General features: G+C 47.7%; 124 protein-coding genes, 2 tRNA genes and 1 pseudogene (1 of these 127 cut by a window edge). 80 read left to right on the plus strand and 47 right to left on the minus strand.

Going from position 1 to position 164308, the window contains the following annotated elements; genetic code table 11:
- Positions 1-650, plus strand: the 3' portion of a protein-coding gene (locus AAE250_RS10155; protein ID WP_294598126.1) for a DMT family transporter. Its footprint begins 262 nt before the window's first position; 650 of the gene's 912 nt are visible here — the last part of the coding sequence; its start codon lies beyond the left edge, outside the window; the stop codon is at positions 648-650.
- A 199-nt stretch (positions 651-849) separates the two neighbouring features.
- Here AAE250_RS10155 and meaB read toward each other — a convergent pair whose 3' ends face one another.
- From meaB to AAE250_RS10185, 6 genes are all read right to left on the minus strand, one after another.
- Entirely contained in the window at positions 850-1944 is a 1095-nt protein-coding gene (gene meaB, locus AAE250_RS10160; RefSeq protein ID WP_294603397.1) for a methylmalonyl Co-A mutase-associated GTPase MeaB, read from the minus strand.
- 3 nt (positions 1945-1947) lie between these two features.
- A complete protein-coding gene (locus tag AAE250_RS10165; protein WP_294603399.1) occupies positions 1948-3018 on the minus strand; it encodes a DUF1573 domain-containing protein in 1071 nt (356 codons plus the stop codon).
- 297 nt (positions 3019-3315) lie between these two features.
- On the minus strand, positions 3316-3558 hold the full coding sequence (locus tag AAE250_RS10170; protein WP_294603402.1) for a hypothetical protein: 243 nt from the start codon (positions 3556-3558) through the stop codon (positions 3316-3318).
- 139 nt (positions 3559-3697) lie between these two features.
- Positions 3698-9529 carry an alpha-2-macroglobulin family protein gene (locus AAE250_RS10175; RefSeq protein WP_294603408.1) on the minus strand — a complete coding sequence of 1944 codons (5832 nt, stop codon included), beginning with the start codon at positions 9527-9529 and terminating at the stop codon, positions 3698-3700.
- An 859-nt stretch (positions 9530-10388) separates the two neighbouring features.
- Positions 10389-11846 carry an aminoacyl-histidine dipeptidase gene (locus tag AAE250_RS10180; RefSeq protein WP_294603405.1) on the minus strand — a complete coding sequence of 486 codons (1458 nt, stop codon included), beginning with the start codon at positions 11844-11846 and terminating at the stop codon, positions 10389-10391.
- 1276 nt (positions 11847-13122) lie between these two features.
- Positions 13123-14103 (minus strand): lysylphosphatidylglycerol synthase transmembrane domain-containing protein, encoded by a 981-nt coding sequence (locus AAE250_RS10185; protein WP_294595973.1) that lies wholly within the window; start codon positions 14101-14103, stop codon positions 13123-13125.
- A 131-nt stretch (positions 14104-14234) separates the two neighbouring features.
- On the opposite strand from AAE250_RS10185, the gene rsmA reads away from it, so the two are divergent.
- The 3 genes from rsmA (at position 14235) to AAE250_RS10200 (ending at position 18376) form a co-directional block, all read left to right on the plus strand.
- Entirely contained in the window at positions 14235-15044 is an 810-nt protein-coding gene (gene rsmA / locus AAE250_RS10190; protein ID WP_294595971.1) for a 16S rRNA (adenine(1518)-N(6)/adenine(1519)-N(6))-dimethyltransferase RsmA, read from the plus strand.
- Between the two features lie 13 nt (positions 15045-15057).
- On the plus strand, positions 15058-16404 hold the full coding sequence (gene mgtE / locus AAE250_RS10195; RefSeq protein WP_446715748.1) for a magnesium transporter: 1347 nt from the start codon (positions 15058-15060) through the stop codon (positions 16402-16404).
- A gap of 118 nt (positions 16405-16522) precedes the next feature.
- The gene (locus AAE250_RS10200; RefSeq protein WP_294595969.1) at positions 16523-18376 is read left to right on the plus strand and encodes a DUF349 domain-containing protein; all 1854 of its coding nucleotides are present in this window, start codon (positions 16523-16525) and stop codon (positions 18374-18376) included.
- A gap of 82 nt (positions 18377-18458) precedes the next feature.
- Here the strand turns inward: AAE250_RS10200 and AAE250_RS10205 are convergent, their stop codons facing one another.
- Both AAE250_RS10205 and AAE250_RS10210 read right to left on the minus strand, forming a co-directional pair.
- Positions 18459-19637, minus strand: a complete 1179-nt coding sequence (locus AAE250_RS10205) for a phosphoribosylaminoimidazolecarboxamide formyltransferase (RefSeq protein WP_294595967.1) — start codon at positions 19635-19637, stop codon at positions 18459-18461.
- Between the two features lie 68 nt (positions 19638-19705).
- Positions 19706-19779, minus strand: a tRNA-Gln gene (locus AAE250_RS10210).
- A gap of 220 nt (positions 19780-19999) precedes the next feature.
- Here AAE250_RS10210 and rsfS point away from each other — a divergent pair.
- Genes rsfS through AAE250_RS10225 form a run of 3 tightly spaced genes read left to right on the plus strand, consistent with a single transcriptional unit; the run spans position 20000 to position 23216 of the window.
- Complete coding sequence (rsfS, locus tag AAE250_RS10215; RefSeq protein WP_294595965.1) at positions 20000-20359, plus strand: ribosome silencing factor; 360 nt, start codon at positions 20000-20002, stop codon at positions 20357-20359.
- A 9-nt stretch (positions 20360-20368) separates the two neighbouring features.
- Positions 20369-22381: an ATP-dependent zinc metalloprotease FtsH gene (gene ftsH / locus AAE250_RS10220; RefSeq protein WP_294595963.1), complete on the plus strand. Its 2013-nt coding sequence runs from the start codon at positions 20369-20371 to the stop codon at positions 22379-22381.
- A complete protein-coding gene (locus AAE250_RS10225; RefSeq protein ID WP_294595961.1) occupies positions 22371-23216 on the plus strand; it encodes a phosphatidate cytidylyltransferase in 846 nt (281 codons plus the stop codon). The genes ftsH and AAE250_RS10225 overlap by 11 nt, the downstream gene beginning before the upstream one ends.
- Before the next feature lie 89 nt (positions 23217-23305).
- Here AAE250_RS10225 and AAE250_RS10230 read toward each other — a convergent pair whose 3' ends face one another.
- From AAE250_RS10230 to surE, 3 genes are all read right to left on the minus strand, one after another.
- Positions 23306-24049, minus strand: coding sequence for a NigD-like protein (locus AAE250_RS10230; protein ID WP_294595959.1), 744 nt, complete (start codon positions 24047-24049; stop codon positions 23306-23308).
- Between the two features lie 106 nt (positions 24050-24155).
- A complete protein-coding gene (lpxB, locus tag AAE250_RS10235) occupies positions 24156-25319 on the minus strand; it encodes a lipid-A-disaccharide synthase (RefSeq protein WP_294595957.1) in 1164 nt (387 codons plus the stop codon).
- A gap of 14 nt (positions 25320-25333) precedes the next feature.
- Positions 25334-26098 (minus strand): 5'/3'-nucleotidase SurE, encoded by a 765-nt coding sequence (surE, locus tag AAE250_RS10240; protein ID WP_294595955.1) that lies wholly within the window; start codon positions 26096-26098, stop codon positions 25334-25336.
- Positions 26099-26365: 267 nt separating this feature from the next.
- On the opposite strand from surE, the gene AAE250_RS10245 reads away from it, so the two are divergent.
- From AAE250_RS10245 to AAE250_RS10390, 30 genes are all read left to right on the plus strand, one after another.
- Entirely contained in the window at positions 26366-26839 is a 474-nt protein-coding gene (locus tag AAE250_RS10245) for a DUF456 domain-containing protein (protein ID WP_294595953.1), read from the plus strand.
- 279 nt (positions 26840-27118) lie between these two features.
- The gene (locus AAE250_RS10250; protein WP_294595951.1) at positions 27119-27619 is read left to right on the plus strand and encodes an HU family DNA-binding protein; all 501 of its coding nucleotides are present in this window, start codon (positions 27119-27121) and stop codon (positions 27617-27619) included.
- A 341-nt stretch (positions 27620-27960) separates the two neighbouring features.
- Positions 27961-28725, plus strand: coding sequence for a ParA family protein (locus AAE250_RS10255; RefSeq protein WP_294595949.1), 765 nt, complete (start codon positions 27961-27963; stop codon positions 28723-28725).
- A 65-nt stretch (positions 28726-28790) separates the two neighbouring features.
- Positions 28791-29678 (plus strand): ParB/RepB/Spo0J family partition protein, encoded by an 888-nt coding sequence (locus tag AAE250_RS10260; RefSeq protein WP_294595947.1) that lies wholly within the window; start codon positions 28791-28793, stop codon positions 29676-29678.
- On the plus strand, positions 29679-30467 hold the full coding sequence (locus tag AAE250_RS10265) for a DUF5683 domain-containing protein (protein WP_294595944.1): 789 nt from the start codon (positions 29679-29681) through the stop codon (positions 30465-30467).
- A gap of 45 nt (positions 30468-30512) precedes the next feature.
- Positions 30513-31808 carry a transglycosylase SLT domain-containing protein gene (locus AAE250_RS10270; protein WP_446715749.1) on the plus strand — a complete coding sequence of 432 codons (1296 nt, stop codon included), beginning with the start codon at positions 30513-30515 and terminating at the stop codon, positions 31806-31808.
- A 68-nt stretch (positions 31809-31876) separates the two neighbouring features.
- The gene (locus tag AAE250_RS10275; protein WP_294595941.1) at positions 31877-34135 is read left to right on the plus strand and encodes a RelA/SpoT family protein; all 2259 of its coding nucleotides are present in this window, start codon (positions 31877-31879) and stop codon (positions 34133-34135) included.
- Between the two features lie 117 nt (positions 34136-34252).
- Positions 34253-35794, plus strand: a complete 1542-nt coding sequence (locus AAE250_RS10280; protein ID WP_294595989.1) for an HAL/PAL/TAL family ammonia-lyase — start codon at positions 34253-34255, stop codon at positions 35792-35794.
- A 28-nt stretch (positions 35795-35822) separates the two neighbouring features.
- The gene (gene fabG / locus AAE250_RS10285) at positions 35823-36551 is read left to right on the plus strand and encodes a 3-oxoacyl-ACP reductase FabG (RefSeq protein WP_294595939.1); all 729 of its coding nucleotides are present in this window, start codon (positions 35823-35825) and stop codon (positions 36549-36551) included.
- Positions 36548-37768, plus strand: a complete 1221-nt coding sequence (locus AAE250_RS10290) for a beta-ketoacyl-[acyl-carrier-protein] synthase family protein (RefSeq protein ID WP_294595937.1) — start codon at positions 36548-36550, stop codon at positions 37766-37768. Before fabG ends, AAE250_RS10290 begins: the two co-directional genes overlap by 4 nt.
- A 7-nt stretch (positions 37769-37775) precedes the next feature.
- Complete coding sequence (locus AAE250_RS10295) at positions 37776-38033, plus strand: acyl carrier protein (protein ID WP_294595935.1); 258 nt, start codon at positions 37776-37778, stop codon at positions 38031-38033.
- Positions 38034-38037: 4 nt separating this feature from the next.
- On the plus strand, positions 38038-38922 hold the full coding sequence (locus AAE250_RS10300) for an LpxL/LpxP family acyltransferase (protein WP_294595933.1): 885 nt from the start codon (positions 38038-38040) through the stop codon (positions 38920-38922).
- A gap of 14 nt (positions 38923-38936) precedes the next feature.
- Positions 38937-40022 carry a class I SAM-dependent methyltransferase gene (locus AAE250_RS10305; protein ID WP_294595931.1) on the plus strand — a complete coding sequence of 362 codons (1086 nt, stop codon included), beginning with the start codon at positions 38937-38939 and terminating at the stop codon, positions 40020-40022.
- Entirely contained in the window at positions 40019-40453 is a 435-nt protein-coding gene (locus AAE250_RS10310) for a hydroxymyristoyl-ACP dehydratase (RefSeq protein ID WP_294595929.1), read from the plus strand. Before AAE250_RS10305 ends, AAE250_RS10310 begins: the two co-directional genes overlap by 4 nt.
- Entirely contained in the window at positions 40450-40893 is a 444-nt protein-coding gene (locus tag AAE250_RS10315; protein ID WP_294595927.1) for an acyl-CoA thioesterase, read from the plus strand. The genes AAE250_RS10310 and AAE250_RS10315 overlap by 4 nt, the downstream gene beginning before the upstream one ends.
- The gene (locus AAE250_RS10320; protein ID WP_294595925.1) at positions 40878-42599 is read left to right on the plus strand and encodes a beta-ketoacyl synthase N-terminal-like domain-containing protein; all 1722 of its coding nucleotides are present in this window, start codon (positions 40878-40880) and stop codon (positions 42597-42599) included. The genes AAE250_RS10315 and AAE250_RS10320 overlap by 16 nt, the downstream gene beginning before the upstream one ends.
- Before the next feature lie 4 nt (positions 42600-42603).
- The gene (locus tag AAE250_RS10325; protein ID WP_294595923.1) at positions 42604-42861 is read left to right on the plus strand and encodes a phosphopantetheine-binding protein; all 258 of its coding nucleotides are present in this window, start codon (positions 42604-42606) and stop codon (positions 42859-42861) included.
- The gene (locus AAE250_RS10330) at positions 42861-44051 is read left to right on the plus strand and encodes a beta-ketoacyl-[acyl-carrier-protein] synthase family protein (protein ID WP_294595921.1); all 1191 of its coding nucleotides are present in this window, start codon (positions 42861-42863) and stop codon (positions 44049-44051) included. The genes AAE250_RS10325 and AAE250_RS10330 overlap by 1 nt, the downstream gene beginning before the upstream one ends.
- Positions 44051-45010, plus strand: coding sequence for a beta-ketoacyl synthase chain length factor (locus AAE250_RS10335; RefSeq protein ID WP_294595987.1), 960 nt, complete (start codon positions 44051-44053; stop codon positions 45008-45010). The genes AAE250_RS10330 and AAE250_RS10335 overlap by 1 nt, the downstream gene beginning before the upstream one ends.
- Complete coding sequence (locus AAE250_RS10340) at positions 45004-45672, plus strand: polysaccharide deacetylase family protein (RefSeq protein WP_294595919.1); 669 nt, start codon at positions 45004-45006, stop codon at positions 45670-45672. Before AAE250_RS10335 ends, AAE250_RS10340 begins: the two co-directional genes overlap by 7 nt.
- Before the next feature lie 12 nt (positions 45673-45684).
- Positions 45685-46320: a LolA family protein gene (locus AAE250_RS10345; protein WP_294595918.1), complete on the plus strand. Its 636-nt coding sequence runs from the start codon at positions 45685-45687 to the stop codon at positions 46318-46320.
- A complete protein-coding gene (locus AAE250_RS10350; protein ID WP_294595916.1) occupies positions 46295-46846 on the plus strand; it encodes a hypothetical protein in 552 nt (183 codons plus the stop codon). The genes AAE250_RS10345 and AAE250_RS10350 overlap by 26 nt, the downstream gene beginning before the upstream one ends.
- Position 46847: 1 nt before the next feature.
- Positions 46848-47225 (plus strand): hydroxymyristoyl-ACP dehydratase, encoded by a 378-nt coding sequence (locus tag AAE250_RS10355; protein WP_294595914.1) that lies wholly within the window; start codon positions 46848-46850, stop codon positions 47223-47225.
- 2 nt (positions 47226-47227) lie between these two features.
- A complete protein-coding gene (locus AAE250_RS10360; RefSeq protein WP_294595913.1) occupies positions 47228-48418 on the plus strand; it encodes a DUF2062 domain-containing protein in 1191 nt (396 codons plus the stop codon).
- Complete coding sequence (locus tag AAE250_RS10365) at positions 48415-52278, plus strand: trifunctional MMPL family transporter/lysophospholipid acyltransferase/class I SAM-dependent methyltransferase (protein ID WP_294595911.1); 3864 nt, start codon at positions 48415-48417, stop codon at positions 52276-52278. Before AAE250_RS10360 ends, AAE250_RS10365 begins: the two co-directional genes overlap by 4 nt.
- A complete protein-coding gene (locus AAE250_RS10370; protein WP_294595909.1) occupies positions 52271-53761 on the plus strand; it encodes a phytoene desaturase family protein in 1491 nt (496 codons plus the stop codon). Before AAE250_RS10365 ends, AAE250_RS10370 begins: the two co-directional genes overlap by 8 nt.
- A complete protein-coding gene (locus AAE250_RS10375; protein WP_294595907.1) occupies positions 53754-55421 on the plus strand; it encodes a C45 family autoproteolytic acyltransferase/hydolase in 1668 nt (555 codons plus the stop codon). Before AAE250_RS10370 ends, AAE250_RS10375 begins: the two co-directional genes overlap by 8 nt.
- A 2-nt stretch (positions 55422-55423) precedes the next feature.
- Positions 55424-56719, plus strand: a complete 1296-nt coding sequence (locus AAE250_RS10380; RefSeq protein ID WP_294595905.1) for a phenylacetate--CoA ligase family protein — start codon at positions 55424-55426, stop codon at positions 56717-56719.
- 57 nt (positions 56720-56776) lie between these two features.
- Positions 56777-57346 carry a hypothetical protein gene (locus AAE250_RS10385; protein ID WP_294595903.1) on the plus strand — a complete coding sequence of 190 codons (570 nt, stop codon included), beginning with the start codon at positions 56777-56779 and terminating at the stop codon, positions 57344-57346.
- Between the two features lie 28 nt (positions 57347-57374).
- A complete protein-coding gene (locus tag AAE250_RS10390; protein ID WP_294595902.1) occupies positions 57375-58100 on the plus strand; it encodes a hypothetical protein in 726 nt (241 codons plus the stop codon).
- Positions 58101-58183: 83 nt separating this feature from the next.
- Here the strand turns inward: AAE250_RS10390 and AAE250_RS10395 are convergent, their stop codons facing one another.
- Positions 58184-58579: a MerR family transcriptional regulator gene (locus AAE250_RS10395; RefSeq protein ID WP_294595900.1), complete on the minus strand. Its 396-nt coding sequence runs from the start codon at positions 58577-58579 to the stop codon at positions 58184-58186.
- Between the two features lie 35 nt (positions 58580-58614).
- Positions 58615-59583 carry a M23 family metallopeptidase gene (locus AAE250_RS10400; protein WP_294595898.1) on the minus strand — a complete coding sequence of 323 codons (969 nt, stop codon included), beginning with the start codon at positions 59581-59583 and terminating at the stop codon, positions 58615-58617.
- A 103-nt stretch (positions 59584-59686) separates the two neighbouring features.
- On the opposite strand from AAE250_RS10400, the gene alaS reads away from it, so the two are divergent.
- The 4 genes from alaS (at position 59687) to AAE250_RS10420 (ending at position 66600) form a co-directional block, all read left to right on the plus strand.
- On the plus strand, positions 59687-62305 hold the full coding sequence (gene alaS / locus AAE250_RS10405; protein ID WP_294595896.1) for an alanine--tRNA ligase: 2619 nt from the start codon (positions 59687-59689) through the stop codon (positions 62303-62305).
- Positions 62306-62762: 457 nt separating this feature from the next.
- The gene (locus tag AAE250_RS10410) at positions 62763-64202 is read left to right on the plus strand and encodes an MBOAT family O-acyltransferase (protein ID WP_294595894.1); all 1440 of its coding nucleotides are present in this window, start codon (positions 62763-62765) and stop codon (positions 64200-64202) included.
- Between the two features lie 9 nt (positions 64203-64211).
- The gene (locus AAE250_RS10415; protein ID WP_294595892.1) at positions 64212-65153 is read left to right on the plus strand and encodes a hypothetical protein; all 942 of its coding nucleotides are present in this window, start codon (positions 64212-64214) and stop codon (positions 65151-65153) included.
- 139 nt (positions 65154-65292) lie between these two features.
- Positions 65293-66600 carry an ATP-binding protein gene (locus tag AAE250_RS10420; protein ID WP_294595890.1) on the plus strand — a complete coding sequence of 436 codons (1308 nt, stop codon included), beginning with the start codon at positions 65293-65295 and terminating at the stop codon, positions 66598-66600.
- 460 nt (positions 66601-67060) lie between these two features.
- Here the strand turns inward: AAE250_RS10420 and AAE250_RS10425 are convergent, their stop codons facing one another.
- Together AAE250_RS10425 and AAE250_RS10430 are read right to left on the minus strand one after the other, a co-directional pair.
- Positions 67061-67882: a hypothetical protein gene (locus tag AAE250_RS10425; protein ID WP_294595888.1), complete on the minus strand. Its 822-nt coding sequence runs from the start codon at positions 67880-67882 to the stop codon at positions 67061-67063.
- 111 nt (positions 67883-67993) lie between these two features.
- Positions 67994-69412: an ATP-dependent DNA helicase gene (locus AAE250_RS10430; RefSeq protein ID WP_294595886.1), complete on the minus strand. Its 1419-nt coding sequence runs from the start codon at positions 69410-69412 to the stop codon at positions 67994-67996.
- A 95-nt stretch (positions 69413-69507) separates the two neighbouring features.
- Here AAE250_RS10430 and AAE250_RS10435 point away from each other — a divergent pair, with 95 nt between their 5' ends.
- The 3 genes from AAE250_RS10435 to AAE250_RS10445 are packed head-to-tail and all read left to right on the plus strand — an operon-like array spanning position 69508 to position 71564.
- Positions 69508-70194 carry a hypothetical protein gene (locus AAE250_RS10435; protein WP_294595885.1) on the plus strand — a complete coding sequence of 229 codons (687 nt, stop codon included), beginning with the start codon at positions 69508-69510 and terminating at the stop codon, positions 70192-70194.
- Between the two features lie 21 nt (positions 70195-70215).
- Complete coding sequence (locus tag AAE250_RS10440; RefSeq protein ID WP_294595883.1) at positions 70216-70995, plus strand: DUF3822 family protein; 780 nt, start codon at positions 70216-70218, stop codon at positions 70993-70995.
- A complete protein-coding gene (locus tag AAE250_RS10445; RefSeq protein WP_294595881.1) occupies positions 70986-71564 on the plus strand; it encodes an RsmD family RNA methyltransferase in 579 nt (192 codons plus the stop codon). The genes AAE250_RS10440 and AAE250_RS10445 overlap by 10 nt, the downstream gene beginning before the upstream one ends.
- On the opposite strand, the gene cls is transcribed toward AAE250_RS10445, so the two are convergent.
- The 3 genes from cls to AAE250_RS10460 form a co-directional block, all read right to left on the minus strand.
- Positions 71561-73000 carry a cardiolipin synthase gene (gene cls, locus AAE250_RS10450; RefSeq protein WP_294595879.1) on the minus strand — a complete coding sequence of 480 codons (1440 nt, stop codon included), beginning with the start codon at positions 72998-73000 and terminating at the stop codon, positions 71561-71563. The genes AAE250_RS10445 and cls overlap by 4 nt on opposite strands.
- Before the next feature lie 280 nt (positions 73001-73280).
- Positions 73281-76187 carry a TonB-dependent receptor gene (locus AAE250_RS10455; protein ID WP_294595877.1) on the minus strand — a complete coding sequence of 969 codons (2907 nt, stop codon included), beginning with the start codon at positions 76185-76187 and terminating at the stop codon, positions 73281-73283.
- Between the two features lie 110 nt (positions 76188-76297).
- Positions 76298-76711, minus strand: coding sequence for a hypothetical protein (locus AAE250_RS10460; RefSeq protein ID WP_294595876.1), 414 nt, complete (start codon positions 76709-76711; stop codon positions 76298-76300).
- Positions 76712-76820: 109 nt separating this feature from the next.
- On the opposite strand from AAE250_RS10460, the gene aroB reads away from it, so the two are divergent.
- Positions 76821-77882 carry a 3-dehydroquinate synthase gene (aroB, locus tag AAE250_RS10465; protein ID WP_294595875.1) on the plus strand — a complete coding sequence of 354 codons (1062 nt, stop codon included), beginning with the start codon at positions 76821-76823 and terminating at the stop codon, positions 77880-77882.
- An 18-nt stretch (positions 77883-77900) separates the two neighbouring features.
- Here aroB and AAE250_RS10470 read toward each other — a convergent pair whose 3' ends face one another.
- Positions 77901-78278: an MmcQ/YjbR family DNA-binding protein gene (locus AAE250_RS10470; RefSeq protein ID WP_294595874.1), complete on the minus strand. Its 378-nt coding sequence runs from the start codon at positions 78276-78278 to the stop codon at positions 77901-77903.
- 219 nt (positions 78279-78497) lie between these two features.
- On the opposite strand from AAE250_RS10470, the gene AAE250_RS10475 reads away from it, so the two are divergent.
- From AAE250_RS10475 to AAE250_RS10490, 4 genes are all read left to right on the plus strand, one after another.
- A complete protein-coding gene (locus AAE250_RS10475) occupies positions 78498-79250 on the plus strand; it encodes a NigD-like protein (RefSeq protein ID WP_294595873.1) in 753 nt (250 codons plus the stop codon).
- A gap of 167 nt (positions 79251-79417) precedes the next feature.
- Positions 79418-79491 (plus strand) — tRNA-Pro (locus AAE250_RS10480).
- A gap of 254 nt (positions 79492-79745) precedes the next feature.
- Complete coding sequence (locus tag AAE250_RS10485; RefSeq protein ID WP_294595871.1) at positions 79746-80036, plus strand: type II toxin-antitoxin system Phd/YefM family antitoxin; 291 nt, start codon at positions 79746-79748, stop codon at positions 80034-80036.
- Entirely contained in the window at positions 80024-80299 is a 276-nt protein-coding gene (locus AAE250_RS10490; RefSeq protein ID WP_294595869.1) for a Txe/YoeB family addiction module toxin, read from the plus strand. Before AAE250_RS10485 ends, AAE250_RS10490 begins: the two co-directional genes overlap by 13 nt.
- A 191-nt stretch (positions 80300-80490) precedes the next feature.
- Here the strand turns inward: AAE250_RS10490 and AAE250_RS10495 are convergent, their stop codons facing one another.
- The 3 genes from AAE250_RS10495 to AAE250_RS10505 all read right to left on the minus strand — a co-directional run bounded on the left by AAE250_RS10495 (position 80491) and on the right by AAE250_RS10505 (position 82657).
- The gene (locus tag AAE250_RS10495) at positions 80491-80937 is read right to left on the minus strand and encodes a GNAT family N-acetyltransferase (RefSeq protein WP_294595866.1); all 447 of its coding nucleotides are present in this window, start codon (positions 80935-80937) and stop codon (positions 80491-80493) included.
- A 1-nt stretch (position 80938) separates the two neighbouring features.
- Positions 80939-82096 (minus strand): 6-bladed beta-propeller, encoded by a 1158-nt coding sequence (locus AAE250_RS10500; protein ID WP_294595865.1) that lies wholly within the window; start codon positions 82094-82096, stop codon positions 80939-80941.
- 183 nt (positions 82097-82279) lie between these two features.
- Positions 82280-82657, minus strand: coding sequence for a hypothetical protein (locus AAE250_RS10505; RefSeq protein ID WP_294595864.1), 378 nt, complete (start codon positions 82655-82657; stop codon positions 82280-82282).
- A gap of 373 nt (positions 82658-83030) precedes the next feature.
- Here AAE250_RS10505 and AAE250_RS10510 point away from each other — a divergent pair, with 373 nt between their 5' ends.
- The 6 genes from AAE250_RS10510 to AAE250_RS10535 all read left to right on the plus strand — a co-directional run bounded on the left by AAE250_RS10510 (position 83031) and on the right by AAE250_RS10535 (position 90979).
- Entirely contained in the window at positions 83031-83423 is a 393-nt protein-coding gene (locus AAE250_RS10510) for a hypothetical protein (RefSeq protein ID WP_294595862.1), read from the plus strand.
- Positions 83424-83512: 89 nt separating this feature from the next.
- Positions 83513-84301 carry a DnaJ domain-containing protein gene (locus AAE250_RS10515; RefSeq protein ID WP_294595860.1) on the plus strand — a complete coding sequence of 263 codons (789 nt, stop codon included), beginning with the start codon at positions 83513-83515 and terminating at the stop codon, positions 84299-84301.
- An 84-nt stretch (positions 84302-84385) separates the two neighbouring features.
- Positions 84386-87643, plus strand: coding sequence for a S41 family peptidase (locus AAE250_RS10520; RefSeq protein ID WP_294595858.1), 3258 nt, complete (start codon positions 84386-84388; stop codon positions 87641-87643).
- Positions 87644-87812: 169 nt separating this feature from the next.
- The gene (locus AAE250_RS10525) at positions 87813-89411 is read left to right on the plus strand and encodes an aspartate:alanine exchanger family transporter (RefSeq protein ID WP_294595857.1); all 1599 of its coding nucleotides are present in this window, start codon (positions 87813-87815) and stop codon (positions 89409-89411) included.
- Positions 89412-89415: 4 nt separating this feature from the next.
- Positions 89416-90399, plus strand: coding sequence for an aminodeoxychorismate synthase component I (locus AAE250_RS10530; RefSeq protein WP_294595855.1), 984 nt, complete (start codon positions 89416-89418; stop codon positions 90397-90399).
- The gene (locus tag AAE250_RS10535) at positions 90383-90979 is read left to right on the plus strand and encodes an aminotransferase class IV family protein (protein WP_294595854.1); all 597 of its coding nucleotides are present in this window, start codon (positions 90383-90385) and stop codon (positions 90977-90979) included. Before AAE250_RS10530 ends, AAE250_RS10535 begins: the two co-directional genes overlap by 17 nt.
- Before the next feature lie 3 nt (positions 90980-90982).
- On the opposite strand, the gene AAE250_RS10540 is transcribed toward AAE250_RS10535, so the two are convergent.
- Entirely contained in the window at positions 90983-91372 is a 390-nt protein-coding gene (locus tag AAE250_RS10540) for a DUF2721 domain-containing protein (protein ID WP_294595852.1), read from the minus strand.
- Positions 91373-91537: 165 nt separating this feature from the next.
- Here AAE250_RS10540 and AAE250_RS10545 point away from each other — a divergent pair, with 165 nt between their 5' ends.
- From AAE250_RS10545 to AAE250_RS10570, 6 genes are all read left to right on the plus strand, one after another.
- Positions 91538-91930: an A1S_2505 family phage non-structural protein gene (locus AAE250_RS10545; protein WP_294595850.1), complete on the plus strand. Its 393-nt coding sequence runs from the start codon at positions 91538-91540 to the stop codon at positions 91928-91930.
- 66 nt (positions 91931-91996) lie between these two features.
- Entirely contained in the window at positions 91997-93286 is a 1290-nt protein-coding gene (locus AAE250_RS10550) for a 3-phosphoshikimate 1-carboxyvinyltransferase (RefSeq protein ID WP_294595849.1), read from the plus strand.
- Positions 93287-93541: 255 nt separating this feature from the next.
- Positions 93542-93970 (plus strand): phospholipase, encoded by a 429-nt coding sequence (locus tag AAE250_RS10555; RefSeq protein ID WP_294595848.1) that lies wholly within the window; start codon positions 93542-93544, stop codon positions 93968-93970.
- A 37-nt stretch (positions 93971-94007) separates the two neighbouring features.
- Positions 94008-94826: a metal ABC transporter permease gene (locus AAE250_RS10560; RefSeq protein WP_294595846.1), complete on the plus strand. Its 819-nt coding sequence runs from the start codon at positions 94008-94010 to the stop codon at positions 94824-94826.
- Between the two features lie 20 nt (positions 94827-94846).
- A complete protein-coding gene (gene tsaE / locus AAE250_RS10565) occupies positions 94847-95272 on the plus strand; it encodes a tRNA (adenosine(37)-N6)-threonylcarbamoyltransferase complex ATPase subunit type 1 TsaE (RefSeq protein ID WP_294595844.1) in 426 nt (141 codons plus the stop codon).
- Between the two features lie 26 nt (positions 95273-95298).
- A complete protein-coding gene (locus AAE250_RS10570; RefSeq protein WP_294595842.1) occupies positions 95299-95517 on the plus strand; it encodes an immunity 17 family protein in 219 nt (72 codons plus the stop codon).
- A 61-nt stretch (positions 95518-95578) separates the two neighbouring features.
- On the opposite strand, the gene AAE250_RS10575 is transcribed toward AAE250_RS10570, so the two are convergent.
- From AAE250_RS10575 to dnaE, 3 genes are all read right to left on the minus strand, one after another.
- Positions 95579-95911, minus strand: a complete 333-nt coding sequence (locus tag AAE250_RS10575) for a hypothetical protein (protein ID WP_294595840.1) — start codon at positions 95909-95911, stop codon at positions 95579-95581.
- Positions 95912-95958: 47 nt separating this feature from the next.
- Positions 95959-96273 carry a thioredoxin gene (gene trxA, locus AAE250_RS10580; protein ID WP_294595838.1) on the minus strand — a complete coding sequence of 105 codons (315 nt, stop codon included), beginning with the start codon at positions 96271-96273 and terminating at the stop codon, positions 95959-95961.
- A gap of 86 nt (positions 96274-96359) precedes the next feature.
- Positions 96360-100154 carry a DNA polymerase III subunit alpha gene (dnaE, locus tag AAE250_RS10585; RefSeq protein ID WP_294595836.1) on the minus strand — a complete coding sequence of 1265 codons (3795 nt, stop codon included), beginning with the start codon at positions 100152-100154 and terminating at the stop codon, positions 96360-96362.
- A 172-nt stretch (positions 100155-100326) separates the two neighbouring features.
- Here dnaE and AAE250_RS10590 point away from each other — a divergent pair, with 172 nt between their 5' ends.
- The 3 genes from AAE250_RS10590 to AAE250_RS10600 all read left to right on the plus strand — a co-directional run bounded on the left by AAE250_RS10590 (position 100327) and on the right by AAE250_RS10600 (position 102075).
- Positions 100327-101010: a phosphatidylserine decarboxylase family protein gene (locus AAE250_RS10590; protein WP_294595834.1), complete on the plus strand. Its 684-nt coding sequence runs from the start codon at positions 100327-100329 to the stop codon at positions 101008-101010.
- Positions 101011-101023: 13 nt separating this feature from the next.
- Positions 101024-101731, plus strand: coding sequence for a CDP-diacylglycerol--serine O-phosphatidyltransferase (pssA, locus tag AAE250_RS10595; protein ID WP_294595832.1), 708 nt, complete (start codon positions 101024-101026; stop codon positions 101729-101731).
- Between the two features lie 68 nt (positions 101732-101799).
- Positions 101800-102075, plus strand: a complete 276-nt coding sequence (locus AAE250_RS10600; protein ID WP_294595830.1) for a DUF4834 family protein — start codon at positions 101800-101802, stop codon at positions 102073-102075.
- Positions 102076-102085: 10 nt separating this feature from the next.
- Here the strand turns inward: AAE250_RS10600 and AAE250_RS10605 are convergent, their stop codons facing one another.
- Positions 102086-102520, minus strand: a complete 435-nt coding sequence (locus AAE250_RS10605) for a nucleoside deaminase (protein WP_294595828.1) — start codon at positions 102518-102520, stop codon at positions 102086-102088.
- Between the two features lie 2 nt (positions 102521-102522).
- Positions 102523-102756 (minus strand): hypothetical protein, encoded by a 234-nt coding sequence (locus tag AAE250_RS10610; RefSeq protein ID WP_294595826.1) that lies wholly within the window; start codon positions 102754-102756, stop codon positions 102523-102525.
- Positions 102757-102850: 94 nt separating this feature from the next.
- Between AAE250_RS10610 and AAE250_RS10615 the strand changes: the two genes are divergently transcribed.
- The 3 genes from AAE250_RS10615 to AAE250_RS10625 are packed head-to-tail and all read left to right on the plus strand — an operon-like array spanning position 102851 to position 104352.
- On the plus strand, positions 102851-103216 hold the full coding sequence (locus tag AAE250_RS10615) for a YraN family protein (RefSeq protein WP_294595985.1): 366 nt from the start codon (positions 102851-102853) through the stop codon (positions 103214-103216).
- Between the two features lie 22 nt (positions 103217-103238).
- Positions 103239-103595, plus strand: a complete 357-nt coding sequence (locus tag AAE250_RS10620) for an MmcQ/YjbR family DNA-binding protein (RefSeq protein ID WP_294595825.1) — start codon at positions 103239-103241, stop codon at positions 103593-103595.
- Entirely contained in the window at positions 103579-104352 is a 774-nt protein-coding gene (locus AAE250_RS10625) for a biotin--[acetyl-CoA-carboxylase] ligase (RefSeq protein WP_294595823.1), read from the plus strand. Before AAE250_RS10620 ends, AAE250_RS10625 begins: the two co-directional genes overlap by 17 nt.
- 179 nt (positions 104353-104531) lie before the next feature.
- Here AAE250_RS10625 and AAE250_RS10630 read toward each other — a convergent pair whose 3' ends face one another.
- From AAE250_RS10630 to AAE250_RS10650, 5 genes are all read right to left on the minus strand, one after another.
- Entirely contained in the window at positions 104532-106970 is a 2439-nt protein-coding gene (locus AAE250_RS10630; protein ID WP_294595983.1) for a sugar-binding domain-containing protein, read from the minus strand.
- Positions 106971-107097: 127 nt separating this feature from the next.
- Positions 107098-108705 (minus strand): glycoside hydrolase, encoded by a 1608-nt coding sequence (locus tag AAE250_RS10635; protein ID WP_294595820.1) that lies wholly within the window; start codon positions 108703-108705, stop codon positions 107098-107100.
- Positions 108706-109037: 332 nt separating this feature from the next.
- Positions 109038-110696 carry a RagB/SusD family nutrient uptake outer membrane protein gene (locus AAE250_RS10640; RefSeq protein ID WP_294595817.1) on the minus strand — a complete coding sequence of 553 codons (1659 nt, stop codon included), beginning with the start codon at positions 110694-110696 and terminating at the stop codon, positions 109038-109040.
- An 11-nt stretch (positions 110697-110707) separates the two neighbouring features.
- Positions 110708-113743 (minus strand): SusC/RagA family TonB-linked outer membrane protein, encoded by a 3036-nt coding sequence (locus AAE250_RS10645; protein WP_294595815.1) that lies wholly within the window; start codon positions 113741-113743, stop codon positions 110708-110710.
- A 23-nt stretch (positions 113744-113766) separates the two neighbouring features.
- On the minus strand, positions 113767-115290 hold the full coding sequence (locus AAE250_RS10650) for a hypothetical protein (protein ID WP_294595813.1): 1524 nt from the start codon (positions 115288-115290) through the stop codon (positions 113767-113769).
- 204 nt (positions 115291-115494) lie between these two features.
- Here AAE250_RS10650 and AAE250_RS10655 point away from each other — a divergent pair, with 204 nt between their 5' ends.
- Both AAE250_RS10655 and AAE250_RS10660 read left to right on the plus strand, forming a co-directional pair.
- Complete coding sequence (locus tag AAE250_RS10655; RefSeq protein WP_294595811.1) at positions 115495-119550, plus strand: hybrid sensor histidine kinase/response regulator transcription factor; 4056 nt, start codon at positions 115495-115497, stop codon at positions 119548-119550.
- 57 nt (positions 119551-119607) lie between these two features.
- The gene (locus tag AAE250_RS10660; protein ID WP_294595809.1) at positions 119608-120879 is read left to right on the plus strand and encodes an ATP-binding protein; all 1272 of its coding nucleotides are present in this window, start codon (positions 119608-119610) and stop codon (positions 120877-120879) included.
- A gap of 1068 nt (positions 120880-121947) precedes the next feature.
- Here the strand turns inward: AAE250_RS10660 and AAE250_RS10665 are convergent.
- Positions 121948-122628, minus strand: a complete 681-nt coding sequence (locus AAE250_RS10665) for a tetratricopeptide repeat protein (protein WP_294595807.1) — start codon at positions 122626-122628, stop codon at positions 121948-121950.
- A 163-nt stretch (positions 122629-122791) separates the two neighbouring features.
- Between AAE250_RS10665 and AAE250_RS10670 the strand changes: the two genes are divergently transcribed.
- The 10 genes from AAE250_RS10670 to pelA all read left to right on the plus strand — a co-directional run bounded on the left by AAE250_RS10670 (position 122792) and on the right by pelA (position 138094).
- Positions 122792-124150, plus strand: a complete 1359-nt coding sequence (locus AAE250_RS10670) for an MATE family efflux transporter (protein ID WP_294595805.1) — start codon at positions 122792-122794, stop codon at positions 124148-124150.
- Positions 124151-124258: 108 nt separating this feature from the next.
- Positions 124259-126739: a heavy metal translocating P-type ATPase gene (locus tag AAE250_RS10675; RefSeq protein ID WP_294595803.1), complete on the plus strand. Its 2481-nt coding sequence runs from the start codon at positions 124259-124261 to the stop codon at positions 126737-126739.
- 101 nt (positions 126740-126840) lie between these two features.
- On the plus strand, positions 126841-127551 hold the full coding sequence (gene pyrH, locus AAE250_RS10680; protein ID WP_294595801.1) for a UMP kinase: 711 nt from the start codon (positions 126841-126843) through the stop codon (positions 127549-127551).
- Between the two features lie 83 nt (positions 127552-127634).
- Positions 127635-129656, plus strand: a complete 2022-nt coding sequence (locus AAE250_RS10685; RefSeq protein ID WP_294595799.1) for a sensor histidine kinase — start codon at positions 127635-127637, stop codon at positions 129654-129656.
- 107 nt (positions 129657-129763) lie between these two features.
- On the plus strand, positions 129764-130324 hold the full coding sequence (gene frr / locus AAE250_RS10690; RefSeq protein WP_294595797.1) for a ribosome recycling factor: 561 nt from the start codon (positions 129764-129766) through the stop codon (positions 130322-130324).
- A gap of 4 nt (positions 130325-130328) precedes the next feature.
- Positions 130329-131261 carry a ribosome small subunit-dependent GTPase A gene (gene rsgA / locus AAE250_RS10695; RefSeq protein ID WP_294595796.1) on the plus strand — a complete coding sequence of 311 codons (933 nt, stop codon included), beginning with the start codon at positions 130329-130331 and terminating at the stop codon, positions 131259-131261.
- 155 nt (positions 131262-131416) lie between these two features.
- Positions 131417-132499, plus strand: coding sequence for an efflux RND transporter periplasmic adaptor subunit (locus AAE250_RS10700; protein ID WP_294595795.1), 1083 nt, complete (start codon positions 131417-131419; stop codon positions 132497-132499).
- 12 nt (positions 132500-132511) lie between these two features.
- Positions 132512-135544, plus strand: coding sequence for an efflux RND transporter permease subunit (locus tag AAE250_RS10705; RefSeq protein ID WP_294595794.1), 3033 nt, complete (start codon positions 132512-132514; stop codon positions 135542-135544).
- Positions 135541-136866: a TolC family protein gene (locus tag AAE250_RS10710; RefSeq protein WP_294595793.1), complete on the plus strand. Its 1326-nt coding sequence runs from the start codon at positions 135541-135543 to the stop codon at positions 136864-136866. Before AAE250_RS10705 ends, AAE250_RS10710 begins: the two co-directional genes overlap by 4 nt.
- A gap of 106 nt (positions 136867-136972) precedes the next feature.
- Positions 136973-138094, plus strand: a complete 1122-nt coding sequence (pelA, locus tag AAE250_RS10715; RefSeq protein ID WP_294595791.1) for a pectate lyase — start codon at positions 136973-136975, stop codon at positions 138092-138094.
- Positions 138095-138232: 138 nt separating this feature from the next.
- Here the strand turns inward: pelA and AAE250_RS10720 are convergent, their stop codons facing one another.
- The 10 genes and pseudogenes from AAE250_RS10720 to AAE250_RS10765 all read right to left on the minus strand — a co-directional run.
- Positions 138233-139180 carry an Rpn family recombination-promoting nuclease/putative transposase gene (locus AAE250_RS10720; RefSeq protein WP_294595789.1) on the minus strand — a complete coding sequence of 316 codons (948 nt, stop codon included), beginning with the start codon at positions 139178-139180 and terminating at the stop codon, positions 138233-138235.
- 175 nt (positions 139181-139355) lie between these two features.
- Positions 139356-140513 (minus strand): acyltransferase, encoded by a 1158-nt coding sequence (locus AAE250_RS10725; protein WP_294595787.1) that lies wholly within the window; start codon positions 140511-140513, stop codon positions 139356-139358.
- 361 nt (positions 140514-140874) lie between these two features.
- Positions 140875-142515 carry a fumarate hydratase gene (locus tag AAE250_RS10730; RefSeq protein ID WP_294595785.1) on the minus strand — a complete coding sequence of 547 codons (1641 nt, stop codon included), beginning with the start codon at positions 142513-142515 and terminating at the stop codon, positions 140875-140877.
- Positions 142516-142648: 133 nt separating this feature from the next.
- On the minus strand, positions 142649-144637 hold the full coding sequence (locus AAE250_RS10735) for a DUF4954 family protein (RefSeq protein ID WP_294595783.1): 1989 nt from the start codon (positions 144635-144637) through the stop codon (positions 142649-142651).
- 48 nt (positions 144638-144685) lie between these two features.
- The gene (gene hflX, locus AAE250_RS10740; protein ID WP_294595781.1) at positions 144686-145945 is read right to left on the minus strand and encodes a GTPase HflX; all 1260 of its coding nucleotides are present in this window, start codon (positions 145943-145945) and stop codon (positions 144686-144688) included.
- A 248-nt stretch (positions 145946-146193) separates the two neighbouring features.
- A complete protein-coding gene (locus tag AAE250_RS10745; RefSeq protein ID WP_294595780.1) occupies positions 146194-147066 on the minus strand; it encodes a hypothetical protein in 873 nt (290 codons plus the stop codon).
- A gap of 36 nt (positions 147067-147102) precedes the next feature.
- Positions 147103-148641 carry a RagB/SusD family nutrient uptake outer membrane protein gene (locus AAE250_RS10750; protein ID WP_294595779.1) on the minus strand — a complete coding sequence of 513 codons (1539 nt, stop codon included), beginning with the start codon at positions 148639-148641 and terminating at the stop codon, positions 147103-147105.
- 21 nt (positions 148642-148662) lie between these two features.
- Positions 148663-151608, minus strand: a complete 2946-nt coding sequence (locus AAE250_RS10755) for a SusC/RagA family TonB-linked outer membrane protein (protein ID WP_342288885.1) — start codon at positions 151606-151608, stop codon at positions 148663-148665.
- Between the two features lie 739 nt (positions 151609-152347).
- A complete protein-coding gene (locus tag AAE250_RS10760) occupies positions 152348-153985 on the minus strand; it encodes a RagB/SusD family nutrient uptake outer membrane protein (protein WP_294595765.1) in 1638 nt (545 codons plus the stop codon).
- Positions 153986-154013: 28 nt separating this feature from the next.
- Positions 154014-157022 (minus strand): annotated as a pseudogene (locus AAE250_RS10765) (SusC/RagA family TonB-linked outer membrane protein); the annotation flags it as partial.
- A gap of 425 nt (positions 157023-157447) precedes the next feature.
- Here AAE250_RS10765 and AAE250_RS10770 point away from each other — a divergent pair.
- Positions 157448-158575, plus strand: a complete 1128-nt coding sequence (locus AAE250_RS10770; protein WP_294595757.1) for an AAA family ATPase — start codon at positions 157448-157450, stop codon at positions 158573-158575.
- Between the two features lie 122 nt (positions 158576-158697).
- Here AAE250_RS10770 and AAE250_RS10775 read toward each other — a convergent pair whose 3' ends face one another.
- The 3 genes from AAE250_RS10775 to AAE250_RS10785 all read right to left on the minus strand — a co-directional run.
- A complete protein-coding gene (locus AAE250_RS10775) occupies positions 158698-159651 on the minus strand; it encodes a hypothetical protein (RefSeq protein WP_294595759.1) in 954 nt (317 codons plus the stop codon).
- Positions 159652-159681: 30 nt separating this feature from the next.
- The gene (locus AAE250_RS10780) at positions 159682-161271 is read right to left on the minus strand and encodes a RagB/SusD family nutrient uptake outer membrane protein (RefSeq protein ID WP_294595761.1); all 1590 of its coding nucleotides are present in this window, start codon (positions 161269-161271) and stop codon (positions 159682-159684) included.
- Positions 161272-161301: 30 nt separating this feature from the next.
- Positions 161302-164308, minus strand: a 3007-nt coding sequence (locus tag AAE250_RS10785; RefSeq protein ID WP_342288886.1) for a SusC/RagA family TonB-linked outer membrane protein, incomplete at its 5' end; no start/stop codon positions are given.

The raw sequence follows: 164308 nt of genomic DNA on the forward strand, positions 1-164308 counted from the left end.
TGTCCCTCACCTCTCCCATCGATGCTTCCATTGTGACTACGACGCTGCCCATCGTCACCATGATTGTGGCGGCGCTCTATCTGAAAGAGCCCGTTACGAACAAGAAGGTGCTGGGTATCTTTGTAGGAGCTATGGGTGCGCTGATACTAATCATAAGCAGCCAGAGTGCGGGTAGCGGTGGTGGTAGCCTCATCGGCGATTTGCTTTGCCTGGTAGCACAAATCAGTTTCTCCATCTACCTGACGGTGTTCAAAGGGTTGTCGCAGAAGTACTCGCCCGTGACGCTGAACAAGTGGATGTTTGTGTATGCATCGATGTGCTACATACCGTTCTCTTATCATGATGTAGCGGGCATAGAGTGGAACGGGATTTCTACGGCAGCACTGCTGCAAGCAGGATATGTAGTAGTGGGTGGCAGCTTCCTGGCGTATATCTGCATCATGACGGCACAAAGGCTGCTACGCCCCACGGTAGTGAGCATGTACAACTATATGCAACCGATTGTTGCCTCAACAGTGGCTATCATCTTAGGCTTGGGAGTATTCAACATGGAGAAGGGAATAGCTATAGCGCTGGTGTTCCTGGGGGTATATATTGTGACGCAGAGTAAGTCGAGAAAGGATTTTGAGAAGGAGGGGAAAGAAGTCTAAATGATAATTTAGGGGCGTGTGATAACAAGTGTATCTCAAACTCCTCCGCCTGAAAGGGGAGGTGCCCGCTTGCGGGCGGAGGGGTCTTACATAAATAGAAAGTAACTTTGTGCAAGTCCCTTCGGATGTGAAACCCCTCCGCCCTACGGGCACCTCCCCTTTCAGGCGGAGGAATTTGAGATACTCCCTAAATTCCCATTTATTTCTTCAGTTCTGCAAAATAAGTATCCAGCAATTTCTTGGCTGCTACGAACGAGGTGAGATTGCCTTGCAGTACCTGGTTTTCTTTATCGGCCAGCATGGCTTCGATGGCAGGATTGTGGTAGAAGCTGTCGCGAAGCTGCTCGTTGATGGTTTCGTACATCCAGTATTTGCTTTGCTCGTTACGGCGGTATTCGAAGTAGCCGTTCTCTTTTACAAAGTCGATGTACTTGTACACCATGTCCCAAACTTCCTTCACGCCGAGGTTGTAGAAACCGGAATAGGTAAGTACCTGCGGGGTCCAGCCGCTTTCGGGAGCGGGGAAGAGGTGCAGGGCGTTGCGGAACTGAGAGGCGGCCAGCTTGGCACGTTCCAGGTTGTCGCCGTCGGCTTTGTTGATGACGATGCCGTCGGCCATTTCCATGATGCCGCGCTTGATGCCTTGCAGTTCGTCGCCCGTGCCGGCAAGCTGAATCAACAGGAAGAAGTCTACCATGGAGTGCACGGCAGTCTCGCTCTGGCCTACGCCTACGGTCTCGACGAATATCTTATCGAATCCGGCAGCTTCGCAAAGCACAATCGTTTCGCGCGTCTTGCGTGCCACGCCACCCAATGAACCGGCCGAGGGGCTGGGACGAATGAATGATTTGGGATGGACGGAAAGTTTCTCCATACGGGTCTTGTCGCCCAGTATGCTACCCTTGCTGCGTTCGCTACTGGGGTCGATGGCGAGGACGGCAAGTTTGCCGTCGTATTTCTCGAGCACGTGCAGGCCGAATACGTCGATAGAGGTACTCTTGCCTGCGCCCGGCACACCACTGATGCCGATACGGATGGAGTTGCCCGAATAGGGCAGACACTTTTCTATCACCTCCTGCGCTATGGCCTGGTGATCCTGCTTTACGCTTTCTACCAGCGTGACGGCGCGACTCAGCACCGTGACATCGCCCTTCACAATACCTTCCACATAGTCGGCTACGGAGAGTTCGCGCTTCTTGCTACGCTTCAGATAGGGGTTGACAGACGACGGTTGCTCAATGCCTGCATTGACAACCAAGCCTTTGTAGGCTTCGTTATTTTCGGGATGTTCCATGGTTTATTCTGCTTTGATGTTTATCTCTACTTTGGGTTGCATCGGGTCGTTGGTAATGATCAACAGACGCAGATGGCGGCGCTTCTTGCCGATGCTCTTCTTATCCACCGTGACGCGCAGACGGGTGCTTTCGCCGGGTTGCAGGATGCTCTTCTTGAGGTTGGCTCCCACGGCTGGATGGAACACCTGGAGCTTGCTGATCTGCAAAGGAGAGCGTCCGGTGTTGGTGATAGTAATGTCTTGGCGTGCCTTCGATTTCTTGGCCAGTATCGGACTCATATCGATATTGGTGGCGGACAGCTGGATGGCAGGAGCGTTGGCTTTTTCCGTCGCGGTCATTCCCGAGAAGTCGGGCAAGAGGATGGCGGAAACGGGTATTTCGTTTTCATCGCCTACTTTGTCGCCGGCAAAGCGTGCCAGGTAGACGGAGGCTTGGGTCAATCCCAGGTCGGTCAGCTTCTCGGAGTTCAGGGTGAGGGTGATGACACCGCGCTCGCCTTTCTGCAGAACGTTGGGCTTGACTTCCATTTGCAGGTAGGGGGGCAGATGCATGAGGACGGGCTCGTAGGGACGATCGGAGAGGTTGACAACGCCGATATGGATGACGGGCTGTTCGCCGTGCTGCATGTCGGGGAAGTCGAGGCTGTTCCGGTCGAGGCGTATCTGTCCGATGAGGTAAGGATGAGTCTTGCTGAAGTCTTTAATTTCCTGCACCACCTCACCGTTGAACTTCAGATAAACGAGATGGGGCTGGGCGTTGGTGTAGATGGCGACAGATTTCTGGAAATGTCCCAGTGCCTTGGCATCGAAAGTGACGCTGACGGTACCTTTGGCACCCGGGGCGATGGGAGTCTTGGTCCATTGGGCTACGGAGCAGGCGCAGTCGGGCTCTACTTCGGTCAGCACCAGGGGTTGGTCGCCGGTGTTGGTGATGGTGTATTGCACGGTAGAGGGGTGTTTCCATTCAATCTGCCCGAAGCTGTACATCTCGGTGTTGGAGGTGAAGCGTGGCTGTGCTACGAGAGCCGAAACCACTGCGACAAGGGCGTATAGGGTGATAAAGATACGTTTCATTTATTCTGTTTCTAAATTAGGATGCACAAAAATAGGGGTTTTCGGTGAGAGTACCAACTAATCTATAAATGATAATTTAGGGCATAGCCTGTCAGAGATGAGGGAAATGATTCGCAGTACTATCTAAACTCTCCCGCCTGAAAGGGGGAGTACCCCGAAGGGGGGAGGGGGTCTAGCATAAGCAGAGAGTAACTTTGCAATATATAAGTCCCTGCGGATGTAAGACCCCTCCGCCCTACGGGCACCTCCCCTTTCAGGCGGAGGAATTTGAGATACTCCGCTAAATTCCCATTTAGCTCATAACCTGTCCGGAAATGAAGTAAATGATAATTCGCCGAAGGGGGCTGCGCCACAGGCGGAGCCGACCGAGACGTCGGCAGGGGGCACCGGAGTTCCCGCGGAGGTGTCCGACAGCAATTTCACCTCCACCGGAGCTCCCGCGGAGGTTTCCGACATCAATTTTACCTCCACCGGAGCTCCCGCGGAGGTTTCCGACATCAATTTTACCCCCACCGGAGCTCCCGTGGAGGTTTCCGACATCAATTTCACCTCCACGAGAGCTCAATTACTAACAGCAGTTAACGGGAAGGCGCCACGGGAGCTCTATTACCAACGGATGTTAACATGAAGACATCACGAGAGCTCAATCGCCAACAGATGTTAACGATTTTGGGAAGAATTACTCCGCCGTGAGCCTTTCGGATGCCGAATGCGAAGCATACTCCGGCGCATAGGCACACTGAATAGTGGCCAGGCCCGTTTCGTAGGTTCCGCCGCGGGCAATGCGATAGCTGTGTTCCAGGATATATACGCCCTTGCCCAGATGGTCGAAGAAGAAGTTGGTTGCCGCATCTTCCACCTCTACATAATAGCCGAAGCCATTACTCCAACGGTAGCCGGAAAGCGCGCCGACGGGTTCGAAGCATGCGCCGCGCTGGTCTTTCAGTTGAACGAAGTCCATGGCACGATCCAAGCTGATGGTCAGGCGCGAAACAACCTTATCGCCTACCGACAACTGTGCAGCATCGGTTATCGGCTGCAAGGACTTCTGTCCGTTGGCAGCAACGCGCTCTACATACAGTTTCTTTTCTACATTCAGCTCACCGCCCTGCTGCTTCACATCGGAGATGGGTGACAAATACTGGGCGTAGACAGCCCCCCAGGCAATGCCTGCATCGCGCTTCTCTACCGTGATGGACTTTGCTTTCAATTCAGGACTGCCTTGTGTAAAGGTTTCCTTGATGTAACCCAATCCGGGAACAGTGGTCTTGGCAGGCTGTAATGTTTCCAGTACTTTATGTCCCAAAGTGATACGCACATCGCCACGGCTTTCCAGCAAATCAGTGCCCTGGCAAAGCAGCGCATAAACGGCATCGGCCGTAGCAACCGGAGAATTCCAGCTGGTGGTCTGCTTCTGTTTCAGCAGCCACAGCTTCATCTCTTCGACCAGCGCATCGTTGCCACCTGCCATGCGCAGCGCTTCCATGACTTCGACGTGGGCGGGAATGGGCAGCATGTTCCAGCTATAAGGACTGTCGTAGAAGGCAAAGTGCGCGCCTATCTCGTCCGTCTGCACCAGATGCTCTTTGATGGATGCGATAAACTCGTCAGCTTCGGCCGTGCGACCCGCTGCGCGCAGGATGATGGCGGCCTGTGCCTTGTACACCATCGTTCCGCCCGCAAGGCCTCCGCCTACCTTCGAGAGGAAGTAGCGACGGGCCGCCTGATTCTGGGCAGGCACCTTCTCGCCACCAAGAGCTACGAGGTAGAGGTACTGCATGGCACCATCCGAAAGCGTAGTGATCCGGGCACCGTTCTTTTCTGCCTTGCGGAGGTTTCGGTATTCTTCCAAAGCCTCTTTATGCAAATAGGAGAAAGCATCCCGGCGCATCTCCGCAACTTCCGAGGGAAGCGCCTTATGGGTCAGTAGCGGCAGGCGTACCAGCAGTTCGGTGATGTAGGCAGTGACGAATCGGCTGCCCGTCATCCCCTGATACCAGCTCCAGGCACCATCGGCACCCTGCAATTCTTTCAGCTTGGTGAAGGCGGAAAGATTGCGGTTATTCAGCAGATTGATATCGAACAAAGTGGCAATGCGTGCCCGCTGTTCGGCCTCGGTAGTAGCTTCCAGCAACCAGGGCGATTCATCGAGCAGGATATTCTTCACATCCTGATTCTTCTCCAGTTGGCTGAGGAAGGTTTCCTTCGTTCCGCCGGTAGCTTTCCAACTGTCGAAGACCGCTTTGATGCGCGGCTGACTGTTGGCAATGAAGCCTGCCAGACTGTTGGCATAATAAGCCGTGGCCCAGGAAATAGCGTTATCTCCACCCGGCAGGCTGAGCACCGGCAAGGCTTGTACGGCATACCATGCAGGGTTTCCGGTGAACTCCACCGTCAGTCGGCGGTCGGTGGCCGTGCGGCTGTTACGATTGAAGAGGCTGTCCAAAGAGAAGGTGCGGGTCTGCTCACCACGAACGGGCATGGCAAGGGTTTCGGTGATATATACTTTGTTGCTCAATACGGGCAGCAAGTGTTGCTCACCGTCGCTGAACGTACCGCCATCGGCCACGATGCGCACGCCGAGCAGGTCGTAGCGGTCGGTCACGTCGAAACGGAAGTTGACAGCAGCTGTTCTGCCGGCTTCTACGGCGAATGGTTCGCGACGGGTGAGGATCACTTTCTCCGTCATCGGGTCGAAAAGGGTAAGCGTGGCTGTTCCCTTCACAGACTTGGCGGTCTGGTTGGCGATGGTGGCGGCAATCTGCGTCCGGTCGCCTACGCGGACAAAGCGCGGCGTGTTGGGGGTGAGCATGAACTCCTTGGCAGTAACGACGGAGGCATCAAGCTGCCCCGTCATCATGTCCTTGGTATGCGAGTAGCCGCGGAAGTTCCAGCGGGTCAGGCTTTGGGGCATGGTGAAGGAGAAAGCAATCTCGCCCTGCTCGTTGGTACGAAGCTGGGGATAGAAGAAGGCTGTCTCGGCAAAGTTGGTGCGGAGGTCGGGGGCGGGAGGCAACGTTCCACCATCGGTTGATATAACTTCTTCCTCAAAGAGCGCCATGTCTTCATCGCCGCGATCTTCAACAGTAACGAGCGAAGCTTTACCTGCCATAGCCTGCTCCATTGCTGAACCACCGGCAGGAATCGGGCTCACTCCACGTATCTTCAATCCTCCGGTCACAGAGTTGGTACGCGTACTTGCATAACCTATCACCACAGCATCTTCTGCAAACAAACCGCTTATTGCCGAATAGAAATGGTCGAAGCGCCAAGCGGGTACCTTCCACGACTTCGTCGGGAAATGAGGGGCATACATTGTGCCGGAAACATTGCTTTCGTTCCAAGAGAAGTAAGGAAGGTAACGGCTAAAGAACACACGGAGCGACTGATACCGGTTGTAAATCTGATCGAGCGACGCATCGTACATCGTTGCCAGCATCTCGGCCATCGCCGGGCTGCCTTGCGGCGTCTTGATGACAAGCTTCCACTCTTCTTCCTGACCGGGGCGCAAGCGGTCGCGGAACACTTCCCACTTCATGCTGAGCGTACGGTCGGGCAAGCGCTTCTGCAACTCTACCCGGCGGGTAAAGAGTATGTTGTCCTTGACAAAAGAAAGCAACACGGATATGCCCTCACCATACTCTTCCTTATAAAGATATTCCATACGGGCTATCGAGTCATTCAGCACCATCGTGCTGCTTGCTATACGTCCTCTTTTCCCAAATACATCTACCAGCACATACGCATCCTTATAAGAAGTACCGAAATAGAAGACAGCCGGATGAGCGGCATCGAACTCAGTATTCTTCTCATAGAGGAAGTTTTCCATAAATACAGCCGGACGCGTATCTGTCTGAGAGAACAGGACAATATCCGTAGAATCTCCTTTCACCTCCTTGCCGGCAGCATCGCGCGCAGACAGAATCAGACGATATTCACCGGAGGGCAACTGCTTCCAAGCCGCAAAGTCCTTCCTTTCACCCGAAGTAAATGTACTTTCGTAGACCGGCATCTTGCCTCTCTCCCCGGTCCGAGCATTGGTTACCGGATAGAGGCGGCAGGTGCCTTGCATGGCAAGAACCTGGCTGTTTGCATTCTCTATGGTCAATCTTGCCGTCAGGGAATCTTCCTTGCAGAGTTCACGATTGATGTCGGTAGTAAAGGTATAGGCATTCCACGAAGCAGCCAGGCTATACTGTGCCGACTGCGTTTCACCCGCATCATCCGTCACTACTGCTTCTACCTTATAGATATAGGAGCCTCCCCGTGCCAAGTTCTCCCTTTCAGCCGGCTTCAGAACCACCGGAATGGAGAAGTTTCCCTCTGCATCCAGTTGCAGTGTGTCCGAAGCAAGAGGTGCCTGCTGCTGATTCCAAATATTCCATCTATCACCGCGAGTAATGGTATACACCAACGGCACTTCCTGCACCGCCACGCAACTATACGCCTTCACATTGCCCGTAACGTTCACTGTATCACCCAAGATGTAAGCCTCTTTCACGGGGTTGAAGGTGATATCGAACGTAGGACGCTTGTACTCTTCCACTCTGATTGAAACGGAACTTGAATTTTTCACATCGATGGTAAAGTTGCCATTCAGGCAAGCAGTGGGAAGCACAAAATCGGCCGTAAAGGAACCGAACTCGTTGGTACGGACCTCTTTCTGAGCCACCTCTTTGCGGTTTACGTCCAGCAACCGCACCTGATATGCCTTGCCTTCGAGCACGTGTGCCGTATCGGCAGCCTGTTCATAGGCGACACCTTTTACATAAACGGTTTGTCCGGGGCGGTACAAAGCACGGTCTGTCAATAAAGTAAGGTGCTCCTGCGGGCGTCCGTCATTGCGCTCGTAAGCTCCGCCCATGTAGATGCGTTGCGGCAGCATGGCACAATCCGTACCTTTGCGGGCCACGTAGCTGCGGATGCTCTTGTTCCATGACAGGATGGCTTTGCCTTGGGCATCGGTGGTAACTTCGGCCAGTACCGAACGATCTTTTTCGTCAAAAGCCGAATAGAAGCTGACTTTGGTTTCCGGGATGGGTTGTCCGCTACGGGCATCCAGGGTCACAACTTCCATTTTATTGTCCGGCAAGCCCAAAGTGAGAACCTTGAAACGGCTCGATACCAGGAAATTGTCTGCCGTATGGGTAGTACCTGCATCGGGCACCACCTGCAAGATATAAACTCCCACTTCATCCGGTACTTGCAGTTTGAACTCTGTGTTCGAATACTGATAAGGCAAATTCTCCGGAGTGACATCAGCCTTGGGTATCGGCTTCAAATCAAAATGTGTAGCAGATACTTTGCGAGCATGCTTCTGATAGAATGCCTTGTTGATTCCGGTGTCCATCCAGGGCACTTCGGACAAATCCGTGCGATACAGGTTCAAGGTGAATCCGCCCAGATTGCGGTACTGTACATTCAGGCTCAGCGAATCGCCGGGATAGATGCCTTTCGATGCATTGACATAAAGCTGCGGCTGCAAGATACTTTCGCGGATATTCTTCAGCTCGTCAATGCGCTTGTAGGATGGGTAACGCTTCAATCCTTCGTCACAAACCAGGAGGGCTTCGGATATGCGGTTCACCCCTGCAGTACGCAGGTAGGTTGCTTTGCCGATATATGCTTCGGCACAGACTTCCCGCGAACCATATTCCTGTATCAGGTCGTTCAATGCCTTGAGATATTCTTCACCGACCTGCACTTTCCGCTCACGGAAGGTTTCATAAGGTTCGGGCTCCATGCCTCCTGTCGTTTTCCATTTCCAGTAGTCCAGCGAACAGAGCAGCACGGCATCTTCGGCACCGGTACGACGGTAAGTGTTTATCATGCCCTCGTAGATGCTGTTGACCCGGGTACGCACCAAGGAATCCACATCGAAACCGTTCAAGTCCTGATACGTAGCAATCGCCCGGCTTGCCAGCAGGTGGTACATATCGTGCTGATAGAAGCGGCTGCCGTCTTCCAATATCACAAAAGGCACATACGCCCGGGCAGACACTTCCAGCAAGCGGATAGAGTCTTGCAAGGAAGCACGGTTGTGCTCATCTATTTTCGCAATGAACTGGCTGGCAGTCCATTCACGGATATCCGCAGGGGCTTCGTCTACATCCAGCAAAGTGCGGTTCTGCAACGTACGACGGTTGTTTAGCATAAAGTCGGCATACCCGCGTGCCAACAAAGAGTGCAGGATAGCTTTGTTCACCGAGTCCTTCTCTCTTTGCGCCCAAAGTTCCATATTCTTTAGGTTGGTGTAAAGGCTGTCCGGGGTCAGGCTCTCCTGAGACTCTTCCCGACATATATATGCCTTCAGCATCTGCGGGGCATTCTGTTCCCGCTCAGCTTTCCGATAGATTTCATCGGTCAGTTTTATCACAGTCTGGGGCAAGCTCTTCTTCTGCGCCTGCTCTACTTGTTTCCATAATTTGTCGTACGACTGCGCACGCAATGCCGGTAATCCGAATACTGCCAGCAGCAACAGCATGCTACAAAATCTTTGAATCTGTTTCATCATTATTCGTTTGTTAGTCTATGTATTAATAACAAAGGAAACGAATAAAGTTCAAACAAATGTACTTTTATCCTTAATTTTTCTTGATAGGTACAAAAATGGGGGATGTACTTTCAATCGGTACATCCCCCACTCTTATAATAAATTAGTGTGCTCACATTTGGAGACTATAATACTTCATTGCCTCCATCCAGTTCTTACCGGCTTTGGTAAGAATACTCTTAAATGAATTAACAATTTTCTTCTTCATAATCTTAAAAATTAAACTAATACCTAAACTAAAGCTTTGTCCCCGAAAGGACGCCGCCGTTTTTTACTTCTCCAGGGTATAACCCATCTTCAACATTTCATTCCGACCAACTTCGGCAAGAATGTGTCTCAATGATTTCATAATCTTCTTTTTCATAACCTCAAAAATTAAACTAATACCTGAAAACTAATCTTTAATACTCTCAACGAAAGGGGATGTATGCTTAAAGCATTACATAACCCCAAATGTTCTTATCGGCTTCACCGATGTGCTTAAATAAATTCTTTAACTTTTTCATTTTGTTATCCTCCTAAAATCAATCTTGTTATCCTTAAAAAAAACTTGTTATCCTATTGTTTTCATGTTTAACAACACAAAAATAGAGCCTTTGTTCAAGATAACAAGCAAAAATAGACAGAAAAGTATGTTTTATAACATATTTCTTGATGTACGTCAATTATTCCGAAGTTACAACAAAAGAAAGGTACGGAAAAGGAAGGAAGCAGAGCCTTTTTGGCAGAGACGGGACAAACTGTCAGAGACAAAAAAGCAGGGTACCTTTTGAGAAAGCACCCTGCTTATACCTTATTATATAGGTTATTTCTGTTCTTATTTCTCCGGAGTCTGTTCCAGCGTAGCTACCAGGAAGTCGTAGAACTTGGCTACAGTAGGAATCAGTGCACGTTCATCCGGTGAGTGCGGAGAACGCAAGGTAGGACCGAAGGAAATCATATCGAGTCCCGGACAGTTGGCACCGATAATACCGCACTCCAGTCCGGCATGGATTACTTTCACTGCGGGCTCTACACCGAATTGTTGCTTATAGGACAGCTTCATGGCATGCAGAATCGGAGAATCCACATTAGGCTGCCAGCCGGAATAACCGCCGCTAAGCTCTACCTTCATGCCAGCCATGGCGAAGCAAGCGCTCAAGCTGTCGGCCAGGAAGTCCTTCATAGTATCGCAAGAGCTACGCGCCAGGATACGTACTTCGGCCTTGCCTTCGCCAATGATGACGATAGCCAGGTTGGAAGATGTTTCAACCGTATCGGGCACAGTCGGTATCATACGCATCACGCCATTCTGACAAGCCATCAGGACGCTAATCATATTATCCTGGATTTCCGTAGGAACAACAGCAGCAGGCATGGCTACTTCTTCCATCGTCAGCGTGATGCCGCTTTCAATCGGATTGTATTCGTCATTGAGCTGTGCCTCGTATTCCTTGATGTAGTCTTCCAAGCCTTCCATATCTTCGGGATTGAACACCAGCACGGCGTGTGCTTCACGCGGAATGGCATTACGCATATTTCCGCCTTCAAAACTTGCCAGTTGGGAATCGAATTCTATCAGTAAATCGTGTGTCACGCGTGCCAGCAACTTGTTGGCATTGCCGCGCCCCTCGTTGATTTCCAGACCGGAGTGTCCGCCACGCAGACCTTTCAGTGTGATTTGGCGGGCAACGAAACCGGCAGCCGGTGCTTCTTCCTTATATTCCAGTGTAGCGGTAATGTCGAGGCCACCGGCACAGCCGATATAAAGTTCGCCTTCGTCCTCAGAGTCGAGGTTCAGCAGGATTTCTCCGTTCAGTGTCCCCGGCTTCAGGCCGAACGCGCCGTACATGCCCGTTTCTTCATCTTTGGTAATCAGTGCTTCCAGCGGACCGTGCTTCAGGCTGTTGTCTTCCAGAACTGCCATGATAGCAGCCACCCCCAAGCCATTGTCAGCGCCCAGCGTAGTGCCTTTGGCTTTCACCCAGTCGCCATCGATATAGGTTTCAATGGGATCTTTCGTAAAATCGTGAACGGTATCGTTGTTCTTTTGGGGCACCATATCCATGTGTGCCTGAAGGATGACGCCTTTGCGGTTTTCCATACCCGGAGTGGCAGGCTTACGGATAATAACATTGCCGACTTCATCGACAAATGACTCCAAGCCCAGACCTTTGCCGAAGTTAACCAAAAACTCGGTAATTTTTTCCATGTGTCCTGACGGACGGGGAATTTGGGTCAGTGAATAGAAATGCTTCCACACATTCTGTGGAGCTAACTGTAAGATTGTACTCATAATGCTAAGAATTAGTTTTCGCAAATATAACAGTTATATTTCAAAAATCCGCATTCGGTCATGTTTAAATTAGCATGATTGCCGGGTCTACACCGCTATACCGGCCTCCTTGTCCGAATTATGCATGGCCTTACGTGAATTCGGAAGAAGGAAATGCATAAATCCCTACTTTTATCCCTCATTCTTCCCCACTTTTGATATAGAAATGAATGAAATGATAAACATGAGTATCTCAAACTCTCCCGCCTGAAAGGGGGAGTACCCCGCTTGCGGGGGGAGGGAGTCTAGCATCAGCGAAGGATAACTTTGTATTGTGAGCCCCCTGCGGATGTGAGACCCTGCGGATGTAAGACCCCTCCGCCCTACGGGCACCTCCCCTTTCAGGCGGAGGAGTTGGAGATACTCTTGCTCATAACCTGTCAGAAGCGAATGGAATCTCAGCCTGTAGTAGTTCAAAACGCCAGAGGTTGCGACTGATACAGAATACGCTATATATTAAATGTTTATAGAAGGCCTGCGAAAGACTAACTGAAAACATGGTAAGAACTACCCCCGGAAACAGCAAAAACTGAACACAAAGTTACTAAATACTATTCTTACTACAGCTATATAAGTTTCTTACAACAACTGTCGTAAGAAAACAACATTACTATCGTAAGAAAACTACATGGATGTAGTAAGATTAATAAGTAGCAACTACAGTCCTAATCGTTAGCAAGTTTACTGTCAGTTATCAGGCTGTTTAGGGATAATTTTATTATAACGTGAGTTCGATATAGGATGATTGACTCATATCCGACAGGTTATAAGCAAGAGTATCTCAAACTCTCCCGCCTGAAAGGGGAGGTGCCCGTAGGGCGGAGGGGTTTTACATCCGAAGGGACTTATCTATTGCAAAGTTACTCTCTGCTTATGTAAGACCCCCTCCCCCCTACGGGGTACTCCCCCTTTCAGGCGGGAGAGTTTGAGATACTCATGTTTATCATTTCATTCATTTCTATATCAATATGAGTCAATCATCTTATATCGAACTCACATTATTTTTAACGAAAAAGAAACAGACATCTAACGAAATAGAGACAGGACTCTACGAGTATGAACTTCCTACTCCGGCAGATTAAACATCACAAATCATCAATAAACAAATTTGCGACAAAGCAAACGGTCTTTGGGTATTCGATCATATACTTATTTATTTTCTTGTACCTCATGATAAACCACTACTGATATCCATGCATGGCACAAATGATAGAAATGTGAACCATCATGTATTCCGCTAACCTATATGCCTGTATGAGAGGTGCAACCACCCCCAAACGCCCAGCACAATAACCAGCAACGTCTGTATGCCATGCACAATCAGTGCAAAGACACCGGCATCCGTAGCATTCACGCCATAAAGCATCATCATGGTGATGACGGCAAAGTGCCACGGCCCTGCCCCGTTGGGTGTAGGAACGATGACAGCAAAAGTTCCGCCGACAAACATCACCAATGCGGCAAGGAAACTGAGGTGCTCTGTGAATTGGAAGCAATAGAAAGTAATATAGAAATGGTAAAAGTAGCAAACCCAAATAAGTAAGGTATAAAGAACGAACAACGGGACGTTCTTCACATTCCGGAGCGACATCACACCTTCCCACACATTCAGTGCAATCCCCTTTACTTTCTCAAAGAAAGAAAGCATGCGCAGCAGGTAATACAAAAGCACGCACACACCGATGATACAGAAAAGAACGACATAGAACCAGGGAGACGTCACCAGATGCACCAGCGAAGGTATTTTTGTTCCCGTTTCTTCGAAGAACTGAAGAAAGACGGGCATCTGTACCAGAAAAGTAATTCCGGTAATCAAGAGAATGCATAGCGTATCGACCAGTCGTTCGGTCACCACCGTGCCGAGGGATTTTGCAAAAGACACATTGTCATATTTGGCAAGCACCCCACAGCGGGAAACCTCTCCCACACGGGGCAATATCAGATTCGTGGCATAAGATACAAAGATGGCATCCACACAATCGCTCGTTTTGGGATAGGCATCCAGCGGCTCCAATGTCTGTTTCCAACGCCATCCGCGGAACACATGGCACATAACGCCAAAGAACAACGAAAATGACATCCACCACCAGTTTGTACCGTGCAGAAGCACCTCTTCGGCTCTTGCAAAGTCAAAATCACGATACACCCAATAGAGGATAAAGCCGCCTAACAGAATGGGTAAGACAACTTTCAATGTCTTTTTTAATAGTTTATTCATCTTGAATTCGTCATTCTTCAAAATTAAGGATTACCTTTGCTCCGCGAAGGCAGACTGTATCTCAGTACAAAATTCTTAATGACGGGGTACAACCTGCATTCGCGGAGCAAAAGTAACGATTTAGTTGATACATGAGATTAGTTAAACCCAAAAAGTTTCTCGGCCAACATTTCCTGAAAGACCTGAAGGTGGCGCAGGACATTGCCGACACGGTGGACGCTTGTCCCGGATTACCCATTCTGGAAGTAGGTCCGGGCATGGGCGTACTAACCCAGTTTCTTCTTCCTAAAGAGCGCATGGTCAAGGTAGTAGAGGTAGACTACGAGTCGGTGGCTTATCTGCGCGAGTCCTATCCGCAACTGGAGGATTGCATCATTGAGGACGACTTCCTCAAGATGAACCTGCAACGATTGTTCGGCGGACAGCCCTTTGTACTGACGGGAAACTATCCTTATAACATATCCAGCCAGATATTCTTCAAAATGCTGGACAACAAAGACCTGATACCGTGCTGCACGGGCATGATACAAAAAGAGGTTGCCGAACGCATTGCCGCCGGACCGGGCAGCAAAACATACGGCATCCTGAGTGTGTTGATACAGGCATGGTATAAGGTGGAATACCTATTCACCGTACATGAGCATGTATTCAACCCGCCTCCGAAAGTGAAAAGTGCAGTCATCCGCATGACGCGCAATGACACGCAGGAACTGGGATGCGACGAAAAGTTGTTCAAGCAGGTGGTGAAGACCACCTTCAACCAACGGCGCAAAACGCTGAGAAATTCAATAAAGCCGATACTTGGAAAAGACTGCCCGCTGACGGAAGATGTTTTATTCAACAAACGCCCGGAGCAGCTCTCGGTACAAGAATTCATCAATTTGACGAATGGAGTGGAAAAGGCACTGAAGGAGATTAATGAGAAACAAAGAAATGAATAAATGATAATGTCCTATGGAAATAGACCAAGAATACATAGACAAAGTCAAAAGCCTTATTGAGCAGAAAGACGCCGACAATGTAAAGTCGCTTTTGACCGACCTCCATCCGGCGGATATTGCAGAACTGTGCAACGATCTCGATCCGGAAGAGGCACGCTTCGTTTATCGCCTTCTCGACAATGAAACGGCCGCCGACGTATTGGTGGAAATGGACGAAGACGTCCGGAAGGAATTCCTGGAACTCCTCCCTTCAGAAACCATCGCCAAGCGCTTTGTGGACTATATGGACACGGACGATGCCGTAGACCTGATGCGCGAGCTCGATGAAGACAAGCAGGAAGAAATCCTCTCGCACATCGAAGACATCGAACAGGCCGGAGACATCGTAGACTTGCTGAAGTACGACGAAGACACCGCCGGTGGTTTGATGGGTACGGAAATGGTAACCGTCAACGAGAATTGGAGTATGCCGGAATGCCTGAAAGAGATGCGCCTGCAAGCCGAAAAGCTCGACGAAATCTATTATGTATACGTCATCGACGATGAAGAACGCCTGCAAGGTGTCTTCCCGTTGAAGAAAATGATCACTTCCCCCTCCGTCTCCAAAGTGAAGCATGTGATGCGGAAAGATCCTATCTCCGTCCATGCAGATACCCCTATCGACGAAGTGGTACAGACAATCGAGAAGTACGACTTGGTGGCAGTCCCCGTTGTCGACAGCATCGGACGCCTGGTCGGTCAGATTACCGTGGACGACGTGATGGATGAGGTACGCGAACAGTCCGAACGTGACTATCAGTTGGCATCCGGTTTGTCTCAGGACGTAGAAACGGACGACAATGTGATGCGCCAGACCTCAGCCCGCCTTCCGTGGCTGCTCATCGGCATGATAGGCGGTATAGGCAACTCCATGATATTGGGTAACTTCGACGCAACTTTTGCCGCTCATCCCGAGATGGCTCTCTACATCCCGCTGATTGGCGGTACGGGCGGAAACGTGGGAACCCAGTCTTCGGCCATCGTCGTGCAGGGTCTTGCCAACAGCTCGCTGGATGCCAAAGATACCTTCAGACAGGTGACCAAAGAAGCAGTGGTAGCGATTATCAATGCAACCATCATCTCCTTACTGGTATATATCTATAACTTTATCCGGTTCGGCGGCACGGCCACTGTCACTTATTCCGTATCTATCAGCCTCTTTGCAGTCGTTATGTTCGCCTCCATCTTCGGAACGCTGGTACCCATGACCCTGGAAAAGCTGAAAGTGGACCCAGCCATCGCCACCGGCCCCTTTATAGCCATTACCAACGACATTATAGGCATGATGCTATACATGGGTATCACCGTGTTGCTGTCGTAAAAACAAGAATCTTGAAAAAAAATCAAGTAAAAGTGTATGAAGTAATCATTTTATTTCATTAATTTGTAACCTAATGTAACCCGAACGGGAGAAACCCGTTTCTAAAAAAGTAAATACAATGACGGACACTCATGACACTAATCTCCCCGAAAAGCCGGCGGAATTAGAAGAAGAAAAGAAGGCAGCAGAGGTTTCTGAACCGGCAACAACAGAAACTCCCGCTGAGGAAATCGTTTCGGAAAAGCCGGTAGAGCCAGTTCAGAAGCTCACGAAGGAGGAAATCCTTGCCAAACTGAAAGAGGTTGCCGCAGATGTGGAAAACATCGCCAAACCGGAAATAGACAGTTTGAAGCAAGCTTTCTACAAAATACATAATGCTGAACAAGAAGCGGCCAAGAAACTGTTCGTTGAAAACGGAGGCGCCGTAGAGGACTTCATACCACAAGCAGACAGCGTGGAAGAGGAGTTCAAGAGTATCATGACCGTCATCAAAGAGAAAAGAAACGCACTGACTGCCGAAGTGGAGAAGCAGAAAGAAATGAATCTGCAAATTAAGCTTTCGATCATAGAAGAGTTGAAAGAACTGGTGGAATCTCCTGATGACGCAAACAAGAGCTATACGGAATTCAAGAAGCTGCAACAGCAATGGAACGAGGTAAAACTGGTGCCGCAAGCCAAAGTCAACGAACTCTGGAAAAACTATCAGCTTTATGTAGAGAAGTTCTACGACCTGCTGAAACTGAACAACGAATTCCGCGAATACGACTTCAAGAAGAACCTGGAAATCAAGACTCACCTCTGCGAAGCCGCCGAAAAGCTGGCAGACGAACCGGATGTGGTTTCCGCCTTCCACCAACTGCAAAAGCTGCACCAGGAGTTCCGCGATACGGGACCGGTCAGCAAAGAGTTGCGCGACGAAATATGGGCACGTTTCAAAGCGGCCTCTACCACCGTAAACCGCCGCCATCAGCAGCATTTCGAAGCTTTGAAGGAAACAGAGCAACACAATCTGGACCAAAAGACAGTGATCTGCGAAATCATTGAAGCCATAGACTATAAAGAGTTGACCAACTTCTCATCTTGGGAAAACAAGACTCAGGAAATCATTGCCTTGCAAAACAAATGGAAAACCATCGGCTTTGCTCCGCAAAAGATGAATGTGAAGATTTTCGAGCGCTTCCGCAAAGCATGCGATGAATTCTTCCGCAAGAAAGGCGAATTCTTCAAGGCGCTGAAGGAAGGCATGAACGAAAACCTGGATAAGAAACGTGCACTCTGCGAAAAAGCCGAAGCATTGAAAGACAGCACCGACTGGAAGACCACTGCCGATGAATTGTCCAAGCTCCAAAAGGAATGGAAGACCATCGGTCCGGTAGCCAAGAAGTACTCGGATGCCGTTTGGAAACGCTTTATCTCCGCCTGCGATTATTTCTTCGAGCAGAAAAACAAAGCAACTTCTTCACAGCGTAGTGTAGAACAAGAGAATCTGGAAAAGAAAAGAGCCATTATCGAGAAACTGAATGGCATAGACGAAAGTACCGATACTGAAGAAGCCACCCAACAGGTGCGCGACCTCATGAAAGAGTGGAACAGCATCGGACACGTGCCTTTCAAAGAAAAAGATAAGATATACAAGCAGTATCACGGTCAGATAGACAAACTGTTTGAACGTTTCAATATCAGCGCTTCAAACAAGAAACTGAGCAACTTCAAGTCGAGCATCAATTCTATCCAGGAAGGCAGTCCGCAGGCTCTTTACCGGGAACGCGAGAAGTTAATGCGTACTTTCGAGAATATGAAGAACGAATTGCAGACTTATGAAAATAATCTCGGCTTCCTGACCTCCTCTTCCAAGAAAGGTAACAGCCTGCTGACGGAAATCAACCGCAAGGTAGAGAAACTGAAGGCAGATATTGAACTTGTGAAAGAGAAAATCAAAGTGATTGACGAAAACATCAAGAACGAAGGATAACGCAAGCTGACTTAATAAAAATGAAATCCGTCTCTATAAACTGCACCACAGTTTGAAGAGACGGATTTTTATTTACCCTATTTTAATGATGGAAAAGACGAATGCCGGTAAAGGCCATGGCAATGCCATACTTATCGCAAGTTTCAATAACATGGTCATCGCGTACAGAGCCTCCGGCTTGGGCGATATAGTCCACTCCACTCTTATGCGCACGCTCGATATTGTCGCCAAACGGGAAGAAAGCGTCCGAACCTAGAGCAACACCTTTCAGTGTGTCCAGCCATGCACGTTTTTCTTCGCGAGTCAGGACTTCCGGTTTCTCAGTGAAGAACTGTTGCCAAACACCATCAGCCAGCACATCTTCATGGTCATCACTGATATAAACATCAATCGTATTGTCACGGTCGGCACGGCGGATTTTCTCTACCCAAGGCAAGTTCAGCACTTTGGGATGCTGGCGTAAATACCATATATCGGCCTTATTGCCAGCCAGACGGGTACAGTGAATACGGCTCTGCTGTCCGGCACCGATACCGATAGCCTGGCCATCCTTTACGTAGCATACCGAATTGGACTGTGTATATTTCAAGGTAATCAGTGCAATCATCAAATCGCGTTTTGCAGCTTCCGGGAATTCCTTGTTCTGCGTCGGGATATTGGTGAACAGTTCATCGCCGTTCAGTTTGATTTCATTACGGCCTTGTTCAAAAGTGACTCCGAACACATCTTTATGTTCAATCGGAGCAGGCTTGTAATCGGGATTTATTTTAATCACGTTGTAAGTACCCTTACGCTTGTTCTTCAAGATTTCGAGCGCCTCTTCCGTATATCCCGGAGCAATGACGCCATCCGATACTTCCCGGTTGATGAAGCGTGCAGTGGCTTCGTCGCAAACATCACTCAAGGCGATGAAGTCGCCATAAGACGACATGCGGTCGGCACCGCGGGCACGTACATAGGCACTGGCAAGCGGAGAAAGTGGCAGATTGTCAACAAAATAAATCTTTTTCATTGTATCGTCCAGTTCCAGCCCTATTGCCGCACCTGCCGGGCTGACATGCTTGAATGAAGTTGCCGCCGGCATACCGGTAGCTTCTTTCAGTTCCTTCACCAACTGCCATCCGTTCAAAGCATCCATAAAGTTAATGTATCCCGGACGTCCATTCAGGACTTCGATAGGCAATTCCCCTTCCTGCATAAAGATGCGGGCCGGCTTCTGATTGGGGTTGCAGCCGTACTTGAGTTCTAGTTCCTTTGCCATAGTATTTTAATATGATTCGTTTTGCAAAACAGAGAAGCCCTACTAAGTTATCTTAGTAAGGCTTCTTATGGTTGGGCTACCTGGATTCGAACCAGGAATGACAGGACCAGAATCTGTAGTGTTACCATTACACCATAGCCCAATATTTCAGGTCATTTCTGTTTTGCGGTTGCAAAGATACAAAGATTTCTATAAACCAAAACAAAATCGGACATTTTTTTCTTAAAAATCTGATAAGACACCGTAATCCAAAGGATTATATAACTAAAAAAAATCAAAAATTGAAAGAGTTTTCCCCTTTTACGTGTTTGATATGAGAAATCAACGTATATTTGTCAACTGTTTTAATATAATAATGTATAATGAACGAAACGAAAAGACTGATTCAACAGATAACAGAAGGTATTCAAGATAAAAAAGGAAAGAAAATCGTCATCGCAGACCTTACCAAAATAGGCGATACAATATGCAACTATTTCGTCATCTGCCAAGGTAATTCCCCCAGCCAAGTGGCCGCCATTGTTGACTCCGTAAAGGATTTCACGCGTAAAGGTGCCGACACGAAGCCCTTTGCCGTGGACGGACTGCGCAATGCCGAATGGGTAGCTATGGACTATTCAGACGTATTAGTGCACGTATTCCTTCCTGAAACAAGGGAGTTCTATAACCTGGAGCACCTTTGGGCGGACGCCAAATTAACCCAAATCCCCGACCTCGATTAATTTAAACGTATGGACAATAACACCAATAAAAAGCCCACTAAAGTTAACATGCCCAAGTTCAACCTGAACTGGCTGTACATGATTATAGCTATGATGCTATTGGGCCTGTACCTCACCAACGAAAACGGTACGGCAACCAAGAGTATTTCTTACGATGAATTCCAACAATATGTGCGCGACGGTTACGTAAACAAAGTAATCGGTTATGACGACAACTCTGTAGAAGCATACATCAAGCCGCAATATGTAGGAAACGTCTTCCGTCAGGATTCCAGCCGCGTAGGCAAGACTCCCCTCATCACCACCGAAGCCCCCTCGCGCGAAAGCCTGGGTAATTTCTTGCAGAAAGAAAGAGACGAAGCGCGCTTCGACGGTTCTGTCAATTACGAAAAGAAACGGAATTATTTCGGTGCCATCCTCTGGCAGATACTCCCCTTTGCATTCCTCATCGGTTTCTGGATATACATGTCCCGCCGTATGAGCGGTGGCGGAGGCATGGGCGGAGGTGGAGGCATCTTCAGCGTGGGTAAGTCGAAAGCCCAGTTGTTCGAGAAAGGCTCCCCCATCAAGATTACCTTCAAAGATGTGGCCGGACTTGCCGAAGCCAAGCAAGAAGTAGAAGAAATTGTAGAGTTCCTGAGGGAACCGCAGAAATATACAGACCTGGGAGGTAAGATTCCTAAGGGTGCCCTGCTCGTAGGCCCTCCGGGAACCGGTAAAACCCTGCTTGCAAAGGCCGTGGCCGGAGAAGCGAATGTACCGTTCTTCTCTCTGGCAGGTTCCGATTTCGTGGAAATGTTTGTCGGTGTGGGTGCATCCCGCGTCCGCGACCTCTTCCGCCAGGCTAAGGAGAAAGCACCTTGCATCGTGTTCATCGACGAGATTGATGCCGTAGGACGTGCCCGTGCCAAGGCTGCCGCCATGGGTGGCAACGACGAGCGCGAAAACACCCTGAACCAGTTGCTGACAGAAATGGACGGCTTCGGCTCCAACAGCGGTGTCATCATCCTTGCCGCCACCAACCGCGTGGATGTACTGGACAAAGCCCTGCTGCGTGCCGGACGTTTTGACCGCCAGATACATGTAGACCTCCCGGACCTGAACGAACGAAAAGAAGTATTCGGCGTGCACTTGCGCCCCATCAAGATAGACAATACGGTAGATGTAGACTTACTGGCACGCCAGACTCCGGGCTTCTCCGGTGCCGACATTGCCAACGTCTGCAACGAAGCTGCCCTGATAGCTGCCCGCCACGGCAAGAAATTCGTGGGCAAGCAAGACTTCCTGGATGCAGTAGACCGCATTGTAGGTGGATTGGAGAAGAAAACCAAGATTACCACCGAAGCCGAGCGCCGCTCCATCGCCATACACGAAGCAGGCCATGCCAGCATCTCCTGGCTGTTGCAATACGCCAACCCGCTGATTAAAGTAACCATCGTGCCCCGTGGACGTGCCCTGGGTGCCGCCTGGTACCTGCCGGAAGAGCGCCAGATCACTACCAAGGAACAGATGCTGGACGAAATGTGTGCCACTCTGGGCGGACGTGCCGCCGAAGACCTGTTCTTAGGCAGAATATCCACCGGCGCCATGAACGACCTGGAACGCGTGACGAAGCAGGCTTATGGCATGATTGCCTACTTGGGTATGAGCGAAAAGTTGCCCAACTTGTGTTACTATAACAATGACGAGTACTCTTTCAACCGTCCGTACAGCGAAAAGACTGCCGAACTGATTGACGAAGAAGTGAAGCACATGGTCAATGAGCAATACGCACGTGCCAAGGAAATACTCTCCACCCATCAGGAGGGACACAACCAGTTGGCACAGCTGCTGATTGACAAGGAAGTGATCTTTGCAGAAGATGTTGAACATATCTTCGGCAAGCGTCCGTGGGCTTCCCGTTCCGAAGAGATCATTAGCAACAAGACTTCCGCCGAGCTGAAAAAGGCAGAAGAAACGGAAGCCAAGAGAGCCGAGGAAGCAGAAAAGGAAGTGAAAGAGGAAGAACATAATGAAAAATAACTTTATCCAGCGCGCCGTCACCGGCGTGCTATTCGTAGCAGTATTGGTGGGCTGTATCCTGTACGGCCCCCTTTCATTCGGTATACTGTTTACCATTATCTGCGCACTGAGCGTACACGAATTCGCGCACTTGGTCAATCAAAACGACGAAGTGACCATCAACAGCACCATCACCGCCCTGGGAGGAGCTTATCTGTTCCTCGCCCTGATGAGTTTCTGCACACAGCAGAGCATCGGTTCGGGCGTATTCCTCCCCTACTTGCTACTGATACTCTATCTGATGATAACAGAGCTGTATCTCAAAAGAAGAAATCCGATAGGCAACTGGGCATACTCCATGCTGAGCCAACTGTACGTAGCATTGCCTTTTGCGCTGCTCAACGTACTGGCTTTTCAGAATTCTCCCACAACAAGCAGCGTAACTTACAACCCTATACTCCCGCTCTCCATCTTCGTCTTTATCTGGCTGAGCGATACGGGTGCCTACTGTGTCGGTTCACTGATCGGCAAACACCGCTTGTTCGAGCGTATATCTCCCAAGAAATCCTGGGAAGGCAGCATTGGAGGCGGTATCTTCTCCATTGCATCTTCGCTTGTATTTGCACATTTCTTCCCTATTATGTCATATTGGCAATGGGCGGGACTGGCAATAGTAGTAGTTATCTTCGGCACCTGGGGAGACTTGACGGAGTCGTTGATGAAGCGCCAGTTGGGTATCAAAGACTCAGGAAATATACTGCCGGGACACGGTGGCATGCTCGACCGCTTCGACAGTGCATTGATGGCTATTCCGGCTGCGGTAGTTTATTTGTACCTGATGCTGATGTTCAGATAGAGGAAGCCGCTACAAGATATAAAAAGCGCCAAGGTTGTGATATATTTATCTCACCTTGGCGCTTTGCTTCACTGTAGATTCTCTCTCTCTTATCTCAGTTGCATATTTGACAGATCAAAATCAGTCACATTCTTCATGTTGCTTTCCGAATGCTTCAGGTCGAAGGTCACTTCCACTTCACCGTTCTTCTCCGAATTCAGTTTCAACTTAATACCTTTCGTTCCGGAAGTGATATCCAGGCTGTTCAGATTATACGACACAGCACCGTAAGCCTGACGGCCGGTCAAATCGTCGTAATCGTTGTAACGAAGTTCCAAGTGGATATAACCATCTCCGGCATATAAATCCTCATTATCCTGCGGACGCACCAGACTGATGCGATGCTTCGTCTTTGCAGGAAGATTCTGAACGAAGAAGATGTTCATATAACCGCCACTGATGGTGATGTCTCCCTGATAAATCACCACCGGGTCGTTACCCAGCTCTTCTTCATTCTCGGGAGTCAGTGTTTCCACATCTTTGGTCAGTACATTTTGCAGTCTCAGCAACTTCACGGCATGGTCGTATCCTTCATAATTATCCCACAACGGATTGAACATTGTCAACACACGCTGACCGTCTACTGCATCATACCATCCCAAATCGATGTTTACCGGCCAAAGCGTTCCCCAGACATCGCTGTCCAGATAGAAGGCATTTCCGGTGACGCGTACGGTAGCCCACATCGGGGGAGTGAAGTCACCCAATGAGTATCCGTCATTATCATCACACGATTGCAAGGCAGGCATCACTGCCAAGCATATTGCCATAAATAACCAATGTAGTTTCTTCATAATCAAAGTCCTTTTTTCATTTGTTTCTGTATAAGAAATACAAAAGCCGGGCATTTACTGCACCGGCTCCAGCTATTTTAACAATTTCTCAGAACTTTAGTATTTACTACAGAGGCTTCCTTGCCCTCTGCGGTGAGTCATTCAGCAGCATCAGCATCTCTCGTGCCGCCCGCTTCGGCGCTCCCGCCTCGCCCAGGCGCGATGCCATATACTCGTATCCATCCAGCATCCGCTGCCGGTACTCCTTATTATATAAGATACGTTCCAGTTCCGAGCGTATTTGCTCCACCGTCATCGTATCGGCCACCAATTCCTTCACTACTTCACGGTCGGCAATAAGATTGACCAAGGAGATATATTTCACTTTCAGTATATGCCGCCTCAGGAAAGAAATCACCTTCCCTATCGGCGTATGATAGCACACCGCCTGCGGCACACGGAACAAAGCCGTTTCCAAGGTTGCCGTGCCCGAAGTTACCAACGCCGCATCCGCCTGCTGAAGCAGCGGGAATGTCTTGTCGAAGATAATCTTCACATCCGCATCGCCCACGTACTTCTTATAATAGTCGGGAGAAATGCCGGGAGCCCCCGCCAGCACCAGCTGGTAATCGGGGAAAGCAGTGGCAGCCCGAAGCATATCGGGCAGATTATCTTTGATTTCCTGCTTGCGGCTACCCGCCAGTAAGGCGATAATCGGTTTGGAAGACAGCCCGTTAGCCTGCACAAAGTCCTCAAATGTTTCGGCATTGGAAGCACGGAAGGCAGTCACCTCGTCCATCGTCGGATTTCCTACGTAGTGTATCGGATATTGATGTTTGCCTTCAAAGAACTCCACCTCAAAGGGAAGAATGGAGAATAATTCATCCACATCCCGCTTGATGTTCTTGATGCGGTACTCCTTCCACGCCCATATCTTGGGAGAGATATAGTAATAGACGGGAATCGACGTATGGGCATGAACAAATTTGGCTATATCCAGATTAAAACCGGGATAATCCACCAAGATCAGTACATCCGGTTGCCAGGCAACGATGTCTTCCTTGCAGCGCTTCATATTGGCAAAGATCGTGCGCAGGTGCAGCAACACGGGGATAAACCCCATGTACGCCAGCTCCTTATAATGCTTCACCATCGTGCCGCCCACAGCCGCCATCAGGTCGCCTCCAAAGAAGCGGAACTCCGCTTGCGGGTCTTCTGTCTTCAGCGCAGCCATCAGATGGGAGGCATGAAGGTCGCCGGAAGCTTCGCCGACAATCAAATAGTACTTCATCTATTTAGTTGATGTTAAAACCAGGTCTTCAGTTCATCCATCAGGCCATAAGCCGTGACATCCACAGTAGTAGGAGTAATAGCTACATAGCCGTTGTCCAGCGCCCAATGGTCGTTGTTCTCGTTATCGGCATCCTTGTTTTCATACTCACCGGTCAGCCAGTAGTAATGGGCATCTCCTCTATGGGCGAAGTTCTCCCATTCGTTGTTCCATGAGCCTTTGGTCTGTTCGCAGATTTTCACGCCTTTAAGCTCCTTGGTATCGGGGAAGTTCACATTCAGGCAGGTCAACGGAGGCAAGCCTTTCTCCAATACCTTGCGGGCTATTTCGCGGACATAAGGGCCGGCCGGTTCGAAGTCGGCATTCGGTTCGTGGCTGCAAAGGGAGAAGCCGATGGAAGGGATGCCTTTCAGACAGCCTTCTATCACTACGCCCATCGTTCCGGAGTAGTGCACATTGATGGAGGAGTTATCGCCGTGATTGATGCCACCCACTACGAGGTCGGGTTTACGATCCAGTACGGTATGGAAAGCCAACTTCACGCAATCGGCCGGGGTGCCGGAACATTTATAGACGGTCAGCCCCACATCCTTACGGAGCAGTTGGTAGCGTATCGGTTCCGTCACCGTCAGCGCACAAGCAGCGCCCGAGCGCGGAGCGTCCGGTGCCATTACCACAATCTCGCCCAGCGGACGGAGAAACTTGATTAACTCGCTAATACCTTTCGCAATGATGCCGTCATCATTGGAGATTAATATCAAAGGTCTTTGATTTTCCATATTCTTCTTTAATTATGATGCTGCAAAAATACTCAAAAAGGAAGAAAGCACCAACTGCACGGAGCAGAACAAATCATAAGCCGGAAGAACTTTCCCCGATTCACCTATATTTCCCGAAGGAGTCTTGGTGGTTTATTACAATAAGCCTACTTTTGTAGCAACAGAATGAAAGACTCCAACAAGTTGTTGGAGTTTTAAAGAGCGCACTGCCCGGCATCAAACAGATAGAAGCCGAGCTTTCCGCTCTACACCTCAAAGAAGACTAATATGGACATACTTTTAATCATTCTAGGCATCCTCTGCCTCATCGCCGGCCTGGCAGGTTGCTTCCTGCCCGTACTCCCCGGCCCGCCCGTAGCCTATGCAGGCTTGTTGCTTTTGCATTTCACGGACAAGGTGCAATACTCCACAACGCAACTGCTGGTATGGCTATTCATCGTCATCGTCATGCAGGTGCTCGATTACTTCGTCCCCATGCTGGGCAGCAAATACAGCGGAGGCAGCCGGTGGGGAACACGCGGCTGCCTCGTGGGCACTATCGTCGGACTGTTCTTCATGCCTTGGGGAATCATCCTCGGCCCTTTCCTCGGCGCCTTCATCGGAGAACTGCTGGGAGGCAGAAAGGCCCGCCAAGCACTGAAGTCCGGACTGGGCTCACTGCTCGGCTTCCTGCTGGGCACGGTGCTGAAGTGCGTGGTCTGCGGATATTTCATCTATCAGTTTGTCTCAAACTTGTTCTAAAAGAAGAGCCCTATTCCCCTTCCCCTACAACATTCCTCCCTTTCTTCCGTAAGAAGCTTGCTTATCTGCATAACCTTTACTACCTTTGCTGCACAAGATGCCATCTTGAACAACACAAGATGCCATCTTGAGCAGCATAAGATGCCATCTTGTGCAGTACATCTCACCGACATACAGCGCAAAGCAACAGGAGATTCACCTGCCAGGTACCTATGTTCCGGATGCACAGCAAGAATGAAACCGATAATAACGAATAACTCTAATAAATAAAGAAAGAATATGGGAATGATTTACCTGGTGCGCAAGAAGCTTTTCCGCACTAAAGAAGGAATGAAACAAATGTACTATGCCGTGCAACGCACCTTGCAGGTACGCGGCGGAGTAACCACAGACAAACTGGCACAACGAATGGCTGCCCGCAAAGGCATGAGCGCAGGCGAGGTGCAGAGCGTACTGACAGACCTGCCTAAATACATCGAAGAAGCCCTCAGCGAAGGCGAGTCCGTCACCATCAAGGGACTCGGCTCCTTCAACCTGGCCATCACCAGCGAAGGCTTCGAGCACCCCGACGACGTAACGCCGGGCAAGGTAGAAGTATCGCGCATCTACTTCAAGCCCGACCGCATGCTCGTTCGCAGGCTACGACAGAACATGGACTTCTTCCGCTACCCGCTGAGCAAATATTTCCCCGCCGACATGCTGCGCCCGGAAACACTGGAACGCGAACATGCATCAGAGAAAGCAGGAGATTTGTCGGTGGCAGACGGTGAACCCGGGTGAAACCACCCCCTTCACCCGCCATTGCCCGCAAACAGGCACATACAGAGAACATTGAAGGCTTGAAAGCAGAAAAAGCCGAAAGCACAAATTGCGTAAAACAAATCTTAATCTTCTGCAAGCGAGACAAAAAAACTGCTTCATTTCAAGATAAATACGTATATTTGCCCACCAAACAGAGAAAGAGCACTTTAAGTGCACTCTTTGGAGGAAAAAACGGAGATAATCCCCTGTGAGTTATTAACAAAACAGCCGACTTATCAACCGTTTTTGCAATCTTTCTCCGAATTTGTAGGCACAATCCGGAATTATCACTTATTTCGCTGCCAATAAATATTGAGATTATGGGAAAAATAATTGCTATGGCTAACCAAAAGGGAGGTGTAGGTAAGACTACGACCACAATCAACCTTGCCGCCTCACTCGCCACGCTCGAAAAGAAAGTCCTCGTTGTAGATGCCGATCCGCAGGCCAATGCCTCTTCCGGCCTGGGCGTAGACATCAAGCAGTCGGAATGTACTATTTACGAATGCATTATCGACCGTGCCGACGTGCGCGAAGCCCTTCACGACACGGAGATAGATACCTTGAAGGTTATCTCCTCCCACATCAACCTGGTAGGCGCCGAAATAGAAATGCTCAACCTCAAGAACCGCGAAAAGATACTGAAGGAAGTACTCGCACCGCTCCGGGAAGAGTTTGATTATATCTTGATAGACTGCTCGCCTTCACTGGGTCTGATTACAGTCAATGCACTGACTGCCGCCGACTCTGTCATCATCCCCGTCCAAGCGGAATATTTTGCATTGGAAGGCATCAGCAAACTGCTGAACACTATCAAAATCATCAAATCAAAGCTGAACCCGGCACTCGAAATCGAAGGCTTCCTGCTGACGATGTACGATTCGCGCCTGCGCCAGGCCAACCAGATCTACGACGAAGTGAAACGCCACTTCCAGGAACTGGTGTTCAACACCGTCATCCAGCGCAACGTAAAGTTGAGCGAGGCTCCCAGCTACGGTCTGCCCACCATCCTGTACGATGCGGACTCAACCGGAGCCAAGAACCACATGGCACTTGCCAAGGAGCTGATAAGCCGGAATGAATAAAGATAGAACAATTACACCGCATGGTTAAATTGTACATTGTAAATTGTCAAATTGTAAATGAATAGATGGCACAGAAAAGAAACGCATTAGGACGCGGGCTGGACGCCCTGCTTTCCATGGACGAAGTGCAGACCGAAGGCTCTTCCTCCATCAACGAAATAGACCTGTCGAAGATTGCCGTCAATCCCAACCAGCCCCGCCGCGAATTCGATCCCACGGCGTTGCAGGAACTGGCCGACTCCATCTCCGAGATAGGCATCATCCAGCCTATCACTCTGCGCAAGCTCAACGACGATGAATACCAGATCATCGCCGGCGAACGTCGTTTCCGCGCCTCGCAGCTTGCCGGACTGACAAGCATTCCCGCCTACATTCGCACAGCCGATGATGAGAACGTCATGGAAATGGCCCTCATCGAAAACATACAACGCGAAGACCTGAACTCCGTGGAAATCGCCCTTGCCTACCAGCATTTGCTGGAACAATACGGACTGACGCAAGAACGCCTCAGCGAACGTGTGGGCAAGAAGCGCACCACCATTGCCAACTACCTGCGCCTGCTCAAACTGCCTGCCCCCATACAGATGGGCTTGCAGAACAAGCAGATAGACATGGGCCATGCCCGTGCACTGGTAACCCTCGGCGACCCGAAGCTGCAAGTGAAAATATTCGAAGAGATCCTGGAGCACGGCTACTCCGTACGCAAGGTCGAAGAGATTGTAAAATCCCTGAGCGAAGGCGAAACCGTGAAAAGCGGTACCCGCAAGATTGCGCCCAAGCGCGCCAAACTGCCCGAAGAGTTCAACATGCTGAAGCAACAGCTGTCGGGCTTCTTCAACACCAAAGTGCAGCTCACCTGCTCGGAGAAGGGAAAAGGCAAGATCAGTATCCCATTCAGTAACGAAGAAGAATTGGAACGTATCATCGGCATCCTTGATACGCTGAAGAAGTAAATGAGGAAAAAGAGAAGAATATATCAAGTAGCCATCGCCCTGCTGCTTTGCTTTTTGCAGACGGCAGGGATTGCTATGTATGGTCAGGACCGCCCGCGTGCGGCTACCAAACGAATACACCGACACAATACGGACAGCCTCGGCGTCACCATAATGAGTGCCGACAGCCTTGCCGTGGCCGACAGCCTTGCTGCCGAAAACAAGAAGAAACTGCTGGAAATGACAGCCGCTCCTAAGATAAAGGAACCGGCCGTCCCCACGGACAGTCTGCAAAAAGCAGTGAACCCGAAAGTATGGATTCCCAACCCCGTAAAGGCGACGTGGCTGGCCCTCGTCATCCCCGGCGGCGGACAGATATACAACCGCAAATACTGGAAACTCCCCATCTTCTATGGTGGCTTTGCCGGTTGTGCCTATGCCCTTACCTGGAACGGCAAGATGTACAAGGACTACGCGGCTGCATATAAGGATGCCGTAAATGGAAACTTTGAGTCCAGCAGCATCACCGACCTGCTGCCGCCTAACTATAACTACACCGAAAGCCAGTTGACTGAGATATTGAGAAAGCGCAAGGACACCTACCGCCGATACCGGGACTTGAGTATCTTTGCCTTTATCGGCGTATATCTGCTCTCGGTGGTCGATGCCTATGTTGATGCCGAACTGTCGAACTTCGACATCACCCCCGACCTCAGCATGAAGGTGGAACCGACGGTCTTCGACAACCAGTCGTCTTCCGGACGTTTCTCGGGCAAGTCCGTAGGCGTGCAATGCAGTTTCCGATTCTAATACTAAAATAAATGCTAATAACCCATGATACATAAACCCGCATATATGAAGAAAATCATCATCGGTTCCTCACTCCTGTTCTGCGCCCTCCTTGCCGCCCCGCAAATGCGCGCACAAGAGAGTGTGGAAGTGCTGATTCGTGAAAACGGGGCAGAGCGCCAGGAAACCATCGAGCTGCCCAAAAGTATGACTTACCCACTGGACAGCCTGCTCAACGACTGGAAAGCCAAAAACTACATAGACCTGGGCAAGGATTGCAGCACATCGACGGAGAATCCGCTATTCAGCGACTCGGTATACATCGACCGCCTGTCGCGCATGCCGACCGTCATGGAGATGCCTTACAACGAAATTGTACGCAAGTTTATCGACATGTACGCCGGACGCCTGCGCAACCAGGTTGCCTTTATGCTGAGCGCCTGTAATTTCTACATGCCCATCTTCGAGGAAGCACTCGACGCCTACGGCCTGCCGCTCGAACTGAAATATCTGCCGATTATCGAATCTGCCCTCAACCCCTCCGCCGTGTCGCGTGCCGGTGCCTGCGGATTGTGGCAATTCATGCTCGCCACCGGAAAAATGTACGGTTTGGAAAGCAACAGCCTCGTAGACGAGCGCCGCGACCCGATAAAGGCTACCTGGGCCGCTGCCCGTTATCTGAGGGACATGTACGACATATATAAGGACTGGAACCTGGTGATTGCCGCCTACAATTGCGGCCCCGGCACCATCAACAAAGCCATCCGCCGTGCCGGCGGTAAAACGGACTATTGGGAAATCTACAACTTCCTGCCCAAAGAAACACGTGGCTACGTGCCCGCTTTCATCGCCGCCAACTACGTGATGACTTACTACTGCAAGCATAACATCTGCCCCATGGAAACCAATATCCCGGAGGCAACCGATACCGTGCAAGTAAACCGTAACCTGCATTTTGAACAGATTTCCGATATCTGCGGCATCGGCCTGGACCAAATCAAGAGCCTGAACCCGCAGTTCAAGAAAAGTGTCATCCCGGGAGAGAGCAAACCGCAGACACTCCGCCTGCCGATGAATTACATCAGCACATTTATAGACAAACAAGATACCATTTATGCCCACCGCAGCAACGAACTGTTCAAGAACCGCAGAACGGTTGCCGTTTCCGACACACGCTCGACGGCACGCGGCAGCAGGGGCAGTGCCGGCACAGGCACCCCTACCTATCATAAGATTCGAAGTGGAGAAACATTGTCAACCATTGCGCGTCGTTATGGTGTCACTGTCAACCAATTAAAGAGCTGGAACGGCCTGCGCAACAATAATATTGCCGCAGGAAAGCGATTGAAGATTTATAAATAAATACATAAACGCTTGCTTGGTGTCGGATTTTGCTTATTTTTGCAGAAAGTGAAGAAAGGAGATACAGCATGGATGAAAATGTAAGCCAAAAGGAGAAAGAGAAAGCCGAAGAAGAAATGATTGAACAGGCATTCCAAGAACTGTTAAACGACTATTTGGCAACCAAACACCGTAAGCGCGTCGAGATCATAACCAAGGCATTCAATTTTGCCAACCAGGCGCACAAGGGCATCAAACGCCGTTCGGGCGAACCATATATTATGCACCCCCTGGCCGTTGCAAAAATTGTATGCAACGAAATAGGCCTTGGGTCCACCTCCATCTGCTCGGCATTGCTGCACGACGTAGTGGAAGATACCGATTATACCGTAGAAGATATCGAAAATATCTTCGGTCCCAAAATAGCTCAGATTGTAGACGGGCTGACCAAGATTTCCGGCGGCATCTTCGGCGACCGTGCCTCAGCACAGGCAGAGAACTTTAAGAAGCTGCTGCTCACCATGTCCGATGATATCCGCGTCATCCTTATCAAGATAGCCGACCGCCTGCACAACATGCGCACACTCGGCTCTATGCTGCCCAACAAGCAATTCAAGATTGCAGGAGAAACGCTTTACATCTACGCCCCGCTTGCCAATCGTCTGGGTCTGTACAAGATAAAGACCGAACTGGAAAACTTAAGTTTCCGATACGAACACCCCGAAGAGTATCACGAAATAGAAGAGAAACTTGCCGCAACCGCCGTGGAGCGCGACAAGGTATTCAAGGAATTCACCGCCCCCATACGCGAACAGCTGGATAAGATGGGTCTGAAATACCACATCCTTGCCCGCGTCAAGTCCATCTACTCCATCTGGAACAAGATGCAGACCAAGCACGTACCTTTCGAGGAAATCTACGACCTGCTTGCCGTGCGCATCATCTTCGAACCCCGCAACATGGAGGAAGAGTTGAACGACTGTTTCGACATCTACGTCTCCATCTCCAAGATATACAAACCTCACCCCGACCGCCTGCGCGACTGGGTGAGCCATCCCAAAGCCAACGGTTACCAGGCGCTGCACGTCACCCTGATGGGAAACAACGGACAGTGGATTGAAGTACAAATCCGCAGCGAACGTATGAACGACGTTGCCGAGCAGGGCTTCGCCGCCCACTGGAAGTACAAAGAAGGCGGTGGCGGCGAGGACGAAGGAGAACTGGAAAAATGGTTGCGTACCATCAAGGAAATTCTGGACGACCCGCAACCGGATGCCATCGACTTCCTCGATACCATCAAGCTGAACCTGTTTGCCTCGGAAATATTCGTGTTTACCCCGAAAGGCGATCTCAAGACAATGCCGCAGAACTCTACGGCACTGGACTTTGCCTTCTCCCTGCATACCGACATCGGCAGCCACTGCATCGGAGCGAAGGTCAATCATAAACTGGTACCCCTCAGCCACAAGCTGCAAAGTGGCGACCAGGTGGAAGTCCTGACCTCCAAATCGCAACGCGTACAACCGGAGTGGGAAGTGTATGCCACTACCGCCCGCGCCCGCGCCAAGATAGCAGCCATTCTGCGCAAAGAAGCCAAGGCCAATCAAAAGGAAGGTGAAATCCTGGTGGCCGATTTCTTCAAGAACGAAGACATCCATATAGACGATGCCGCGCTGGATAAGCTGACAAAACTGCATAACTTCCACACTCGCGACGAACTGCTTGCCGCCGTCGGCAGCAAAAGACTCGTATTGGGCGATGCGGACAAGAATGCATTCAAAGAAAAACAAGGCACCAACTGGAAGAAGTTCCTGACCTTCTCCTTCGGTAATAAAGACAATAAGGATGTAAAGGAACAACCCGAAGAAAAAGCCCCGCAGGAGAAAATCAATACCAAACAGATATTGAAACTGACAGAGGAAACCATCTCGAAGAACTATATCATGGCAGACTGTTGCCACCCCATTCCGGGTGACGACGTACTGGGCTATATAGACGAAGAGAACCGTGTCATCATCCATAAGCGCCAATGTCCCGTTGCCGCCCGCCTCAAGAGCAGTTACGGCAACCGCATCATCGCTACTGAATGGGATACGCACAAGGATTTGTCATTCCTCGTCACCATATATATAAAAGGTATAGACAGCATGGGGTTGCTCAATGAAGTGACACAGGTCATCTCCCGCCAACTCAACGTGAATATCCGCAAACTGACCATCGAAACCACCGACGGCATCTTTGAAGGAAAAATACAGCTTTATGTACACGATGTGGATGATGTACGGAGTATCTGCGATAACCTGAAACAGATACAGAACATCAAACAAGTGACGAGAGTCGAAGAATAAACAAAAGCTTTGAAAGACAGGGCAAAACCTTTGAGATAAAAAAAGTTTTATCTTACATAGTTATTCAATATTGATATAAAATAGCTACTTTTGCAGTATATATCAATGAAGTATACTATGATAGTGGGCAAATATATAAATTTGGGGATGCTCCAGAAGCTGCTGTTCGATGATGAAGAAATAACCATTTCCGATGAAAGTATTCAGGAAGTAGATGAAAGTTTCCGCTTCTTAAAGGACTTCTCTAATGATAAAATTATTTACGGGATTAATACCGGTTTCGGTCCTATGGCGCAATATAGAATCGATGATAAATCATTAGTGGAACTACAATATAACATCATCAGAAGCCACTCTACAGGGGCAGGTGCTCCATTACCCGCACTTTATGTAAAGGCGGCTATGATTGCCCGGCTATTCACTTTTCTTCAGGGGAAATCCGGTATACACAGGGAACTGGCAGAACTGCTTGTTAAGTTTATTAATCTGAATATTATTCCATACATACCGGAGCATGGCAGTGTAGGCGCCAGTGGCGACTTAGTGCAACTTGCCCACATGGCACTGACGCTGATAGGAGAAGGAGAAGTATTCCATCAAGGGAAGTTACAACCCACCGCCCAAGTGCTTGAAAAGAATCACCTCAAGCCTTTCTCCATACACATACGCGAAGGACTTTCCGTCACAAACGGCACTTCCGTCATGACCGGTATCGGCGTTGTCAATCTGATTTATGCCCGGCAGTTACTTGATTGGTCGATATGCGCCTCGGCAATGATGAACGAGATTGCCGCTTCGTACGACGATTTCATCTCCCAGCCCTTAAACGAGACCAAACTCCATAAAGGACAGCGAAAGATAGCCGAAGCCATGAGAGCCTGGACAGCAGACAGCAACTGTATGCGAAAAAGGGAAAATGAATTATACAGCCGGAAGCATGAAGAGAAAATCTTCGAGCACAAGGTTCAGCCCTATTATTCACTGAGATGTACTCCGCAAATATTAGGACCGGTTTACGATACGCTGATAAACACGGAAGAAGTGCTTATAAACGAAATCAATTCGGCCTGCGACAACCCGATTGTAGACCCGGAAACACAGAATGTGTATCATGGCGGGAACTTTCACGGAGATTATGTGTCCTTCGAAATGGACAAACTGAAAATAGCCATTACCAAACTGACCATGCTCTGCGAACGCCAGCTGAATTACCTGTTTCACGACCGCATCAACGGCATACTTCCGCCTTTCGTCAATTTAGGTGTTTTAGGACTGAATTATGGACTGCAAGCTTCACAATTTACAGCGACTTCCACCACTGCCGAATGCCAGACATTGTCCAACCCGATGTATGTGCACAGTATTCCGAACAACAATGACAATCAGGACATTGTTAGCATGGGAACTAACTCTGCATTGATAGCTAAAACGGTTGTTAACAACTCTTTCCAGGTAATGAGTATCTTGTTTATGGGCATTGTACAAGCTGTAGACTGCCTGAAGATACAAGATAAACTAAGTACAGAGTCACGCCGTGTATACAATGAAATTCGGGCTTTCTTCCCCGTCTTTTCAGAGGACACTCCCAAGTATAAAGAGATAGAAGCCATGGAGAAGTATCTGAAAGAGAGGAAATTCAATTCGTGCCTTTGGCAATGAGTTAATGACAAAATGTAATGAACAGTAGATGAAATACGCATTAATAACAGGCGGAAGCCGAGGCATAGGACGCGCTGTCAGCATAAAGCTGGCAGAGATGGGATATTCTGTGCTGATAAATTATCAAAGCAATGACAAAGAGGCTGCAAAAACCTTGCAGTTGGTCCGCGAAAAAGGCGGGGACGGAGAATTACTGAAATTCGATGTTGCCGATTCCGCATCGGTATCTGAAGTACTGAATGCCTGGAGTGCACAGCATCCGGATGAATATATCGAGGTGCTGATAAACAATGCAGGTATTCGCAAGGATAACCTGTTGCTCTGGATGACGGAGGAGGAATGGAACGGAGTACTGAACATCGGTTTGAACGGTTTCTTTTATGTCACCCAAGCCTTGCTTAAAGATATGCTGGTGAAACGCTCCGGGCGTATTGTCAACATCGTTTCATTATCGGGCATCAAAGGAATGCCCGGACAGACCAACTACTCTGCCGCAAAGGGAGGTATCATTGCTGCTACTAAAGCCCTGGCTCAGGAAGTTGCCAAGAAACATGTCACCGTCAATGCCGTTGCACCGGGATTCATCCGTACGGAAATGACTAAAGACATCAACGAAGACGAATGGAAGAAACACATCCCGGCCGGCCGTTTCGGTGAAGCCGAAGAAGTAGCCGATTTGGTAGGTTTCCTCGTATCTCCCGCCGCTTCATATATCACCGGTGAAGTTATTTCAATCAATGGAGGGCTATATACATGAGAAGAGTTGTCATCACCGGAATGGGAATTTACTCGTGCATCGGAAAGAATCTGGACGAAGTAAGAGATTCGCTCTATAACGGAAAATCAGGTATCGGCATCGATCCCGAACGGAAAGAATTGGGTTATCAGTCTGCTTTAACCGGCCTGCTGGAACGTCCCGACCTTAAAAAATTACTGGACAGGCGGAAACGCCTCTGCCTGCCCGAACAGGGCGAATACGCCTATATGGCAACTGCAGAAGCCTTTAAGAATGCAGGTATCGATGAAGCCTTTCTGGAAGCCAACGAGATGGGTGTTCTGTATGGAAACGACAGCAGCACGGCACCGGTTATCAATGCGGTAGACATCATCCGCGAGAAGAAAAAGACCGTATTGGTCGGTTCCGGCTCTATCTTCCAGTCCATGAACTCCACAGTGTCCATGAACCTGTCCGTCATATTCAAGCTCAAAGGAATAAACTTCACGGTTTCCGGGGCTTGTGCCAGCGGTTCCCATGCCATCGGGATGGGCTACCTGCTTATCAAATCGGGATTGCAGGACTGCATTTTGTGTGGTGGCGCGCAAGAAGTGAACCCTTTTTCCGTAGGTAGTTTCGACGGATTAAGCGCTTTCTCCACCCGGGAAGATGAACCACAAAAAGCATCCAGGCCCTTTGATAAAAGCAGAGACGGACTTGTGCCCAGCGGAGGCGGTGCCAGTGTGGTGCTGGAAAGTTACGAATCGGCCATAAAACGGGGAGCCCCCATACTGGCAGAAGTTATCGGTTATGGATTTTCATCCAATGGAGAACATATCTCCGTACCGAATATAGACGGTCCGAAGCGTTCGCTGGAGATGGCCGTACGCGAAGCAGGCATTGCATTGGACGAAATCAGATATATCAATGCACATGCCACTTCCACCCCGATAGGCGACTTAAACGAAGCAAAGGCGATAGCAGAGGTATTCAAGGGACACAGTCCATACGTGACCTCTACCAAGTCGATGACCGGACATGAGATGTGGATGGCAGGTGCCAGCGAAGTAATCTACTCCACCCTGATGATGCAAAACAACTTCATCGCCCCTAACCTGAATTTTGAGGAGCCGGATGAAGCATCCTGCCTGCTGAACATCCCAGCCCAACGAATAAATACGGAATTTGACACCTTCCTGTCGAACTCATTCGGATTTGGAGGAACCAATTCCACCTTAATAATAAAGAAAGTAAAGTAACATAAGTATGACCAACGAAGAAATCATTGAAAAGATAAGAGAAACCTTATCAGAGGAATTTGAAGTAGACATCGATCTTATCCAGCCTGATGCTCCGCTCATGCAAACGCTCGAATTAGACAGCCTGGATTTGGTAGATATGGTGGTATTGATTGAAAAGAACTTCGGTTTCAACGTAACCGGGCAGGATTTTGTAGGAATTAAGACATTCCAGGATTTCTACAATCTCGTCATCACCCGTATGTCCGACGGCAAAAACGAATAGCAGAATGTGGAAAGGTAAAACCCGCGGCGGTGTATCCGGATACTTGTTTTTCATTTATCTCATCAGATATCTCGGTGTAAAAGCTGCCTATGGTTTTCTGTCTCTCATCGTTCTTTATTTCATACCGTTCGCCCCGAAAGCAACGCGAAGCACCTGGCAATATGCCCGCCGCATATTGAAGCGAAACCGTATGCGTTCGGCCGGTTTATTGCTGAGCAACTATTATCGCCTGGGACAAATACTCATTGACAAGGTAGCCATCGGAAACGGAATGATAGACAAGTATCATTTCAAGTTCAGCCAATACCAGGAGTTCCTGGATGTTCTGGACAGCGGGCAAGGAGTAATCATGATCGGCGCACACGTCGGGAACTGGGAAATCGGAACTCCCTTTTTCAATGATTACAGCAAGAAGATAAATGTAGTGATGTACGATGCCGAACACCAAAAGATCAAAGAGGTACTGAAAAAGAATGGTCTGAAGCAACCTTACAAGATAATACCGGTCAATGAAGATAACCTGGCACACATATTCAAGATAACGGAAGCCCTGGATAATAAAGAGTATGTATGTTTTCAGGGAGACCGCTATCTGAATGCAGACAAACTGCTGACCTGTACTTTTATGGAACAAGAAGCATCTTTCCCCATGGGCCCTTTTCTACTGGCATCACGGATGAAAGTGCCGGTGGTATTCTATTTTGCGATGAGAGAAGCCGGACAAATCTATCACTTCCACTTTATCTTGGCAGAGAAGGTGACCGGCTCCAAAGAGAAAAGAGCAGAGCAGTGCCTGCTGGAACAGTACGTCAAAGCTTTAGAGAATATAGTCAAACAATATCCCGAACAATGGTTCAACTATTATCCTTTCTGGAAGTTGCCCGAATAAAATAAGATAACTGCATGAAACTATCTCCTTCTTTAGAAAAGAAATATAGCCGTGAACGGTTCACTGCCGTGCAGGCACAGCGGCTGGCACAAGAAATAGCTTTTGGTCCCATCGTATTTCAAGTGTCTCGCCTGATGCTGAAATTCGGTATATTCCGTCTTTTGTCCGATCACCGGGAAGGCAGGACATTGGAGCAGATCGGTCAGGCTACCGGGCTGTCGCTCTATGCTGCGCAAGTTCTACTGGAAGCCTCGCTCACCATTGGCACTGTGCTGGTAAAAGATGACCGGTATTTGCTAGCAAAAGCCGGTTGGTTCCTGCTGAACGACGAAATGGCCAAAGTAAATATGGACTTCAACCAGGATGTGAATTACAAGGGATTGTCCCATTTGGAAGAAGCGCTGGTCAACGGCCGGCCGGAAGGTTTGAAAGAACTGGGGAACTGGCCTACGATATACGAGGGTTTGTCCAGTCTGCCCGAACCAGTGCAGAAAAGCTGGTTTGGATTCGACCATTTCTATTCGGACAATTCCTTTGACCAGGCACTCGAAGTTGTATTCAACCATTCTCCCCGCACCTTGCTCGACGTGGGAGGAAACACCGGAAGATGGGCTACACGATGCGTACAATATAATAAGGAAGTGGAGGTAACCATCATGGACCTGCCCCAACAACTGGAAATGATGAAGCAGAAAACCAAAAACATTCCCGGACATGAGCGTATTCACGGATATGGAGCAAACCTTCTTGACAAAGATGTACCTTTCCCCGAAGGATTCGACGCTATCTGGATGAGCCAGTTTTTAGACTGTTTCTCCGAACAGGAAATTATCAGTATCCTGTCACGTGCCGCCCGGTCTATGTCTGCAGACGGAAGACTTTTCATCATGGAAACCTTTTGGGATCGGCAGAAGTTTGAAACAGCTGCCTATTGCCTGACGCAAATCAGCATCTACTTCACTGCAATGGCAAACGGTAACAGCAAGATGTACCATTCGGACGACATGGCGCGTTGCATCCGGGAAGCCGGACTGGAAATAGAAGAAATATATGATAACCTCGGACTGGGACACAGCATCGTAAAATGTAAACTGCAATGAAACGAACCCCTATCATATCTGGCGAAGAAATTCTGAAACTGATCCCGCAACGTCCTCCTATCGTTATGGTAGATACATTCTGCGGTATAGAAGATAATTCTTCTTATTCAGGTTTGACAATAACCTCCGACAATATCTTCTGCCAGGACGGAAGGCTGCAGGAAGCCGGAATCATCGAACATATAGCCCAGTCGGCAGCTGCACGGATCGGATATATCTATTTGCAGCAGAACGAGTCTATTCCGTTGGGGTTCATCGGTTCCGTAGATAAGCTGACCATTCATCGCTTACCGGAAGTGGGGCAGGAATTGTTTACTGAGATTACGGTCATCCAGGAAGTATTCGACATCACTTTGGTGGCAGCCCGCGTGAGCACTGCAGAGGGGATCACAGCCGAATGCCGGATGAAAATATTTTTAAAGAAAGAATGAGGCAAAAGACGAATTTACACACAGCAGCCCTCACAGACCGCACCACTGTAAAGGTACGTTTCAGTGAAGTCGACTCCATGCAGATTGTATGGCACGGCGAATACGTCCGTTATTTTGAGGACGGAAGAGAATCTTTCGGAAAACATTACGGATTAGGATATATGGATATTTATAGGGAAGGCTACATGGTGCCTATCGTCGACCTGACTTGCCAGTTCAAGCAGCCGCTGTCATTCGGCGAGGAAGCAATTATTGAAACCCGGTATATCGCCTGCGAAGCTGCTAAAATAAAATTCGAATACGTACTCTACCGGGCTACGGACAACAGTATTGTGGCCACAGGAAGCACAACCCAGGTATTTCTGAACAATAACAGAGAATTAGAATTAATAACTCCGGCTTTTTATCAGGAATGGAAGAAGAAATGGAACATCCTATAACCGTATACATCACTGCAGATACGATCATCAGTTCTTTAGGGGTGGACACCCGGGAGAACCTGCAAGCCATCCGGGAATATCGGAGTGGCATTGCGCTGCATGAGGCCGGGCTGATTTCCGACGAGCCGATATTGGCTGCTACCATCGATCCGGCATTAACGGAGGCAACAAAAGGATCGGACTCTTATACCCGGCTGGAACGGCTGTTCATCCTCGCCATACAAAAGATTTTGTCCCGTTCCGGCATCAGTTTGGCAGATGAAGACTGCGGTCTCATTCTCTCTACAACCAAAGGAAATATTGATCTGTTAAGTAAGCAGACCGATCAGCCGAACTCCAAAATCCACCTATGGGAGATGGGCAGAAGAATAGGCGAATACTTCCATGCCGACAGCCGTGTGGAGATTATCTCTAACGCCTGTATATCAGGAGTATCGGCCTTGATTGTTGCGAAACGATGGATAGAATCGGGTAGATACAGGAAGGTGATAGTGGCAGGCGGCGATGTCCTCTCCCATTTCATCACCAGCGGATTCCTCTCCTTCAAGTCTGTCAGTGCAGAAAGATGCCGTCCTTATGATGCCCGAAGGGATGGGCTCAATTTAGGAGAAGCATGTGGAGCCGTATTGTTAAGTTCGGAAGGAAGTGATACGGACATTATATTGTCGGGAGGCGCCATCAGTAATGATGCCAACCACATTTCCGGCCCGTCGCGTACCGGAGACGGACTTTACTTTGCCATCCGCCGGGCAATGGAAGAAGCGGCGGTTACGAAGAAAGATATCAGTTTCGTCAATGCCCACGGTACAGCAACTGCCTACAATGACGAGATGGAAGCCAAAGCCATTCATTGGGCAGGATTGGAAGCAGTACCCGTAAACAGCATGAAATCTTATTTCGGGCATACTTTGGGAGCATCGGGAGTGATTGAGTCTATTATCTGCATCCACGAACTGAAAGAGAAGATAGTATTCGGCACGTTAGGTTATAAAGAGACAGGCGTCAGCATGCCCATCCTTGTTCAGGAAAAGCATTGGGAAATGCAAATGAAGCATTGCCTTAAAACGGCCTCCGGGTTCGGAGGTTGCAATGCAGCCATCATACTAAGCCTGCCCGAATATCAACAGCCGGGAAAAGAGACATCCGGTTCAAAGACCATGCACACCACAGCCACCGTTTCCATTGAAAACTCCGGTTTACGCCTGAACGGGGAAAGTATTTTTTCATCTTCTGCCACCGACTTTGCCACATTTATCCGCGAAGCCTACAAAAATACAGGTGGAAGTAACATGAAATTCTACAAAATGGACGACCTTTGCAAACTGGGATATACAGCGGCAGAATACTTGTTACAAGAAAAGAACTTCCAACCGGAAGAAATCGGTATCTTGCTGGCAAACTCGGTAGCTTCGTTAGATACGGACATCCGCCATCAGATAATTATCGACCGGGAAGGAGACCACGCAGCAAGTCCGGCAGTATTTGTATATACCTTGCCCAACGTAGTTGCCGGCGAGATATGCATCCGCCACAAAATACAAGGAGAAAACACTTTCTTCATAGAAAAGGAATACGATGCGGACAAACTGGAACGGTATGCCCGGATTGTAATGGAAAAGAATAAATTGAAGGCTTGCATCATCGGCTGGTGCAATCTTTTACAGAAACAATATAAAGCAGATTTTAAATTAATAGAAGTACAATAGCGATATGGAAGAATTGATAGAAAAACTAAAAAGAGAACTGATTGAAGAGCTGAATCTGGAGGAAATCAATCCGGAAGACATCAATCCCGACGAACCTCTGTTTGGTGACGGAGGCTTAGGACTCGACTCCATCGACGCCCTCGAAATAATTCTCATCTTGGAACGCAACTACGGAATCAAAATAAAGAATCCGGCAGAAGGAAAGCAGATATTCTACTCCATACATACTTTGGCAAACTATATCTCTGAGAATCAAAAGTAATGAAGATATACGTAACCGGTTTAGGTGTTGTTTCAGGTATCGGTCTGGGTGTTGCGGCAAATATAGCTTCGCTCAGAAATCACAGGCATGGTATGGGGAAAGTGACTCTTTTTCCCACCAAACTGGATGTGCCCGTATCGGAAGTGAAATACAGCAATGAAGAACTGAAACGGTTACTTTCTATAGATACGGAGAAAACAGTCTCCCGTACAGCCTTGCTGGGTATGCTGGCTGCCAAAGAAGCAGTGGACGATGCCCGGCTGGATATAGCTTCTCTACGCACCGGCCTTATTTCTTCCACCTCGGTAGGAGGCATGGATTTGAGTGAGCATTTCTACGACTCATTCAAGAGAGACAACAGGAAAGGAAGATTGCGGGAAGTCATTTCCCACGACTGCGGCGCAAGCACTGAGATGATAGCGGACTATCTGAAAGTGAACAATTTCGTAACTACAATCAGTACCGCTTGTTCATCGGCTGCCAACGCCATCATGTTAGGAGCCCGAATGATTCGGAACGGACAGTTGGATGCTGCCATTGTAGGAGGTACGGATGCCTTGTGCAAATTTACCCTCAACGGGTTCAACTCCCTCATGATTCTGGATAAAGAGCATTGCCGCCCTTTCGATGTATCCCGTGCCGGACTCAATTTAGGAGAAGGAGCCGGATACATCATACTGCAATCGGAGAAATCACTCCGAAAAGACGCTTATTGCCTGCTTAGCGGATATGCCAATGTGAACGAAGCTTTTCACCAGACGGGCAGTTCTCCCGAAGGGAACGGGCCTTTCTGGGCAATGACGGAAGCCATTGGGCAAAGCGACATTCCCTGCGAAGAGATTAATTACATCAACGTACATGGCACGGGAACCCCGAGCAACGACCTTTCGGAAGGACTTGCTATCCGTCGGATATTTGGAGAAAAAATTCCACCATTCAGCTCCGTAAAAGCTTTCATTGGCCATACATTAGGAGCCTCGGAAGGAATTGAAGCCGTTTATTCTGTGCTCTCCGTACGCCATGGTTTCATCTATCCTAACCTGAATTTCGAAAAGCCGATAGAAGAAAACAGGCTGATTCCTGAAACTGCCTTCCGCGAAGGATTGCCCATTCGGAATGTACTGTCAAATTCATTCGGATTCGGCGGAAATAATTCGTCACTACTATTTTCAACTTTAAACAAGAAATGATGCAGCCGGTGTATATCAATCATATAACCTCTATTCATGCAGACCCCGTTTCGGAAGAACGGCCTTATCTGTCGGCCCGGGAACCAGACTACAAAAGCATCATCACAAATGCTGTGTTACGGAGACGGATGAGCCGCATCATCAAGATGGGAGTGGCTTGCGGACTGGAATGCATCAGTTCTCTACCCTCCGAAAAGGTAAATGCAATTATCACTGCTACCGGACTGGGTTGCCTGGCAGATACAGAGAAGTTTCTGAATACGGTTATTGAGAACGAAGAGCAACTGCTGAACCCTACCCCTTTCATCCAGTCTACCTTCAACACCGTTGGAGCCCAGATTGCATTGATCCGCCAGATACATGCCTATAACATGACATACGTGCACCGCGGACTGAGTTTTGAAAGTGCACTGCTGGACGGTATGATGAGGATATGGGAAGGGGACGAAAATGTTTTAGTAGGCGCAATGGACGAGATTACTCCCGCCAGCCATGCCATACAACAACGACTGGGATTACTGAAAGGTATACCGGCCGGAGAAGGTGCACAATTCTTCTTGCTGGGGCAACAACCTTCGGAATCTACCTTGGCAGAAATCACAGGGATTTCTACCTTCCGGCATGCAGACTCTGCAACAGACGTAGCCGTACATATCCAACACTTCCTGCAAAAACATCTGTCCGATTCTAATCAAATAGACTGGTTTGTCACCGGGAAAAATGGGAACGGGAAAGAAGACGCGATATACACTGATTTAGAAAAGAGCTTATTCCCGGCAGCCAAATACAGCACTTTTAAAGATGAATGCGGCGAATACCCCACAGCCGTCGCTTTTGCCGTATGGAAAGTAGCTCGGGCATTTGGAGAAGCCCCATGTTCCGAGCAGACAGCCTTAATATACAACCATTTCCATTCCATCAACCACTCGCTAATTCTAATAAGAAAAAGGCAATGGTAGCAGAAGTGATCATCATATCAGTCATTGTTTTCCTTGTCTATGCTTCTTGCAATGTCCGATCTAATATCTACCTCAAGGTATTCTGCAAGAAACAGACAACAGAGAAGATAGTAGCCATCACCTTTGATGACGGGCCGGACCCGATACAGACTCCCAAAGTGCTGCAAGTACTCAAGGAACAGCAAGTTCCTGCCTGTTTCTTCTGCATCGGATATAAAGTAAAAGAGAATGAGCGGTTGGTTCAACGAATAACGGATGAAGGGCATTTAATAGGAAACCATTCCTATACCCACGCCAATACATTCCCACTGTACAGCCTTGCACGAATGAAAAAAGAGCTACAGGCTTGCCAGTCTGCTTTAGAACGAGTAACTTCGCAGGATATCAAATTATTTCGTCCGCCATTCGGGGTTACGAATCCTACGATAGCAAAAGCCGTCCGACTATCAGGCTATACACCTGTCGGGTGGAATATCAGGACATTCGACACGCAGCACCCATCGCAGGAGAAGGTATTAAGACGTATCCGGAAGAAGTTATGCCCCGGCTCCATCATCCTTTTACACGACCGGATGCCGGACAGTGATTTATTATTGAAAGAAATACTCTGTTTAATCAGAGAGAAAGGATATACAGTTGTCCGTCTGGACAAGATGCTATAAATAACAATCATTATGAGAACAGTATTCATCACACTATTAATAACATTGGGCGCCGTCTCTTGTGCACACGCCCAGACTATGAAAAAGTTAGTCCGAATGCAGGATTTCAATAGCCGTCTGGCAAAAGAAGCACAAACCATCCAATCCATTGAAAGTGATTTCACGCAAGTGAAATACTTGGATATCCTGGATGAGAAAGTGACTTCCAAAGGGAAATTCTATTATCAGAAGAGCGATAAGATATGTATGGAATATGCCCAGCCCATCAATTATCTGATTGTAATCAACGGCGCCCGCCTCAAAATCGTTGCAGACGGCAAGAAGAGCGTAATGAGTCTGAGTGCTAACAAAATGATGAACCAGATGCAGGATATGCTTACGGCATGTATGGTAGGCGATCTTTCGAAAATGTCATCAGACTATAAACTGGACTATTTTGAAAACGCCTCCTATTATCTGGTAAAAATCATACCGACAAACAAGGCTGTGCAAGCCTATATCTCAGGCATTGAAATATATCTGGATAAAAAAGACATGTCTGTCCATAAGTTACGGCTTTCGGAAACGGGCACCAACTATACGGAATACGAGTTCTATAACAAACAGTTTAATGCGCTGAAAGATGAAACAAAGTTTTCTGTTCGCTAACCTCATACTGGTCCTATTCCTGCTCACTTCCTGTGCTTCTTCAAAAAAGACGGAAAGGAATGCCGCAATGCATGCCGTACCCATCATCCGTGCCGAAGAACATTCACAAAAGTACAATATGCAGCTGGACTTTATGAAACATCACTTTAGCGGACTATTGATTGTACGGAAGTTACCGGACAACGAGATAAGAATATTAGCCTCTACCTATTTCGGGCTCAGTCTTTTTGACTTCTCACTCCACGAAGGAGAGTTCCGTGTCAACAGTTGCATAGAGCCCATGAAGAAGAAAAAAATGCTGCAATTGCTGGAAATGGACTTCAAGAATCTATTTTTAAGTGAGAAGAATATCCGCATCAAAAAGAAAAGCAGTACCTTTGAAAAAAGAGTTACCGGCAGAGGATTGGGTAAATCGATATTCTATTTATCGCAATTCGTATCGGGATATCCTGAACAAGTACGGATCAGGCATCCCTGGCTGCGACTCAGTATTCAGTTGGACAAATTAAAAGAACCCTCAATGTAATATGGCTGAACTTCTAACCGGTTTTTATAACATCATAGAATCTGAAAATATAAATGATACAGATTGGGTTGTGCAAGTCAGGCTCAATCCACAACATTCTGTTTATGGAGGCCACTTTCCACAGCATCCCGTTGTGCCGGGAGTCTGTATGCTACAAATAATCAAAGAGTGCATAGAGGAGATATACCGGGCGCCCCTGCAATACAAACAGATTGCATCGTGTAAATTTCTTTCGGCCGTCAACCCCAATGAGGCAGCCGATTTAAGGTTCATGCTTACCATCAGGAAGAACGAGGCAAATACACTACAGGTACAGGTAGAAGGCGCCTCAACCAAAGAGGTTTGCATCAAGTTGAAAGCACAATTAATAAGTAAATAAGTATGGAGGAACGTTGTGTGGAACGATGGCATGAGAAAGCCAGGCAACTTGGCATTGTAGTCATCATACCGACATATAATAATGAGAAGACGCTGGCGGATGTGATTGAGAACGTACTCACCTATATAACAGATGTCATCGTTGTCAATGACGGCTCTACCGACAATACCCCTGCCCTGCTCAGAAACTATCCGAACCTGCATGTCATTACCCATCCTGCAAACAAAGGGAAGGGTACAGCCCTGAAGAACGGACTGAGTCATGCCAAAGCCGCCGGATACCGGTATGCCATCACCATTGATTCGGACGGGCAACACTTTGCCTCGGACATTCCCGCATTTATCGAAGCCATAGAGAAAGAACCGGATGCCCTGCTGGTAGGTGCCCGCAACCTGACATCGGACAATATGCCCGGCAAGAATACCTTTGCCAACAAATTCTCCAATTTTTGGTTCAAGTTGGAAACCGGCATAAAGTTGCAGGACACCCAATCGGGCTACCGCCTCTATCCGCTCCATAAAATCAATGTACAGAAATGGTACTATACCGCCAAGTATGAATTCGAGCTCGAAGCACTCGTTTTCGCCGCATGGGGAGGAACCACCGTCCGCAACATTCCCATACATGTGTACTATCCACCCCAGGAAGAACGCATTTCCCATTTCCGTCCTTTCCGGGATTTCACACGAATCAGCATACTGAATACGATATTGGTATTCATAACTTTCCTTTATATCGTCCCGCGTAACTTCTTCCGTAAGCTGACTTGGAGCAATTGCCGGAAGTTCATCCACAGCTACATCACGCACTCCGATGAATCGAACCGGAAAATCACCCTTGCAATTATGCTGGGCATCTTTATGGGGATAATTCCTATATGGGGCTATCAGATGATTGCTACCTTGTTTTTAGCCCATGTCCTGAGGCTCAATAAGGTTATAGCTGTTGTAGCTGCCAATATCAGCATTCCGCCTATGATACCGTTTTTACTATACGCCAGCTACCTGACCGGCTGCAAAGTGCTGGACAGACCGGTTGAACTTCATCTTACCGACATATCATTTGAAAATGTAAAATCGGTTTTAGAGCAATATTTAATAGGAAGTGTTATCTTTGCAACCGTTTGTTGTGTGCTGGCAGGTATTATTACCATCAGCCTGCTCACTGCATACCGAAGACCAAAGACAGCATGACTCAATTCTTTATCAGACTATATGATTATTTCGAAAGACACAAAGTCCTTTTCTATCTGTCACTCTGTGTTTGCGTCCTCACTATGGGCTACTTCGCCTGGCAGGTACGGTTCGAGGAAAATGTAACACGCTTCTTTCCCGATACAAAAGATAACCGAAACATCACCAAGGTTTTCGACAATCTGAAGATAAAGGATAAGATCATTATCCTGATTTCTCCTGCCGATTCTGCCGCGACTCCGGAATCTATGATAGAGGCAGGCGACCGGTTGAAGCAGAATATTCTGGAAAAAGCCACTAAAGACTTAATCAAAGATATCTTCTCGGAGGTAGACGAGAATACAATTACCCGGGCAAGCGATTTCGTATACGATAACCTTCCGCTGTTTCTCACGGAAAAGGATTACCAGCGCTTCGATTCCCTGCTAACGCAGGAAAGCGTGGAAGCCACCATGCGGAAAAACTATACCAACCTGCTTTCGCCCGCCGGCATAGCACTGCGAAGCTACATACAACGAGACCCGCTGGGGCTTGGAAGCAATGCACTGAAACATTTGCAGGACTTCCAACTGGAAACCAACTACGAAATAAACAACGGACATGTCTTTTCGAAAGACGGAAACACCCTGTTGATGTTTGTAACCCCGGTATTCGGCACCGGAAGCACGGGTGAAAATGACAAGCTGATTCAGATCATTGAAGACGAACTGCAAAATATCGGGAAAGAATACCCTGCAATCAAGGCATCTTACTTTGGAGGTCCTTCCGTAGGAGTGTATAATGCGCGGCAGATAAAGAAAGACACAATACTCACTTCGGGCATCGCACTGCTGATTATCATTGTCTTCATTTCACTTGTTTTCAAGCACAAGAAGTCAATCCCCCTCATCATTACCCCGGTTCTTTTCGGCGGCTTGTTTGCTTTGTGCCTCATTTACTTTTTCCAAGGATATATATCGGCTATTGCCGTAGGTGCCGGATCGGCTATTTTGGGTATTGCCCTAAGTTACTCCATACACATGCTGGCACATCAGAACCATGTTTCCACCGTCCAGCAGTTAATCAAAGAAATTACTTATCCGCTCACCGTAGGCAGTTTTACAACGATCGGTGCTTTCTTCGGACTTACTTTCACAACTTCCGAACTTCTTCGGGATTTCGGATTATTTGCCTCCTTAGCATTGATAGGCACCACCCTGTTTTGCCTCATCTACCTTCCGCACTTCCTGAAAGGACAGGCCGATGTAAAACAGGGTACCGTGCTGCGTTTCATCGAGAAACTGAATGCCTATCCTTACGAGAAAAACAAATGGCTGGCAGGAGGTATTGTTGTTATCACTCTTATCAGTATCTTTACTTCGCAGAAAGTAGGATTCAATGAAGATATGATGAGCCTCAACTACGAGCCCCAGCATCTGAAACAGGCGGAAACCCAGTTGGAACAGCTCTTCAACGCTCAGGGGAAGACCGTACTCTTTGTCAGTGTAGGCAAAGATATGCCCGAAGCCCTTAAACACTATGCAAGTACCAACCGCCAACTATCCGCTTTCAAGGAGAAAGGACTTATCAAAGCGTATGCGTCGGCCGAACAATTCCTCATTTCGCCGGAAGAACAGCAAAAGAGGCTGGAACGCTGGAACCGTTATTGGGAAGAACCGGGAAGGTTAGAATCTTTGCGTAAATACATAGAAGGAGCTGCCCACGCCTATCACTTCCGGGAAGGCAGTTTCGACGCATTCTATCAATGGCTGGAACATCCTTTCCAACTTTACGACTATCAGGACGATACGAATAGCATATCTTCAACCTTACTGAATGAATGGCAGACAAGTGCCGACTCCATCACCATGCTCATCACCCAAGTGCGCATCAGTGACGAGCATAAAGAAGAAGTATACCGACAGTTCAAGACTGATACGGATATTGTCGTTTTCGACCGGAGATACTTTACCAACCAATGGGTTTCTGCCATCAACAATGACTTTTACCTGATACTTTATATTTCATCGTTCCTCATATTCCTGGCATTGCTGATTTCGTACGGACGCATAGAACTGACACTTATCAGTTTCCTGCCCATGCTCATCAGCTGGACGATAATCTTAGGATTGATGGGAGTTTTGGGCATTGAATTCAATATCATCAATATTATTCTTTCCACATTTATCTTCGGTATAGGAGATGACTTCAGCATCTTCATCATGGACGGGCTTCAAAGTAAATACCGCACCGGGAAAGCCATTCTCAATTCGCACAAGACGGCTATTTTCTTTTCTGCATTTACCGCCGTTGTAGGCATGGGTACCCTGGTATTTGCCAAACACCCTGCCCTGCAATCCATCTCATTGATTTCCATAGTCGGGATGGCAGCAGTTGTATTGGTGGCCTATACCATACAGCCTATTATCTTCCAATTCTTCATCGCTAAACCTGCTTCTAAAGGACTCCCACCATATACTCTGATAGGCTTGCTCCGCACCATTATTCTTTTTATGCTTTTCCTTATCGGGTGTGTCCTCCTGAGAATACTCATATTCTTATTATACCTTGTTCCGGTGCGACGCACCCGCAAACAGCAATTCATCTGCCGAATTATCAGCATTACCTGCAAAGGGATACTTACTGTGGCAACATTCGTGCGCAAGGAACATATCAACCTCTCCGGCGAAAGATTCAGAAAACCGGCCATCATCATAGCCAATCACCAGTCTTTTATTGATATTCTGGAGTTGTTGTCTTTTTCTCCGAAAATCATCATGATGACGAACCATTGGGTATGGAATTCTCCAGTATTCGGAGGAATCATCCGCTACGCAGGGTTCTTCCATATAGACGAGGGATATGAACTCTGCGTGGAGCGGATGAGGGAAAAAGTGAAAGAGGGATATTCCATTGCCATCTTCCCCGAAGGTACCCGTACCTACGACGGTAAGATGAAGCGGTTCCATAAAGGAGCTTTCTATCTGGCAGAAGCCCTCCAACTGGACATTATCCCCATCCTTCTGTATGGAAACGGGGAAATCATAGCCAAAGCCCAGCCCTTCTACGTTCGCAAAGGTATCATCTTCTCCAAGATACTGCCCCGTATTCCTTATAATGACCGCTCGTTCGGAACTACTTACCAGGAACGGACCAAGCGCATATCGGCCTATATGAAAGAGGAATATGCCCATATCTGCCGGGAAAAGAATACGCCCGACAATCCGACATTCCGCGAAGCTTTGATACTGAACTATATCTATAAAGGGCCTGTTATCGAATGGTACATCCGTATTAAGGTGAAGATGGAGCATAACTACCAATTATTCAACCAACTGATTCCGATGAAAGGACAGATTACGGACATTGGTTGCGGACTGGGACCTTTGTGCTACATGCTGTCCATGATTTCAAAGGAAAGACAAATTGTAGGAATAGACTACGATGAAGATAAAATAGCCATTGCACAACACGGATGGCTGCGTGGGGAAAACCTTCGCTTTGAATGTGCGGACGCATTGGCGTATGAACTTCCGGCAAGCGATGTATTTATTCTGAACGATATGTTGCATTATATGAGCTATCAACGCCAGCATGACTTACTGGTGAAATGCGCTTCCCTGCTACATCCCGGAGGAATGATTATTGTACGCGACGGAAATGCAGCCGACACCCACAAACATCGCCTGACCCGTTTCACTGAATTGCTTTCGACCCGTGTCATTGGCTTCAACCGTACTACAGAGGAACTGAGCTTTACCTCCGAAACACAAATCCGGGCCATAGCCCGGGAATGCAATATGGAGGTAAGAAGCATCCGGAACGATAGATATACATCCAATACCATCTATATACTCAAAAAGAAAGGTTGCCATGAGTAAGTACGACGTCATTATCATCGGAAGCGGCCTGGGTGGGCTTGAATGCGGAACCATTCTCAGCAAAGAAGGATACAATGTATGTGTACTCGAAAAGAACGAACTGTTCGGTGGATGCTTCCAGACCTATCAGCGCAAAGGCCGTTTGCTCGATACCGGCATCCATTACATAGGTAGTATGAATGAAGGACAGGTCATGCACCAGTTTTTCCGGTATTTGGGAATCATAGACAAGCTGAAACTCCGCAAACTGGACGAAAATGCTTTCGACCGGATTTACCATAAAGGCCGCATATACGACTATGCCATGGGCTATGAGCGCTTTACCAACACCCTTAGCGAAGCATTTCCACACGAAACAGAAAACCTGCACCAATATGCAGAGATACTGAAAGAGGTAGGCAACCTGATTAGTGTGGATAACTTGAAAAAGGGCATCATCTCCAACGAAGGAATGAAGTTTTTCAATACCTCGGCGGCAGAAATGATAGCTCAGATTACTCCTGATCCTGATTTGCAGTCGGCATTAGCCGGCTCGGCACTTCTATATGGCGGGCTGAGGAATCATTCCAACTTTTACGAGCATGCCATGATCAACAACTCCTACATACAAGGTGCCTACCGTTTTATCGATGGAAGTATGCAAGTAGCTACCGAAATGATTAATACCATTCGTGCTAATGGTGGCACCGTACTGAATAACAGCGAAGTAACCCGAATTATCGTTGATAACGGCCGGGTACAAGGAGTAGAGGTAAACGGTACGGAGCAGATAGAAGGCGATTACGTTATCTCTAACGTACATCCCCAACGGACTTTAGCACTATTGGACAAAAACCGCTGCATCAAGAATGCCTATATCTCTCGCATCAATTCGTTGGAGAACACTTATGGCATCTTCACTCTCTACTTGGTCATGAAACCGGACAGTTATCCGTATATAAACCGGAATCTCTACCTTCATGGAGACAGTGACGTATGGTATGATAAAAAAGCCTATATGGGGCAGACAACCAACTGCATGATTTCCACGCAAGCCTCTTCGCGTAGCAGTAACTATGCAAACGTTATTTCCATCCTGACTCCTATGTATATAGATGAACTTTCGGCTTGGCTGAACACACGTCCCGAACAAAGGGGGGAAGAATACCGGATGTTCAAAAAGCAGAAAGCATCCCAACTATTGGAGTTTATCAAAAAGCACGGGATTGACTTCGGCGATAACATTGAAGCAATGTACACCACTACCCCGCTTAGTTATAGAGACTTTACGGGTACTCACAACGGTTCTGCTTACGGGATTATCAAAGACTATAAACGTCCGCAGATAGGTTTTATCTCTACGCGGACTAAACTGAATAATCTGTTTCTTACCGGACAGAATATGAATGTACACGGTGCTTTAGGGGTGACCCTGACATCCATAATCACTTGCAGTGAATTTCTGGGGCGCGAATATTTAGCTAAAAAAATAGGCAATGCATAAAACGATAAAGAAAGCAATCAAGTATACGGCGTATGGCATAGGGGTGCTGCTCGCAGCCATTGTCCTGTTCGTAACCATACTCTATTTCTCGGCTGATATGCTGACTCCCGATTACACTCCACAACCTGCCGGGGAAGTAGTGCGGACAGACAGTCTGCGACAGTACGAAGGTAACTACCTGCGCCACAGCAATAGCGGTTTATGGGAGTTGAAAGTAAGCGGCAATGCATTTCAGCGCGGCGAAGCTATAGGCAGACTCTCTTCCGACTTGCTGTACTATCAGGAAAAGGTTTTCGTTGACCAGATACGTGAGATTGTCCCTTCGGACAGTTATCTCAAGTTTCTGCGTTTCTTCATCGTACTTTTCAACCGCAATCTAGGAAAGAATGTCACGGAAGAATTCAGAGACGAGATTTATGGCATCTCCCTCTCCTGTACCCATGAATACGATTTTATAGGTACTCCGTACGAGCGCCAGTTGAACTACCATTCGGCACACGATCTGGGACACGCCATGCAGGATTATATGCTGGTAGGCTGCAGTTCCTTCGCTACCTGGGGGGCGGGCAGTGCCGATTCTTCACTCATCATCGGACGCAACTTCGACTTCTATATGGGCGATAAGTTTGCACACAACAAGTTAGTGTCATTTTACCAGCCGGAACAAGGTTATAAATTTGCCTCTGTGGGCTGGCCGGGTATGATTGGTGTACTCTCGGGCATGAACGAGACCGGACTGACAGTCACTATCAATGCGGCAAAGTCAACCATGCCGACAGCATCCGCCACACCTATTTCTATCCTGACCAGAGAAATACTGCAATATGCATCGACCATCGACGAAGCTTATGCCATTGCCCTGAAACGGAAAACATTTGTTTCCGAATCTATCCTGATAGGTTCTGCACGAGACAGCAAAGCCGCCATCATTGAAAAGTCACCGGAAAAGACAGCACTCTTCACGGGTAGCGGCAACCGGATTATCTGCACGAATCATTATCAATCGGATGCCTTCAAGGATGATGAACGCAACATGGAGAACATTGCCACTTCCGACAGCCCTTACCGCTTTGCCCGATTGCAAGAGTTGCTCGAAAAGAACAACCCCATCAACCCTCTGAAAGCCGCCTCCATACTCCGCAATCAAAAAGGGCTGAATAATGCCGACTTAGGTATGGGGAATGAAATGGCAATCAATCAACTCATTGCCCACCACTCGGTCATCTTCCAGCCGGAGAAGCGTCTGATGTATGTCTCGACTTCTCCCTGGCAATGCGGAAAATATATGGCATACGACCTCAACAAGATATTCAGCGATACTGTAGATTTTCAGCATGAAATTGCCACCCGGGAATTGACCATTCCCGAAGATTCCTTCATCAGGCAGAAAGACTTCAAGCAATTCATACAGTACAAGCAACTCGGCAAACTGATCCGGGAGAAAACGAAGCATAAAGAGGTCATCGAATCAGATACCCTCGCTCTTTATGAGGCCTCCAACCCTTCTTTCTACTACGTCTACGAAGTGCTGGGAGATTACTATGCCGCCACAGGGCAAACGGCAACCGCCACTGCATACTGGCAGAAAGCATTGACAATGCCCATCCCCAAGCAAGCCGAGAAGACACGTATTCAACAGAAAATCAATAAAAAACAATAATCATGGAAAAGAATCCGGATATACAATTCCGTTCTCAGGAAGAAATCAAGTCATACCAGGAAACCAGACTTGCCGAGACTCTGGCCTACTTGCAGGCACACTCTCAATTCTATCAGCAAATGTTCAAAGAACATTCCATAGACATCACTCGCATTAAGAAGATAGAAGACCTGCAACAAATTCCGGTTACCACCAAAACAGACCTGCAACTCCATAATAATGACTTCATTTGCGTAGACAAAGATGAAATCATTGATTACGTAACCACTTCCGGTACCCTGGGCGACCCGGTAACCTTCGTGCTGACTTCCGAAGACCTCGACCGCCTGGCCTATAACGAATACTTATCTTTCAACACGGCCGGATGCAGCCGTCATGACATATTGCAACTGATGACTACCATCGACCGACGCTTCATGGCAGGTCTTGCCTACTATCTGGGAGCCAGGGAACTCGGCATGGGAGTAGCCCGCGTGGGCAACGGAATACCGGAATTGCAATGGGACACTATCCACCGCATTCATCCCACCTGCGGCATGGTAGTTCCTTCGTTCCTTATCAAACTGATAGAATTTGCCGAGAAGAACCACATCGAGCATAACAACTGTTCGATGAAGAAATGCGTCTGCATCGGCGAAGCCTTGCGCAATCCGGATTTCACACTAAACACACTTGGGCAGCGCATCAGCGAGAAGTGGCCTTCACTCCAGCTCTACTCCACCTATGCCTCTACCGAAATGCAGTCTTCCTTCACCGAATGTTCCGAATTCCACGGCGGACACCTGCAACCCGAACTTATCATCGTAGAGTTTCTGGACGACAAGAATCTGCCGGTGAAAGAAGGTGAACCGGGTGAAGTAACGATCACCACCTTAGGTGTAAAAGGCATGCCTTTGCTCCGCTTCAAAACCGGAGACATTTGCTATCATTACACAGAACCTTGTGCCTGCGGCAGAAACACCATCCGGTTAAGTTCGGTCCTGGGACGAAAAGGGCAAATGATAAAATACAAGGGAACAACCCTCTACCCGCCTGCTTTATTCGACATTTTGGACGATATGCCGAAAGTTAAGAACTATGTTGTTGAAGTATATACCAATAAATTGGGCACGGACGAAATACTGATCCGCATCGGCAGCGATGAAAACAGCGAGAGCTTTGCCAAAGAGATTAAAGATATGTTCCGCTCTAAAATACGGGTGGCCCCTACTATCCGGTTCGAACCGGCAGAGTATATCGCACAGATACAAATGCCGCCTATGAGCAGAAAAAGCATTAAATTTTTTGATTTACGGTAACTAATGTCTAATTTTGACAAATAATAAACTGAGTACGGACTTAAAACTATTAATTGTATGAAAAAGTTAGTTACATTTCTATTCTTGCTGACAAGCATTGTTTGCTTCGGACAAAACAAAGACTTCCTGAAAGACGTTTCAGGCATCAACTTTTACGGCGTAGATTACTCGGCAGCCAAAGTTTTTGGTGCGGCAGAGTCTCCCCAGGAGCTCAAGATAGCATTCGACAAAATCAACCAGTTATTTATCACTGAAGCAAAGAAGTATGATGTAGGTAAAAGGCTGAAAAAGAAAGTCAACCAGATTTCGCTTACAGCAGTCGATAAAGTCAACGGAGAAATTAACCCGGACGAGTTGATGACAACCAATCAGGAGTATACGCTCAGCGAAGAAGAGATCAAGCAAGTAGTCGACGCACTGCCTATACAACAAGAACCGGGTATCGGCCTGGTTATCATAGCCAAATTACTGAACAAGGCTAAAGCCTACGGCTCCTATCAGGTTGTATTCTTCAATACCCAAACCAAAGAAATCGTAAAAGACTGGGCCACGGGTGGCAGAGCAAGAGGTTTCGGACTTCGCAATTATTGGGCAGGTTCCATTCATAAAGTAGTCAACAGTCTTTAAATAGAATTTATACTTAAAACAAACGACAATGAGAAAATTACTATTACTGTTAGCCTTATTAGCAGGCTTCAGCTTACACTGTATGGCACAAAACTACACAGAAGTTGTTTACTTGAAGAATGGAAGTATTATCCGTGGCATCATTATCGAGCAAGTTCCCAACAGTTCACTGAAGATTCAAACTTCCGACGGAAGTATCTTTGCCTATGCAATGGAAGAGGTCGAGAAAATAACGAAGGAAGTTACAACTTCGAGGTCAAGATCCAGATCCGGTTCAGTGTCTGGCTATGACAGATTTGGACAACCAAGATTAAGAGGTTACAAAGGTTTTGTTGAAACCGGTTATGCCTTTGATATTAGCGACTGCGGTACCAACCGACTTGAGATATTGACAACGCATGGCTATCAGTTCAATAACTATCTGTTTGTCGGCGGTGGTGCAGGTCTCAACTTCTATACAGATGCAGATTTAGTTTCTGTTCCTGTATTTGCAAGTTTCAGAGCCAACTTCATGAACAGAAAGATTACGCCGTTTGCTGATCTCAAAAGTGGTTATGCATTTGGAGACGCTGAAACAGCATTTGTGACAGTAGGTTTTGGTGTACGCTTTGCTCTTGCAAAGAAGATGGCATTGAATCTTAAATTGGAATATGCATATCAAGAAGCTGATACTGATTACAGCTACGGTATCTACTATTACGAAAGCACTGAATCTGCAAATAGCATCGGAATTAAATTAGGTTTTGAGTTTTAGAAGAATCTTTCTATATAATAGAAATGGATTGGTTGCTGAGCAACCAATCCATTTTATTTTATCTATAAATCCAACAATTCCGTTCACTCTCTATCCATATTCTGAATGTCTTCTTTCAGCTTTTCCACATCCTCATAAGTAAATGCATCGAGCGCCAGCTTCATGCCCACCAGTTCCTCACGGATAGCCTTCAACCGGTCTACGATTTCGAAGTTCCGCATTGTTGCTTCCTTATTATCCTTCAGGCGCTGACGAGCACCGGGCAATGTCATCCCCCGCTCCTTCACCAGATGATAAATCAGTTTCACTGTTTCAACGTCTTCTTTACGATACTGACGTATGCCCCGTCCGCCCTTTTTAGGATTGAGTTGCGGAAACTCCTTCTCCCAAAAACGTAGCAACGATTCGTTGACACCAAACATGGCGGCAACCTCACTAATGGAATAATATAATTTTAAATTCTTATCAGTATTCAGCATCTCTCAACTATCAATTATCAACTATCCATTATCAACTAATCGAGCACCTTACCGTGATTAGCCGCAATCTGTATCATACGGTCATAGTCTTCGGCACTCAGATCCATGAAGTAGTAGTTGACGGGATTCACAATCTGCCCCTTCACATGTACTTCGTAGTGCAAGTGGGGCCCCGTACTCTTGCCGGTACTTCCTACTCCGCCGATAACCTCGCCGCGAACCACCTTCTTGCCCAACTTCGTACGAAAATCGCGTAAATGGGCATATACAGTCTGATAACCAAAGCCGTGGTCTACGACAATTCTATTGCCATAACCCGTCTGCCATCCCATCTGCACCACCTTACCGTCTCCCGTGGCATAAACATCCGTACCGAGCGGTGCAGAAAAGTCCATACCGGCATGAAATTTGGTAGTACCATAAATAGGATCGATACGCGTACCGTAACCGGATGCAGTTTTACGGAGGTCTTTATTCGAAACCGGCTGAATGGCAGGAATACAACGCAGCATTTCATCGTGACTCTTACACATCTCCACCACGTCGTCGAAAGAACGAGACTGTATATAGAGTTGCTTGCTAAGCATATCCATTTTCTGGGTAGTGTTGATTACCAGGTCGGAGTTCGCCATATCCATCAGATGTTCATAACGGTTGGTTCCGCCATATCCTGCCTGACGGATAGCCGACGGTACCGGGTCTGCCATGAAAATCACCCGATACAGGTTATCGTCACGTTGCTGTACATCCTGCAACACGCCCATCGCCTCGTCCATCCGGCGGGAAAGCACATTGTACTGTGCCTTCAATTTGCTGTTTTCTTTCCGCAACTCTTTCTCCGACGGTGAACCGAAGATAAGCAGCAACACAATGAAACTGCCTGCACCCAGTCCCATACCGATGAACAAACGGCGGAGAATACTCAGCGCCCGCTGTCTTACAGTAGGATAAATACGGTCGTACGTCTGCGTCTGCGGATTATAAATGTAGTAAACTTTGCGCATCTTAGGAAATATTTCGCTTGTCAATGCCGCAAAAGTAATAAAAACACGCTATCTTTGCGCAGTTTTTTCAAGAATATTAACCTCAAGGATAGATATATAGAGTATGTTGACTGCAAATGAAATCAGAGACTCGTTCAAGAGTTTCTTCGAGAGCAAAGGCCACCAGATTGTACCTTCGGCTCCGATGGTGATTAAGGATGACCCCACGCTGATGTTCACCAACGCGGGTATGAACCAGTTTAAAGATATTATTTTGGGTAACCACCCGGCGAAATACAAAAGAGTAGCGGACTCACAGAAATGCCTTCGCGTAAGCGGAAAGCACAACGACCTGGAAGAAGTAGGCCACGATACCTACCACCACACCATGTTCGAGATGCTGGGCAACTGGTCGTTCGGCGATTACTTCAAGAAAGAAGCCATCGAATGGGCTTGGGAATACCTGGTAGACGTACTGAAACTGAACCCGGAGAACCTCTACGCCACCGTATTCGAGGGTAGCCTCGAAGAAGGACTGGAACGCGATAACGAAGCTGCTTCCTACTGGGAGAAATTCTTGCCGAAGGATCACATCCTCAACGGTAACAAGCACGATAACTTCTGGGAAATGGGCGATACGGGTCCTTGCGGTCCTTGCTCCGAGATACACGTGGACTCACGTTCGGAAGAAGAAAAGGCGCAGACGCCGGGCCACCTGCTGGTAAACAAAGACCATCCGCAAGTTATTGAGATTTGGAACCTTGTGTTCATGCAGTTCAACCGCAAAGCCGATGGCAGCCTCGAAGGACTTCCTGCCAAGGTCATCGACACCGGTATGGGCTTTGAGCGCTTGGTGCGCACCCTGCAAGGCAAGACATCCAATTATGATACGGACGTATTCCAGCCCATGCTGAAAGCCATCGCTGCCATGGCGGGCACTGCTTACGGCAACAACCAGCAGCAGGATATCGCCATGCGCGTCATCGCCGACCATATCCGCACCATTGCCTTCTCCATCACAGACGGACAGTTGCCCAGCAATGCAAAGGCCGGTTACGTTATCCGCCGTATTCTCCGCCGTGCAGTTCGCTACGGTTATACGTTCCTCGGACAGAAGCAGGCGTTTATGTACAAGCTCCTCCCCGTACTGATAGAGAACATGGGCGGTGCATATCCCGAACTGAATGCACAGAAAGACCTGATAGCAAAAGTTATCAAAGAAGAAGAAGACTCTTTCCTCCGTACCTTGGAAACAGGTATCCGCCTGCTGGATAAGACCATGGCAGATGCCAAAGCAGCCGGCAAGACTGAAATCAGCGGAAAAGATGCCTTCACCTTATACGATACTTTCGGTTTCCCGCTCGACCTGACGGAACTGATTCTCCGCGAAAACGGCATGACTGCCGACATCAAAGAGTTCGACGCCGAAATGCAACAGCAGAAACAGCGTGCCCGCAACGCCGCCGCCATCGAAACCGGTGACTGGATTACGCTGAAAGAAGGTACTACCGAATTTGTGGGTTATGACTACACCGAATACGAAACATCCATCCTGCGCTACCGTCAGATAAAGCAGAAAAACCAGACTTTGTATCAGATTGTACTGGACAAAACTCCGTTCTATGCCGAAAGTGGTGGTCAGGTAGGTGATACCGGTGTGTTGGTAAATGAATTCGAAACCATCGAAGTAGTCGATACAAAGAAGGAAAACAACCTGCCCATCCACATCACCAAGAAGCTGCCCGAACATCTGGAAGCTCCGATGATGGCTTGCGTAGACACCGACAAGCGTGCCGCTTGTGCTGCCAACCACTCCGCTACCCACTTGCTGGATGCTGCGCTGCGCGAAGTATTGGGCGAGCACGTAGAGCAGAAAGGTTCTTTGGTTACTCCGGACTCCCTGCGCTTCGACTTCTCACACTTCCAGAAAGTGACGGACGAAGAGATCCGCCAAGTGGAACATCTGGTAAATGCCAAGATCCGTGCCAACATTCCTTTGAAAGAATACCGCAATATCCCTATTGAAGATGCCAAAGAACTGGGAGCTATCGCTCTCTTCGGCGAGAAGTACGGCGACCATGTGCGCGTCATCCAATTCGGTTCTTCCGTTGAGTTCTGCGGTGGTACGCACGTAGCCGCTACCGGAAACATCGGAATGATGAAGATTACCTCCGAAAGTTCCGTGGCTGCCGGTGTACGTCGTATCGAGGCTTATACAGGAGCACGCGTGGAAGAAATGATGGATTCCGTACAAGATACGCTGCGCGACCTGAAGGCTCTCTTCAACAATGCTCCCGACCTCGCCGGAACTATCCGCAAGTACATCGAAGAGAATGCCGGACTGAAGAAGCAAGTGGAAGACTTCATGAAGGAGAAGGAAGCACAAATAAAGGATAAGTTACTGAACAGCATCCAGGAAAGACACGGTGTGAAGGTCATCAAGTTCTGTGCTCCGTTGCCTGCCGAAACGGTGAAGAATATCGCTTTCCAGCTGCGCGGACAAGTAACAGAAAACTTGTTCTTTGTAGCCGGAACCGAATGCGAAGGCAAACCTATGTTGACCGTTATGCTGAGCGACAACCTCGTGGCAGGCGGACTGAAGGCCGGCAACCTGGTGAAAGAAGCTGCAAAGCTGATACAAGGCGGTGGTGGCGGTCAGCCTCACTTCGCAACTGCCGGTGGCAAGAATGCGGACGGACTGAATGCAGCTATTGATAGGGTGTTGGAACTGGCAGGGCTATAACACACATACCACTAATAATCGAGAAGGCTCCGCTCTCGGCTGAAAAGCTGGAAGCGGAGTCTTTTTAATATCTCCGAAGAAATAATATTCTTACAGAGCGTTACTTTGTCAAAAAGAAAGCGTACCTTTGCCGTGCCGACGGGGAGAAATCCGCCGGCACACAAGAAAGCGTTTTCTGCTTTATCTCGCCATTGAAGTCTGGAAAATTTCAAAGCGAAAGGGATAGAGACAATAGTAACGCTCATTCTGTTTGTATCAATGTGCAAGCACCGTTTCTCATGTGGGTGTCTTGTTCGTTATACTACAGCGTGGGAATATTGTTTCTTCACTCATCTTTCGCAGGTTTTTCCAGACACCTTATGGCGATGAGTAGGACAAGTCTCACGCTTTCGTTATATTATAACGTAACCATTAACCGTTCCAACCGAAGACTTGTCGGAACACACATGTCAAAGTCATGTTATTCAATTCTATTGAGTTCCTACTCTTTCTGCCGATAGTATTCCTGCTCTATTGGCTCGTATTCAAACGCCTGCAATGGCAAAATCTATTTGTGGTTGCTGCCAGTTATGTCTTCTACGGCTGGTGGGACATGCGTTTTCTAATACTCATTGCACTCACCACGCTGTTCAGTTATGCAAGCGGAGTACTGATAGAGCGCAGCGAAGGAAACCGTTGCAGGCAGAAATGGATCAGCGCAGCCAACATCGTGCTGAATCTCTCCATCCTCGCCCTCTTCAAGTACTATAACTTCTTTGCGGAAAACCTTGCGACACTGTTCCGCGGAGTAGGCGTACAGACAGACTGGGTGACACTGGACATCCTACTGCCCGTGGGCATCAGTTTCTACACCTTCCAAGCATTGAGTTACAGCATTGATGTCTACCGGAAGAAACTTCCTGCCTGCCACAATCTTGTAGCATTCTTTGCCTACATCAGTTTCTTCCCGCAGTTAGTAGCAGGACCGATAGAACGCTCCACCAACCTGCTGCCCCAGTTCTACAAGCCACGCACATTCGACTACGCGCAGGCGGTGGACGGATGCCGACAGATACTATGGGGCTTCTTCAAAAAGATGGTGGTAGCGGACAACTGCGCCGCAGCGGTCAACATTATTTGGGATGGTTATCCCTACCATGACGGATTCACGCTACTAATGGGCGGCATATTCTTCACTTTCCAAATCTACGGTGACTTTTCGGGCTACTCGGACATTGCTATCGGTACAGCACGCCTTTTCGGCATCAACCTGATGCGCAACTTCAACTTCCCCTATTTCTCACGGGACATCGCAGAGTTCTGGCGCCGCTGGCACATCTCGCTCACCACGTGGTTTCGCGATTACATCTACATTCCCTTGGGCGGCAGCCGCTGCGCCCGTTGGAAAGTGATGCGCAACACGATGATTATCTTCCTCGTCAGCGGTTTCTGGCACGGAGCCAACTGGACATTCATCGTTTGGGGCGCTTATCATGCATTGCTTTTCTTTCCGTTGATGCTACTGGGCAAGAACCGCAAGAACACGAACCTAGTTGCCGCAGGGCGTTTACTTCCTACTATAAAAGAAGCCGGACAAATGCTGCTGACGTTCCTCCTCGCTGTCATCGGCTGGATTATCTTCCGGGCAGAAAGTATCGGTCAAGCATGGGATTATCTCGGGCTAATGTGTTCGCCGTCTTTGCTCCATGTTTCGATTCTATACGGAAAGAAAGCCGCACTTTATATAATGTTCCTTGTTGTAATTGAATGGTTACAGCGAGACAAACAGCACGCCTTGCAAGGGATAGAGCACATCTCCCGTTACCGCCTCGTCCGCTGGTGTCTATACCTGCTACTCAGCGTGGGCATCCTTCTTTTCTCCGGTTCGCAAACTGATTTTATTTACTTCCAATTCTAAAAAACGACAATGAAACAATTTATTCTGAAAGCAACCCTGCTCCTCCTTTGCTTTTTTTGCATCTGCATAGGATTGGAGCTATACCTACTGACAATCTCCAACGAATATTCCTACAAGAAGAATTACGTGGAACAACAAGGCGAAAAAATAAAAACATTGGTCTTGGGACATTCACACGCAGGCGACGGCATCATACCCCACTATTTGGGCGACAGCGTATTCAACATGGCAACACAAGGTAGAAACACGTACTACGATGCCATAATTAGCAAACGGTACGTTCCCAAATTGAAAAATTTAGAATGTGTTATTTGGCCGCTTGGCTACAACTTCCAGTACAGTAGCTACAAATATCCGCTGCCTCGCAAAAGTAAAGAACCGGATTTGTCCGCCTCTTACCGCTGTATGTTCGCCAAATATATGGACATTAGCTACGAGGATGAATTTCGCTACCGCTATTGGTCCGAACTTATCAATTCGCGTCTCGACTACGGGAAACGGTTATTCATCAGAGATTTTGAAGCAACACACCATTGCGATTCCACCGGCTTCGAGCCTATAACGGTAGCGGAGAAAAGTCCCACGTGGCGAGAAGATAAGCTGCCCAAGGAGATGGAGTACAATCATCCCAACGCCACAAAAGCTTTCGCCCATACTCTTTCATACATGAAGCAGATAGCACAAGTGTGCAAAGAAGCGGACGTGCGCCTGATAGTTATCACCTTCCCCTGTTACCGGAGCTTCGTGGAGTTGACCACACCGCGCGGCATGAAAGAGATGCAGGCCTGTGTGGACAGCATGAAACGTGTGTACCCCGCCATGGAATATTACAACTATATGTCTGACCCTCGTTTCGAGGAGGATGACTTTTGTAACTCCAGTCACCTGACGGACGTGGGAGCACGGAAGTTTTCCTCTATTCTCAGGGAAGAAGTCATGCAGCATCGGTAAGTTCATTCAAACAACACATTTATCATGAAAAGTCATCCTTATTCTTGCTTTTCTCCAAAACAATCACGAGATTTGCAGTTATCGCAACCACTGTTACAGTAACGACGGTTGCGATAATTAAGCAATAAAAGAAGAAACTATGAGATTCTATGACAGAACGCAAGAACTGGAAACCTTGCGAGAAATAGAGGCAGCATCTGCAGAATCAGCGCAGATGACAATGATGGTGGGACGTAGACGTGTAGGCAAAACAACATTGTTGAGAAACGCTTTCACCACAACTCCTGTACTTTACTTTTTCATCGGCCGCAAAAATGAAATACTGCTATGTGAGGAGTTCGTGGAAGAAATGGAAAACAAACTCGGAGAAGTCTTCGGGCATTTCGCCAGTTTCTCCCAATTGTTCAAAGTACTGATGCAACTCTCTGAACGGAAGAATTTCACACTGATCATTGACGAGTTCCAAGAATTCAAAAACATCAATCCATCTCTATTCAGCGACATGCAGAATATATGGGACGCCAACAAGGAGAAAAGCCGGATGAATCTGGTGATTTGCGGTTCCATCTACTCCATGATGAAGCAAATCTTCGAGAACTCCAAAGAGCCACTCTATGGCAGGGCAACTGCCCGCATGCACATCCACCCCTTTGAAATCAGCACGCTGAAAGAAATACTCGCCGACAATCAGCCGGACTACAACCCCGAGGACTTGCTCACTTTCTATCTGCTGACGGGAGGAGTTGCCAAATACATCGAACAATTAGTAATCCGCAAAGCTTTTACAAAGGAGAAAATGCTGAAAACCATATTGTCACCGGGCTCTTACTTTCTGGAAGAAGGCAAGGATGTACTGATAGAAGAGTTTGGCAAAGACTATAGTAACTATTTCTCCATCCTTGCACTGATAGCATCGTCGAAAACTGCACGAGGAGACATCGAGAGTACACTGAACATGCCCATTGGAGGCTACTTGGACAAACTGGAAAATGAATACAATATTATCCGGCGCGTACGTCCCTTCATGGCAAAGGAAGGAAGCCGAAACAATAAATACAGAATTGTAGATAACTTCCTTCAATTCTGGTTCCGCTTCATCTATAAATACCGCAGTGCGGTAGAAATAGGTAACTTGGATTACATATATCAGATTGTGGAACGGGATTATGAAACTTACAGTGGATATATACTGGAGAAATATTTCCGTCAGAAGCTTGCCGAATCAAAATCTTATTCGGACATACAAAGCTACTGGGACCGAAAAGGAGAAAACGAGATTGATATCATTGCCGTAAACGACTTTGAAAAACGATTGCTCATAGGAGAAGTAAAACGAAATAAAGAACGCATCAATCTGCATATTCTGGAAAACAAAGCCGTAGAGATAATCAAAAAGCATGCAGACTATCAAGTAGAGTACAAAGGTTTTTCTTTGGAAGACATGTAAGATAATTGCCGAAAAGCTTGACATCGCCTTTCGGATGTTGTATCTTTGTAAAGTCAGTTTATAGATACTTCAATTTTAAATTAGGATAAACGGAGAGGCAGTGCTTCTCCGTTTTTTGTTACCTCTCCCTACCTCCCGTTTGCAATGCCACATGTTATCGTTCCGAATGCCACATGTCAGTAAGGCAAATGCCACACCTCAGCAGGTGAAATGGCTGGCATTTGGGGTGCTGAAGTGTGGCATTCAAGATGTTAAGCTCTGGAGTTTACATCATCTGTTCCAGGGAAACAGACCATGCGTTGAGGGCAAACAGACGATACGTTCGGAGCAAACAGACCATCCGTTTCGATGTGGCAAAAGATAGGGTATGAAAACAGAAACGGGAAGCCTAAGCCTCCCGTCCGTTAAATCTTTATAAATCTGCTCTTGACAAGAATCCTAAGAATTGTCCAAAGCAATCCTATTCTGCCCACCGTTCGCCATGAAATACTCTGCATCCTTGCGGAAGCGCCTCGGCAGGGATAAGCGGGGTAACCTCTTCCCACATCGTAAACGATACCGGTCCGGTTTCTCTTGTCACAGTTTCTATCGGATTCTTCGGAGTAAAGATATGTTCTTCACCATTATAGCAAAGACGAATTGAGTATGAGCTCTCTCCCTCATAAACAACCGGTTCAAAAGTTCCTTCAATAGGTTTGGTTTCGGTTCCGGTAGGATAGACCAACAACTTACCGGCAGTACTCCATACTCCTTCTGCAGCATTTGTTGCTATGAATTCATAATAGCCATTCAATTTCACAGTGAAGTTATTCTCCAACTCTTTTTGAATATCCCGCCATTCATCATCCGGAATATTACCGTCGGCCATTACAAACCCCTCTGTCACCTTACGGAGAATATGGCTGACATGCTTCTTCACAATTACTTGCAGCATCGTAGACAAACCACTCCCATCCTTCACCGTTACCAGTGCTTGTCCTTCCATCTTAGGAAGCACCTTGATGCGCTGATATCCGTTTACGCTTTCGGTGAAATCTACCGTAGCCACGGCATTGTCAGAATTCTCCAGCACATAGTCGCCTGTGCCGCCGTCTATGCCAAGTACAATACCTTCGGGATTCGTAAGATAGAGTGACACGGAAGAAGTCAGATTGTTGCAGGTGCCTATCTGATAGATGGGTTCCACTCCCTCAAAGAGAGCCATATCGCGATAATCATCTTCGCAGCTGGTGCCGACGCATAAGAGCAACGCCCATACCAATATAGAATAGATGTATTTCATTGTCTCGAATTTAGTTGTTCTACAATACAAAAATACAGAAAAAAACAAAATACTGCATCGGCTACCCTACTTTATTTCAAATCATTAAGAGTTCGGAGCGCTGCGAACGATTCAGATGACCTGCTCTTTCGGATAATTCACCAAATAGAGCGTTCCCGTGGCACGGGTGAAAGCAGTATAGAGCCAACGGAAATAGTCGGGTGTCAAGTATTCGTCCGTCATATAGCCCTGGTCGAGAAAAACATTCTTCCACTGCCCGCCCTGCGCCTTGTGGCAAGTCACGGCATAGGCATACTTCACTTGCAGGGCATTGTAATAAGGATCGGCTTTCATCTTCTTCATGCGGTCGCGCTTCACGGGAATGTCTGCATAGTCTTCGAGAACGGCGTAGAAGAGACGGTCGTTCTCCGCTCTTGGCAGGGCAGGCGCATCGGTATGGAGTGTATCCAGAAGCAGATTCACTTCCAACTCGAAATCATTGTAATCGGGAAAAACCAGGGTTACATCGGCAAAGCGGAAACCGTACAATTCGCGCGTGCGGCGCATGCGGCGTACTACGGCCGTCTCACCGTTGGCAATGAAGTCCATCTCCTTCTGCTTCTCCGTCCAGAAGTAGTTATTTTTCGCCACCATCAACAAGTCGCCCGTGTTCAACTCATCTTCCCGCCAGAGTATCTGCGCACGGATACCATTATTATAGATGTTCGCCCGCTTGTTGGAACGGCATATCACGATGGTTTCGTCCATCCCGTCGTTGTCATAGCAGGAGCTCAACGTATCTATCAGTTCATCGCCGGGCAGCACTTTGATGTCGGCAAAGCCCGATACTTTAATCTTCGGCAGGCTGAAACAGTCGTCTTCCGCTATCAGTTGCCGCAACCGGGTGGCATTCCACAAGATGCCCGACTGCTGCTCCTGGCGTACTACCTGCGTCAAGTCCACTTCCTTCACCTCCAGCCCGTAACCTTTCAATGCCTCGGCAAAGAGGGCGGGACTCTGTTCCTCCCCTACCGGCGGTAGCTGCGCCGTATCTCCCATCAACAGTAACCGGCATCCCTGGCCGGAATAGACAAACTGCACCAGGTCGTCCAGCAAACGCCCCGTACCAAACATGGAACCGGACAGTCCCTCATTGGAAATCATCGACGCCTCGTCTACTATATATAAGGTATGAGTTGTCAAATTATCGTTCACCGAAAAATTGCTCACCTCATTAGAGAATGATTGCTGTCTATAGATTTTTTTATGAATTGTAAACGCCGGATGCTCCGCGTAAGCAGAAAATACCTTCGCCGCCCTCCCGGTGGGAGCCAGCAGTACCGACTTCTGTTGCAACTTATCCAACGTCCGCACCAAAGCACCCACCAGCGAAGTTTTACCTGTTCCGGCATAACCACGCAGCAGAAAAACCGCCTCGTTATGGGGCGACACAAGGAACTCTGATAAAGATTTTACTGCAATTTCTTGCTCAAGAGTTGGTTGGTAAGGAAAATTTTCCTTAATTTGCCTTTCTAAATAGTTATTTATCATTTTTGTAACAGAAAAAAGTAAAGGGAACTATCGTTTTTAAATTAATTTCTTTTATTTTTGCGGTGCGAATATAACAACTAAAAAACATATTTATCATGAAAACAGTATTTAATATCGTTTTAGGCTTATGTGCTCTGGTTTTAGTTTATATCTGCTATACCAGCATTATGGGTCCTATAAACTTTGAAAAAGCGAAGAAGCACAGAGACGCAGCAGTCATTGCACGTTTGATGGACATCCGTAAAGCACAGTTGGAGTACCGTACTCTGCATGGTCAGCAGTACACCGCCAGCTTCGATACGCTGATTGACTTCGTAAAGAACCAGAAGCTTCCGTTCATCTACAAACAAGGTGAATTGAACGACAAGCAGCTGGAAGATGGTCTGACTGAAAAGAAAGCTATCGCCATCATCGAGAAAGCCAAGAAAACAGGCAAGTATGATGAAGTTAAGAAGTGGGGTTTGGAAAACTTCAAGCGTGACACTTTGTGGGCAGCCGTATTGGATACGATCTTCCCCAAAGGTTTCAATGCTGACTCTATGAGATATGTTCCTTTTGGAAACGGTGCACAATTCGAAATGGCAACACGTAACGATACTGCCAAGTCCGGTGCTCCTTTCTGTCTGCTCGAAGTGAAGACTCCGTACGATGTTTACCTGAATGGTCTGGACAAGCAAGAAATTGCTAACCTGAAAGACTTACAGACGAAGCTGGGTAAATATAGCGGTCTGATGATCGGTAGCTTGGAAACAGCTAACAACAACGCCGGTAACTGGGAATAATCTCACCCCGACACAATACGTATGATAGAAACAACTGATTTTAATAAATCGGAACAGTATACATTATCCATCCGTCTCAGTACGGATGGATTTTCTTTTTCTGTATTCAACCCCTTGGGCGACGGCGAGCTTTCTTTCTTTGACCGTGAAGTGGATGAGTCGCTCTCCCTCACCGCCAACCTGAAACAAACCTTCCGCGAAGTGGAATGGCTGAGCCGTCCTTACCGCCGTGTCAATGTGCTGATGGCGGACAAGCGCTTTACGTTCATCCCGCTGGAATTCTTTGAAGACGAACAAGCGGAAATCGTATTCTATCACAATCACCCGAAGCGGGAGAACGAACTTGTTCAGTACAACATTCTGCATAAGAATAATTCCGTTGTATTGTTCGGCATGGACAAGAGTGCCTGCATCTTCCTGCGCGAACAGTATCCCGATGCAAAATTCTACTCCCAGGCCAGCCCCTTCATCGAGTTCTTTGCAGCAAAGAGTCGCCTGGGCAACAGCCGTAAGATGTATGTAAACCTGCGGAAAAATGCCGTAGACGTGTACGGCTACGAACGCGGACATCTGCTCCTTGCCAACTCTTTCGAATGCAAGGAAACAGCCGACCGCATCTATTACCTATTATATATATGGAAGCAACTCGGCTTTGAGCAAGAGCGTGACGAACTGCACCTCACCGGCAGCCTGCACGACAAAGAACAGCTACTGCCCGAACTGCGAAAATTCATCCGGCAGGTGTTCATCATGAACCCCGCCACTAATCTTGACCTACAAGCCATAATCTCATGCGAGTAATCAGCGGAATATACAAAAGAAGACGGTTCGACGTGCCCCACTCCTTCAAGGCACGCCCCACTACGGACTTTGCCAAGGAGAATCTGTTCAATGTGCTCTCCAACCACATCGACTTTGAAGACGGTGTACGCGCCCTCGACCTCTTTGCAGGCACGGGCAGCATCAGTATCGAACTCGTATCCAGAGGATGCGACCAAGTGGTCAGCGTAGAGAAAGACCGCGACCACTACGCCTTTATCTGCAAAATTATGCAAGAGGTGAAGACTGATAAATGCCTGCCCATCCGCGGCGATGTATTCAAATACATCAAGAGCGGAAAGGAACAGTTCGACTTCATCTTTGCCGATCCCCCCTATGAACTGACCGGACTGGAAACCTTGCCCGACCTTATCTTCGAAAACAACCTGCTGAAAGCAGACGGACTGTTCGTGCTGGAACATGGAAAGAAGAACGGCTTTGAAGAACATCCGCACTTTGTAGAAAGAAGGGCATACGGCAGCGTGAACTTCTCGTTCTTTAGATTGAGTTCCGGTTCTTCAGAAACAGAAGATATAGATACTACTGATTAAAGAAGCGGCGCCATCAATCTCACAATGCTCTCGGCAGCTTTACGATACCAGGGACGCTTTACCCAGTTTTTCAGGAATACTTGCGTGCACTCCCGCTGATCCTGCAAGAAGATTTCGCGCATTTCGAGGGCGGTATCCATGTCGTAGATAAACGCATTTACTTCAAAATTATGCTCAAAGCTGCGGAAGTCTACATTGGTGGAACCTACCGTGGAGAGTTCGTCGTCCGACACCATCAGCTTGGAGTGCAGAAAGCCTTTCTTATAAAAGTATACCTTGACACCCGAATAAAGTACATCTGCCAGATAAGAGCAGGAACCCAGGTGCGTCAAGCGGTTGTCTGCACGCATGGGGAGCATCAGGCGCACGTCGACACCCGCCAAGGCGGCAGTCTGCATGGCTATCAGTACACCTTCGGTAGGAAGGAAATAAGGAGTCTGAATGTAGAAGTATTTCCGCGCAGCGGAGATGGCCATGACAAGTCCCTGCATGATGTCTTTCCAGGGACCGATAGGTTCGCTTGTTACAATCTGTGCCAAAGAAGTGCCACAGTTTTCTATCTTCGGGAAGTAACGGGCGGAAGTAATCAGCGTGCGGTCTACGAAGTACCAGTCGAGCAGGAAAGCAGTTTGCAAGCCATGAACGGCTTTGCCTTCGAGCAGAAGGTGCGTATCGCGCCAGATGCCCCACGAGAAGCCGCGCATATAGCGTTCTGCCAGGTTCATGCCACCCACGAAACCTATGCGGCCGTCGATGACAACAATCTTCCGGTGATTACGATAGTTCACTTTACTGGTGAAAAGCGGGAAGCGTACTTTGAGGAAGCTGCGCACCTCAATGCCCGATGCCCGCATTTCTTCGAAGAAGCGGTTGGGGACGTGCCAACAACCTACGTCGTCGTAGATGACGCGTACCTCGACGCCTGCACGCGCCTTTTCCATAAGGACATCGCGCACCATACGTCCGGTGGCATCGTCTTCGAAGATATAGAATTCCAGATGAATGTGGCGGGTGGCTTTCTGCAATTCGCGCAGCAGGGATTGCAACATGGAAAGGCCGGAGGTATAGGTTTCCACCCGGTTGCCGTCGAAAGGAAAGGCCTGATTGGTGTTGCGGAACAGGGAGATCAGGCGACTGTAGTTCATAGGGAGCGCACAGGAGTCTTGTGCCAGATACTCAGCCATCGGCTTCCTGAGCAGGCGGCTGTAACTCTTCCTTCCGATGATACGCACACGGCGCTGGCTACGCCCGAAGAAGAAATAAAAGATAAGCCCCACTACAGGAAGGAACATCAATACCAGTATCCACGCCATAGTCTTCACCGGATTACGGTTGTCGAGGATGACAACGATAATCGTACCGATGATAGCACCGAAATAGATGATGTCGAATGCTACCGAAGCAATCTGGCTGGCAAAGAGATTCCAATCGAACATGTTCACAAACAATTAAGTGTGAAACAAATGTAAGAAAAACACTGAAACTTCTACCAGAGATTACAGAGATTAACATAAATGGGAATTTACGGAGTATCTCAAATTCCTCCGCCTGAAAGGGGAGGTGCCCGTAGGGCGGAGGGGTTTCACATCCGAAGGGACTTGCACAAAGTTACTTTCTATTTATGTAAGACCCCTCCGCCCGCAAGCGGGCACCTCCCCTTTCAGGCGGAGGAGTTTGAGATACACTTGTTATCACACGACACTAAATTATCATTTATCAGAAAGGCCGGCGTCCGCCAAATCTTCCGGGACCACCGGGACCGCCAGGACCACCAAAGCCATGTCTGCCTTGCATCCTCTCGCGTGCAGCCTTGCTGCCGAAAATATTCAGACGATAAATAAAGTGCAGCATGCAGTAGCTGTTCACGCCATTATACTCGTACACCGAGCGGCCGCTTGCCGTCAGCGAACGGCTGATGTTACTCTGCTTCTTCAGGATATCATACATCTCGAAGCTGACCGTAGCGTTTCCTTTCAGGAAGTTCTGCGCCACCTGCGCATTCCAGATAAGCTCATTACGATTCATACTGCTATCCGTATAACCACGACGGCTTTGGTTGGCAATATTGGTAGAGACCGTCATGCTCCAAGGCAAGGTCACTTGTGTATTGGCACCATAAGAGAAGTTGTAAGGCTCCTGATTATTGGCCGGCGTCAACTTATCTTTTTCTATTGAATAAGAAATGCTTCCGTTCAAGCCGAATTCAAACCAATCGTTACGATAAGCGGCGTTCAGGCGTTCGCCCAGCGTCAGATTGGTCGTTGTATTCTTGTTTTCCTCCTTCGTCTTGTTGTCAGTCAGATAAGCTACATTGTTCTGATAGTTGACATTGGAGAAGGAGTTGATGGTATACTTCTTATTAGGAAGTGCCGTATTAAATCCAAACATACCAAACGCATTCCAGTTACCGTTGATGTTCTTCGGGGTAGTGGTCCATCCACCGGTTTCGGAATTGTACACACGGCTGTTGCTGATACTGTTTTGGGTTGCCGAGAAGTTGGCATGCGCCATGATGCCACGCTGCTTTTCGGCATTGTACGTATTGTAGAACAAACGCATGTTGTGCGTAAAGGAAGGCTTCAAGCCCGGATTACCCACGCGAATGTTCTGCGGGTTGGAGTTATCGACAATCGGCAGCAAGTTTTCCATGCTCGGCTGGCCGCTGCGTCCGCGATACGTCAGGCGCAACTGGCTCACTTTAGAGAAACGGACACGTAAATCTACATTCGGAGCAAAGTTAAACACATTGCGGGTAGTATCAATCATATAGTCGCCACGCTTGTAAGACAAGACCGAATGCTGTGGCTGGAACGACATACCGGCACTCAACTGATACTTTTCGCGAATAAAGCGTAGAGACACTGAGGCGTCGTGGTTGTAGTATCTGTATTCAGCATACTTACCCAAGCTATCTACCGCATGTTCTTCGTAGCCTGCCGGAAGTTGAGTGGACAATCCCCAGTCCGTGAAGTTCTGCAAGTCGTACGTCGTCTTGTCACTCTCGCTATACTTGTATTGGAATTGATAGCTGAACTGCAGGAAAGTAGCACGGGCAATCGGCTCACTGTAAGTAAGCTGTGCCGTGTAGTTATAGTTTTTGGTAGGCGTAGTGATATACTGGTTACGGATCAGCACCGAGTCTTGTCCCAGATAGTTCTGCAACTGGAAGTAATGCGTTTCGGACTCTGTATACTGATTGTTGTCATTATCGCTATAGCCGAAGTTACCGCGTAAAGTGATATTGCGTCCCTTTGTATTCAGCTTTCTGTTCAATTGCAGAGTGGCATTGGCAGAGGTACTATTATTATCACTCAGCGAACCGCTGTTAATGGCATTGATACGGATGCGGCGCAACGGGTCTTCACCGGTAATTGAAGCCAGATTCAGATAGTCGTTCGGATTAGCCACCAAGTTATAAGGATCTTCGTTGAACGTCCCGGATTCCGAATTGGAAAGATTATCCGTCTTGCCATACGAGAAGTTGGGACGGAAAATGATATTCGTCATAGAATCCGGCTTCCATTCCAGGCGGAAGTCAGCATTGAAATTCTTGTTCTTGTTGCGCTGCTTGCTGTTGGAGTTGGAGTAAGAGTTACCGTTCGGCAAGAAGTCCTCTGTAGAACCGATGCTTGCAATATCCCCATCCATAAAGTTATAGCGCGCGCTACCGCCCAACTCCAACTTTTCAGTCTGGGTAGCAAAGTTCACACCCGCCATCTTCGTAGCCGTCAAGCCGTTGTTTCTACGCCAGCGGGGACCACCGCCACCACCGGAGAAACCTTGGTCATTTACGTTGTTGGCAGAACCGATTACTGAAACCTGTGTTTTATCCACAAAGCGGTTCACCATAAGGCGCCCCAGATAACGGTCTTCCGTTCCGCCTGCCACATCGGCATTACCGAACCATCCCTGATTCATACCCTTCTTCACCGTCAAGTCGAGCACTGTCTCTTCCTCACCGTCATCAATGCCGGTGATACGCGCCAAGTCGGACTTCTTATCGTATGTTTTCAGCTTTTCCACCATGTCTACCGGCAGGTTCTTCAAACCGGTCTTCACGTCTCCGCCGAAGAACTCCTTACCGTCGACCATAATCTTCTTCAGGTCTTTACCGTTGATTTTCACATTGCCTTCGTCGTCAATTTCTGCTCCGGGCAATTTCTTTACCAGTTCTTCGAGCATGGCGCCTTCGGGGGTACGGTAGGCAGAGGAGTTATACATCAACGTATCTTCTACAACCTGCACCTGCGGAGCTTCTGCCGTAACCACAGCTTCCGCCAACATCACGGCGTCACTCTCCAGCGTCAACACCCCCAAGTTCTTTTGCGGAGTGGCGTTGGAAAGCTGCATAGGCTGCCACAACGTTTTGAATCCGATATAAGAAACCTTTAGTACATACTTTCCAGGCTTTACCGGGGGCAAGGAAAAAAATCCCAGATTGGAACTGGCCACACCTGCCGCCTGGGTGCTGTCGGGCAATGAAAGCAACTGTACTGTGGCTTGTATTGCAGGTTCCTTCGTGTCTTCCATGACACGGCCCGAAACTGTGATGTTCTTTGTTTGTGAAAATACGGACAGCGTTGTTGCCAGCAGCAACACCATCCCCGTAATAATCTTCTTCATGCGTCTATTCTTTGTCTATTCTTTAAAGTGAACAATGTCTTCTAATCACTGTCACCTTTGACAAGCTTCCGGGCAAAAGGTTTAATGCCCCGCATGACGATTTGCTCTATTTATCGACCATTCCGCTTAAATAATCGATCAACAGTCGCTTTCTTTATACCAAATTCCAAGCAAAGCACATCCAATATCAGAAATATGAGAAAAGAGGAAGAATCTACCGAAAGGAGATCACCCTTCGCTACACGATAAAGCATGCCGCCGAAGATGAAAAGTACAGTCAGGAAGATGGCATTGCGCACGGCTTTGTTGCGTATCTGCTCGATTTCCTTGTTTTCGTTCTTTGTCAGGGCGAAGATAATCATCAATGCCCCCATCATCATCAGAAGTTTAGAACATTCCTTGTAGAACAGCAGGTTAGCATCGGTCACTCTTCCCAGCATCAACATCAGGAAGGGGAGGAATAACGCTAAAGCAATAATGAAATATCCTAACGGACGGCAGTATACGGGTAACAAAGCTCTCATTTTGAATTCTGATTTATGATTTATAAAGTTTTTAGTGGGACAAAGATAACACTTATTGCCGAAAGAGTTATCTTTGCCCTGCAATAAATCACAAATCCGAAATCGTCTTATGAGTAAACAAGAAGTAATCCTTTGCGAAGGACTGGAAAGCAGTCTGACGCACGCTATAGAGAAATGCCCCCATGACAAGCTCTTCATCCTTACCGACGAGCACACCCACCGCCTCTGCCTGCCACAACTAAACGGCATCCCGGCACTGCAAGAAGCAGAGGAGATTATTATCGGTGCAGAAGACGTACACAAAAATCTCGAAACACTGGCTTCCGTCTGGCAAGCGTTGAGCGAGAAAGGAGCTACACGCCACTCCCTGCTCATCAACCTGGGCGGAGGCATGGTAACCGACCTCGGCGGCTTTGCCGCCTCCACCTTCAAACGGGGAATCGCTTATATCAACATCCCCACCACCCTGCTTGCCATGGTCGACGCTTCCGTAGGAGGCAAGACGGGCATCAACTTCAACGGCCTGAAGAATGAAATCGGCGTTTTTGCACCTGCTGCCAGTGTGCTGCTCGAAACGGAGTTTCTGCGTAGCCTCGATGCGCACAACTTCTTCTCCGGCTATGCCGAAATGCTGAAGCACGGCCTCATCAGTACGCAGGAACATCTGACGGAACTGTTGACATTTGATACGGAAAAGATAGATTACGTCATGCTGAAATCTATGGTAGGCCGCTCCGTGCAGGTAAAGGAACGCATTGTAGAAGAAGACCCGCTGGAACACGGCATCCGCAAAGCCCTGAACCTGGGACATACCGTAGGCCATGCTTTCGAAAGCCTTGCCCTTGCCGAGAACCGTCCGGTGCTGCACGGCTATGCCGTTGCCTGGGGCATTGTCTGCGAACTGTACCTTTCTTATATAAAAGCAGGCTTCCCGAAGGAGAAGATGCGACAGGCCATTCAGTTCATCAAAGAGAATTATGGCAGCTTTACCTTCAACTGCAAGCAGTACGACCAGCTTTACGAACTGATGAAACATGATAAAAAGAACACCGCCGGCGTCATCAACTTCACCCTACTGAAAGAAGTCGGCGACATCTGCCTCAACCAGACAGCGGACAAGGACACTATCTTCGAGATGTTCGACTTTTACAGGGAATGCATGGGGGTATAATCCTCCTGCACTCCCCTCCTATAAACCGGCCTTTATTATCTCCCGCTCCTTCCTCGGCAAGCTCTCAACGACCAGATGGTATGACCGGGCTACAAGTTCCTTAATCTTGCCGTCCGGTACATCACTGTCAAAATAGACACTAATCCAGTACTTCTTATTCATGTGCCATCCCGGTTTTATCCCTTCATAGCTGTTACGCAGTTCTTCTGCTTCTTCCGGACGACACTTGATGCAACAAAAATCAAACACTTCAATATTGACAAAGCAAAACCATTTGTCTGCCACATAAAAGCAGAGCACATCACGGCTATATCTATCGGCCACATTCGGGAAAGGCATCTTCTCGCTCACCCCCGGCAAGGAAAGGCAATACTCCCTGAATTCTTCAATATTCATATTCTACTCCTCCAACTAAAATTTCATGAGAGAACTTCATACTCTCCGCAATGTGGAGATACGTATCTCAGATAAGCAAAGGTAGACATATTCCACATGATGTGCAAGTATACGTCCCTCTTATCATTAATTAACAAAACGCCGTGCAGGGTTTCTACAAACATCTTATTTCTATAACAGAAGCACCTATTCCGAATGTTTAATTTAAAAAAGTACACTATGAAAATGAAATCATTTTTTAGCAAGAAAATTTTAATCGCTGTTGCAGTCATCAGTTCCATAAGCCTTCAATCCTGCCTGGACGACGATGACAACTATTACGGCATGAGATATCCCAATGCCCTGGTAACGGTAAAGACTGATGCAGACCAGACTGTTTTCCTGCAACTGGATGACAAGACTACCCTGCTGCCTACCAACATGAAGAAATCTCCCTACGGCGAGAAGGAAGTCAGAGCATTGGTGAACTACGAAGAAGTGGACGAACCCAGCGATATCTACAACCAAGCTGTACACATCAACTGGATAGACAGTATCCTTACAAAAACCATCGCGCCGGATTTGGGCGAAGAGAATGACGCCATATACGGTACCGACCCGGTGGAAATAGTAAACGACTGGGTAACTATCGCAGAAGACGGCTATCTGACCCTCAGATTCCGTACTATGCAGGGAAACTACAGCACGAAGCATTTCGTCAATCTGCTGTTGAGTAAAAATCCGGAAAACCCTTATGAAGTGGAATTCCGCCACAATGCCAATGGTGATACCTATGGAAGTGAAATGGACGGCCTGGTAGCCTTCAAGCTGGATGCTCTGCCTGATACGGAAGGCAAGACCGTCAAGTTGAAACTGAAATGGAAATCATACAGCGGCGAGAAGTCTGCAGAATTTGATTATTGCACCCGCAAGTCGGTAACTCCCGAAAGTTCTGCTGTCACAGCGGTAAGAAACAACCTGAACTTACAATAACTTTCTCCAGTGTATATCTGTCTTCTTCAAGCTATTGGCAGGAGACAGATATACAACTTCCCCTCATCGGCAGTATGTTTTATCCTATAATTTCAAAAGTCAGCCAAGAAAAAACAAAAGAAATATTTGTTATTTCAAAATAAAGCACTACTTTTGCATCCGCAATTCGGGATGTAGCTCAGCCCGGTAGAGTACGCGTCTGGGGGGCGTGTGGTCGCAAGTTCGAATCTTGTCATCCCGACTACCGATAAAGCATTGATAATCGAAAGATTATCAATGCTTTTTTCTTTTAGAGCACTCCTGCCTATCATGCGGTTTAAACGTGGGGTTAAACAAGATGTTTAAACTGAGGTTTAAACTTGATTCTTGGGATAATGACTGAAAGAACATCTACTATGTTAGATACCCTTTCTTTATATTTAATAATTAACTAATCAAATTTGCAAGTACGCATATAAGTACATACCTTTGTGTTATATAAAAAAAGAAGGAGTTATGAGAACAGCAAATTATACGGATTTAAGAACCAATCTTAAGAGCTACATTGATTCTGTAATTGATGATTACGATACTGTAATTGTTAATCGTGGAAATGGTAAAGGAGTCGTGATGATTTCTCTGGATGAGTACAATTCTTTAAAGGAGACTGAATATATTATGTCGTCACCAGAAACAATGGCTGCCATACGTCAAGGTGAAGAAGATATTAAGAACGGCAATTATTTAGCCCAGAATGAAGGGGAGAGCATAGAGGACTTCTTAAACCGAGCATCATGTACAGAATAATATTGACTGACCAAGCACGGAAAGAATATCTCTACTTCTCGCAAAGTGGCAATAAAGCTATTCTAAATAAAATCACAGCCTTACTGAACGATATTACAGAACATCCTTATACAGGAATTGGAAAACCAGAGCCACTCAAATATGAACTAGCAGGTAAATGGTCAAGAAGAATAACCTCTGAACATCGTCTTATTTACTCTGTAAATGATGATAAGATAGAAGTACATATCCTTTCCATGAAATACCACTATTCCAAGAAGTAAAAATACTACATTATTAATTGAAAGGACATCTATTAAGCTAGGTGTCCTTTCTTTATTTATACACCTTATTAAACTTGCTCCACATCTTCTCCTTACCTTCTCCCTACCTACTCCTTACCTTCTCCTTTCCTATAGCTAAGGAGTAGGTAAGGATTTGACCTATATCAGAAGCATAGCAGATAAAATAGAACTTACCCCATTTTCTGCTTCAGATAAACCATATCTTTAAGCAAGACACCTTCTTCAACCATGAGGTGATCATAGTTATCAATAAAGAAATTCTCGATGCGATGGGAATACTCAAAGCCACAACTCGTATAAAAGCCGATTGTACTTGGAACATCCCCGGTTCCGACTATCATCTGAATATATTTTCCCGAATAGTAATCCAGCAGATAGTTTATCAGTCGCTTACCATATCCTTGCCGTTGCGAATCAGGAGAAACGGCGATATTCTTCAATTCGCAGACGCCCTGCCCCTCATCGGTAACCACACAAACTGCTTTCACCCCATTATCTTCGAGCACAAACATTTCGCCACGCTCCAGATAACGGTCTATCATAGACTCCTGTTCATCGGCAAGTAAAAGCAAATTCAAGTATCGCTTTTTGTCAGTAGCCAACAGAGATATTTTCATGCTACTTTCTATTTTTTACCAGCATAAGCACCGGATTTGATTCCTCATTCAGTTCGGCTGCTATTTCCTTCAACTTGCCTTTCAATTCATCATTCTCGTATGCATCGACAAGCCGGGCAGCTGACAAAGTCTGGTAAGTGGCTATTTTACCGTTTATCGGATGCGAGGTTATATCTACTTCCTGCTTCTTCGCATAGTCATTATTGAGCACAACAACCTCAGATACAGCATTTTCCTGCTTGTCGTACATCAAGTCTGTAATTGGGAATCCTTTTCCCGTCGTAAAGTCAAACTCCTTCTTTATGGTTTGCATGAAGAAATAGCGATCTGTCATAGTTCCCATCGTAAGGAATACTTCAGGATCTTTGGAAGGGGTTCTCACAATGAAAGGAGTCAATTTATTCTCTTTTGACAGATAATGGTACACCGTATCGGAAGACGTTTCTACGAGCAGGCAATCGCTGTAATACGGAATGATGGGACGTATAGAAGCTACCGCAACCCCTTCTCCTTTCTGCACATACGGTGCCTTGACTATGTCGAAAGGAATTGGGAGTTCCCGGGTAATGCTGCCATCCTGCTTCGATATAATCGCATGATAGAATTTCTTGTCCCTACTTTCTCCCTCTTTGTAATAGACGGACATATCATAACAAATCAAGTTATCCTTATCATAATCGAGTACATTCAGATACTCAGCACCTTCTGCATGGTTGAAGCTTCGCTTGAAGTTACCGGAAAGATCGTATACCAATATCCTTTTTATTGAAGAACTGTTGACAAACATTTCATTGTTGTCCTCGTTCAGAACAATCCCGTTAATATAGGTATATTCTTCAGCCCCTTGTCCTTTCCGGTTTATCTTTCTCAGTCCCTTTCCGGTTTTTCTGTCAAAGACAAAGATATCTCCATCATTTCTCCAGTTTTTCACTAATATGTATTTGTCACCTATATCCAGTACGTCGCCTTGGGTGATAAATTCATCATTCGTTTCCAATGGGATGTATTCCACATCCATAAAGTCTTGAAGAATTAGTTCCTTTTCGGGATAACTTGCGTTGACATCAACTGTGATAATGCCAGTTGTCTCATTTCTTTTTCCACACCCGGCCAATACAGCCATTAAGAACAAAGATGTGACTAATCTTATACTTTTCATAGTTTTTATAATTATTTTATGCTTGCAGGCAAAAGTACGAAAAGTAAAATCTAATATGATATCAAATTCAACTTTTTTATCCCGTTTTACCTTATACTTTATACCTACTTGTACGATAAGATGGATGTAGGAGAAATATAATGTGATTGCCAATCGGATGTAGGGTGTAGGAGGATATTATAATTACTGAGTGCGCATACCTCCTTTTATCCATTGCCATAATTGTTTCCACCGTTGTTCCTGCTGTACTCTTTTATACAGTTTGTATCTTTCGCGGACAATGGTCAGGGCAGCAGTCAGCTTTGCCACTTTTTCTTCTTCATAATTATATTTGTCCTTTCGGGCAAGCTTCAATGCTGTATGTAGCAGGCAATAAGTACATTCCAGGAAAGAAGGCTTCAGTTTCTGCCATTTTGCTTCGTCACCCAGATCTCCCATGTACTCTTCCAGGAAATGGTAAACATCACCGGAGGCTATCATATCCTTTTTCATGTGGCAAGGACAGAGAGGATGCCATTCAAAAACATTTTCCATAATATCCGAAATAAAGTCGTACAACATAGGCTTGCCTTTTTAATCGGATTCAGGTACAAAAAAAGTGCGCACCCAATCCAATATATAAGTTTCGGAGGTGCAGCGAACAACCCAGACACATCTATACACTGAATGGGTACGCATATCGTTGCATTAGAACATGCGAAACCCTATTCAGTTCAGATGTGTCTTTTGAGATTTTCGCTGCTTCCCGAAAACACTTAAACTGATTACTATAATACGATACTTCTTGAGTATCTGCCGCAAAGATAGCGAAAAGAAAGATATCACAACAATAATTTCCCAACAATATCCTCACTTCAAAGGATAATCACTACATTTGCCGATCACTGTATAGCAACATCTCAATCCGGACAATATCCTGCAAAAGCAACGACTTATGATAAAGCAAGACTATCTGATACGTATGATTCAGGAAATCATCTCCTTAATCGTCAACGCAATACTGAACAAGAAGAAAATCCGTCAGAAAGAATGGACGGAGTACGACGGACTGACACAGCAAATACTGGGCTTTCCCGCCAAAGAATTGCTGAATATGAGTACGCAGGAACTTATCGGAAGATACGACAAAGACTCCGACAAGACCAGCAAGATAGAACTCGCCGCCATGAACATGCTAAAGTTGGCAGAAGACATAGAAGACAATATTCTGCTGAAGTCCCGGCTACGGCAAGACGGGCTGCAACTGCTGAAGTACGTACAAAAAGAAGATGGTGCCTACTCACTGCAACGGGAATATGTGATAAAGCTTCTGGAAACAAATAAATAAATTAGCATTTCCACTCCTGTAAAGATAATACGTTGCAGCTACCATGATTTCCGGCAGAATTATTATTTTTGCACTCTAAACGTAAAATTATGGGAGCAGCAAAATGGATAGGCGGTATCATAGGCTTTATGGTCAAAGGGCCGTTGGGAGCTTTGGCAGGATATGCACTCGGTTCGTTGTTCGATACCGACGATAGTTCTGCCGACGACAAATACAGCAGAGAACAGACAAGAGACACCTGGGATACCGGAAATGCCGGACAGCGGAACAGTTTTCTTTTCTCCATGCTGGTGATGGCCTCGTACATCATCAAGGCAGACGGACGCATCATGCACAGCGAAATGGAGTTCGTCCGCAAATTCCTCAGAATAAACTTCGGAGAAGCTGCCGTAGACGAAGGACAGCAAATACTGCTCAACCTCTTTGAACAACGCAAGCAGATGGACCGGCAGAACCCGATGGCATTCAAGAACACCATCCGCGACTGCGGAAGACAGATCGCCGCCAACCTGACTTACGAAGAACGCCTGCAACTGCTGGACTTCCTGGTGAATGTAGCCAAAAGCGACGGACACATCTGCAACCAGGAAATAGAAGCGCTGAAAGAAGTAGCCCTCTACATGGGTTTGTCCGTGCAGGAAGTGGAATCAATGCTCAACCTGGGCGGCAACTCACTGGACGAAGCCTACAAAGTACTCGAAATATCTCCTACCGCCACCAACGACGAAGTGCGTGCCGCCTACCGACGCCTGGCACTGAAACACCATCCCGACAAAGTGGCCATGCTGGGAGAAGATATAAAGAAAGCCGCCGAAGAAAAATTCCAAAGCATCAACAGCGCCAAAGAACGGATTTACAAGGAAAGAGGAATGAAGTGACACTATATTTATGCATACATTATACGTTTTCGAATATATTTATTACTTTTGTCCATCGCTAACAATAACGCATCAATGATATTTATGAAGAAAATTCTTGCCTGCATTACCCTTGGCTTCACTGCCATAACCAGCTTTGCATCTGCCCCCCTATGGATGCGCGACGTAAAAATCTCCCCCGACGGTACGGAAATCGCATTCTGCTACAAAGGAGACATCTACAAAGTTCCCGCAAAAGGAGGAACAGCTACACAGCTCACCACTCAAGAGACTTACGAATGTACCCCCGTATGGTCACCGGACGGCAAGCAAATAGCTTTTGCCAGCGACAGATACGGTAACTTCGACATCTTCGTGATGCCTGCCAACGGAGGCACTGCCCAACGGCTGACCACCAACTCGGCTTCCGAACTTCCCTCTGCATTCACCCCGGACGGCAAATACATTCTGTTCTCCGCATCTATCCAAGACCCTGCTACAAGCGCCCTTTTCCCCACTTCCGCCATGACCGAAGTGTATAAAGTCCCCGCAACGGGCGGACGCACCGAGCAAGTTCTGGGTACTCCAGCCGAAGCCATCTGTTTCGACAAATCGGGCAAACAGTTCTTCTACCAAGACCGCAAGGGTTTTGAAGACGAATGGCGCAAGCATCACACCTCCTCCATCACCCGCGACATCTGGGTGTACGATACCCAGACAGGCAAGCACACCAACCTCACCCAACGCGAAGGTGAAGACCGCAATCCGGTACTCTCGCCCGACGGCCAGACCCTCTACTTCCTGAGCGAGCGCAACGGCGGTACGTTCAACGTATACTCTTTCCCGCTCACTCAACCGCAGTCGGCCCAGGCAGTGACATCCTTCAAGACCCACCCCGTGCGCTTCCTCTCCATGAGCAGCAACGGAACACTGTGCTACGGATATGACGGCGAAATCTATACCCAGCAGAATGGTGGCACTCCGCAGAAAGTCGCCATAGAAATTACCCGCGACGACCAGCCGCAGACAGCCCACCTGACCTATTCCAGCGGTGCAACCTCCGCCACCGTCTCCCCGGACGGAAAGCAAGTGGCTTTCATTGCCCGCGGCGAAGTATTCGTCACCTCGACCGACTATGCCACTACCAAACAAATCACGCATACCCCGGCACGCGAAGCCGGCCTCTCCTTTGCCCCGGACAACCGCACCCTGGCATACGCCAGCGAACGAGGCGGCAACTGGCAACTCTATCTTGCCAAGATAGCCCGCAAAGAAGATCCCAACTTCCCCAATGCCACCCTCATCAACGAGGAAGTCCTCCTCCCCTCCTCCACCGTGGAGCGTGCCTACCCGCAATTCTCGCCCGACGGCAAGGAACTGGCCTTCATCGAAGACCGCAACCGCCTGATGGTGCTCAATCTGGAAACAAAGAAAGTGCGCCAGATCACCGACGGTTCCACCTGGTACAGCACAGGCGGAGGATTCGACTACGCATGGTCGCCGGACGGCAAATGGTTCACCCTCGAATTCATCGGAAACAGGCACGACCCGTACTCAGACATCGGCCTTGTCAGCGCAGAGGGCGGACAGCCCATCGTTAACCTGACGAACAGCGGCTACATGAGCGGTATGCCCCGATTTGTACTCGACGGCAACGCCATCCTCTTCATCACCGAGCGCTACGGCATGCGTGCCCACGCCTCATGGGGTTCGCAGAACGACGCCATGCTCGTATTCCTCAACCAGGATGCCTACGACAAATATTGCCTGAGCAAAGAAGACTACGAACTGCGCAAGGAACTGGAAGACGAACAGAAGAAAGACAAAGAGAAAGACGACAGCAAAGCGAAAGACAAAAAGAAGGACAGCAAGGAAAGCGATGCCAAAGAAGAGAAGGTAAAAGACATCGTTGTGGAACTGAAGAACATCGAAGACCGCATCGTGCGCCTCACCCCGAACTCTTCGGACCTGGGTAGCGTCATCATTTCCAAAGACGGCGAAGCGCTCTACTACCTGGCTGCCTTCGAAGGTGGCTTCGACCTCTGGAAGATGGAACTGCGCAAGAAGGAAACCAAACTGCTCCACAAGATGGATGCCGGCTGGGCCGACATGGAAATAGATAAAGAAGGCAAAAACATCTTCTTGCTGGGTAGCCGCAGCATGCAGAAACTGAACACTTCTTCCGACGACTTGAAGTCCATCTCCTACCATGCCAACGTAAAGATGGATCTGGCTGCCGAACGCGAATACATGTTCGACCACGTGTACCGCCAGCAACAAAAGCGCTTCTACAACCTCAACATGCACGGCGTGGACTGGGATGCCATGACTGCCGCCTACCGCAAGTTCCTGCCGCACATCAGCAACAACTACGACTTTGCCGAACTACTGAGCGAGTGGCTGGGCGAACTGAACGTATCGCATACCGGCGGACGCTTCTATCCGAAAGGACAAAGCGAACCGACCTCCAGCCTGGGACTGCTCTTCGACTGGAATTACCAGGACAAAGGCATGCTCATTGCCGAAGTAATAGAGAAAGGCCCCTTCGACAACGCCAACACAAAGGTGAAAGCCGGTGTAGTGATTGAGAAGATAGACGGCACGGAAATCACTCCCGAAATGGATTACTACACATTGCTCAACAATAAAGCAAAGAAGAAAACACTCGTTTCACTCTTCAACCCGCAGACCAAGGAACGTTGGGAAGAGGTGACAATCCCCATCAGCAACGGTGCACTTAGCGACCTGCTCTATGCCCGCTGGGTGAAACAGCGTGCGGCAGATGTGGATAAATGGTCCGGCGGACGCTTGGGCTATGTGCATATCGAATCGATGGGCGATGACAGTTTCCGCTCCGTTTACTCCGATATCCTGGGGAAATACAACAACCGCGAAGGCATCGTCATCGATACACGCTTCAACGGTGGCGGACGTCTGCACGAGGATATAGAGGTGCTGTTCAGCGGCAAGAAGTACTTTACGCAAGTGGTTCGCGGTCGCGAAGCCTGCGACATGCCCAGTCGCCGCTGGAACAAGCCGTCCATCATGCTGACGTGCGAAGCCAACTACTCCAATGCACACGGCACGCCGTGGGTATACAGTCATCAGAAGTTGGGCAAGTTGGTAGGCATGCCGGTTCCGGGTACCATGACCAGCGTATCTTGGGAAACGTTGCAAGACCCGTCGCTGGTATTCGGCATTCCCGTCATAGGCTATCGCCTGCCGGATGGCAGCTATCTGGAAAACTCGCAGTTGGAACCGGATATCAAAGTAGCCAATGCGCCCGAAACGATTGTAGCCGGTGAAGACACACAGCTGAAAACGGCGGTGGAAGAATTGCTGAAGGAGCTCGATAAGCGCTGAGTAGGCGGAATACGCTAAAATTAAGAACGAAAGCCTCTTGTCATGACATTGTGACAAGAGGCTTTCGTCCGTTATAAATACACGGACAATGCACGCTCCTTATTAGAACTTTTCGTATCTTTGTGTCGTTGTAATGCAACGAAACGAACCCTTAACCCTTTAACCCATTATGTTTGCTGATTTATTACAATCCTCTTATTTCGCACTCTTCCTCATCGTAGCCTTAGGCTTCATGCTGGGAAGAATCAAAATCAAAGGACTCTCGCTCGACGTTTCCGCCGTGATCTTCATCGCCCTGCTATTCGGGCATTTCGGCGTGGTCATTCCGAAAGAATTAGGTAACTTCGGACTGGTACTGTTTATCTTCACCATCGGTATTCAGGCAGGTCCGGGATTCTTCGACTCCTTCCGGAGCAAAGGCAAGACGCTGATCATCATCACAATGCTGATTATCTGCTCTGCCGCCTTGACTGCCGTCGGGCTGAAATACGCTTTCGGCATAGACACCCCCAGCGTTGTGGGGCTGATAGCCGGCGCTCTGACCAGTACGCCGGGACTTGCCGTAGCCATCGACAGCACCCATTCCCCGCTGGCATCCATCGCTTACGGTATCGCCTACCCCTTCGGCGTTATCGGCGTTATCCTCTTTGTCAAGCTGCTGCCCCGCATCATGCACATCGACCTCGATAAAGAAGCCCGCCGCCTGGAAAAAGAACGCCGCAGCCAGTTTCCCGAACTGGACACCTGCATCTACCGCATAACGAACCCTACTGTATTCAACCGCAGCCTGATGCAGATTAATGCACGCGCCATGACCGGAGCAGTCATCTCCCGGCACAAGCACGGCGAACTGATTTCCATTCCTACAGCACAGACCGTGCTTCACGAGAACGACTACATACAAGCCGTAGGCAGTGAAGATGCCCTGAACCAACTTGCCGTGCTGGTAGGCGAACGTGAAGAAGGCGAACTTCCGCTGGCAGACACGCAGGAAATAGAATCTCTGCTGCTGACCAAGAAGGACATGATAAACAAGCAGTTGGGTGATCTCAATCTAATGAAGAACTTCGGCTGTACCGTCACCCGCGTCCGCCGAAGCGGTATCGACCTCTCCCCCTCTCCCGACCTCGCGCTGAAGTTCGGCGACAAGCTGATGGTGGTGGGCGAGAAAGACGGAATCAAAGGCGTGGCACGCCTGCTGGGCAACAATGCCAAGCAACTGTCCGACACGGATTTCTTTCCCATCGCAATGGGTATTGTGCTGGGAGTGCTGTTCGGCAAACTGAACATATCGTTCTCTGATACACTTTCATTCTCTCCGGGTCTGACGGGCGGCATCCTGATGGTGGCGCTCTTCCTGAGTGCCGTCGGCAAGACGGGGCCTATTATCTGGTCCATGTCCGGTTCTGCCAATCAACTGCTGCGACAATTGGGATTACTGCTGTTCCTGGCGGAAGTCGGGACATCGGCCGGCACGAATCTGGTGGCTACCTTCCAGGAAAGCGGATGGTTGCTGTTCGGTGTAGGTGCGGCGATTACTTTAGTACCGATGTTGGTGGCCGCTCTTGTAGGTCTGTTTGTATTCAAAATCAGCATCCTCGATTTGCTGGGTACCATCACCGGTGGCATGACCAGTACGCCGGGACTTGCCGCCGCGGATTCTATGACGGACAGCAATATCCCAAGCGTGGCCTACGCAACGGTTTATCCTATCGCAATGGTATTCCTTATTTTGATTATCCAGGTGATTGCAAGCGCGGTTTATTAAAGAAATGAGAAAATACAGCCGAGAGGAAGCCATCAGCAGAATGAATGCACTGGCAAAAGCTAATGTGCCCTTCCTCTTTATTGTAGACTATAAACAAGAACACGCGTACGTTGCAGAAAGGGACGAGATAGATGCCGCCTCCTGCCTTTATCAGTTTAGGGGAAACGGGAATGCTGCACCCGTTTCCGCCCGATATACAGGAGGAATAGACTGGGCATTCACCCCTCCCTCACCTGCCGAGTACAAATGCGCCTTCGACCTCGTAAGGCAAAACTTGCTGGCCGGTAACAGCTACCTGACCAACCTGACATGCAAGGTTCCTGTAACCACCAACCTGTCACTGAAAGAGATATTCCTGCATTCGAAGGCCACCTATAAACTATGGATGAAGGATGAGTTCGTCTGCTTCTCTCCCGAAATCTTTGTCCGCATAGAGGAGGGCAAGATAAAGTCCTTCCCCATGAAAGGCACCATCGATGCCACCCTGCCCGATGCAGAAAAGGCACTGCTGAACGATGTCAAGGAAGCCGCCGAGCACGCCACCATCGTAGACCTGATACGCAATGACCTGAGTATGGTTTCGGACCATGTAACGGTAACCTCCTACCGCTACATCGACCGTCTGCAAACCAATAAAGGTGCCATACTCCAGACCAGTTCCGAAATCTGCGGGGCTTTACCCGGGAATTATACAGAACACATTGGCGACATCCTTTTCAAACTATTGCCTGCCGGTTCCATCACCGGCGCCCCCAAGCCCCGAACCATGGAAATCATTGCAGAAGCAGAAGATTACGAGCGGGGATTCTACACGGGCGTCATGGGATATTATGCAGACAAGCAGCTGGATAGTGCCGTCATGATACGCTTCATTGAACAGGAAAACGGACAGTTCTATTTCAAAGCCGGAGGCGGCATCACAGCAAAAAGCCAATGGGAAAGCGAATACAACGAAGTAAAACAGAAAATATATGTACCGATTTATTGAGACCATACGCATCTGCAACGGAGAAGTCTGCAATACGGCCTACCATGACCAAAGACTGAACGACACCCGCAAGCACTTCTGGCCGGGAAGCAAACCGTTGCAACTAGCAGACTACATACGCCCCAACCAGGAAGCAGGAATAGTCAAGGCACGCGTAGTATATGGAAAGAACGGCATCGAAGAAGTTGGTTATGCCCCTTATAGTCTGCGTCGCGTACAATCTCTGGCACTCATCCAATCAGATACCATCGACTATACCTACAAGAGTACCGCACGTGAAGCACTGAACGAACTTTTTTCACTCCGGGGAAAGTGCGACGACATCCTGATAGTAAAACAAGGGTTACTGACAGACACCTCTATTGCAAACATCGCCCTTCTTGATACCGACAATCATTGGTATACCCCGCAGCACCCGTTGCTAAAAGGCACCAAACGGGCGGCACTACTTGATAAAGGCATTCTCCGGGAGAAGGAGCTCCGGCAGGAAGATTTATCCTCATTCTCCACCATCCGGCTTTTCAACGCAATGATAGACTGGGGAGAACTGGAATTTCCGGTGCGGAATATCATTCCCTAAGATTCACTTTCCCATATCATTCAGATGTATCTCCAGCGCCTTGACCGAAATGTAGATTTCATAGACGGATATGGTCAACGAAATAATCAGCAGCACCAATGCCAGCCCGAAGATATAGACCGATGCCATGTATAGCTGAATATATATAAAGAACATGCTGACCACGCACAGCAACAGACTGCCGATACCCGTCACCTGCATAGCGCGCGTCAGGTAGAGCCGCTTCCGCAGGTTGGCAATCTGTGCAGCCTTCACCGAAGAAGGGTTTTCCACATATTGTTCTTTCAAGGTACGCACCAGTTGAGCATACGACAGAAAGCGGTTGGTATACGCCAGCATAATCAAAGAAATGGCCGAGAACAGCAAGGCAGGGGTCGTTAAATCTATTTCCATATTATCACATCTTTAAATATTAAGTAAACAGCGCTGCATCTTTTTCAGAATTGCAAAAGCAAATATAAGGTTTGCCGAACAAGAATCAGCAAGAACAGACCGTTTTTTTCCGAATTGCGAGATTTCTATTTATCTTTGTATCAACTAACCCCAAACCCGAATAACATGGAAACAAGAACAACACCCAACCGAATCACGGAATTAAATCCCGGAGAAATCTTTGTCTTCGGCAGTAACCTGGAAGGAGCACACGGCGGAGGCGCCGCATTACTTGCCTGGCGCAAGTGGGGTGCCGTTTGGGGACAAGGCACCGGATTGCAGGGACAGACCTACGGCATCCCCACCATGCATGGTGGTACGAAAGCCATAAAACCCTATGTAGACGAGTTTATCCACTTTGCCCAAGCACATCCCGAGATGACTTTCCTCGTCACGGAGATAGGTTGCGGCATTGCCGGATTCACACCGGCACAGATTGCCCCACTGTTCGAAGCAGCAACAGATGTCCCCAATATCTATCTGCCTCAACGTTTTTGGGAGGTACTGAATGCAAAATAACAAAGATTTATCCTACTTTTGCATCGACAACAAGTTCTTTACCACCGTTATATAAGAAATACGACTATGCGATATCTCATTTCTGCTCCCTCCGCGCTGCACGCCAGCATCCAGTTACCGGCATCCAAAAGTATCAGTAACCGTGCACTCATCCTGCATGCCCTTGCCCACGGCAGCCTCACGCCCTGCAACCTGAGCGATTGTGACGACACCCGAGTCATGATACGTGCCCTCGACGGCAATCCCGAACACATCGACATCCTCGCCGCCGGAACCGCCATGCGCTTCCTCACCGCTTACCTCAGCGTGACACCGGGCACCCGCATCATCACCGGCACACAACGCATGCAGCAACGCCCCATCCGCATCCTCGTAGATGCCCTGCGCGAACTCGGCGCACAGATAGAATACGTAGGAAACGAAGGTTTCCCGCCCCTACGCGTCACAGGCACGCAGTTGAAAGGCGAACAGATCAGCCTTGCCGGAAATGTAAGTTCACAATACATCTCTGCCCTGCTGATGATAGGTGCCGTACTCCCCAAAGGTCTGCATCTACACCTGACGGGCGACATCATTTCCCGCCCCTACATCAACCTGACCCTGCAACTGATGCGCGACTTCGGCGCACAAGCCGACTGGGCCACGGAAAGCAGCATCGTCGTTCGTCCCGGTGGTTACCGCGACGTAGCATTCACGGTGGAAAGTGACTGGAGCGCTGCCTCCTACTGGTATCAGATGATGGCACTCTCTATAATGAAAAATGAAACATTAAAAATGAAAGGAGAAGAGAAGGAGGGGCAGGCAGCGCCCGAAGTAGAGTTGCTCGGACTCTTCCCCCGCAGTTACCAGGGCGACAGCCGCGGCGCAGAAGTCTTCTCCCGCCTCGGCGTCCGTACGGAATACACCGACCGCGGAGTGCGACTGACCAAAATCGGAACACCCGTTGCCCGCCTCATCGAAGATATGGTAGACATCCCCGACCTGGCGCAAACCTTTGTCGTGACTTGCTGCCTGATGAATATCCCTTTCCGCTTCACCGGGCTACAAAGCCTCAAAATAAAAGAAACAGACCGCATCACCGCCCTTATCACCGAATTGCATAAACTGGGCTACGTGGTACGCTCCGAACAAGACAGTATCCTGATGTGGAACGGCGAACGCTGTCCGGCAGAGCCTGCTCCCGTCATTGCCACTTACGAAGACCACCGTATGGCAATGGCATTTGCCCCCGCCTGCCTTGTACTGCCCCAAATACAAATAGATGAACCACAGGTCGTTACCAAATCTTATCCTGCTTACTGGGAAGACTTGCAAAAGGCGGGATTTAAAGTCTGCCAAGATGCAATGCAATCTTAGAATAAAGCTTTTATTCTTAGGAATACAGCCTTTATTCTTAAGAATACAGCCTTTATTCTTAGGAATAAAGGTTATATTCCAAGATTAGGATGCATCCAAAGTAGTTTTATACTACGTTCCAAGCAAGTAATGCCTGCGTCGGCTGGAAGTAATCTGCCCATCTGCAAGCTGAATCATTATTTTGTTGTGTGCAAAACAATGTGTATCTTTGTCCGTTCTATTTAAAGGAACACATTTTTCAGAGAAAGGAAACCCATGTGGATACTGATTATTAGCCTGATTGCCCTTGCCCTCGTAGCTGCCGTTGCGGGAGTGATACGCAACCGGAAACTACAAAAAAAGATTGACCGCGGCGAACTGGATGCCATGCCCGAAGTGCAGGAAGTGGATATGGAATGCTGCGGACAGCACGAAGTCTGCGAGCGGGACAGTCTGCTGGCTGCCGTCAGCAAGCAGATAGAGTATTACGACGACGAGGAACTGGACAGGTACATCGGCGTCAGTCCCGATGCTTATACGCCCGAGCAGGAAGATGAGTTCCGCGACGTGTTCTACACCATGCAGGATACCGATGTTGCCGGCTGGGTGCGTAGCCTGCAATTGCGCGGCATCGCATTGCCGGACAATATAAAGGATGAGGTGTTCCTCATTATCGGAGAACGACGGATTACCCCTCATTCTTGAATCATCCTGACTTAACTTTTAATTTTTAATTAAATAAATGGATCTGCTGCAATATACCTTCTTCCAACATGCCCTCATCGGCAGCCTGCTGGCAAGCATTGCCTGCGGGTTGATAGGAACATACATCGTCACCCGGCGGCTGGTATTCATCAGCGGCGGATTGACGCATGCTTCTTTTGGCGGCATCGGGCTGGGACTCTATACCGGCATTTCGCCGATATTGTCGGCTGCCCTGTTCGCCGTGCTTTCAGCTTTCGGCGTAGAGTGGCTCAGTAAGCGGAAAGACATGCGGGAAGATTCTGCCATTGCCGTATTCTGGACGTTGGGAATGGCACTCGGAATCATGTTCACCTTCCTTTCGCCGGGATTTGCGCCCGACCTGTCGGCCTATCTCTTCGGGAATATTCTTACAATTACGCTGACCGACATAGCACTGCTGGGAGGGCTTGCCGTGTTGCTGATACTGTTCTTCATACTGTATCTGCATCCTATCATCTACGTAGCTTTCGACCGGGAGTTCGCCCGCTCGCAAGGCATCCCCGTACAAGTGTTCGAATATGTACTGATGATGTTCATCGCACTTACCATCGTGGCATGCCTGCGCATGGTGGGCATCGTGCTCGTCATCTCCCTGCTCACCATTCCGCAAATGACGGCAAACCTGTTCTCGCACCGGTTCCACCGTATTATCTGGCTTTCCATCGGCATCGGCTACCTCAGCTGCCTGGGCGGCCTGATGATTTCGTTCTACCTGAACGTACCTTCGGGAGCATCCATCATATTCTTTTCCATCATTATTTACGCAATTTGCAAAACCGGAAAGAGTTTTTATCTATCTTTGCAAAAGCGAAAATAAGCATTCATCACAGATTACACATGGAAATTAAAATTCAGTCATTAGACCAGATTCATGAAGCCGCCCGCCAGTTCATCGCTGCTATGGGCGACAACACCGTCTTTGCTCTCTACGGGAAAATGGGAGCCGGCAAAACGACCTTCATCAAAGCCGTTTGTGAGGAACTGGGCGTTTCAGACGTCATCACCTCCCCCACCTTTGCCATCGTCAACGAATATCGCTCCGACACGGCCGGCGAACTGATTTACCACTTCGACTACTACCGCATCAAGAAGCTGGAAGAAGTGTACGACATGGGATATGAGGACTACTTCTACAGCGGTGCCCTCTGCTTCATCGAATGGCCGGAATTGGTTGAAGAACTGCTTCCGGGAAATACCGTAAAAGTCACCATCGAAGAGGTGGAGAATGGTGAACGCAAGCTCACTATGGAAGAACTGGGATAGTCTCTCCCCTTAATCTTTTCTGAAAAGTGAGCCAATATATCATCCAAGGAATCTTTGCCGTAGCAGGCATTATCTCCCTGCTGGCCGCCATTCTCGACTGGGAATGGTTTTTCACAGCCCGAAACTCCCAGTTTATCGTACAGAATGTCGGCAGGCGACAGGCACGCTGGTTTTATGGTGTACTGGGCGTTATCCTTATCGGCACGTCCATATTCTTCTTCCTGAATACGCCACCGGCAGTATAGACATAAAAAAACGCGGATGAACCGATGCTCACCCGCGTTTTCTTTATAGTTTTCGAACAGACTACTCTCCGCCAAGAGATTCCGTATATTCCATCTCACCCTGTACGATGAAGAGGATTTCTTCCGGATCATAATCACCCATTTCATCTTTATGGGCTTCCTTGACAATATAGTCCACGATTTTTCCTAAATCAATCTCGATGTATCCATCCTCATCGGGCTGTGCATCAAGGATGCCGCTCTCGGAATAGTACTCGTCAATCAAATCGAGGAAATAATAGAACTCGTCGTCGGAGAATTTCTCCTTCAACTCCTGCGGCAAATAATTCTTGATGTATTCGATGGTCTTTTCGTCATCGACATCATTCTGCAAAAAATCGTCTTCCATTCCCATATCTTTATTATTTAAAGGGTTAGTTCATTTACAAGGTACAATGTACATTATAACAGTGCCTCTATCTTGCCTGCAAAGACTGGCTTGGGAGCAGAACCAACCTGCTTGTCTACCTGTTTTCCGTCTTTGAAGAACAATACGGTAGGGATGTTGCGAATACCGAATTCAGCGGCTACATCGCTGTTCTCATCGATGTCACACTTGCCGATGAGCACTTTACCTTCGTATTCGGTTGCCAGTTCATCGATGATAGGTCCTACCATCTTACAAGGTCCGCACCACGGTGCCCAAAAGTCCATAACTACAGGTTTACCTTCTGCCAGGAGTTCCTGAAAATTGCTGTCTGTAATTTCTAAAGCCATTTCTTTTAATATTAAATATTAACTATAAATCGTTAGTTCACTATCAATTTTAAGATACCAATCTTCCATTGATGAAGCAAAGATAATTAATTAATCCGAAACTCAAGGTCGGGGCGCTCTTTTAAATATGTGATAAGATCGCGCCCTACCGAAAGCTTCACTGGACGGGATACCAGGTCAACAGTCATCTTGCTGTCCGGGTCCACCACCTTGAAATAAAGTTCCGTATTGCCGGGGCGTTCCTTCGTAAGCACTGCCAGTTCGGTTACTAAAGCCTTGTTCAGTACACTGAGCGGGATGAGGATTGTTATCTTCTCAATCAGCTTCTCCTTGACGTCGGGCAGCAGTTCCATAGAGGTTATCTTCAATTCCAGTTCCTCCGGACGCCATTGCTTGGGCTGGCAACGAGCTTTGATAAAGAGGAAAGTACGCTCTCCGAGATATCCTTGATAGGTTACCCAGTCATTGCCGAAGAACGGAAGCTCTGCCGAACCGGAATAGTCCTCAATCTTGGCGATGCCATAAGGATTACCGTTCTTGCTGATGCCACGACGTACGGAAGTAACGATACCTCCCATCGTAATTTCACGCCCTACAAGTGCCGTTTTATCTTCCAGTTCCGCCATGTGCGTGTTACAAACATGCTCCAGAACAACGGAATATTCGTCCAGCGGATGGGCAGAAAGATAGATACCGACCAAATCGCGTTCTCTATTCAGACGGTCGAGGTCGCTCCAACGTTCGGCCGGAAGTATTTCCGGAGTGGCAATGTCAACCACATTTTCGCCACCGAACAGGGAATTGGCAGCAGCAGCCTTGTCCGCCTGATAGCGGTTGCCATAGCGTACCAGTGTTTCGATGAATACCTCGTTCTTTGAATTCACGGCAAAATATTGCTCGCGGCTCAACTCCGGGAAACTGTCGAAGCCACCTGCCAAGGCAAGGCATTCGATGTTCTTCTTGTTGCAGGCATTCAGGTTGACGCGTTGCACAAAATCGAAGATACCCGTGTACGGGCCGTTCTTCTCACGTTCTTCCATGATGCTCTGCACGGCACCTTCGCCCACACCCTTCACGGCACCGAGTCCGAAGCGGATATTGCCTTCCTTATTAACGGTAAACTTCAGGTTACTCTCATTTACATCCGGTCCCAATGTATTGATGCCCATTGCCTTACACTCGTCCATCAGTTTCGTGATATCGGTGATGTTCGATAAACTTCGGCTCATGACGGCGGCCATATATTCTGCCGGATAGTTTGCCTTCAGGTAGGCTGTCTGGTAGGCTACCCAGGAATAGCAGGTGGCATGAGACTTGTTGAAGGCATAGGAAGCAAATTTCTCCCAGTCGGCCCAAATCTTCTCAAGCACTTTCGGATCGTGTCCGTTCTTTTGTCCGCCTGCAATGAATTTCGGCTTCATGTGGTCCAGCTTGTCACGCAGCTTCTTACCCATCGCCTTACGCAAAGCGTCGGATTCACCACGGGTAAAGTCGGCAAGCAGACGGGACAGAAGCATCACCTGCTCCTGATATACAGTAATGCCATACGTATCTTTCAGGTACTTCTCCATAACGGGAATATCGTACTCGATAGGTTTACGCCCATGCTTACGGTCAATGAAATCGGGGATATAATCCATCGGTCCCGGACGATAGAGAGCGTTCATCGCAATCAGGTCTTCGAAAGTAGAAGGCTGCAACTCCCGCAGGTATTTCTGCATACCGGCAGACTCGAACTGGAATGTACCGACTGTACGGCCATCACTATACAACTTATAAGTAGCAGGGTCGTCAATGGGTACTTTATCTATATCCAGTTCCAGGCCACGGTGCAGACGCACATTTGTCACGGCTTCCTTGATGATGGACAGGGTTTTCAGCCCCAAGAAGTCCATCTTGATCAGTCCCGTGTCTTCAATAACCGAACCTTCATATTGGGTAACGAGCATCTTTTCGCCCGTCTCCTTGTCATCGGCGGTACTTACCGGTACCCAGTCCGTTATATCATCGCGGCAGATAATCGTACCGCAGGCATGTACACCCGTACCGCGCACGTTACCTTCGAGCATCTTGGCATATTTCAGCGTATCACGCACCAAAGGATCGGGAGAGGCTTCTGCCGCTTGCAATTCGGGTACGTATTCAATGGCATTCTTCAGATTCAGTTTCTTGTCCGGTATCTTATCCGGTACCAATTTGGCCAGACGGTCGGACTCCGACAACGGCAGCTTCTGCACACGGGCAACGTCCTTAATGGCAAGTTTAGTGGCCATCGTACCATAAGTAATGATATGAGCCACTTTTTCCTGCCCGTACTTATTGGTCACCCAACGAAGCACTTCGCCGCGTCCGTCATCATCGAAGTCGATATCGATATCAGGCAACGAAATACGGTCGGGATTCAGAAAACGCTCGAACAGCAAATCGTACTTGATAGGGTCGATCTTTGTAATCTGCAAGCAGTAGGCCACTGCCGAACCGGCTGCCGATCCACGTCCCGGGCCGATAGAAACTCCCATGTTGCGTCCTGCTGCAATAAAGTCCTGCACAATGAGGAAGTATCCCGGGAAACCCATTGTCTTCATGATGTGCAACTCGAACTTCAAGCGTTCCATCACTTCATCCGACAGCGGATCGCCGTAGAAAATCTTCGCCCCGTCGAAAGTCAGTTTGGCCAGATAGTCCGCTTCCAGCTTGATACGGTATAATTTCTCGTAACCGCCCAAACGTTTGATCTTTGCCTTGGCGTCTTCCTCACTCAGCACGACATTTCCATTTTCATCCTGGGTGAATTCATCGAACAGGTCTTTCTCCGTGTATTTTTGGCGATATCCTTCTTCCGTTCCAAAATCTTCGGGAATGGCGAAAGTGGGCATGATGGGCGCATGGTCAATGGAATAATATTCCACTTTGTCCAGTATCTCCAACGTATTGGACAAGGCTTCGGGAACATCCTCAAACAAGGCGTTCATCTCCGCCTTTGTCTTCATCCATTCTTGCTTGGTATAGAGCATGCGGCTCGGATCATCCAAGTCCTTGCCCGTACTGAGGCAAATCAAACGGTCGTGCGCCTCGGCATTCTCTTCATCTACAAAATGAACGTCGTTGGAACAGATCAGTTTGATGTTATACTTCCTGGCATATTCCATCAGTTTGGCATTTGCCTTTTGCTGCAAGGGGTAGGCTTCGTGGTTGGCACGCGGCACGGTAGCTTTATGTCGCTGAAGTTCCAGGTAGTAATCGTCGCCGAAAAGATTCTTATACCAGCGGACGGCTTCTTCGGCTTCTTCCAGTTGGTCGTTGATAATTCTTTTGGGAACTTCCCCACCGATACAGGCCGAGCAGACAATCAGTCCTTCGTGATACTTTTCCAACTCGCTGCGGTCGGTACGCGGACGCATGTAATATCCTTTTGTCCACGCGCGGGATACTAATTTAATCAGATTATGATACCCTTTTTCATTCTTTGCCAGCACTATCAGGTGATAACCGCTCTGGTCCTGTTTGCCTTCTCTTTTATCCATCGTGCGGCGTGCCACATACATCTCACAACCTATAATAGGTTTGAACAACTTGTTTTCCGCCTCCACAATCTTTGCACGGCAATCTGCAATTTCAGCATCTTTGTCCTCGCATGCTATTTCACCGCTCTCAATGCCGGCAATCCGTTTTTTAAGATCTTTTATCTCTCCCTTCGGACCGCTATTCTTCTTATTGACGTAATTGGTGAATTCTTTAATACCGAACATATTGCCATGATCGGTTACGGCAATACCCTTCATTCCATCCTTCATAGCCTTGTCAACCAGCCTGCTGACGCTTGCCTGGCCATCCAGAAGCGAATACTGGGTATGGACGTGTAAATGAACAAAATCCTGCATAAATAGTTCCTTTCTGTTTAGAGCATAAAAGTACAACCTATATAACACCTAACAAAAATATTTCCCAAAAAGTTATCAACACTTGCATTTCTCTCCCTAAATCCTTGTTAGATTTTCAAATTAAGTCTATTTTTGCAAATAATTTCTTTCTAAAATAGCAAATACGATATACATGGGTCGATTAAAAAGATTAAAAAAGATACGCATACACCGTGAAGGGACACATACATTGGCAGGCAGCCTGGTGCTGATACTGGCAGTCAACGCCATCCTTTTCTTCGGACTGGAGTGCAAAATTCCTTTTTACGTAGTGGCGGCTGTCAGTCTCATAGTATATGGAATACTGGTGAATTTCTTCCGCTGTCCTATCCGCTTATTCGGACAAGATACAGAGAAAGTAGTAGTAGCCCCTGCCGATGGCAAGATTGTTGTGGTAGAGGAAGTGGAAGAAAACGAATACTTTCACGACCGCCGCATCATGGTATCTATCTTTATGAGCCTGGTGAATGTGCATGCCAACTGGTATCCGGTGGACGGTACCGTGAAGAAGGTATGGCACAAAAACGGTAAGTTCATGAAGGCCTGGCTGCCCAAAGCCAGTACCGACAATGAACGTTCCACCGTCGTGATAGAAACTCCCGAAGGTGTGGAAATCATGGCACGCCAGATAGCAGGAGCCATGGCACGCCGCATCGTGACTTATGCCGAACCGGGCGACGAATGCTATATCGACGAGCACATGGGCTTCATCAAATTCGGTTCCCGTGTAGATGTATTTCTGCCGCTGGGCACGGAAGTGCTCGTGAAACTGGGACAACTGACTACCGGTAACCAAACCGTGATAGCCAAACTTTAATAACTAAACTACAATGCCAAACTGTATTACCCGCCATATTCCCAATACGCTGACCTGCCTGAATCTGTTCTCCGGGTGCATTGCTTGTGTCATGGCATTCGAGGCTAAGTACGAATGGGCACTCGCTTTCATCATTATCAGTGCTACATTCGATTTCTTTGACGGCATGATGGCACGTGCATTGAATGCACACTCCGTTATCGGAAAGGATCTGGACTCCCTGGCAGATGATGTAAGTTTTGGTGTGGCTCCTTCTTTCATCGTATTCTCCCTGTTCAAAGAGATGCAATATCCGGGCTGGATGGAAAGCATAGCTGCTTTCTTTCCTTACCTGGCCTTCCTTTTATCTGTATTTTCGGCATTACGACTGGCAAAGTTCAATAACGATACCCGCCAGACAAGTTCTTTTGTAGGACTTCCGGTTCCGGCCAATGCGCTGTTCTGGGCTTCGCTGGTGACGGGTGCGCACGATCTCCTGACATCCGACAGCTTCCATCCAGTCTACTTGCTGCTGCTGGTTTGCCTTTTCTCGTGGTTGCTGGTTGCCGAGATTCCGATGTTCTCCCTGAAGTTTAAAAGTCTGTCGTGGAAAGACAATAAGGTAAGTTTTATTTTCTTGATTGTATGCATTCCGTTCCTTATCTTTTTAGGGATTTGCAGCTTCGCAGCAATAATCGTCTGGTATATCCTACTTTCTCTTATTACAAGAAAAAGTAAATAAACAAAATCTTTGGCACGGTTGTTGTGTTATAGTTCGTATAAAACGAACGCATAAAAAGACATTAGCCCATGTTTCACATTTTAGGATTCTTATTTATCATTATAATCGCCATTCTGCTCATTGGCCTCAGCATTATCGGCACTGTTGTCCGGAGTATCTTCGGATTGGGCGGCCGCCGTACATCTTCCTCTTCCGGCGGATATGCCTATAATAAGAACGAACAGACCTCACATTCATCTTCCAATGAAACAGAGCCTGAAGAAGGCGAACTACGCCCCAGGCATAAAAAGCTGTTCTCTAAAGATGAAGGGGAGTATGTGGATTTTGAGGAAGTAAAAGATTAGTAATTACGGGTTAGCGCCGTTTGGCTGCAAAGAACTCTTTCATTAGTAGAGCACATTCTTCGGCCAATATTCCCTTTACTACCACCGTTTTAGGATGCAGCGCCTGCGGGGCAAAACGTTGATATCCCCGTTTCTCATCTTCCGCACCGAATACAAGCTTTCCCATCTGTGCCCAAGCAATGGCACCGGCACACATCACACAAGGTTCTACGGTTACATACAGCGTACATTCATTCAGGTATTTCCCGCCGAGTGTGGCGGCTGCGGCAGTAATGGCCTGCATTTCGGCATGTGCAGTGACATCTGTCAGTGTTTCTGTCAGGTTATGGGCACGGGCGATGATACGGTCTTTGCAAACTACCACTGCACCCACGGGCACTTCGCCCCCTTCACCTGCCTTTTGCGCTTCGAGGAGTGCTTGCTTCATATAGTGCTTATCATCCATAATCACCTCCTCATATCGTGCTCGCCAAACAGCGTCGGATAATCCTCCTCCATATTCTTGTGGATAAACATGAGAATAGTCTCCCTGAGCCAACGCGACTTGTTCGTTATCTTATATTTCTCAAGATAACGGTCCACAATCCGCTGTTCCTCTTCGCTCATCAAGCACACCATGCGCTGTTCACGCTTCGGCTCTTCGGGCGTTGCTTTTGCACACATTTTATCTCTCTTTCTCATATTTCCTGCAAAAATACGTTTACTTCTGTAAAAACAAAACAGAAAAAAGATTAATTTTGTATCGAAACGGCTAAAAATGAAAGGAAAAGAAACAATGGCAGCACACAACGCCCTGGGAAAAGCAGGAGAAGACGCCGCAGTAGCATATCTGGAACGTAACGGTTATACCATACGCGACCGGAACTGGCGGAAGAACCATCTGGAACTGGACATTGTTGCCGCCAAGGATGAAGAACTGATCATAGTGGAAGTGAAAACCCGCAGTAATACGGATTACGCCGAACCGCAGGAAGCGGTGAACTGGCAGAAAATACGCCGTATTGTCGTGGCGGCCGATGCCTACATCAAGCACTTCTGCATAGACGCTCCCGTCCGTTTCGATATCATCACGGCTATAGGAGATGCCGGTGCTTTCAAGATAGAGCATATCAAAGAAGCCTTTTATCCGCCGATGTTCTGAACTAACTTAATACTAAAGACCAATGGATATAGAAACCGCCCGCGAATATTGCCTCAGCAAGAAGGCAGTCACCGAATGCCTCCCGTTCGACGAATACTCGCTTGTGATGAAAGTCATGGATAAGATGTTTGCACTCATCGACCTGGAAGGTGCCAACAAAATCTGTTTGAAATGCGACCCGGAATACGCGCTCGAACTGCGCGAACGCTATTCTGCCATTGAAGGGGCTTATCACTTCAACAAGAAATACTGGAATCAGGTTGCCCTGAACGGTGATGCTGATGATAAGCTGATAAAACAATTGATAGACCACTCTATCGAAGAAGTATTGAAGAAATTCACTAAGAAAATGCGTGCCGAATATGAAGCCCTGCCCTGAAACATTCCCCTACCCGCTGATTGCCTTGGATAAGACGGATTCCACGAACCAATATCTCAGCCGGCTGTGCAACGACCTGCAAGAAGGCATTGCCGAACTTACCACCGTTACCTCCGAATTCCAAACCGCCGGCAAAGGCCAGCGCGGCAATACTTGGGAAGCCGAAGAAGGCAAGAACCTGCTCTTCAGCTTCGTACTTTACCCTAGTTTCCTGGAAGCGCGCCGCCAGTTCATCCTTTCGCAAATCGTCTCTCTTGCCATCAAGGAAGAACTGAGCAGATGGTCGAATGAATTTACCATCAAATGGCCGAACGATATTTATTGGAGGGACAAGAAGATCTGCGGCATACTGATAGAGAACGACCTCTCCGGGCACTGCATCCAGCGCTGCATTTCCGGTATCGGAATAAACATCAACCAGGAGACATTTCAAAGTGATGCCCCCAACCCCGTTTCTTTGCGGCAGATCACCGGAAAGGAGCACGACCGCTACGAGATACTCGCCCACATCCTGAGACGTGTAGAAATCTACTATAAGGGGCTGCAAATGGAAGATTTCGCCATCTATTCCGATGAGATTTCCACCCGCTATGCCCGTTCGCTCTTCCGTCGCCGAGACTTCCATCCTTACGAAGATGCCAACGGACGGTTCCTTGCCCGCCTGCTGCGCGTAGAACAAGACGGACGGTTTGTGCTCGAAGATGAGAGCGGAAAGGAAAGGGAATACTTATTTAAAGAGGTTCAATATATTCTGTAACAATGAGGTTGTATCAAAACTTTGATAGACATATCATTCTGTCATTCAGAACGAAGTGAAGAATCCCTTCTCTCATCATAATGGGAGAAGATTCTTCGGGTTAAAGCCCTCTGAATGACAGAATGAAAGCTGAATTTAGTTTTGATACAACCTCATAGCATAACGTGCGCAGCAAAGCACTACTCTGCCTCAAGCACCACCTCTGCTCCTTGCAGAAGAGGCGAAGTAAACTTCACACGCACCGTTCCTGCCTCTCCCACGGTCTGTATGTATGCCAGCAAACGTCCGTGGTACACACGCTGGCGATTGTCCGTATAATCTCCCATATCGCTATTGTCGGAACCTTCGAGACCGAGCAGGCGGGCCGGGCCTTCGATGTGGCAAGTAATGTTATTATCGCCCAACTTCACGATGGTGCCATGTTCATCCACCACTTCTACCGTGATGTGTGCCGTGGCACGGTCCTTGGAAAGCGTGGTGCGGTCGGCAGTGACGCGCAGCGCATAAGGACGGCCGGATGTCTTGATCGTATAGTTGGACAGAACATTTCCGGCTGCATCGCAACCCTCGGCACGCAGTTCTCCAGCCTGATAAGGAATGTCCCAATAGATAATGCCGGTCTTTTCGTCGTAAGGTTTCATCTCTCCCACTACTTTTCCGTCGAGCAGCAGGCGCGCCTGCAGAGCATTGGTGTAACAAACCACACGGATATTCTGTCCCGGATCGTAGTTCCAAACATCTAATGCATCGGGAGATAAGTAGGTGCGATTCGGATATCGAGGATTACTGTACGCAGGGTAGGTACCGATATAAGTAACCGGTTTCTCGCTCCAAAGCGAAGCACGGAAATGGGCGCGGGGTTTGGGGAAACTGCCGAAGTCGAGCAATCCGGTGTTCAGCCCGCGGGAAGGCCAGCGACCCGACTCACCAAGATAGTCCGTACCCGTCCAGATGAACTGTCCGAAGATAAAGTCCTTGTTCTTCACGGCATACCAGGCATCAATGCCGGAACCTGTTTCGCTTCCGTAGATAACGCGGTTGGGGTAAGTGGTATGGTCCATGTCGTAGCGATCTTCCGTATAGTTATACCCCACTACATCCACTGCATCGGGATATTCTGTTTCGTTGGACATGACAACACCTGCCAGGGCTCCGGTCACGGGGCGGGAAGTGTCCACTGCACGTACACAAGCCGCCAGGCGCTTGGCAATGACTCCGATGCGCATGGCGTCGGGGGCATCGGGCTTGTAACCGCCAAACATAGGCTGATTGATTTTAGAGCCGTCGAGGACGGGATGAGAATATGGGTCGTTGGGGTAATCCACCTCATTGCCGATGCTCCACAAGAAGATGGAGGGATGGTTGCGGTCGCGGCGCACCATATCGGTAATGTCCCGCTCTATCCACTCCTCAAAGAAGTCGAAGGAGCCGTCGAAGCTCGGCGTACCTACGTTCCAGCCTTCCACCCATTTGCGTTTCGGGAATTCCCATTCGTCCGAAACTTCGTCCATTACGAGGAATCCCAAACGGTCGCACAGGTCATAAAGAACCGGCGCCTGCGGATTGTGGCTCATGCGGATGGCATTGACACCTATCTCCTTCAGGTTCTTCAGGCGGCGTTCCCAGACTTCTTCGGGCACTACGGCACCCAGCACGCCGGCATCATGGTGCAGGCATACGCCTTTTACCTTCATCCAGCGGCCATTGAGGGCAAAGCCTTTATTGGCATCAAAGTCCAGTGTGCGGAGGCCTACTTGGGTTTCGCTGCCGTCAATGCGCTTGCCGTTGCTGAACAATTCTGTCTTCAACGTATAGAGATAAGGGTCATCCAGATTCCAGCGATGAGGATTGGAGACTTTCAGAGAGAGGGCAGCTTTGGTTATGCCTTGCCGGCCGTCGGCCACACGCGTGCGACGTTGTGCTACCAGTTTGCCTGCGGCATCATACAGGGCTGCCGACAATTCAAGCTTGTCGTTCGTTGCCACATGCTTCTCCACCTCCATGCCGACGGCTACGGTAGCCTGCCGGTCGGTCAGTGAAGCGGCATGCCAGGTCACTCCCCACTGGGCAAGATGCGTTTCGGGAGCGGCCACCAGCCATACGTCGCGGTAGATGCCCGAACCGGTGTACCAGCGCGAATCGGCATAGCGGCTGTGGTCTACGCGGACAGCCAGTACGTTGTCGCCTTCTTTCAAGTAAGGGGTCATATCATAAAGGAAAGAGACGTAACCGTTGGGGCGCTTGCCCAGCAGATGTCCGTTCAGATATACTTCGCTGCGGTTGTAGACGCCTTCGAAATAGATGTAGTGGCGGGCAGCATCGTCCGTCACGCGGAAGTGCTTGCGATACCAGGCTATGCCGCCGGGCAAGTAGCCGGTGCAGCTTGCCAGCGAGGGCGACAGTTGTCCTTCGACGGACCAGTCATGCGGCAGCATCAGTTTGCGCCATCCGCCGTCGTCGAACGAGGGCTGGGCGATGGCCGGGTCGTCTGTCAGTTGGAACAGCCAACCGTCATTGAATTTCGCGGCATCACCGAACGAGACCTGCGCCTGCGCCGAAATTGCTGCAGAAGCCGCAATCAGGAATAGAACGGCAGCCATCAAATTCTTAATATACATTTTCATACCTATTATATTTGAAGTTAAACAATATCCTTGGGTAGCAAAGGTAGCCCTTTTCTATCGGGCAAAGGATTACTTATCATGCAAAAGACACCACATATCGTTCAATATGAGGGGGAATCGGCTATCGCAAGCTATAAACTACGGTCGTTACGCTGCCTGCTTCCAGCACCACCTGTCCTCCTGCCGCAACGGTGCCTTCCTGAAGGTTCTTGCTTCCCGTAGTGGTGTAGGTGGTTATCGCCTTCGCCTCGCCGCTCCACCCGGCATGTGTCTCGGTCAGGCGGACATTCTTCTCGGCCAGGTTGGTATAGACAGCTACTATCTTATCGCCTTCGGGCGACATCCAGGCAGAGCCGAAGAAGCTGCGCGACTCATTCAGCTGGAGCGCAATGCGCCGGTAGCCCGGACGGATGAACCGGCTGTAGTTGCCAAGCACCCAGAGTGTAGCGGTGGCCTGATAGCTGCCTTCCTGCTCGATGTCGCCGTACTCGCCGCCGGCGGGCATGAGCGAAATCAGGAGAAAGCGGTTCTTATGTCCCCACCGGGGTGCGTCTATCGAGGTCCAGTAGCTCCAGGAAGAAACGCCGGCCACGGTGAGATCGTTGTGGATAACCTTCGACATATAGAGGGCGATGTCCATTTCACTCGCCGCATCGTAGCCTACGAATTCGGAACTGCTATAGCCATCGCCCAGCATACTCCACTCGCTCTGCCACACGTCGACACCGTAGCGCTCGGCGGCTTGGGCAAGTTGACGGCGCACGCTGCGCATACCGTCCCAAGTGCCGTCGGTCCAGTAGCTATGTCCGCAGATGAGGTTCTTCACATGGGACAGGTCGCCTACGTAGGCCGTAGAGCCGGGGGTGAAGAAGGCAGACAGGACATTGCTACGGTTGGCGTCGGTCTTCGTCTTGTAGAGGTATTCCCAATCGCCGGACTCGCCCAGCAGGATGTCGGTGGAAAGGCCTTTCGCGGAGAGTGCCGCATCCAGTTCGCGCGCCAGGCGGGCTACTTCATCGTTGGTCCAACCACTGCCTTCCTGACCGCTGTCCCAGTTGTACTGCGGTTCGTTGACGGGTGAGATGTGGCTTACATTGTAGCCCTCGCTCGCATAGTGGTCAGCCACGTCGGCCATGTATCGGGCAAAGTCGCCGTAATGTTCCGGTTTCAAGTTGGAAGTGCCGCCTTGGGCGGAGAAGCCCTTGCCGTTGTAGGTATATTGCACGGGAGGCGTATTGCTGAAAAGAATGAAGTTGCTGCATCCCAGTTCCTTGGCACGGTTCATAAAGTAGCGCTGCCCTTCGCAGCGGGTCCAGTCCAGCGTCAGGTCGTCGGTCAGGTAAGACTCTGCACGGTGGGATTTATCCTCAAGACCGCTCGCCTCACCTTGCTGTGCAGTGCCGCCGCCCAGGTTGACGCGCCATTGTGAAAGGCCAATCCCCTTCGGCTTGCCGTTCACTATTTCCGAGGAGAAAAGAAGTTCGGTAATGCCGGCACGGCTCGAAGTCCAGGAGCGGCCTACGTAGGCAGGCGACCAGCAGTCCGAGGCACCGAATCCGGCCATCGTCTGGAAGGTTTGACCGGCATCGATGGTTACCAGTTTCTCCACACTGTTCGTAATATCCGGTCCGTCGGGGGTATCGGGCGTATCGGGTGTTGCGGGAGAGTCGTCGCTGCAAGCCATGGCAGAGATAAACAGCGGAAGGATGAAAAAACATTTCAGTTTCATGGTATTCTAATATGATTAAATAAGACCTATTGAGTAATTCGCACACCTTCGGGCACCCGAAAAACGGAAGATAGACCTCTGTCTTGCACCTCCGCGCACCGGAAAACAGGAAACAGACCCCTGTCTTGCACCTCCGCGCACCGAGGAAACGGAAAACAGACCCTGTTTTGTACCTCCACACACCGAGGAAATGGAAAACAGACCTCTGTTTTGTACTTCCGCACACCGAGGAAACGGAAAACAGACCCCTGTTTTGTACTTCCACATACCGAGGAAACGGAAAACAGGGCTCTGTCTTGCACTTCCGCACACCGAGGAGGTGAGGGAAAGGGTTAATTCCAGCCCGGGTTCTGAACGATAGAACCGTTGGACATCGTGATTTCGTACAGCGGAATCGGGAATACGAAGTCGCGGTTCTCGTTGAAACCGATACCCTTGTCACTGGCTTCGCCCTGGTTTTCCCATTCGTAAGAGTCGCGGGTGGCGGCATCAGTGTTATACTTCACGAAGGTACCGTTTACGCCCATCAGGTTACTGATCATCTTCTTGCCGTTATCATCGGTCCAGCGACGGATGTCGTAGAGGCGGTTCTGTTCCCAAGCCAGTTCCAGACGGCGTTCCAAGCGGATGGCCTTGCGGAGTTCGCTGCCGCTGGCTGTAACCTCAGCCAGTTTGACGCGCTTGCGCACCTGATTGAGAGATGTGCGTGCCGAAGCGTCATCGCCCAGTTCATTGCAAGCCTCGGCATACATCAGCAGCACATCGGCATAGCGAAGGATGCGGTGATCGAGAGGAATCTTGTCGATGTTATATACCTCGGGACGCTTGTCCATAGGCACAAAGTACTTGCGGACGATACGTGCCGACTTGTGCTGTGCCGGGTCGATGATATAGCAATCGGGGTCCCAGCCATATTTCTCGATATACGTATCGTAGAGGGCCATGTCCTTGCTGTTCTGGACGAATGCATCGAAGTTATCCTCACCGGCAATCTCGGTACATCCGGTCTTGATGATGGTCCAGCGGAGGCGCTCCGTATCACCTGCATCAATATAAGCTTGCTCAAGGTTAGCGGTAGGTTGTCCCCAAGACCAACCGTCGCCCGGGCCGTTGCGCGCACCGGTGATTACGGTCAATGCACCACCCAGGGAGTAAGTACCATCATACATATACTGCACTTCGAACAGGCTTTCTTCACTGTTGTTGTGGTCTACGCTCCACACGTCACCAAAGTTGTCGAGCAGCTTATACTGGTTCTCGTCGATGACAGTCTTCAGCACGTCATGCGCATCCTGCCACTTGTCTTGATAAAGATAAACCTTTCCCAGCAAGCCCAAGGCAGCACCGCGTGTAGCACGTCCCATGTCCGAAGCAGCATACGCGCTACGTTGCGGCAGTACGTCGGCAGCAGCCTTCAGGTCGTCTTCGATGAACTTATATACATCCTCTGCCGAAGCACGGGTAATGCCCTGTATCTCTTCGGGCAGCAAGAAGCTCGTAACAAGAGGCACACCGCCAAAGTTCCTCACCAGCTCGAAGTAGAAGTATCCGCGCAGGAAGCGGGCTTCGGCCACCAGGCGGTTCTTCATCGCCTCGTCCGAGAACTCGGCCTGCGAAATACGCTCTACAGCTACGTTGCAGCGCAAGATGCCTTTGTAACGGTATTGCCAGAAGTTGGAGATGGCGCCGTTGCTCTGTCCCGTTCCCTGATAGTGCGCCAGGGAGATGTAGTCGCTCTGGCTTTGGCTCGTATTCCCCATCCAGCCGTCGTCGCTGCACATTTCGGAGAGCAGCCACACGGTATTGATGTTCCACCAACCGCCAAAGGTAATGGCCTGATAGCAGCCGGTGATGAACGACTCGGCTTCTTCCACGCTCTGGAAGTAAGTATCAAGGTTCTGTTGCCCGCGTACATCCTCCGTCAGGAAGTCGTCACAAGAAGTGAACATCAGCGTGGCAATCAATGTCAATATTGCTAATATCTGTTTCATAGTCTACTATATTAAAATTTAAAGTCAATGCCAAACAAGAAAGTACGCGGGTTAGGATAAGCGATACCGTCGATACCGGTTTCGATTACGCTACCGTTATTACCAATCTGCGGACGTTCGGGGTCCATACCCGAGTAACCGGTGATGGTGAAAGGATTCTGAGCCGAGAACGACAGACGAAGTTCGGCTCCACCTACCAGTTTCTTCGGAAGGGTATAACCCAGTTGCAACAGCTTGCAGCGCATGTACGAACCATCTTCTACAAAGAAGCTCGATACACGTGTGTAGTTCTGATTCAAGTCGTTGTACGACAGGCGCGGGATGTCGTTGCTGGTTCCTTCACCATGCCATGCTTTCTGCAATGTACCTGCCCATACGTTCTGACCGCTCACGCCGGAATACAAGCCTTTGGTCTTGTTGTAAATGTCATTACCGAATGTACCGTAGAAGTTGGCCGTGAAGTCGAAGTTCTTATAGTTGAAGCCCAGATTCAAGCCTACCATCAGGTCGGGATACGGATTTCCGATCCATGTCTTGTCATTCTCGTCCAGTGTGCCGTCATGATTCCGGTCTTTAAAGCGGATGTCACCCGGTTGTGCCTTGTCTTGTATCAATTTACCATTCTCATTGGTATGTGCATAGACTTCTTCCCAGTTCTGGAAGATGCCGTCGGCTTCGTAGCCGTAGAAGCGTGAAATCAAACCGCCGTCTTCGTTGCGGATAATCTGGTCGCTGTTGAATCCTCCTGTCAGGATAGGACCGTCACCGGAGAACTTGATAGCCTTGTTTCTTACTGCCGAAAGGTTCAGACCTACGTTATAGCGGAAGTCGGCCACTTTGTCGCGCCAGTTCAGGCTCAATTCCCAACCACTGGCTTTCATGCTACCGATGTTCATCCATACGGTACTGTTCCAGTCGGGATAACCGATAGCAAAGATATTCTGCTTCTGATAGAGCATATCACTGGACTTCTTCTGGAAATATTCAAAAGTCACGTCCAGGCGGGAGTTGAGGAACGACATGTCTACACCTACGTTCCAGTCTTCCACGGTTTCCCACTTCAGCTGATTGTTTCCCACACCCGATACCATCGTACCGGTCACACGGCCGGGAGTTGCACCGAATACATAGTCCGATTGTCCAAGCAGAGTCAGCGTAGCATCGTTGTCGATGTTCTGATTACCGACACGGCCCCATCCACCACGGAGTTTCAGGTTATTGAATACCTTCTGGTCTTCCATGAAGCTCTCGCTGATGATACGCCATGAAGCAGATACAGAAGGGAAGAGAGCGTACTTATTACCTTTGGGGAAGCGGGAAGAACCATCGGCACGGATAGATGCCGTCAGGTAGTAGCGGCTGTCGTAATTATACATCACACGTCCCAAGTATGATACCAGGGTACTGTAAGTTGTCGTACCATCTGCCTTTTGATTCTGCGTTCCGGCATTCACTTCATGCATCTGGTCCATATTATTGGGCACGTCATCGCGCGAAGCCTTTGATTGGAACCAAGCAAAACGCTCGGCCGTAAAACCACCCATCACGTTGATGTTATGCTTTTCGGCAAAAGTATCACTGTAGGTAGCCGTGTTGGTCCAGTTCCAGTCCAGCCATTCCTGCATCTCGCGAGAAACGTTGCTCAGTGTAGATTGTTCCAATGCGTCGATATAGAATTCCGGAGTAAATCCATCCGAGCGGCGGAAGTGTGCATTGGCACCGAATTGTGTGCGCAATGTAAGTTTCTGAATCGGGTTGATCTGCAAATAAGTATTCACGATGGCACCCATTTCGCGCGAATGTCCATTCTGACGTGACAATGAACCCACCGGATTCCATTCCTGATTGTTATAAGAACGTTGATAGTTGTTGAACTCATTGTCCACCCACTTATCCTGCGGCTTGAATACCGGAGTCGTAGGGTCCATAGACATGGCAGCCGAGAAAAGATTGGGGGTATCATCCCATGATTCTACGCGCGGAGCGATGTCGAAGCCCATCTTCACATACTTGTTAAAGGTGTACTCCGTATTGAGGCGGGCATTGATCTTATCCCAATAACCGTAGTCGTACTGCGAGTCGTTACGGAAGTAACCCACACTGAGGTTATAAACCAACTTGTCCGTACCACCGGAGATGTTCAGCGAGTAGTTCTGCATCAAGGCAGTCTTGTTGATGACTTCGTTCCACCAGTCGGTACCGCTGGGATTAGTCGTAGCGCCGGTATCATTCCAGATGGAAGTACCGCCATCGTTTGTATAGCGGGTATTGAACACTTCCTTATATTCGGCAGCATTGGCTACTTTGGGCTTGGACAGCGTTTGGAAACCGGCCGATGCGCTGAAACTGATATTCGTCTTTCCTGCAACACCTTTCTTGGTAGTAATCAAAATTACACCGTTAGAAGCACGCGTACCGTAGATGGCGGCAGCCGAAGCATCTTTCAAAACTTCCATAGACTCGATGTCGTTGCTGTTCAGGAAGTTGATGTTCGTACCTACCGGCATGCCGTCCACCACATAGAGCGGGTCGGTTCCGTTCACCGTAGTGACACCACGAATCAACACCTTGGGCTGTGTACCCGGGCCACCACCACTGGTCACCTGCACACCATTTATCTTACCCTGCAAGGCATCCATGGCATTACCGGTCACGGTTTCGGTGATTTCTTCTCCCTTCACGGTAGCAATGGAGCTGGTCAGGTCACTCCGCTTCACGGCACCGTAACCTATCACCACCACTTCGTCCAGCAGTTCGCTTGATTCTTTCAGCACTACATTAATCACGGTTCTGCCACCGACTTGTATTTCCTGTGTCTCATAACCGATACTCGAAAATACCAGTACAGCATTCTTTTCCACATTCATCAGCGAATAATCACCGTCAAGACCGGTAATAGTACCCGCACCGGAGCCCTTAATCTGTACGGTTGCCCCAATCAGCGGCTCCTTGTCCGTAGCCGAAGTCACTACACCCTTCACAGTGGTCTGCGCATAGCTGCATAGGCTTATCAACGCAAGACACAATAATAATATCTGCTTTTTCATATTATTCAATCTAATGTTACTTATTAATTAGCGGGAACAATTTTACCTCTTCCCAGATGAGCGTCAAACTCAAAACGGTAGTTGCCATAATTGACGACAGTAGGCTTCAGCCAATTATCACCGACGGCAGTTCCATCCGCCCAACGCATATTCGTACCTTCCCAATTAGGATTGACATCACCTTTCTTGCTGAAATAGCCGATCTTTTCAATCTCCGTAGAGTTGTCGCAACGCCATTCCACATGATCCCACCAGCCATCGGGATGGTAATTGGAGATGATAAAGTTAAGCTCTTCTCCTGCCTCAAGCGTCCAGGTCTCACCGTTTGCCGGATAATAGAAAAGGTGCGGATTAGTGGCATCTTGCACAAAGATATGATTGCCCGCATCTTGTGGAGAACCTCCCCAACCAATGTAGAAATCAATGAGCGATTCCCCATTCTCCCAACGGTCGAAACAAGGTTTACCATACTCGTAGTTCATCGGGTTTGTGGCTTCAGTAACCGGATAAGTACGCATACTATAGGTAGAATTGATTACGTTGATATCAATCTCATAATATACACCTGCCTCATCAAGAACAATAGGCTTGGCTACTTCCGGGTCGTCAGTCAGCTTACTGCTGTCTTCCGGATCGAGGCCGAAGCAAATAGGCGTGAAGTCCGTCTTCTGCGGCAAGAAGAAGATTTCCGTGCCGGCAGCCTTATTATAGTAACGCGCCCGGTATTGGAATTCGCCTGTATGGTTAATCAACATAGGTACACCAAAGACATCACTGTTCAACTCGGCCACCGTCTTCACGTCAGCCAGATACATCTTCGGAAAATCGGGCATCTCCGAAACACTGATTACACTGGTAGCAGTCGTTTCGTTCCCTTTCGCATCTACGGCCAGCATCGTCAAGTTATAGCTCTGCACCTCGTTAGGCAGAATAATTTTCTCTGCAAAGCTCAGTGAGGACTTCCCATTGGCATCCAACCTGCGATTGTCAAAACCCTCTATACCGGGAATATTGATAATCACATAATCCAATATACGGTCATCTGTAACCGTAAAATTCAAGTTGAACTTTGTCTCATTCTTAATCAACACTGTAACAGCCGCATCCGGAGCAACCGTGAACGCAGGAGCAGCAAAGTCACCGTCCATCGTAACCAATACATCTTGTGACACACTGCGGCCGCCAACGTCCGTCACCGTAACCTTTACCGTAAAGCGTTCGCCTATTTCGTCTCTACTGATGTCGAAATAGTAACTCAAATCATACGTTTCCTGAGGAGCACCATAGATTTCAATCAAATCAATGGTTTTGTTCAGATGGAGATCTGCACATTGCAAACTGACGGATGCAATGCCGTCCTTGTCGGCCAAGGTTCCTTCGATCGTGAACCGATGACCGGCACCGGACTCAATGTGTTCTGTCGCTAATGTCATTGTCGGACTCTGTCCGTCCACATCGGGATAGCCGTCATCGTCGCTACATCCCGTTGTCCATAAAGCCAGCGATAACAATGCCAGGAAAGTGGCATTAAAGAAATGCTTCTTCATACATATTATTATTAAAGTTAAACAAAAAAGTACATTTTGCCGCCGACTTATTATAATCGGCTGTGCAAACTTATGCCAAAATCTGTTTCAAAGACTGTATAAATCTTGCAGAGAGGGCATACAAATCCGTCAATGCACGATTTGTATATATCATCTAAAGATTTTATTCGTATTTTTGGGTCATACAATGAAAAACAACCTGTTATGAAGAAGCTACTACTATCCATCCTACTATGTCTGCCATGTGCATTATCAGCACAACCTTATACTATCAAACAACTGGGCATCCGGGAAGGACTGTCCAACAATCACGTTGTAAGCATCGCCCAAGACAAGAAAGGCTATCTATGGTTCGCCACGGAAGAAGGCTTGAATAAATTTGACGGCATTCGTTTCATACCTTATTATAAAGAGGAAACCACCGGCAAGCAGAGCATCACCGGCAACGAACTGAACTACCTGCTGGACGACCCCGTCGATTCCATTTTATGGATAGGCACCCAACGGGCAGGGCTCAATGCCTACAATTATATCACCGACACCTTCACCATCTACAAGCACGATGAAAAGAATCCCGAAAGCCTGATTACCGACGATATAACCAAGGTAGTCGCCGCCGCCGACGGCAACCTTTGGATCTGCACCTATTGGCAAGGAGTCGATTACTTCGACAAGCAAACTGGCAAATTCACCCACTACAATACGGAGACCGTACCCGGACTGGCCAGCAATCACATCTGGTCCGTTGCCGACGGCGAGAACGGGCAGCTCTACATAGGCCACGTGCACAGCGGCTTCAGCGTACTGTCCTTAAAAGACAAGACAGTAAAGAACTTCATAAACAATCCGCAAGATGCGAACAGTCTCCCCGGCAATGAAGTGAACTGCATCCATAAAGACAAGAACGGCAATATATGGGTAGGGACCGACAGGGGACTGGCACTGTTCGACCCGGAAGCCGAAAACTTTATCCCCTTCAACGACGACATGAAGAATATGTCGCACCGTATATACGACGTTCGGCAACTGGATAACAACAAACTATGGGTAGCTATGGAGTTCGGCGGCATCGCCATACTGGATCTGTCGCAACGCCTCTACCATTCTTCCAGCCAAATCCACCTGCAACTTATCAAGGAAGGAGACGACGAATACGGATTGTCCAACCCCAGCGTGCGATGCCTGTTCCAGGATTCTTTCGACAATGTGTGGGCAGGCTCCTGGGGAGGCGGCATCAACTTCATCCGGCGTGAGCCGTCGCTCTTCAGCACCTACAGGTACTCTCCTTTTCCCTCTACCAACAATAGCCTGACCGGTAAGATAGCTTCGGGCGTCTGCATGGACAAAAGCGGAAACCTGTGGATAGGTACCGATGGCGGAGGTATCAACATATTCAGCAAAGGAAAACGCATAGCCGTCTATAATGCCCAGAACGGGATTATGAGCAACAACACGGTGCAAGCCGCACTCTGCGACTCGAAAGGCGGTTTGTGGTTCGGTCTGTTCTTCGGAGGAATCATCCATTATAATCCGCACACCAAGAGCTTCCGGCAAGTCTTTCCGAAAGACAAGTCCTATGCCGACGTACGCTCTTTCTATGAAGACCGCCAAGGCAACATCTGGGTAGGTACCAGCGAAGGCGTATACCTCATAAACCCGAACAACATGTCTATAATAGGACATTATGATAAGGAAAACAACCTGGCACGATGTGTATTGAAAGACAGCGCAGGGCAAGTATGGGTAGGTTTCTTCGGCGCCGGGTTGGGACTGTACGACTCGGAGTTCAAGGACCTCAAACTCTTCAATGTGCAGGACCACTTTCCCTCAAACACCATCAATGCCCTCTTCGAAGACAGCCGGAAACGACTTTGGGTAGCCACCGGAGAAGGGTTAGTCTGTTTTCCTTCGCTGACCGACCGGAATTACAAAGTATACCAGCGCGAAAACGGACTTGTAAACACGCACATACATGCCATCAGCGAAGACAAAGCCGGCAACATCTGGGTCAGCACCAACAAGGGCATCAGCTGCTTCATCAATGAGAAAGAAACTTTCTATAACTACGACCACCACGACAACCTCCCTATGGGAAGCTTCAGCCGTGGCAGCGTGACCTACGGGCAAGACGGCAACCTCTATTTCGGTTCCATCAACGGCTTGTGCTACTTCAACCCCGAATTTGTGCTGCAAGAGCGGAAGTCTCCTCCCGCCTTCATCACCAACATAGAGATATCCGACCCCATCAACTACCCGACCAACAACCAGAACACCATTACCATGAACGGGCAGCACAACATCGAATTGAAATATACGCAAAACAGTTTCAGCATCACCTTCAACATACAGAACTATGCCTTGGTGAACCAAGTGGAATATGCCTACATGCTGAAAGGACTGGAAAATTCGTGGTACACCCTGACCGACCCCAACAACGTCACCTTCCGCAACCTTCCTCCGGGAAAATACCAGTTCCTGGTGAAGACCCGGATGCGCAACCAGGAATGGTCGGACGAAACCACCTCACTGAACATACACATAGCCCCTCCCCTCTGGCTTACGTGGTGGGCAAAGTCGTTCTACATCCTGCTGAGCCTCACCATCTTGTTTGCCGTCCTATACGTTTATAAGAAACGGCTGCATGCCGAAGCTCTGTACAAACTGGAAAAACAGAGCCACCTGCGCGAACAGGAACTGAACAACGAGCGGCTGCGCTTCTACACCAACATCACGCACGAGTTGCGCACCCCGCTCACACTGATACTGGGACCGCTGGAGGACATTCAGAAGAATAATTCATTGTCTACCAAAGACGCTCAGAAGATATCCGTCATCCATCAAAGTGCCATCCGGCTGCTGAACCTTATCAACCAGATACTGGAATTCAGAAAGACAGAGACGCAGAACAAGAAACTCTGCGTAAGCCGGGGCAATATAGTGACGCTGATCCACGAAATCGGTCTGAAGTACAAGGAACTGAACCGGAAAGCGGAAGTTGCCATCCACCTCGACGTAGAGAACGAAAACATACCGATGTACTTCGACAAGGAAATCATCAACACCATCCTGGACAACCTGATATCCAATGCACTGAAATATACCGAGAAAGGAAGCATCACCCTGGGCATCCGCCAGTCCGTGCGTGCCGAAGTGAACTATACAGACATCTGGGTAAGCGACACCGGATATGGCATCAAGCCGGAGGCATTGCCGCACATCTTCGACCGTTATTATCAGGAAGGAGGCAAGCACCAGGCATCGGGCACCGGCATCGGCCTGTCATTGGTGAAGAACCTGGTGACGCTGCACGAAGGAGAGATACGTGTAGACAGTGTACTCAACTCGGGCAGCACCTTCTGCATCAGCCTGCTGACGGACAACTGTTACCCGAATGCTTTGCGTGCCGACTCGCAAATAGAAGAAAGCGAACTGCCGGCCGCAGAAAAGCCGCGGGAAGAAGAAACTCCCACCAACGACAAACCCATATTGCTGATTGTGGAAGACAATCCGGACATTTGCGACTACATTGCCGAGTCTTTCTCCGACAGCTTTGAAGTAAAGACAGCCGCCAACGGGAAGCTGGGCAAAGAAAGCGCACTGAAATACATACCCGACCTCATCGTCAGCGACATCATGATGCCGGTAATGGACGGCAACGAGATGTGCCGGGAATTGAAGAAGGATGTACGCACCAGCCACATCCCCATCATACTGCTGACGGCCAAAGACTCGCTGAAGGACAAAGAAGAAGGCTACCAGGTAGGTGCTGATTCCTACCTGACCAAGCCGTTCAGCGCCAGCCTGCTGCGCAGCCGCATCGACAACCTGCTCCAGTCGCGCCGTAAGTTGGCGGAACATTTCAGCACCAACGCCGCCATCAACAACAAGTCCACCGTCATCGCAGAGTCGCTCAACAAACTGGACAATGAGTTTATTCAGAAAATCAACCAACTGATAGAAGAACGCTTGTCTTCGGACAAGATAGATATCGGTTACCTCTCGGACAAGATGTGTATGAGCAGCTCCACCCTCTACCGCAAGATGAAAGCGCTCACCGGGCTATCTACCAACGAGTACGTCCGCAAAGTAAGGATGAAGTTTGCCGAACAGTTCCTGTTGGAAGGGAAATACAATATCTCCGAAATAGCGTTCAAGGTAGGCATCAACAACCTGTTCTACTTCCGCCAATGCTTCAAGGAGGAATTCGGTTGCATACCTTCGGAGTATCTGAAGAAGCTGAAGGAGAATGCAGGGAAATAACTGCAAAAGTTTCGATTATAATCGAAACTTTTGCTACTTTTGTAGAAACTTTCGATTATGGACGAGAAATGGAACGCCTTGGAGAAATACAACCTTTGGAATGGAAACCATTACCAATTAGGATTGATACGTACTGCCTACACCGACAGACTTCATGCTTTTACAGGGAATAGACTGGTAAAAGTACTCATCGGACAACGCCGCGCAGGCAAAAGTTATATTCTGCGGCAAATAGCCTCGGAACTGATTTCCATACGAAAGGTAAATCCCAATAATATCCTATATGTAAACAAGGAATATCTGGAGTTCGATTTCATCGAGACCTACCAGGATCTGGAGAAACTATACCAACTTTATCGCCAAAAGCAGAAACCGGAAGGAAAGGTATATCTGTTTTTCGACGAGATACAGAACATAGAAGGCTGGGAACGCTTTGTCAACTCCCATTCCCAAGACTTTGTAGAAGAATGCGAACTGTTTATCAGCGGTTCAAACTCCAAGATGCTTTCCAGCGAACTGGCAACCTTGCTTTCGGGCCGTTACGTAGAGTTCAGCATCTTTCCATACAGCTATGCCGAATATCTGCAAGTAACACGACAGGAAGAAGGACGTTCCTCTTACCTGTCATACCTGAAACAGGGCGGATTGCCCGAATTGTATAACCTGAGGGATCAGGAATCACAGAAGCAGTACGTCTCGTCTGTAAAAGATACCATACTGTTGCGCGACATTGTGCAACGTAAACCCATCCGCGATGTCCGTCTTTTGGACGACCTTTTCATTTATCTGGTGAACAATGCCTCGAACATGTTCTCTATCCAGAATGTAATCAATTTCTTTAAGTCAAAGAACCGCAAAGTTTCTTACGACACACTTGCCAACTACACCGGCTATATAGAAGAGACACTTCTTGTACACAAAGCAGAACGTTACAATATAAAAGGAAAAGATGTACTGGCAGGAAATTGCAAATATTACCTGAACGACCTTGCCTTCAAGAACTTTCTTTATCCGGGATATGCCTATGGAATAGGCTATTTACTGGAAAATGCAGTATATCTGGAACTTCTTCGACACGACTTCCAAGTCTATACCGGAGCGCTACGCAATAAAGAAGTGGATTTTGTAGCCATGAAAGATGACCGGATTATCTACTTCCAAGTGGCCTATACGCTTGAGGATGAGGAAACACGGGAACGGGAATATGCTCCATTGCTATCCATTGCCGACAGTTATGAAAAATTAGTTGTCTCGATGGATGAAGTACAACTTCCCATAAGAGAAGGTGTACGTCACGTACAAGCGTGGCAATTGGCAGAAGAGTTCTGATAGCAGAATACAGGTAAATCGCATTGACGGCATATTTTTCGTAACTATAGTTTTTCGCAACATCTACCAACACCCAGCACGAATTCTTCTGAAACCCTTTATTCATGGGGGCTGATAGATGAGAAGTGAATGAAACGTCAGCCAGTAGTAGCTCAAAACACCAGGTTTTGCGACTGATCCCACTTTTCTTCATCTACTTCTAAGCATTACTTTACCAATAATAAAGCGATACTTTAGTAGTATTAAAGCAATGCTTTACCAGTATTAAAGTACTGCTTTATTATAATTAAAGTAGTACTTTATAAGAGACAAAGCAATAATAAAGCAGCATCCTTTTCATTATAAGCACGTTACAACACAAAATAGGCTACGAAACATCAAACAGTTTCGCAGCCTATTTTCTATTCTATTTCGGGAGGAATCGGATTACGGATCAGTCGCAAAACCTGGTGGATAAATGATAATTTAAGCGCGGAGCGCCCCGACAAGGTTTCCATTCGGATTACTTGCGCAGCAAAACCTGAAAGCCTTTTATCTATTAGCGCAGCAAAGCCTGAAGGGCTTTCATCTATTAGCTCAGGGCAACGCCCTGGGTAATAATGCGCTCCTATCTCTGCGCCCTGAAAGGGCAAAAGCCCGTTATACAATCTTATGCCCTTTCAGGGCGTAAGGTGAGGGGGCGTTCTGAAACCCAGGGCGTTGCCCTGGGCTGATAGATGAAAGGCTTTCAGCCTTAGGATGCGCAAACATGCCGAAAGGAAATCTTGCCGGGGCGCTACGCCCCTAAATTCCCATTTAGATCGCCCCCTGTCAGTAGCAAATGAAATGTCAGCCAGNAAGGCTTTCAGCCTTAGGATGCGCAAACATGCCGAAAGGAAATCTTGCCGGGGCGCTACGCCCCTAAATTCCCATTTAGATCGCCCCCTGTCAGTAGCAAATGAAATGTCAGCCAGTAGTAGTTCAAACCACCAGCTTTTGCGACTGATCCCTACTTAAAAACATAGATTGCGCAAGCAATAAATTTATTACTTGCGCAATCTATGTTTTTAAGTAGGGATTAAGCTACTATTAACGCATTTCCGCCTCCACCTTCCTTATCTTCTCCAGCGTCCTGCCCGCCTCTGTCGAGGGGAAGAGTTGCAATACCCGTTGCAGATACGCTTTCGCTTTGGTGTAGTTGTTGGTAAACACATCTGATAGCCCGTTACGGTAACGGGCATACTGCATCCGTGTGGGAGAAGTTATCTTCTTGAAGTCATCATCAAGCTTCTTCTTGTCCTTCTCTGCCTGAAGATAGTAATAATTTCCCAGATAAATATTGGCCTGAAGATTGTCGGCATCGAGTTTCAAGACTTTCTCGTAAGTTTTCAGGGCATCCTTTTCCTTTCCGCGCATCAGTTCCATTTCGGCACACGAGACGAGGGCAGAGACATCTTCGGGATAGCGCTGCAAATATTCTTTATAGAAAAGATAGGCTTTATCGTAGTTCCGCTTTTTCTTGTAATGCGTAGCCAGTTCGTTGACCAGACGGGGAGCAACCGCACTGTTTTTATCGACATTCGTCCAGTAGAACATCTCTGTCTGCTCCACACCGGCATTGGCCGACTGGCGGAACAAGCTGACAGCATAGTCATCCTTGCCTTCGGAAAGTGCTTCGGAAACTTTCGGCAGAAGATCATTGGCCGATTGTGACCAAAGCGACAGCGGACACATCAGGAACAAAGAGAATAGTAGAGCTAAGGTTTTCATTTTTAAAGTATATATAGTTTAACAGCCCAAAACATTGCCACAAGAATTCACCTCCAAATTTACGAACTTTTGCTGCAAACGTCAATAAAATATAGTTAATCTTTCCCACTATCTTACCTTTTTCTGCGTAACTTTGCCACCCCTTATTAAACAAACGTTACCAATGAAGCCCAGAGACAGACAAATCTTGCAAATCGCATTGCCTTCTATCGTATCGAACATCACCGTTCCATTGCTCGGTTTGATAGATGTGGCAATCGTGGGACACTTAGGAGCACCGGCTTATATCGGAGCCATTGCCGTGGGCGGTATGCTGTTCAATATCATCTACTGGATTTTCGGTTTCCTGCGTATGGGAACCAGCGGCATGACGTCGCAAGCTTACGGGAAACGGGACTTGCCGGAAGTAAGCCGATTGTTGCTGCGCTCCGTAGGCATAGGGATGGCAGTGGCGTTCTGCCTTATTTTGTTACAGGTTCCTATCAGGTATGGAGCGTTTCTGATAATTCATCCTACGGAAGAAGTGCGCGCACTGGCAACGCTCTATTTTCACATCTGCATTTGGGGAGCACCTGCCATGCTGGGGCTATACGGGCTGACAGGCTGGTTCATCGGTATGCAGAATTCGCGTATTCCCATGTATATTGCCATCACGCAGAATATTGTGAACATCATCGCCAGCCTCAGCCTGGTTTATCTGTGCGGGATGAAGGTAGAAGGTGTGGCTTTGGGGACGCTGATTGCGCAATATGCCGGGTTCGGCATGGGGCTTGTGCTATGGCTGAAGCATTATGGCAAGCTAAAGAAGTATGTTGGAATTAAAAACTATAAATCAAGTATTAAGGGGGGCGTCTGGGAGAAGGAGGCAATGATGCGATTCTTTTCCGTGAACCGGGATATTTTCCTGCGCACGCTTTGCCTGGTGGCAGTTACTTTGTTTTTTACTTCGGCGGGGGCTGAACAGGGGGAGATTATCCTGGCTGTAAACACGCTGCTGATGCAACTTTTTACGCTGTTCTCGTACGTGATGGATGGCTTTGCCTATGCAGGGGAAGCTTTGAGCGGACGGTATATAGGTGCCCGCAACCGGGATGCCTTTATGAGCACCGTCCGGCATCTGTTTGCATGGGGGGCTATAATGGCAGTGCTTTTCACTCTGACTTATGCTTTGGGAGGGAATGCTTTCCTCGGGCTTCTGACGGATGATAAAGAAGTGATAGCTGCTGCCGATACATATTTCTACTGGGCACTTGCCATACCTGCCGCCGGCATTGCCGCCTTCATTTGGGACGGGGTCTTTATCGGCGCCACGGCTACACGCGGCATGCTGCTCTCGATGGCGGTAGCAGCTGTCAGTTTCTTTGCTTTGTACTACGGGTTTCGACCGACCTTGGGCAATCATGCACTGTGGCTCGCTTTCCTCACCTATCTCTTTATGAGGGGAGTGGTGCAGACGGGGCTGAGCAAGATAGTTATCAAGAAAGCATTTTATTCACATGAAGCAACCACCGCAACATGGTAGTAAAAATCCAAAATTCCGTAACTCCATACAACTTCTTTGCCGTATCTTTGTTTTCATAATGATAAATGAGAATTTATTAACTCGATACTAAACTTAATGCATTGATATATGGCAAACAAAAATACCGTTCAAGAAACCTTCCCCGTACTGGGCATGAGCTGCGCCTCATGCGCCGCGCGGGTGGACAAGACGCTGAACCAACAACCGGGAGTCAGCAAAGCCGCCGTCAACTACGCATCGGGAGCGGCAACAGTGGAATACGACCCTGCGCAATGCTCGCCCCAAGCCCTGCAACAAGCAGTACAGGCGGCAGGATACGACCTGCTGATAAAAAAAGATAAAGACACATTGCTAGAAGCAGAACAGGCTCATGACAAGCGATACCATGACTTGAAGTTCCGCACCACCTGGGCCATCATTCTCTCTGTGCCCATTGTCATTATCGGCATGTTCTTCATGAATATGCCTTATGCCAACCTCATCATGTGGGTACTCTCCACGCCCGTTGTCTTCTGGCTGGGAAGAAGTTTCTTCGTCAGTGCCTGGAAGCAATTAATGCATGGCAGCGCCAACATGGACACGCTGGTAGCGAACAGTACCGGGATAGCCTACCTGTTCAGTCTGTTCAACATGCTCTTCCCCGACTTCTGGCTGTCACGAGGCATCCATCCGCATGTCTACTTCGAGGCAGCAAGCGTCATCATCGCCTTCATCTTGCTGGGGCGTCTGCTCGAAGAGAAAGCCAAAGGAAATACGTCCACCGCCATCAAAAAACTGATGGGATTGCAGCCCAAGACAGTGACCATCATCACCTCCGGAGGTGAACAGCAGGAGATTCCCATCGAACAGATATGCCCCGGAGACATCATCCTGGTGAAACCGGGCGAACGAATTGCCGTGGACGGCACCGTAACGGAAGGCGACTCGTACGTAGACGAAAGTATGCTGAGCGGCGAACCGATAGCAGTAGCCAAGCATCAAGGCATACACGTCTTTGCCGGAACCATCAATCAGAAAGGCAGCTTCCGCTTCCAGGCCGAAAAGGTAGGAACAGATACACTGCTTGCCAAGATTATCCACATGGTGCAAGACGCCCAGGGAAGCAAAGCCCCGGTACAACAACTGGTAGACAAGATTGCAGGCATCTTTGTCCCGGTCATCATCGGTATTGCCGTACTGTCGTTCATCGGCTGGATGGTGCTGGACGGTGAAAACGGTTTCACCCACGGACTGCTAGCACTGGTCACGGTACTTATCATAGCCTGCCCATGTGCCCTGGGACTGGCCACGCCCACCGCCATCATGGTGGGAATAGGCAAAGGAGCCGAGCAGGGAATCCTGATAAAAGATGCCGAAAGCCTGGAAACAGCCAAGAAGATAGACACCGTGGTACTGGACAAAACCGGCACCGTGACCGAAGGCAAACCGGTAGTCAGCGAACTGATTTGGGATACTTCCGCTACGAACGCACAAGCCCCCACCACCGAATACATGCAGAGCATCTTCTACAGCCTGGAAATGCTGTCCGAACATCCACTTGCCGAGGCCATCGTCGAACACTTCGGCCGCACGCGTTTCACCGAGATTGAGGACTTCGACAGCATCACCGGAAAAGGTATCATGGGACGCGTCGCAGGTAAGATGTACTATGCCGGAAACCGCTCGTTGCTCGAAGAGAAGCATATCACCCTTTCTCCGCAGCTCTCTGATGCAGCCCACCGCCTGACGGCAAAAGCACAAACCGTCATCTGGTTCGCCGACGAAGAAACGGCACTCACCATAGCCGGCATCACCGACCAGATAAAACAAACCTCCCTGCAAGCAGTGAAAGAACTGCGTGCCTCCGGCATCGAAGTCTACATGCTGACCGGTGACAACGAAGCCACTGCCCGCGAAATAGCCCGTACCGCCGGCATCGCCCACTACAAAGCCGGCGTACTGCCGCAGGACAAAGCCGCCTTCATCAGCCAACTGCAACACGAAGGCCGGAAAGTAGCCATGGTGGGCGACGGCATCAACGACAGCGCCGCCCTTGCCCAAGCCGATCTCAGCATCGCCATGGGTGGCGGTAGTGACATTGCAATGGACGTTGCCAAGATGACCATCATCTCCTCCGACCTCACCAAAATACCGGAAGCCCTGCGGTTGTCGCGTCTCACTGTACGCACCATCCGCCAAAACCTCTTCTGGGCATTTATCTATAATATAATAGGTGTACCCATCGCCGCCGGCATCCTCTACCCCATCAACGGCTTCTTGCTGAACCCGATGATAGCAGGCGCCGCCATGGCATTCAGCAGCGTCAGCGTAGTGAGCAACAGCTTGCGGCTGAAGGGGAAAAAGATACAAAGTGAAGTTAAACCCTCAACAGAAAAGATTATGAAAAAAGAATTCAAAGTAGAAGGCATGACATGCAACCATTGCCGCATGCACGTAGAAAAAGCATTGAACAGTATAGATGGCGTACACGCCACCGTAACGCTGGAACCGCCCGTAGCCAATGTAGAGTTCTCGAAAGGAGAGAAAACATTGGACGAATTGCAGGCTGTAGTTACCGCCGATGCCGGTGACTATACGCTGAAAGAATAATCGCAAGATGTCCCGTCAGTAATATAATTTCAAGCAAACTTGATTGCATTGCGCCGTAATTCCATTATCTTTGCCGCTAATAGCAATAAACTTTAAATATTATGGCAACATACAAAAGAATCTTATTGAAACTCAGCGGCGAGAGCCTGATGGGAGAAAAGCAATACGGCATCGACGAAAAACGCCTTGCCGAATATGCTGCACAGATTAAAGAAATTCACGGACTGGGTGTACAGATCGGTATCGTCATCGGCGGTGGAAACATCTTCCGCGGACTGAGCGGTGCCAATAAAGGCTTCGACCGCGTGAAAGGTGATCAGATGGGGATGCTGGCTACAGTCATCAACAGCCTCGCCCTCAGCTCTGCCCTGGTAGCCGCCGGCGTCAAAGCCCGTGTGCTGACAGCCGTACGCATGGAACCTATCGGCGAATTCTACAACAAATGGAAAGCCATCGAATGCATGGAGGCAGGCGAAGTAGTGATCATGTCCGCCGGAACGGGTAATCCCTTCTTCACCACCGACACCGGTTCCAGCCTGCGCGGTATCGAGATTGAAGCTGACGTCATGCTGAAAGGCACCCGTGTAGACGGTATTTATACTGCCGACCCGGAGAAAGACCCTACCGCCACCAAATTCCACGACATCACTTACGATGAAGTGCTGAAGCGCGGCCTCAAAGTGATGGATCTCACCGCTACCTGTATGTGTAAGGAGAACAACCTCCCCATCATCGTATTCGATATGGACACACCGGGCAACCTGAAGAAGGTGATGCAAGGAGAAGAAATCGGTACGCTGGTACACAACTAAAAGAATAGCATAAAAGACCGGAAATGGATGCCTGTTTTCCTTTCCGGTCTTTATCCTGAGGTTTCCATAAAACAAGCAAACACATGAAAATCCTGCCCAACCGCTTCAAAACATTTGCCATCTGTTGCCTGCTCCTTAGCTGTAGCGTATCGGCAACGGCAATTGCCGCCGATCCTCTCACTGCCTCCAAAGACAGTCTCATCCGGTTATTGGATTCGGCATCCACCCCTTCGAGGCGGCTGGAACTGTTGACGCATTTAAGCGATATAGGTCTTATACAAGACGACTATACCTACACTGAAAAGCTATGGCAGCAGGCCGTAGAAAGCGGTGACCAGGATGCAATGTTTACTTCCGTCCGTCCCCTGGCATTGCGATACTTGAATCTTTGCCAACTGGATTCTGCCAGTATCTGGATTGATAAGGCTCGCACCTACCTGCAAGGGAAGCCCAGAGAAATCGCCCTCCAATATCTGGGCATGATGTACGACATCCGTGACCTGACACAACGGAAAGAACTGGCACAGAAGCTGGTAGCCGACAGTCAGACTGTATATCAGCCATCAAACCCTTATCCATACATGAGACGCCTCTATTCCCTGGCTGCCGTCAGTACAATGATAGAAGATAAGAACGGGAAACTCAAGTTAAAATCATGCGACAGCTATTTGGAAGAAGGTCTGAAAATAGCACGTACCATACCGCTTAAAGAAGATTACCTGTTCAGAACCCAGTTCCTGCTGGGTTTGGGCGGTTCCGGTCTGGAATACACCCGCGAACTCATGGACTTATACAAAGAGTACCGCCAATTGCCCAAAGTAAGAAAACGGGTATTCCTCTCCCATCAGATAGAGATTGCAGCCATCGCCCGCATGCTGCATCATGGTGACGAGATAGGACGCAAACAAATGGACCATTACTTTGCAGAATTCAACCACATGGTAGAACTTTATCCGCAGGACGTGGTTCCTCCGCTGGATTTCTATTACTACTATGTAGCACAGAGCTATTACGAATACACCAAGAACTATCCCAAAATCATTCAGTGCTGCGATTCTGTCATCAAGACCGCACCCAAGTACGGCATGGACAATGCCTACCACTATAAGACCAAAAGCGAATGCCTTGCTGCCTTAGGCCGCTGGCAGGAAGCCTATCAGACCATGACGGAGTATATAGTTGTCAAAGACTCCATCAACACCGAAGACATATCCGGCGAACTGAGCGAACTGCAAACACAATACGACGTGAGTCGCCTGGAACTGGAAAAGGCAAACCTGATATCCCGCCAGCAGAAGATGTACATCCTGCTGACAAGCCTCCTCCTGGTTATTCTGTCCGGATGCCTCTTCTATGTCTATCGGACTTTGGGAATCACCCGCCGCTTGAAGCGAAACCTGGAAACCGAAAGTCTGAAAGCCCAGGAAAGCGAAAAGATGAAAACGCTCTTTATGAACACCATGTCTCACGAAATACGTACCCCGCTGAATGCCATCCAAGGATTCAGCAGCATTATCCTGAGCGAAGAAGAGATAGAAAAGAGCATGGAACAAGAAATGAAGGCAAGCATCGAAGTTGCCGTGACACAACTTACCAACCTACTGGACGATATGCTGGAAATATCCCAACTGGGATGTACCAACGACATGCTTCCCGTGGCTGCCGTCGATATAGAAAAAATGTGTAAAGAGTGCATGAGCATAGAAACGCAGAAACATAGGAAACCCGAAATAGACTACCGGATTGAGAACAACTGCCCTTCATCGACTTACTATACGAACTACAAATACATTGTCAAGACCATCTGCAACCTGCTTGCCAATGCCAACAAATTTACCAGACAGGGCAGCATCACCCTCAGCTGCCACGAAACCAGCGGCAAGTTGATAATTTCGGTAACGGACACCGGACACGGCATCCCGGCTGATAAAAGAGAATGGATATTCGAAGCTTTCACCAAGATAGATGATTTCACCGTAGGAACCGGTCTCGGGCTTTACGTCTGCCGCGAAATAATGAAACATCTGGGAGGAAAAATCTATGTAGATCCCACATATACCCAAGGCGCACGGATCACGATAGAACTTCCGTCAGAGAAGAAATAAGTCTTCCCCACTTGCTTTCTGCCTTGAGAGTTTGCAGATTATCAAAAAATCATCTACTTTTGTTTCTTAAATTAATCCAAATGCCAAACTTATAAATATATAGAAATATGAGAGACGTAAAAGACATCTTAGACGAAGCGCAAGAGAAAATGGACATGGCCGTAATGTATCTTGAAGAAGCATTGGCACATATTCGCGCCGGAAAAGCAGACATCCGCTTGCTGGACGGCATTCGTGTGGACTCTTACGGAAGTATGGTCCCCATCAACAATGTAGCGGCTGTAACCACTCCGGACGCCCGCAGCATTGCCATCAAGCCGTGGGACAAAAGCATGTTCCGCGTCATCGAGAAAGCCATCATCGACTCCAGCCTCGGCATCATGCCCGAGAACAACGGTGAAATAATCCGCATCGGCATCCCCCCGCTGACTGAGGAACGCCGTAAACAACTGGCCAAACAATGTAAAAACGAAAGCGAAACAGCCAAGGTGAGTGTGAGAAACGCACGCCGTGACGCCATCGATGCCCTGAAGAAATCCGTTAAAGACGGTTTGGCGGAAGATGCACAAAAAGGCGGTGAAGAGAAATTGCAGAAGGTTCACGATAAGTACATCAAGCAGATTGATGATATGCTGGCTGCAAAGGATAAAGAAATCATGACCGTTTAAGGCAGTGCGCGGACTCGTAATAAAAAACACAGGAAGTTGGTACTTGGTACGGACTGACGACGGAAGGGACATTGAATGCAAAATCAAAGGAAACTTTCGTCTGAAAGGCATACGAAGTACCAACCCCGTTGCCGTAGGCGACTACGTGCAAATCATACTGAACCAGGAAGGTACAGCCTTCATCAGCGAGATAGAGGACCGGAAAAATTATATCATCCGCCGTTCGTCCAATCTGTCCAAGCAATCGCATATCCTTGCTGCCAACCTCGACCAGTGCATGCTGGTGGTAACAGTGAACTATCCCGAAACTTCCACCATCTTCATCGACCGCTTTCTGGCTTCTGCCGAAGCATACCGCGTCCCCGTCAAAATCATTTTCAACAAGGTAGATGCCTACAACGAAGAGGAACTGAACTACCTGGACGGACTCATCAACCTGTATACTACCATCGGTTATCCCTGTTTCAAGGTCTCTGCCAAGCACGGTGAAGGCATCGACATCATCAAAGAAGAACTAAGGGAACGGGTAACCCTCTTTTCCGGCCATTCCGGTGTGGGTAAGTCCACGCTTATCAATGCCATATTACCGGACTTGGACATTAAAACCGGCGAGATATCAACCTACCATAATAAAGGTATGCACACCACTACCTTTTCCGAAATGTTCCCGGTGCCGGGCAACGGATATATTATCGACACTCCGGGCATCAAAGGTTTCGGAACCTTCGACATGGAAGAGGAAGAAGTGGGGCACTACTTCACGGAGATATTCAAAGTATCTGCCGATTGCCGCTACGGTAACTGTACCCACCGCCACGAACCCGGCTGTGCCGTTCGCGAAGCCGTAGAGAAACACTACATCAGCGAATCGCGCTACGCTTCCTACCTGAATATGTTGGAAGACAAAGAAGAAGGAAAGTACAGGGCAGCATACTAAGTCCCCCTAATAGCCCCTATTACCCCATCACCTTACCACCCTATCACCTTACCCCTCCCATTCCCCTATCACTTTTTTTAACGTTCCCTGCATTAAACCTTTCTCTTTATCCCGTATCAAAGTTAAGGCTGAATTTATACTACTAATACTACAACATGGATAAGAGAGTGAAATGGGGCATCATCATTGTGATTGGTGCCGGACTGATAGGTGGAGGTATATACTCCCAACTACCTAAGGAGAATAAAGAATTGGCTGCTGCCGATAAGGTGATGACCAGTCAGCGTGGCGGGCAAAAGATTCTGAACGTAAATGCAAAAGTAATAAAACCCCAACTGCTGAAAGATGAAATACAAATCAGCGGTAGCCTGCTGCCGGACGAAGAAGTAAACCTTTCGTTCGAAACATCCGGTAAGATTGTCGAGATAAACTTTGAAGAGGGCAGCTTCGTGAAGAAAGGGCAACTGCTTGCCAAAGTGAACGACCGCCCCCTGCAAGCACAATTGCAGCGGTTGGTTTCACAACTGAAGCTGGCCGAAGACCGCGTGTTCCGCCAGAATGCCTTGCTGGAAAGAGACGCTGTCAGTAAAGAGGCTTACGAACAGGTGAAAACCGAACTTGCCACCCTGAATGCCGACATTGACCTCATAGAATCGAACATCGCACAAACCGAACTCCGCGCACCGTTCGACGGCGTTATCGGTCTGCGCCAGGTCAGCGTGGGAACGTATGCCGCCCCAACGACCATCGTAGCCAAACTTACAAAGATTTCCCCACTGAAAGTAGAATTTGCCGTGCCCGAACGATATGCCAACGACGTAAAGACCGGTGCCGGACTCGACTTCACCCTTGAAGGAAAACTGAACGCCTTCCATGCCACCGTCTATGCCCGCGAATCGAAGATAGACCCCAACACCCATACGCTGACCATCCGCGCCCTCTACCCCAACACCAACGGACTTGTACTGCCGGGCCGCTACGCCAGCATCAAGCTGAACAAGGATGAGATAGAAAATGCCCTTGCCGTACCATCCGAAGCCATTGTACCTGAAATGGGTAAAGACAAGATCTTTGTCTACCGTTCGGGAAAGGCCCAACCGGTAGAAATCATCGCAGGTATTCGTACCGAAGCCGAAGTGCAGGTACTGCAAGGTCTGCAAGCCGGAGACACGATCATCACCTCGGGAACGCTGCAACTCCGCACGGGATTGCCGGTAACATTGGACAACATCTATTAATCCTGCCGCCTTATGAATATATCCGAACTAAGCATACGGCGACCGGTACTCTCCACCGTACTCACCCTGATAATACTGCTCTTTGGCTTTATCGGCTACAACTATCTCGGTGTACGCGAATACCCGTCCGTCGATAATCCCATCATATCGGTGTCCTGCTCCTATCCGGGTGCCAACGCCGATGTTATCGAGAATCAGATTACCGAACCCCTGGAACAGAACATCAACGGTATTCCCGGCATCCGTTCCCTTTCCAGCGTCAGCCAGCAAGGTTCGTCGCGCATCACAGTAGAGTTCGAACTCTCCGTCGACCTGGAAACAGCCGCCAACGACGTACGCGACAAAGTATCGCGTGCACAGCGCTATCTGCCCCGCGACTGCGACCCTCCTACCGTATCGAAAGCCGATGCCGACGCCATGCCTATCCTTATGGTTGCCCTGCAAAGCGACAAGCGTTCCTTGCTGGAACTGAGCGAAATAGCTGACCTCACCGTGAAGGAACAGCTTCAAACCATCTCCGACGTCAGCAGCGTAAGCATCTGGGGTGAGAAACGTTACTCCATGCGCCTTTGGCTGGACCCCATCAAGATGTCCGGTTACGGTATCACTCCGATAGACGTAAAGAACGCTGTAGACAAAGAAAACGTGGAACTCCCCTCGGGTAGTATCGAAGGAAACACCACCGAGCTGACCATCCGTACCCTCGGACTGATGCACACTGCCGAAGAGTTCAACAACCTTATCCTCAAGGAAGACAACAACCGTATTATCCGATTCAGCGACATCGGCCGTGCCGAACTGGGTCCTGCCGACATCAAGAGTTACATGAAGATGAACGGTGTGCCGATGGTAGGTATCGTAGTCATTCCGCAACCGGGCGCCAACCACATCAAGATTGCCGATGCCGTGTACGACCGCATGGAAAAAATGCAGAAAGACCTGCCGGAAGACGTGCAATACTCCTACGGTTTTGACAACACGAAGTTCATCCGCTCGTCCATCAATGAGGTGAAGCAGACAGTGTACGAGGCATTTATCCTCGTTATCATCATCATCTTCCTCTTCCTACGCGACTGGCGTGTGACGCTGGTGCCATGTATCGTAATCCCCGTTTCATTGATCGGAGCTTTCTTCGTCATGTATCTGGCAGGATTCTCCATCAACGTGCTCTCCATGCTTGCCGTAGTGCTAGCAGTAGGATTGGTGGTGGACGACGCCATCGTAATGACGGAGAACATCTATGTCCGCATCGAACGGGGCATGCCACCCAAAGAGGCGGGTATCGAAGGTGCCAAGGAGATCTTCTTCGCGGTTATCTCCACCACCATCACGCTGGTAGCCGTGTTCTTCCCGATTGTATTCATGGACGGTATGACGGGACGTCTGTTCCGTGAATTCAGCATCGTTGTGTCCGGTTCGGTGATTATCTCTTCCTTTGCCGCACTGACCTTTACACCGATGCTTGCCACCAAACTGCTGGTGAAGCGTGAGAAGCAGAACTGGTTCTATCGCAAGACCGAACCTTTCTTCGAAGGAATGAATAGTTTGTACAGCCGTTCGCTGGCAGCCGTTCTGCGCAAGCGCTGGGTTGCGTTGCCTTTCATCTTGCTGACGATCGTTATCATCGGCTATCTGTGGAATACCATTCCTGCCGAAATGGCTCCGTTGGAGGACCGTTCGCAAATCAGCATCAATACGATGGGTGCCGAAGGTGTGACGTACGAATACATCCGCGACTATACCGAAGACATCAACCACCTAGTAGACTCCATTGTACCGGACGCCGAAGCCGTTACAGCCCGTGTTTCCAGCGGAAGCGGTAATGTCCGCATCACGCTGAAGGACATGAAAGACCGTGACTACACACAGATGTCTGTTGCCGAAAGGCTCTCGCAAGCAGTGCGGAAAAAGACAATGGCGCGCTCCTTCGTACAGCAATCCTCCTCATTCGGCGGACGACGCGGCGGAATGCCCGTGCAGTACGTACTGCAGGCCACCAACATAGAGAAGCTGCAAGAGATACTGCCCGTGTTTATGGCAAAGGTATACGAAAGTCCGATCTTCCAGATGGCTGACGTCAACCTGAAGTTCAGCAAGCCCGAAGCCCGTATCAACATCAACCGGGACAAAGCAAGCATCATGGGCGTCAGCACACGCAACATTGCCCAGACCTTGCAGTACGGACTGAGTGGCCAGCGCATGGGTTACTTCTACATGAACGGAAAGCAATACGAGATATTAGGCGAAATCAACCGCCAGCAACGCAACAAGCCCGCCGACCTGAAAGGTATCTATATCCGTAGCGACAAGGGCGAAATGGTACAGTTGGACAACCTGATCGAACTGACCGGAGGTATCGCCCCGCCCCGGCTCTACCGTTACAACCGCTTTGTGGCTGCCACCATCTCTGCCGGACTGGCAGACGGCAAGACCATCGGCCAAGGTCTGGAGGAAATGGACAAGATTGCCAAAGAGACGCTGGACGACACCTTCCGCACCGCCCTTACCGGAGATTCCAAAGAATATCGCGAAAGTTCTTCCAGCCTGATGTTCGCCTTCATCCTGGCCATCGTGCTGATTTACCTGATCCTTGCCGCTCAGTTCGAAAGCTTCAAGGACCCGCTGATTATCATGTTGACGGTGCCCCTTGCCATTGCCGGTGCATTAGTATTCATGTACTTCGGAGGCATCACGATGAATATTTTCAGTCAGATCGGTATCATCATGCTGATTGGACTGGTGGCAAAGAACGGTATTCTTATTGTGGAGTTTGCCAATCAGAAGCAGGAAACAGGCGAAGACAAGATGCTGGCCATCAAAGATGCCGCCCTGCAGCGCTTGCGCCCCATCCTGATGACGAGCGCCTCCACCATATTGGGACTGATACCGCTGGCGTTCGCTACCGGCGAAGGTTGCAACCAGCGCATCGCCATGGGTACGGCCGTCGTAGGCGGTATGCTTATATCGACAGTGCTGACGATGTATATCGTTCCCGCCATATACAGTTATATATCTACGAATCGAAGTAAACTGAAAGAAGCATGAAACGTACGATTTTATTCTTTATAGCCACCGCATGCACAGCGCTTGCCCTCCAGGCACAGCCTATGCCTACTTATACCCTGAAGTCTTGTCTGGAAGAAGGATTGCTGAACAACTACTCCCTGCGCATTGCCCGCAACGAAGAGCAGGTCAACAAGAACAACGCCACGCTGGGCAATGCCGGTTATCTGCCCACCCTCGACCTTTCCACCGGATATCGGGGAACGATAAACGACACCGAAACCAAGCTCCGCGCCACGGGCGAAACCACCAAGGACAACGGGGTATTTGACCAGACGCTCGATGCCGGCATCAACCTGAACTGGACCATCTTCGACGGCTTCAACATCAGCGCCAACTATCAGAAGCTGAAGGAACTGGAACGCCAGGGCGAAACCAACACACGCATCGCCATCGAGGACCTGATAGCCAACATCGCCGCCGAATACTACAACTACGTGCAGCACAAGATTCGTCTGAAGAACTTCCGCTATGCAGTATCTTTGTCCAAGGAGCGTTTGCGCATCGTGGAAGAGCGCTACCACATCGGTAACTTCTCCCGCCTAGACTATCAGCAGGCAAAGGTGGACTTCAACGCGGACAGTGCGCAGTACATGAAGCAGCAGGAATTGCTGCACACCTCGCGCATTCAGCTGAACGAGCTCATGGCAAACAAAGACGTCGATGCCCCGTTCCTCATCAAGGACAGCCTCATCAACGTAAGCAATACGCTGGACTTTGAAGAGCTTTGGAACGCAACGCTGCAAATCAATGCCTCCCTGCTGAAGGCGGAACAGAACAATACCCTGGCCCGGCTGGACTACAAGAAAGTCTGCTCGCGCGACTACCCGTACGTGAAAATGAACGGAGGCTACGGCTACACCCTCAACAAATACGACATCTCCGCCAACAGCCGCCGCAGCAACCTCGGACTGAACTTCGGCGTGACCGTCGGCTTCAATCTCTTCGACGGGAACCGACGCCGTGAGCGCAAGAATGCCAGCATCGCCGTGCAGAACGCACGCTTGGAACGCGAGCAACTGGAACAAGCCTTGCGTGCCGACCTCAGCAACCTCTGGCAGGCTTACCAAAACAACCTGCAGATGCTGAACCTGGAACGTCAAAACCTCGTTGCCGCCAAAGAGAACCATGAGATTGCCATGGAGCGCTATATGCTGGGAAACCTCTCTGGTATTGAAATGCGCGAAGCACAGAAGAGTCTGCTGGATGCAGAAGAGCGTATTCTTTCTGCAGAATACGACATCAAGCTCTGCGAGATATCATTGTTGCAGATCAGTGGGAAGGTAATGCAATACCTTGAATAGCAAATAACTCAATATTTACTCCCTTAAAGATAAATATTCCCCCTCTTTCTTTTAGGTTTTCTCTACTTTTGCCCGTAGTAAGAAACACTAAAAGAAAGAGTATACTATGAAACGGGTAATTCTACTCTGCGCTTTATTCGCCTGCACAGCAGGGATAAAGGCACAAGAAACAGCAATCTACAAAGAGAAACAGCCGTACAAGAGTTGGGTGCAAATGGCACCGAAACTGGATGATGCCTTCTTCCATACCCCCGAGGCCATCCGCATTGCAGACAATGTGCTGCTATACCAGCAGACCACCGGCGGCTGGCCGAAGAACATCTATATGCCTGCCGAACTGAGTCCGCAGGAACTGGAAGACGTACTTGCCGCCAAAGAGGATGTCAATGCAAGTACTATCGACAACGATGCCACAAGTACGGAGATCCATTACCTCTCACGCATCTATCTTGCCACCCACATCGAGAAGTATAAAGAGGCTGCCCTCGAAGGCATCCGCTATATCCTGAAATGCCAATACCCCAATGGTGGTTGGCCTCAGTTCTGGCCGCGCCCCACGGGGTATTATACGCACATCACCTACAATGACAATGCGATGGTAAATGTGATGGAGATACTGCGGGACATTTACGAAAAGAAGGCTCCTTACACATACGTGCCAATGAACATCTGCGAACAAGCCCGCGCCGCCTTCGACAAAGGTGTGGAATGCATTCTACGGACCCAAGTGCGGCAGAACGGAAAGCTCACCGTGTGGTGCGCCCAGCACGACGAGCACACCCTGGCTCCTGCCAAGGCACGTGCCTACGAACTGCCTTCGCTAAGCGGACAAGAGTCGGACAACATCGTCCTGCTACTGATGTCGCTCCCCAATCCTTCGCCGGAAGTCATAGCTTCGGTAGAAGCTGCCATAGAATGGTTCAAAGCAAGCCAGATTACCGGAATCGTGCGCGAGAACTTTACGAACAGCGAAGGAAAGAAAGATTATCGCATGGTGCCTTGCCCCCAATCTGCTACGGATTGCCCCCCGCTTTGGGCACGTTTCTATACCCTGGAAGATAACCGTCCCTTCTTCTGCGACCGCGACGGAGTGAAGCGCTTCGACCTCTCCCAGATAGGACACGAACGCCGCAACGGCTATAAGTGGTATAACAGTGACGGGCTGAAGGTGCTGAAGAGATATGAAGAGTGGAAGAAGGAATTACAAGAAAGAGATACCTCAAAATAAAGTTAGCTTATCATTCTGTCATGCTGAGAGTAATCGAAGCATCTCTTCTCCTATAATCACAAAGGAGAAGATTCTTCGACAAGTTCAGGATGACAGAATGATAAGCTAATCCAATTAATTCATCTACATCCGTAGATTTCACAATGCTTCAATCTCTTCGTAAGTCAAACCGGTAATGTCGGAAACCAGAGTATAATCCAGTCCTTTCTCTTTCATTTTGCGAGCATTGAATAAACGCTCACGTTCACGGCCTTGTTCGAGACCTTGCTCGAGACCTTGCTCACGGCCTTGCTCGAGACCTTGCTCACGGCCTTGCTCGAGACCTTGCTCAAGCCCCTGCTTCAATCCTTCTTCCAATCCTTTTTTCAATCCTCTGCGTTCAGCACTGTTATAAAGCGTCTTTTCTACGCTGATGATATCCCAGAACTTTTCATATCCGGCCAATTGTGCATCCGTGAAGGCAGATTCTTCAAGAGCATTCACGGCTTTTCGTACTTCGGGATTGGCCAGCAGTTCTTGGGGCACTTCGCGTGTACGTTCGTTGATTTCCGTCAGGTAGCGCAGCCACAACACTTGCATTTTTTTCTCGCTGTAATTATGGGGAGTGAATTTAGGAAGTTCCACAAATATCAGGTGCAGACCTTCGATCACGCGGTCGGTATGTTCTACGTGCACCAGGCGGTAGTAGTGGTAGTATTCTCCTTCCAGCTCCGGTTCAAACGTGTCGTTCACCAAGTTGAGCGAGTAGACGGGTTGCAGCAATTCATACTGTTCGCCGGTGTTCAACTGGCGCACGTATGCCTTGGAGGCATTGAAAAGGACACGTTGTTTGAATTCGGGCGACCAGATCATCTGCATCTCCACCAGGAAGACGCGGCCCTGCTTGTCTCGGCAACGCACATCCACAATACTGTTTTTGCGCAGCGGATTGTCCGGAACCAGTTCTACCGGCAGGTATTCTATTTCCGTCACTTCCTGACCGGGGTCGAGAGGAAGCAGTGCGTTCAGCAGGCTCATCACCAAATCGGGATGCTCACCGAAGACGCGTTTGAACGTCAGGTCGGCTTTGGGGTCCAAGTATCTCATAATCTATGTGCTTTTATCGGTTCTTTGTACTAATTATTGCAAAGATAGCACATACGGAGGATTATCAGTCATATTTCCAGATAATTATTATTACTTCAAAATCCTATTAAGAACATTCTTCAACAGATAATAATTCCAATTCTATCATCTTAAAAGTTTTTCCTATGATTAATAATTATCCCAACACCCACTTCGTCTTCTTCCCGAAGCAACGGTATGCCATCGACACCAAGAGCCACGAAACGCCGAAGGCAACCACCGCCGCACAAGGAATCTGTATACAGATGGGCACATGCAGCGCACGCATCAGCACCACACTCGGCCCGGTGAAGAAATAGTGTATCATATAAATGCCGAAACCGCAAAGCGTCAGGTTGGCCAATGCCTTCTTTACTTGTTCCGAACGGACATTGGCTTTCTTGCACAGCATAAATACCGGAATCGTCATCAGCACTACATTCAGCGAACAGTACGTAAAGAACAGCTCCAATTGTTCATCTGTATACTCCGGCAGCGCCGTCACATGCCGGAAACCAAAGAACGTCACCGCATAGCCAACGATGAACATCGGAAGCCCCCACCCCAAAAGTTGCCTGCCGCTCCAATCGTGATTCCTCAGATAATGGCCCAACAGCAGGTATCCGTTGAAGCCCGCAAAGTAGTACAGCATGCCGAATGCATTCCACGAGCAGGTCCCCCAAAGATACTGAGCCACAAACTCATTATAATAAGGTAACAACAGCGTCACTCCCCATGCCGCCAGGAACCACAGTTTGGCACGTTCCGACGCCTTCTCCACCCATGCCGAGAATATAGGCAGGTAGAGATAAAGCCCTATCAGCAGGTAAATATACCACATGTGCACATCGAGCAACGAGAAGTTGAAAGGCATTTCGGCTATATATCCCATGCTTACACCCAGCGACTGCCGCATGACTTCCTCGCCCGAATAAGGAAAGAAATCAAGAATCACCCGCGGCTCCACTCCCAGCAGCCCCGTTATCCAGGGGAAGAGATTGTAAATCACCGACCAGATGAGGAAAGGAAAGAACACCCGCGGGATGCGTTTCTTATAGAATACCGACGTCTCCCCACGTACCGGCAACAGCAAAGCACCGGTTATCATCACAAAAAGCGGTACGCAAGGGCGAAGCACCGCACCATAAACAGCACCCCAAAACTTAATGTCCCCGATGTCGGGCGAAGTGCCCGGATAGAAATTGAAAGGGTCTGCACTATGACAGCAAACCACCGTAAACATGGCCACCAGTCGGACTACGTCCAGCCAAACAATGTGTTGTCCCGTGTTTGGCCGCACCAAAGTTTGTTCCATAACATTAGAAATTAATAATTAGCGCTGTAAAGATAAACAATTGCCTCTAACCCTATTTACTTTCCAATCGTTTATTTTCAGCAGTAGTCTGAGGGGGGGCGTTAGCCATATGAGGGGTGAGCTCCGTTTCCATATAGGGGAACGAGCGTTCCCATGAGAAGAAACGACAGTTCCCATTAAAGGAAACGAGCGTTCCCATTAGCAGGAACTGCAGTTTCTCGCCGCAGGAAACGAGCGTTTCTACGTCCGGAAACGACAGTTCCCTACCTATAGGAAACTGCAAAGCATTAAGTATCAATGCAGAAAAGCCGCTCACGGAGTAATCTCCGGAGCGGCTTTCTTTATCTTAGAACTACTTGTTTTACTTACTGCAATTCCATGGTTTCAGTTGTTTGAAGAAGTCATTGCCCTTGTCATCTACCAGGATGAATGCAGGGAAGTCCTCTACTTCAATCTTCCAGATAGCTTCCATGCCGAGTTCGGGATATTCTACACACTCGATACTCTTGATGTTGTTCTGCGCCAGGATAGCAGCAGGACCACCGATAGAACCGAGATAGAAACCACCGTACTTCTTGCAGGCATCCGTCACTTGCTGGCTACGGTTACCTTTGGCAAGCATAATCATGCTGCCGCCGTGGCTTTGGAAGAGGTCTACATACGGATCCATACGTCCGGCAGTAGTCGGGCCCATAGAACCGCAAGCCATGCCTTGCGGAGTCTTGGCGGGACCGGCGTAGTAGATAGGATGATCTTTAATGTACTGAGGCAGATCTTCGCCACGGTCCAGACGTTCTTTCAGTTTGGCATGTGCAATGTCGCGGCCTACGATGATGGTTCCGTTCAGAGACAGACGGGTAGAAACCGGATATTGGGTCAGCACCTTCAGGATGTCGGCCATCGGTTGGTTCAGGTCAATCTTTACAACGTCGCCTTCGCCAGCCTTGCGAAGTTCGGCGGGAATCAGTTCGCCCGGGTTGCTGTCCAGCTTCTCAATCCAGATACCTTCGCGATTGATTTTACACTTGATGTTACGGTCGGCAGAGCAGGAAACACCCAGACCAACGGGGCAGGAAGCACCGTGACGCGGCAGACGAACGATGCGGATGTCGTGAGCCAGGTACTTGCCGCCGAACTGTGCACCGAGGCCTATCTTGTGAGCTTCTTCCAATACCTTCTTTTCCAACTCGATGTCGCGGAAAGCACGACCGAACTCGTTGCCCGTAGTAGGCAGGCCGTCGTAGTAGTGGGTAGAAGCCAACTTCACCGTCAGCAGGTTTTTCTCGGCAGACGTACCGCCGATAACGAATGCGATGTGATAGGGAGGACAAGCAGCCGTACCCAGCGTCTTCATCTTTTCTACGAGGAAAGGAACGAGGGTGTCGGGGTTCAGGATGGCTTTCGTCTCTTGATAGAGGTAAGTCTTGTTGGCAGAACCGCCGCCTTTGGTTACGCAAAGGAACTCATATTCCATACCTTCGGTGGCTTCGATATCGATCTGTGCCGGGAGGTTGCACTTCGTATTCACTTCGTCGTACATGGTGAGAGGTGCATTCTGAGAGTAGCGCAGGTTTTCTTCGGTATATGTCTTGTAAACACCCAGTGAGAGAGCTTCTTCATCGCAGTAACCTGTCCATACCTGCTGTCCTTTTTCGCCGTGGATGATGGCAGTACCGGTGTCCTGGCAGAAGGGAAGTATGCCTTTGGATGCAACTTCGGCATTGCGCAAGAAGGTGAGTGCCACGTATTTATCGTTATTGCTTGCTTCGGGGTCGCTCAGTATCTTGGCCACCTGCTCGTTGTGGCTGCGGCGCAACATGAATGATACATCACGGAAAGCTGCATTGGCCATAGCGGTCAAACCTTCCTTCTCGATCTTCAGAATAGGTTTTCCTTCAAACTCGCTTACAGATACGTAATCTTTCGTAAGCAGATAATACTCAGTCGTATCTTTGCCTTTCTCGAACATGGGCTGATACTTAAACGGAGGTGTTGTTGCCATAATTACTCGTTTATTTTAAATTAGTTAATCGTGACTACAAAGGTAAAAACTATTATTGAAATATTTCTTTAATTAGAGTGAAAATGATGGATAGATACGCGGACTACACGGATGAAGCGGATAAACGCGGATTTTAAGCCAACACCCGCTGCATCCGCGCTATCAGTTCATCGCCCAGCGCCGTCTTGTCCTCGATATGCTTCAGCACAGCCGTTACAAAAGGATTGCTCTCGAAGTCGCCGCGCACCTGTTCAAAGTCCATCTCCTTTTCAAGACGCGAACCGTCGGCACCGAAGCCCGTCATGGAAGCCAGTGAGAATTCCTTCTTGGCATCCTCGTACACCATGCGGTCGAGGCCAACGACGGCTTCTTTCCACTTCTCTACGATGTGGATGATGTCTTCGGCCGTAATGCTTTCGGGGTTGATACCGTAGAATTCTTCCAACATATCGTAGGCCCACGTCCATTCGTAGGTATAATAATTGTTGTGCATCTTCTCGAATTCGGCATTGATATACTTCAGGCGGTTTACCGTGCCCGATTCAATGCCGTCTATCAGTGCATCAATCTCGCTCTTCGGGGCAATCAGTCCGGAGATATCCACCCACTCGCCGCTGCCTACGGTGGTATCGGGCTTCAGGCGGGCACGTATCTCTTCATTCGAGCGGAAGTCGACGCCTTCCAGACGCTTGATAACGGAGTTTCCGAGGAATTTATGGATCGCTATTTCGTAGAAACGGATGCCTTTCACCAACGCAGAGTTGCGTATCTTAGCACTATGGAAGGAGTAAATATCAGAAAGCTCACCACTGGCATGGCGCAGGTTCTGCAAAGTCTCCCGCCCCTTGAACATCTTTTGCACAGTGTAGGGACTGAGGAGGTTATAGTTAATATAATCGAGTTTCTTTGTATCGGTACGCCCATCGCGCTTGGGCCACTTCTGTGCATCGCGGATGGTACCTACGCTGCGCAGGTTGACGCCCGGCACGAGGTAAGTCGTGTTGTTCTGTTCTATCAGATAGGAGAACGGCAGGTTCGATGTATCGGAATGGTTGACGTGACGTCCCATCACCAGAGAGAACGCCCCCACCCTGGCAGGCCACAGGATGTATGAATCGGAAGTGGTCTTGGCACCACGCTCCAAAGTTCCCTGATGGATAGGGCCCAGCTTATACATGTGATTGCTCTGATTGGAACCCGAACCAGCATTCATGAACGAGAACATACCGGCAATCAGCAGCGTAGATTTATGATGCGTCACCGTATACGGTCCGGCAAAGATGGCGCATGCTTCACCGTTCTCGCCCTGGCAGTTACTGAAGAACAACGAATCCGAAGCGGAATAATTATGTCCCAGCTTGCATGCCTGGCCCACGAAGCAGCGGCTCAACATCGCTCCGTCATCGACATGCGAACCGGAAGAGATAATAAAGTCGTCGCAGATTACTCCGTGACCGATCTGTACCGGTGCCACTTCATTGCTGTTAATGCTTCCGTTGTACAAGCGGCAGGTTCCGCAAATGCGGCAATAATCGCCGATGCGTACATTCTTGATGGAACCCGTATTGAGTATCATCACATGGTTGCCGATGGTTCCCACCGCAGAAGCATGCTTATTGGAATAAAAGTCTGTGATTTCCTTCATCCGCGCAATCAGTTCCGGACGATGGCGATAAAGAGCCAGGATATAGGCCTGGTGTGCCGACAGCTTATCGTTGATAAGTACCTCGCGTCCACCGGTTTCGTTCAGAACCGATACTTCCACGCCGTTGCCGAACTTCGACACGCCATCTACCAGCATGATATCTACGTTCTCGATAAACGTGTCATGCCCGATTTCGTAATTGGCAATATAGTTCTGGATGTTTTCAATGCAGCAGTTGTCGCCCACCGTCACATTGTGCAGCGTCACATGCCGCAGGCCGGAATGCTTGCGGATTCCTCCCGGCAAGGTAAACTCTGAATGGAACACCCCCAAACGCACCTCTCCCGAAAAGCGGGTGTGATGCACAAACTCCGTCGAGAACTCTTCTGCAACGGTTACTTTCCCCCAATCATCTGCCAGACACGACTGGCTTTTCAACCGGAGTACTTCGTCTTCGGTCAGTTTTCTGTAAATCATAATCCTTATCGGTTTTATTCACCACAAAGATTGCACATGTGGTGAAAGTTATTCCTCACTATCTTCGTAAGTCTGATAAAGAAAATCGTTATAAGGGTACTTCTGTACGTGCAGTTCCTTTACACGTGCGTAAACTACACTCTTCAGTTCCTCTATGTTGATTCTCTCGCGGGCAGAGATAAAGAGGCAGTTATCCTCCATCTTTGCCATCCACGTCTTCATCAGTTCTTCGAGTGTTAAGTTTTCCTTGGTTCTGGGGGTAAGGTCGTCAGCCGCTTTCTCCACGTAGGTGTAAGCGTCTATTTTATTGAATACAAGAATCATCGGCTTACCGGCTGCACCGATATCCGCCAATGTCTTGTTCACAACTTCTATCTGTTCTTCAAAATCGGGATGGGAGATGTCTACGATATGCAGCAGTAAATCTGCTTCGCGCACTTCATCGAGGGTAGATTTGAAGGAATCTACCAGGTCTGTCGGTAACTTACGGATGAATCCTACCGTATCGGAAAGCAGGAACGGCAGGTTCTCGATAATCACCTTACGTACCGTCGTATCCAGCGTGGCAAACAGCTTGTTCTCTGCAAAGACTTCACTCTTCGAGAGCAAGGTCATCAAGGTGGATTTACCCACATTGGTATATCCCACCAGTGCCACACGAATCATGCGGCCGCGGTTCTTGCGCTGGGTAGACTTCTGCTTGTCAATCTCGGCAAGGCGTTCCTTCAGCAAAGACATACGGTTCAGGATGATACGGCGGTCCATTTCCAACTGTGTTTCACCCGGACCACGAAGTCCCACGGAACCTTTTCCACCTCCGGCACCGGAGCCACCACCCTGACGTTCCAAGTGAGTCCACAAACGTTGCAGACGGGGGAGCATGTACTTATACTGCGCCAGCTCTACCTGTGTTTTGGCATTGGCTGTCTGGGCGCGCATGGCAAAGATATCGAGAATCAGGGACGTACGGTCCAGTATCTTGATTTTGAGTTCAGCTTCTATATTACGTATCTGCTTAGCGGAGAGTTCATCATCAAAAATCACCATGCCGATTTCGCGTTCGGCTTCCTCTTCGTTCCGGATGTATTCTTTGATTTCTTCCAGTTTACCCTTACCTACGTAGGTCACGGAATGCGCTGCATCCAGCTTTTGGGTAAACCGCTTCACTACTTCCGCCCCGGCTGTCTCAGCCAAGAATGCCAGCTCGTCCAGGTATTCGTTCGTCTTTCGCTCATCCTGCGTTTTAGTGATGAGACCTACCAATACTGCTGTTTCTGCCTGCACTTCGGAAATTACAAATTCTTTCATTTACTATACCTTATTATATATATGTATTATTTCTTATCTATTAGTGGCGACAAATATAAGGATTTTCGTAGAAATCCTTCGGATATTGTTTTTAATTATTCAGAAAGATTCACCTTGTAAGTAACCTTCCATACCTATTCTGCAACCAAAATACAAAAAGAAAAGACTGAACTCAAAAGCATCTCTCCTATTCACCGGAGAAAACCTGAGTTCAGCCTCTTCTTTTAATTATATATACTTACTTATCTTTAAGGCAAAGTTAATCCACCACCGGCAGTTATAGAATAGATATCACCACCCATAGCAACAAACAAAGTACCAAAGTCTATCTCTTTACCATTCTTGGTTCCATAAACTCCCGGATAGCCAACATTCAAAACTGAACCGAGCATGAATTCACCATAGTCCCAAGCAAAGCCCAAGCCCTGATTAGCTAAATAAACCTCAGTAGGATCACTGGCATCAATTTTGACGTAGCAAGGATCAACTGTGACTTCAGCTTCCTCTACCCACGGGCATTTTCCATATCCATAAGGATTAGTCACACGATACATACCCGAAAGTTCTTCAGCTTCTTCCACTTCTACCTCCCAAGTCACTCCGGCAGGAACATCAAAGATCGAACTGATCACGCCGTCTCGCCAAATACCCGTACCAATAGATTTCCAACTATAATCTTTCGTAACAGCCATAGTGGCTACATTACTACCTCCCAATGCTACATTTTCTGTTGCCACCGTCAGTTCAATAGTAACATTATCGCCTACAGAAAGTGGAGTAGCATCCACTGTAACACTTGTCATAGTAGCATCTGCTGCAAAACTAAAGCCGCTGACGGTATAGCCTTCTTGAGGTATTTTGGTCTTTTTATCAGCAGCCAACTTATAAGCAAAGATGGAAACACTTCCACTCAACGCCTCGCCAGCCTTAACACGATATAAATCAACTGTAAATGTAGGAGTTCCAAGCGTAACAACTTGGCTGGTCAAAGCAGATGAAGAGAATCCCAGCCCTTCTGCACTTTCTTTATAAACCGGTCCCTCCTGATCTGTATTACATCCTGTGAGCAACATAGTTGCCAAAAGCGACAGGGATACGAGGATTTTATTTAAATATCTCATAATAATTCACTTTAATGTTTGCAAATATTTTAGTTTTTAATAATCACCGGTTGGATTCTGATCGGTTACAGGATCCATATTCACATTTCCATCAAACTCAGTCTGTGGAATAGTCAGTACCCACATATAGCACTCTGAATCATCAGTAGGACGATTTCCCAACAAAGCATCTTCAGGCCATCCCATAGCAGTGGTACGACGGAAACCTTGTTTCAAGCGACGGATATCATAAATACGGCCAAATTCTCCCCACAGTTCAATACGACGTTGAGTAATAATTTCCTCCAACAATGAGCCGGTTTCATCACTTGTCAACCGACCTAACTCTGTGCCGGTCTTGGTACATTTATAGTTAGGATCGCGCATCGACATCACTGCCATTAAATCTTTAATAGCATTAACTTCTTCTGCACCACCTAAACGGCATTCAGCCTCTGCGGCTGTCAAATACATCTCTTCCACACGCATCCAAATGTAGTCTCCCATCCAAGTCTGAATATCAGAAAACTTGAATTTTTCTTGTTGATAACCACCATTCTCATTTTCCGGATAAGTCGGATCCCACCATGCTTTACGAGCGTCTGAGCCTCCCATCTTGGCATACAGTTCTTTATTGATCTGCTTCAAAGCCGAAGCACCATATTTACCGGCATCAGCATCCATGTGAGAGAATAAGCTTGCATACATACCTGATTGGTCGGCAATGATATCTGCACCCCACATTACATTCTTGGCAGAGACATCATTCAGGCCTTTAAAACTGCTAACCGGAAGTACTTCACATTCACTGGCTGCTATTGCAGTATGCGCCGCACTCTTAGCTGTAGCCCAATCTTCCATCACCAATGCGATACGAGCTTGCAATCCTAATGCAACAGCATAGCCAATATGGCTAATATGCTTTTGTTTAGTACCTTCCAGCATCTCTATCGCTTTGTTTATATCTAAAACAATCTGATCATACACAGCTCCTACCGTTGAACGTGGTTGACCTTCAGTACCTGCAACAGTAGGCTCCGTATAGATAGGGCAACACGGTTCATTCTCATGTCCTTTATAAGTACGTGCAAAAGTCTGCGCCAACATAAAGTAAGAATAAGCACGAATAGCATAAGCCTGACCGATGACATATTTTACATCAGCTTCAGCACCTGTCATAGTTTCTTCTGCATTGATGATATAGTTAGCATTGGACACCCATGTATAATATGCATTCCACAAATCATAAGAACGCCATGACGTTCTAGCATAGAGAGCTTTCACATCATAAAGACAATCGTACCAAAACCAGCCACTACCAGAAGCTGCCATAATGAAGTCTTCACCCATAACATCGGCCATAATGTTATAAGCCGAAATGCCAAAACTTTGATGAGTGTTATCTGTTGGTGACCACGCAGTATACATAGAACGATAAATACCATTCAAAGGAACCAATGCAGCACTAGCATTGCCCAACAGCCCTGTACCGGACATAGAGTCGGTTGGTGCAGTCTCTAGAGAATCTTCCGTACAAGATACGAACGTTCCACAAGACAGCAGTCCGACAAACATATATTTCAATATTGCTTTCATTATTTATAATCAATTTAGGGGTTAGAAATTAATTTCAAAACCTAAAGACCAAGTCTTGTTAGGTGTATAAGAATAATCTGTCTGACCAGTAAAGTTGTACTGCGGATCCATGCCTTGCAAGTGAGTAAACAATGCCAAGTTATCAACAGAACCAAACACGCGAACAGAATTCAATTTTGCTCTATTCATCCATGACTTAGGCAAAGTATATCCCAATGTAACATTCTTGATAGAAAAATAAGAAGCATCAACCAAGAAACGATCGTTTGTTGTATTTTTCCCAGCAACTTCAATACGGGGAACATCAGTAACATCACCCGGTTTTTGCCAACGACGCATCGCATGTTTGTTCCAGTTCGTATTATAATACATATTGTTCATGGTACCAGCATACAAACCATCATATACCTTACCACCGACAGAGTATGTAGTCAAGATAGAAAGATCAATACCTTTCCATGAAAGATTTGTGCCGATACTACCATACAAATCAGGGATACGGCTTCCTAAATAATATTTGCTATTAGCAGCCTTTGCATAGTCACTACTAATGCGTTCATTGGTTATATTACCATTATCATCCTTATCATAAATCCAATAGAGTTGAGCACCTGTTGCAGGATCGACACCAGCAGATTTTGCCATATAGAATGTATAAAGAGGATTACCTTCTTTGATACTATAAATACCACTTACAATTTCGGGACTTTCAGCTGTAAGTTTCAGAACTTTATTCTTCACGGTAGACCCCATCCATGTCAATTCCCATGTAAAATTATTAGTCTTGACAGGAGTACCTTTTATTTCAAATTCAAAACCGCTATTGCGCATATCGCCAACATTAGCATTATAACCATTAAAACCGGTAGAAGTAGCCATCGGATAGTTCAGCAACATATCAGAAGTCTTCTTGTTATAATATTCTGCGTTGATAGACAGGCGGCTATCAAATAAAGAAGCCTCTATACCAATATTAAGATTAGCATTCTTTTCCCAAGATACATCTCTATTCTCTAAAGAGGAAATCATACCACCAATCTGATTGGAATTAGCCCAATCCAAACTGTAAAGACTCTGCCACAGATAATAATCACTATACCCAAGGCTATTCAATATATTATCATTACCTTGTTCGCCATAACTAACTTTCAGAGAAAGATTATTCACCCAAGAAACATCCTCCATAAAAGCTTCTTTAGAAATACGCCAATTACCTCCGATTGACCAGAATGTACCCCAACGATTGTCTTTGTAAAAACGAGAAGAACCATCTGTACGCAAAGAAGCAGAGAAGTAGTACTTTTCATCATAGTTATAGTTGAAACGTCCCAACCAAGATTCAATTCTATAGTTATTAGTATAGGAGTCTGCATTGTAAAGAGTAGTACCCGGACGCAATTCAAGGATACCATCAACCAAGTTAGTCTTACCTGCACTCATATACTCATATTTATAAGCATAAAACTCATGACCTGCCAATACATCAAAATTGTGCAGATTGAAAGAACGATTCCAAGTTAACAACTGGTTGAAAGTATAACTTTGCATACGAGTATTGTACTTCATCAATAAACCACCGGCAGTGGCCTGGTTGCCATGATACATATTCATATACCTCTTCTGCAATTGGTTACGATAGTCTACACCAAAATTAAAAGATAGCTTCAAGCCCTTAAACGCGCCAAAACTATCATTATCAGATCCAAACGTCATTGCCGTACGTAAGCTTGCAACATCATTCTTTAAATCAGACTTATCATCAAGCAAACCACCCAATGGATTAAAATCATTATAACTACCCGGACGCTTGTTCATGTCACCATAATCCAACTGCGGTTTGCCCTCCTCACCCAAAACATTTTTTCCTGCGGCATCCTTTACATACATCGGGAACAGCGGAGAAACAAACTGTGCGGAATACCACACGTTAGAAACAGAAGACCCATCATAATCACTGAAATTTTGCAAAGAATGAGCCAATGATGTATTTAAATTCGCAGTAAACCAGTCTGTAACAGTAGAACTAATATTAGCACGTGCACTATAACGCTGGAAAGAAGTAGACTCCAAAATACCGTCTTCATTCAGGTATCCTAAAGAGAACATATATTTAGTCTTCTCATTACCTCCGGTTAAAGATAACTGGTGTTCATGGCGGAAGGCATTGTCTCTCTGTACAGCATCCAGCCACTTTTCATTCCATACAGCTTGAGCATCAGCTTGAACCATACCTGTTTGAGGATTGATCATAGCATCCCAAGTATAATTTTTGAAAGGATTATAAAGCTCACCACCCAATGTTGCACCAAGGCGTCCTCTGGCAGCAGCTTCTGCATCCCCCCACGAATAGCCATTATTAAATACATAACCATTGCGCAATGCTTCATAAGTCAACTGAACAAATTCTTTTGGATCAGCCATATCATACTCTTTAATGGCACGTGAAGACCAGCCTACAGTAGAACGCCAATTCACCTGAGTCTTACCTTCTTTACCCTTCTTAGTAGTAATCATCACAACACCATTAGCACCACGGGCACCGTAAAGAGCACCTGCAGAAGCATCTTTCAAAACAGTCATGGTTTCGATATCAGACGGGTTGATAGAGCTCAAAGAACCATCATAAGGAATACCATCCACAACATACAAAGGACTCTTAGATGCATTGATAGAACCATAACCGCGGATTACTACAGATGCAGCCTCACCCGGCTGTCCAGAACCAGAAGTAGTCAACACACCTGTCGACTGTCCTTCCAACCCTTTTGTTACGTTCGTAATAGGACGAAGTTCCAGTTTCTTGCTATCAATAGTAGAAGCCGAACCGGTAAATGAAGACTTCTTAGCTGTACCGTATGCTACAACCATCACTTCATCAAGTACCTCAGAATCAGACTTCATGATAACCTTCATACTGGGTTTAATTGCCACCTCTTGCGTCTGCATACCAATATACGAAATAATCAAAGTCTTCGCAGAACTGTAAAATGAGTATATTGTTGATAATCATGACTTTGAAAAATATATCAGAACTTGGAATGAATAATGTATATGCTTAATAGATAGCATATAATAAGGGATGCAAAATTTTAGTGATATCGTATTTCTATCAGTATTATAAATTAACATGCTAATAATCATTTGTTTAGCATTGGATTTTATCCCGTTTTACTACTTTATAATATACTAATTAATTTTAAAAGATAGTGTTTGTCAAAAATGAAGATTTGAACAGGTATAGCTCTATTTCTAATTCAGAAAACGTAATTGGAGTAATGAGAAAGATAATTCTTGTAAATATTTATATTGGCATTTACTTAATAGGAGGAGTTTATCTGATTTACATTCTCAATGAACTGATTTTATTAAACTTTCAATTGGCAATCGAAAGTTTTTTTGTTTTTTCCCAATTCGCATTGTAAGATTTTGTGTATATTGTAATATATCTAAGAAACGATTATGAATAAGAATCTATTATATCAAGTCAGTTATGAACAAAAGAATAAACTGTTACTGTAGAGGCTATACAAGTTACGGTTTCTATAAAAAGGCCTATTAGCAACAGATTCTTAATATGTCCGATTTGAAAATAGCCGTTACAACAATATCATTCCAAATTGAGATTTCTGGTGATAAACAACAGTGGAGGGAAAGTCTTACGACATCTTCCCTCCACTGAAATACTTTATTTATAATCCCGAAAGAATTATTTTCCTGCGAGATTCAACTCATCATTATAATCCGTTTCATTCAAAGGTACGTCCCAAGTCCATTTGTTGGCACCATCAGCCGGGATTGTTTTTGCAATAGAGATATGGGCATTTCCCCCTTCAGTAAAGCCTTTACGTACAACAGGACGATTCCATCTCTTGTAGTCACTCCAAGCAAAACCTTCGCCCCAAAGTTCCAGCTCACGATAGTCCATGATTTCATTCCAAAGAGCATCACCAGTCTTAGTACAAGTATATTCAGGATTACGTCCGGAGGTAGCGTTCAATTCTACCAAAGCAGTCTGAGCACCTGTTTCGTTGTTAAGGAAGTAGTTGGCTTCTGCTTCTATCAACACCATTTCAGATGAACGGATGAAAGGCAGGTAACTTACTCCCGGAGTGTCGAAGACATAGAACTTCAACTGTCCGCCCAAGTACATATAACCAGCTTGGTAGGGTGCTTCAAGTCCGCTAACTGCCATCTTCTTACAATAAGCAGCAGCATCATCCCAAAGATCATCTGCTTCTGGTTTGTCACCCATTCCCAAAATGCCATAAGTCATATCCATTGCCGAGCCATCATTGTAATTGTAACTGGGGAATTTATCTTCGGTCAAGAACAACGCCTTGCGGGCATCATTATTTGGAATGCGGTTAATGAGTTCACGGCCTATAGCACCCGCACCAGTCTGTTGAGTACTTGCATAATATCCGTTGCAAGCAAATTGGACACCATAACTCCAATACCAGTTATTTTCTTGTGAACCGCCGAAACAACCAAAAATCCATTCACTTGTAGGATTGCAGAAGCCGGATTGATATTCGGCATTGGTCATAAGAGGATAGTTCTGGCGAGCCAATTTAGCTTCGGACAAAGCCTTAGAGTAGTCCTGCTTTGTGAGAGCAGCACGTGCATAAACTGCATGGGCTACATTAATATTCGGCATCCAGACTTGAGCGGCATCACGATCTTTCCCGCTTTGCTCATATAGCGTAATGGCATCATCGAGGTCTTTATAGATTTGCGAATAGGTCTCCGCTAATGTAGCGTAACCTTGCCCACCGGTAGATTCGTCCAGTCGAAGCACGATACCTTGTGAGGCTCCATTGCTGGAATCTTGCCAACGCCAGCAGTAATAGTGTACCAACTTCTCAAAAGCATAAGCGCGGAAGGTGAGAGCCGAAGCTTTGATGAAAGCTATCTCTGCCTCAGTTCCTTCGGCATTGTCTATATTGGCTAAGATGGTGTTCGCATTTCCCACAATCGTGTAATAATAGTACCATGCGTACGCATCATAAATAGAATTTGTACGCGAATGAAACTCTTGGTTATGAATAGGTGTCCATCCGGATGCATAAAGATTATAGAGGTAGTTCTCGCTCGGATAATTCTCATAATGAGCCATGATATTGTTTTCGCCAGCAAATCCTTGGCCGAAATAATATTGTTGTGTAGTCATGATTTTGGCAATACCGTTCAATGCTTTCATGGCATTAGCTGTAGTACCTACGGCATCGGATGCTCCGGTTGAATCAGTAGGTGCTGTATCCAGATAGTCACCGGCACAAGAAGACACCAACATCATACCTGCCAACAGGCTACCGGTGAACAATTTATTGATAAATTTCTTCATTTCTAATATGAATTATATGGTTATACCTTTAGAATTTTACAGTCAGACCGAAGTTATATACCCGGGCTGTTACATACGTATTATCCGAACCTCCGTTGAACGAATATTGCGGATTAAGACCTTTGCGTGCAGTCAGCGTTAAGAGGTTCTCAATACCTGCATTCAGAGAAACGCCTTCTAAGCCTACGTTTTTCAGCCAGCTCTTAGGAAAACTGTAAGAGAGGTTCAGGTTCTTGAATACCAAATAAGAAGCGCTTGTCAACCAACGGTCGCTGGTAGCATTTAAATCAGATGACTTATTGAAGTCGGCACGAGGTGTTCCATTAGGGTCAATGCGATTGGCAGATGTTTCTGTCATTCCTACAGGAACTTCCTTCCATGAATCCAGAATGTCTTTATGATAAGCACTACCGGCTGCGCCCGATTCTGAAACTCCCATCAGGCTGGCATAAGAGCCATCATAAGTCTTGCCTCCTAATGAATAGGTGAACAACAGGTTCAAATCCCAATTTCTCCATGAGAGTGCAGAGTTAATGGAGCCATATACCGTAGGAAGCACACTTCCTGCCCAGTCACGCTTGCCATAAGAAGTCGCAGTAGTGTAATCAACGCCGTTGATGGTAGTCAATGCGCCGGCTTCAGCTGCAGAAGCTTTCTTATCCGGGTCCAGTGTATAAAGAGAAGTACCAGTCATCTGGTCTACACCCTCAAAATGATAAGTATAGAATTCATAGATGGAATGTCCTTCGGAATAGTTCTGCATTCCATGCAGAATATCTTTACCGTCGGGTAGTTTCACGATTTTGTTTTTCAAGAATGTAGCGTCTACACCGAGGTTCCATCTCCAGTCATTAGTATTGATAAGATCTGCATTAAGAGAAATTTCCCAACCGCGGTTAGAGATGGTACCGATATTCTTATATTGAGTTAAGTTCATCGGTGCTCCATTATCGACATCTACCCACGGATAAGAGCCAGCTGACAATGGCAGACGAACCTCGAACAGCAAGTCTTTAGAACGCTTGTCGAAATAACCAATCTGGAAATTCAGGCGGTCAAACAGCCTGCCTTCCACAGCAACGTCTACAGTCTGGGTAGTTTCCCATTTAATATCTGGTGCGGAAAGCGACTGTTTCAGCAAAGCGGGTTCGCCACCATTTTTATCGATGGTGTAAAGAGCCATGTGACCATATAGGCTAACCCCCATATTATTGCCCACCTCTCCATAAGAAGCGCGCAATTTCAGAGCATTTACCCAATCTATATCCTGTAGGAAAGATTCTCGTTTCATGTTCCAACTGGCTCCTACTGAATAGAAATTACCCCAGCGGTTATCTTTGTTGAAGCGTGAAGAACCGTCACGACGGAACGAACCCTCCAAGAAATAACGGTCATCATAATTATATTTCAGACGTGCCAGATAAGACTCTGTTTTATCTTCATCATCACTACCGGTATAATAAGAGTTATTGAGGAAGTTACCCATTGTGAGGTTACCGTCCACTGCCATACCAGTGTTCATGCCGGCAGTATATTTGCGCTCCCAGCTATAGTTTTCGTGAGCCACCATAGCCTCTATATTGTGCACACCACTGAACTGATAGTTCCAGTTCAAGATTTCTTGCAAAGTCACAGTTCTGTACTGATAAGCATAACTCGTCAGACGACCATTATTCGTAGCACCATCACCAATTTCCGGATTATCATATTTCTTATTGTTTGATGTACTGTTATTAAGATCGCCTTTCATGGTCAGTGACAATCCGTAGGGCAGTGAGATAGTAGCAAAAGCTTGTCCACCTAATACATTACGAACACTTTCTTGTTTGTCGAACAGCATTTCATAAGCAATATTACGGTTACCCAGGTAAGGAGAAGTGGTATCGTATATTTTATCTCCGTTCTCATCCAGTTGGTAAGTACCATCAGCATTATGCATATAAAGAGGATATACCGGTGCCATATAACGGGCTACGTAGAAGGGATTGGCATAATAAGTGCCATTTGCATTGTCATTATAATTGCGTTTAGTCCAAGACCCGGTAAGGTTGATACCGCCTTTGAACCACTTATTAGGTGTATAAGTCGTATTAATACGGCCTGAGAAACGTTCATAACCGGTAGTTTTCACATATCCTTTTTCATTCAGGTAGCCTACGGAAGAATATACAGTATATTTCTGTCCGGATGCGGCAGCCGACAAATTGTATTCTTGACGATAACCGTTACGCTCGATGGCATCTTCCCAGTCAAGGTCGTCATAACCGGCCAGACGGGTAGCAATTAATTTCCCGTTGCTATCAAATAATTTGTCATCAGCAGCATTATAAATGTTGCGACCGATCGATTCGGTGATAAGGTGGCTTGTAGCATAAGCTGCAGCATCACTCTCTGACATTCCGGTATTGCTCATCATGGCATTCTTCTTGGCCATCCAAGAAGTTTCCATCCAGCGGTCTGCACCCAGACGCTCATATTCGGGAATACCTCTATTATATACACCTTGATTTACTTGCAGTGTGACGCTGGGCTTGGTCGTATTACGTCCGCTTTTGGTAGTGATGAGAACCACACCGTTAGCCGCACGATTACCATACAATGCAGCCGAAGCGGCATCTTTCAAGATAGACATGCTTTCAATATCGTTAGAGTTCAGTTCGGCCATGTTTCCATCAAAGGGAACTCCGTCCACCACATACAAAGGTTCAGCAGCACCGGAGACCAATGTTCCGAAACCACGAATACGAATGGAAGGTGCTTTTCCCGGTTCACCATAGGTATTGTTTACCTGTACGCCTGGAGCGGAACCTTCAAGGGCACCTGTCACACTGGTAGTGATGCGCTTTTCTATCTTTTTGTTGTCAACTACTGAGATAGATCCCGTTAATGATTCTTTTTTCGCAGTACCATAAGCCACTACGACAACTTCATCCAAAGCTTCCGCATTGCTTCTCATTACTACCTTCATACTGGACTTAATTGCCACTTCTTGAGTCTGCATACCAATGTACGAAATAATCAAAGTCTTCGCAGAACTGAATGACAGGTATATTATTGATAATAAGATAGTTACGATTTGTTTAGAACTTGGAATGAATAATATATATGCTTAATAGATGACATATAATAAGGGATGAAAAAAAATAGTGATATCAATTTTCTATCACCATAATAATTTAACCCGCTAATAATCATTTATTTAACATTGTATTCTGTTTCATTTTGCTACTTTACAATATACTGATTGATTTTGAAAGGTGGTATTTGTCAAAAATAGAGATTTAGATAGATAGAACTTTTTTTTTAATTTGAAAAATATGATTGGAATAATAAGAAAAACAATTTGTAAAGAATTGTACATCTTTTTATATTTGTATTATACTTCAGAGTTGATAAAAAAAACTATAATCATAGTCTTATTATAATAAAATTATAATTATCTTTGTATAAAACGTTTGTGTTATGGAAAAAATCAACCCTTTTATTACTAATGGCTATGTTTCTGCCGAATATTTTTGTGATCGCATAGCTGAAACCGAAATGTTAACTCGCTATGTTGTAAATGGGAATAATGTAGCATTGATATCTCCACGTCGTTTGGGCAAAACCGGTTTGATAGAACACTGTTTTCATCAAAAGTGCATAAAGGATAAATATTATACATTCTTGATTGATATATATGCAACTAAAAACCTGCAGGAATTTGTTTTTGAACTTGGCAAAGGTATCTTAAATGGCTTGAAATCGCAAGGTAGGAAAGCATGGGATCTGTTTCTGAGTTGTTTGTCATCTCTCCGAACTAGTATATCATTTGATTTTGCAGGAAGCCCGAGTTGGAATTTAGAAATGGGAGATATAAAAACTCCTGGCATAACATTGGATGAGATATTTTATTATCTGGCACAAGCTGACAAACCTTGTCTGGTTTCTATTGATGAGTTTCAAGTTATAGCTAAATATCCGGAGAAGAATGTTGAGGCCATGCTACGAACTCACATTCAGCATTGTACAAATGCAAAATTCATTTATGCAGGCTCTCAACGTCATATGATGGGGGAAATATTCACAAGTCCTGCACGCCCTTTTTATCAAAGCACGGCTGTCATGGAATTACATCCTATTGATATGCAAATATATACAGAGTTTATTAAGAAGCATTTTTTAGCGAGCAAGAAAAATATTACAGAAGAAACGGTTCATAAAGTATATAAGTATTTTGAAGGTGTTACGTGGTATATTCAATTTGTAGCAAATTCATTATATACGATGACGGCTGCAAATGAGACATGTACAGTAGACAAAGTAGATGTTGCAATCGAGAACATTTTATCTCAGTTGAACTTCACATATTCTTCTCTTCTTTATCAGCTTCCTCCCAAACAAAAAGAGGTTTTGATGGCTATTTGTAAAGAGGAAAAAGCGAAAGAGATCACCTCCTCCAAATTCCTAAGAACTTATAAATTGACTGCAAGTTCAGTGCAAGGGGCAATAAAAGGATTGTTGGATAAGGATTTTGTCACTTGTGAACTGGGAGAATATAGAGTATATGATAAATTCTTTGAGATATGGTTAATGAATTTGCTTAAATAAATTATATACCATTATTGTTTTATATGGATAATCATTATAGCAACTATTTAAGAAATATCCCTAAAAAGCCGGTCCATTTGTGAACCGGCTTTTATTATTACTATTTTGCACATTTCTTTAAATTATTCAGCCTCCAAAGAGTTGAGATATGCTTCCGCACTCAGGTACAAATAAGACGGAGTACCACAAGGAGATGCAGCGCCATCCTTATAAGCAGCCATACTTACGTACAGCGAATTGGCAGGGAAGGTAATGCTACCAGCCTTTTCATTATAAATGCCCAAAGGATAAGAGCTTATATTGGTAGACACGTTACCATAGATAGAACCACCGCTAAACATGCCATACCCCCAGTCCATACCATATTGAACCGGCTTCAAGGAAGCACCTTCTTTGGTTACATCAATAATGAAGACATATTTACCGGGAATAACGTCACCTTCCTCATTAAAAGGATAACCGTTGAAACCTCCAACCTCATCTTGTGCAGTAGCCACCTTGGCAAACGGACTGTCAAAGCGGAAACGGGTACTGGTAGCAGTCGTAGTCTTTTCAAGTTCCACAGCCAAAGGAAGAGCCGGATCTACACCGAAAAAATTAGAAACTGTACCATCCAAATAATATCCGGTACCGATAGACTCCCACTTTAGAATAGCAAAATTCACTGAAATCTCATGGTAACCGGAAGAATATTTGCTAACATTATCCCCACTCAGAGCCAATTGTAAATTATAAGTGACCCCCACGGCAGCCGACGGAACTTCAACTGTCAATTTTGCAGTCTTTTCTCCGGCAGCAAATGATACTGTAGAAGGGCACACAAATACATTTCCCTCATTATTAACCACTGTAACATCAGCAGTGCCGGCAACATCTGCCAATACACGTGTAAGGGTCACATCAAAAGAAGTTATTCCCGGCTCCACTTCCACCGTTTGAGTATGATTACCCACAAAACAGATTCCCTGATTACTGTCTTCCAGTTCAGCCGGAGTATAACTTTCTGCATCAGGATCGCAAGATGTTGCTATCAATACGATGACAAACAGGCTAAGTATCTTATTTATATATTTCATATTCCGTATTTTTAATAGTTAACTTATTCTTTATTCTACATCAGGTATTGGCGCCGGTGCTGAAACCAACGGATTGTTTTCCAATAACGGATTATATTGTACTTCCTTATTGGGAATACTGTAAATCTGAACCGGATCACCTGCTGCAATATTGAATACGGCAGTTTTCGGAAAACCACATCCTAAACGGTTAATGCCTTTATTCAAACGCATGATATCGAAATATGCCATACCTTCTCCCCAGAATTCAAGACGACGTTGTTGCCAAACAGCTTCCTGCACCGCCTCTGCTGCAGTAGCAGTACACTTATAAGACGGATCACGATACGCAGTGACAAAAGAGTTAAGAGTAGATACACCGCCACTAACATTGCCACTCATGGCCTGAGCCTCTGCCTTGATAAGGTACATCTCCTCAACACGCATCAATATTACATCCGTAGCATTGTTGTCAGTTCCCCATTGATCATTCAGCACTCCATACTTCACTTGTGTATAGGCAGGTGCCTTTTTCCCGGTAATATATGTCTGGGCCGCAGCTGGCAAATTAGCAGACACGCCTTCACCGTTCAGGAACCACCCCTTGCGGACATCACTTGCAGGGATCTGTTCATACAGTTTAGGACTGATTCTACGCCATCCCCCTACTGAAGCATAACCATAATTCAGGGAACCCATGTGTGATGGGAAGTTGCAAATACCGGTAGTACTTACCCGATCTTTTTCAGTGATCAAGATACCCCACATCCATGATTTATCTTCAATATCAATAAATGTCGGCTTGCTCACTGCAGTGCGGCTATATGGAACAGCAGCAGTATGAGACAATGCGGCTTCTGCATCTTTCAATGCTTCAGCATACTTATGCATTGTCAAATAAACACGTGCACGGATACCATAAACCACATCAAGGCTGACATAACGCTTGTCTTCACGAGTCATTGAAGTACTGCTCAGCAACTCAATGGCTTTATTAAGGTCACCCAAGATGAAATCATAAGTTTCCTGAACTGTAGAACGAGCACAACCGTTAGTTGCTACCTCTTCTGCATTCTCTGCCGTGATGATTGGCATACCCGGAGCATCTTCATGCCCCTTGTAGTTGAACTGATATAACTGTACCAATGTGAAATAATCAAATGCACGAATAGCCAACGCTTGTGCCAGATAGAACTGCAATGTAGGATCTTCTGTTGCATTATCTACGGTACCGATAACAGCATTTGCCGTAAAAATCTGATTATAAAGCGTACCCCAGAACTCAACAGTAGCTATACTCGTATTCAAGCAGTCATTATAAGTCATGGAAGTTCTATACCAATTATAGCCAACATCGTCAGCGAGCATGTCCGTTCCCCTTGAATCGGTTGCCAACATTATAGTCGGATAACCTATATCGTTATGCGTCTCTGTATCCTCAGGATAGTTCTTGGCATATTGAGTAAAGTTGGCTGCAATGGCTGCTACGCTGGCCTCCAATTTAGACGGATCAGCCTCAACAACATCTTCTTTCTGGTCGGCTGTAATGGTTGAACTTAGCGGTTCCGTATCCAAATCTGTACATCCGGCTACCATCAAACCGAACATAACATACGGTGTTATTTTATATAATTTCTTCATATTCTTTCTATTTTTATTATTGAACTATTATCAGAATGTCACTTTCAAACCACCGGAAATAGTACGTATAGGTGTATATCTATCCGTAGAAGCCGTAGTGTAGCTCATACGCGGGTCAAGTCCTCTGCGGGCGGAGAAAAGGGCCACATTGTCAGCAGCACCATAAACGCGCAGACTGCCAATGCCCAGATTTCTCAGCCATCTCTTAGGTAATGTATATCCCAGTGTAATGTTATTGATAGCAAAGTAATCGGAACTTGTCAACCAACGGTCTGACGTAGAATTAGTATACTTATCAATTGCATCGACACGCGGGATATTACTTTTCGTATTTTCCGGCGTCCATGCATTCAGAATATCTTTATGCCAGTTATGCCCCAAATCACCGGAATTGCCACCGTGCATTAGAGACTGATAACCGCTGTCGTAAATTGTACCTCCTAACTGATAAGCACACTGGATTGAGAAATCAAAACCACGGAACTCCAATGTAGTGCCGACACCACCATAAATAGTAGGCAGCAAATCTCCGGAAGCCTGTCTGTTGGTATTGTAGGCAGCAGACCAGTCCCAAGTCTTGTATTCTACACCGTCATCACCCTTTGCCCAGTACTGTGCTTCACCACTATCAGAGTCTACTCCTGCATATTTTGTCAAATAGAATTGATAGAGTGATTCTCCTTCGCGATAAATATAAGAACCACTAATCATCTCCCCCTTCAAGTCAGGATGCAATTCAAGAATCTTATTCTTCACGATTGTCCCATTCCAGTTGATGATCCATTTCAGATCGTTGGTTTCAATCGGTGTATAATTCAATTCGATTTCAAGACCTGAGTTACGAACGGAACCGATATTCATAGGAATCTGTGTATAACCATTAGACATAGCAACCGGTTTGTAATATAACATGTCTTCCGTTTGACGATTAAAATACTCAATGGTACCGTTAATGCGTCCTCGCAGAAGAGCAAAGTCTACACCTGCATTGAAAGAATTGGAAGTTTCCCATGTGATATCCTTATTCCCTTTATAGAAAAGCACACCGTCGGAAAATACGCCGTCAGAACCGCTTACGGTATATTGATCTTGATAAGGATAATAGTTAGCATATCCCTGATAAAGCAGATTATCATTACCTTGCTGACCGAAAGAAGCTTTCAGTTTCAACATGTTAATCCAATCATATTGAGAAATGAAACTTTCTTTAGCCATATCCCACGCAGCACTTACACTCCAGAAGTTACCCCAGCGGTTATCCGGATGGAAACGCGAAGAAGCATCACGGCGATAAGAGAAGCTTCCATAGTATTTTTCGTTAAAATCATAGCTGGCACGTGTAATGATACCGACTGTGGCATATTCATTATAGCTACCGGAACCATTTTTACGGTCAATAACATTAGATGCAGTCCAGTTCTTGTCACTATACATGTTATATCCTAAAATATAGTGGCTCTCAGTGTTGAAGTCCATACTTTCATAACCAGCCAAAATATCCAAATTATGATTGCCGAATGTTTTTTTGTAATTCAACAGATATTGTTGGTCAAGAGAATAGACACGCGAAGAATACTGCATAACAGAACCGCCGTAGGAAGCAGACTGACCATAGTATTTGTTGCCCACACTATGTTGACGTGTGTTATCAATATGCAAGCCCAATGAAGCAGTCAATGACAAACCATCGATAATGTCAATCTTGGCATACCATTTTCCATTCAAAATATCCATTAAATACTTTTCCGTATCATAGAGGAAGCCACTCATAGGGTTGGACATACTCATGAAGTTACGAGTATAATTTGTACTCTTACCATCACCATAGTCATATACCCGATAACCAGTATTTGCGTCATATACAATTTTTCCATCGGCATTACGTACATACATCGGATAAATTGGTGCCATGAAATTACTTACATAAAACGCATTACCGGAAGAAGTAGCAGCATCCGTATCCTGATCACCCGGAGAACGGCTTGTTACATTCGAGTAGCTAAGATTCACTCCAAGTTTCAACCATTTTTTAGCTTGATAATCTACATTCAAACGAGTAGAGATACGTTCGAAACCTGAATTCTCAATAATACCTTCATCATTCAAATAGCTGGCAGAGAGATAATAGCTTAATTTATCCGAACCTCCAGAAACGCTAAGATTATATTCCTGACGCAAATTGCTCTGGAACATTTCATCCGACCAGTTATCGGGTGTATAATAATAGTCGCCGTCACTATATCCCAAAGTTGCATAAGGATTCAGTTTCCCATTCCGACCAATAAGATACTGCCCTTCAGGTATGGTATAAACTTGGTATCCTAAGCCAGGGATTAAGTCTGTATTGGCCAATTGATAAGCCCGTTCTGCCGTATATTTACTATTATACAAATAGCCATTATACAAAGCGGAATAAGCCGTTTCCATATAAGTATTCGCATTCTGCAAAACATCATAATTCTTCACCAAACGGGAGTTGGTTCCCCAACGGGCATCCAAAGAAATCTGTGTATCGCCACTCTTACCTTTCTTTGTAGTAACCAGAATAACACCGTTGGCACCACGCGCACCATACAACGCTGCCGCTGCAGCATCTTTCAATACAGTCATAGATTCAATATCCTGCGAGTTAACTGCCGAAATATCTCCTTCATAAGGAATGCCATCTACCACATATAATGGATTATTGCTGGCATACATAGATCCGATACCACGAATACGGACAGTTGCACTCGTACCCGGCTGACCATTGGTGCTTTGAGTCTGTACTCCTGATACCGTACCGGAAAGAGCATTTGATAAATTTGAAACCTGACGCTTTTCCAGTGTCTCAGACTTTATCACAGAAGCCGAACCCGTAAAAGCTGATTTCTTTGCCGTACCATAAGCAACAACCATTACCTCATCAAGCATCTCAGAATCAGAATGCATGAATATTTTCATATTCGGCTTAATATCAACCTCTTGTGTTTTCATACCAATGTACGAAATAATCAAAGTCTTCGCAGAACTGCAATTAAGATAAACATCAGATAAT

Source organism: Bacteroides sp. GD17 (assembly GCF_038448625.1).
In the GTDB taxonomy this organism is placed as follows: Bacteria; Bacteroidota; Bacteroidia; order Bacteroidales; family Bacteroidaceae; genus Bacteroides.

What these genes read in the sequence shown, in the direction of transcription:
- meaB (WP_294603397.1), bottom strand. Translation starts at nt 1,944, where the DNA reads ATGGAACATCCCGAAAATAACGAAGCCTACAAAGGCTTGGTTGTCAAT.
- AAE250_RS10165 (WP_294603399.1), bottom strand. Translation starts at nt 3,018, where the DNA reads ATGAAACGTATCTTTATCACCCTATACGCCCTTGTCGCAGTGGTTTCG.
- AAE250_RS10170 (WP_294603402.1), bottom strand. Translation starts at nt 3,558, where the DNA reads ATGTCGGAAACCTCCACGGGAGCTCCGGTGGGGGTAAAATTGATGTCG.
- AAE250_RS10175 (WP_294603408.1), bottom strand. Translation starts at nt 9,529, where the DNA reads ATGAAACAGATTCAAAGATTTTGTAGCATGCTGTTGCTGCTGGCAGTA.
- AAE250_RS10180 (WP_294603405.1), bottom strand. Translation starts at nt 11,846, where the DNA reads ATGAGTACAATCTTACAGTTAGCTCCACAGAATGTGTGGAAGCATTTC.
- AAE250_RS10185 (WP_294595973.1), bottom strand. Translation starts at nt 14,103, where the DNA reads ATGAATAAACTATTAAAAAAGACATTGAAAGTTGTCTTACCCATTCTG.
- rsmA (WP_294595971.1), top strand. Translation starts at nt 14,235, where the DNA reads ATGAGATTAGTTAAACCCAAAAAGTTTCTCGGCCAACATTTCCTGAAA.
- mgtE (WP_446715748.1), top strand. Translation starts at nt 15,058, where the DNA reads ATGGAAATAGACCAAGAATACATAGACAAAGTCAAAAGCCTTATTGAG.
- AAE250_RS10200 (WP_294595969.1), top strand. Translation starts at nt 16,523, where the DNA reads ATGACGGACACTCATGACACTAATCTCCCCGAAAAGCCGGCGGAATTA.
- AAE250_RS10205 (WP_294595967.1), bottom strand. Translation starts at nt 19,637, where the DNA reads ATGGCAAAGGAACTAGAACTCAAGTACGGCTGCAACCCCAATCAGAAG.
- rsfS (WP_294595965.1), top strand. Translation starts at nt 20,000, where the DNA reads ATGAACGAAACGAAAAGACTGATTCAACAGATAACAGAAGGTATTCAA.
- ftsH (WP_294595963.1), top strand. Translation starts at nt 20,369, where the DNA reads ATGGACAATAACACCAATAAAAAGCCCACTAAAGTTAACATGCCCAAG.
- AAE250_RS10225 (WP_294595961.1), top strand. Translation starts at nt 22,371, where the DNA reads ATGAAAAATAACTTTATCCAGCGCGCCGTCACCGGCGTGCTATTCGTA.
- AAE250_RS10230 (WP_294595959.1), bottom strand. Translation starts at nt 24,049, where the DNA reads ATGAAGAAACTACATTGGTTATTTATGGCAATATGCTTGGCAGTGATG.
- lpxB (WP_294595957.1), bottom strand. Translation starts at nt 25,319, where the DNA reads ATGAAGTACTATTTGATTGTCGGCGAAGCTTCCGGCGACCTTCATGCC.
- surE (WP_294595955.1), bottom strand. Translation starts at nt 26,098, where the DNA reads ATGGAAAATCAAAGACCTTTGATATTAATCTCCAATGATGACGGCATC.
- AAE250_RS10245 (WP_294595953.1), top strand. Translation starts at nt 26,366, where the DNA reads ATGGACATACTTTTAATCATTCTAGGCATCCTCTGCCTCATCGCCGGC.
- AAE250_RS10250 (WP_294595951.1), top strand. Translation starts at nt 27,119, where the DNA reads ATGGGAATGATTTACCTGGTGCGCAAGAAGCTTTTCCGCACTAAAGAA.
- AAE250_RS10255 (WP_294595949.1), top strand. Translation starts at nt 27,961, where the DNA reads ATGGGAAAAATAATTGCTATGGCTAACCAAAAGGGAGGTGTAGGTAAG.
- AAE250_RS10260 (WP_294595947.1), top strand. Translation starts at nt 28,791, where the DNA reads ATGGCACAGAAAAGAAACGCATTAGGACGCGGGCTGGACGCCCTGCTT.
- AAE250_RS10265 (WP_294595944.1), top strand. Translation starts at nt 29,679, where the DNA reads ATGAGGAAAAAGAGAAGAATATATCAAGTAGCCATCGCCCTGCTGCTT.
- AAE250_RS10270 (WP_446715749.1), top strand. Translation starts at nt 30,513, where the DNA reads ATGAAGAAAATCATCATCGGTTCCTCACTCCTGTTCTGCGCCCTCCTT.
- AAE250_RS10275 (WP_294595941.1), top strand. Translation starts at nt 31,877, where the DNA reads ATGGATGAAAATGTAAGCCAAAAGGAGAAAGAGAAAGCCGAAGAAGAA.
- AAE250_RS10280 (WP_294595989.1), top strand. Translation starts at nt 34,253, where the DNA reads ATGATAGTGGGCAAATATATAAATTTGGGGATGCTCCAGAAGCTGCTG.
- fabG (WP_294595939.1), top strand. Translation starts at nt 35,823, where the DNA reads ATGAAATACGCATTAATAACAGGCGGAAGCCGAGGCATAGGACGCGCT.
- AAE250_RS10290 (WP_294595937.1), top strand. Translation starts at nt 36,548, where the DNA reads ATGAGAAGAGTTGTCATCACCGGAATGGGAATTTACTCGTGCATCGGA.
- AAE250_RS10295 (WP_294595935.1), top strand. Translation starts at nt 37,776, where the DNA reads ATGACCAACGAAGAAATCATTGAAAAGATAAGAGAAACCTTATCAGAG.
- AAE250_RS10300 (WP_294595933.1), top strand. Translation starts at nt 38,038, where the DNA reads ATGTGGAAAGGTAAAACCCGCGGCGGTGTATCCGGATACTTGTTTTTC.
- AAE250_RS10305 (WP_294595931.1), top strand. Translation starts at nt 38,937, where the DNA reads ATGAAACTATCTCCTTCTTTAGAAAAGAAATATAGCCGTGAACGGTTC.
- AAE250_RS10310 (WP_294595929.1), top strand. Translation starts at nt 40,019, where the DNA reads ATGAAACGAACCCCTATCATATCTGGCGAAGAAATTCTGAAACTGATC.
- AAE250_RS10315 (WP_294595927.1), top strand. Translation starts at nt 40,450, where the DNA reads ATGAGGCAAAAGACGAATTTACACACAGCAGCCCTCACAGACCGCACC.
- AAE250_RS10320 (WP_294595925.1), top strand. Translation starts at nt 40,878, where the DNA reads ATGGAACATCCTATAACCGTATACATCACTGCAGATACGATCATCAGT.
- AAE250_RS10325 (WP_294595923.1), top strand. Translation starts at nt 42,604, where the DNA reads ATGGAAGAATTGATAGAAAAACTAAAAAGAGAACTGATTGAAGAGCTG.
- AAE250_RS10330 (WP_294595921.1), top strand. Translation starts at nt 42,861, where the DNA reads ATGAAGATATACGTAACCGGTTTAGGTGTTGTTTCAGGTATCGGTCTG.
- AAE250_RS10335 (WP_294595987.1), top strand. Translation starts at nt 44,051, where the DNA reads ATGCAGCCGGTGTATATCAATCATATAACCTCTATTCATGCAGACCCC.
- AAE250_RS10340 (WP_294595919.1), top strand. Translation starts at nt 45,004, where the DNA reads ATGGTAGCAGAAGTGATCATCATATCAGTCATTGTTTTCCTTGTCTAT.
- AAE250_RS10345 (WP_294595918.1), top strand. Translation starts at nt 45,685, where the DNA reads ATGAGAACAGTATTCATCACACTATTAATAACATTGGGCGCCGTCTCT.
- AAE250_RS10350 (WP_294595916.1), top strand. Translation starts at nt 46,295, where the DNA reads ATGAAACAAAGTTTTCTGTTCGCTAACCTCATACTGGTCCTATTCCTG.
- AAE250_RS10355 (WP_294595914.1), top strand. Translation starts at nt 46,848, where the DNA reads ATGGCTGAACTTCTAACCGGTTTTTATAACATCATAGAATCTGAAAAT.
- AAE250_RS10360 (WP_294595913.1), top strand. Translation starts at nt 47,228, where the DNA reads ATGGAGGAACGTTGTGTGGAACGATGGCATGAGAAAGCCAGGCAACTT.
- AAE250_RS10365 (WP_294595911.1), top strand. Translation starts at nt 48,415, where the DNA reads ATGACTCAATTCTTTATCAGACTATATGATTATTTCGAAAGACACAAA.
- AAE250_RS10370 (WP_294595909.1), top strand. Translation starts at nt 52,271, where the DNA reads ATGAGTAAGTACGACGTCATTATCATCGGAAGCGGCCTGGGTGGGCTT.
- AAE250_RS10375 (WP_294595907.1), top strand. Translation starts at nt 53,754, where the DNA reads ATGCATAAAACGATAAAGAAAGCAATCAAGTATACGGCGTATGGCATA.
- AAE250_RS10380 (WP_294595905.1), top strand. Translation starts at nt 55,424, where the DNA reads ATGGAAAAGAATCCGGATATACAATTCCGTTCTCAGGAAGAAATCAAG.
- AAE250_RS10385 (WP_294595903.1), top strand. Translation starts at nt 56,777, where the DNA reads ATGAAAAAGTTAGTTACATTTCTATTCTTGCTGACAAGCATTGTTTGC.
- AAE250_RS10390 (WP_294595902.1), top strand. Translation starts at nt 57,375, where the DNA reads ATGAGAAAATTACTATTACTGTTAGCCTTATTAGCAGGCTTCAGCTTA.
- AAE250_RS10395 (WP_294595900.1), bottom strand. Translation starts at nt 58,579, where the DNA reads ATGCTGAATACTGATAAGAATTTAAAATTATATTATTCCATTAGTGAG.
- AAE250_RS10400 (WP_294595898.1), bottom strand. Translation starts at nt 59,583, where the DNA reads ATGCGCAAAGTTTACTACATTTATAATCCGCAGACGCAGACGTACGAC.
- alaS (WP_294595896.1), top strand. Translation starts at nt 59,687, where the DNA reads ATGTTGACTGCAAATGAAATCAGAGACTCGTTCAAGAGTTTCTTCGAG.
- AAE250_RS10410 (WP_294595894.1), top strand. Translation starts at nt 62,763, where the DNA reads ATGTTATTCAATTCTATTGAGTTCCTACTCTTTCTGCCGATAGTATTC.
- AAE250_RS10415 (WP_294595892.1), top strand. Translation starts at nt 64,212, where the DNA reads ATGAAACAATTTATTCTGAAAGCAACCCTGCTCCTCCTTTGCTTTTTT.
- AAE250_RS10420 (WP_294595890.1), top strand. Translation starts at nt 65,293, where the DNA reads ATGAGATTCTATGACAGAACGCAAGAACTGGAAACCTTGCGAGAAATA.
- AAE250_RS10425 (WP_294595888.1), bottom strand. Translation starts at nt 67,882, where the DNA reads ATGAAATACATCTATTCTATATTGGTATGGGCGTTGCTCTTATGCGTC.
- AAE250_RS10430 (WP_294595886.1), bottom strand. Translation starts at nt 69,412, where the DNA reads ATGATAAATAACTATTTAGAAAGGCAAATTAAGGAAAATTTTCCTTAC.
- AAE250_RS10435 (WP_294595885.1), top strand. Translation starts at nt 69,508, where the DNA reads ATGAAAACAGTATTTAATATCGTTTTAGGCTTATGTGCTCTGGTTTTA.
- AAE250_RS10440 (WP_294595883.1), top strand. Translation starts at nt 70,216, where the DNA reads ATGATAGAAACAACTGATTTTAATAAATCGGAACAGTATACATTATCC.
- AAE250_RS10445 (WP_294595881.1), top strand. Translation starts at nt 70,986, where the DNA reads ATGCGAGTAATCAGCGGAATATACAAAAGAAGACGGTTCGACGTGCCC.
- cls (WP_294595879.1), bottom strand. Translation starts at nt 73,000, where the DNA reads ATGTTCGATTGGAATCTCTTTGCCAGCCAGATTGCTTCGGTAGCATTC.
- AAE250_RS10455 (WP_294595877.1), bottom strand. Translation starts at nt 76,187, where the DNA reads ATGAAGAAGATTATTACGGGGATGGTGTTGCTGCTGGCAACAACGCTG.
- AAE250_RS10460 (WP_294595876.1), bottom strand. Translation starts at nt 76,711, where the DNA reads ATGAGAGCTTTGTTACCCGTATACTGCCGTCCGTTAGGATATTTCATT.
- aroB (WP_294595875.1), top strand. Translation starts at nt 76,821, where the DNA reads ATGAGTAAACAAGAAGTAATCCTTTGCGAAGGACTGGAAAGCAGTCTG.
- AAE250_RS10470 (WP_294595874.1), bottom strand. Translation starts at nt 78,278, where the DNA reads ATGAATATTGAAGAATTCAGGGAGTATTGCCTTTCCTTGCCGGGGGTG.
- AAE250_RS10475 (WP_294595873.1), top strand. Translation starts at nt 78,498, where the DNA reads ATGAAAATGAAATCATTTTTTAGCAAGAAAATTTTAATCGCTGTTGCA.
- AAE250_RS10485 (WP_294595871.1), top strand. Translation starts at nt 79,746, where the DNA reads ATGAGAACAGCAAATTATACGGATTTAAGAACCAATCTTAAGAGCTAC.
- AAE250_RS10490 (WP_294595869.1), top strand. Translation starts at nt 80,024, where the DNA reads ATGTACAGAATAATATTGACTGACCAAGCACGGAAAGAATATCTCTAC.
- AAE250_RS10495 (WP_294595866.1), bottom strand. Translation starts at nt 80,937, where the DNA reads ATGAAAATATCTCTGTTGGCTACTGACAAAAAGCGATACTTGAATTTG.
- AAE250_RS10500 (WP_294595865.1), bottom strand. Translation starts at nt 82,096, where the DNA reads ATGAAAAGTATAAGATTAGTCACATCTTTGTTCTTAATGGCTGTATTG.
- AAE250_RS10505 (WP_294595864.1), bottom strand. Translation starts at nt 82,657, where the DNA reads ATGTTGTACGACTTTATTTCGGATATTATGGAAAATGTTTTTGAATGG.
- AAE250_RS10510 (WP_294595862.1), top strand. Translation starts at nt 83,031, where the DNA reads ATGATAAAGCAAGACTATCTGATACGTATGATTCAGGAAATCATCTCC.
- AAE250_RS10515 (WP_294595860.1), top strand. Translation starts at nt 83,513, where the DNA reads ATGGGAGCAGCAAAATGGATAGGCGGTATCATAGGCTTTATGGTCAAA.
- AAE250_RS10520 (WP_294595858.1), top strand. Translation starts at nt 84,386, where the DNA reads ATGAAGAAAATTCTTGCCTGCATTACCCTTGGCTTCACTGCCATAACC.
- AAE250_RS10525 (WP_294595857.1), top strand. Translation starts at nt 87,813, where the DNA reads ATGTTTGCTGATTTATTACAATCCTCTTATTTCGCACTCTTCCTCATC.
- AAE250_RS10530 (WP_294595855.1), top strand. Translation starts at nt 89,416, where the DNA reads ATGAGAAAATACAGCCGAGAGGAAGCCATCAGCAGAATGAATGCACTG.
- AAE250_RS10535 (WP_294595854.1), top strand. Translation starts at nt 90,383, where the DNA reads ATGTACCGATTTATTGAGACCATACGCATCTGCAACGGAGAAGTCTGC.
- AAE250_RS10540 (WP_294595852.1), bottom strand. Translation starts at nt 91,372, where the DNA reads ATGGAAATAGATTTAACGACCCCTGCCTTGCTGTTCTCGGCCATTTCT.
- AAE250_RS10545 (WP_294595850.1), top strand. Translation starts at nt 91,538, where the DNA reads ATGGAAACAAGAACAACACCCAACCGAATCACGGAATTAAATCCCGGA.
- AAE250_RS10550 (WP_294595849.1), top strand. Translation starts at nt 91,997, where the DNA reads ATGCGATATCTCATTTCTGCTCCCTCCGCGCTGCACGCCAGCATCCAG.
- AAE250_RS10555 (WP_294595848.1), top strand. Translation starts at nt 93,542, where the DNA reads ATGTGGATACTGATTATTAGCCTGATTGCCCTTGCCCTCGTAGCTGCC.
- AAE250_RS10560 (WP_294595846.1), top strand. Translation starts at nt 94,008, where the DNA reads ATGGATCTGCTGCAATATACCTTCTTCCAACATGCCCTCATCGGCAGC.
- tsaE (WP_294595844.1), top strand. Translation starts at nt 94,847, where the DNA reads ATGGAAATTAAAATTCAGTCATTAGACCAGATTCATGAAGCCGCCCGC.
- AAE250_RS10575 (WP_294595840.1), bottom strand. Translation starts at nt 95,911, where the DNA reads ATGGGAATGGAAGACGATTTTTTGCAGAATGATGTCGATGACGAAAAG.
- trxA (WP_294595838.1), bottom strand. Translation starts at nt 96,273, where the DNA reads ATGGCTTTAGAAATTACAGACAGCAATTTTCAGGAACTCCTGGCAGAA.
- dnaE (WP_294595836.1), bottom strand. Translation starts at nt 100,154, where the DNA reads ATGCAGGATTTTGTTCATTTACACGTCCATACCCAGTATTCGCTTCTG.
- AAE250_RS10590 (WP_294595834.1), top strand. Translation starts at nt 100,327, where the DNA reads ATGGGTCGATTAAAAAGATTAAAAAAGATACGCATACACCGTGAAGGG.
- pssA (WP_294595832.1), top strand. Translation starts at nt 101,024, where the DNA reads ATGCCAAACTGTATTACCCGCCATATTCCCAATACGCTGACCTGCCTG.
- AAE250_RS10600 (WP_294595830.1), top strand. Translation starts at nt 101,800, where the DNA reads ATGTTTCACATTTTAGGATTCTTATTTATCATTATAATCGCCATTCTG.
- AAE250_RS10605 (WP_294595828.1), bottom strand. Translation starts at nt 102,520, where the DNA reads ATGGATGATAAGCACTATATGAAGCAAGCACTCCTCGAAGCGCAAAAG.
- AAE250_RS10610 (WP_294595826.1), bottom strand. Translation starts at nt 102,756, where the DNA reads ATGAGAAAGAGAGATAAAATGTGTGCAAAAGCAACGCCCGAAGAGCCG.
- AAE250_RS10615 (WP_294595985.1), top strand. Translation starts at nt 102,851, where the DNA reads ATGGCAGCACACAACGCCCTGGGAAAAGCAGGAGAAGACGCCGCAGTA.
- AAE250_RS10620 (WP_294595825.1), top strand. Translation starts at nt 103,239, where the DNA reads ATGGATATAGAAACCGCCCGCGAATATTGCCTCAGCAAGAAGGCAGTC.
- AAE250_RS10625 (WP_294595823.1), top strand. Translation starts at nt 103,579, where the DNA reads ATGAAGCCCTGCCCTGAAACATTCCCCTACCCGCTGATTGCCTTGGAT.
- AAE250_RS10630 (WP_294595983.1), bottom strand. Translation starts at nt 106,970, where the DNA reads ATGTATATTAAGAATTTGATGGCTGCCGTTCTATTCCTGATTGCGGCT.
- AAE250_RS10635 (WP_294595820.1), bottom strand. Translation starts at nt 108,705, where the DNA reads ATGAAACTGAAATGTTTTTTCATCCTTCCGCTGTTTATCTCTGCCATG.
- AAE250_RS10640 (WP_294595817.1), bottom strand. Translation starts at nt 110,696, where the DNA reads ATGAAACAGATATTAGCAATATTGACATTGATTGCCACGCTGATGTTC.
- AAE250_RS10645 (WP_294595815.1), bottom strand. Translation starts at nt 113,743, where the DNA reads ATGAAAAAGCAGATATTATTATTGTGTCTTGCGTTGATAAGCCTATGC.
- AAE250_RS10650 (WP_294595813.1), bottom strand. Translation starts at nt 115,290, where the DNA reads ATGAAGAAGCATTTCTTTAATGCCACTTTCCTGGCATTGTTATCGCTG.
- AAE250_RS10655 (WP_294595811.1), top strand. Translation starts at nt 115,495, where the DNA reads ATGAAGAAGCTACTACTATCCATCCTACTATGTCTGCCATGTGCATTA.
- AAE250_RS10660 (WP_294595809.1), top strand. Translation starts at nt 119,608, where the DNA reads ATGGACGAGAAATGGAACGCCTTGGAGAAATACAACCTTTGGAATGGA.
- AAE250_RS10665 (WP_294595807.1), bottom strand. Translation starts at nt 122,628, where the DNA reads ATGAAAACCTTAGCTCTACTATTCTCTTTGTTCCTGATGTGTCCGCTG.
- AAE250_RS10670 (WP_294595805.1), top strand. Translation starts at nt 122,792, where the DNA reads ATGAAGCCCAGAGACAGACAAATCTTGCAAATCGCATTGCCTTCTATC.
- AAE250_RS10675 (WP_294595803.1), top strand. Translation starts at nt 124,259, where the DNA reads ATGGCAAACAAAAATACCGTTCAAGAAACCTTCCCCGTACTGGGCATG.
- pyrH (WP_294595801.1), top strand. Translation starts at nt 126,841, where the DNA reads ATGGCAACATACAAAAGAATCTTATTGAAACTCAGCGGCGAGAGCCTG.
- AAE250_RS10685 (WP_294595799.1), top strand. Translation starts at nt 127,635, where the DNA reads ATGAAAATCCTGCCCAACCGCTTCAAAACATTTGCCATCTGTTGCCTG.
- frr (WP_294595797.1), top strand. Translation starts at nt 129,764, where the DNA reads ATGAGAGACGTAAAAGACATCTTAGACGAAGCGCAAGAGAAAATGGAC.
- AAE250_RS10700 (WP_294595795.1), top strand. Translation starts at nt 131,417, where the DNA reads ATGGATAAGAGAGTGAAATGGGGCATCATCATTGTGATTGGTGCCGGA.
- AAE250_RS10705 (WP_294595794.1), top strand. Translation starts at nt 132,512, where the DNA reads ATGAATATATCCGAACTAAGCATACGGCGACCGGTACTCTCCACCGTA.
- AAE250_RS10710 (WP_294595793.1), top strand. Translation starts at nt 135,541, where the DNA reads ATGAAACGTACGATTTTATTCTTTATAGCCACCGCATGCACAGCGCTT.
- pelA (WP_294595791.1), top strand. Translation starts at nt 136,973, where the DNA reads ATGAAACGGGTAATTCTACTCTGCGCTTTATTCGCCTGCACAGCAGGG.
- AAE250_RS10720 (WP_294595789.1), bottom strand. Translation starts at nt 139,180, where the DNA reads ATGAGATACTTGGACCCCAAAGCCGACCTGACGTTCAAACGCGTCTTC.
- AAE250_RS10725 (WP_294595787.1), bottom strand. Translation starts at nt 140,513, where the DNA reads ATGGAACAAACTTTGGTGCGGCCAAACACGGGACAACACATTGTTTGG.
- AAE250_RS10730 (WP_294595785.1), bottom strand. Translation starts at nt 142,515, where the DNA reads ATGGCAACAACACCTCCGTTTAAGTATCAGCCCATGTTCGAGAAAGGC.
- AAE250_RS10735 (WP_294595783.1), bottom strand. Translation starts at nt 144,637, where the DNA reads ATGATTTACAGAAAACTGACCGAAGACGAAGTACTCCGGTTGAAAAGC.
- hflX (WP_294595781.1), bottom strand. Translation starts at nt 145,945, where the DNA reads ATGAAAGAATTTGTAATTTCCGAAGTGCAGGCAGAAACAGCAGTATTG.
- AAE250_RS10745 (WP_294595780.1), bottom strand. Translation starts at nt 147,066, where the DNA reads ATGAGATATTTAAATAAAATCCTCGTATCCCTGTCGCTTTTGGCAACT.
- AAE250_RS10750 (WP_294595779.1), bottom strand. Translation starts at nt 148,641, where the DNA reads ATGAAAGCAATATTGAAATATATGTTTGTCGGACTGCTGTCTTGTGGA.
- AAE250_RS10760 (WP_294595765.1), bottom strand. Translation starts at nt 153,985, where the DNA reads ATGAAGAAATTTATCAATAAATTGTTCACCGGTAGCCTGTTGGCAGGT.
- AAE250_RS10770 (WP_294595757.1), top strand. Translation starts at nt 157,448, where the DNA reads ATGGAAAAAATCAACCCTTTTATTACTAATGGCTATGTTTCTGCCGAA.
- AAE250_RS10775 (WP_294595759.1), bottom strand. Translation starts at nt 159,651, where the DNA reads ATGAAATATATAAATAAGATACTTAGCCTGTTTGTCATCGTATTGATA.
- AAE250_RS10780 (WP_294595761.1), bottom strand. Translation starts at nt 161,271, where the DNA reads ATGAAGAAATTATATAAAATAACACCGTATGTTATGTTCGGTTTGATG.